The 230,686-nt window shown below is 32.4% G+C and carries 233 protein-coding genes, 2 tRNA genes, 1 other RNA gene, 1 pseudogene and 2 riboswitches (2 of these 239 only partly in view); of the genes and pseudogenes, 82 read left to right on the top strand and 155 right to left on the bottom strand.

What is annotated here, in order from left to right:
• From polX to zapA, 3 genes are all read right to left on the bottom strand, one after another.
• Positions 1-333 carry the beginning of a DNA polymerase/3'-5' exonuclease PolX gene (gene polX / locus HMPREF2737_RS07825; protein WP_037549438.1) on the bottom strand. 1,380 nt of this gene lie to the left of the window's left edge, so only the first 333 of its 1,713 coding nucleotides appear in the window; it begins with the start codon at positions 331-333; the stop codon falls past the left edge of the window.
• A gap of 74 nt (positions 334-407) precedes the next feature.
• Entirely contained in the window at positions 408-929 is a 522-nt protein-coding gene (locus HMPREF2737_RS07820; protein ID WP_037549435.1) for a CvpA family protein, read from the bottom strand.
• Entirely contained in the window at positions 930-1,196 is a 267-nt protein-coding gene (gene zapA / locus HMPREF2737_RS07815; RefSeq protein ID WP_011276097.1) for a cell division protein ZapA, read from the bottom strand.
• A gap of 284 nt (positions 1,197-1,480) precedes the next feature.
• Here zapA and rnhC point away from each other — a divergent pair, with 284 nt between their 5' ends.
• Positions 1,481-2,413, top strand: coding sequence for a ribonuclease HIII (gene rnhC, locus HMPREF2737_RS07810; RefSeq protein ID WP_037549432.1), 933 nt, complete (start codon positions 1,481-1,483; stop codon positions 2,411-2,413).
• Positions 2,414-2,464: 51 nt separating this feature from the next.
• On the opposite strand, the gene pheT is transcribed toward rnhC, so the two are convergent.
• The 5 genes from pheT to HMPREF2737_RS07785 form a co-directional block, all read right to left on the bottom strand.
• The gene (gene pheT, locus HMPREF2737_RS07805; RefSeq protein ID WP_037549429.1) at positions 2,465-4,867 is read right to left on the bottom strand and encodes a phenylalanine--tRNA ligase subunit beta; all 2,403 of its coding nucleotides are present in this window, start codon (positions 4,865-4,867) and stop codon (positions 2,465-2,467) included.
• Positions 4,867-5,925 (bottom strand): phenylalanine--tRNA ligase subunit alpha, encoded by a 1,059-nt coding sequence (gene pheS, locus HMPREF2737_RS07800; RefSeq protein ID WP_037536224.1) that lies wholly within the window; start codon positions 5,923-5,925, stop codon positions 4,867-4,869. The genes pheT and pheS overlap by 1 nt, the downstream gene beginning before the upstream one ends.
• 362 nt (positions 5,926-6,287) lie before the next feature.
• Positions 6,288-7,028 (bottom strand): TrmH family RNA methyltransferase, encoded by a 741-nt coding sequence (locus HMPREF2737_RS07795; protein WP_037549427.1) that lies wholly within the window; start codon positions 7,026-7,028, stop codon positions 6,288-6,290.
• Between the two features lie 201 nt (positions 7,029-7,229).
• The gene (rpmF, locus tag HMPREF2737_RS07790) at positions 7,230-7,403 is read right to left on the bottom strand and encodes a 50S ribosomal protein L32 (RefSeq protein WP_002435373.1); all 174 of its coding nucleotides are present in this window, start codon (positions 7,401-7,403) and stop codon (positions 7,230-7,232) included.
• An 82-nt stretch (positions 7,404-7,485) separates the two neighbouring features.
• The gene (locus HMPREF2737_RS07785; protein ID WP_037549425.1) at positions 7,486-8,040 is read right to left on the bottom strand and encodes a YceD family protein; all 555 of its coding nucleotides are present in this window, start codon (positions 8,038-8,040) and stop codon (positions 7,486-7,488) included.
• Between the two features lie 126 nt (positions 8,041-8,166).
• On the opposite strand from HMPREF2737_RS07785, the gene HMPREF2737_RS07780 reads away from it, so the two are divergent.
• The gene (locus tag HMPREF2737_RS07780; RefSeq protein ID WP_037549422.1) at positions 8,167-9,309 is read left to right on the top strand and encodes a nucleotidyltransferase; all 1,143 of its coding nucleotides are present in this window, start codon (positions 8,167-8,169) and stop codon (positions 9,307-9,309) included.
• Between the two features lie 125 nt (positions 9,310-9,434).
• Here the strand turns inward: HMPREF2737_RS07780 and coaD are convergent, their stop codons facing one another.
• Positions 9,435-9,920: a pantetheine-phosphate adenylyltransferase gene (gene coaD, locus HMPREF2737_RS07775; RefSeq protein WP_011276104.1), complete on the bottom strand. Its 486-nt coding sequence runs from the start codon at positions 9,918-9,920 to the stop codon at positions 9,435-9,437.
• Complete coding sequence (gene rsmD / locus HMPREF2737_RS07770; RefSeq protein ID WP_037549420.1) at positions 9,913-10,464, bottom strand: 16S rRNA (guanine(966)-N(2))-methyltransferase RsmD; 552 nt, start codon at positions 10,462-10,464, stop codon at positions 9,913-9,915. The genes coaD and rsmD overlap by 8 nt, the downstream gene beginning before the upstream one ends.
• Before the next feature lie 69 nt (positions 10,465-10,533).
• Between rsmD and HMPREF2737_RS07765 the strand changes: the two genes are divergently transcribed.
• A complete protein-coding gene (locus tag HMPREF2737_RS07765; protein WP_037536215.1) occupies positions 10,534-10,923 on the top strand; it encodes a DUF7147 family protein in 390 nt (129 codons plus the stop codon).
• A 2-nt stretch (positions 10,924-10,925) separates the two neighbouring features.
• Here the strand turns inward: HMPREF2737_RS07765 and HMPREF2737_RS07760 are convergent, their stop codons facing one another.
• Positions 10,926-11,177, bottom strand: a complete 252-nt coding sequence (locus HMPREF2737_RS07760) for a DUF2129 domain-containing protein (protein WP_037549417.1) — start codon at positions 11,175-11,177, stop codon at positions 10,926-10,928.
• Between the two features lie 167 nt (positions 11,178-11,344).
• Here HMPREF2737_RS07760 and HMPREF2737_RS07755 point away from each other — a divergent pair, with 167 nt between their 5' ends.
• The gene (locus HMPREF2737_RS07755) at positions 11,345-12,274 is read left to right on the top strand and encodes a glycerophosphodiester phosphodiesterase family protein (RefSeq protein WP_037549414.1); all 930 of its coding nucleotides are present in this window, start codon (positions 11,345-11,347) and stop codon (positions 12,272-12,274) included.
• Positions 12,275-12,334: 60 nt separating this feature from the next.
• Here HMPREF2737_RS07755 and HMPREF2737_RS07750 read toward each other — a convergent pair whose 3' ends face one another.
• From HMPREF2737_RS07750 to cyoE, 4 genes are all read right to left on the bottom strand, one after another.
• Positions 12,335-12,772, bottom strand: a complete 438-nt coding sequence (locus tag HMPREF2737_RS07750; RefSeq protein ID WP_037536210.1) for a YlbF/YmcA family competence regulator — start codon at positions 12,770-12,772, stop codon at positions 12,335-12,337.
• A 26-nt stretch (positions 12,773-12,798) separates the two neighbouring features.
• Positions 12,799-13,857 carry a CAP-associated domain-containing protein gene (locus HMPREF2737_RS07745; RefSeq protein ID WP_037549411.1) on the bottom strand — a complete coding sequence of 353 codons (1,059 nt, stop codon included), beginning with the start codon at positions 13,855-13,857 and terminating at the stop codon, positions 12,799-12,801.
• A 195-nt stretch (positions 13,858-14,052) separates the two neighbouring features.
• The gene (locus HMPREF2737_RS07740) at positions 14,053-14,514 is read right to left on the bottom strand and encodes a DUF420 domain-containing protein (protein ID WP_011276111.1); all 462 of its coding nucleotides are present in this window, start codon (positions 14,512-14,514) and stop codon (positions 14,053-14,055) included.
• 29 nt (positions 14,515-14,543) lie between these two features.
• Positions 14,544-15,455, bottom strand: a complete 912-nt coding sequence (gene cyoE / locus HMPREF2737_RS07735) for a heme o synthase (protein ID WP_037549408.1) — start codon at positions 15,453-15,455, stop codon at positions 14,544-14,546.
• 247 nt (positions 15,456-15,702) lie between these two features.
• Between cyoE and HMPREF2737_RS07730 the strand changes: the two genes are divergently transcribed.
• The gene (locus HMPREF2737_RS07730) at positions 15,703-16,617 is read left to right on the top strand and encodes a COX15/CtaA family protein (RefSeq protein ID WP_037549405.1); all 915 of its coding nucleotides are present in this window, start codon (positions 15,703-15,705) and stop codon (positions 16,615-16,617) included.
• Between the two features lie 166 nt (positions 16,618-16,783).
• Here HMPREF2737_RS07730 and HMPREF2737_RS07725 read toward each other — a convergent pair whose 3' ends face one another.
• From HMPREF2737_RS07725 to HMPREF2737_RS07715, 3 genes are all read right to left on the bottom strand, one after another.
• Positions 16,784-20,233: a pyruvate carboxylase gene (locus HMPREF2737_RS07725; RefSeq protein ID WP_037549402.1), complete on the bottom strand. Its 3,450-nt coding sequence runs from the start codon at positions 20,231-20,233 to the stop codon at positions 16,784-16,786.
• Between the two features lie 342 nt (positions 20,234-20,575).
• Positions 20,576-21,802, bottom strand: a complete 1,227-nt coding sequence (gene ftsW, locus HMPREF2737_RS07720; RefSeq protein WP_037549399.1) for a cell division peptidoglycan polymerase FtsW — start codon at positions 21,800-21,802, stop codon at positions 20,576-20,578.
• Positions 21,803-22,126: 324 nt separating this feature from the next.
• Positions 22,127-22,405 (bottom strand): Fpa/YlaN family protein, encoded by a 279-nt coding sequence (locus HMPREF2737_RS07715; RefSeq protein WP_037549396.1) that lies wholly within the window; start codon positions 22,403-22,405, stop codon positions 22,127-22,129.
• Positions 22,406-22,545: 140 nt separating this feature from the next.
• On the opposite strand from HMPREF2737_RS07715, the gene HMPREF2737_RS07710 reads away from it, so the two are divergent.
• Positions 22,546-23,031, top strand: coding sequence for a hypothetical protein (locus HMPREF2737_RS07710; protein ID WP_037549393.1), 486 nt, complete (start codon positions 22,546-22,548; stop codon positions 23,029-23,031).
• A gap of 1 nt (position 23,032) precedes the next feature.
• Positions 23,033-23,224: a YlaI family protein gene (locus HMPREF2737_RS07705; protein WP_011276118.1), complete on the top strand. Its 192-nt coding sequence runs from the start codon at positions 23,033-23,035 to the stop codon at positions 23,222-23,224.
• A 119-nt stretch (positions 23,225-23,343) separates the two neighbouring features.
• Here the strand turns inward: HMPREF2737_RS07705 and typA are convergent, their stop codons facing one another.
• Positions 23,344-25,188 (bottom strand): translational GTPase TypA, encoded by a 1,845-nt coding sequence (typA, locus tag HMPREF2737_RS07700; protein WP_037549390.1) that lies wholly within the window; start codon positions 25,186-25,188, stop codon positions 23,344-23,346.
• 97 nt (positions 25,189-25,285) lie between these two features.
• Here typA and HMPREF2737_RS07695 point away from each other — a divergent pair, with 97 nt between their 5' ends.
• Positions 25,286-25,477, top strand: coding sequence for a DUF5325 family protein (locus HMPREF2737_RS07695; RefSeq protein WP_011276120.1), 192 nt, complete (start codon positions 25,286-25,288; stop codon positions 25,475-25,477).
• 71 nt (positions 25,478-25,548) lie between these two features.
• Here the strand turns inward: HMPREF2737_RS07695 and HMPREF2737_RS07690 are convergent, their stop codons facing one another.
• A complete protein-coding gene (locus HMPREF2737_RS07690) occupies positions 25,549-26,364 on the bottom strand; it encodes an inositol monophosphatase family protein (RefSeq protein WP_037549388.1) in 816 nt (271 codons plus the stop codon).
• A 179-nt stretch (positions 26,365-26,543) separates the two neighbouring features.
• Here HMPREF2737_RS07690 and HMPREF2737_RS07685 point away from each other — a divergent pair, with 179 nt between their 5' ends.
• The gene (locus HMPREF2737_RS07685) at positions 26,544-27,155 is read left to right on the top strand and encodes a YktB family protein (RefSeq protein WP_037549385.1); all 612 of its coding nucleotides are present in this window, start codon (positions 26,544-26,546) and stop codon (positions 27,153-27,155) included.
• Positions 27,156-27,501: 346 nt separating this feature from the next.
• Entirely contained in the window at positions 27,502-28,842 is a 1,341-nt protein-coding gene (locus HMPREF2737_RS07680) for an Nramp family divalent metal transporter (protein WP_037549383.1), read from the top strand.
• A gap of 57 nt (positions 28,843-28,899) precedes the next feature.
• Here the strand turns inward: HMPREF2737_RS07680 and HMPREF2737_RS07675 are convergent, their stop codons facing one another.
• The 13 genes from HMPREF2737_RS07675 to HMPREF2737_RS07615 all read right to left on the bottom strand — a co-directional run bounded on the left by HMPREF2737_RS07675 (position 28,900) and on the right by HMPREF2737_RS07615 (position 41,570).
• The gene (locus HMPREF2737_RS07675; RefSeq protein ID WP_037549375.1) at positions 28,900-29,385 is read right to left on the bottom strand and encodes a DUF4064 domain-containing protein; all 486 of its coding nucleotides are present in this window, start codon (positions 29,383-29,385) and stop codon (positions 28,900-28,902) included.
• A gap of 141 nt (positions 29,386-29,526) precedes the next feature.
• Positions 29,527-30,729 carry a lipoteichoic acid stability factor AuxB gene (gene auxB / locus HMPREF2737_RS07670; RefSeq protein WP_037549373.1) on the bottom strand — a complete coding sequence of 401 codons (1,203 nt, stop codon included), beginning with the start codon at positions 30,727-30,729 and terminating at the stop codon, positions 29,527-29,529.
• Positions 30,730-30,801: 72 nt separating this feature from the next.
• Complete coding sequence (locus HMPREF2737_RS07665) at positions 30,802-31,875, bottom strand: ABC transporter substrate-binding protein (protein WP_037549371.1); 1,074 nt, start codon at positions 31,873-31,875, stop codon at positions 30,802-30,804.
• Entirely contained in the window at positions 31,872-32,684 is an 813-nt protein-coding gene (locus tag HMPREF2737_RS07660) for an ABC transporter permease (protein WP_037549369.1), read from the bottom strand. The genes HMPREF2737_RS07665 and HMPREF2737_RS07660 overlap by 4 nt, the downstream gene beginning before the upstream one ends.
• A 5-nt stretch (positions 32,685-32,689) precedes the next feature.
• Positions 32,690-33,493, bottom strand: a complete 804-nt coding sequence (locus tag HMPREF2737_RS07655; protein ID WP_037549366.1) for an ABC transporter permease — start codon at positions 33,491-33,493, stop codon at positions 32,690-32,692.
• Entirely contained in the window at positions 33,486-34,580 is a 1,095-nt protein-coding gene (locus tag HMPREF2737_RS07650; protein ID WP_037549363.1) for an ABC transporter ATP-binding protein, read from the bottom strand. The genes HMPREF2737_RS07655 and HMPREF2737_RS07650 overlap by 8 nt, the downstream gene beginning before the upstream one ends.
• A gap of 15 nt (positions 34,581-34,595) precedes the next feature.
• The gene (locus HMPREF2737_RS07645; RefSeq protein ID WP_011276130.1) at positions 34,596-35,135 is read right to left on the bottom strand and encodes a helix-turn-helix domain-containing protein; all 540 of its coding nucleotides are present in this window, start codon (positions 35,133-35,135) and stop codon (positions 34,596-34,598) included.
• 170 nt (positions 35,136-35,305) lie between these two features.
• Positions 35,306-35,578, bottom strand: a complete 273-nt coding sequence (locus HMPREF2737_RS07640; RefSeq protein ID WP_037535602.1) for a UPF0223 family protein — start codon at positions 35,576-35,578, stop codon at positions 35,306-35,308.
• Between the two features lie 188 nt (positions 35,579-35,766).
• Complete coding sequence (gene lpdA, locus HMPREF2737_RS07635; RefSeq protein ID WP_037549360.1) at positions 35,767-37,173, bottom strand: dihydrolipoyl dehydrogenase; 1,407 nt, start codon at positions 37,171-37,173, stop codon at positions 35,767-35,769.
• A 3-nt stretch (positions 37,174-37,176) separates the two neighbouring features.
• On the bottom strand, positions 37,177-38,478 hold the full coding sequence (locus tag HMPREF2737_RS07630) for a dihydrolipoamide acetyltransferase family protein (protein WP_037549358.1): 1,302 nt from the start codon (positions 38,476-38,478) through the stop codon (positions 37,177-37,179).
• A 202-nt stretch (positions 38,479-38,680) separates the two neighbouring features.
• Entirely contained in the window at positions 38,681-39,658 is a 978-nt protein-coding gene (locus tag HMPREF2737_RS07625) for an alpha-ketoacid dehydrogenase subunit beta (RefSeq protein ID WP_011276134.1), read from the bottom strand.
• A 3-nt stretch (positions 39,659-39,661) separates the two neighbouring features.
• Positions 39,662-40,774 (bottom strand): pyruvate dehydrogenase (acetyl-transferring) E1 component subunit alpha, encoded by a 1,113-nt coding sequence (pdhA, locus tag HMPREF2737_RS07620; protein WP_011276135.1) that lies wholly within the window; start codon positions 40,772-40,774, stop codon positions 39,662-39,664.
• A 172-nt stretch (positions 40,775-40,946) separates the two neighbouring features.
• Positions 40,947-41,570, bottom strand: a complete 624-nt coding sequence (locus HMPREF2737_RS07615) for a YkyA family protein (RefSeq protein WP_037549356.1) — start codon at positions 41,568-41,570, stop codon at positions 40,947-40,949.
• Positions 41,571-41,700: 130 nt separating this feature from the next.
• Between HMPREF2737_RS07615 and def the strand changes: the two genes are divergently transcribed.
• The 3 genes from def to rnjA all read left to right on the top strand — a co-directional run bounded on the left by def (position 41,701) and on the right by rnjA (position 44,633).
• Positions 41,701-42,252 carry a peptide deformylase gene (gene def, locus HMPREF2737_RS07610; protein ID WP_037549353.1) on the top strand — a complete coding sequence of 184 codons (552 nt, stop codon included), beginning with the start codon at positions 41,701-41,703 and terminating at the stop codon, positions 42,250-42,252.
• Between the two features lie 483 nt (positions 42,253-42,735).
• On the top strand, positions 42,736-42,954 hold the full coding sequence (locus HMPREF2737_RS07605; protein WP_002448185.1) for a DNA-dependent RNA polymerase subunit epsilon: 219 nt from the start codon (positions 42,736-42,738) through the stop codon (positions 42,952-42,954).
• Positions 42,954-44,633: a ribonuclease J1 gene (rnjA, locus tag HMPREF2737_RS07600; RefSeq protein ID WP_011276138.1), complete on the top strand. Its 1,680-nt coding sequence runs from the start codon at positions 42,954-42,956 to the stop codon at positions 44,631-44,633. The genes HMPREF2737_RS07605 and rnjA overlap by 1 nt, the downstream gene beginning before the upstream one ends.
• An 82-nt stretch (positions 44,634-44,715) precedes the next feature.
• On the opposite strand, the gene HMPREF2737_RS07595 is transcribed toward rnjA, so the two are convergent.
• The 4 genes from HMPREF2737_RS07595 to HMPREF2737_RS07580 all read right to left on the bottom strand — a co-directional run bounded on the left by HMPREF2737_RS07595 (position 44,716) and on the right by HMPREF2737_RS07580 (position 48,415).
• Positions 44,716-45,102 (bottom strand): YbaN family protein, encoded by a 387-nt coding sequence (locus HMPREF2737_RS07595; RefSeq protein WP_037549350.1) that lies wholly within the window; start codon positions 45,100-45,102, stop codon positions 44,716-44,718.
• Between the two features lie 158 nt (positions 45,103-45,260).
• Complete coding sequence (locus tag HMPREF2737_RS07590; protein WP_011276142.1) at positions 45,261-45,920, bottom strand: potassium channel family protein; 660 nt, start codon at positions 45,918-45,920, stop codon at positions 45,261-45,263.
• A 126-nt stretch (positions 45,921-46,046) separates the two neighbouring features.
• Positions 46,047-47,063 (bottom strand): cytochrome d ubiquinol oxidase subunit II, encoded by a 1,017-nt coding sequence (locus HMPREF2737_RS07585; RefSeq protein WP_037549348.1) that lies wholly within the window; start codon positions 47,061-47,063, stop codon positions 46,047-46,049.
• Complete coding sequence (locus tag HMPREF2737_RS07580; protein WP_037549345.1) at positions 47,063-48,415, bottom strand: cytochrome ubiquinol oxidase subunit I; 1,353 nt, start codon at positions 48,413-48,415, stop codon at positions 47,063-47,065. Before HMPREF2737_RS07580 ends, HMPREF2737_RS07585 begins: the two co-directional genes overlap by 1 nt.
• 203 nt (positions 48,416-48,618) lie before the next feature.
• Between HMPREF2737_RS07580 and HMPREF2737_RS07575 the strand changes: the two genes are divergently transcribed.
• Entirely contained in the window at positions 48,619-48,852 is a 234-nt protein-coding gene (locus HMPREF2737_RS07575) for a glutaredoxin family protein (RefSeq protein WP_011276145.1), read from the top strand.
• A gap of 110 nt (positions 48,853-48,962) precedes the next feature.
• On the opposite strand, the gene ptsP is transcribed toward HMPREF2737_RS07575, so the two are convergent.
• From ptsP to auxA, 5 genes are all read right to left on the bottom strand, one after another.
• Positions 48,963-50,678 carry a phosphoenolpyruvate--protein phosphotransferase gene (gene ptsP, locus HMPREF2737_RS07570; RefSeq protein ID WP_037549342.1) on the bottom strand — a complete coding sequence of 572 codons (1,716 nt, stop codon included), beginning with the start codon at positions 50,676-50,678 and terminating at the stop codon, positions 48,963-48,965.
• A 2-nt stretch (positions 50,679-50,680) separates the two neighbouring features.
• Positions 50,681-50,947, bottom strand: coding sequence for a phosphocarrier protein HPr (locus HMPREF2737_RS07565; protein WP_011276148.1), 267 nt, complete (start codon positions 50,945-50,947; stop codon positions 50,681-50,683).
• Positions 50,948-51,281: 334 nt separating this feature from the next.
• Positions 51,282-51,824 carry a hypothetical protein gene (locus HMPREF2737_RS07560; protein ID WP_037549339.1) on the bottom strand — a complete coding sequence of 181 codons (543 nt, stop codon included), beginning with the start codon at positions 51,822-51,824 and terminating at the stop codon, positions 51,282-51,284.
• Between the two features lie 57 nt (positions 51,825-51,881).
• The gene (locus tag HMPREF2737_RS07555) at positions 51,882-53,054 is read right to left on the bottom strand and encodes a class I SAM-dependent rRNA methyltransferase (protein WP_037549335.1); all 1,173 of its coding nucleotides are present in this window, start codon (positions 53,052-53,054) and stop codon (positions 51,882-51,884) included.
• Positions 53,055-53,243: 189 nt separating this feature from the next.
• Positions 53,244-54,539 (bottom strand): lipoteichoic acid stability factor AuxA, encoded by a 1,296-nt coding sequence (auxA, locus tag HMPREF2737_RS07550; RefSeq protein ID WP_037549334.1) that lies wholly within the window; start codon positions 54,537-54,539, stop codon positions 53,244-53,246.
• Between the two features lie 149 nt (positions 54,540-54,688).
• Between auxA and graF the strand changes: the two genes are divergently transcribed.
• The 4 genes from graF to HMPREF2737_RS07535 all read left to right on the top strand — a co-directional run bounded on the left by graF (position 54,689) and on the right by HMPREF2737_RS07535 (position 58,074).
• Positions 54,689-54,808: a glycopeptide resistance-associated protein GraF gene (graF, locus tag HMPREF2737_RS11665; RefSeq protein WP_110709032.1), complete on the top strand. Its 120-nt coding sequence runs from the start codon at positions 54,689-54,691 to the stop codon at positions 54,806-54,808.
• A 284-nt stretch (positions 54,809-55,092) separates the two neighbouring features.
• Positions 55,093-55,192, top strand: a riboswitch (TPP riboswitch).
• Between the two features lie 88 nt (positions 55,193-55,280).
• Positions 55,281-55,856, top strand: a complete 576-nt coding sequence (locus tag HMPREF2737_RS07545) for an ECF transporter S component (RefSeq protein ID WP_011276153.1) — start codon at positions 55,281-55,283, stop codon at positions 55,854-55,856.
• Positions 55,857-55,868: 12 nt separating this feature from the next.
• On the top strand, positions 55,869-57,272 hold the full coding sequence (locus tag HMPREF2737_RS07540) for an ABC transporter ATP-binding protein (protein WP_037549333.1): 1,404 nt from the start codon (positions 55,869-55,871) through the stop codon (positions 57,270-57,272).
• Entirely contained in the window at positions 57,265-58,074 is an 810-nt protein-coding gene (locus HMPREF2737_RS07535; protein WP_037549331.1) for an energy-coupling factor transporter transmembrane component T family protein, read from the top strand. The genes HMPREF2737_RS07540 and HMPREF2737_RS07535 overlap by 8 nt, the downstream gene beginning before the upstream one ends.
• 240 nt (positions 58,075-58,314) lie before the next feature.
• Here HMPREF2737_RS07535 and purD read toward each other — a convergent pair whose 3' ends face one another.
• From purD to purE, 11 genes are read right to left on the bottom strand one after another with little or no spacing between them, the layout of a single operon-like run.
• A complete protein-coding gene (purD, locus tag HMPREF2737_RS07530) occupies positions 58,315-59,553 on the bottom strand; it encodes a phosphoribosylamine--glycine ligase (protein WP_037549317.1) in 1,239 nt (412 codons plus the stop codon).
• Positions 59,554-59,587: 34 nt separating this feature from the next.
• Positions 59,588-61,066, bottom strand: a complete 1,479-nt coding sequence (gene purH, locus HMPREF2737_RS07525; protein ID WP_037549314.1) for a bifunctional phosphoribosylaminoimidazolecarboxamide formyltransferase/IMP cyclohydrolase — start codon at positions 61,064-61,066, stop codon at positions 59,588-59,590.
• Positions 61,067-61,081: 15 nt separating this feature from the next.
• Positions 61,082-61,648, bottom strand: coding sequence for a phosphoribosylglycinamide formyltransferase (purN, locus tag HMPREF2737_RS07520; RefSeq protein ID WP_037549307.1), 567 nt, complete (start codon positions 61,646-61,648; stop codon positions 61,082-61,084).
• The gene (purM, locus tag HMPREF2737_RS07515; RefSeq protein WP_037549304.1) at positions 61,648-62,679 is read right to left on the bottom strand and encodes a phosphoribosylformylglycinamidine cyclo-ligase; all 1,032 of its coding nucleotides are present in this window, start codon (positions 62,677-62,679) and stop codon (positions 61,648-61,650) included. The genes purN and purM overlap by 1 nt, the downstream gene beginning before the upstream one ends.
• Positions 62,672-64,156, bottom strand: a complete 1,485-nt coding sequence (gene purF / locus HMPREF2737_RS07510; RefSeq protein ID WP_037549320.1) for an amidophosphoribosyltransferase — start codon at positions 64,154-64,156, stop codon at positions 62,672-62,674. The genes purM and purF overlap by 8 nt, the downstream gene beginning before the upstream one ends.
• Positions 64,135-66,324 carry a phosphoribosylformylglycinamidine synthase subunit PurL gene (gene purL, locus HMPREF2737_RS07505; protein ID WP_037549300.1) on the bottom strand — a complete coding sequence of 730 codons (2,190 nt, stop codon included), beginning with the start codon at positions 66,322-66,324 and terminating at the stop codon, positions 64,135-64,137. The genes purF and purL overlap by 22 nt, the downstream gene beginning before the upstream one ends.
• Positions 66,317-66,988 carry a phosphoribosylformylglycinamidine synthase I gene (gene purQ / locus HMPREF2737_RS07500; RefSeq protein WP_033079948.1) on the bottom strand — a complete coding sequence of 224 codons (672 nt, stop codon included), beginning with the start codon at positions 66,986-66,988 and terminating at the stop codon, positions 66,317-66,319. Before purQ ends, purL begins: the two co-directional genes overlap by 8 nt.
• Position 66,989: 1 nt before the next feature.
• The gene (gene purS / locus HMPREF2737_RS07495) at positions 66,990-67,250 is read right to left on the bottom strand and encodes a phosphoribosylformylglycinamidine synthase subunit PurS (protein ID WP_033079949.1); all 261 of its coding nucleotides are present in this window, start codon (positions 67,248-67,250) and stop codon (positions 66,990-66,992) included.
• The gene (gene purC / locus HMPREF2737_RS07490) at positions 67,250-67,954 is read right to left on the bottom strand and encodes a phosphoribosylaminoimidazolesuccinocarboxamide synthase (protein WP_037549294.1); all 705 of its coding nucleotides are present in this window, start codon (positions 67,952-67,954) and stop codon (positions 67,250-67,252) included. The genes purS and purC overlap by 1 nt, the downstream gene beginning before the upstream one ends.
• A 3-nt stretch (positions 67,955-67,957) precedes the next feature.
• Positions 67,958-69,082, bottom strand: a complete 1,125-nt coding sequence (gene purK / locus HMPREF2737_RS07485; RefSeq protein ID WP_037549291.1) for a 5-(carboxyamino)imidazole ribonucleotide synthase — start codon at positions 69,080-69,082, stop codon at positions 67,958-67,960.
• Positions 69,069-69,551 carry a 5-(carboxyamino)imidazole ribonucleotide mutase gene (gene purE / locus HMPREF2737_RS07480; protein WP_037549288.1) on the bottom strand — a complete coding sequence of 161 codons (483 nt, stop codon included), beginning with the start codon at positions 69,549-69,551 and terminating at the stop codon, positions 69,069-69,071. Before purE ends, purK begins: the two co-directional genes overlap by 14 nt.
• A 211-nt stretch (positions 69,552-69,762) precedes the next feature.
• Between purE and folD the strand changes: the two genes are divergently transcribed.
• The gene (gene folD / locus HMPREF2737_RS07475) at positions 69,763-70,620 is read left to right on the top strand and encodes a bifunctional methylenetetrahydrofolate dehydrogenase/methenyltetrahydrofolate cyclohydrolase FolD (RefSeq protein ID WP_037549286.1); all 858 of its coding nucleotides are present in this window, start codon (positions 69,763-69,765) and stop codon (positions 70,618-70,620) included.
• A gap of 165 nt (positions 70,621-70,785) precedes the next feature.
• Here the strand turns inward: folD and HMPREF2737_RS07470 are convergent, their stop codons facing one another.
• Positions 70,786-71,931 (bottom strand): globin domain-containing protein, encoded by a 1,146-nt coding sequence (locus tag HMPREF2737_RS07470; protein WP_037549283.1) that lies wholly within the window; start codon positions 71,929-71,931, stop codon positions 70,786-70,788.
• 263 nt (positions 71,932-72,194) lie between these two features.
• On the opposite strand from HMPREF2737_RS07470, the gene HMPREF2737_RS07465 reads away from it, so the two are divergent.
• From HMPREF2737_RS07465 to rihC, 6 genes are all read left to right on the top strand, one after another.
• The gene (locus tag HMPREF2737_RS07465) at positions 72,195-72,512 is read left to right on the top strand and encodes a DUF5011 domain-containing protein (RefSeq protein ID WP_011276172.1); all 318 of its coding nucleotides are present in this window, start codon (positions 72,195-72,197) and stop codon (positions 72,510-72,512) included.
• 295 nt (positions 72,513-72,807) lie between these two features.
• Entirely contained in the window at positions 72,808-73,932 is a 1,125-nt protein-coding gene (gene qoxA, locus HMPREF2737_RS07460; RefSeq protein ID WP_037549280.1) for a cytochrome aa3 quinol oxidase subunit II, read from the top strand.
• Positions 73,932-75,920, top strand: a complete 1,989-nt coding sequence (gene qoxB, locus HMPREF2737_RS07455) for a cytochrome aa3 quinol oxidase subunit I (protein WP_037549277.1) — start codon at positions 73,932-73,934, stop codon at positions 75,918-75,920. Before qoxA ends, qoxB begins: the two co-directional genes overlap by 1 nt.
• A complete protein-coding gene (gene qoxC, locus HMPREF2737_RS07450) occupies positions 75,910-76,515 on the top strand; it encodes a cytochrome aa3 quinol oxidase subunit III (protein WP_037549275.1) in 606 nt (201 codons plus the stop codon). The genes qoxB and qoxC overlap by 11 nt, the downstream gene beginning before the upstream one ends.
• Positions 76,512-76,802, top strand: coding sequence for a cytochrome aa3 quinol oxidase subunit IV (gene qoxD / locus HMPREF2737_RS07445; protein WP_011276176.1), 291 nt, complete (start codon positions 76,512-76,514; stop codon positions 76,800-76,802). The genes qoxC and qoxD overlap by 4 nt, the downstream gene beginning before the upstream one ends.
• Positions 76,803-76,944: 142 nt before the next feature.
• Entirely contained in the window at positions 76,945-77,844 is a 900-nt protein-coding gene (gene rihC, locus HMPREF2737_RS07440) for a ribonucleoside hydrolase RihC (RefSeq protein WP_037549269.1), read from the top strand.
• Positions 77,845-77,906: 62 nt separating this feature from the next.
• On the opposite strand, the gene HMPREF2737_RS07435 is transcribed toward rihC, so the two are convergent.
• Entirely contained in the window at positions 77,907-79,082 is a 1,176-nt protein-coding gene (locus HMPREF2737_RS07435; protein WP_037549267.1) for a serine hydrolase domain-containing protein, read from the bottom strand.
• Between the two features lie 452 nt (positions 79,083-79,534).
• On the opposite strand from HMPREF2737_RS07435, the gene HMPREF2737_RS07430 reads away from it, so the two are divergent.
• The 4 genes from HMPREF2737_RS07430 to HMPREF2737_RS07415 all read left to right on the top strand — a co-directional run bounded on the left by HMPREF2737_RS07430 (position 79,535) and on the right by HMPREF2737_RS07415 (position 86,177).
• Positions 79,535-80,791 (top strand): LCP family protein, encoded by a 1,257-nt coding sequence (locus HMPREF2737_RS07430; RefSeq protein ID WP_037549266.1) that lies wholly within the window; start codon positions 79,535-79,537, stop codon positions 80,789-80,791.
• A gap of 18 nt (positions 80,792-80,809) precedes the next feature.
• Positions 80,810-81,280 carry a DUF2538 family protein gene (locus tag HMPREF2737_RS07425; protein WP_037549264.1) on the top strand — a complete coding sequence of 157 codons (471 nt, stop codon included), beginning with the start codon at positions 80,810-80,812 and terminating at the stop codon, positions 81,278-81,280.
• A gap of 142 nt (positions 81,281-81,422) precedes the next feature.
• Positions 81,423-81,845 (top strand): GNAT family N-acetyltransferase, encoded by a 423-nt coding sequence (locus HMPREF2737_RS07420; RefSeq protein WP_037549262.1) that lies wholly within the window; start codon positions 81,423-81,425, stop codon positions 81,843-81,845.
• Between the two features lie 252 nt (positions 81,846-82,097).
• A complete protein-coding gene (locus HMPREF2737_RS07415; protein WP_037549260.1) occupies positions 82,098-86,177 on the top strand; it encodes a GW dipeptide domain-containing protein in 4,080 nt (1,359 codons plus the stop codon).
• A 284-nt stretch (positions 86,178-86,461) separates the two neighbouring features.
• On the opposite strand, the gene HMPREF2737_RS07410 is transcribed toward HMPREF2737_RS07415, so the two are convergent.
• The 3 genes from HMPREF2737_RS07410 to HMPREF2737_RS12010 all read right to left on the bottom strand — a co-directional run bounded on the left by HMPREF2737_RS07410 (position 86,462) and on the right by HMPREF2737_RS12010 (position 87,501).
• Entirely contained in the window at positions 86,462-86,881 is a 420-nt protein-coding gene (locus tag HMPREF2737_RS07410; protein ID WP_037535525.1) for a MarR family transcriptional regulator, read from the bottom strand.
• Positions 86,882-87,061: 180 nt separating this feature from the next.
• Positions 87,062-87,313: a TspO/MBR family protein gene (locus HMPREF2737_RS12015; RefSeq protein ID WP_370741134.1), complete on the bottom strand. Its 252-nt coding sequence runs from the start codon at positions 87,311-87,313 to the stop codon at positions 87,062-87,064.
• Positions 87,310-87,501: a TspO/MBR family protein gene (locus HMPREF2737_RS12010; protein WP_370741135.1), complete on the bottom strand. Its 192-nt coding sequence runs from the start codon at positions 87,499-87,501 to the stop codon at positions 87,310-87,312. Before HMPREF2737_RS12010 ends, HMPREF2737_RS12015 begins: the two co-directional genes overlap by 4 nt.
• 240 nt (positions 87,502-87,741) lie before the next feature.
• On the opposite strand from HMPREF2737_RS12010, the gene HMPREF2737_RS07405 reads away from it, so the two are divergent.
• Both HMPREF2737_RS07405 and HMPREF2737_RS07400 read left to right on the top strand, forming a co-directional pair.
• Positions 87,742-88,749 carry an acyltransferase family protein gene (locus tag HMPREF2737_RS07405; RefSeq protein WP_037549257.1) on the top strand — a complete coding sequence of 336 codons (1,008 nt, stop codon included), beginning with the start codon at positions 87,742-87,744 and terminating at the stop codon, positions 88,747-88,749.
• Positions 88,750-88,876: 127 nt separating this feature from the next.
• Positions 88,877-90,040, top strand: coding sequence for an aminotransferase class I/II-fold pyridoxal phosphate-dependent enzyme (locus HMPREF2737_RS07400; protein ID WP_037549255.1), 1,164 nt, complete (start codon positions 88,877-88,879; stop codon positions 90,038-90,040).
• Positions 90,041-90,142: 102 nt separating this feature from the next.
• Here HMPREF2737_RS07400 and menB read toward each other — a convergent pair whose 3' ends face one another.
• From menB to HMPREF2737_RS07380, 4 genes are read right to left on the bottom strand one after another with little or no spacing between them, the layout of a single operon-like run.
• On the bottom strand, positions 90,143-90,961 hold the full coding sequence (menB, locus tag HMPREF2737_RS07395) for a 1,4-dihydroxy-2-naphthoyl-CoA synthase (protein WP_037549252.1): 819 nt from the start codon (positions 90,959-90,961) through the stop codon (positions 90,143-90,145).
• Positions 90,954-91,757 (bottom strand): 2-succinyl-6-hydroxy-2,4-cyclohexadiene-1-carboxylate synthase, encoded by an 804-nt coding sequence (menH, locus tag HMPREF2737_RS07390; RefSeq protein ID WP_037549249.1) that lies wholly within the window; start codon positions 91,755-91,757, stop codon positions 90,954-90,956. Before menH ends, menB begins: the two co-directional genes overlap by 8 nt.
• Positions 91,744-93,414: a 2-succinyl-5-enolpyruvyl-6-hydroxy-3-cyclohexene-1-carboxylic-acid synthase gene (gene menD / locus HMPREF2737_RS07385; RefSeq protein ID WP_037549242.1), complete on the bottom strand. Its 1,671-nt coding sequence runs from the start codon at positions 93,412-93,414 to the stop codon at positions 91,744-91,746. Before menD ends, menH begins: the two co-directional genes overlap by 14 nt.
• The gene (locus HMPREF2737_RS07380) at positions 93,404-94,771 is read right to left on the bottom strand and encodes an isochorismate synthase (protein ID WP_037549233.1); all 1,368 of its coding nucleotides are present in this window, start codon (positions 94,769-94,771) and stop codon (positions 93,404-93,406) included. The genes menD and HMPREF2737_RS07380 overlap by 11 nt, the downstream gene beginning before the upstream one ends.
• Before the next feature lie 179 nt (positions 94,772-94,950).
• On the opposite strand from HMPREF2737_RS07380, the gene HMPREF2737_RS07375 reads away from it, so the two are divergent.
• On the top strand, positions 94,951-95,889 hold the full coding sequence (locus HMPREF2737_RS07375; protein ID WP_037549220.1) for a 1,4-dihydroxy-2-naphthoate polyprenyltransferase: 939 nt from the start codon (positions 94,951-94,953) through the stop codon (positions 95,887-95,889).
• Between the two features lie 94 nt (positions 95,890-95,983).
• Here HMPREF2737_RS07375 and HMPREF2737_RS07370 read toward each other — a convergent pair whose 3' ends face one another.
• Complete coding sequence (locus tag HMPREF2737_RS07370) at positions 95,984-96,538, bottom strand: GNAT family N-acetyltransferase (protein WP_037549210.1); 555 nt, start codon at positions 96,536-96,538, stop codon at positions 95,984-95,986.
• A 184-nt stretch (positions 96,539-96,722) separates the two neighbouring features.
• On the opposite strand from HMPREF2737_RS07370, the gene HMPREF2737_RS07365 reads away from it, so the two are divergent.
• Both HMPREF2737_RS07365 and HMPREF2737_RS11880 read left to right on the top strand, forming a co-directional pair.
• The gene (locus HMPREF2737_RS07365) at positions 96,723-96,953 is read left to right on the top strand and encodes an NINE protein (protein ID WP_037549201.1); all 231 of its coding nucleotides are present in this window, start codon (positions 96,723-96,725) and stop codon (positions 96,951-96,953) included.
• Positions 96,954-97,032: 79 nt separating this feature from the next.
• Positions 97,033-97,134 carry an SAR1012 family small protein gene (locus HMPREF2737_RS11880; RefSeq protein WP_011276194.1) on the top strand — a complete coding sequence of 34 codons (102 nt, stop codon included), beginning with the start codon at positions 97,033-97,035 and terminating at the stop codon, positions 97,132-97,134.
• Positions 97,135-97,210: 76 nt separating this feature from the next.
• Here HMPREF2737_RS11880 and HMPREF2737_RS07360 read toward each other — a convergent pair whose 3' ends face one another.
• Positions 97,211-97,429 carry an IDEAL domain-containing protein gene (locus tag HMPREF2737_RS07360; RefSeq protein WP_037549198.1) on the bottom strand — a complete coding sequence of 73 codons (219 nt, stop codon included), beginning with the start codon at positions 97,427-97,429 and terminating at the stop codon, positions 97,211-97,213.
• 214 nt (positions 97,430-97,643) lie between these two features.
• Here HMPREF2737_RS07360 and HMPREF2737_RS07355 point away from each other — a divergent pair, with 214 nt between their 5' ends.
• The 4 genes from HMPREF2737_RS07355 (at position 97,644) to HMPREF2737_RS07340 (ending at position 99,359) form a co-directional block, all read left to right on the top strand.
• On the top strand, positions 97,644-98,228 hold the full coding sequence (locus HMPREF2737_RS07355; protein ID WP_011276196.1) for a competence protein ComK: 585 nt from the start codon (positions 97,644-97,646) through the stop codon (positions 98,226-98,228).
• Between the two features lie 152 nt (positions 98,229-98,380).
• Positions 98,381-98,455: transfer RNA gene (locus HMPREF2737_RS07350), tRNA-Asn, on the top strand.
• 3 nt (positions 98,456-98,458) lie between these two features.
• Positions 98,459-98,547, top strand: a tRNA-Ser gene (locus tag HMPREF2737_RS07345).
• Positions 98,548-98,807: 260 nt separating this feature from the next.
• Positions 98,808-99,359 carry an Ltp family lipoprotein gene (locus tag HMPREF2737_RS07340; protein WP_037549146.1) on the top strand — a complete coding sequence of 184 codons (552 nt, stop codon included), beginning with the start codon at positions 98,808-98,810 and terminating at the stop codon, positions 99,357-99,359.
• Between the two features lie 46 nt (positions 99,360-99,405).
• On the opposite strand, the gene HMPREF2737_RS07335 is transcribed toward HMPREF2737_RS07340, so the two are convergent.
• Positions 99,406-100,395: a lipoate--protein ligase gene (locus tag HMPREF2737_RS07335; RefSeq protein ID WP_037549143.1), complete on the bottom strand. Its 990-nt coding sequence runs from the start codon at positions 100,393-100,395 to the stop codon at positions 99,406-99,408.
• Positions 100,396-100,595: 200 nt separating this feature from the next.
• Here HMPREF2737_RS07335 and HMPREF2737_RS07330 point away from each other — a divergent pair, with 200 nt between their 5' ends.
• Both HMPREF2737_RS07330 and HMPREF2737_RS07325 read left to right on the top strand, forming a co-directional pair.
• Positions 100,596-100,772: a YkvS family protein gene (locus HMPREF2737_RS07330; protein WP_011276202.1), complete on the top strand. Its 177-nt coding sequence runs from the start codon at positions 100,596-100,598 to the stop codon at positions 100,770-100,772.
• Positions 100,773-100,788: 16 nt separating this feature from the next.
• On the top strand, positions 100,789-101,391 hold the full coding sequence (locus HMPREF2737_RS07325; protein WP_011276203.1) for a CPBP family glutamic-type intramembrane protease: 603 nt from the start codon (positions 100,789-100,791) through the stop codon (positions 101,389-101,391).
• An 83-nt stretch (positions 101,392-101,474) separates the two neighbouring features.
• Here HMPREF2737_RS07325 and HMPREF2737_RS07320 read toward each other — a convergent pair whose 3' ends face one another.
• The 7 genes from HMPREF2737_RS07320 to HMPREF2737_RS07290 form a co-directional block, all read right to left on the bottom strand.
• Positions 101,475-102,986 (bottom strand): bifunctional metallophosphatase/5'-nucleotidase, encoded by a 1,512-nt coding sequence (locus HMPREF2737_RS07320; RefSeq protein WP_037549135.1) that lies wholly within the window; start codon positions 102,984-102,986, stop codon positions 101,475-101,477.
• A 113-nt stretch (positions 102,987-103,099) separates the two neighbouring features.
• On the bottom strand, positions 103,100-104,458 hold the full coding sequence (locus tag HMPREF2737_RS07315) for a TrkH family potassium uptake protein (RefSeq protein WP_037549132.1): 1,359 nt from the start codon (positions 104,456-104,458) through the stop codon (positions 103,100-103,102).
• A gap of 18 nt (positions 104,459-104,476) precedes the next feature.
• Entirely contained in the window at positions 104,477-106,393 is a 1,917-nt protein-coding gene (locus HMPREF2737_RS07310) for a S1C family serine protease (RefSeq protein WP_037549128.1), read from the bottom strand.
• 249 nt (positions 106,394-106,642) lie between these two features.
• Positions 106,643-107,440 (bottom strand): TerC family protein, encoded by a 798-nt coding sequence (locus HMPREF2737_RS07305; RefSeq protein ID WP_037549125.1) that lies wholly within the window; start codon positions 107,438-107,440, stop codon positions 106,643-106,645.
• A gap of 298 nt (positions 107,441-107,738) precedes the next feature.
• On the bottom strand, positions 107,739-109,301 hold the full coding sequence (locus HMPREF2737_RS07300) for a peptide chain release factor 3 (RefSeq protein ID WP_037549122.1): 1,563 nt from the start codon (positions 109,299-109,301) through the stop codon (positions 107,739-107,741).
• 3 nt (positions 109,302-109,304) lie between these two features.
• Entirely contained in the window at positions 109,305-109,556 is a 252-nt protein-coding gene (locus HMPREF2737_RS07295; RefSeq protein ID WP_037549119.1) for a YueH family protein, read from the bottom strand.
• On the bottom strand, positions 109,546-111,030 hold the full coding sequence (locus HMPREF2737_RS07290) for a UDP-N-acetylmuramoyl-L-alanyl-D-glutamate--L-lysine ligase (protein WP_037549117.1): 1,485 nt from the start codon (positions 111,028-111,030) through the stop codon (positions 109,546-109,548). The genes HMPREF2737_RS07295 and HMPREF2737_RS07290 overlap by 11 nt, the downstream gene beginning before the upstream one ends.
• A 415-nt stretch (positions 111,031-111,445) precedes the next feature.
• On the opposite strand from HMPREF2737_RS07290, the gene HMPREF2737_RS07285 reads away from it, so the two are divergent.
• Positions 111,446-112,621, top strand: a complete 1,176-nt coding sequence (locus tag HMPREF2737_RS07285) for a diglucosyl diacylglycerol synthase (protein WP_011276212.1) — start codon at positions 111,446-111,448, stop codon at positions 112,619-112,621.
• Entirely contained in the window at positions 112,599-113,795 is a 1,197-nt protein-coding gene (gene ltaA / locus HMPREF2737_RS07280; protein ID WP_052071607.1) for a lipoteichoic acid biosynthesis MFS flippase LtaA, read from the top strand. Before HMPREF2737_RS07285 ends, ltaA begins: the two co-directional genes overlap by 23 nt.
• A gap of 88 nt (positions 113,796-113,883) precedes the next feature.
• Here the strand turns inward: ltaA and HMPREF2737_RS07275 are convergent, their stop codons facing one another.
• Positions 113,884-114,393: a YjcG family protein gene (locus tag HMPREF2737_RS07275; RefSeq protein ID WP_011276214.1), complete on the bottom strand. Its 510-nt coding sequence runs from the start codon at positions 114,391-114,393 to the stop codon at positions 113,884-113,886.
• Positions 114,394-114,571: 178 nt separating this feature from the next.
• Entirely contained in the window at positions 114,572-115,336 is a 765-nt protein-coding gene (locus tag HMPREF2737_RS07270) for an esterase family protein (RefSeq protein WP_037549113.1), read from the bottom strand.
• Between the two features lie 288 nt (positions 115,337-115,624).
• Here HMPREF2737_RS07270 and cozEa point away from each other — a divergent pair, with 288 nt between their 5' ends.
• Positions 115,625-116,710, top strand: a complete 1,086-nt coding sequence (gene cozEa, locus HMPREF2737_RS07265; protein WP_037549111.1) for a lipoteichoic acid biosynthesis protein CozEa — start codon at positions 115,625-115,627, stop codon at positions 116,708-116,710.
• Positions 116,711-116,833: 123 nt separating this feature from the next.
• Here cozEa and fabI read toward each other — a convergent pair whose 3' ends face one another.
• The 7 genes from fabI to HMPREF2737_RS07230 all read right to left on the bottom strand — a co-directional run bounded on the left by fabI (position 116,834) and on the right by HMPREF2737_RS07230 (position 123,906).
• Positions 116,834-117,604: an enoyl-ACP reductase FabI gene (fabI, locus tag HMPREF2737_RS07260; RefSeq protein ID WP_037535483.1), complete on the bottom strand. Its 771-nt coding sequence runs from the start codon at positions 117,602-117,604 to the stop codon at positions 116,834-116,836.
• A 365-nt stretch (positions 117,605-117,969) separates the two neighbouring features.
• On the bottom strand, positions 117,970-119,814 hold the full coding sequence (locus HMPREF2737_RS07255; RefSeq protein ID WP_037549108.1) for a monovalent cation:proton antiporter family protein: 1,845 nt from the start codon (positions 119,812-119,814) through the stop codon (positions 117,970-117,972).
• 9 nt (positions 119,815-119,823) lie between these two features.
• Positions 119,824-121,212: a magnesium transporter gene (gene mgtE, locus HMPREF2737_RS07250; RefSeq protein WP_370741136.1), complete on the bottom strand. Its 1,389-nt coding sequence runs from the start codon at positions 121,210-121,212 to the stop codon at positions 119,824-119,826.
• A gap of 18 nt (positions 121,213-121,230) precedes the next feature.
• On the bottom strand, positions 121,231-122,094 hold the full coding sequence (locus HMPREF2737_RS07245) for an RluA family pseudouridine synthase (RefSeq protein ID WP_037549105.1): 864 nt from the start codon (positions 122,092-122,094) through the stop codon (positions 121,231-121,233).
• Complete coding sequence (locus HMPREF2737_RS07240) at positions 122,091-122,900, bottom strand: NAD kinase (RefSeq protein WP_011276221.1); 810 nt, start codon at positions 122,898-122,900, stop codon at positions 122,091-122,093. The genes HMPREF2737_RS07245 and HMPREF2737_RS07240 overlap by 4 nt, the downstream gene beginning before the upstream one ends.
• Before the next feature lie 12 nt (positions 122,901-122,912).
• Complete coding sequence (locus HMPREF2737_RS07235) at positions 122,913-123,542, bottom strand: GTP diphosphokinase (protein WP_011276222.1); 630 nt, start codon at positions 123,540-123,542, stop codon at positions 122,913-122,915.
• A 16-nt stretch (positions 123,543-123,558) separates the two neighbouring features.
• Positions 123,559-123,906: a UPF0738 family protein gene (locus HMPREF2737_RS07230; protein ID WP_011276223.1), complete on the bottom strand. Its 348-nt coding sequence runs from the start codon at positions 123,904-123,906 to the stop codon at positions 123,559-123,561.
• A 245-nt stretch (positions 123,907-124,151) separates the two neighbouring features.
• On the opposite strand from HMPREF2737_RS07230, the gene HMPREF2737_RS07225 reads away from it, so the two are divergent.
• The 3 genes from HMPREF2737_RS07225 (at position 124,152) to yjbH (ending at position 126,007) form a co-directional block, all read left to right on the top strand.
• Positions 124,152-124,733, top strand: coding sequence for a CYTH domain-containing protein (locus tag HMPREF2737_RS07225; protein WP_037549101.1), 582 nt, complete (start codon positions 124,152-124,154; stop codon positions 124,731-124,733).
• An 87-nt stretch (positions 124,734-124,820) separates the two neighbouring features.
• On the top strand, positions 124,821-125,186 hold the full coding sequence (locus HMPREF2737_RS07220; RefSeq protein ID WP_037549098.1) for a truncated hemoglobin YjbI: 366 nt from the start codon (positions 124,821-124,823) through the stop codon (positions 125,184-125,186).
• Between the two features lie 23 nt (positions 125,187-125,209).
• Positions 125,210-126,007, top strand: coding sequence for a protease adaptor protein YjbH (gene yjbH / locus HMPREF2737_RS07215; RefSeq protein ID WP_037535471.1), 798 nt, complete (start codon positions 125,210-125,212; stop codon positions 126,005-126,007).
• A gap of 409 nt (positions 126,008-126,416) precedes the next feature.
• Here yjbH and pepF read toward each other — a convergent pair whose 3' ends face one another.
• From pepF to spxA, 4 genes are all read right to left on the bottom strand, one after another.
• A complete protein-coding gene (gene pepF, locus HMPREF2737_RS07210; RefSeq protein WP_037549096.1) occupies positions 126,417-128,225 on the bottom strand; it encodes an oligoendopeptidase F in 1,809 nt (602 codons plus the stop codon).
• Positions 128,226-128,289: 64 nt separating this feature from the next.
• On the bottom strand, positions 128,290-129,249 hold the full coding sequence (locus HMPREF2737_RS07205) for a competence protein CoiA (protein WP_037549091.1): 960 nt from the start codon (positions 129,247-129,249) through the stop codon (positions 128,290-128,292).
• 99 nt (positions 129,250-129,348) lie between these two features.
• Entirely contained in the window at positions 129,349-130,071 is a 723-nt protein-coding gene (gene mecA, locus HMPREF2737_RS07200) for an adaptor protein MecA (protein ID WP_037549083.1), read from the bottom strand.
• A 198-nt stretch (positions 130,072-130,269) separates the two neighbouring features.
• Positions 130,270-130,665: a transcriptional regulator SpxA gene (spxA, locus tag HMPREF2737_RS07195; protein WP_011276230.1), complete on the bottom strand. Its 396-nt coding sequence runs from the start codon at positions 130,663-130,665 to the stop codon at positions 130,270-130,272.
• A 288-nt stretch (positions 130,666-130,953) separates the two neighbouring features.
• On the opposite strand from spxA, the gene trpS reads away from it, so the two are divergent.
• Positions 130,954-131,943 carry a tryptophan--tRNA ligase gene (gene trpS, locus HMPREF2737_RS07190; protein ID WP_037549079.1) on the top strand — a complete coding sequence of 330 codons (990 nt, stop codon included), beginning with the start codon at positions 130,954-130,956 and terminating at the stop codon, positions 131,941-131,943.
• Positions 131,944-131,997: 54 nt separating this feature from the next.
• Here the strand turns inward: trpS and HMPREF2737_RS07185 are convergent, their stop codons facing one another.
• Genes HMPREF2737_RS07185 through opp3b form a run of 5 tightly spaced genes read right to left on the bottom strand, consistent with a single transcriptional unit; the run spans position 131,998 to position 137,702 of the window.
• Complete coding sequence (locus HMPREF2737_RS07185) at positions 131,998-133,647, bottom strand: peptide ABC transporter substrate-binding protein (RefSeq protein ID WP_037549076.1); 1,650 nt, start codon at positions 133,645-133,647, stop codon at positions 131,998-132,000.
• Positions 133,648-133,674: 27 nt separating this feature from the next.
• A complete protein-coding gene (locus HMPREF2737_RS07180; protein ID WP_037549073.1) occupies positions 133,675-134,619 on the bottom strand; it encodes an ABC transporter ATP-binding protein in 945 nt (314 codons plus the stop codon).
• A complete protein-coding gene (locus HMPREF2737_RS07175) occupies positions 134,612-135,691 on the bottom strand; it encodes an ABC transporter ATP-binding protein (RefSeq protein WP_037549071.1) in 1,080 nt (359 codons plus the stop codon). Before HMPREF2737_RS07175 ends, HMPREF2737_RS07180 begins: the two co-directional genes overlap by 8 nt.
• Positions 135,692-135,708: 17 nt before the next feature.
• Positions 135,709-136,776: an oligopeptide ABC transporter permease gene (gene opp3C, locus HMPREF2737_RS07170; RefSeq protein ID WP_037549068.1), complete on the bottom strand. Its 1,068-nt coding sequence runs from the start codon at positions 136,774-136,776 to the stop codon at positions 135,709-135,711.
• Positions 136,776-137,702 carry an oligopeptide ABC transporter permease gene (opp3b, locus tag HMPREF2737_RS07165; protein WP_037549066.1) on the bottom strand — a complete coding sequence of 309 codons (927 nt, stop codon included), beginning with the start codon at positions 137,700-137,702 and terminating at the stop codon, positions 136,776-136,778. The genes opp3C and opp3b overlap by 1 nt, the downstream gene beginning before the upstream one ends.
• Positions 137,703-137,949: 247 nt before the next feature.
• On the opposite strand from opp3b, the gene HMPREF2737_RS07160 reads away from it, so the two are divergent.
• Positions 137,950-138,327 carry a DUF3899 domain-containing protein gene (locus HMPREF2737_RS07160; RefSeq protein ID WP_037549063.1) on the top strand — a complete coding sequence of 126 codons (378 nt, stop codon included), beginning with the start codon at positions 137,950-137,952 and terminating at the stop codon, positions 138,325-138,327.
• Positions 138,328-138,401: 74 nt separating this feature from the next.
• Here HMPREF2737_RS07160 and fabF read toward each other — a convergent pair whose 3' ends face one another.
• Both fabF and HMPREF2737_RS07150 read right to left on the bottom strand, forming a co-directional pair.
• Complete coding sequence (fabF, locus tag HMPREF2737_RS07155) at positions 138,402-139,646, bottom strand: beta-ketoacyl-ACP synthase II (protein ID WP_011276239.1); 1,245 nt, start codon at positions 139,644-139,646, stop codon at positions 138,402-138,404.
• Positions 139,647-139,659: 13 nt separating this feature from the next.
• Positions 139,660-140,601, bottom strand: coding sequence for a beta-ketoacyl-ACP synthase III (locus HMPREF2737_RS07150; RefSeq protein ID WP_037538680.1), 942 nt, complete (start codon positions 140,599-140,601; stop codon positions 139,660-139,662).
• 205 nt (positions 140,602-140,806) lie between these two features.
• Here HMPREF2737_RS07150 and HMPREF2737_RS07145 point away from each other — a divergent pair, with 205 nt between their 5' ends.
• Positions 140,807-141,001 carry a YjzD family protein gene (locus tag HMPREF2737_RS07145; RefSeq protein WP_037549058.1) on the top strand — a complete coding sequence of 65 codons (195 nt, stop codon included), beginning with the start codon at positions 140,807-140,809 and terminating at the stop codon, positions 140,999-141,001.
• Positions 141,002-141,300: 299 nt separating this feature from the next.
• Here HMPREF2737_RS07145 and clpB read toward each other — a convergent pair whose 3' ends face one another.
• The 3 genes from clpB to HMPREF2737_RS07130 all read right to left on the bottom strand — a co-directional run bounded on the left by clpB (position 141,301) and on the right by HMPREF2737_RS07130 (position 146,787).
• Positions 141,301-143,910, bottom strand: a complete 2,610-nt coding sequence (gene clpB, locus HMPREF2737_RS07140) for an ATP-dependent chaperone ClpB (protein WP_037549052.1) — start codon at positions 143,908-143,910, stop codon at positions 141,301-141,303.
• Positions 143,911-144,205: 295 nt separating this feature from the next.
• Positions 144,206-146,032: an acyltransferase family protein gene (locus tag HMPREF2737_RS07135; RefSeq protein ID WP_037549048.1), complete on the bottom strand. Its 1,827-nt coding sequence runs from the start codon at positions 146,030-146,032 to the stop codon at positions 144,206-144,208.
• A gap of 446 nt (positions 146,033-146,478) precedes the next feature.
• Positions 146,479-146,787, bottom strand: a complete 309-nt coding sequence (locus HMPREF2737_RS07130; RefSeq protein ID WP_011276244.1) for a metal-sulfur cluster assembly factor — start codon at positions 146,785-146,787, stop codon at positions 146,479-146,481.
• 200 nt (positions 146,788-146,987) lie between these two features.
• On the opposite strand from HMPREF2737_RS07130, the gene HMPREF2737_RS07125 reads away from it, so the two are divergent.
• Positions 146,988-147,812 (top strand): Cof-type HAD-IIB family hydrolase, encoded by an 825-nt coding sequence (locus HMPREF2737_RS07125; protein ID WP_037549044.1) that lies wholly within the window; start codon positions 146,988-146,990, stop codon positions 147,810-147,812.
• A gap of 81 nt (positions 147,813-147,893) precedes the next feature.
• The gene (locus HMPREF2737_RS07120) at positions 147,894-149,216 is read left to right on the top strand and encodes a CoA-disulfide reductase (RefSeq protein WP_037549039.1); all 1,323 of its coding nucleotides are present in this window, start codon (positions 147,894-147,896) and stop codon (positions 149,214-149,216) included.
• A 73-nt stretch (positions 149,217-149,289) separates the two neighbouring features.
• On the opposite strand, the gene HMPREF2737_RS07115 is transcribed toward HMPREF2737_RS07120, so the two are convergent.
• The 8 genes and pseudogenes from HMPREF2737_RS07115 to HMPREF2737_RS07080 all read right to left on the bottom strand — a co-directional run bounded on the left by HMPREF2737_RS07115 (position 149,290) and on the right by HMPREF2737_RS07080 (position 161,658).
• A complete protein-coding gene (locus tag HMPREF2737_RS07115; protein WP_037538693.1) occupies positions 149,290-149,691 on the bottom strand; it encodes a YisL family protein in 402 nt (133 codons plus the stop codon).
• Positions 149,692-150,059: 368 nt separating this feature from the next.
• Positions 150,060-150,962 (bottom strand): fumarylacetoacetate hydrolase family protein, encoded by a 903-nt coding sequence (locus HMPREF2737_RS07110; protein ID WP_037549037.1) that lies wholly within the window; start codon positions 150,960-150,962, stop codon positions 150,060-150,062.
• Positions 150,963-151,087: 125 nt separating this feature from the next.
• On the bottom strand, positions 151,088-154,765 hold the full coding sequence (gene addA, locus HMPREF2737_RS07105; protein WP_037549035.1) for a helicase-exonuclease AddAB subunit AddA: 3,678 nt from the start codon (positions 154,763-154,765) through the stop codon (positions 151,088-151,090).
• A complete protein-coding gene (addB, locus tag HMPREF2737_RS07100) occupies positions 154,758-158,246 on the bottom strand; it encodes a helicase-exonuclease AddAB subunit AddB (protein ID WP_037549033.1) in 3,489 nt (1,162 codons plus the stop codon). Before addB ends, addA begins: the two co-directional genes overlap by 8 nt.
• A 162-nt stretch (positions 158,247-158,408) precedes the next feature.
• On the bottom strand, positions 158,409-158,981 hold the full coding sequence (gene lepB, locus HMPREF2737_RS07095) for a signal peptidase I (RefSeq protein ID WP_037549031.1): 573 nt from the start codon (positions 158,979-158,981) through the stop codon (positions 158,409-158,411).
• A gap of 14 nt (positions 158,982-158,995) precedes the next feature.
• Positions 158,996-159,520, bottom strand: a pseudogene (gene lepB, locus HMPREF2737_RS07090) (signal peptidase I).
• Positions 159,521-159,524: 4 nt separating this feature from the next.
• A complete protein-coding gene (locus HMPREF2737_RS07085; RefSeq protein ID WP_037549029.1) occupies positions 159,525-160,097 on the bottom strand; it encodes a TVP38/TMEM64 family protein in 573 nt (190 codons plus the stop codon).
• Between the two features lie 229 nt (positions 160,098-160,326).
• Positions 160,327-161,658, bottom strand: coding sequence for a glucose-6-phosphate isomerase (locus HMPREF2737_RS07080; RefSeq protein ID WP_037549027.1), 1,332 nt, complete (start codon positions 161,656-161,658; stop codon positions 160,327-160,329).
• A gap of 332 nt (positions 161,659-161,990) precedes the next feature.
• Here HMPREF2737_RS07080 and HMPREF2737_RS07075 point away from each other — a divergent pair, with 332 nt between their 5' ends.
• The 3 genes from HMPREF2737_RS07075 (at position 161,991) to HMPREF2737_RS07065 (ending at position 165,719) form a co-directional block, all read left to right on the top strand.
• Positions 161,991-163,193: an argininosuccinate synthase gene (locus HMPREF2737_RS07075; protein WP_037549023.1), complete on the top strand. Its 1,203-nt coding sequence runs from the start codon at positions 161,991-161,993 to the stop codon at positions 163,191-163,193.
• A complete protein-coding gene (argH, locus tag HMPREF2737_RS07070) occupies positions 163,186-164,568 on the top strand; it encodes an argininosuccinate lyase (protein ID WP_011276257.1) in 1,383 nt (460 codons plus the stop codon). Before HMPREF2737_RS07075 ends, argH begins: the two co-directional genes overlap by 8 nt.
• A gap of 188 nt (positions 164,569-164,756) precedes the next feature.
• On the top strand, positions 164,757-165,719 hold the full coding sequence (locus HMPREF2737_RS07065; RefSeq protein ID WP_053026585.1) for a glycerophosphodiester phosphodiesterase: 963 nt from the start codon (positions 164,757-164,759) through the stop codon (positions 165,717-165,719).
• A 151-nt stretch (positions 165,720-165,870) separates the two neighbouring features.
• Here HMPREF2737_RS07065 and HMPREF2737_RS07060 read toward each other — a convergent pair whose 3' ends face one another.
• The 5 genes from HMPREF2737_RS07060 to HMPREF2737_RS07040 form a co-directional block, all read right to left on the bottom strand.
• On the bottom strand, positions 165,871-167,115 hold the full coding sequence (locus HMPREF2737_RS07060) for a Glu/Leu/Phe/Val family dehydrogenase (protein WP_037549020.1): 1,245 nt from the start codon (positions 167,113-167,115) through the stop codon (positions 165,871-165,873).
• Positions 167,116-167,222: 107 nt separating this feature from the next.
• Positions 167,223-168,413, bottom strand: a complete 1,191-nt coding sequence (locus HMPREF2737_RS07055) for an ornithine--oxo-acid transaminase (protein ID WP_037549016.1) — start codon at positions 168,411-168,413, stop codon at positions 167,223-167,225.
• A 408-nt stretch (positions 168,414-168,821) separates the two neighbouring features.
• Entirely contained in the window at positions 168,822-169,949 is a 1,128-nt protein-coding gene (locus tag HMPREF2737_RS07050; RefSeq protein WP_037549011.1) for an NADH-dependent flavin oxidoreductase, read from the bottom strand.
• Positions 169,950-170,124: 175 nt separating this feature from the next.
• Positions 170,125-170,505, bottom strand: a complete 381-nt coding sequence (gene ygs, locus HMPREF2737_RS07045; RefSeq protein ID WP_011276262.1) for a S1 domain-containing post-transcriptional regulator Ygs — start codon at positions 170,503-170,505, stop codon at positions 170,125-170,127.
• 247 nt (positions 170,506-170,752) lie between these two features.
• The gene (locus tag HMPREF2737_RS07040; protein ID WP_037549008.1) at positions 170,753-171,349 is read right to left on the bottom strand and encodes a peptidylprolyl isomerase; all 597 of its coding nucleotides are present in this window, start codon (positions 171,347-171,349) and stop codon (positions 170,753-170,755) included.
• A 68-nt stretch (positions 171,350-171,417) separates the two neighbouring features.
• Here HMPREF2737_RS07040 and kapB point away from each other — a divergent pair, with 68 nt between their 5' ends.
• From kapB to HMPREF2737_RS06995, 9 genes are all read left to right on the top strand, one after another.
• Complete coding sequence (gene kapB, locus HMPREF2737_RS07035; protein ID WP_037549004.1) at positions 171,418-171,798, top strand: sporulation phosphorelay system protein KapB; 381 nt, start codon at positions 171,418-171,420, stop codon at positions 171,796-171,798.
• Positions 171,799-171,931: 133 nt separating this feature from the next.
• Complete coding sequence (locus HMPREF2737_RS07030; protein ID WP_037549001.1) at positions 171,932-174,343, top strand: Na+/H+ antiporter subunit A; 2,412 nt, start codon at positions 171,932-171,934, stop codon at positions 174,341-174,343.
• Positions 174,324-174,752 carry a Na(+)/H(+) antiporter subunit B gene (locus HMPREF2737_RS07025; RefSeq protein WP_016931159.1) on the top strand — a complete coding sequence of 143 codons (429 nt, stop codon included), beginning with the start codon at positions 174,324-174,326 and terminating at the stop codon, positions 174,750-174,752. The genes HMPREF2737_RS07030 and HMPREF2737_RS07025 overlap by 20 nt, the downstream gene beginning before the upstream one ends.
• Positions 174,752-175,093: a Na+/H+ antiporter Mnh1 subunit C gene (mnhC1, locus tag HMPREF2737_RS07020; protein WP_011276268.1), complete on the top strand. Its 342-nt coding sequence runs from the start codon at positions 174,752-174,754 to the stop codon at positions 175,091-175,093. The genes HMPREF2737_RS07025 and mnhC1 overlap by 1 nt, the downstream gene beginning before the upstream one ends.
• Positions 175,086-176,585: a Na+/H+ antiporter subunit D gene (locus HMPREF2737_RS07015; RefSeq protein ID WP_037548998.1), complete on the top strand. Its 1,500-nt coding sequence runs from the start codon at positions 175,086-175,088 to the stop codon at positions 176,583-176,585. The genes mnhC1 and HMPREF2737_RS07015 overlap by 8 nt, the downstream gene beginning before the upstream one ends.
• Positions 176,585-177,064 (top strand): Na+/H+ antiporter subunit E, encoded by a 480-nt coding sequence (locus tag HMPREF2737_RS07010; protein WP_037548993.1) that lies wholly within the window; start codon positions 176,585-176,587, stop codon positions 177,062-177,064. Before HMPREF2737_RS07015 ends, HMPREF2737_RS07010 begins: the two co-directional genes overlap by 1 nt.
• On the top strand, positions 177,064-177,354 hold the full coding sequence (locus HMPREF2737_RS07005) for a Na(+)/H(+) antiporter subunit F1 (RefSeq protein ID WP_037538732.1): 291 nt from the start codon (positions 177,064-177,066) through the stop codon (positions 177,352-177,354). The genes HMPREF2737_RS07010 and HMPREF2737_RS07005 overlap by 1 nt, the downstream gene beginning before the upstream one ends.
• Positions 177,332-177,688, top strand: a complete 357-nt coding sequence (locus tag HMPREF2737_RS07000) for a Na+/H+ antiporter subunit G1 (RefSeq protein WP_011276272.1) — start codon at positions 177,332-177,334, stop codon at positions 177,686-177,688. The genes HMPREF2737_RS07005 and HMPREF2737_RS07000 overlap by 23 nt, the downstream gene beginning before the upstream one ends.
• Before the next feature lie 187 nt (positions 177,689-177,875).
• Positions 177,876-179,042: an NAD(P)-binding domain-containing protein gene (locus HMPREF2737_RS06995; RefSeq protein WP_037548990.1), complete on the top strand. Its 1,167-nt coding sequence runs from the start codon at positions 177,876-177,878 to the stop codon at positions 179,040-179,042.
• Positions 179,043-179,246: 204 nt separating this feature from the next.
• Here the strand turns inward: HMPREF2737_RS06995 and HMPREF2737_RS06990 are convergent, their stop codons facing one another.
• The 6 genes from HMPREF2737_RS06990 to HMPREF2737_RS06965 all read right to left on the bottom strand — a co-directional run bounded on the left by HMPREF2737_RS06990 (position 179,247) and on the right by HMPREF2737_RS06965 (position 185,027).
• Positions 179,247-179,624, bottom strand: coding sequence for a PaaI family thioesterase (locus tag HMPREF2737_RS06990; protein ID WP_037548987.1), 378 nt, complete (start codon positions 179,622-179,624; stop codon positions 179,247-179,249).
• A gap of 22 nt (positions 179,625-179,646) precedes the next feature.
• On the bottom strand, positions 179,647-180,966 hold the full coding sequence (locus tag HMPREF2737_RS06985) for a Na+/H+ antiporter family protein (protein WP_037548983.1): 1,320 nt from the start codon (positions 180,964-180,966) through the stop codon (positions 179,647-179,649).
• 189 nt (positions 180,967-181,155) lie between these two features.
• The gene (locus tag HMPREF2737_RS06980; protein ID WP_037548980.1) at positions 181,156-182,625 is read right to left on the bottom strand and encodes a M17 family metallopeptidase; all 1,470 of its coding nucleotides are present in this window, start codon (positions 182,623-182,625) and stop codon (positions 181,156-181,158) included.
• Between the two features lie 210 nt (positions 182,626-182,835).
• Positions 182,836-184,044 carry an NAD(P)/FAD-dependent oxidoreductase gene (locus HMPREF2737_RS06975; protein WP_011276277.1) on the bottom strand — a complete coding sequence of 403 codons (1,209 nt, stop codon included), beginning with the start codon at positions 184,042-184,044 and terminating at the stop codon, positions 182,836-182,838.
• Positions 184,045-184,409: 365 nt separating this feature from the next.
• Entirely contained in the window at positions 184,410-184,769 is a 360-nt protein-coding gene (locus tag HMPREF2737_RS06970) for a HesB/IscA family protein (protein WP_037548977.1), read from the bottom strand.
• A gap of 12 nt (positions 184,770-184,781) precedes the next feature.
• Positions 184,782-185,027, bottom strand: coding sequence for a YuzB family protein (locus tag HMPREF2737_RS06965; RefSeq protein ID WP_037548972.1), 246 nt, complete (start codon positions 185,025-185,027; stop codon positions 184,782-184,784).
• A 354-nt stretch (positions 185,028-185,381) separates the two neighbouring features.
• Between HMPREF2737_RS06965 and HMPREF2737_RS06960 the strand changes: the two genes are divergently transcribed.
• On the top strand, positions 185,382-186,446 hold the full coding sequence (locus tag HMPREF2737_RS06960; protein WP_037548967.1) for an NAD(P)/FAD-dependent oxidoreductase: 1,065 nt from the start codon (positions 185,382-185,384) through the stop codon (positions 186,444-186,446).
• An 81-nt stretch (positions 186,447-186,527) separates the two neighbouring features.
• Here the strand turns inward: HMPREF2737_RS06960 and HMPREF2737_RS06955 are convergent, their stop codons facing one another.
• Positions 186,528-186,848, bottom strand: a complete 321-nt coding sequence (locus tag HMPREF2737_RS06955) for a YuzD family protein (RefSeq protein WP_037548965.1) — start codon at positions 186,846-186,848, stop codon at positions 186,528-186,530.
• A 103-nt stretch (positions 186,849-186,951) separates the two neighbouring features.
• Here HMPREF2737_RS06955 and HMPREF2737_RS06950 point away from each other — a divergent pair, with 103 nt between their 5' ends.
• Positions 186,952-187,194, top strand: coding sequence for a NifU family protein (locus tag HMPREF2737_RS06950; protein ID WP_002433501.1), 243 nt, complete (start codon positions 186,952-186,954; stop codon positions 187,192-187,194).
• An 81-nt stretch (positions 187,195-187,275) separates the two neighbouring features.
• On the opposite strand, the gene dltD is transcribed toward HMPREF2737_RS06950, so the two are convergent.
• From dltD to HMPREF2737_RS06915, 8 genes are all read right to left on the bottom strand, one after another.
• Positions 187,276-188,466: a D-alanyl-lipoteichoic acid biosynthesis protein DltD gene (gene dltD, locus HMPREF2737_RS06945; protein ID WP_037548960.1), complete on the bottom strand. Its 1,191-nt coding sequence runs from the start codon at positions 188,464-188,466 to the stop codon at positions 187,276-187,278.
• On the bottom strand, positions 188,463-188,699 hold the full coding sequence (dltC, locus tag HMPREF2737_RS06940; protein WP_011276285.1) for a D-alanine--poly(phosphoribitol) ligase subunit 2: 237 nt from the start codon (positions 188,697-188,699) through the stop codon (positions 188,463-188,465). The genes dltD and dltC overlap by 4 nt, the downstream gene beginning before the upstream one ends.
• 15 nt (positions 188,700-188,714) lie before the next feature.
• Complete coding sequence (dltB, locus tag HMPREF2737_RS06935) at positions 188,715-189,929, bottom strand: D-alanyl-lipoteichoic acid biosynthesis protein DltB (RefSeq protein ID WP_037548956.1); 1,215 nt, start codon at positions 189,927-189,929, stop codon at positions 188,715-188,717.
• Positions 189,926-191,383 carry a D-alanine--poly(phosphoribitol) ligase subunit DltA gene (gene dltA / locus HMPREF2737_RS06930; RefSeq protein WP_037548953.1) on the bottom strand — a complete coding sequence of 486 codons (1,458 nt, stop codon included), beginning with the start codon at positions 191,381-191,383 and terminating at the stop codon, positions 189,926-189,928. Before dltA ends, dltB begins: the two co-directional genes overlap by 4 nt.
• A gap of 14 nt (positions 191,384-191,397) precedes the next feature.
• Complete coding sequence (locus HMPREF2737_RS11280; RefSeq protein ID WP_160380485.1) at positions 191,398-191,526, bottom strand: teichoic acid D-Ala incorporation-associated protein DltX; 129 nt, start codon at positions 191,524-191,526, stop codon at positions 191,398-191,400.
• A 440-nt stretch (positions 191,527-191,966) separates the two neighbouring features.
• Positions 191,967-192,932 (bottom strand): 2-hydroxyacid dehydrogenase, encoded by a 966-nt coding sequence (locus HMPREF2737_RS06925; RefSeq protein WP_037548950.1) that lies wholly within the window; start codon positions 192,930-192,932, stop codon positions 191,967-191,969.
• An 18-nt stretch (positions 192,933-192,950) separates the two neighbouring features.
• Positions 192,951-193,742 carry a TIGR01457 family HAD-type hydrolase gene (locus HMPREF2737_RS06920; RefSeq protein WP_037548945.1) on the bottom strand — a complete coding sequence of 264 codons (792 nt, stop codon included), beginning with the start codon at positions 193,740-193,742 and terminating at the stop codon, positions 192,951-192,953.
• Complete coding sequence (locus HMPREF2737_RS06915) at positions 193,742-194,176, bottom strand: DUF86 domain-containing protein (RefSeq protein ID WP_037548942.1); 435 nt, start codon at positions 194,174-194,176, stop codon at positions 193,742-193,744. The genes HMPREF2737_RS06920 and HMPREF2737_RS06915 overlap by 1 nt, the downstream gene beginning before the upstream one ends.
• Positions 194,177-194,278: 102 nt before the next feature.
• Between HMPREF2737_RS06915 and HMPREF2737_RS06910 the strand changes: the two genes are divergently transcribed.
• Positions 194,279-194,545 (top strand): DUF3055 domain-containing protein, encoded by a 267-nt coding sequence (locus tag HMPREF2737_RS06910; protein WP_037548938.1) that lies wholly within the window; start codon positions 194,279-194,281, stop codon positions 194,543-194,545.
• Between the two features lie 72 nt (positions 194,546-194,617).
• Here HMPREF2737_RS06910 and HMPREF2737_RS06905 read toward each other — a convergent pair whose 3' ends face one another.
• The 13 genes from HMPREF2737_RS06905 to sufC form a co-directional block, all read right to left on the bottom strand.
• On the bottom strand, positions 194,618-195,010 hold the full coding sequence (locus HMPREF2737_RS06905) for a YutD family protein (RefSeq protein ID WP_011276293.1): 393 nt from the start codon (positions 195,008-195,010) through the stop codon (positions 194,618-194,620).
• 108 nt (positions 195,011-195,118) lie between these two features.
• A complete protein-coding gene (gene lipA, locus HMPREF2737_RS06900; protein WP_029376689.1) occupies positions 195,119-196,039 on the bottom strand; it encodes a lipoyl synthase in 921 nt (306 codons plus the stop codon).
• A 133-nt stretch (positions 196,040-196,172) separates the two neighbouring features.
• Positions 196,173-197,495, bottom strand: a complete 1,323-nt coding sequence (locus HMPREF2737_RS06895) for a bifunctional metallophosphatase/5'-nucleotidase (protein ID WP_037548936.1) — start codon at positions 197,493-197,495, stop codon at positions 196,173-196,175.
• A 21-nt stretch (positions 197,496-197,516) separates the two neighbouring features.
• Positions 197,517-198,344, bottom strand: a complete 828-nt coding sequence (locus tag HMPREF2737_RS06890; protein WP_037548934.1) for a sulfite exporter TauE/SafE family protein — start codon at positions 198,342-198,344, stop codon at positions 197,517-197,519.
• A 13-nt stretch (positions 198,345-198,357) separates the two neighbouring features.
• Complete coding sequence (locus tag HMPREF2737_RS06885) at positions 198,358-199,206, bottom strand: DUF72 domain-containing protein (protein WP_037548931.1); 849 nt, start codon at positions 199,204-199,206, stop codon at positions 198,358-198,360.
• A 124-nt stretch (positions 199,207-199,330) separates the two neighbouring features.
• On the bottom strand, positions 199,331-200,404 hold the full coding sequence (locus HMPREF2737_RS06880) for an NAD(P)H-dependent flavin oxidoreductase (protein WP_037548929.1): 1,074 nt from the start codon (positions 200,402-200,404) through the stop codon (positions 199,331-199,333).
• A gap of 294 nt (positions 200,405-200,698) precedes the next feature.
• Positions 200,699-201,103, bottom strand: coding sequence for a hypothetical protein (locus tag HMPREF2737_RS11875; protein WP_229664793.1), 405 nt, complete (start codon positions 201,101-201,103; stop codon positions 200,699-200,701).
• A complete protein-coding gene (locus tag HMPREF2737_RS11870; RefSeq protein ID WP_229664792.1) occupies positions 201,048-201,380 on the bottom strand; it encodes a hypothetical protein in 333 nt (110 codons plus the stop codon). The genes HMPREF2737_RS11875 and HMPREF2737_RS11870 overlap by 56 nt, the downstream gene beginning before the upstream one ends.
• 202 nt (positions 201,381-201,582) lie before the next feature.
• Entirely contained in the window at positions 201,583-202,980 is a 1,398-nt protein-coding gene (gene sufB, locus HMPREF2737_RS06870) for a Fe-S cluster assembly protein SufB (RefSeq protein ID WP_011276300.1), read from the bottom strand.
• A gap of 179 nt (positions 202,981-203,159) precedes the next feature.
• Positions 203,160-203,621, bottom strand: a complete 462-nt coding sequence (gene sufU, locus HMPREF2737_RS06865; RefSeq protein WP_011276301.1) for a Fe-S cluster assembly sulfur transfer protein SufU — start codon at positions 203,619-203,621, stop codon at positions 203,160-203,162.
• Complete coding sequence (locus HMPREF2737_RS06860) at positions 203,611-204,861, bottom strand: cysteine desulfurase (RefSeq protein WP_176744061.1); 1,251 nt, start codon at positions 204,859-204,861, stop codon at positions 203,611-203,613. Before HMPREF2737_RS06860 ends, sufU begins: the two co-directional genes overlap by 11 nt.
• Positions 204,862-204,901: 40 nt before the next feature.
• The gene (gene sufD / locus HMPREF2737_RS06855; protein ID WP_037548923.1) at positions 204,902-206,209 is read right to left on the bottom strand and encodes a Fe-S cluster assembly protein SufD; all 1,308 of its coding nucleotides are present in this window, start codon (positions 206,207-206,209) and stop codon (positions 204,902-204,904) included.
• Between the two features lie 177 nt (positions 206,210-206,386).
• Complete coding sequence (gene sufC / locus HMPREF2737_RS06850) at positions 206,387-207,148, bottom strand: Fe-S cluster assembly ATPase SufC (RefSeq protein ID WP_011276304.1); 762 nt, start codon at positions 207,146-207,148, stop codon at positions 206,387-206,389.
• Between the two features lie 354 nt (positions 207,149-207,502).
• Between sufC and HMPREF2737_RS06845 the strand changes: the two genes are divergently transcribed.
• Positions 207,503-208,354, top strand: a complete 852-nt coding sequence (locus HMPREF2737_RS06845; RefSeq protein ID WP_037548918.1) for a polyprenyl-phosphate transporter PopT — start codon at positions 207,503-207,505, stop codon at positions 208,352-208,354.
• 143 nt (positions 208,355-208,497) lie between these two features.
• On the opposite strand, the gene HMPREF2737_RS06840 is transcribed toward HMPREF2737_RS06845, so the two are convergent.
• Positions 208,498-208,692 carry a CsbD family protein gene (locus tag HMPREF2737_RS06840; protein ID WP_037548915.1) on the bottom strand — a complete coding sequence of 65 codons (195 nt, stop codon included), beginning with the start codon at positions 208,690-208,692 and terminating at the stop codon, positions 208,498-208,500.
• Between the two features lie 168 nt (positions 208,693-208,860).
• On the opposite strand from HMPREF2737_RS06840, the gene HMPREF2737_RS11600 reads away from it, so the two are divergent.
• Complete coding sequence (locus HMPREF2737_RS11600) at positions 208,861-209,025, top strand: hypothetical protein (protein ID WP_016931019.1); 165 nt, start codon at positions 208,861-208,863, stop codon at positions 209,023-209,025.
• Between the two features lie 47 nt (positions 209,026-209,072).
• On the opposite strand, the gene HMPREF2737_RS06835 is transcribed toward HMPREF2737_RS11600, so the two are convergent.
• The 7 genes from HMPREF2737_RS06835 to HMPREF2737_RS06805 all read right to left on the bottom strand — a co-directional run bounded on the left by HMPREF2737_RS06835 (position 209,073) and on the right by HMPREF2737_RS06805 (position 213,586).
• Positions 209,073-209,888 carry a MetQ/NlpA family ABC transporter substrate-binding protein gene (locus HMPREF2737_RS06835; RefSeq protein WP_037548912.1) on the bottom strand — a complete coding sequence of 272 codons (816 nt, stop codon included), beginning with the start codon at positions 209,886-209,888 and terminating at the stop codon, positions 209,073-209,075.
• A 20-nt stretch (positions 209,889-209,908) separates the two neighbouring features.
• Positions 209,909-210,604 (bottom strand): methionine ABC transporter permease, encoded by a 696-nt coding sequence (locus HMPREF2737_RS06830; RefSeq protein ID WP_037548908.1) that lies wholly within the window; start codon positions 210,602-210,604, stop codon positions 209,909-209,911.
• Positions 210,597-211,622 carry a methionine ABC transporter ATP-binding protein gene (locus tag HMPREF2737_RS06825; protein ID WP_037548905.1) on the bottom strand — a complete coding sequence of 342 codons (1,026 nt, stop codon included), beginning with the start codon at positions 211,620-211,622 and terminating at the stop codon, positions 210,597-210,599. The genes HMPREF2737_RS06830 and HMPREF2737_RS06825 overlap by 8 nt, the downstream gene beginning before the upstream one ends.
• An 84-nt stretch (positions 211,623-211,706) precedes the next feature.
• A riboswitch (SAM riboswitch) is annotated at positions 211,707-211,812 on the bottom strand.
• 57 nt (positions 211,813-211,869) lie between these two features.
• Positions 211,870-212,166, bottom strand: a complete 297-nt coding sequence (locus tag HMPREF2737_RS06820) for a thioredoxin family protein (protein ID WP_011276313.1) — start codon at positions 212,164-212,166, stop codon at positions 211,870-211,872.
• A complete protein-coding gene (locus tag HMPREF2737_RS06815; protein ID WP_037537242.1) occupies positions 212,159-212,545 on the bottom strand; it encodes a toprim domain-containing protein in 387 nt (128 codons plus the stop codon). The genes HMPREF2737_RS06820 and HMPREF2737_RS06815 overlap by 8 nt, the downstream gene beginning before the upstream one ends.
• A gap of 191 nt (positions 212,546-212,736) precedes the next feature.
• The gene (gene gcvH, locus HMPREF2737_RS06810) at positions 212,737-213,117 is read right to left on the bottom strand and encodes a glycine cleavage system protein GcvH (RefSeq protein WP_011276315.1); all 381 of its coding nucleotides are present in this window, start codon (positions 213,115-213,117) and stop codon (positions 212,737-212,739) included.
• Positions 213,118-213,232: 115 nt separating this feature from the next.
• Complete coding sequence (locus tag HMPREF2737_RS06805; protein ID WP_037537244.1) at positions 213,233-213,586, bottom strand: arsenate reductase family protein; 354 nt, start codon at positions 213,584-213,586, stop codon at positions 213,233-213,235.
• 141 nt (positions 213,587-213,727) lie between these two features.
• Between HMPREF2737_RS06805 and HMPREF2737_RS06800 the strand changes: the two genes are divergently transcribed.
• Positions 213,728-214,051 (top strand): thioredoxin family protein, encoded by a 324-nt coding sequence (locus HMPREF2737_RS06800; protein WP_011276317.1) that lies wholly within the window; start codon positions 213,728-213,730, stop codon positions 214,049-214,051.
• A gap of 170 nt (positions 214,052-214,221) precedes the next feature.
• Here HMPREF2737_RS06800 and HMPREF2737_RS06795 read toward each other — a convergent pair whose 3' ends face one another.
• Together HMPREF2737_RS06795 and aroD are read right to left on the bottom strand one after the other, a co-directional pair.
• Positions 214,222-214,761: a nitroreductase family protein gene (locus HMPREF2737_RS06795; protein ID WP_011276318.1), complete on the bottom strand. Its 540-nt coding sequence runs from the start codon at positions 214,759-214,761 to the stop codon at positions 214,222-214,224.
• A gap of 70 nt (positions 214,762-214,831) precedes the next feature.
• Positions 214,832-215,557, bottom strand: coding sequence for a type I 3-dehydroquinate dehydratase (aroD, locus tag HMPREF2737_RS06790; protein ID WP_037548902.1), 726 nt, complete (start codon positions 215,555-215,557; stop codon positions 214,832-214,834).
• A gap of 162 nt (positions 215,558-215,719) precedes the next feature.
• Between aroD and HMPREF2737_RS06785 the strand changes: the two genes are divergently transcribed.
• The 3 genes from HMPREF2737_RS06785 to HMPREF2737_RS06775 all read left to right on the top strand — a co-directional run bounded on the left by HMPREF2737_RS06785 (position 215,720) and on the right by HMPREF2737_RS06775 (position 217,658).
• A complete protein-coding gene (locus HMPREF2737_RS06785) occupies positions 215,720-216,142 on the top strand; it encodes an organic hydroperoxide resistance protein (protein WP_016931015.1) in 423 nt (140 codons plus the stop codon).
• Positions 216,143-216,418: 276 nt separating this feature from the next.
• Positions 216,419-216,910 (top strand): GNAT family N-acetyltransferase, encoded by a 492-nt coding sequence (locus HMPREF2737_RS06780; RefSeq protein ID WP_016931014.1) that lies wholly within the window; start codon positions 216,419-216,421, stop codon positions 216,908-216,910.
• A gap of 130 nt (positions 216,911-217,040) precedes the next feature.
• Positions 217,041-217,658, top strand: coding sequence for a LysE/ArgO family amino acid transporter (locus HMPREF2737_RS06775; protein WP_016931013.1), 618 nt, complete (start codon positions 217,041-217,043; stop codon positions 217,656-217,658).
• A 187-nt stretch (positions 217,659-217,845) separates the two neighbouring features.
• Here the strand turns inward: HMPREF2737_RS06775 and HMPREF2737_RS06770 are convergent, their stop codons facing one another.
• The gene (locus HMPREF2737_RS06770; protein WP_016931012.1) at positions 217,846-218,454 is read right to left on the bottom strand and encodes a histidine phosphatase family protein; all 609 of its coding nucleotides are present in this window, start codon (positions 218,452-218,454) and stop codon (positions 217,846-217,848) included.
• 226 nt (positions 218,455-218,680) lie between these two features.
• Here HMPREF2737_RS06770 and HMPREF2737_RS06765 point away from each other — a divergent pair, with 226 nt between their 5' ends.
• Positions 218,681-218,923 carry a hypothetical protein gene (locus tag HMPREF2737_RS06765; protein ID WP_011276324.1) on the top strand — a complete coding sequence of 81 codons (243 nt, stop codon included), beginning with the start codon at positions 218,681-218,683 and terminating at the stop codon, positions 218,921-218,923.
• On the opposite strand, the gene HMPREF2737_RS06760 is transcribed toward HMPREF2737_RS06765, so the two are convergent.
• Positions 218,915-219,118 (bottom strand): sterile alpha motif-like domain-containing protein, encoded by a 204-nt coding sequence (locus tag HMPREF2737_RS06760; RefSeq protein ID WP_016931011.1) that lies wholly within the window; start codon positions 219,116-219,118, stop codon positions 218,915-218,917. The genes HMPREF2737_RS06765 and HMPREF2737_RS06760 overlap by 9 nt on opposite strands.
• A gap of 550 nt (positions 219,119-219,668) precedes the next feature.
• On the opposite strand from HMPREF2737_RS06760, the gene tsaA reads away from it, so the two are divergent.
• The 3 genes from tsaA to lnsA all read left to right on the top strand — a co-directional run bounded on the left by tsaA (position 219,669) and on the right by lnsA (position 220,836).
• Positions 219,669-219,926 (top strand): type II toxin-antitoxin system antitoxin TsaA, encoded by a 258-nt coding sequence (tsaA, locus tag HMPREF2737_RS11865; protein ID WP_016931010.1) that lies wholly within the window; start codon positions 219,669-219,671, stop codon positions 219,924-219,926.
• 22 nt (positions 219,927-219,948) lie between these two features.
• The gene (gene tsaT / locus HMPREF2737_RS06750) at positions 219,949-220,137 is read left to right on the top strand and encodes a type II toxin-antitoxin system toxin TsaT (RefSeq protein ID WP_011276326.1); all 189 of its coding nucleotides are present in this window, start codon (positions 219,949-219,951) and stop codon (positions 220,135-220,137) included.
• Between the two features lie 141 nt (positions 220,138-220,278).
• Positions 220,279-220,836: a lipoprotein N-acylation protein LnsA gene (gene lnsA, locus HMPREF2737_RS06745; RefSeq protein WP_301401055.1), complete on the top strand. Its 558-nt coding sequence runs from the start codon at positions 220,279-220,281 to the stop codon at positions 220,834-220,836.
• A gap of 47 nt (positions 220,837-220,883) precedes the next feature.
• Here lnsA and HMPREF2737_RS06740 read toward each other — a convergent pair whose 3' ends face one another.
• A complete protein-coding gene (locus tag HMPREF2737_RS06740; protein WP_016931008.1) occupies positions 220,884-221,120 on the bottom strand; it encodes a hypothetical protein in 237 nt (78 codons plus the stop codon).
• A 169-nt stretch (positions 221,121-221,289) separates the two neighbouring features.
• Here HMPREF2737_RS06740 and HMPREF2737_RS06735 point away from each other — a divergent pair, with 169 nt between their 5' ends.
• Positions 221,290-222,036 carry a membrane lipoprotein lipid attachment site-containing protein gene (locus HMPREF2737_RS06735; RefSeq protein WP_037548899.1) on the top strand — a complete coding sequence of 249 codons (747 nt, stop codon included), beginning with the start codon at positions 221,290-221,292 and terminating at the stop codon, positions 222,034-222,036.
• A gap of 69 nt (positions 222,037-222,105) precedes the next feature.
• Here HMPREF2737_RS06735 and HMPREF2737_RS06730 read toward each other — a convergent pair whose 3' ends face one another.
• Entirely contained in the window at positions 222,106-222,720 is a 615-nt protein-coding gene (locus tag HMPREF2737_RS06730) for a GNAT family N-acetyltransferase (RefSeq protein ID WP_210423047.1), read from the bottom strand.
• Between the two features lie 130 nt (positions 222,721-222,850).
• Here HMPREF2737_RS06730 and HMPREF2737_RS06725 point away from each other — a divergent pair, with 130 nt between their 5' ends.
• The 5 genes from HMPREF2737_RS06725 (at position 222,851) to HMPREF2737_RS11595 (ending at position 225,658) form a co-directional block, all read left to right on the top strand.
• A complete protein-coding gene (locus HMPREF2737_RS06725) occupies positions 222,851-223,597 on the top strand; it encodes a poly-gamma-glutamate hydrolase family protein (RefSeq protein WP_016931005.1) in 747 nt (248 codons plus the stop codon).
• A 75-nt stretch (positions 223,598-223,672) separates the two neighbouring features.
• Positions 223,673-223,960, top strand: a complete 288-nt coding sequence (locus tag HMPREF2737_RS06720; protein WP_016931004.1) for a hypothetical protein — start codon at positions 223,673-223,675, stop codon at positions 223,958-223,960.
• Positions 223,961-224,199: 239 nt separating this feature from the next.
• Complete coding sequence (locus HMPREF2737_RS06715) at positions 224,200-224,424, top strand: hypothetical protein (protein ID WP_016931003.1); 225 nt, start codon at positions 224,200-224,202, stop codon at positions 224,422-224,424.
• 127 nt (positions 224,425-224,551) lie between these two features.
• Positions 224,552-225,283: a hypothetical protein gene (locus tag HMPREF2737_RS06710; RefSeq protein ID WP_037548880.1), complete on the top strand. Its 732-nt coding sequence runs from the start codon at positions 224,552-224,554 to the stop codon at positions 225,281-225,283.
• 198 nt (positions 225,284-225,481) lie between these two features.
• Positions 225,482-225,658, top strand: coding sequence for a hypothetical protein (locus HMPREF2737_RS11595; RefSeq protein ID WP_016931001.1), 177 nt, complete (start codon positions 225,482-225,484; stop codon positions 225,656-225,658).
• Between the two features lie 548 nt (positions 225,659-226,206).
• On the opposite strand, the gene ssrA is transcribed toward HMPREF2737_RS11595, so the two are convergent.
• From ssrA to secG, 5 genes are all read right to left on the bottom strand, one after another.
• Positions 226,207-226,568: a transfer-messenger RNA gene (ssrA, locus tag HMPREF2737_RS06705) on the bottom strand.
• A gap of 209 nt (positions 226,569-226,777) precedes the next feature.
• A complete protein-coding gene (gene smpB, locus HMPREF2737_RS06700; RefSeq protein ID WP_011276368.1) occupies positions 226,778-227,248 on the bottom strand; it encodes an SsrA-binding protein SmpB in 471 nt (156 codons plus the stop codon).
• Between the two features lie 24 nt (positions 227,249-227,272).
• Complete coding sequence (gene rnr, locus HMPREF2737_RS06695) at positions 227,273-229,651, bottom strand: ribonuclease R (protein WP_037548875.1); 2,379 nt, start codon at positions 229,649-229,651, stop codon at positions 227,273-227,275.
• 42 nt (positions 229,652-229,693) lie between these two features.
• The gene (locus HMPREF2737_RS06690; protein ID WP_016930999.1) at positions 229,694-230,434 is read right to left on the bottom strand and encodes an alpha/beta hydrolase; all 741 of its coding nucleotides are present in this window, start codon (positions 230,432-230,434) and stop codon (positions 229,694-229,696) included.
• A gap of 223 nt (positions 230,435-230,657) precedes the next feature.
• Positions 230,658-230,686, bottom strand: partial view of a preprotein translocase subunit SecG gene (secG, locus tag HMPREF2737_RS06685; protein WP_011276371.1) — the 3' end only. The gene runs 205 nt beyond the window's last position; only the last 29 of its 234 coding nucleotides appear in the window; its start codon lies beyond the right edge, outside the window; its stop codon occupies positions 230,658-230,660.

Here is a 230,686-nt window from a genome sequence, read left to right as displayed (position 1 = left end):
TGTAATATTAAGTTCTTTATATAATTTAGCTATTTTTTTACTACCTAATCCTTGAATCTTCATTAATGGAATCAAGCCTTCTGGAACAAGTTGTTGTAATTCTTTTAAATAACTTGATTCACCTGTTTTACGATATTCATCAATGACTTCCCCTACACCTTTACCAATACCTTTTAATTCAGTAACATCTTTAATATCATCAAGTGGTCGTTCATCAATTTCTAAGCTTTGAGCTGCTTTTCTATACGCAGATACTTTAAACGTATTTTCCGCATTTAATTCCATATATATAGCAATTTTTTCTAATAATTGAATTACATCTTTTTTTGTCATTCTAATCACTCCATAAAAAGAAGACCAGGACATTTAACAAAGAAGCATTGTCCTGACCTTATATCAGTTTTGTTTTATAAATTTAAAATATAAGACGAGAAAAATGGTGTATGAAACAAGATAAGTTTGCCTATGTACGCATGTTGTAAATTGTGTTGTAACCACTCAATTGGATACAATGCTAGCACATAGATTGATAACTGTATTGCAACAACTGCCATCACTACACTTATTAAACTACCAAATAGTCTACTGATTTGGTTAATCATTCTATACGTCACTATATTATCAAAAGTAATTATTATAAGATATAAAATCAACTTACAAAGTGAGGCAATTAGTAAAAATGCAATAATTGTATCAAAGCGTTGCTGCAAATCATTAAAATGAAATGCATACTTCATATCATATGCAATTGTCTTTGGAAAAGGTATAAATACAATTAACTGCGAACTAATTCGATGATAAAATTGATGTGCTATAACTAATGAGACTATCGTTGAAAATAAATGTAAACTATTCAACCATACAGCTCTTCTATACCCTATAACAAGACCATACACAATAATAATAGCTATCGTAAAATCAATAATCATCTATTCTTCTCGTTGTTTTAATTGTTGAATTTCTTGTAATAGTTTGCGGTTTTCTTCTTCTAATTTGACCTTTTCATGCATAATATTAACCGCTGTTAGGATTGATTTTCTTGTAGTATCTAATCCTGTTGATTTACGTCCCATTTCTTTTAACTTTTCATCAACTAAATGTGCTACGTAACGAATATGCTCGGGGCTGTCTTCACCAATGATAGTATAATTCTGATCGTTAATCGTGACATTGATTCGATTTCTAAATTCTCCCATAGCAATAACTCCTGACATTATTTATTCTTTAAGCCTATCAATGGTTACATGTAAATAACCACCTCATCTTGTACTTCAATTTAGTATGCACTTTACGCAATTTATGTAGTAGAATATCACAACTTATTATACATTAGGATATGTTGTTTGGTAAGTAGCTAACGCGTAATCATTTTAATTAATTAATGTAAATTTGAACTATATAACTATTCTGATGAACATCCTCAATATGTTATGCTTAACTATGTTTTATTATATTTTGAAAAGTGAGGATTAACTAGCCTATGGCAAACGTCGTTCATAAATTATCAGAATCTGAAATCCAACATCTCTTACAACAAATTACATTTGAAACATCTCAATTACCTCCAGGAATGAAAGCGAGAACTAAATACAAACAATCTGTGATAAATATTTATAATTCAGGCAAAGTTATGTTTCAAGGAAAAAATGCGGAAGCTGTTGCCCAACAATTACTTCCAGATCATAACACTACTTCCAAGAATTCATCATCTTCTAACCAATCTTCAGGTGAAACATTAGCTTATAATCATTATAATTGTATAGGAAGTGATGAAGCAGGAAGTGGTGACTACTTCGGCCCTCTAACTGTTTGTGCTGCTTATGTTTCTAGGGAGAATGTTAAAATTTTAAAAACACTTGGTGTGGATGATTCAAAAAAATTAAATGATCAAAAAATAATCGAACTTGCTGAACAATTGATTACATTTATTCCTCATTCACTTTTAACGCTCGATAATCCAAAATATAACGATAGACAGGCTATTGGTTGGTCCCAAGTTAAAATGAAAGCTGTACTACATAATGAAGCTATCAAAAATGTCACCCAAAAAATTAATTGCAATGAGTTAAATTATATCGTTATTGATCAATTTGCAGTACGTGGTGTTTATCAACGCTATGCTTTAAGTTCACTACCTTACCCAGAAAAAACTAAATTTGAAACGAAAGGTGAATCTAAATCATTAGCAATCGCAGCTGCTAGTATTATTTCAAGATACGCCTTTGTTAAACATATGGATCATATATCACATAAAATGAAACAAGATATCCCTAAAGGTGCTAGCAATAAAGTAGATTTGATAGCTGCTCAAATTATTGATAAACATGGAATAGAAACGTTAGATATGATCTCAAAAAAACATTTTAAAAATCGAGAAAAAGCCCAAAATTTAGTGACTAAAAAATATAAATAAATTTATAAAGAGACGAATTCCATTAATACAGAATTCGTCTCTTTTACTTCATTATCTAATTGTAGCACCTTGAGCTTGTAATGCTTCCAGAATCTTATCATGAATTTTAGATACGCGTTCATCAGTTAAAGTGTCTTCTGTGTCTAAATAATTTAATCGGATTGCTACTGATTTTTTGCCTTTTTCTAAATGTTCACCTTCATAAACATCAAATACTAATGTACTTTGTAAGATGTCTTCACCATTATTATGAATAATTTGTTTCAATTCAGAAGAAGGTACATCATGATTAACTTCTAATGCAATATCTCTTGTCACACCAGGGAATTTAGGAATCTGTTCATAATTAATATATCCAACCGCTACTTGCATCATTGCATCATAATTTAATTCAAACACATACGTGCGTTTTAAATCATTATCTGCTGCAACTTGTGGGTGTAATTCACCAATGAAACCAATGTCTTGTCCTTCTAAAGATACAATCGCTGTACGTCCTGGATGTAAACCTTCAATTTTTCCAGCTTTATAACTAAATTCTAAATTTAATTTTTCCGCAACTCGGTCTACAACACCTTTAGCGATAAAGAAGTCAATTTCTTCCTTTTTACCTTGCCAAGCATTAACAACATATTCTCCAGTTAAAATACCACTTAAATATTCAACTTCATCTGGAAGTTCGCCTTCACCATTGCCAAAGAATACACGACCAACTTCATATAATCTAACATCTTTATTTTTACGAGCTACATTATATGCAGTTGCTTCAATTAAATGTGGTAATAAGCTCTGACGTAAAGTAGCATGTGCTTCACTCATAGGCATTAATAAACTGATTGTTGAACGTTCTTGAAGTGCGAAGTCCTTAGCATGATCTTTAGAAACTAATGAATATGTGATTGCTTGGTTCAATCCAGCACCTTCAAGCGTTTCCTTAACGGTACGTGTTTTATGTTGACGATCCGTTAATTCTCCACTTGTTACTTCGCCAAATACTGGTAATGATGAAGGGATTTCATCGTAACCATAAATACGTGCGACTTCTTCAATTAAGTCTTCTTTAATAGTAATATCTTTACGACGTGAAGGCACATTGACCGTTAATGTTTCGCCTTTTAATGTTGTTTCGAAACCTAATTGTTTAAAGATAGCTTGAATTTCGTCATTAGACAAATTAAAACCAATTGTTTTATTTACCTTTTCAGCTGTAATATCGATTGGTGTCACAAATGATCTTAAATCTCCTGAAGACACTCTATCTTGTAGTACTTCACCAGAAGCTAACTCTTGTAATAAGTAACATGCTCTGTCAACCGCTTCGTCAACAAATTCTGTTGCGATACCTTTTTCAAAACGACTAGAGGCTTCACTACGTAAGTTTAAACGACGTGAAGTGTGACGAATTGATACTGGGTCGAATATTGCACCTTCTATTACTACGTTAGTAGTTTGTTCAGTTACTTCTGAAAAGTCGCCACCCATTACGCCAGCTAATGCAATAGGTTCTTTACCATTAGAAATAACGATATCAGTATCTACTAGCTTGCGCTCATTATTGTCTAATGTAGTCATTGTCTCTTCATCTTTCGCTTGTCGTACAACAATGTCTTTAGAGCCGATATGATCTTGATCAAACATGTGTAACGGTTGACCATATTCTAATAAAACATAGTTTGAAATATCTACAACATTATTAATTGGTCGTATACCTGCTTTTATTAAACGTGCTTGCATCCAAATTGGAGATGGTTCTATACTTACGTTTTTAACAACACGCGCACTATAATAAGGGACTTTTTCAGGATTATTGATTGTTACTGATAATTCATTTGTTGCAGATTCTGAAATTTCATTACTTTTAGTAGTTGGTTTCGTCATTTCAGTTTGATACAACGCAGCTACTTCATAAGCTGTACCTACCATACTTAATGCATCGGCACGGTTAGGTGTTAAATCAAATTCCATCACTTGATCATTTAAATATAGTGCTGTTAATGCATCCGTTCCTGGCTCAACTTCTGTCGGAAAGACAAAAATACCATTTTCATATGCTTTAGGTACCACATTACTTGAAATACCAATTTCTTGTAATGAACAAATCATACCTTCTGAACGCTCACCACGTAATTTAGCACGTTTAATTTTAATGCCTCCTGGTAAGCGACCACCAACTTTCGCAACAATGACGTGTTGACCAGCATCTACATTGGGTGCACCGCAAACGATTTGAACAGGTTCTTCCTCACCAATGTCTACTTGGCAAATATTTAATTTATCTGCATCAGGATGCTTTTCTTTTGATTGAATATAGCCGACCACTAGATTTTTAACATCTTTTGTATGATCTATCATGTCATCTACTTCAATACCTGTACGGGTAATACGTTCTGCTAAATCTTCAACCTTAACCCCTGCATCTACGTAATCTTTTAACCATTCATTAGAAATCAACATTATGCTTCACCTCTATCTTCAACAGCTTTAAATTGTTCAAGGAATCGAACATCATTTGTATAGAAATGACGAATATCTTCAATACCATATTTCAACATCGCGATACGGTCAGGACCCATACCAAATGCGAAACCAGAATACTCATTTGAATCGAATCCAGCCATTTCAAGTACATTCGGGTGTACCATACCCGCACCTAAAATTTCAATCCATCCTGTATGTTTACATACGTTACAGCCTTTACCTTTACATTTGAAACATGATACGTCCACTTCTACAGAAGGTTCAGTGAACGGGAAGTAACTAGGACGTAATCGAATTTCACGGTCTGCACCGAATAATTTTTTCGCCACTAATTCTAATGTTCCTTTTAAATCACTCATTTTAATGTTTTTATCAACAACTAGTCCTTCAATTTGTGTGAACTGGTGACTATGTGTCGCATCATCTGAATCACGGCGATAAACTTTACCAGGACAAATAATTTTAACTGGTCCTTGTCCATTGCGTTTTTCCATTGTGCGTGCTTGTACTGGAGATGTGTGTGTACGCATTAAGATTTCATCAGTAATATAAAAACTATCTTGCATATCACGTGCCGGATGGGATTTAGGTAAATTTAAAGCTTCAAAATTATAATAATCTTGTTCTACTTCATAGCCATCAACAATTTCGTAACCTAGACCTAAGAATAAATCTTCAATTTCTTCAACTGTTCGTGTTAAAGGATGTTTAGAACCTATACTAATTTGTCGACTTGGCAATGTTACATCGATTGTTTCTTCTGCTAATTGTTGATTTAATTTTTCGTTTTTTAACAATTCTTGCTTCTCATCTAATTCTTTTTGAATTGTTTGACGTAGTTCATTTACTTTTTGACCATATGCTGGCTTTTCTTCATTAGGTAAATCTTTCATATTTTTCATTAATCCACTTACTGAGCCTTTTTTACCTAAGTATTTAACTTTAACATCTTGTAATTCGCGTTCATTTTGAGCTTCATTAATATCAACAAGTGCTTGTTGTTTTAATTCTGCCATTGAATCGTTTTGAGTCATTGACTTACACCTCTCACATTATATTCACTATTTATTGTTAACATTTTTTATAAAAAAAGACTCCCATCCCAAAACTGGGACGAAAGTCTTTCCGTGGTACCACCCAAATTTATGCATATGCATACACTTGTAATCGTTGGTAACGAAGACGTACTCCGACCTAAATTTCTTTAAGTAACCAAAAAGATGAAAGAAACTAATACATGTTGGAGTAAATTGCAGTCACGTTTACTCTCCCTGTACAACACTTTATATCAGTTAAGGTCTTTTTATCGGTTATATTTTTAATTTTTATAACTTAAGTTATTAATTTACATTGATTATTGTGTACATCTAAGTATAGCCGATTTTATTTCTCAGGGTCAACCTTTCAAATGATAAAGTAAAATACTTCCAGCAATAGCTACATTTAAGCTTTCCGCCTTGCCGTAAATTGGTATTGTTAAATTTTGTGATGTTTCATTTAATAATGCTTTGTTCACACCTTCACCTTCATTACCTAGTAATAAGGCAAATATATCTTGAGATGCTACCTCCTTATATGGTTGCGCATTCTCAAGCGCAGTACCATAAACTGGTCCATTAAAATCAGCGATAAATGTTTTCAAATCTGCGGTAATAACCGGAATATGAAATACACTACCTTGACTTGCTCGTAAAACCTTGTCTTGATATGGATCGGCTGTACCTTTTTCCATTACAATCAAATCTATTCCCGCTGCATCAGAAGTACGAATTAATGTGCCTAGATTACCCGGATCTTGAATGCGATCGATTAATAATACTTGTTTTGCTTGCGTAACATCATATTTAGGCTTTTCAATTACAGCAAAAAAACCTTGAGGTGTTATCGTACCTGATAATGATTCTGCAACTTTCATATTAATTTCAAATGTCTCTTCAGCATAATCCTTAAGCGCTTCATCTGTTCTATTTGGTTCAATTACAAATAGTTGCTTAATGACAATGTCGCTTTGGTAAGCTTCTTCGATTAAATGAATACCTTCAATCAATGCTTGTCCAGTTTTATCACGATCTCGCTTTTTCTTTAATTTATTTGCATTTTTTATCTTACTGTTTTGTGCTGACGTAATTTGTTCCATATAGTTCTCCATTTTATAGTAGCTATTATTGATGGTGTTTACTAATTTATATTAACATAACTAAATCGATCATAATGGAAACTTAAACATTATATGTATAACCATTTTTATCGCCGATTATTATAAAATTTGATTATTGATAAAAAAAGAAGCATCGAACAAAATTAAATTGTCCATGCTTCACTAAAATCATTAAGTCGATTATTTAGAAACGACTTCTTCACCGTTGTAAGAACCACAGTTTTTACATACGCGGTGAGATAATTTGTATTCTCCACAACTTGGGCATTCAGTCATACCAGGTACTGAAATTTTGAAGTGAGTACGACGTTTGTTTTTTCTAGTTTTAGACGTTCTTCTTTTTGGTACTGCCATGATATATCCTCCTTAATATTAAACACATATCTTAAGTGTTAGGTCATTAAATCATTATACAATAATTTAAAACAACCTGCTATTACTCTTTATCGTATAATTGTTGTAATTTTTGAAGCCTAGGGTCAACTTGTTGCGTTTGGGAATCATCATTGTCTTTTTCTTTTTCAAGTTCGATCATTTGATCTTCGTCAATAACTTCCCAACCATTACCTTCTGTAAGCATCTGATCGCTATTCTCAGAGAAAGCTCTCATCGGTTTCTCAATGATTACCAATTCTTCAGCAATGTCTCGAATATTAATCATACCATCAGTAGCTAGATGATAGTGTTCATCCTCTTCTACTTCTTCATCGGTATAACTATCATAACCTTCCAAATCAAATATTTCAGATGTTCTTACATCTAAAGGAACTTCTACAGGTACAAGCGTACGTGCACAAGGCATTGTATATGTTCCAGTTAAATGAATATCTGCAATAACTTCATTGGCTTTAACGGTTAATTCACCTTCAACATTGATTTCTGATAAATCAATCAAGCCTAAAGGTTCTATTAAATGCTCAAAATTTGCCGTTTGATTGAATTCAAATGGCTTACCTTGATATTTTCTTAATTGCGTTATTGACCATTTCATACGGCTTCACCTCTAACAAACACAAAATTTATTTTAACTTTACAAGTATAAGTTGTCAAGATTTTTTCTTAACATACTTTCATCTGTTACAATACTAATAATGAATATCGAAAGGATGAATTGCAAATGAAAAGTGTTGGACTAATCACAGAATATAATCCATTTCATAATGGCCACTTATATCACGCTCAACAATCTAAGTTACAGTCCGACGCGGAGATAAGTATTGCAATTATGAGTGGCAATTTCGTCATGCGTGGCGAGCCAGCAATTTATAATAAATTCTTGAGAACAAAGATGGCTTTGTCAGGCGTTGATTTAGTTGTTGAACTTCCAGCGATTGCTAGTCTGTCATCGAGTGATTATTTTGCAACTTTTGCAATTAAAGTAGCTCACTATTTAGATATTGATACTATTGCATTTGGCAGTGAAATCAATGACATTTCACGTCTTGAAAACGTAGCATCTAATATTAACTCGCTTGAACAATCGTCATATTTTCAAGACTTAATTAAACAAGGGAACAGTTACGCCAAAATTGTACATGACCTAATTGATGATCAACAAGTGTTACGCTCTCCTAACAATATATTAGGTGTAGCATACATAAAAGCCATTAGCAATATAGCTCCAACTATACAAAGAATCGCTATTCAACGTCAATCTACCGCACATCACGATCAAGAGATTAAACATGACAGTTTCGCAAGTGGCTCAGCTATTAGACACGCTTTATTAAATAAAGAAAACACCTGGAAAGATGTCGTACCAACAGATATAAAGCATTTATATGAAACGCCACACCTTTTGAAGAAGCAAACGTTTAATTTTATTAAATATAATATTTTAAGTCGTTCCTCTGAAGAATTATCACACATTTATACCATGTCTGAGGGCTTTGAACATCGTCTCAAATCAAACATTCAAAATGCGCAAGATTTCGACACGTTTATGTCTTTAATTAAAACTAAACGTTTCACACACACACATATACAGCGTGTTCTGATGCAAATATTACTAAACATTAACAAAAGTGATTTTGATGATGAAATTCGGGGAGTGCGAATTCTAGGCATGAATCAAAGAGGGCAACAGTATTTAAAGTACTTAAAAAAACAATTCCCTAATCGCTTTTTTGTTACAAATATTAACAAGGAAACTGCCTCTTTATTTAAAAATGAAATTAAAACAACTCATATTTATAATTTAATATCTGGTCAAAGGGCTAATGATTTTAATACACCTGTAATAATTAATAAAAAGAACTAGGACTGAGAAATGCTTAATTTAAAGCTCTTTCTCAGTCCTAGTCGGCTAATGCGGAATAAATGTAGACCTATACAAATTAAATCTGCCTCGTACAGTTTTGAGTGGAATTATTTTAACCTCATCTATTACTTTTTAAATTTTTCTTTTAATGCTTTCTCAACATTTGGAGGTACAAAATCTGATATATCAGCTTTATATTGCGCCACTTCTTTTACGACGCTCGAACTAATAAAAGAATAGTTTGTACTAGTCATCATATACATCGTTTCTACATTACTATTTAGTTTTTTATTCATTGATGTTAGTCTCAATTCATACTCAAAATCACTGACTGCTCTCAAGCCTCTAATGATTGTTTGAGCACCAATTTTGTCACAAAAATCTACTAACAAACCGTTATAATTATGTACTTCAACATTTGATAAATGTTTTACAGATTCTTCAATTAATGCCATTCGCTCGTCAATATTAAACGTCCCAGTTTTATTACTATTCTTTAACACACAAATATGTAATTCATCAAAGCGCCCTGCACTTCTCTCGATAATATCGATGTGTCCATATGTAATAGGATCAAAACTACCAGGAATGACCGCCTTCGTTTTAGCCATTTTGTTCTCCTTTTTCTAGTAACAAAGTATCAGTAAGACCATAGTGATATTGTTTAATCACTTTAAATCCATTTGTGTTGATTTGCTCATGATTGCTAAACTCACAAATGATGATACCATTTTCTTTCAATAAATTAAACTCTGCAATTTGCTCTAAAACTTTATCAATCAAACCTTTATTATATGGAGGGTCAAGAAAAATATAGTCAAATTGAATCTCTCTCTTATTTAAAGCTTTCAATGCACGATCAGCATTATTTTTATAAACTTCAGATTGATCACGTAGGTCTAATTGATTTAAATTAGCTTGTATCACTTTAACAGCTTTAAAATTTTGATCTACAAATATGACTTTTTCCATACCACGAGATAATGCTTCAATACCTAATGCGCCACTTCCAGCGAATAAGTCTAAACCTAAACCATGTACTTCTTGTAAGCTATTAAATATACCTTCTTTCACTTTATCCATAGTTGGACGTGTATTACGACCTTCTAAACTTTCTAAGGCTTTACTTTTATGTTTTCCAGCAATAACTCTCATCTTGACTTACACTTCCATTTCTCTAGGTTATTTATTATAATTTGTTGTAAAAAGGAGAAGGATTATATTATGAAACAGTCATTTATCGTATTGGGAGAAGGATTAACAGACCTATTTGAATTTAATACCTTAATAGAATACAACCATCTCCGGATAAATAAAATTGTATACTTTCATACACCACAATCTTCAAAACAACTTTCATCAGTTGCAATGATTATGAATCCAACTTCAGGTAATCATTTCCAAGCTATGTACATCATGCTTGATGCGCTTAAATATCCATATCCTGACAGTAATAAAAAATTTGAACTCATTAATAATCAAGCAAATCAATATAATGTACCTATATTCGGTATAGATGTACAACCACCAGAAGCGTTCCACACGTTAGACCAATACTTTAAGTATTTGATAAGTGTATTACGACTACAAAATTGGATTCCACCCATGCAATAAAATTATAGAATTTCATGTTTTTCTTTTTCATAAGTTTTTTTCAAATATTTATAAGGTGATCCGTCTATATCCACAACGTATTTTAGTTTCATTAATTTATGGACAATTGCATTTGCGTCATTTTCATTAACATACAATACAACATATTTACGTTGCTTATTCGTATAAATAATATGTCCATACTTTCTAATTTGACGCTCATGCTTAATATGTTTTAAATAAACGATTAAACTCACTCTTGGAATTAATTCCATACTATACACACTCCATTTATTATGCATAATAACTATACCACGACTATTTATATTATAAAATCCTTTAATCCCATGAACTGTATCCCTGTGCATCAAATAGCTATTTACTTTTTCGTTGGTGTGAAGTTTGGTACGCTTAATTCAATAATAACAAGGAGGCAATATAAATGACGATCAAAAAACGATGGGTTCTTAATTTGAGCTTAGCGAGCGTTAGTTTTTTGGGTAGCTTATTTTTTATAAATAAAGGTAATAAGGTATATAAAACTAAAGAAATCCCTAAATTCTTTAATGGTAAGGCACCATACATTTTTGCACATAGAGGCGGCATGGCAGTCAGACCTGAGCAAACACAATTGGCATTCGATAATGCCGTCGCTTACAACTTAGATGGTTTTGAAACTGATGTTCGACTTACTAAAGATGAAAAACTAATTGTCTTTCACGATGCTACTGTAGATCGTACTACAAATGGTTCGGGCAAGGTTAGTGATCATAGAATTTCAGAATTAAAGCGTTTAGATGCTGGTTATCACTTTAAAGATATTAATGGCCAAGTTCCATATCGTGGTCATGATGAAGCAAAAATATTAACTTTTGATGAGCTTTTAAAAATGTATCCTAATATGTATATTAATGTTGATTTAAAAGATGCACCAGATAGTTATGAAGGAACAGTTGCGCCAACAAAAATGTATGAAGATATTATTAATAATCAGGCACAAAATCGCGTACTTGTAACTAGCTTTTACAAAGAACAAAATGATCGCTTTAGAGAAATAAGTAAGGGACAAGTTGCTATTGGAGCAAGTCAAAAAGAAGTTGCAGAAGGATTTATCAAATTTAATTTAGGATTAGGAAATAAGTATCAACCCGTTGCTGATACATTTCAAATGCCTACCCAATTTAAAGGTATTCCATTGACTTCTAAACGTTTTATTCAATGGTTAAACTTATTAAATATAGTGCCTGGATTTTACGGAATTAATAGCACTGACCTAATGTCCGATTTATATCATAAAGGTGTTCATACATTAGTAACAGATCGCCCAGATTTAGGTAAACAATTCAAATTAAGTCTCAACATTGTGAAATAAACGCGCTATAAAGTAAAAGGAGAAAGAAATCAAATGCAATATGATTTCTTTCTCCTTATTTTATGACAAACTACAATTACAAGTACCACCTGTCGCACATCCATCATGACCTGTTTTAAAGAATGGATTTCCCGCTTCAATTTTGACATTTTCCGAAACTGAAAATGCTATTTTACTTACTACTTCATCAATTAAATTTTGTAGAGCTACCTCTTTAGATTTGTAATCCATGACGACTGGTAACATTTCATAAGCTCTTTTACGTCTTCTTGTTTCTAACATAACCTTTTGATAATCAGGATGATATTTCCCAAAACGCATAACTTCATCATAAGCAACTTTAGATTTCAAAAAAGCCTGATACATAAGATGTGCTTCATCATCATTGTTTAGCATCTCTTGTGCTGCGCGAAAATCATGATAAAGTTCAGATTGAACAATCATATCCGATAGTCCTTCTATATCATCAAGAATTGACATTGTTTCTTCTGTATACAATGTATGGTTCCCCTTCCATTAATAGATTATTTTTCTAGAAAAATAAGTGAATAATAATCTTTCATAACTTCTCCACCCATTTCCTCATATTTAGTATTCAACATTCTAGAACGGTGCATATCAGAATTCATCCAACTGTGAATTAGTGTCGGTACATCATCAAAATCATATCCGACATTTTGGCTTGTAGAAATGAATGAAATGTTTTCGTTGCTTAATTGGCTTTTCAAAGCATCCTCAGTAAATTCAACATCATTAGAACCTGTTGCCTCATATAAGTTTACTGATGCAATGTGAGCTATATCTGAATTGACTCTTAGTGGTTTAATATTTTTTAACTTTCTCATCTCATTCGTTATTTCATATAGCGTCATTAATTGATTAGGATTTTGTTCATAAGGAAGATTATCTTTCTTAGCTTTATCAAAATCTTCTTCATTATAGTCGTCATCAGATTCATTAGCTAAAGGATATGGCTTAAGAAATGCTAATGCCTCTTTATCAAGAAAGCGAATCCCCATAATTTGATTCGATTGCTGATCCACATAAACCTGTGCATAAACATTTCCATATTTAATTAATGTTTGTGTTTTTATATCTTCATCAGATAATTCGAAATTATAACTTTGACCATTCACTTTAATTGAAGGATCTGGGTTAATACTTGTATTTTCAAAAATATGTGATGCACTCTCATTAATTTTTAAAGGGGCAACATTAGCTTTACTTCCCGTTACATAAACTGATTTTATTTTATTCTCTTTAGTTGAAACAATGTAATATTGTTCATCTTTTTTAAATACGTAATTCATATAGTGCCCTTTAAATGGATATGTACGACTTGCTTGACCGAATTTATCAGTTAAATCATCTATATCTTTACTAATCCAAGTACCTACACCCTCTTTTGGTGATGGATTTTCACTGGTGTTATGTGTCTTAGGCGCTTGTTCTGAATGATTAGTTGAAACAGTTTTATTTGGATTTTCTAATACATCAAATTTAAGTCTAGGTGAGTAAAATAAATATATAAGAAATAATATTAAAAATATTACACCTAAAACTTTAATTATTAATTTTGCCATCTTTCACCCACCTGTTTTGAATTATATCTATTGTACAAAATAACTATTTTACTAATCAAGACATCCTACTTAGCAAGACTACTTTTACCAAGTCATCCTTTTACAAATAAATTGATATTGATGTTACAAAAAAGACTAAGACAATGATGTCTTAGTCTAAATCAATTTGTATTTAAGTTGTTACACTAAATTCGATTATAATCCTAATGTTGCTTTAATTAGTGAAGTCGTTTCTCCACCTGGGTAAAATACATATAAAAGTAAGTAAACTGCTACACCAGTGATAGCTGTAAAGAACCATATAACTGATGCAATTGGACCTGCTTTTCTATGCCATTTAAATTTATCTTTATATGCTGTAATAATTTGAATTAGCCCTAGAACGCCACCAATTGTAGCTAAATTAATGTGGAAAATCAAGAAAATTTTATAATACGTTCTAACTGAGTCTGGTCCCCCGAAATCTGTATTACCTATAAATATAGTTCTTGATGCATAGATAATAAAGAAAGTTAATGCAAAGATTGCTGCCCATAACATTGTTTTCTTGTGCTTATCTATATCTCTATGCCAGATTTGCCACCATCCAATGGCAACAAAGATAGCACTAATCACAATACAACTTGTACTAATCGTCGGTAGAATTGGTAAATTCATATATTTCATCCTTATTTAATTTGTGTATTTTAAATCATTTTTATCAATGAGATAACAACAACTAAAACGAAAAATACTACTAAATAATTTAGGGAGTAAATAAACATTTTTGTTGCCCATTTAGTTTGATCTGTCTCTTTCTTAAAAGAAGTTAAACCAACATAAAGCCAACCTAAATTAAGCAATGTCGCTAATACTACAAATGTTGTCCCTAGACTTGATAAAAGAAATGGTAGTGGAAGTAAAAAGACTAACCATATAAACATACTTATTCTAGTACGTTTAAATCCTTTAACAGATGGTAACATAGGTATATTTGCTAATGAATATTCATCACTTCGTTTAATTGCTAGAGCATAGAAATGAATTGGTTGCCAACAAAAAACAACTAAAAATAATGCAATTGCAATAAGACTTATATTTCCATCAATAGCAACCCAACCAATTAATGGTGGTACTGCACCCGGAAAACTCCCTATTACTGTGTTCCAAGTTGTATGTCTTTTAGACCAAATTGAATAATAAGACACATAACCCACAATGCCGATGAGTCCTAGTACACCTGATGGTACATTTAATAAGAATAAACAAGCTTCTCCTACTAACATCATACCAAAACTTAAAATTAATAAATTTTTATCTGAAATTCTATCATTAACTGTCGGTCTATTTTGCTTACTTGGCATTATTCTGTCAATATCTTGATCATAATAATTATTTAATGCACAAGCGCCACCCATAATTAATGTTGATCCAATCAACATTAATAGAATTTGAGGTATTGACGATAGGAAGGAATGATTGCTCATCACAACAGCTAACCAAGCACCTGCAAATGCAGGAATTAAGTTACCTTGAACTAGACCCATCTTAATAATTTGTTGTAACTCTTTAAACGATACACGGTTCGATGGTTGTGTCAAAGTTTGCTCTTTGCTCATGATCCCCCTCCTTAAAATTTTCATATAATACTATGATATAGCAATTACTAAAAATTGACTAGTTTATATCAAATTTAATTGTGACACTTTAACGACATTCTACTTAACTAATTTTTTGTTAGTTCCTATTGTTGTATAATTATTTTAATAATAAAATTGTAATAAAAATAGACATTAATTAAGAGCATTCAGTACTAATTTATCTACACTGTCAAAATACTCTTGATTAATGATGGGGTGTATAACATTGTTTAACAAACGAAACCTTAAGTGGTTATCTGTATTAGCAACTATCATAATGGCATTTGTACAACTTGGTGGTGCATTAGTTACTAAGACTGGCTCGGAAGATGGATGTGGATCTTCTTGGCCTTTATGTCACGGTGCATTACTTCCTCAAAATTTACCTATCGATACAATTATCGAATTAAGTCATCGTGCCGTCTCTGGTTTATCATTAATCGTTGTACTGTGGTTAGCTATTACAGCATGGAAACATATTGGCTATATTAGAGAGGTAAAGCCATTAGCAATAATTAGTATTGCATTTTTACTAGTTCAAGCATTGATTGGTGCAGCAGCTGTCATTTGGCAACAAAATTCATACGTATTAGCACTGCACTTTGGCATATCTTTAATCAGTTTCTCTTCAGTGTTTGTTTTAATGCTTATCATTTTTGAAGTCGATAAAAAATATGAAGCTGATGAACTATATATCAGAAAGCCATTAAGAAGATTAACATGGATGATGACAGGTATTGTGTATTTAACAATATATACTGGTGCTTTAGTTAGACATGCAAAAGCAAGTTTAGCATATGGTGGTTGGCCTTTACCTTTCCATGACATCATTCCACATACAGAGCAAGATTGGGTACAATTTGCGCATCGTGGTATGGCATTTATAACGTTCTTCTGGATAATGATAACGTTTATTCATGCAGTTAAAAATTACTCTGAGAATAGAACAATTCGATATGGGTATACGACTGCATTTATTCTTATCATCTTACAAGTAATTACTGGTGCACTATCTGTAATGACTAACGTAAATTTATTCATTGCACTTTTACACGCTTTATTTATCACAATATTATTCGGTATGATAGCTTACTTTATTATGTTAATGCTACGTACCATTAGAAGTGAAAAAATTAAATAACCTATTAATATAAAAGGAGATGTGAATGGTTCATTCACATCTCCTTTTTATTTTAAAATTTTATTAACGATGACGTTTATAAATATTTATTACTCTATTGACTCAATCTATTCAAACTTCAATATGATATTTATTAATTAGCTCATTTTTAAAATATATTTTGATTTTAATCTGCTTTTTCAATTTCAATAAGTAAATCACCTGTTGCAATCGCATCGCCGTTTACAACCGTTACTTGTTTTATAGTTCCATTGAATGGTGCTTGAATCGTTGTCTCCATCTTCATCGCTTCTGTAATTAATAAAGGTTGGTTTACTTTTACTTCTTCACCAACTGTAACTTTAACTTCAGTTACCGAACCAGGCATTTGAGCACCAATATGATTAGGATTTGATTTGTCAGCTTTAGGTTTCAAGTTCGTATTTGTTTTAATATTTTCATCTTTTATAGAAATACGACGTGCTTGACCATTCATAACATAATAAATTGTTCGATAACCATTTTCATCCGGCTCACTAATTGTTTCAAGTTTAATAATTAATCGTTTACCAGTATCAATCTCTATTTCGACTGTTTCACCATTACGCATACCGAAGAAGAACGTTGGCGTATCTAATAATGATAAGTCACCATATTGTTGTTTTGTTTGCATAAACTGATCAAATACTTTTGGATATAATACATAACTGATTACATCTTGTTCAGTCACTTCACCATAATCTTTTGCTTCAAGTTCTTGTCTAATTTCATCAAAATTCACAGGATCTAAATACTCACCTGGACGTTCTGTTAGTGGTTGTTGACCTTTGAGGATGACATCTTGCAATTCCTTATTAAAGCCATTGACTGGCTGACCTATATCACCTTTAAAATAAGATACAACCGATTCAGGGAAGTCTAACTTATGGCCTTCTTTGATGACTGATTGCTCATCCAAGTCATTTTGCACCATATAAAGGGCCATATCACCTACAACTTTAGATGATGGTGTTACTTTTACGATATCGCCAAATAAGAAATTAACACGACGATACATATCTTTGACCTCGTGGAAACGTTCACCTAAACCTAAACTTTTTGCTTGTTGTCCTAAATTTGAATATTGTCCACCAGGCATTTCATGTTCATAAATTTCGGTATTAGGAGACTTAATGTCACTTTCAAAGTCACTGTAGTATGGACGCACAGTACTCCAATAGTGACTGAGTTCTTCTAATCCTTCAATATCTGCTCTTAGATTTCGATTAAAACCATTTAATCCATAATACAACGAATTGGCGCTAGGTTGACTTGTTAAACCACTCATTGATGCAACAGCTGTATCAATGATATCTACACCTGCATCTATCGCTTCTTTATAGATAAGTAGACCATTTCCACTTGTATCGTGTGTGTGTAAATGTATCGGTAAATTTATCGCAGATTTTAATTCTCCTATAAGTTCATATGCTGCTTTAGGTTTTAACAATCCTGCCATGTCTTTAATTGCTAAGATATGGAACCCTTCACGTTCAAGTTCTTTTGCTAATTTCACATAGTATTCAAGTGTAAATACATTTGAACGTTCAGGATTTAATATATCACCAGTATAACAGATTGCACCTTCGGAAATCTTACCTGCATTTTGAACCGCTTCATTTGCAACTTTCATTTGATCTACCCAGTTAAGTGAGTCGAAAATTCTAAAGACATCTACGCCTGCATTCGCACTTTCTTTTACGAATTTTTCAATCACATTATCAGCATAATTTTTATAGCCAACTGCATTTGAAGCACGTAATAACATTTGGAATAAAATATTGGGAATTGCTTTACGTAATCTTTCTAGTCGTTCCCATGGATTTTCTTTTAAAAAGTTGTAAGCGACATCAAATGTTGCGCCCCCCCACATTTCTAAAGAGAAACTATCTTTAAACACTTCAGCAGTTTTAGAAGCAATATTCATCATATCCTTAGTACGAACGCGAGTTGCTAAGAGTGATTGGTGTGCATCACGAAAAGTAGTATCAGTGACCAATACGTCGTTTTGCTCTCGTACCCAATTAGCTACTGCTTTAGGTCCTTTACTATCTAGCAGCTGTTTCGTTCCGTTCAACGTATTAATTTTACTATGTGGCACTTGTGGTATAGCTGTCGATTCATAATCAGGTTTGAGTCTTTTTTCTACATTAGGGAAACCGTTAAGCGTTACATTACCGATATATTCTAACGTTTTAGTACCACGATCTAGAGTCGGTGCAATATTAAATAATTCGGGTGTTTCTTCTATAAATTTAGTCGTATAATCCCCACTGCGGAATTGATCATTGCGCATCACGTTAATTAGAAACGGAATGTTAGTTTTCACACCACGTATACGCATTTCACGAAGAGAGCGTTCCATCTTTTCTTCAGCTTGTTTAAATGTAACCGCATGTGTTGATAACTTAACCAATAGTGAATCATAATAAGGAGAGATTTCTGCACCTTGGAAACCGTCACCAGCATCTAAACGTACCCCAAAACCACCACTAGATCGATAAGCGATAATAGTACCTGAATCTGGCATAAAGTCATTAGATGGATCTTCTGTTGTTATACGACATTGAATTGCGTAACCTAATGTTTGAATTTCTTCTTGTTGTGGCATAGAAATGCGTTCATCAAATAAGTTAGCACCATCAGCAACTAAAATTTGAGTTTTAACAATATCTATACCAGTAATCATTTCAGTTATTGTATGTTCTACTTGAACTCGAGGATTAACTTCAATAAAGAAGAACTCATCCCCTGATACTAAGAATTCTACCGTCCCTGCGTTAACATATTTGATATTATTCATTAATTGTAATGCTGCATCACAAATTCGTTCTCGTAATTCTTTTGATAAGCCAACTGAAGGAGCTACTTCCACTACCTTTTGATGACGACGTTGCACCGAACAATCACGTTCATATAAGTGAACAATATTACCATATTCATCCCCAATAATTTGTACTTCAATATGTTTGGGATTATCTATGTATCTTTCAATATATACTTCACTATTACCAAATGACTTTTCGGCTTCAGATTTAGCTCGATGGAATGCGTCTTCTAATTCTCCTTCTTCATGTACGATACGCATCCCTTTACCGCCACCACCACTCGTAGCTTTAATCATTAAAGGAAAGCCAGCTTCTTGAGCAAATGCTTTTGCTGCTTCAAAGTTTTCAATCGGTCCATCTGTACCGGGAATAACAGGCAAATTAGCATTTATTGCAGTTGTTCTAGCTTTGACTTTATCTCCAAACATATCTAAATGTTCTATATGCGGACCAATAAATTTAATTCCTTCTTCATCACAACGTTGTGCAAATTGTTTATTTTCACTTAAAAAACCATAACCAGGATGAATGGCATCTACACCAGCTCGTTTAGCCACATCTATAATACGTTCAATGTTTAGATAACTTTCGGCTGGTCCCAAATCCTTTCCTACTAAATAAGATTCGTCTGCTTTATATCTATGCAAAGCGTTTTTATCTTCATTTGAGTATATTGCCACTGTTTTAATATTTAATTCTGTTGCTGCCCTAAAAATTCTAATTGCAATTTCGCCACGATTAGCTACTAATAATTTTTTTATATTTTTCAAAAAAGGCACTCCCCTTTTAAAGTTTGAATATTCTAACTAATTAGATAATAAAATTTTATACTAACTCTAAAAATAAAGCTATATTTATTTATTAAATAGTTGTTGTAAAATTTGTAAAGTAAATATAATGAAAATGATTTCCGTATTAATAAACTATTAAAAAATAAATATTTCTATGGTAATCACTAAAAATTATCATTAGTTATAACTTCATATTATCATTTTAAATAATAATACTCCACTTACAATGACGTTGTATATTATATTTTCATAAAAATGTAAAAAACCTTTACATGAAATCAAGCTTATTTCACATAAAGGTTATCATCCTTATTTAAGAGATTATCTAGTTATACCTAGTTTTTGTTTTCTAGCTTTTTGTGATCGTTTTTCATCAATTTTTATTTGTTTTGCGACTAACAATAGCAGACCCATTGCGATGCTTAAACTCAACATAGATGAACCACCAAAACTTATAAATGGTAGAGGTACACCAGTTAATGGAATCGTTGCTGAAATACCACCTAAATTGACAAAAGTCTGACTTCCAATATAACTAGCAACGCCTACACAAATTAATTTATAGAAATATGATGGTGTTTTAGTAGCTAATACGAAAGCACGATAAACTATGAAGAATAATAAGCAAATGACGAATAATCCACCTACTAAACCAAGTTCTTCACAAATGACTGCAAATATAAAGTCAGTATGTGCTTCTGGTAAATAACCAAGTTTCATAATTCCATTGCCTAAACCACGACCAAATAATCCACCATTTCCAATTGCCATCAATGAGTTAGTTAAATGATAACCTGTACCGGCTTCTGAACTAAATGGGTTCATTAATGTACTAAAACGCGCTTTCAAATAATGTGGCATCATTCCACTTACAATAAAGAGCAATGCAATCGCGATGAAACTTCCAGCAATAAGCAAAACCGGTCCTCTTACTAATTTTTGAACACCGATACCTGCAAAAATAAACATTGAAACAATAATAATCATGATTAACAACGTTTGCCCAATATCACCTTGCAACAATACTAAAAATAAGCATACGCCTATTAAAAAAAGTGGTGCAGCAATTACTTTAATTTTCTCTCTTACTTGCGGTAATTTTCTACTTATTACATATGAAATATATAATATGAATGCAATTTTCAATAATTCCGATGCTTGCAAGTTCATAAACCCAAGATTTATCCAACTTTTAGATCCGTTAATATTTTTACCTATAATAAGTGTTAAAAATAGTAATACGAAGATTATAATCATAATCCATTTTTGAATATTGGGTTGTTGTAATATTTTAATATTCAACATAAAAGTGATAAAAAATACGACAATAAAACTCATAATAACGTAAATGAGTTGTCTATTATAAAAATACGTGCCAGATACTTCAAGTCCACCTGTTAACGTCCCTTTAGTTGCAGCAACCATACTTGCACTATAAACCATGATTAAACCGAAAAGACATAAAACAACGTATGTAATTAATAATGGATAATCGATGAACTTAGCAGTTCTACCTATGTATCTAAATATATTTTTTAAATTACTCATAAAAATGATCATCCAATTCTAGAATTTTAAAATTATAATGGTAAATAAAATGACGTTTTAAACCAAATTTACTGTCTAAACTATTATATACTTTGTGCTCGTTGTTTAACAAATATAAACTAAATTTAAATCTAATTATTACTTTCAATATTTTTATATTTAATATGATAATAATGCTTAAAATATAAAATGACTGAAAATATTATAAACATAATATTTCAGTCACTATGGTGAGATAATTTGTATGTAATTAATATTACAAATAACTCAAATTTATAAACGAAAAGTAAATGAATAAACTTTACTTATATATTTAATCGATAGTTATTTTACATTTGTAAACACTTCATGAAGTTTAGATAATTCTTTTTCTAAACGAAGCATTAAATTTTTGCCGTCTTCTTTATCAACTAAGCCAAGCTTAACTGCAAAATCAACTTCTTTTTGTAAACCAAACATTTGTGTGTCGAGAACTTCTTCATATAACGGGCATGAAGGTAAAGTTAAATTATCCATTTGAACTTTAATTAAATGTAAGATTCTATCAGCATCTTGATTTAATTGCTCATAAGCCACGTTACTCATCTTCGATTGCTTCGGCATCACATACTCCCCCTATCATTAAATATCTTCATATCAAAAGTTTATCTTACTACTTTTTAAAAAGCAAGTTTATTCAGTGAATACAAAAATTTAATTGTGATAAAATAATGACTAGAACGAAATTAGGGAGTGGGCAAAAAATGATTCAAATCAAAGGCTTAGTCAAGTTCCCTATCACTTTAGATAGTACAACTTGGATATTCGATGATAGAAAAGTAAAAATTGAAGACATTGAAAGTGGTGTGTTTGAGGGAACGAAACCAATTAGATTCGAAGATAATCGCGAATGGAATAGAGCGATTCTTGAAGGTCAAACGAATCCACCTACTTTAAACTCAGAGATAAAATATCGTAAGCGTTCTGTATTAGAAGATTCATTTGCAATCAATATGACACCTTTCTTTAAAATTGCAGAACCAAAAGACGATGCTACTGCGATAAAATTATTTAATGATGAGTCCTCAATTGAAGTTCCAATAGAATTATTACCTTACCTATTTTTCCAATTTGCGAAAGATGGAAAGCGTATGTATGATGATAATGCAGTAGACAGCTTTGTTTTCAATCCAGATGAAAAAGGATACTCACATGAATTTAAGTATGTTACGCATATAGAGGTGATCTAATTTGCGTGAAGTTCAGTGTATCATTTGTGATACAAAGGTTTTAATTGATGAAAATACGGTTGAAGCCAAACGACTTCGAAATAATCCTATAAGAACTTTTATGTGCGATGATTGTAAAAGTCGTTTAGATAGACCAAAACAACGTCTTAACAAACACCAACCGTTTAACTTCATTAAGAGTGAAGAGTTGTAATTATTTTAGTAAATTTAATTAGGTTTTACTCAAAAAAGCCAGTAAATGAAATGACAAAATTTCATTTACTGGCTTTCAAATTTGATGTTTCAAACTATATTTTACGTTATAAACTTTAATTACTCATCTTGCATCATTTGTTTAACACGTTTAGCTTCTTTTTCACGTAATGATTTATTTAAGATTTTCTTTCTTAAACGAATACTTTGAGGAGTAACCTCTACTAGTTCATCATCATTAATATATTCTAAAGCTTCTTCAAGAGTAAGAATTCTTGGTCGGTTCATAGTTTGTGTTTGATCTTTAGTTGCTGAACGTACGTTTGTTTGATGTTTCGCTTTAGTAATATTAACAGTTAAATCATTTTCACGATTATGTTCACCAACAATCATACCTTCGTAAACTTCAGTACCTGGCTCCATGAAGTTAACACCACGATCTTCTAAATTGATAATAGCGTATGCAGTTGCTTGACCTTGGTCCATTGAGATAAGCGCACCATTACGTCTACCTCCAATTTGTGCTTTAACACGAGGTCTGAACTCTTCGAATGTATGGTTGATTATACCATATCCACGAGTCATAGACATAAATTCAGTTGTGTATCCAATCATACCACGTGCAGGTACCATAAAGATTAAACGCGTTAATCCGTTATCAGTAGTCGACATGTCTAACATTTCACCTTTACGTGCACCTAATGATTCAATTACTGAACCTGCATTTTCAGAAGGCACTTCACATTGAACACGTTCGAAAGGTTCACTTAGAACACCGTCAATTTCACGTAAAATAACTTGTGGCTTAGAGACTTGAAGTTCAAAACCTTCACGTCTCATATTCTCAATTAAGATAGATAAATGTAACTCACCACGACCTGCAACTACCCATGTATCAGGAGAATCAGTTGGCGTAACTTTTAATGAAACGTCTGTTTCAAGTTGTTGATCTAGACGTTCTTGGATTTGACGTGCAGTGACATAATCACCCTCACGTCCTGCAAATGGTGAATTATTTACTTTGAATGTCATTTCAAGAGTTGGTTCATCAATACGTAATACAGGGAGAGCTTCTTGGTGATCTGTAGGTGTAACTGTTTCACCTACGTTAATATCTTCCATTCCTGAAACCGCAATTAAATCACCAGCTTTTGCTTCTTCGATCTCTTCACGTTTCAATCCAAAATAACCGAAAATCTTAGTCACACGGAAATTCTTAACTGTACCGTCTAATTTAATAAGGGACACGTTATCACCGACACGCATTTTACCTCTAAATACGCGTCCTACACCAATACGTCCTACATAATCATTATAGTCTAATAATGCTACTTGGAATTGTAATGGTTCATCATGATTATCTAATGGCGCTGGAACATAATCTATGATTGTTTCATATAATGATTGCATGTTTTCATCTTGTTTCTCTGAATCAAGACTAGCAGTACCATTGACAGCTGATGCATATACTACTGGGAAGTCTAATTGTTCATCATTCGCTTCTAATTCGATAAATAAATCTAAAACTTCATCTACTACCCCTTCAGGTCTAGCTGATGGTTTGTCAATTTTATTTACTACTACAACGGGTTTTAAATCTTGTTCTAATGCTTTTTTTAGTACGAAACGTGTTTGAGGCATTGTTCCCTCGTATGCATCTACTACAAGTACAACACCGTCAACCATTTTCATAATACGTTCAACTTCGCCACCAAAGTCAGCATGCCCAGGTGTATCTAAGATGTTAATTCTTGTACCTTTATAGTCAATCGCAGTATTTTTAGCAAGAATTGTAATACCACGTTCTCTTTCTAAGTCATTAGAGTCCATTGCTCTTTCGTCAACATGTTCGTTCTCTCTGAAAATTCCAGATTGTTTTAGTAATTCATCTACTAAAGTCGTTTTACCATGGTCAACGTGCGCAATGATTGCAATATTACGTACATCTTCTCTTCTATTAGTCATTTTATTATTCCTTTCTCGAGTAAACTCCCACTTTTAATTACAACTTTTTTATTATATCATATTATTAGTAAAAGATAACAAAAAGGTGGGGTATGGGATGGAAAAACCTAAGTCTAAAGGTATATTTTGGGTTTTATCTATTATAGCAGTAATATTTTTAGTGCTTTTTAGTTTCAGCGTTGGAGCTGGTAGTATTCCAATGATGATTTTAACATTTATACTTTTCATTGCAACTTTTGGCGCTGGATTCACGCTTAAAAAGAAATATCGTGAAAATAACTGGCTTTAATATAGAAAAATGTCTCGGTAGTAAAATTTGGAAGAAATTCACCTTTCAAAGTTGACTGACCGAGACATTTTTTATTTTCTAAAACGTTGATGTAACTCTGTTAATACTTCATTATGAGGATTTAAATAATTTTCTAGAATCTCATTATGCGTTGCTTTATTTCCAACTAAAATAGAATTAACACTTTCAATAGTGAGCGGTTCACCCATTAAATTACTTCCAATTCCACCAACTTCATTTAAAATAATCAAACCACCTGCAAAATCCCATGGTTGCAATCTTGGCGTGATATATGCAGCCAATTGTCCTTTAGCTACACTTATAATTTCTAATGCCGCACTTCCAAAAGCTCTACAACTTCTTGCTTGGTTTACAATTCCTGAAAAAATGGGTCCCATTTTTGGCTTAGTAACCCAGTTTGGATTAATTCCTATTAAACTTTGGTTAAGTTGCGTGTTATCAATGGTTTTTAATTCATGATTGTTTTCAAAAGCACCTTCGCCAACTTTAGCATGGTATAGTACATCCTTCATTACATCATAAACTAAACCTGCATATGGCTTGCCATCTCGATAAATACCAATGGAAATCGCAAATCCCTCTTGTTGATGAACAAAATTTAAAGTTCCATCAATTGGATCAACAACCCATACCACACCATTGACGTCTTCCATATGATGTCCATGTCCTTCCTCACCAATGACGCGATGATTAGGATAGCTTCTTAGAATTGCATCGTATATATAGTTTTCAGTTGCTTTATCAACATTTGTTACTAAGTCGTTTGGGTTCGATTTCGTTTCAATACTTAAATCTTCTTTCATCATTTTTCTAACTTTGTTGCCCGCTTCTAGTATTAAACCTTGTGCAAATTCATATAGTGACATATCATCATCTCCTGTTGTCTTCTATTATACAGAATTTCTGGCAATATAATCTATACATCATTGTATACCTTATAATTGTGAGTTTAAACGCTTGAAACCTTAATTCTGCTTTTGGAATGATTGAGTCATTCTATGCTACAATAACTTTAAATTAATTATTCTGAAAAGGAGCAATGCTAATGACACAATATACATTTAAACCTAAAGATTTCAAAGCGTTTGAAGTTGAAGGCTTAGATGCTCGAATGGAAGCATTAAATGAATATGTAAGACCTCAACTTAATCAATTAGGAGATTATTTTAGTGAATATTTCACTTCTCAAACTGGAGAAACTTTTTATGCACATGTTGCAAAACATGCTCGTAGAAGTGTAAATCCCCCTGTAGATACATGGGTAGCTTTTGCTCCAAATAAACGTGGATATAAAATGCTACCTCATTTCCAAATTGGTTTATTTAAAGACCATTTATTTTTAATGTTCGGTGTTATGCATGAAGGAAAAGATAAAGCTGAACGTGTAAAAGTGTTTGATAAGCACTTTGATGTGCTTAAACAATTGCCTGAGGACTATCAAGTGAGTTTAGATCACATGAAACCTGAAAAATCCTTCATTAAAGATTTAAGTGACGATGAGTTACATAAAGCGATTGATCGTGTTAAGAATGTTAAGAAAGGAGAGTTTTTCGTTGCACGCTCCCTCTCTCCTAAAGATGTTGAATTAAAATCTGATAAAGCCTTCCTATCTTTTGTAAAAGAAACATTTGATGAATTTTTAAAATTCTATGAATAAATAAAACATTTAATTCAATATGAGTTGTAAACTATGTTTACCTTAGTAAAAGCCTGGGCCATAATTCAATGACTCAGGCTACAAATATATATTGGCAATAGTTGACTGATTTAAAAATGCACTTGTAATAAGCTTTTTTAATTCTAGTCATCCTTGCCTGGGGTTCGGGCCCCAACAAAGAGAATTTCATAAAGAAATTCTACAAGCTAAGCAAGCTGGGGTTACAACGAAATAAATTTTGGAAAATATTATTTCTGTCCCCTCTTTTTTTACGCCCAATTTTATTAGGTTGACCTAAAAATAAAGTTAGGTTATTATAAAATATATTAGTTTAAGGAGTTTTTTTATGGGTGTAATAGACAACAAAGAACAACGTAGTTTAGATGAAATTAATAGCACAATCGAATTTAATGGCTCGCAACGTACTAGTCAGAAATTTTTAGCTTTTCTAGGCCCAGGTTTACTTGTAGCTGTTGGTTATATGGATCCAGGAAATTGGATTACATCAATGCAAGGTGGCGCACAATTTGGTTATACTTTAATATTTGTAATTTTAATATCTAGCTTATCAGCAATGTTGTTACAAAGTATGACTGTTCGTTTAGGTATCGCTACTGATAAAGATTTAGCCCAAATGACTCGTCACTATTTAAACAAACCAACTGCAATTATATTTTGGGTGATTGCTGAACTTGCAATCATTGCCACTGATATTGCTGAAGTAATCGGAAGCGCGATTGCTTTGGATTTACTTTTTAATATTCCTTTAATCATAGGTGCTTTAATAACAGTTTTTGATGTATTTTTATTACTTTTTATAATGAAATTTGGTTTTAGAAAGATTGAAGCAATCGTTGGTACTTTAATCTTTACTGTACTGATGATTTTTGTATTTGAAGTTTACATTTCATCTCCAAATTTAATTGAAATACTTAACGGATTTGTTCCACATTATCAAATTATTGCTAATCATAGTATCTTGTATATTGCATTAGGTATTATTGGCGCTACAATTATGCCTCATAATTTATATTTGCACTCATCAATCGTGCAATCACGTAAGTATAATCGCCATAGCTTTACTGAAAAAGCCCAAGCGATTAAATTCGCAACAATTGATTCTAATATTCAATTAAGTATCGCATTTATTGTAAATTGCTTACTACTTGTTCTAGGGGCTGCTTTGTTTTATGGAGTCAATTCAAATAGCATAGGTGGTTTCTATGATTTATATCAAGCTTTAAGAACACAACCCGTATTAGGTGTTGTAATGGGAAGTATAATGAGTACACTATTCGCAATAGCATTATTAGCATCCGGTCAGAATTCAACAATCACTGGTACACTCGCAGGTCAAATAGTTATGGAAGGGTTCTTAAAACTTTCTATACCAAATTGGATGAGACGCTTAATCACAAGAAGTTTGGCTGTCATACCTGTTTTAATATGTCTTGTTATTTTCCGGGGCAATGAGTCTAAAATGGAACAATTGCTAGTATTTTCACAAGTGTTCTTAAGTATTGCACTACCTTTCTCATTAATACCACTGCAATTAGCCACAAGTAATGAAAAATTAATGGGTCCGTTTAAAAATAAAAAGTGGGTTAATATATGTGCTTGGAGTTTAATCATCATATTGAGCTTCCTCAATATTTATCTAATAATAGAAACCTTTAAAGAATTATAAAAAAATCTAACGATTTAGCATTATAAATACTAAGTCGTTAGATTTTAGTTTTATATTTTAATAAATATATGGATCATCTTTCTTACGTTCATTATATGATTTTTCAGTTTGCCATTCATCCATTTTTAATTTTTTTGATTTAGGTTTTTGTTTAGGTAGATTAGGATCCTTTTTAACAAATAGCATGATTGCTACAACAATCCACAATATTCCTGCAATTAAACTCATATTAAATATACCTACTAATGCTGCGACAATTAAAAGACAACCTGCTAAAATAGGACGACCTTTAATGATTAACATACCAATAATGCCTAACAACGTTGAAAAGATTAATGTTCCCATAGAAAAAGCCATAGCAAAGTTGACCATTTCAGGTGTAACTTTAACATCTTGATTTCCAAATTGTTTTAGCATTTGTTGATATTGTTCAGTATTATTGTTATTCCTAACCATAAAGTAAGATAGTGATGACATAATTAAATAAAAAATACTTAAACCACAAGCAATCCATCCAAGAATTAACTCTACTTTTCTACTCACTTTCTTAGCCTCCATTATTAAAGTATTTAATTAAATCATACTAAAATTGTAATCTGTTTGCGACTAACTTCATGAATTAAATTGTGGATATTGACACAAAAACGGTTAAGCCATATATGACTTAACCGTTTTAAGTGTATATTAGTTTTTATTATCTTCTTCTTGGTTGTTGACGTCTTTCTCTGATTCGATGTCATCTTTATTCAAGATTTGTTTACGTTCTTCATAGTTCATACGACGTTGACTAGCAGCACTTGGTTGATTTTTACGACGCTCTTTCATACGTTGATTATAAGCTTTGCGCTTTTCTTTTTTCTTAGCTTTAATTTCAGCTTTTTCTCTCTTACGTTGTGCTTTTTCTTCTCTTTTATCAACTTTTGGCTCAGTATCTACTATATTTTCAGCAAAATCGTAAGACTCTTCATCACTAGTGTTATCAAATTGTGATTTTTTATTCGCCTTTTTGTTGTATTTAGCCTGTCTAGAGAGTACTCCCGTTGCTTCAACATCATCAGCATCCGATTGATACTCTCCAGTAATTGCACGTTTTGGATATTGATTATATTTATCTTCCTCAGTATCAGTTGCTAAATCTTGCTCTTCATCATTACGAATCGTTGTTTCATCGTAGTTGTTATCTCGATAATTACTATCGATATCATCATTGTAATAAGGTTTTTTACGACGTGCACGACGTTCAGATTTTTTGGTTTTACGTGGTGATTCAACATAGTCTTCATCATAATCATTATATTGATTATGATCGTCGTAATCATAGTCATCATTAATATTTCTATTAAATCCATAATAACGATCATCATATTCATCTCTAGGATAATATTGATTTTCGTAGCCGTGTGATGGACCATACATAGGCACTGTCTCGACCTTGCTCTTCCTTGCAAACATCATGATTGCAATAATAAAGAAGAAAATAGGAATAATTAATGTTACGAATAATAATACTAATGGCAATGTAATAATTGAGGCAATTAAAAATAAGAATCCAGAAAGTATTCTCATATTCATAGATATAAGTGCTAAAAATGAAATAAGCAAACACACTATGAAATAAACGATAATTGCCCACACACCATTTTGTAACCAAATTACAAATTGTGTTGTATTTAAACTATTATTTGTTAAAATTTGCTGAATTAGTTCATTACTATTCATTGAGTTTTCAAGATTTTGAATTGATGTATCATTACTAAATGACACGAGTGCAATAAACATTGTAATAACCGTCAATATAAGTAAGAAAATCCAACTAAACCAACCTAAAAGTTTTTCAGTCAGACGACTCACAGGCCGTTTGATTTGCGTGTAACGTTCTCCTGACATGTATTACAACTCCTTATTTTACTTATCAAATAATTATATCTAATTCATTATAAAATAACTACTATTTATAGTCTATTTTAAAGACATTTTAAAGTTTAAGAAACTTTCGTTATATTCTCCTAAAGTTTTAGGACCTAAATCTTTGTAGACTTCTAATCGTGATTGCTCTTTTTGAGTAGGATAGAAACGATGATCATCTCTAACTTCTTTAGGTAACAACTGACGAGCCGCTTTATTTGGTGTAGCATATCCGACCCATTCTGTATTTTGTTTATTATTTTTAGCATCAAGAAGGAAATTCATAAATTTATAAGCCCCTTCTTTATTCTGAGTGGTTTTAGGAATAACCATATTATCAAACCATAGGTTAGATCCTTCTTTTGGAATAACATAATTATATTTGTCACTATCTTGCACTAAAGGAGCTGCAACACCACTCCATACTACTGCAATATTCCCCTCATTTTGTTCAAGCATCATTGTGACTTCGTCTCCAACAACGCCACGAACTTGTGGTGTAAGGTGATTCAAATCTTTCTCTGCTTCTTTTAAATGACTTGGATTTGTATCATTTAAACTATATCCTAATTTGTTCAAAGCTAATCCCATAATTTCTCGCGCACCATCAACTAATAAAATATCGTTTTTATATTTAGGTTGATATAATGCTTGCCAACTACTAAAGTCTCCATTTGGGTAAACCTCTTTATTATATAAGATGCCTACAGTACCAAAGAAATAAGGTAGTGAATACTTATTATGTCTATCATATGACATGTTCATGTAATCAGAATCTAAATTTTTTATATTTGGAATTTTACTATGATCTAGTGGTTCCAATAAATTTTCATGCTCCAATTTCTGAACGGTATATTCACTAGGAAAAGCCACATCATAATGGGTTCCACCATTTCTAATTTTAGCTTCCATGGCCTCATTAGAATCAAACGTTTCATATATAACTTGAATACCTGTTTCTTTCTCAAATTGTTTAATTAAAGCGGGGTCTATATATTCTCCCCAATTATACACGTATATCTTTTCACCAGTACTAGTATTATCCTGCGATTTAAACCAGTGACTTATACCTAAGCATATTAATCCAACGACAATTGCACCTAATATTAACTGTAAAAATCGCTTCACTGATTTACACCTCGCTTAGTTAATTGTCGTCTCTTAACTGTATGTTGTATTGCATAATAACCGATAATTCCTAATACAATAGCTGCAAATAAAATAGTTGAAATTGCATTTATTTCCATACTAATACCTTTACGTGCCATAGCGTAAACTTCTACAGATAATACACTAAAGCCATTACCGGTTACAAAGAAACTTACTGTAAAATCATCTAATGAGTATGTTAGCGCCATAAAGAATCCACCTATAATTGAAGGCATTAAATTAGGTATTAATACATGTCCAAGTATTTGTGATTCCGTAGCACCTAAATCACGTGCAGCATTTAGAATATTATTATTCATTTCATATAACTGTGGTAACACTACGATAACTACGATAGGAATGCAAAATGCAATATGCGACGCTAACACTGTTCCAAAACCTAGTCCTAAACCAGTTAAATGCCCTATTGCTGTAAACATAATTAAAAATGAGGCACCAATAACTACATCAGACGAAACCATTAGCACATTATTAAGCGTTAATAATGTTACTTTAAATTTTTTATTTCTTAAATAATATAATGAAATGGCACCAAATGTTCCTATTATGGTAGAAATTGCAGCTGCTAATAACGCAACTGATATCGTATTAAAAATTACAGACATCAAACGATCATTCTGAAATAGACTTTGGTAATGTTCCAAAGTAAAATGCTCAAAATGAATCATATTTCCCGCTGAATTAAATGAATAAAACATAAGGAAAAATATCGGAATATATAATATAGCTAATAAAATGCCAATATATAATTTTCCATACCACTTCATTTAATTCACCTTCTTTCGTCCGTGGATTTCGATTTAGTAATGATTAAAATAAATGCCATAAATACAATCAAGAATATGGCGATTGTAGAACCCATACCGTAATTCTGAATAACTAGAAATTGTTCTTCAATCGATGTACCAATATTGATGACTTTATTACCTGCAATTAATCTTGTAATCATGAATAGCGATAATGCTGGAATAAATGTTACTTGAATGCCTGTCATGACACCTTCTTTAGTTAAAGGTACGATAACTTTTCTAAATGTAGTAAATGGACTAGCCCCTAAGTCACTAGAAGCTTGTAACAAATTATTCGGGATAGCTTTCATACTATTAAATATAGGTAGAATCATAAATGGTATATAAATATAGCTGGCTACTAATAAAAATGCTCCCGGTGTAAATAATAGATTAGCCGAAGGTAAATGAATAAAATTTAGAAATCTATTTATTAAACCCTCATGGCTTAGTAAACCAATAAAAGCATATGTTTTAAGTAATAGATTTATCCACGTCGGAATAATTAAAATGAGCAACCACATATTTTGATTTTTTGACGAACGAATAAAATAAGCAGCAGGGTAGCTAATTAATAGAGTGATTATAGTAATTAATGCTGCATAAAAAATCGAATCCCACATCATTTTTAAATATTTCATTGATAATATTTGTTCATAGTTTGTAAAACTAAAATGACCATTTAAATCAGTGAATGAGAAATATACAAGTAAAATAACCGGCGCTATTATGAATAACACCATCCATAATAAATATGGAATGATTAGCACTTTATTTATATTACGCATTGTCAAACTCCTCATAACTTTCAATACGTTTATCAAATTCCTCTTCTGTTTCACCTGGAACCATGATGTGTATTGCCTCAGGGTCAAAATAGAGTCCTACTTCGCTTCCAACTTCTGCTTTTTTAGTTGTCTGTATGACCCATTCATATCCTTTTCTATCAATGCAACAAAATTCATAATGAACGCCTCTAAATAGCATTGAATCAACAGTAGCTTTAAATAGCCCTTTGTCTGCTTCTATTAATGAAATATCTTCAGGTCTAATGACGACTTCGACATTTTTGCCTGAAGGTATACCAGCATCTACACATTCAAAATCTTGACCATATATATTTACTACGAAATCCTCAACCATTTTACCCTCAACAATATTGGATTCGCCTATAAAATCAGCTACAAAGCGATTGACCGGTTCATCATAAATATCTGTAGGTGTACCAAATTGTTGAATTTTACCGTCTTTCATAACAAATATGTAATCGCTGAGTGCTAATGCTTCTTCTTGATCGTGAGTAACAAAGATGAAAGTAATTCCTAAACGTTTTTGTAATTCACGCAATTCATACTGCATTTCAGTTCTTAATTTTAAATCCAAAGCAGATAGAGATTCATCTAACAATAAAATTTCCGGCTCATTAACTATTGCTCTTGCGATAGCAACGCGTTGCTTTTGACCGCCACTCATTTCATTAATATTTCGTTGTTCATACCCTGATAATTTCACTAGTTTTAAAGCATTTATTACTTTTTCATCAATATCTTTTTTGGAATGCTTTTTCAACTTTAAACCAAAAGCAATATTGTCATAAACATTCAAATGCGGAAATAAAGCATAATCTTGGAAAACAGTGTTTACCTTTCTTTTATTTGCAGGCAAATCACCTATTGATTTATTTAAATATATAATATCTCCATCATCTGGTTGTTCGAATCCAGCTATAAGTTTTAAGATTGTGGTTTTACCACAACCTGAAGGACCTAGTAATGTATAAAAATGTCCTGACTCAATCTCTAAATCCATTTTGTTTAATATCATTACATCGTCAAAACCTTTTGTCACACCTTTAAAAGATAACAATGGCTCCATTACTATACTCCTCCTTTATAAATATGATGCTGTCGCAACAATTAAAATTTCAATTTCATCGGTTGTTTCATTATGTAATTGATGTATTTCATTAGCCCTAAAATATAAAACATCTTGTTCATTTGCCTGATATCGTGAATTTCCTAATGTAAGTGTTACACAACCTTTTAAGCAATAAATGAATGTATCTGACTCAGATGGATCAAAGTGTTTATAAGACGCACCTGGTTTTAATGATAATATGAGCGGTTCCATTTCAAATTCATTAGATTTCATTACCAACCAATTAAGGACATAACCTCTATCATATTCATCGTAAATAGTTCGTTCATTTTTAGTGTATAGCACTTTTTCTTTTGATTTCTCTTTAAAAAAATCACTAGGAGAAGTACCTAACACTTCTAGAATATTTAAAAATGTTTCCATACTAGGAGAAGCATGTTGACTCTCAATTTGAGATATGTACCCTTTTGATAAATCTGTTCGTTCTGCCAGCTCTTCTTGCGTTAAATTCTTTTGACGTCTTAAATTACGTAATTTATTTCCAATTTGCATCGCTAATCACCTTAAAAAAGCTATACTTTGTTTAGTAATATTAAACATTTTGTTTAATGCTTAATAAAAGTAACAAAATATAGCTTTAACTTCAATACTTTTTTGAAATTAATTAAAATTAATGATGCAGATATTATGATTTTTAATAATTAACGTTAAATCGTTATAAGTTATTTTGCACTGAATGATGTTAATTCGGGATTGTTCTTTACTTCTTGTACAACTTTATAACTATTATAATTACTTTTTTCTTCAAATTCTTTAAATAGTTGCTTTTCTTCTGCTTTGCCGGGAACAATTTCTTTGAATCGTTTATAATGATTCATTAAGTCTTGACCGTTAACCGAGTTTTCATAATAATTTTCAATTTTATTAAAGAAAGCAATTACATCAACCATTTCTTCATTAGACCAATCTAAGTCTAGTGGATATTGGTATTCCATTTTATTCCTCCATTCATTGTGTTAGCCATTAGTAATCTATTACCCTTTTTTGGTTAAATAATTATAAAAAAGGGGTGAAACCAAGTTCAAACATGAACTTGAGTTGCACCCCTCTTGGATGTCAAATAACCTCAATCAAATCTAATTAAAGTTATTCGATCTATATAGTTAGTCAGTTTGACTAAAAATTACATTGTGTGGATTGGCATTCCAATTGCTTTTTCAGCAGCTTCCATAGACATTTCACCTAATGTTGGGTGAGCATGTACTGTTAATGCGATATCTTCAGCATTCATACCAGCTTCGATAGCTAGACCTAATTCAGAAATGATATCTGAAGCGCCATTACCAGCAATTTGTGCACCGATAACAGTATCGTCTTCTTTAAGTGTGATAAGTTTAACGAAACCAGTTGTATCATCTAATGATAAAGCACGGCCGTTACCAGCATAAGGGAACTTAGAAGCTTTGTAGTCTAAACCTTCTTCTTTAGCTTGTGCTTCTGTGTAACCTACTTGAGCTAATTCTGGTTCAGTGAAACATACAGCTGGCATACCGATGTAGTCTACTTCTGATGCTTGACCAGAGATAGCTTCAGCAGCTACTTTAGCTTCATAACTTGCTTTATGAGCAAGTGGTAAACCAGGAACGATATCACCAATTGCATAAATATTGTCGATAGAAGTACGGCTTTGTTTATCTACTTCTAATAATCCACGATCTGCGAATTTAAGTCCTAATTCTTCTAAACCTAATTCGTCTGTGTTTGGACGACGACCAACAGTTACTAATACATAATCAGCTTCGATAGTTTTTTCTTCACCTTTAGCTTCATAAGTAACTTTAACGCCATTTTCAGTTTCTTCAGCATTTTTAGCCATTGCTTCAGTAATGATTTCAACGCCTTTTTCTTTCATGCCTTTTTTAACTGGTTGAACCATTTGTTTTTCGAATCCGCCAAGAATTTCTTTAGCGCCTTCTAAAATTGTAACATCTGAACCAAAGTTAGCAAATGCAGTACCAAGTTCTGAACCAATGTAACCGCCACCTACAACGACTAATTTACTTGGAACTTCTTGTAAGTTTAATGCACCTGTTGAATCGATAACACGTTTACCAAATTCAAAGTTAGGAATTTCAATTGGTCTAGAACCTGTTGCGATAATAGCGTGTTTGAAATTGTAAGTTTGTGCACTTTTTTCATCCATAACACGTAAGCTGTTATTATCAACGAAATAAGCTTCACCTTTTACAATCTCAACTTTATTACCTTTTAATAAGCCTTCAACACCACCAGTTAATTTGTTTACAACTGATTTTTTGAATTCTTGAACTTTGTCGAATTTAAGTGATACGCTTTCAGCGATAACACCTAAGTTTTCAGAGTGTTGAGCTTCTACAAAGCGATGTGAAGCGTGTAATAATGCTTTTGAAGGAATACAACCAACGTTTAAGCATACACCACCTAAGTTACCTTTCTCAACGATAGTAACTTTTTGCCCTAATTGTGCTGCGCGAATTGCTGCTACGTATCCACCAGGACCTGCTCCGATTACAATAGTATCTGTTTCAATTGGGAAATCTCCAACTACCATGTTTTACCCCTCCATTAATAATAATTCTGGATTATTTAATAAGCGTTTGATGTGATTCATAGCATTTTGTCCAGTTGCACCATCAATTTGTCTGTGGTCAAAGCTTAATGATAAAGCTAATACTGGAGCTGCCACGATTTCACCATCTTTAACGATAGGTTTTTGAGCAATACGGCCAATACCTAAGATAGCTACTTCTGGGTGGTTGATAACTGGAGTGAACCATTGTCCACCAGCTGAACCGATATTACTGATTGTGCATGTTGCACCTTTCATTTCATCAGATGTTAATTTACCATCACGAGCTTTAACTGCTAATTCGTTGATTTCATCTGAAATTTGGAAGATTGATTTACGGTCTGCATTTTTAACTACAGGAACTAATAAGCCTCTGTCAGTATCAGCAGCGATACCAATATTCCAATAATGTTTGTGTACAATTTCGCCAGCTTCTTCATTGAATGAAGTGTTAAGTGCTGGGTATTTTTTAAGTGCAGAAACTAATGCTTTAACAACATAAGGTAAGAAAGTTAATTTAGTACCTTGTTCAGCTGCAACTTCTTTGAATTTTTTACGGTGATCCCATAAATCTTGAACATCAATTTCATCCATTAATGTTACGTGAGGAGCAGTGTGTTTTGAGTTAACCATTGCTTTTGCAATTGCTCTACGCATTGCTGGGATTTTTTCAGTAGTTTCAGGGAAGTCTCCTTCAGGTACTGATTGAGTTTGAACTGCAGAAGTATCTTCTGATGTTGATGCAGCTGCACTTTCATTTGAAGCTGTTGCTGCTTGAGCACCACCACCATTTAAGTGGTTATCAATATCTTCTTTAGTAATACGACCATTTTTACCTGAACCAGCTACTGCTTTGATGTTAACGCCTTTTTCACGTGCATATTTACGAACAGATGGCATAGCTTTGATTTGTCTATTTTCATCTACTTCTTCATCTTGTGAAGCTGATGCTGCTGGTGCTTCTTCAGTTTTAGCTTCTTCTTGAGTTGGTGTTTCTTCAGATGAAGCATCGTCATCGTGACCACCTTTAAATTGCATATCTTCTGCATCAGGTGCATCGATTTTGACAATAACATCACCTACAACTGCTACAGTACCTTCGTCAACTACAACTTCTTCAACAGTACCGCTAACAGGAGATGGGATTTCAACTACAGATTTGTCATTTTGAACCTCTGCTAATACATCATCTTCTTCAATTGTATCTCCGGCTTTAACAAACCATTTTACAATTTCACCTTCGTGGATACCTTCACCAATGTCGGGTAATCTAAATTCAAATGCCACGTTCTTGTCCTCCTAGATTTCTTATTCATCATTTAATAAATTTATAACATAGAGCAAGGACAGAATAATTTGAAAGCCTAAACACAAACTATTTTGCCCTAATTCTCTAGTTTACACTTACTTATTCACACATAGAGTAAAAAGTAAACATTTTGCTTACTTCCTATAAGTCTGCTTGCTAGCTAATTGATAAGCTAAAATATTAGAATTCTAAAGTTGCTTTAGCTTTTTCAATGATGTCGTTTTTGTTTGGTAACCAAACATTTTCAGCTTGTGTAAATGGATATACTGTATCAGCAGCAGCCACACGAGCGATTGGTGCTTCTAATGAAAGAATAGCACGTTCAGCTAATTCAGCAGCTACAGTAGCACCAACACCAGCTTGACGTTGAGCTTCTTGAACTACTACAGCACGGCCAGTTTTTTCAACTGATGCAACTAAAGTATCGATATCGATAGGTTGTACAGTACGTAAGTCAATAACTTCAACTGAGTAACCTTCTTTTTCTAATTCTTCAGCAGCTTTTTCAGATTCTTGAACCATTGCACCGTAAGCGATTAATGTGATGTCGTTACCTTCTTTTTTCACATTAGCTTTACCGATGTCAATTGTATATTCTTCTTCAGGAACTTCTTCACGGAATGAACGATATAATTTCATATGTTCTAAATATACAACTGGGTCATTAGATCTGATTGATGAAAGTAATAAACCTTTAGCATCATATGGACCTGAAGGAATAACTACTTTAATACCAGGTGATTGAGCTAAAATACCTTCTAAGTTATCAGCGTGAAGTTCAGGAGTATGAACACCACCACCGAATGGTGCACGGATTGTAACAGGTGCTACTTTTGAACCACCTGAACGGAAACGTGTACGAGCAATTTGACCTGCAACTTCGTCAAATACTTCAAATACGAAACCAAGGAATTGGATTTCCATTACAGGACGGAAACCTTCAACAGTTAAACCAAGAGCTAAACCACCGATACCTGATTCAGCTAATGGTGTATCGAATACACGGTCTTCACCGAATTCTTTTTGTAAACCTTCAGTTACACGGAATACACCGCCGTTAACACCAACGTCTTCACCGAAAACTAATACGTTTTCGTCATTTTGCAATTCAGTTTTAAGCGCATTATTAATCGCTTGAACCATTGTCATTTGTGCCATGGCTTATTTCGACTCCTTCTCTTTGTAAATTTCATATTGTTCAGCTAAGTTTTGAGGCATATCTTCGTACATGATATCCATTAAGTCAATAACTGTTTGTTTTGGAGTATTGTCAGCCTCTTTGATAGCTTTCTTGATGTCGTCTTTAGCACGTTCAATAACTTCATTTTCTTTTTCTTCGTTCCATAATCCTTTGTTTTCAAGGAATTTTCTGAAACGAACTAATGGATCTTTTTTCTCCCAATCTGCATCTTCATCTGAAGTTCTATAACGAGTTGGGTCATCTCCAGCCATTGTATGTGGACCATAACGGTAAGTCATAGTTTCAATTAATGTTGGACCTTCACCATTAATAGCACGATCACGAGCTTCTTTAGTAGCTTGATATACAGCTAATGCATCCATACCATCAACTTGGATACCTGGGATACCTACTGCAATAGCTTTTTGAGCTAATGAAGTTGCTGCTGTTTGTTTACTACGTGGTGTAGAAATAGCATAGTTATTGTTTTGGATAACAAAAATTGCTGGTGCTTTATAAGCAGAAGCAAAGTTGATACCTTCATAGAAGTCACCTTGTGAAGAACCGCCGTCACCAGTGTATGTGATAGCAACTGCTTTTTTACCACGTTTTTTAATACCGAATGCTACACCAGCGGTTTGAATATATTGAGCACCGATAATGATTTGTGGACTGAATGCATTAACACCTTCAGGGAATTGATTTCCTTTGAAGTGTCCTCTTGAGAATAAGAAAGCTTCAGTTAATGGTAAACCATGCCAAATGATTTGTGGCACATCACGGTAACCAGGTAAGATGAAGTCCTCTTTTTCTAAAGCATATTGTGAAGCTAATTGAGAAGCTTCTTGTCCAGCTGTAGGCGCATAGAAACCTAGACGTCCTTGTCTGTTTAATGAAATAGAACGTTGGTCAAGAATACGTGTCCATACCATTCTTTCCATTAATTCTACTAGTTGTTCATCAGTTAAATCAGGTACTAAGTCTTCATTTACGACATTACCATCTACATCCAAAATTTGAACCATTTCAAATTTCGACTGAGTATCATTTAATACTTTTACTGCATCGAATTGGGCTTGTAACTTAGGAGCCATTCAATTCACCATACCTTTCCCATATAATAGAAATTCATTTTATCCTCTCATAGTGTACCACAATTTATTTATACTGTTAAATATTTTAGTAAAGTTCTGTATTACTAAAAAAGATACAGTTTTTTACAACTGTATCATTCCAATCAACTAATCTGTACTAATGCTTATATTGCTACAGATTATCAACATCTTGTTTTTCTTTATTTACTGTGTTCATAGCTTTTGAATAATCTTTAAATTTATTTTGGAAATTCTTCTGAGCTTTATTCAATGCATCATTTTTTTCATCAACTTGTGTTTGAGTTACACCATCTTGTTTAATAAGTTCGAACAAGTCTTTTTCTTTTTCCAAGACATTTTTATACGCACTTGCATATTCATCATGTACTTTATATTTATTTTTTACAGCATCGTCTAATTGCTTAACTTCTTTTTTCTTATCATCACTTTTAATTTCATCAATATGTGACTCGCCTTTTTTAAACTGTTTTTCAGAATCATTTAAAGTTGATACTTCTTTATCAAATGTTTCTTTTCTCTGTTTGATATTTTCAAGAATATCATCAGCAGCTTTCTTACGAGTATCCTCATTATCACTATTAGCTTTTTTATATAAACCTTGCTTCTTTTCCTCAAGTGAGTTTAATTTTTTGCTAATGCTATTAATTGATTGCTCTTTATCAAAAGCTTTTTGAATATTTTCATTATACGCTTTAACTTCTTTTTTATCTGTTGTACAGCCTGCTAATAAAATAGTTGATGCTGCTACTACCGCAACTGTTTTACGTAGTTTCATTGAGTGTAAACCTCCTAGTAGTCATTCGACTGTAATAATATAGAATTATACTTTATAAATCAAATGAAATAAGATAATGTACTTATTATTCATTTTTCTGTTATATTTTATTGTAAGGAAGGTGTATGACATGTTAACTATGAAAGATATTATAAGAGATGGTCATCCTACGTTACGTGCTAAAGCTGAAGACGTAAGTTTGCCTCTTTCTGATGAAGATAAAAATACATTAAAAGAAATGCGTCAATTTTTAATTAATAGTCAAGATGATGACATTGCAAAAAAATATGATTTACGTTCTGGTGTAGGTCTAGCCGCCCCACAAATTAATGTTTCAAAACGAATGATTGCTGTCTATTTACCTGATGATGGAAATGGAAAAGCTTATGACTATATGCTAGTTAATCCTAAAATTATGAGTCACAGTGTTCAACGTGCTTATTTACCTACTGGAGAAGGTTGCTTAAGTGTGGATGAAAATATCCCTGGTTTAGTTCATAGACACTTCAGAGTAACAATTAAAGCGTTAGACATTGATGGTAACGAAGTTAAATTGAGATTAAAAGGTTACCCTGCAATTATATTCCAACATGAGATTGATCATTTAAATGGTGTTATGTTCTATGACTATATTGATCAAGATAATCCATTAACTCCACTACCTGATTCTGTTGAAGTATAACTTTTAACAATTTTATTTTGCTCAAACTATTTTCAATGATGGAACTAGTTTGAGTTTTTTTTGTATTATGGTTGTTGAATTAAATTTATTCCTTTTAATAATTTTAAAAAATATATAACGTTTATGAAGTAATGAAGAGATATAAACTGCTTTATTTATTTATATACATAATGTAAAATAAGTAGTAACTGAAATCTTAGTGTAACGCTAATTTTCAAATAATGAACGACATTAACAATTACCTTAGTGAAAGCTTGAGACTCAAATTTACAAGATATTTATATGAATGTATATTATTAGGTCGACAATCATCAAGTGACTTTAAAATCATTATTTATACAGATAAATTTATCTTCTTATTTATGATTTATGAAGCAATTCCTATTGTCGTAATCAACTAGATTTGAAGTATCAAGTTAATAAATTAGGGTTCAGATTAATATAATCAATTTAGATGTTTAAATTTAGGAGGAACTATCCAATATGGCAGTATTTAAAGTATTTTTCCAACATAATAAAGATGAAGTAATCGTTCGTGAAAACACAAATACGATTTATGTTGAAGGTGAAACAGAAGAACAAGTAAGACGTTATTTAAAAGACCGCAATTACAATATCGAATTCATTACTAAATTAGAGGGCGCACATTTAGAATATGAAAAGGAACATTCTGATCATTTTAACGTGGAGAATGCTCAATAATGAAGCAATTACATGCTAACGAAGTAGGTGTATATGCTTTAGGTGGCTTAGGTGAAGTCGGTAAAAACACTTATGCTATCGAATATAAAAATGAAATTGTTATCATTGATGCCGGAATAAAATTCCCTGATGATAATTTATTAGGGATTGATTATGTTATTCCTGATTACACTTACCTCGAACAAAATCAAGACAAAATTGTCGGTCTATTCATTACACATGGACATGAAGACCATATAGGTGGTGTGCCCTACCTATTAAAGCAAATTAATGTACCTATCTATGGCGGTCCATTAGCATTAGGATTAATTCGCAACAAGTTAGATGAACACAACTTATTACGTAATGCTTCATTAAATGAGATTACAGAAGATAGTGTTATTAAGTCTAAACACTTTGAAATATCATTTTACCTAACTACACATAGTATTCCTGAAGCTTATGGTGTAATAATTGATACACCTGAAGGTAAGATTGTTCATACAGGTGACTTTAAATTTGATTTCACTCCTGTAGGCGAACCTGCGAATATTGCTAAAATGGCAGAATTAGGTAAGGAAGGCGTATTATGTCTATTATCTGACTCAACAAATGCATTAGTACCTGATTTCACATTAAGTGAACGTGAAGTAGGTCAAAATGTAGATAAAATTTTCCGTAACTGTAAAGGACGTATCATATTTGCTACATTTGCTTCTAACATTTACCGTGTACAACAAGCGGTTGAGGCTGCTATTAAATACAATCGTAAAATAGTAACATTTGGTCGTTCCATGGAAAATAATATTAAAATTGGTATGGAATTAGGCTATATTAAAGCACCGCCAGAAACTTTTGTTGAACCAAATAAGATTAACAATATTCCAAAACATGAATTACTAATTTTATGTACAGGATCTCAAGGTGAACCGATGGCGGCTTTATCAAGAATTGCAAATGGAACTCATAAGCAAATTAAAATTATACCTGATGATACTGTTGTATTTAGTTCATCACCTATTCCAGGTAACACTAAGAGTATCAATCGCACGATTAATGCATTATACAAAGCGGGTGCTGATGTTATCCACAGTAAAATTTCAAATATCCATACATCAGGTCACGGTTCTCAAGGCGATCAACAACTTATGCTTCGCTTGATTCAACCGAAATATTTCTTACCAATACACGGTGAATATCGTATGCTTAAAGCGCATGGACAAACTGGTGTCGACTGTGGTGTTAAAGAAGAGAACGTCTTTATCTTTGATATCGGTGATGTACTCGCATTAACACATGACTCTGCTCGTAAAGCCGGGCGCATACCTTCTGGTAATGTGTTAGTAGATGGTAGTGGAATTGGTGATATAGGTAACGTTGTTATTCGTGATCGTAAATTATTATCTGAAGAAGGATTAGTCATTGTAGTGGTTAGTATTGATTTCAACACTAATAAATTACTTTCAGGTCCAGACATCATTTCTCGTGGTTTTGTGTACATGCGTGAATCAGGTCAATTAATTTATGACGCTCAACGCAAAATTAAAACCGACGTAATTTCTAAATTAAATGCTAATCCAAACATTCAATGGCATCAAATTAAATCTTCAATCATTGAGACATTACAACCTTATCTATACGATAAAACTGCTCGTCGCCCAATGATTTTACCTGTGATTATGAAAGTAAACGAAGATTAAATATAATGATGTACTTCACATAGAGAAATAAATCCGTAAATGAATTATAATATTCATTTACGGATTTTTTATGGAATTTCACCTATGAATCTTTTTCTTGATTAAAATTTGCTGGCAACGTTTTAACAAATGTAAATAATACAATTGTTTGAATCACAACCATTATCATTAATCCAATTCGAATATATAAGTTTGAAATCATAAAAATAGAAAAACCAACTACTATATATAAACTTATAAGTATTCTTATTTTTTCTTTCATAGTATACCCTTTGTATTTTTTAAAATTTTCAACATAATTTTTATAAATTTGAGTGCTTTCAAGCCATATTTTGAATTTCCGAGAACTATTAGTAAAACAAATCGCTGCTAAAATTAGAAAAGGTGTCGTAGGTAGTAATGGTAATACTGCCCCTGTAAACGCGATTACAGTAAATACTATTCCTAATGCTATTAATACATATCTCATGTAGTAGAATCATCACTCCATCATCTTATTCTCAAAAAATTGTTGCTGATTTTTAAATTCTTCTAACTGTTTATAAAAACATCACAAATATCAATGTTACTAAATATGAAATCAATAGATTTTTATTTAGTAGTCATTAAATAGTTGTGATGCAACATTTATCTTACAATTTTCTTTTCAAAACGATTTAAATCATTATCGTGTCCGATCATAATCAATATATCTCCAAATTCTATATTCATAGACGGGTCTGGTGATACAACAATTTCCTTGCCTCGTTTAATTGCTATTATATTAATTCCAAATTGCGCACGAATATCCAAATCAATAATTGATTGGCCTGTCATTTTTTCGCTTGCTTTTAATTCAACTAGTGAATGCTCATCTGCTAATTCAAGGTAATCTAAAACACTAGCACTTGCGACATTATGAGCGATTCGTCGTCCCATATCTCTTTCAGGATGGACAACTGTATCCGCACCAATTTTATTTAAAATTTTAGCATGATAATCATTTTGAGCTTTAGCTGTAACTTTCTTAACTCCTAACTCTTTGAGAATTAGCGTAGTTAATGTACTAGATTGAATATTTTCACCAATCGCTACTATAACATGATCAAAGTTACGTATCCCTAAACTTTTCATCACTGCTTCATCAGTAGTATCAGCTACTACAGCATGCGTTGCAATATCACTATATTCATTGACGCGTGCCTCATCTCTATCAATTGCCATAACATCCATATCTAATGCATTTAATTCTCTTACAATACTTCCACCAAATCGACCTAACCCAATAACAACATATTCTTTCTCCATTTAATGGCTACCCCTATCTATAAAAAAATAAGGAAAAAGCTGAAACAATCGACATCATGTAGATCACTATTAACCAAGTTAATGTACATAGATGTTAATTATTTCAGCCCCCTTTTATTATTATAATTATTTTTTACCCTCAACATATTCTTTATCGAATACAAATAATCTTAATAATAATATTAACGATGGAACTAATAAAAGTAAACCTAAAATAAATACAATCACTAGTGCTAAGCCCATTGAAGCATTAACACCTGAATCACTCACTTTGATGTATGAATATAACAAGTAAGGTAATTTACTTATTCCGTATCCATAAAAAGCGAATGCCATTTGTAATATAACCATAATAAATGCTAGACCATGATATTTCTTGATGAAGTTTAAAATTCCGGCTACTACAAAACAAATGAAACTTAATGCGAACATCCACCAATAATTTTGAACTGCATTATTAAAATGATCTGCATTTTGAATTCTTAGAGATAAGAAAACAAATAGAGAAATAATAATCATTGGAGGTCCCCAGAAAATAAACCATTGTCGCATATATTTATAAGCTACTTCATCTTTAGCTTTCGAAGCGTAATATGTTAAAAATCCAGAAGAAATATATAATACACTTATGATTGCTAGAAAGACGACTGACCATGCAAATGGACTTAGTAATAATTGGAACCAATCTAAATCAAAATGAGAACCACGTTCAGTAATATAGCCACCTTCAGATATAGTTAATACCGTTGCCAATGATGCTGGTATTAACAAACCTGTAAGTCCATACATGATAATCCATGGTAATTTAGTATCCTGACCATAATGTTCAAACGCGTAAAAACTTCCTCTAATAGAAATTAAAATCAATGCAATTGAACCAGGAACTAATAGCACAGTACCAAAGTATAACGCTGAATCAGGGAAAAATCCTACGAATCCGACAAAGAAGAAAACAAAGAAAACATTAGTAACTTCCCAAACAGGATTTAAGTAACGCTCTACTAAGTGATTTATCTTTCTCTCTTCCCCAGTTAATTTTGTGTGTAAGGTAAAGAAACCTGCACCAAAGTCAATTGAAGCAACAATGATATATAAGAATAAGAAAGTCCAAAGTACGGTAATACCTATAGTTGTGTAATCCATTAAGCATGACCTCCCTTTTCAATGACTTTATCTACATCATTTTGAGCAGGTTTGTCTTTGAACATGCGAATTAAAACATATGCAGATGTAAAAAGTAATACTAGATAAAGTAGTCCGAATAGAATTGTTACAAGTGTTATTCCTCCTGCCTGAGTAGCAGCTTCACTTACTCGCATATAACCTCTAACAATCCATGGCTGACGACCTACCTCAGTTAAAAACCATCCAAATTCGATTGCTAACATTGCAGCTGGTCCTGTAAGAAGAACTGCATATAGCATACCTTTATGCGTAACGTATTTACGCAGTTTTTTAATCATTAAAGTTAAAATAAAGGCTCCTGAAATAACAAAACATAACACACCCATAGTTACCATTAAGTCAAAGAAATAATGAACGATTAATGGAGGTAATTCATTTTTAGGGAAGTCATTAAGACCCTCTACTTTAGTATTTACATTGTTGTCTGCCAAGAAACTAAGCATACCTGGAATCTTGATTGCACCTTCAACTTCTTGAGTCTTTTCATTTAGAACTCCGAAAAATACTAAATCAGCCTTAGATTGTGTATCAAAATGCCATTCGTAAGCTGCAAGTTTTTCTGGTTGAACTTGATGTAAGAATTTAGCAGATAAGTCTCCAGCTAACATTGACAATAATGTTGATATGAAACCAACAATCATAGTCATCTTTAAGGCCTTTTTATGATATTCTGCATCTTTGTTGTATTTATTTTTCAATAATTTAAAAGCTGCAATAGATGCAAGAATAAACGCCATTGTCATACCTGCTGTAGCTACTACATGAAACGCCCTAACTAGGAATGATGAATTGAACATTGCTTCAAGTGGTTGTACATTAACCATTTTGCCATCTTTCATTTCAAAACCTGCAGGTGTATTCATAAATGAGTTTACAGAAGTAATAAAGAACGCGGAGAATGAACCACCAATGATGACCGGTATACTAATAATGAAGTGTGTCCATTTATTTTTAAAGCGATCCCATGTGTATAAATAAATACTAAGGAAAATAGCTTCAAAGAAGAATGCAAAAGTCTCCATAAATAAAGGTAAAGCAATCACGTGCCCACCCATTTTCATAAATGTTGGCCAAATTAATGATAATTGTAAACCGATAATCGTACCAGTTACAACACCAACAGCCACAGTAATGGTATAACCTTTCGACCAACGCTTAGCTAGTGCTATATATTTAGGATCCTTGTTTTTAATTCCTAAAAATTCTGCGATTGCGAACATTAAAGGCATACCAACACCGACAGTCGCAAAGATGATATGTACTGCTAGAGTCATACCTGTTAGGAAACGACTAATTTCAACGGAATCCATAATTTTATCACCTTTTCTATATCTAATTTTTAAAAAGCAATTAATTTAAATTATATTATGTTCTAATTTCTAACTAAATCCTTTTGCTTAAATTTAAGAAAGATTTTTAATATGTAATTCACATAATTTTCACAGTTTGCAATTGGATCAAAAATTTTATATAGTAATTTTCATGATAACAACCAAATTGGGAGTGAACTAAATTGACGGAATTAGTTATTTATACACAAAATGATTGCCCGCCTTGTACATTTGTAAAAAATTATCTTACAGAACACAAGGTAGATTACATTGAAAAAAATATCTCGAATAATGAATACCGTTCTGAGATGATTGATTACGATGCATTTGCTACACCTTTTATACTTTTAGATGGTGAACCAATGTATCAAGTTGATTTGGATAAAATCAACACTAAGTGTCACATTAAATCATAAAGTCATCGCAGTAATAACCTAACACTAAAAAGGAACTATTTAGTTGTTAGGTTTTTTATTTTGTAATACAAAAACACCTCAACTTAAGTTAAGGTGTTTCGAATACATCATTATTTAGAAATGTTATTAACTAAATCTTTTACTTCTTCTTGAGTAGCACAATTAATTGCACGATTTGCTAATTCAGACATTTCATTTTTACTTAAACCAATAATTTGTCTTCTAGCTTTTAAGATAGATGTCGCACTCATTGAGAATTCATCTAATCCTAAACCTAATAATAATGGGATAGCTGTTTCGTCTCCAGCCATTTCACCACACATACCAGTCCATTTACCTTCTTTATGAGAAGCTTCAATGACTTGTTTAACCAAGCGTAAAATAGCTGGGTTATAAGGTTGGTATAAGTATGAAACGCGTTCTGACATACGGTCAGCTGCCATAGTATATTGAATTAAATCATTAGTACCGATACTGAAGAAATCCACTTCTTTAGCAAAGATATCAGCTAAAGCAGCTGTAGATGGAATCTCAACCATGATACCTAACTCAATTTCATCAGATACGTCATGACCATCATTTTTAAGATTTTCTTTTTCTTCTAAAAGAATGGCTTTAGCATCACGGAATTCATTGATTGTAGCTACCATTGGGAACATAATGTTTAATTTACCGTAAGCTGACGCGCGTAATAATGCACGTAATTGTGTTCTGAAGATATCTTGCTGATCTAAGCATAGACGAATTGCTCTGTAACCTAAGAATGGGTTCATCTCTTTAGGTAGATTTAAATAAGGTAATTCTTTATCGCCACCAATATCTAATGTACGAACTACAACTCGTTTGTCTTTCATTGTTTCTAGCACTTTTTTATAGGCTTCAAATTGCTCATCTTCAGTTGGCATTTGATCTCTACCCATATATAAGAATTCAGTTCTATATAAACCGATTCCTTCAGCACCATTTTCCATTACACCGTATAAATCATCAGGTGTACCGATATTAGCAGCTAATTCAGCATGTTCACCGTCGATTGTTACCGTTTCAGCATCACGTAATTTTTGTAATTCTTTTTTATCTTCAAAGAAACGTTCACGTTTGTTTTGATAAGCAATTAACTCATCTTCTGTAGGGTCAACAATAACGTCACCTGTGATTCCGTCAACGATAACCATATCGCCTTGTTTAACTTCTTTAGTAACTGATTTTGTACCAACAACTGCAGCAATTTCTAATGATCGACTCATAATTGCTGAATGGCTCGTACGACCACCAATATTTGTTACGAAACCTTGAACAAATTCTTTATTTAATTGTGCAGTATCTGAAGGCGTTAAGTCGTTACCAACGATAACAACACTTTCATCAATCATACTTGGGTTTGGTAATTTAACACCTAAAAGATGTGCTAGCACACGTTTAGATACGTCTCTAATATCTGCTGCACGCTCTCTCATGTATTCATTATCCATAGATTCGAAGATTGTAATAAATTGTGAAGTTACTTCATCAAGCGCTTCTGGGGCACTCACTTTTTCGTTCGCAATTTTGTCTTCGATTGGTTGAATCAACTCTGGATCATCAAGTACTAATAAATGCGCATCAAAGATTGCGGCTTTATCAGGACCTAATTGTTTTTCAGCATTATTTCTGATTTTAGTTAATTCAATTTTAGAAGCTTCTAACGCATTTCTGAATTTTTGGATTTCAGCATCAGTATCAGTGACTTTTTCATTAGTGAATGATAAATCAGGTTCTACTAATAAATAAGCTTTAGCAATTGCGACACCGTCTGATGCCGCAATACCATTAATTAATTTTGACATAATTATTCAGTTAAACCTTCTTTAGATAAGACATCACTGATAGCTTGAATTGCGTCTGCTTCATCGCTTCCATCAGCATAGATAGTGATTTCAGCATCTTTACCTACACCTAAACTCATAACGCCCATGATTGATTTTAAGTTAACTTTTTTACCGTTATATTCTAATTGAATATCTGAATCAAATTTTGATGCAGTTTGAACTAACATAGTTGCAGGACGTGCATGAATACCAGTTTCATCAATAATTACATAAGATTTTTGTTCCATAATCTATTTCTCCTTCGCAAAGTTAGAATATTCAAATTTGTCATAATCTAACATAATTTTATACCATAACACTACCAAAATATAATACTAAATTCAATTCTAATAGGATTGAAAAACTATTATAATCGGTTTTTATAGAAATAAACAAGTGTTTCAAATTGTATAAATTAGATTCTAATCTTCAATATTTTTCACTTACTTATAATATGCACAAAACACTAATTAAAATCCCTATAACAACTTCGGTTTAAATGATATTTTAAGACAAATTTGTATGATAATTATTTTAGCTTTATCACTAAGCTCACTTCAATTATACTACAACATTTTCAATTTAAATAATATCATGAAGCACTTTTTCACATTTTTCGATATGTTCACGTCCAAGTTTATTCATGAAATAATAGCTTATTGATGCTGAGACAACTTGTCCCACAACTGGGAACCATTTAGTTTGTTTTGCTGCCGCACGTTTTGCCATATCTCTAATAATCACTTTAAGTACTGCACTAGACACTTTTCTACCAATAAATGAACTGCCTTGTATAGCAGCTGCTGCAAGAATTCGTTCTTTCACATCATCGCCAAGTGTATTAACTTGTTTGTGATCTAAACCATAAATTTTATTAATATCTTCAATAATATCTCTCATTAATTTAATATCTACACCGAAATCTAATCCTGGAATTGGTACAACACTCATACCTGAAGATAAAAGTGACTTTTTCTTCACAATTGTTTCTGCTTTAGCTCTGCGCTCAACTATTTCTTCTTTCGTTGTTGGTAAAATACTTTTTTCTTTAATTTCTTCAATGTTTAGAACTTTATTACCAACTTTGTTTGTAACTCCACTTGAAAATCTATTCATAATGCCCATTAATAGACACACCTTTCATAATTCATTCATTAAACATTTATACCCACTTTTTATCATTTAATGCTTGATATTAATGAATACAGCTTTTAAATATTTTGAGGGTTTATAGTGTGGATGTGTTTTAAAGTCCTTAGGTAAGCCCATTACTTCCTCAATTTCGTAAGTTACACCCGCTTCGTTAAGTGCTGTTTTAATAACATTTTTAAATGCTTTTAATGAGAAAGCACTTGAATTTGTACATAATAATAACGAGCCATTTGGAGCAAGTATACTTAATGCACCATTAATTAAATCATCATAATTCTTTTGTACTGAGAATGTTTTCTTCTTATTTCTTGCAAAACTTGGTGGGTCAATAACTATTGTGTCGTAAACTTTGCCATGTCGTGCAGCATAATTGTAAAAATCAAATGTATCCATAACATATATATATTGACTTTTAGGGTCAATACCATTTAAACCAAAGTTTTCTTCAGTTAAACTACGTGAACGGTTGGCTAAATCTACGCTTGTCGTTGATTTAGCATTTTGAGCAGCTACTACAGAAAACGCACCTGTATAACTAAATAAATTTAGTATATCTTTCTCTTTTGCAAAATGATCACGTAATTTCTTACGTACTTCTTTTTGATCTAAGAATATACCTGTCATCAAACCATCATCTAAGTCTACATTGTAAAATGTAAAATTCTCCTCTATAACTATTGGAAAATCAGGTGTTTCACCGAGTACATGTCCACCGGTGTATTCAGAGTCTTTAAAACGCATTTTTTCATAAATTGACTTAAATGGAAATACTTGTTGAATGGCTTCAATGACATTATAGCGAAACTTATATATCCCCTTTGAATACCATTGAATCAATAAGTGACCATCGTAATTATCGATTGTTAAACCTCCGACACCATCGCCTTCAGCGTTAAATAGTCTAAACGCATTGGTTCCTTCAATGTGATAGTAATAATCACGCTCTTGTAATGCAATTTGAAATTGTTTTTCGAAAAAAGAAGTATTAATGGCTTCGTTTTGATCATAACTCAATACCCAGCCTAAACCTTTATGTTGACGTCCTACATATGCAGTCGCAATGTACTGTTCTTGACCGTTCATAAGATAAAATAGATCGCCTTCTTTTAAATGATCATTGTTATAAATATCATCTTCATCCACAAGTGGATATTGATTTAAATACTTTGATTCCTTACCTCTATTTAAAGTTGCTATTTTCATTTGTTAACGCTCCTAATTTGAATGCTTTTGTAGTTTAAAGTTTATAAAAGTTTCTAAATATTATTCGTTATTATTTTAACAAATATGAATTTGTCATTACACAAAATAACATAAACAAAAAAGGTGGATCGCGAAGTCTATTTTGTCACCATAGATTTGACGCTTCCACCTAAGTAAAATTTGAAATAATTAAGGTCTTTCTCTCAATTGTAACGTAAATGCGATAATAACCGCCATCAACATTAAGATTAGAGTTGGAGTAATAAAAATCGATAATAATAATCCATGAATCATAATGTTTACGAATTCAGTTAACAATTTAAAGAATAGAATACTAATCATAAATAATTGTAAATAATAATGTTTACCTCTTAAGAAATGTGTAAATGTAGTTGCAATGTATGTAATGATTACAAACATTAACAATAACAATGTTACCCATTCAACAACATATTGCGTTTGAGATAGTTCCCATTCACCAGAAACAAACAATGCGTTTCTGTTATTAAATTCGATAAATGTAAATAAGAATAGAATGAAACCACAGAATATTTCTACATATGCTGGTTTAATCCATTTAGGACGTCTCATCCAATTTGGTATATCATCTTCTTCAATATTAAATACATTTTTGAATTTATTTTTAAATTTATCACGTTTTGATCTGATTTTATCTAAATCGACACTTCTTCTCGTCTTTCGTGCATATTCTGATGTTTTATCTTGAAGTTGTTTAAAATGAACTTTAGACTGATTCGAAACATTTCCCTTACTTGTTCTTGATAATTCAGGTTCTTCTTCCCCCAATTCTTCTTTAGTTAATGGTAAAGCTCTTCTTAAGAATAGGAAATTCCATATTGAAGCTTGCGCTAATAACCACATAACTAAGAAAAATGTATTTACACTTAAGATATCTATTGGTGCAATTTCATTGGCATCAATTTTACCGTATAGAGAAATTTGAGTAATTAAATAACTTATTCCGTATGAAAAGATAATCCATAGATAATGGCTTTTTCTATTAGCAACATTAAGTTCATCTTTATATACAATATAGCCTGTGTGAATTATAAAAGGAATAATAAAGATAATTGCCCAAAAACTGTACACTTGAGTCATTAAAGTAATTGAAATGAGGAAGTATAAAATCCCAATAATTAAAAAGAAAATTGAGATGTCGTAATCATATTTCGTAGTTCTAAATAATGCGTATCCAATAAGCATTACAAGAACACCAAACAGAATAATTATGACTGCACTAATAATAGGAAAGTTGCCTATGAACCTACTCATCACTCTAATTATTTCACTGAAGAATGCATTAAGAAAATCCCATAAATTATGAATTTTCAATTCAACTTTTTCTTTATCTTTTAATTGATTGATTAAAGGTAAGTTTATTAATATTATGAGACCCGTGAAGAGTGAAACGATACCGATAATATAACTAAAAATTATCTCGGTGTGTTTCTTAAGAAAAGACATACTGTTCACCTCAAATTTCATTATATAGTAAGATGTTCATCTTGTCTTTATTAAACAATAAAATACATCTCGAGACCTATATAAGTTTATCCTACTTTTATATGGGTAAACTTAAATTGTAATCATTAATCTATCAAGGAGTGTTAATTATGACAAACGAAGATGCTAAAAAAGCAAAAGAAGTTGAAGAAAAATTAAAAGAACAAAATGAAGAAAAATCAGATGATATTGAGCAAACTAAAAAAGATATTCAAGACACTTTAGATTAATTATTAAGAAATCTCAATTCGCTGAAGTTGAGAACAATAAAATATTTAAACGCTACACTGCTAAAAAGTAGTAGTTAACTAAAACTGAGAGAACGCTCTTTTCGAGCTTCTCCCAGTTTTTTTACTACAAGGTTTAAATATTCTAGAGATTTCACATGCTAAATGTATTAAGAAACAGCGTGTTCAAAGTAAAATCAAATCTAACCCTCCTTTTTATTTGTAACTTAGCAAAATCATCTTGACATTAAATCTTAAAAGTCATACATTTAAAATAAATTAAATATAAAACGCACTAGGGGTGTGTATACTGAGATGAGGTTTAACCTCGAACCCTTTGAACCTGAACTAGTTAAAACTAGCGTAGGAAAGTGTTGCTAATATAAATAATTGTGGTAAATACATATAGCATTTTATTTAAATTCACGCACAACTTTTCTACGGATGGTTGTGCGTTTTTTTAGGAGGTAATAACATGTCAAAAGGTTTAAAGCTTTCAGAAATATTAGTAACTGTTCTGATTGCAGTAGTATTTGCAATTATTTATAATTTATGGTGGTTTGCATATAATGTGGCCCAAGTTGCCGGTGTTCACATTGAGCAATTAACTTATGGCGTTTGGTTTATGGCAGCTATCGTTGCGTATTTAATAATTCCTAAGCCTGGTATTGCACTAATTGCAGAATTTGCTGCAGGCGCTGGTGAAACAATCGTTATGGGTAAATTTGATATTCCTACAATTGTATATGCTATTCTTCAAGGTTTAGCTTGTGAAATTATTTTTGCTATTTTCAAATATAAATCTAGATCATTAATGGTTGCTATATTAGCAGGATTAGCAACTGCTTTAATATCATTCCCAGTTGATTATTATTATGGCTATTTAGCTGAAGTAGCAGGATGGAACCTCCTTTTATTCATTATCTTCCGTTCTATTAGTGGTATAGTAATCGCAGGTTTATTATCTTATCTGATTGTTAAAGCATTAGATCAGACAGGCGTAACGAAATTATTCCGCCCTGCATCTCAAAAAGACTACGACAATCTATAAGGGGAAATTAAATTGTTAAAAGCGAAAAATTTACGTCTAAAATATCCTAACGGCGAACGTAAAATCTTTGATAATTTAAATATTGAAATTAAAGATAAAGAAAAAGTGCTTTTACTAGGTCCTTCTGGATCTGGTAAGAGCACATTGCTTAATGTTTTAAGTGGTATCGTTCCAAATCTAATTGAATTACCGATGAAATATGATGAGCTTGAAATTGACCCACACTCCGGTGTTATTTTTCAAGATCCAGATACTCAATTTTGTATGCCTAAAGTGTATGAGGAACTTGCATTCGTTCTTGAAAACAAACAAGTGCCACGAAGTCAAATGGATCCACTCATTGAAGAAGCTCTTGCTTCTGTTGATTTAAATGTTACTGATAATACTTTTGTCAATCATTTAAGTGGTGGCATGAAACAAAAACTCGCTATTGTAGAAACTATTTTACAAGAAGCTAATACATTATTCTTAGATGAACCAACTGCCATGTTAGATGTAGATGCTACAGCTGATTTATGGCATAGACTTATTCAACTATGGTCTGATCAAACTGTACTTATAGTAGAACATAAAGTTGAACACATTTGGGAACACGTGGATAGAGTCATTTTAATGAATTATGATGGTCAAATCATAGCAGATGGAACACCAGATTATGTGTTGAAAAATTGCGAAAGTTTACTCACAGAATTTGGTGTATGGCATCCACAAGCTTGGGACCATGCCCCAGAATCATCTAAATTTTCACATAGTACAGATGAAACGCTATTTGCCTATAAAAATGGTAATATTATTCGAGGAAAAAAACATTTGTTCCAAGTACCCGAATTAACTGTTCGTTCTGGAGAATGGATTACTATTACAGGGAAAAATGGTACAGGTAAAACAACATTATTAGAATCTATGATGCAACTAATAAAGTATGAAGGCGTTATGTCATATAAAAATACTACGTTAAAGAAAATTAAAGACGCAGCTCAACATATGTATTTAGTTTATCAAAACCCAGAATTACAATTCATAACAAATTCAGTTTATGAAGAGATATATATTCATTATAATCATCAAGAACCATCAATCGCTGAAAAAGAAACGATGAAACTATTAAAGTTATTACATTTAGAAGCTGTTAAAAATCAACATCCTTTTGAATTATCTATGGGACAAAAACGACGACTTAGTGTGGCCACTGCACTTAGTTCACGAGCAGAAATCATCTTACTTGATGAACCTACATTTGGACTGGATAGCCATAATACTTTTCAATTAATTGAACTATTCCAGGAAAGAGTTTCTAATGGACAAACCATTATTATGGTTACTCACGATCCTGAAATCATACATCGTTATCCAACACGTCGTTTAATAGCTGAAGACAACCAACTCATCGAGAAGGAAGGTGAATCAAATGTTTGAACGTTGGAAGAAACATTATTCCTTTGTAGATGACGTTAATATCATTACAAAACTTTTACTTGGTGTATCATTATTTATTTTCATTATTTTCGTTCACAATTTTGATTATATGATTTATATAACAATAATTATGTTTATTTTTTTAATGGCATTTAATGGGACTCAATTTAAAATCACCGGTGCATTTATTTTAGCCTCTGTCTTGTTTGCCTTATTATCATCATTATTTATGATTCTTTATGGTGATGGTACGCATATGTTATTTAAATGGGGGATTATTCAAATTAGTACTGAAAGCATCGTACGTGGTTTACATTTATCACTAAGAACTATAACAGTCTCTATGTTTGGTATTTTATTAGCATTGACATCCGAAATTGTAATGATTTTTTACAGTTTGATGCAACATTTAAAAGTAAAACCAAAAATTGCATATGCATTTATGGCTGCAATTAGAATGGTGCCTCTCATTTTCACTTCATTAATTCAATTAAGACGGTCATTGAAAATGCGTTATCAAATGATTGATGCTTCAAATTATAGAGGTCTAAAACGATTAAAACATTTATTGATACCTATATTAAGCCAAAATATTCGTCGAGCACATCAATTGTCTGTTGCGATGGAATCTAAGGGTTTTAAGGACGGTCCTAGAACCTATTATTATAAAGCACCATTTTCTTATAAAGATATTTTATTTATTATTTGCGTTGTGGCTATACTAATTATCGCATTTTATCTTTCACAATACTTTCCTATAACAGGCATTACTGATGCACGAGTATCAGGTTATACATCATAGATACAAGGAAGTGGGACAGTAATAATATTTTTCAAAATTTATTTCGTTGTAACCCCAGCTTGCTTAGCTTGTAGAATTTCTTTGAGAAAATTCTCTTTGCTGGGCCCCGCCTACCAGGCAAGGTTGATTTAAATTAAAAAAAGCTTGTTACAATGGCATTTTAAATCAGTCAACTACTGCCAATATATAATTGTAGCCTGAGTCATTGAATTATGTCTCAGGCTACAATTATATATTCACTTATTTTAATGCTTTATTTCCAATATCATTACGATAAAATAGATTATCACTCTTAATTTTTTCTACATTTTTATAGGCTGCTTTTTGCGCTTCTTCAATTGTTTCTCCTTTTCCAACAGCTAATATAACTCTGCCTCCTGAAGTAACAAATCCATCATCTTCTTTATGCAATCCACTCACAAAATAAGTATCATTTAATTCAAAGCCTGTTACTTTAGCTCCTTTTTCATAAGCACCTGGATATCCTTTAGAAGCTAGCATAACTCCTACAACAAAATCATCTTGCCATTGAAATAGAATAGGTTCTTTACGATCTAAAGCAACAATTTGAGCCATTAAATCACTTTCCAAACGACTTAATAAAACTTGAGCTTCAGGATCACCAAAGCGCGCATTAAATTCAATTACTTTCGGGCCTTCTGACGTTAAAATAGCACCAATATAAAGTAATCCAAAATAATCATAACCTTCAGCTTTCATCGCTTTTGCAATAGGCTGTGCAATATCTTTATTTGTGCGTTCTAAGACATCTTCAGTAATATGTGGCACCGGGCAATATGCACCCATTCCTCCAGTGTTTGGTCCTTCATCATTATCAAAAGCACGTTTATGGTCTTGCGCAATACAATCAAATGGAACTGCATAATCCCCGTTAATAAATGTCATTAATGAAAATTCTTCACCCTCTAAAAATTGCTCAAATACCACTTCACCATGTTCTTCAGGATAAAGTGATTCTACTGCTTTAATTGCGTCTTCACGTGTTTCAGCAATGATTACACCTTTACCAGCAGCTAAACCATCTTTTTTAACTACAATTGGTAAATCACAATGATTTACATATGTCAGCGCATCTGTTTTGTTATTAGTTTCTTTATATTTTGCTGTTGGAATATTATATTTTTGCATAATTTTTTTAGCGAACAACTTAGATCCTTCAATTTGAGCTGCATCTTTATTAGGACCAAACACTTTAACTCCTGATTGACGTAATTTATCAGATAAACCATCAATTAATGGTTGTTCAGGACCAACAACCACCCATTCAACCTTATTTTCTTTAACAAAGTTTAAGATTGACTCATGATCAGACTCTGCAATCTCAGTATGCACTCTTGCAACATTAGCCATAGCATCATTACCTGGAATTACGTGCAATTGATCAATTAACGGTGATTGATGCAATTTATTTGCTAAAGCATGCTCTCGACCACCTGCTCCGATAACTAAAACATTCATTTATATTACCCCTTCCATTATTTTGAATGATTAATTAATGCTTAAAGTGACGCATGCCTGTAGTCACCATGGCAATACCATATTTATTCGCCATATCTATTGAGTCTTGATCTTTAATTGATCCACCCGGTTGTATGATGGCTTTGATACCATGTTTTGCAGCTAATTCAACCGTATCATCCATTGGGAAAAAGCCGTCTGATACTAAAGCAACATTGTCATTCATTTCTATAGCACGCTCTAAAGCTATTTTGGCTGAACCAACACGGTTCATTTGACCTGCACCAATGCCTACAGTTTGTTTGGTATTGCTCAATATAACAGCATTACTTTTAACAGATGGAATCACTTTCCAACCAAGTAGCATTGCATCCCATTGATCATCTGTAGGCGCTTTTTCAGTTACTACTTTCATGTCTTCTTTAGCTACCTCAAAATTATCTTTATCTTGAACTAAATACCCACCTGAAACTGAAACAAATTCTTCTTCACGATTATCAATCGTCATATCTATTTCTAATAGACGTATGTTTTTCTTTTTAGTTAAAATGTCTAAAGCTTCATCAGTAAATCTTGGAGCAATCACTACTTCTAAAAATATAGCATGTAATGTTTCAGCTAAATCAGCAGTTACTGTTCTATTTAATGCGATAATGCCACCAAAGATAGATTGATTATCTGCATCATAAGCATGTTTAAATGCAGTTTCAATATTGTCGCCAATACCAACACCACAAGGGTTCATATGTTTAATTGCAACCGCAGCAGGCTCTTTAAATTTCTTAACAAGTGAAAGTGCAGAATCAGCATCTTTAATATTGTTAAAACTTAAAGCTTTACCATGTAATTGTTTAGCACCTGCAATTGTGTGTTTGCTATTCGAAGTACGAACAAAACGCGCTGATTGCTGAGGGTTTTCACCGTATCTTAATTGTTCACTATCACCTTTGAAAAAACTTACAATGGCATGATCATATTCGTTCGTATGTGCAAAAACTTTAATCATTAATTCTTTACGGAAATCCTCATCGAGTCGGTCTTCCTTTATGCGTTCAATGACTTCATTATAATCAGCTGGATGTACAATTGTAGTCACATGTTTAAAGTTTTTAGCTGCAGCACGTAACATTGTAGGTCCGCCAATATCGATGTTTTCAATTGCTTCTGCTTCTGTTACATCCGGTTTTGCGACTGTTTTTTGGAAAGGATATAAGTTAACTACTACCATATCGATTAAATCAATATGTTGTTCTGATAACTGTTCTAAATGTTCAGGTTTATCACGATCTGCTAAAATGCCACCATGTACTGCCGGGTGTAATGTTTTAACACGTCCGTCCATAATTTCAGGAAATTGCGTTAATTCTGAAACAGATTTCACCGGTACAGAAGCATCTTCTAAAGCACCTTTAGTTCCTCCAGTTGAATATAATTCATAATCTAATTTGATTAAAGATTTAGCAAACTCCACTATTCCACTTTTGTTTGAGACACTTAAAATTGCTTTTTTCATTATTAGATTAACTCCTTATTTAATAACTTTAGCTATAACACTTGGATAAAGTTCATACTCCAAACGCTTTACACGTTCTTCCAAATTCTCTTTAGTATCGTCCTGTTTTATATCACATTGTCGTTGTTCAATAATTTCTCCCGTATCCATACCACTATCAACATAATGTACAGTTGAACCAGTTACCTTATCGCCACTATTAAACGCTTGTCCAATAGCATCTTTCCCCTTATATTTCGGTAATAGTGATGGATGGATGTTTAAAATTTTACCTTCGTAAGCGTCTAATAAATCAGGTCCAATTAATCGCATATAGCCAGCAAGTATTATCCACTCAACTTCTTCACGCTTTAACAGTTCTATTAAATGTTGTTCGTAATCTGCTTTAGTAGTGAAATCCTTAAGCTCATTTATATTAACTGCTACTTTTAATTGTTTTGCTCGTTCAACACAATATGCATCGTGATGATCAGTATATAATGAAGTAATTTCTATATTGTTGAGCTCCCCTTTATCTGCTTTTAGCACAATATTCTCAAAATTACTACCTGATCCAGATGCAAATATAGCTACTTTAGTCACTATTCTACCCCCTCAAGTAAAATGGGTGACTCTGCATTGGCAATAATTTCACCTATTTCGTAAGAAGAAATACCTTGTTGTTTTAAGATATCAAGTGTTTGTGCAACGTCTTTTTTATCTACTATGGCTGTGAAACCAATACCCATATTAAAGACATTGTACATTTCATCCGTTCCAATATTAGCTTGTTGTTGTAACCAATCAAATACTTTTGGTGTAGGAAAAGCTTGTGTATAAATTTTCGCTGCTAATCCATCAGGTAATCCACGTGGAATGTTTTCATAGAAACCACCACCAGTGATATGATTCATTCCTTTAATTTGAACAGCTTTTTTCAAAGCAAGAATTGGTTTAACATATAATTGCGTTGGGGCTAAAAATGTTTCTAAGTATGTACGACCATCAAAATCGTCATTTAAATCAATACCAGATTCTTTAATTAATTTACGTACTAAGCTATAACCATTTGAATGTATTCCATTAGAGGCTAAACCAATGATGGCTTGACCTTCTTGAATTGCTGATCCATCAATATAGTCGTCTTTCTCGACTGCTCCAACAGCAAATCCGGCAAGGTCATATTCACCTTCATGATACATTTCACCCATTTCAGCTGTTTCTCCACCAATAAGTGCAGTGTTAGTCTCTTCGCACCCATCACTTACACCTTTAACAATCTGTTCGATTACTTCCGGAATAACTTTATTCGTTGCAATATAATCTAAGAAATATAATGGCTCAGCACCAGTAGTCAAAATATCATTTACACACATTGCTACTGCATCTATTCCGATTGTATCGTGTTTATCATTATCAATAGCCAATTTCAATTTAGTACCAACACCATCTGTACCAGAAACTAGTACAGGCGCCTTCATATTTAATTGAGACAAATCAAAGGTAGCACCAAATCCACCTAAACCACCAAGTACCTCTTTACGCATTGTTCGTTTAACATGACTAGACATTCTCTCAACCGCTTCATAACCTGCATGAATATCAACACCTGATTGTTCATAAGCTTTAGACATGAATATTACCCTCTCTATCAAAGTAGTGTTTATGATTATTAATATAATCCTGTTGACGTTGACTTAAGTTCTTATAATATTTATCTTCGTAATCAAATAGTCCTGCTGGATAATCACCTGTAAAGCTCTCTACACATAAACCACTATACGGTGCGTCATAATTTAATCCAATCGATTCAATTAGACCGTCTACGCTTAAATAAGATAATGAGTCTGCACCAATATAATCACAAATTTCTTTAGGTGACTTACTTGCAGATATGAGTTCAGCAGTCGTTGAAACATCTATTCCGTAAAAGCTTGGGAACATAAATTCTGGAGAAGCGATTCTTACGTGAACTTCTTTTGCTCCGGAGTCTTTTAACATTCTGACAATACGTTTACTCGTTGTTCCACGTACAATTGAATCATCAACTAAAACAATTCGTTTACCTTCTACGATATCCTTGACTGCCGACAATTTAACGCGGACACCTTGTTCTCTTAACTCTTGAGTCGGTTGGATAAATGTACGAGCTACATATTGGTTCTTCACCAACCCCATTTCATAAGGTAGGTGGCTTTCTTCAGCATACCCACTTGCAGCTGATAATGATGAGTTGGGTACACCAATAACCATATCTGCATTTGCAGGGCTTTCTTGTGCTAATTTTTTTCCAGATGCTTTACGAACAGCATGAACATTTTTGCCAGCAATAGTAGAATCAGGACGAGCGAAATAAATATATTCCATAGCTGAGATTGCTGTATTTGTATGACTCGTATATGATTTCACTTCAATACCTTCATTATTAATAACAACATATTCTCCGGCATGGATATCTTGCACGTATTCAGCACCTAATACATCAATGGCACATGTTTCACTAGCTAAGATGTACGTGTCATCTTGCATTTTACCTACTACCAGTGGACGGATAGCATTAGGATCTACTGCTCCATATAATGCATCTTTAGTAAGTATTGCAAATGTGAATCCGCCTTTAATTTGTCGCAAGCTCTCTTTTAAGGCTTCTTCAAAAGTTGGCGCTTTACTTCTGCGTATTAAATGCATAATCACTTCAGTGTCAGATGAAGAATGGAAGATTGCACCATGTTTTTCCAAATATTGACGTAACGTCTGGGCATTAATTAAATTACCATTGTGGCAAATCGCAACGCTCATATCGTAAAAGTGATATAAAAATGGTTGTATATTTTCAATCCCTTTATTACCTGATGTGGCGTAGCGAACATGGCCTATGGCGTTGTGTCCATCTTTAAGTTGATCCATTTGATCACCTTTTATTGCTTCTGTTAACAATCCAAGACCACGTTCACCTTTTAAAACTTCTCCATCTGATACAACAATACCTGCACCTTCTTGACCACGATGTTGTAAACTGTGAAGTCCCATATAGGTTAATTGAGTGGCTTCTGAATGATTCCAAATGCCGAACACACCACATTCTTCGTTTAATCCACTGTAGTTAAACATTGTGCAATTGCTCCTTCCCAACTTTCTTTAATCTCTGAGACTTTTTCAACAATCGAACTTTGAGCATTAGTAACTTTAAATTCATCAACATCTGTTAATTGACCAATTTCTACAGCTCCCTCAATATTTAACGTCTGTCCTTCTTTAACAACAATAATATATCGACCTTGCGTTTCACTAAACAATTGTGCATCTGAAAGGTCAATGGAAGCTTCTAATCCTAAACCATAATGAGCACTGATACGTGCTAAAGTGATCAATAAACCACCTTTACCAACTGTTTGTACGTGAGAAGCCACGCCACTTCTAATCGCATTCTTGACTGCTTCTCCTTTATTAGCTTCATCGCTTAAATCAATCGCTTCAAATTCATGATTGACTTTACCGTATAATAATTTTTCAACTTGACTACCACCAAAGTCATCTCTTGTTTCACCAACTAAATATAATTTATGACCAGCTTCAGGATGGAAATCATTTAGATAATCAATGTCATCTATCAAACCTACCATTCCTACGACAGGCGTTGGGAAAATGGATGTGCCACGTGTTTCGTTATAGAGTGATACGTTACCTGAAACTACCGGTGTTTTTAATACTTCACACGCTTCTGACATACCTTTCGTTGAATCAATTAACTGCTGATAGATTTCTTTCTTTTCAGGAGAGCCATAATTTAAGCAATCCGTCATAGCAAGTGGTGTTGCACCTACTGCTATTAAATTTCGATAGGCTTCAGCTACGACCATTTTTCCACCTTCATAAGGCTGATTAAACACATAACGCGCTTCGCCATCAATTGTAGAGGCTACAGCTTTATTCGTACCTTCAACACGAACAACTGAAGATTGTAAACCTGGTTTAATGATAGTATTGGCACCAACTTGTTGATCATATTGTTCATACAAATAATGTTTTGAGGCAATCGTTGGATGTATTAGGAGTTTCTTGAATGTTTCTTCGACATTTATAGAGCTATAGTCATTTTTAGATGTGTTATACTCTTTCACTTCACCTTCTAAAACATAGACCGGCGCTTCATCTGCAAGTGATTGAACCGGTATATCCGCGAATACTTCATCTTCATATTTAAGTACGAAGCGGTCAGTATTTGTTACCTCACCGATAACTGCACTATCAAGTTCATGTTTTTCAAATAAATCTAAAAATTTTTGTTCAGTACCTTTTTCAACTACTAATAACATTCTTTCTTGTGTTTCAGAAAGCATCATTTCATAAGGTGAAATACCTGGTTCTCGTGTAGGTACTTGATCTAAATGTAATTCAAGACCACTGCCACCTTTAGCTGCCATTTCTGATGATGAAGATGTTAAACCAGCGGCCCCCATATCTTGAATACCAACTAATTCGTCGAAAGTAATCGCTTCTAATGTGGCTTCCATTAATTTTTTACCTACAAAAGGGTCACCAATTTGAACAGATGGTCTTTTACTTTCACTTTCTTCAGTTAACTCTTCAGATGCAAAAGTTGCACCATGAATACCATCACGCCCTGTTTTTAAACCTACATAAATGACTGAGTTACCATCACCTTTAGCAGTCCCTTTTTGAATCATGTCATGATCAATAACACCTACACACATGGCATTAACCAATGGATTTCCATCATAGCGATCATCAAATTCAATTTCTCCTGCCGTAGTTGGTATACCAATACAATTACCGTAACCACCAATACCACGGACAACGCCTTTTAATAAACGTTGATTTTGTTTTACTGATAATTCACCGAATCGTAGACTGTTTAACAGATTGATTGGTCTAGCTCCAATTGATACGATATCTCTAATGATGCCACCTACACCAGTTGCAGCACCTTGATAAGGTTCGATAGCTGACGGATGGTTATGTGATTCAACTTTAAATACTACTGCTTGATTATCACCAATATCCACAACACCTGCGCCTTCACCTGGTCCCATTAAGACATGCTCACCAGTAGTTGGAAATTGTTTTAAGAATGGTTTAGAGTGCTTATAAGAACAGTGCTCACTCCACATAACCGAGAAGATGCCTATCTCTGTAAAATTAGGTTCTCTTCCTAATATTTCACAAACTTTGTTATATTCTGCGTCACTTAAGCCCATATCTTGATATAATTTTTCAAACTTAATTTCTTCAATACTAGGTTCGATAAACTTAGACATTTTGTTCCCTCCAACTATTAACCATTGCTTCAAATAATTTCACGCCACTGTCAGTTCCAAGAATTTTTTCAAGCGCACGTTCAGGGTGTGGCATCATTCCGCAAACATTACCTGCTTTATTTACAATACCTGCAATATTTTCATGAGAGCCATTTGGATTATCTTCATATGTTAAGATAATTTGATTATTTTCAACTAATTCGTTATATATGTCATCTGTGCAATAATAATGACCTTCGCCATGCGCTACTGGATAAACTACAATTTCATTTTCACCATACAAATTTGTAAAAGGAGTTTGATTATTAGCAATTTTTAGATTTTCATTTCTGCTAATAAATAAATGAGAATCATTATGAAGTAATGCACCAGGTAATAAACCAATCTCAGTGAGAATTTGGAATCCGTTACATACACCTAGAACGGGTTTGCCATCATTAGCCAAGCGCTTTACTTCGTTAATTATTGGTGCTACACTCGCCATTGCACCTGAACGTAAATAGTCTCCAAATGAAAAACCACCAGGAATTAATACGCCATCATAACCTTCCAATGATGTCTCACGATAATCAACATAATCTGCTTGCGCACCTGACTTAATCGCTGCGTTGTACATATCTCTATCACAATTAGATCCTGGGAATACGAGAACTGCAAATTTCATTTTATGCATTCTCCTTTTCGTCAACGATTTTATAACTATATTCTTCAATTACAGTATTTGCGAATAACTTTTCGCTTAATGTCGTCACAATGTTATCGACCGCTTCATCAGTTGCTTCGTCAACCGTCATGTATAAAACTTTACCTACACGAATATCATTAACTTGTTTATAACCTAAGTCGTGAACAGCTCGATTTAGTGCTTGTCCTTGAGTATCTAACACCTGTGGTTGTAATGTAATGTGAAGTTCAATAGTTTTCATTATTTTAATTCCTCCAATTTATTTAAAAATGTTGTATATGTGTCAATAAGTGAACCTGTATCATTGCGATAGACGTCTTTATCAAAGTTAGAATCAGAATATTTATCCCAAATACGACATGTATCTGGAGAAATTTCATCAGCTAATAAAATTTTACCGTCAGAAGTTTTACCAAATTCAACTTTAAAATCAACTAATCTTAAATCCATCTCATCCATCAATTGAACTAATACTTTATTAATATCTTTAGCCATAGTTTTTAGTGTTTCAATTTCACTATCGTTCGCTATTTTTAAAAGTTTAACGTGATCATCCGTAATTAATGGATCATTTAAGTCATCATTTTTATAGAAAAATTCAACTAACGGTGCTTCGAATTCATAACCTTTGTTAAAACCTAAGCGTTTCGTTATAGAACCTGTTGCTATGTTACGTACTACAACTTCTAGTGGAATGATTTTAACTTCTTCAACTAATTGTTCCGTTTCAGAAAGCTGCTTAATAAAATGACTCGCAATTCCATGTTGAGCTAAATATTCAAATATTATAGAGGTAATTTGATTATTTAATCGTCCTTTACCTTCCATTTTGTCTTTTTTTGCACCATTACCAGCCGTAACTTCATCTTTATACTCAACTCTCAATTGACCTACATTGTCTGTTGAGAAAATTCTTTTCGCTTTTCCTTCATATAATAGCGCCATTAACTATTCTCTCCCTTCAAACTGTTTGAGCATATCTTTCTCAGTTTCATCGACATTATTCGTTAAAATTGTCATATGCCCCATTTTACGATTAGGTTTACGTTCAGGTTTCCCATAAATATGAACATGCCATTCTGGATGATTAGCAAACTTATCTTCTAATAAATCTAAATCGCGACCCAACAAATTCATCATCACTGCAGGTTTTAAAATTTCAATTTCTTTTGGAAGATTTTGTCCAGTAACTGCTAATATATGTGTATCAAATTGTGAATAATCACAAGCTTCAATTGAATAATGTCCGGAATTGTGTGGTCGTGGTGCAATTTCATTTACATATAATTGATTTGATTTATCGATGAAGAATTCGACTGTAAACGTACCTACAAAATGTACCTCATTAATAATTTTATTTACTTCATCTCTAGCTTCTTGTTCCTTATCACTTCTCGCAGGCACAATGGTTTTAAATAATATTTGATTTCGATGTTCATTTTCTTGAAGAGGGAAATACGTAATTTGTTTTTGGTTACCAATCGTAACAGTTAAAGAAACTTCGAGTGCAATATCAAGAAATTGTTCTGCTACACACTCTTGTTGTGAAATGAGATCTTTAGCTTCTTGAATGGATTCTTCATTTTTAACTAAGACTTGTCCTTTACCGTCGTATCCACCAAAACGCGTTTTAACTATAAATGGATATCCTAATTGATTAATCACAATATTTAGGTCTTTTTCCTCTTTAATAGGTAAAAAAGGAACAATTTTAGATCCTGCTTGTTGTAATGTTTGTTTTTCAGTTAAACGATCTTGTAATAATTGAATAGCTTGATAACCTTGAGGAATATTGAATTTTTGAGTTAGACGAATAAGTTGTTCAGCTGAAATATTTTCAAACTCATAGGTGATTACATCAGATTTCTCACCGAGTTCATGCAAAGCTTCTTCATCGTCATAAGCGGCAGTTATAAATTCGTGAGCTACTGATTTACACGGACTATCAGGGTTAGGGTCTAAACAAATGACTTTAAAACCCATTTTTTGAGCAGATTGAGCCATCATTTTACCTAATTGACCGCCTCCAATAATACCAATCGTGTCACCGAACTTTAATTTACTGAAGTTCATTTTGCATTTCACCAACTTTATCTACTAGACTTTGCTCATATTCATCTAAATGTTTACGAACTGATTCATTACTAATACTTAAAATTCTCGCAGCTAATATCCCAGCATTTTTTGCACCTGCATTACCTATTGCAGTTGTAGCCACCGGAATACCTCCTGGCATTTGAACAATCGATAATAAAGAATCCAATCCTTTTAAACTTTTTGACTCAATCGGTACTCCTATAACAGGTATTGTTGTCATTGATGCAACCATTCCTGGTAGATGTGCAGCGCCACCTGCACCAGCAATAATGACATCGTATCCATGTGTTCTAGCTTGACTTGCAAATTCATACATTAATTTAGGCGTACGATGTGCCGAAACGACTTTCTTATCGTACGGTATTTCGAATTTATCTAACATCGCACAACTTTCTTGCATAACCTTCCAATCTGAAGAACTACCCATAATAACCGCTACTTTCACGTTGTACACCCTTTCAAAAGTTTGAAATTTATTTACGATTAGTTGTATATTACAGATATAGCATAACAATCATGAGATGCTTTTTCAATCAAAAATCGAACTTTAACTTAATTTTTACTTTTAATTTACGTCTTTCGGCTATCGATTGACGTGACAGAAGATTTAAAGTTAAGGTATAAGTATGATTTAAACAAACAAGGAGGAATTTTTTGTGGTTGCAAAAATTTTAGATGGGAAACAAATTTCTAAGGACTACAGACAAGGTTTACAAAATCAAGTTGAAGCTTTAAAAGAAAAAGGTTACACACCAAAATTATCCGTAATCTTAGTAGGTAATGATGGTGCGAGTCAAAGCTATGTAAACTCTAAAAAGAAAGCTGCTGAAAAAATCGGTATGATTTCTGAAATTGTTCATTTAGATGAGGATACTTCTGAAGAAGATGTATTAAAAGAATTAGACCGTTTAAACAATGATGATTCAGTAAGTGGAATATTAGTTCAAGTACCTCTTCCTAAACAAGTAAGTGAACAAAAAATCTTAGATGCGATTAATCCTGAAAAAGACGTTGATGGCTTCCACCCCTCAAATATCGGTAAGTTATATATTGATGAGCAAACTTTTGTTCCATGTACGCCACTAGGCATTATGGAAATTCTTAAACATGCTGATATTGATTTAGAAGGTAAAAATGCAGTTGTTATTGGTCGTAGCCATATTGTCGGTCAACCAGTATCAAAATTATTATTACAAGCTAACGCTACAGTAACTATTCTACATTCACGTACTAAAGACATGCATAGCCATTTGAAAGATGCTGATGTTATTGTCAGTGCAGTTGGTCAACCAGGTTTAGTAACTAAAGATGATGTAAAAGAAGGCGCTGTTATTGTTGACGTTGGTAATACTCCAGATGAGAATGGTAAATTAAAAGGTGACGTTGAATTTGAAGAAGTTAAAGAAGTTGCCGGTGCAATTACGCCAGTTCCAGGTGGCGTTGGCCCATTAACAATAACTATGGTGCTTAATAATACATTATTAGCTGAAAAAATGCGTCGTGGCATTGAATAATATAATTATTCTTACTTAAACTATATGTATGTTGAGTAAGTCGTTTAAATTTCAATTAAACAAAGCGAAATAAAAGCACAGGGATGATGTTTATTAAATATCATCCCTGTGCTTTATTCATTTATAATTTATACAAAATCATATTAATAAATATCTATTTCAATATTAAACTGCAACACTTAATTTTGGTACAAATGTTTCATAATGAATATGACTTTGATCAACATCTAATGCTTTTAATACTTCAATAACAGATTGAATGAATTTAGCACCACCACAAACATAAATCTCTGTATTTTCACTTATATATTTTTCTAAGTATTCTTTAGTTAAATAGCCATTTTTTTCGCGATCATAAAGTTCATATTTTGCTTTGTCTGATTTTTGACTAATATTTTCTAAATATGAAGTGAATGGTGTATCATTGACATCTCCAGTTACTTGAATAAATTGAGCATTACTATCTTTAACAACCACTTCATTAAACATTGAAACTAATGGTGTAACACCGATACCCGCACCAATAAATAATTGAGGCTTTTCAGGATTTGCAACCGCAAATGGACCTACGGGTGCTGATAAATTAATTTTGTCTCCTTCTTTTAATTCATCATGCAATATAGTTGAAACTTCACCTTCATGGTCAGTTGTCACATCACGTTTAACAGCAAATGTTAAACGCTCGTTTTCTCCAGATACAATTGAATAATGTCTTTTTGCGCGATATGGCATTTTTTCACTACTTACATCCACAGTGATGTATTCACCAGGTGTAAATTGACTTAAATCATAGTCAGTAGATTTAACTGTGAAAGCTTTGATATCTGAAGATAATTGTTCGATTTTTTCGATTTCAAAAGGTTGGAAACCTTCCCAAAGCATACTAGCATAGATATCTTTTTCAACTTGAATAAACACATCTGCGATTTCTTGATAAGCTTTCTTCCAAGTTTGTATGATTGGATGATCATCTTCTAGTCCTACTACTGCCTTTATTGCTTCTATTAAATTTTCTCCAACAATGTCATAACCTGCTGGCGGAACTTCTAATGCACAATGTTTATAAGCGATTTCTTTAACTACAGGCATGATGTTGCCTAAATTATCAATATTAACAGCTGCTGCTAAAACACTTTGCGCTAATGCAGTTGATTGAAATCCTTTTTGTTGGTTCGTTTGGTTAAACATATTTTTTAATTCTGGATGTTGATTGAACATTCTATTGTAAAAATATGAGGTTATTTCAGTCCCTTTCTCTTGTAATACTGGTACCGTTTCTTTGATAATGCCTTTTTCTTTTTCATTTAACATGAAAGTCACTCCCATTTAGTTAAATATTTCAAACCTTTTCCAAATTCATTCTATTCCAATTTGCAAAATTTTTAAATCAATTGTAATTAAATTCACAAATTCTTCATTTTACATAATCTTAATATATATTTTTCTTCTTATTATTTAAATTCTTAAAATAATACGATATATTAGGACTATAGTATGATGTTTATTTTCAGAATATATTGTATAGTTTAATTAAATTACTCAATGACTTTATTTTTTTAACGGAGGTTAACTTAATGAATAAACTAATCCAGTCACTTTCAGCGCTAGGCGTCTCCGCAACTCTAGTTACCCCCAACTTAAGTGCAGAAGCAACAACTAATCACTCCCCGGAGCTTAGAGGTGTGAATGATATCGTAATCGAAAAAGGCCAAAATTATAATCTACTAAATGGAATTAGTGCTTATGATAAAGAAGATGGTGATTTAACACATAAGATCACTGTAGATGGTCATGTTGATACTTCTAAAGTAGGCAAATATAAAGTGAAATATAATGTCATTGATTCAGATGGTGCAGAAGAAACTTCAACTCGATACATAGAAGTTAAATAATATGACAAATTTTTGAGATGAGATGAATAATCTCATCTTTTTTTGTGTCAAAAACCCTTGAAAACATTGAAATTGATAACGTTTCTCAACTGCATGCGTATTTCACTTAAATTTGTCATTTTTCACAGAATAGACACATAATTTTAACAAATCTTACATTCCCCGTCATTCCTATTGTTTCTAGTTGTTTCCTATATATAATTATAATTTTTTTCGGATAAGTACTTGTAAATATTGCGTAATAAACTAAAATTAATGATAAGCCCTACATTTGTAGTATTAGGAGGTCAAAAAAGTGTCAAAATTTAAGTCTTTGCTTCTAATGTTCGGCACGCTAATTTTACTTAGTGGTTGTTCGAATGTTGAAGTATTTAATGCAAAAGGGCCAGTAGCAAGTAGTCAGAAGTTCTTGATTATCTATTCAATCATCTTCATGCTTGTTATTGTTGCTGTTGTACTTACTATGTTCGCTATTTTTATTTTCAAGTATAGCTACAATAAAAACAGCGAAACTGGTAAGATGCACCACAATTCTTTAATTGAAACAATTTGGTTTGTGGTACCTATCATTATCGTAATTGCTTTATCTATTCCAACAGTTAAAACTTTATACGATTATGAGAAACCACCAGAAAGTAAGGAAGATCCAATGGTTGTATACGCAGTAAGTGCTGGATACAAATGGTTCTTCGCTTATCCAGAACAAAAAGTTGAAACGGTTAATACTTTAACTATTCCTAAAAATCGTCCTGTAGTATTCAAATTACAAGCTATGGATACGATGACAAGTTTCTGGATTCCTCAACTAGGTGGTCAAAAATATGCCATGACTGGCATGACAATGAATTGGACTTTACAAGCCGATCAAACAGGTACTTTCAGAGGTCGTAACTCAAACTTCAATGGTGAAGGTTTCTCTCGCCAAACGTTTAAAGTACACTCTGTAGACCAAAGTGAATTCGATTCTTGGGTTAAAGATGCTAAGAGCAAGAAAACACTTAGCCAAGATGAGTTCGATAAACAACTCTTACCAAGTACACCTAATAAAGAATTGACATTCAGTGGTACTCATATGGCATTCGTTGACCCTGCAGCTGATCCAGAGTACATCTTCTACGCTTACAAACGTTACAATTATGTTCAAAAAGATCCTAACTTTGTAGCTGAGAAGGACTTATACAAAGATGTTACTGATAAACCACAAAAACCAGCTCGTAAGGTTCAAATCACTAACGCTAACTATAAGCGTCATGGTATGAAACCTATGATTCTTGGTAACAATGATCCTTATGATTATGAATTCAAGAAAGAAGAAGATCATAACTCTAAGGAAATGGAAAAAATCAGTAAAAGTGCAAAAGACGAAAATGCGTCTAAATTTGGTAGCAAAGCAGACAATGATCATGGAGGTGGACATTAATGAATTTTCCATGGGATCAATTGCTCGTTAAAGGTAACTGGATGATTACAATGGCACAAATTGGTGCGCCATTCCTAGTTATTGGTTTAATCGCAGTAATTACTTACTTCAAGTTATGGAAATATCTTTACAAAGAATGGTTCACATCCGTAGACCATAAAAAAATCGGTTTAATGTACTTAATTTGTGCCGTACTTATGTTCGTTCGTGGTGGTATTGATGCATTACTATTACGTACTCAATTAACAATTCCAGATAATACTTTCTTGGAATCAAATCACTATAACGAAATCTTCAGTACGCACGGCGTTATCATGATTATCTTTATGGCTATGCCATTCGTATTTGGTTTATGGAACGTAGTCGTTCCACTACAAATTGGGGCTCGTGATGTGGCGTTCCCAGTTATGAATAACATTAGTTTCTGGTTATTCTTCGTTGGTATGATTTTATTCAACCTTTCATTCATTATTGGTGGTTCACCAGCGGCTGGTTGGACAAACTACGCACCATTAGCTGGTGAATTTAGTCCAGGCCCAGGTGTTAACTATTACCTAGTCGCAATACAGATTTCAGGTATTGGTACTTTAATGACTGGTATTAACTTCTTCGTAACAATACTTAGATGTAAAACACCAACAATGAAATTCATGCAAATGCCTATGTTTACTGTAACAACATTTATTACGGCTTTAATCGTAATTCTTGCGTTCCCAGTATTCACAGTTGTACTTGCATTAATGACTACTGACCGTGTATTTGGAACTGCATTCTTTACAGTTGCCGATGGCGGTATGCCAATGTTATGGGCAAACTTCTTCTGGGTATGGGGGCACCCTGAGGTTTATATCGTTATCTTGCCTGCATTTGGTATTTATTCAGAAATTATTCCAACATTTGCTCGTAAACGTTTATTCGGACACCAAAGTATGGTGTGGGCAACTGCTGGTATCGCATTCTTAAGTTTCTTAGTTTGGGTTCACCATTTCTTCACAATGGGTAATGGTGCTTTAATCAACTCATTCTTCTCAATTTCAACAATGTTAATCGGTGTACCAACCGGGGTTAAATTATTTAACTGGTTATTAACATTATATAAAGGACGTATTACGTTCGAGTCACCTATGCTATTCTCATTAGCCTTCATCCCTAACTTCTTATTAGGTGGGGTTACAGGTGTAATGTTAGCGATGGCATCAGCTGACTATCAATACCATAATACTTATTTCTTAGTAGCTCACTTCCACTATACATTGGTTACTGGTGTTGTATTTGCCTGCCTAGCTGGTTTAATCTTCTGGTATCCTAAGATGATGGGTTACAAATTAAACGAAAAATTAAATGCGTGGTGCTTCTGGTTATTCATGATTGGATTTAACGTATGTTTCTTACCACAATTCATTCTTGGATTAGACGGAATGCCTCGTCGTTTATACACTTATATGCCTTCTGATGGTTGGTGGTTATTAAACCTAATCTCTACTATTGGTGCATTATTAATGGCTGTTGGTTTCCTATTCTTAGTAGTAAGCATTGTATACAGTCATATCAAAGCTCCACGTGAAGCTACTGGAGATAACTGGGATGGTCTTGGACGTACTTTAGAGTGGTCTACTGCTTCTGCAATTCCACCTAAATACAACTTTGCTATCACTCCAGATTGGAATGACTATGATACATTTGTTGATATGAAAGAACATGGTCGTCATTATTTAGATAACCATAATTATAAAGACATTCATATGCCAAACAATACACATACAGGTGTAATTATGGGTATATTCATGTTATTAGGTGGTTTCTTCTTAATCTTCGAAACTGTAATCCCTGCTGCAATCTGCTTAGTAGGTATTCTTGGTTCATTAGTTTACCAAAGTTTCGTACAAGATCATGGTTATCATATTCCTGCTTCTGAAGTTGCTGAAAATGAAGCTCGTTTAAGAGAAGCTCGTATTAAAGAAAGGGAGGCTGTAGGTCATGAGTCATGATACAAATACTGTTGATTCACGTACGCACGAAGGTCAATTAAATAAACTTGGCTTCTGGATTTTCCTTACAGCCGAATTCTCATTATTCGGTACTTTGTTCGCAACGTTATTAACGTTGCAACATGGTGGCGATTATGCTGGCAAAATGACAACAGAATTATTCGAGTTACCGCTTGTATTAATTATGACGTTTGCCTTATTAATTAGTTCTTACACATGTGGTATTTCAATTTATTACATGCGTAAAGAAAAACAAAACTTAATGATGTTCTGGATGATTCTTACTGTCCTTTTAGGTATAGTGTTCGTTGGATTCGAAATTTACGAATTTGCTCACTATGTTTCTGAAGGTGTAACACCACAAATTGGATCTTATTGGTCTAGTTTCTTCATCCTATTAGGTACACACGGTGCTCACGTATCATTAGGTATTGGTTGGATCATTTGTTTATTAATTCAAGTGGCTACACGTGGTCTTAATAAATTTAATGCTCCTAAATTATTTATTGTAAGTTTATACTGGCACTTCTTAGATGTTGTTTGGATCTTCATCTTCACTGCCGTATATATGATAGGGATGGTGTATAGCGGATGAATACAATCGTAAAACATACAGTCGGCTTTATTGCCTCAATCGTCTTGACGTTATTAGCAGTTTTCGTAACTCTATACACAAACATGACATTCCATGCTAAAACAACAATCATCTTTGGCTTTGCTTTTATTCAAGCTGCAGTTCAATTATTAATGTTCATGCACTTAACTGAAGGTAAAGATGGTCAAGTACAATCGTTCAAAGTTATCTTTGCGATTATCATCACATTAGTGACTGTTATTGGTACGTATTGGGTTATGCAAGGTGGACATTCTCACCACTTATAATTTAATATTTATCTCACACAAAGAACCTGTTATGAAACTCGTCAAAGTTTCAAACAGGTTCTTTCTATATGCTTTCATTACATACCTTATTTAAGTTATCTTTAATTTAAATCATTTATTGTGAAGGAGATGCATTTGAATAATGACTTTACCTATAATCATAGATACTGATCCAGGAATTGATGATGCTGCTGCATTGAGTGTTGCCCTATCACATCCATTCTTCAATGTAAAAATGATTTCCACAGTCAATGGAAATGTCAATATAGAAAAAACGACTGCTAATGCTCTGAAATTGAAAGCCTTCTTCAATAGTGACGTACCTGTTCACAGAGGTTCTGCAAAACCGTTAATTAATAAAGCAATAGATGCAAGCCAAGTTCATGGTGAAAGTGGTATGAATGGATACGACTTCCCATCTATATCAAATGACCAATTAGCTTCTACTAACTCAATAACTGCAATGAAGGAGATACTTTTACATTCAAACACCCCTATTACGCTTATAGCGTTAGGTCCACTTACGAATATTGCTCTATTGATAAGTACGTTTCCTGAAGTTAAAGATCATATTAAAGAAATTGTCTTAATGGGGGGAAGTTCAGGACGAGGTAATGTAACGCCACTTGCAGAGTTTAATATCTATAGTGATCCTGAAGCAGCGCATATTGTTTTTGAGAGTGACCTTCCCATCACTATGATTGGACTTGATTTAGCACGACAATCGCTGTTAACTCATGACTATTTAGCGTCATTTGAACATATGAGTAGAACAAGTTCAATGCTCTATCAAATCTTTCAACATTATAAAGAGAAAGACTTCGCTAAAGGGTTAAAATTATATGATGTCTTCACAGTATTATATTTACTTGATCCTGAAAGCTATGAAACGATACTAGCTAGTGTACGAATTGAATTACATGGCACATTGACCAAGGGAGCTACAGTTGTTGATTACGACTCCCCCTATCCAAATTGTAAAATTGTTACTTCAAGTCTAAATAAGAACTACTGCTCAATTTTTAAAGACACAATTAAATAATTCATTTTAATTAAAAAAGCTATAACAAAATGCATCTTTATTACATTTCGTTATAGCTCTCTTTATTTGGTTTCATAAATATTTTGACCAAGTAATTGATAATAAATATGAGAAATAATTGACTCATTTGACACTTTAGAATAATCAACTTTATTCGTAGCCAGTACAATAATATAATCTTCATTAAAATATACCGTAAATATTTGACCGAAAAACACACCATTAATTCGATTGACTTGAGGAGTCGAATAGAATCCATATCTATAAGATTCTGGATATTTAGTGCTCCCAATTTCTTGAAGTAAAGATGTTGTAACTGCTTGATTGAAAATATTATTTTGCTGTAAATCATTAACTAATCTAGCCATATCATGTGTAGACATAAATAAATTTCCTGCACCATAATATTGATCTAATACATTCGGATTCATCGTTTTTAGTTTATTATTTTTTACTTTATATCCAGTGGCCATATTCTTTTTATAAGGCTTTTCATTAAAGAAAGCACTATGCTCTAAATGATAGGGTTCTGCTAGTAATTTATAATAATTTTCCACATAAGAATGATGTGTTACTGCTTCTATAACTTGCGCAAGAACTAGATAGTTAGAATCGTTATATAAATGCTTATGATAATATTTACTATTAATCCCTCTTCTTTGAATATCATGAACTGCCCCATCTAAACTCTTTGTATTAGGATTAGCATTAAATTTATATAAACCACTTCTATGTAACATTAAATCTTTCAATGTAATTGTTTTATTTGTCTTAAACCATGGCAAATACTTAGTAACAGGGTCATTAATATTAATTTTGTTTGATAATTCTAAGTGTTTGAGTACTAAGCCAGTAGTGAATTTTTGAGCTGATCCAATTAAATACATCGTATTTGCATTGCTTTTTTTCTTACTGCTAATATTTTGATAACCATACCCTTTATCAAGCATTAATTTTCCATCTTTTAAAACTGTAATTGATCCATTGAAATGAACATTTTTTAAATACGTATTAATTTGTTCAATATTATCATCTTTTGCTTGAACCGTTTTGAGCTTATCAACTGTTTTATGGCTTTTATCACGATGTTCTATATAAGCCTTATTATCATTAACATTGTTATATTCACTGTCCTTAATACTATAGTTAGTAATTTTAATGACGAATAATATAATGAGAAGTATTAAAACAATTAATACTAAAATAAAAGCTATAATTTTTAATTTGTTATTTTTCATGGGGTCCCTCTTACGTCTAATATAGAAGTATATCTAAATTAAAACCTATTCTATCTAAATCATTTTTTATTCGTTTAATATTTTATATTATATAACACAACACCATTGAATTCATCTTACTTTAATCATACAGTTATAATTTTTTATTACATCGTACTTTAGTATGATAAAGTATTATCTAATATTGCTTAATCATCTTTTGTAAATTCTATTTTAATAATGTAAATTTTGTATTAAACTTAAAGTTGTAATTCTCTCCAAAAAGTAATACAATTTAAGGCTATGAGAGTATACATTATATATAATTGCACCATCCTTACAACTTTGAATACAAGCAAAAAATATAAATTTATTTTTGATTTTATACTTCATGTTAAATAAAAATGTAACGATTTTTATTTTTCAAATCATAAAATCTCTTATAAAAGATAATATGTATAGGAGCAAATGCTATGAACCGATTTTTAAAATATTTTATGATGTTACTTACACTAGTACTAATCGTTGTTCCTGTAATTTTTATCATCAATTTGTATAAAACTTCTGAAAGTGCAATGCAAGCCTCATATGATAAATCTGATTCGAAGCGTCAATCAAACATACGCGAAGGAAAAGTAAACCCTTCTAAAGATGCAGTTTCAATCTTATTTTTAGGAATTGATGATAATGAAGGTCGTCGTAAAAATGGCCAAACTACAGAACATTCAAGAACGGATTCTATGATTCTTTCTACCCTCAGTCCTGAAAAGCGTCAAATACGATTACTTAGTATCCCACGTGATACGATTAGTTATATACCAAAAGTTGGTTATTACGACAAGATAACTCACGCACATGCTTACGGAGGACCTGTAGCTGCTATGGATTCTGTCGAGGCGACATTAAACGTTCCTGTTGATTATTATGTACGAGTAAATATGGATGCCTTCGTTGAGGCAGTTGATGAACTTGGCGGTATTTATTATGACGTCCCTTACGACTTAAATGAGCCTAATACAGACGATAGCGGTAGAATTAAAATTAAAAAAGGCTATCAAAAACTTAATGGTGATGAAGCGCTAGCCGTTGCAAGAACACGACATCACGATTCTGATTTAAAACGTGGCGAAAGACAAATGGATTTAATTAAATTATTATTCCAAAAAGCTAAGAGCCTTGATTCATATGATAAATTAGATGATTTAGTACAAATAGTTGGAAAAAATGCGAAACATAATTTAACTTCTTCTGAAATCAAATCTCTAGCATCTATGTACTTATCTGATGACATTGAATTTAAAAAGTCTCAACTCAAGGGTAAAGATGATTACTTACAAAATATTTACTATTATAATCCGAGCGTTAGTAGTATTATGAAATATTCAAATATATTGCGTTCTGATTTAGGACTATCTAAAATAACAGATAAGGATGAATTCTTAGATCAACGCGTTATTAAACATTACGGTACACTTGTACCACTTACACCTCTTGATCAGTCTTTATTGAAAAATAATCAAAAAGATTCATCTTCTTCTGATGATAACAACAAGGATTCAACAAATTCAGATAACAATAATAATATACAATCATCTGAAGAAAATAGTTCAAACTCAAATGAAGGTATTGACCAAAGTAGTCAAGGTAGTACTCAAAGTGATAACTACAATCAGACAAATAGTTCTGATTCATTCAATAACAATCAAGATCAAATGAATCAAATTTACTAATTGAGAGGAGCATAAACTATGTCACGTAAAACATATGAAAAAGCTGCTAACATTAATGGTATGTTTAATGTTTTAGAGCAACAAATTATTCATAGCAAAGACATGGCATTATTTAGAAGTGAATTCTTTTACGTTAATCATGAACATCGTGAAAATTTTGAAGCATTATTAGTCTACTATGGTGAAAATTCTGTTAATCCAATTGTAAATGGTGCGTGCTACATTCTTGCTTTACCAGAAATCTTCAATAAAGTAGATGTTTTTGAATCGGATTTACCGTTCTCATGGGTTTATGATGAAAATGGTATTACTGAGACAATGCAAAGTATTAGCGTTCCTCTTCAATATCTTATTGCGGCAGCATTAGAAGTTACTGATGTAACATTATTCAAGCCTTCAGGTTTTACAATGGGCATGAATAATTGGAATATTGCTCAAATGAGAATATTTTGGCAGTACAGTGCGATTGTTCGCCAAGAAGCCTTATAATAAAACAATTTCCACTCCTTTTTACAAATTTGCTGTAAAAAGGAGTTTTTTTTATATCTTTAAATCATATAGAATAACTTTATACTTTTATAAATTTTATTTTTGAAACTTTTAATAATTACATATATATGGGGGAATTAAGATGTTTGAAATAGTAAAAAACAAAGATATGTTATCAGAATGTTTTTATATTAGAAGAGAAGTATTTGTGAAAGAACAAGGTGTTCCCTTGGAAAATGAATTAGATTCATTTGAGGAAGAATCTACACATATTATTGGCTACGACAAAAATCATGTACCTTTTGCATGTGCGAGATTTAGACCTTATAACAACGCAGCAAAAGTAGAAAGAGTTGCTATTTTAAAACCTTATAGAAAAGATGAGTATGGCAAAACAATGATGCACGCTATTGAACGTTTTGCAAAAGATAAAGGATACAATCAATTAGTTTTAAATGCTCAAGTACAAGCTCAAGGCTTTTATGAGAAACTAGGTTATATTCAAACGGGCCCAGTTTTTATTGAGGAAAATATCGATCATATAAAAATGTATAAGAATATTTAAACTATTTATATTCTAAATTCATAGAGTACTTGTAATTAATTAAATAGACTATCTCATTTTTTTAATAGTAGCTTAAACTAATGTATTTTAAATTATCTGTGCTTCGTAATGTAGTCCTTAGTAAAATCATAATTTGTTTACTATATGTAAGAAAGTATTAAAGTTAGTTTACAAATAAGTTAAATCTAATCATAGCCTTAATTTAAATACTATAATGAATTTGTAATATTAATAATAACGAGGAGTAACAAAATGACCAAAAAGTTTAATTTAAAATTTCCTTCGATGATTGCGATTACATTATTTGGTGCTGCATTTACTTCACAACATGCACATGCAGCTGAAGCTAATCAAAATTCGAATAATACAAATAATGTTATTGATGATCAACAAAATATAGAAAATGCTGAGCAAGCTAAAAAAGAAGTAACTAATTCAGCTCAAAATGTATCAGGGGTACAAACGTATCAAAATCCTTCTGATGTTAAAGCATCTGTTGCTACAGTAAGCAAAACGTATGATGCTAAATTAGATAATTTAACTTCAACAACACAGACTCAAGATCAACAAAGTACGCAAAATCAAAGTATTGCTAACACAAACGCTACTAATTCAAATAGTGAGCTAGCTAATGTTAAAGATAGCAAGCAAGAAGTTTCATCTTCAAATAAATCTGATCAAAAAACTAATATCAATAACACACAAAGTAATACTGATGCTAATAAGAAAACATTGCAAGCTTCTAAAAACGCTTTATCATCATCTCAAGTTCAGCCAAATAATGATACGTCTGCTAATAGTAATCAAAACACTACACAAAATGTTAATAATCAAATTGATGAAAGTAGCTCTAACTCACAACAAGAGAATAGTTTAACTTCATCAAATAAGAAGCAATTGAATTCATCAACTGTTACTCCATCACAATCTAATCAAATGACTCAGTCTAACAACCAAATGGAGTCTAAGCAAAGCAGTGATAAGAGAGTTAGTACTTATAGTAATAATGATAATAATTCAACTCAAATAAACGTAGATCAAGCTAAAACATCACAAGAAGCTAATACTAAGAATGCATCAGCATCAAAAACAACTCAAACATCTACATCTAACAGTACACAATCAGGTTATTCTGGATTTAGATCTGTTGGTGGCAAAGGTGGTCCAGCAACTTCAGTAAAAACAGTTAAACGTTATGCAGCTAAAGCAACTACATCATCTTTACCGAAATATAAACCACAAGTAAGTTCATCAATCAACAATTATATTCGTTCGAATAACTTACAAGCACCTAAAATCGAAGAAAATTATTCATCTTATTTCCCTAAATATGGATATCGTAATGGTGTAGGTAAACCTGAAGGTATTGTAGTTCATGAAACGGCTAATGATAACTCAACTATTGATGGTGAAATTAATTACATGAAAAACAATTACAACTCAGCTTTCGTTCATGCATTTGTAGACGGTAACCGTATTATAGAAACTGCCCCTACTGACTACTTATCATGGGGTGCGGGTCCAAATGCTAATGATCGTTTTATAAATGTTGAAATTGTTCATACACATGACTATGCTTCATTCGCTAAATCAATGAATAACTATGCAGATTATGCTGCAACACAATTACAATATTATGGATTAACACCTAATAGTGCTGAAAATGATGGTCAAGGTACAGTTTGGACTCACTATGCAATTAGTCGATTCCTAGGTGGTACAGACCATTCTGACCCACACGCTTACCTACAAAGCCATAACTATACTTATAATGAATTATACGATTTAATTAATGAAAAATATTTAATTAAAACAGGCCAAGTAGCACCTTGGGGTACTACTTCAAGTAGTAGCTCATCTAATACCAATAAAGGTGGTTCAAGTAATAGTGGTTCAACTACTACATCACCAAAATTAACTGTTAAGTCAAATAGTGGCTTAGCTCAAATTAAAACTGATAATAGTGGTGTTTACACAACAGTTTATGATGATAAAGGTAAAGCTACTAACCAAGTTCATAACACTTTATCTGTAACTAAATCTGCCACACTTGGTAAAGATAAGTATTATCTAGTATCTGACTACAATAGTGGTAAAGTGTACGGTTGGGTTAAGCAAGGAGAAACCGTTTATAATACAGTAAAATCTCCTGTAAAAGTAAACCAATCATATAATATAAAATCAGGTGCTACGCTATATACAGTGCCATGGGGTAACTATAATCAAGTAGCTGGAACTGTTTCAAAATCTAATACAGCGCCATTTAAAGCAACAAAGTCTCAACAAGTTGGCACAGCCACTTATTTATATGGGTCTTTAAATGGTAAAAATGGATGGGTTAGCCAAGCATTTCTATCTAATATAACTAAACCAGCTTCTGGAAGTAAAACACCTACTGTAGATAATACTTTAAAAGTATCGAATCTTAAGAATACATTAGGTCAAGTTTCTACTAAGAATAAAGGAACGTATACAACTGTTTATGATAAAAATGTGAAAGCTAACGCAACTATTGGTGGAAAAACGTACAACATAACTAAGAAAGCTACGTTGAAAAATAAAGATTATTACTTAATTTCTGATTATAATGGTAATACTTCACGTGGTTGGGTACCTGCTTCGGAAATTTCTGTTAAAACTACAACACCTAACAAAACTAATGCCACTTATTACGATATTAATGGAAATGCAAATATTTACGACACACCTTGGGGAACAGCTAAACAAGTTAAAGCTACAGTACCTTCAAGTGGTAAACAGTTAAAATCAATTGATAACCTTAAAGTTGGTAACGAAACGTACTTACACGGTGTAATCAACAATGTTTGGGGTTGGATTAAATCAACTGATGTTAAACAAACACCTAAAGTAAATGCTAAATTTGCTGTAAACACTAAAGCTACTAAGCCATCTACTGCATCAACTCAAACTGTGTCGAAAGTAGCTCAAGTTAATGCGAACAACAGCGGTGCACGTGCAACTGTTTATGATAAAACAGGTAAAAATGCAACTAAGTATGCTAATCGTACTTTCAACGTTTCTAAAGAAAAAACAATTGATGGTAATACTTTTGTGTTACTTCAAAATACTACGACAAATACACCTTTAGGTTGGTTCAATGTCAAAGACTTGAAAGTTCAAAACTCTAGTTCTGAACAAAAAACATCTGGTACTTATAAAATTAACAACAAAAATAATGGTCTATACTCAATTGCGTGGGGTACAAACCAACAACGTTTAGATAATAAAGATTTAGCTAATAAATCAATTAAAGTATCTAAATCAGTTGTTATTGGAAACACAACTTATCTATACGGTACAGTTAACGGTAAAACTGGTTGGATTGCTAAGAATGACTTAACTTCATCAAATACTTCATCAGATAATGGTGAAAAATATCAATATGAATTTATTATCAACACAACTAATGGTTATTACTATGATGACCCTAGTTCAGCTAAAGCAACTTCATTAAAAGCTTTTAATGAACAAATTTTCCAAGTAACAATTCGTAAAGTCGCTAATGGTAAAACTTGGTATTATGGTAAATTAAGTAATGGCAAATATGTATGGATTAAAGATACTGATTTGAAAAAAGAATTAGTTAAATATTCAAAATCATATAGAACATTAAATCAAGCTGTATCACTTCAACAAAATGCGTACGGGGCTCCACCACAAGTTCAAAGAAATGGTTATGGTTGGTCAAACGCGACTTATAGTGAAATTAAAAATGCTATGAACACAGAAAAATTAGCTAAAGATGATACGCTTAAATACCAATTCTTACGCTTAGATCGCCCGCAAAACCTTTCTGTAGCAAGTTTGAATCAATTACTTAAAGGTAAAGGTGTTCTTGAAAATCAAGGTCAAGCATTCAGTCAAGCTGCTGCTACTTCAGGTATCAATGAAATTTACTTAATTGCACATGCATTAATTGAAACTGGTAATGGTCAATCTCAATTAGCTAAAGGTGCAAACATCGTAAATAACTATGTTACTACTAATAGTGCTACAAAATATCATAATGTATTTGGTATAGCCGCTTTTGATGCTAATCCAATATATAATGGTATTAATTATGCTAAGCAAGCTGGTTGGAATTCAGTATCTAAAGCGATTATTGGTGGTGCTAAATTTATAGGTAAAGACTATATTAAAGCAGGCCAAAACACGCTATATAAAATGCGTTGGAATCCAGACCACCCTGCTACACACCAATATGCAACTGATATTAATTGGGCTAATTCTAACGCTCAATATTTAAAACAACTTTATAATGAAATTAAAGCTGTTGGTAAATATTTTGATATCTCAAGCTATAGCAAATAAATAACTATATTTACTAATAAAATGAATGAGACATAAAATTCTCATTTGAATAACCAAGATTCTAGGACATTAAGTTCTTGGACAAATTAAAAAGACAATTTCTATTGATAAACTATAGAAATTGTCTTTTTATAATTATTTTATTATATATATGTTGCTAGTTCGTACAATTTTAAATATTCAATTAAAAATTATATTCTTGTGCCCATTTAACTGTACTAAAAAAGCCCTATCACTATAATGATCATTTGGCTAAATTCATTAAGACAATAGGACTCATTTATTTAAATATATATGTGACGACTATTTAGCTTATCTAATAGTTGATTTAAACTTTGTATTTCTTCCTTACTTAGACACTGACAACGCGCTTCTATTAACTCACATCTTGCCGTATTGATTTGTTGAATCAAATTACGAGCTTCTTCTGTTAGGCATAAGTCTTTGCAACGTAAATCTTCATGAGACTGTTGACTAGTTATATATCCTTTTTGCACTAATTTCTTAATCCATCTAGATACAATGGATTGCTCTCTACTAATCTTCATCGTTAAATCATATTGCGACAATCGATCATAACTATATAAAATTCTCAATAGTTCTAATTGATCATTTGTAATATCTGTACGCTGTCCAAAACGTCTATTAACCAAATTAAGGTCATTATTAGTTAGTGTAATAAGTTTTTCTAGTTGATTATACATTGTTGTTCTACTCCACATTTGTAATTGATAATACTATTATACTATGATTTTTTTATATGTCATGTACTTTCAATATTTTGTCACAATACAATTCTAAATAATTCAATTTTAATTTCATTAAGTTTTAAAGCATCTCGCTGAATATATATTTAAACTATGAATCATTGATATATTCAATTGCTATTTATAGTTAGGATTGTCCTTATTAAGGTAATAATTACCTGCTTTTAAATAACTTGCAAATGCAGACCAAAGTACATATGGAATCTGTAATAATCCAGTCACTCGATGTATTTTAAACATTGATACTGCATTAGCAACTACTGAGATAAACAACATGATACTTTCAATTAATGCAATACATCTTACTTTCTTTTTTAAATAAAGTATCGACCACAAATAGTTTAAAGTTAACTGCGTATAATGTGTCACTTTAATTCGAGTTGTCTTTTTTTATTTTTAGTAGTGATTAAATAAGAAACGCCCATTAATAAATATAATATTGGCCATACAATCGGAAATGCTTTTGTAGGTGGAGAAAATGGTGGTTTTCTAAAATTTTTGTAGTCCTGTTGTAATTCCTTTGCTATGATTCGACTGATGATACTCCCACCTACCATTGGATGTATCAGCTTAATGATGTCTTTGAACGTGTTAATATTAATCCACTCCTTTAATGTGATAACTTGCTCTTCCTATTATGCAAACACTATTCATATTTAAATCTATTTTTCTAAAATCAAATAGAATTTACATACAAATAATAGTTATTACCCAACATTTCATCCTAAATTGTTGCATTTCAATGATAATATATACTAAATTAAATACAGTTATTAATTAAAAAAGGAGACAATCGTATGTCGATGGATACAAAAAGAGATTACTTTTTCGATAACGCGCGCGCCATCCTTATCTTTTTAGTCGTATTCGGTCATATGATTCAACCTTATACTTCTGAAAGTAAATACTTATCTGCATTATATTTGTTAATTTATAGTTTCCATATGCCATCGTTTTTATTTATCTCTGGATACTTTGCGAAACATTTAGATAAACCACATTACCTAGAAAATGTAGCTAAAAAGTTAATTGCACCTTACGCTATATTTTATGCATTCTTTTCTATCTATTATTTTGTAACTGGTAAAAGTGATGCAATTCAAATGGACCCTTTTAATCCTGTATTTGCTTTGTGGTTCTTACTTACATTATTTTGTTTCCATGTCATACTTGTCATAGTACGTCGCTATAAAGCATATTATGTATTATCTGTCGCTTTGATTATTTCAATACTTGCAGGTTTTTCTGATGATATCGATGGTTATATGAGTATTTCAAGAACAATCGTATTTTTTCCGATTTTTTATGTTGGTTATTTAACAACGCGAGCTCATACTCAATTATTGAGAAATAAAAAATTAAGGCTAATTTCAATCATTGTACTTATTATATTTTTCATCGTCTACTATATACACCCTATCAATTCAGATTGGCTTTTAGGTAGTAGTCCCTATACTTCACTTGAAAATAATAATGAAAATGTGTACAGCCCATTGAAAAGACTATTGCTATACTTCGTTATCTTTGTAGCTATGTTCTCATTCCTCAATTTAATGAGTAATCATAAACGTGTTTATACTTATATAGGAAATCGCACAATGTACGTCTATTTATTACATGGTTTAGTTATAGGTATAGTTAGAGGATTGGAAATATATCCTTTTAAAGATCATATATCAGTATTCACTTACGGTTATTTAATTCTCATTTCAGTATTAATTGTATATTTACTATCGACGAACCTTGTTTGTAAATGGACGAATCCTTTGATTAATTTAAAGAAACCTTCTTCTTTTAGAGGATAATGAAAAATTAAATACAAAAGGACTTACCAAATTATGGTGACTAAAAAATATGTTATTATAAGATTATTCTAAAAATTTTATAGTAACATTTAAAGTTACTATAATTTGGTTTTTTGAGGTGTAAAAAATGAAACTATCTTTAAATACGAATTCCAAATTTTTAAGAGCACCAAGTATACGTCAGTTCTCTAATCGTATGAAGCACATTGATGATTGTGTGAATTTAACGATTGGTCAACCCGACTTTCCTATGCCAGATATGGTAAAAGAGGCATACATCAATGCGATTAAAGAAGATAAAACTAGTTACTCACACAATAAGGGATTGCCGGAAACTCGACAGGCAATAAGTAATTATTTCAAAAATAAGTACGGTTTTTATTATAGTGAAGAGGAAATCATTATTACGAATGGTGCGAGTGAAGCACTTGATACGTCATTGCGAAGTATTATCGAACCTGGTGATGAGATATTAATTCCAGGACCTATTTATGCAGGCTACATTCCTTTAGTTGAAACATTAGGTGGTAAGCCTATTTATATAGATACTACAAATACAGAATTTAAAATCACTCCAGAATTAATTGCGCAACATTACACTGATAAAACAAAAGCAATTTTGCTTAATTATCCTACGAATCCAACTGGTGTGATATTAGAACGTGATGAAGTAAAAGGCATTGTAAATTATTTGAAAGAAAAAGAAATTTTTATTATTAGCGATGAAATTTATGCAGAAAATACTTTCAAAGGTAATCATGTCTCATTTGCAGAATTTGAGGAAATTCGTGATCAACTATTACTTATTGGTGGGTTAAGTAAGTCTCACTCCGCTACCGGTATTCGTATAGGCTTCTTACTAGGTCCTGAGTACCTAATTGAAAAGTTAACATTTATGCATGCATATAATTGTATATGTGCAAATGTACCGTCACAAATCGCATGTATTGCTGCACTTAATGAAGGATTAGATGCGCCTCAATATATGAACCGAGCTTATATAGAGCGTCGTAACTATTTAGTAAGTAAATTAAAAGAATTGGGTTTCGAATTGGATGCTCAACCAGAAGGTGCTTTTTATATATTCCCAAGTATTCGTAACTATACTTCTGATGATTTCGATTTCTGCGTCAAAGTGCTTGAAGAAGCACACGTAGCAATGGTTCCCGGATCATCATTCACCGATATGGGTAAAGGTTACATTCGTATCTCTTATGCATATGACATGGATGTTTTAAAAGAGGGCATGCGTCGATTAAAAAGATTCTTAAAAGCAAACTACAGTATATAACTTTAATTAAAAAAGGACACTTAAAATAGTGGTTAACTGTCAATCAGTTTATCACTGTATAAGTGTCCTAAAATTATACTTTTTTATATTACCGTTACTGATTTATGGGAATTTAGGAAATTGATCAAAGTCTGGATCACGTTTTTCTTTAAACGCGTCACGACCCTCTTTAGCTTCATCAGTAGTGTAGTAAAGTAATGTAGCATCTCCAGCCATTTGTTGTAATCCAGCCAAGCCATCAGTATCCGCATTCATAGCAGCTTTTAAGAAACGTAAAGCTGTTGGAGAGTGTTTCATAATTTCTTTACACCATTGAACTGTTTCATCTTCGATTTGATCTAATGGTACCACTGTATTAACTAAGCCCATGTCTAAAGCTTCTTGTGCATTATATTGACGACATAAATACCAAATTTCACGTGCCTTTTTATGACCAACGATTCTTGCTAAGTAACCAGAACCATAACCAGCATCGAATGAACCTACTTTAGGACCTGTTTGTCCGAAAATAGCATTATCAGCAGCGATTGTTAGGTCACATACTACGTTTAATACGTTACCACCACCGATGGCATAACCTCTAACCATTGCGATAACTGGTTTAGGAATGACACGGATTAAACGTTGTAATTCTAATACATTTAAACGTGGGATTTGGTCTTCGCCTACATAGCCACCATGTCCACGTTTCTTTTGGTCACCGCCAGAACAAAATGCTTTGTCACCTTCACCTGTTAAGATGATTACAGAAATGTTTTGATCATCACGTGCACGACTAAATGCATCAATCATCTCAGCTACTGTTTTAGGTGTAAATGCATTTCTTACCTCAGGTCTATTAATCGTTACTTTAGCAATTCCTTCGTAGAATTCATATTTTATTTCATCATATTCTCTAAGTGTTTCCCACTGTCTAGTCATTTTGCTCCTCCTTTAAAAAACCTAATACTATTGTATCAAATTCCGCTTTATCTTCCACATGAATTGTATGACCTACATTTGAAAAAGTATGGATTTGACTGTATTTCATACCCTTATTCATAGCTTGTCCAGTTTTCACAAATTTTTGGTCTAATTCACCAGTTAAAATAAAGCAAGGTATTTGAATATTACCAATTTGTTCCCATAAATTAGGCATTTGACCAGTGCCATAATCACGCAAAGCTTTTGCTAATTTATGTGGATCTTGGGATAATCGCATTTCTCTTATAGCCGACTTTTTATCTTTATCTAGTTCATATTGCGTATAAAATAATGGTAATTTTTCCCAATCATTAACGAATACCTCTAACCCAGCAATATCTAATACTTTTGCTCTTGCTGTATCTATTTGTTGACGCTCATATCGATTATTTTCATCTTTAATTCCTGGAGAACTACTTTCAATTATCAATTTTGACAAAGAGCAATTACCGTACAATGCATAATACAAGGCCACTCTGCCACCCATTGAATATCCGAGTAAAGTAATATCATAAGATTTGTATATATCTAATAACTCATCTAATTGTGTCGTAATGTATGGAAAGTCCCAAATTACATCAATTGGTGATTGATCTTGTCCATGTCCTGGTAAATCGACTGTAAGAACATTAGCCTCTTGTGAAAAATATTGAACATCATCATTAAACGTACGACTATCACTAATAAAGCCATGTAAAAGTACTAATAACTGATTTGAATTATTTTGTGATTGATAGAAGTTATAGTGTAACATTTAGAATACCACTCAATTTCTTATATAGAATTTGATGTTGTGACATATTGTCATCTCGATTTGTTACCATTTCGTAAATATGTGAATTCATATGTGATAGCTTTTCTTGAGTGAAATCTGCCACAGTATTAAATCGTTTGAATGTAAAATCATAAAGCAATGCTGTATATTCAAAATTCAATCCAGTCGGCGTTCCAAACAAACGTTCAAAATATGCTTCAGCAGATGCTTTTTGTGGAAGATATGAGAATATACCGCCACCATTATTATTAAGTAAAACAATATTTAAATTAATATTATTAATTTTAGCCATTAAAAGACCATTCATGTCATGGTAGAATGCTAAATCGCCGATTATCAGAGTGATTTTCTTGTGTACAGCCATTCCAATAGCAGTTGATACAACTCCATCGATACCATTTGCACCGCGATTCGCATATACTTCAACTTCACTATTATAAAGTAGATTATCGACATCACGAACTGGCATACTGTTACTTACAAAAATAGCATCATCTTTAGTTAATTTATCAATTAATATTTTTACAAATGCCGCTTCATCTGTTGCATTTGTCATATGTTTATCGATTGTATTTCTAGCCTGTGATTCAAGTGTTCGCCACATGTTTATCCAGTCTTTTCGATCGACAGCTGTTTCTTCGATAAGATTTCTAAAGAAATCATTTGCAGATATTTCATATGAAATACTCGGTGGCGTTGGAAATACATCTATCTTGTCATTATTCTGCACTAAAATTTGATATGCATTTGTGCGCTTAAGCCATTGATTTAATTTTTTTGAGATAACAGGTTTACCAACTCTTATTACGAAATCAACATCTAAGTCGAGTCCTGCACGATAGTATAAATCATATGTCGTAATCACATTTGGATGATTATACTTACGTAATTGACTTAATGGATCTGCAAGTATAGGTATGTCATGCACGGTCGCATAAGTAAGTATTTGATCGATAGCTTGATGTTGCATATCACCAACTATTATTAACCCTTTTTTCTCTTTTAATATATGTCTGATGTCTTGAACATTAATATTTTTTTGATAATGCGGCAGCTTTTTAGAATAAGATGTTAGCCACTCTTGTCTTTCTAAGTTAGGTGTTAATGGCTCTCTAAATGGTAAATTAAAATGAATAGGACCTCTATGTGGACCATATAGATACTGACTTGCAATTTGCATTTGATAATAAATTACGTCTAGCACGTAATCAGTACCATCTGCTACAGGCATATCAAATTGAAAATTAACATAATTTGCGAACATATTAACTTGATTAATTGCTTGTGGTGCCCCCACACTTCTTAATTCATGTGGACGATCACTTGTTAATACAATTAAAGGTATACGACTGATTTGGCTCTCTGCAATTGCTGGTGTATAATTTGCCGCCGCAGTACCAGAGGTACATAAAATAGCTACAGGGCGTTCGCTACCTTTTATTAAGCCTAAAGCAAAAAACGCTGCACTACGTTCATCAGGATGTATCCATGTCTTAATATTAGGATGTGCTTCAAAAGCAATGGCCAATGGCGTTGATCTTGAGCCGGGACTAATTACAACTTCACGTACGCCATAGGCATATAACTCCGAAGCAAATGTATATACTTGTTTTGTTAGTGCGTCATTATGATTCATTCTTATCCACTACTCCTAAAGCATTCATCATCGGTGAAAATTTAACTGCAGTTTCAGCTAACTCACTATCAGGGTCAGAATCTTTTACGATACCACACCCTGCAAATAACGTGGTTTGATTTTGTTTTATTAACATTGAGCGTATTGCTACAATAAATTCACAATCATCATTCATGTCGATATAACCAACTGGTGCGCCGTATAAGCCTCGTGTTCCAAATTCATTTTCTTCAATAAATTTGAGTGCTTCATTTTTAGGGTAGCCACCTAAAGCTGGTGTAGGATGCATTTCATCAATTAATCCTATAAAGGAATTGTTTTTTAACTGACCTTGAATTTGAGTATATAAATGATATAGATGGTCGTTTTTTAAAATATTAGGTGAATGATTATATTCAATATTATCAACATAAGGCGTTATGTCATCTAGAATACTTTTAACTACAAAATCATGTTCACCTAAATTCTTTTTATCTTTTAGAAATGCTTGTATATTTTTTTCATCTTCGTCTATGTCGTTAGATCGCTTAATCGTACCAGCTACAGCTTTTGTAGATAGAACACCGTCTTCTACTTTTAAAAGTTGTTCTGGCGTTTGTGAAAAGAATACAGATTGATTGGATTCTAAAATGAATAAATAGCTGTTTCTTTCACTTTGTAATGCTCGATTAAGCACATAAGGTATATTAATTGGTTTATCAAATTTAATCATACGACGTCTTGCAAGAACGATTTTTTTAGTTTCATCAAGCTGAGCAATCGCATCCCTAACGAGTTCTTTCCACTCATCAACATAGATATCTTCCATTCGTAAGATATTCCCCATTGTTTCAACATGTTCAGCTTTAGCAATTTGAGTTTTTTCAAAGTAATTTACTACTTCTTTAAACTGTTCAATATCAAATTGGGCTCTTTCAACTGTATATGTCAGATAAGTAGTTTGTCCGATATTTGATATTAAAACTTGAGGTATCACAAAATGATTAATGCCAAATTCACGCCATTCATCATCAGATTTATGGCTAGAAAATTGAAATCCTCCAATGACTTTCAAATGATGCTTTTCTATATTCGGGTGTACCAATTCAATATCTTTTTTAAATTTTTCCCACTCACGAAAGATCGATTGCTTATTATCAAAGTTATTTTTGAATCTTTGAACAGCATGATAGCCGAAAAATGAAGACGTATTATCATTTAAGCGAAAATAAAAGCGATCTCCTGCCTGAGATTCTGTTAAATTGAATAATTCATCAGGTGTAAGTTCTCTATCAATTTTCACTTCAACAGATACCCAGCTTTTGTTACTTTCATATATTGACTCAATAATGTCATCTTCCTTTATATTCGCAGCCATTCATTTCACTTCTTTCATTATCTATTTTTTCTCATTACAATATTGTATCATTTTTAACTATTTATGGTGGCATAATTGCTTAATCTTCTGGAGAAATATTTTACCTTAATTGACCTTTATTTACTATTCCTTTAAAATATATATGTTAAAACAATATACAATAAGAGGTAGATTAAATTATGGCAAATCAATATCAACAATATTCTACTGTTAGAAAATATTGGCATTTGATGCGACCTCATACTTTAACTGCTGCTGTTGTACCAGTTTTAGTTGGTACTGCAACTGCAAAACTTTTTTTATTAGGTAGTCAAGATAACATCAAATTCATGTTATTTATTGCAATGTTAATCGCTTGTTTACTTATCCAAGCTGCAACAAACATGTTTAATGAATACTATGACTTTAAAAAAGGTTTAGATGATCACACTTCCGTTGGTATCGGTGGTGCTATCGTAAGAAATGGTATGAGTCCAAAACTTGTCATGAATCTAGCAATTGCTTTTTATATCGTTGCTGCATTGCTTGGTATCTTTTTAGCAGCGAATAGTTCATTTTGGATCATTCCAGTAGGAATCGTCTGTATGGCAATTGGCTATTTATATACAGGTGGTCCAATGCCAATTTCTTGGACACCTTTTGGTGAACTGTTTTCTGGTTTATTCATGGGTATGATTATTATTTTATTAGCATTCTTCATACAAACTGGCAATATCAATAGCTTTGTGGTTTGGATTAGTATTCCAATAGTAATTACAATTGGTCTAATTAACATGGCTAATAATATACGCGACAGAGTCAAAGACCAAGCGAGTGGACGTAAAACTCTACCTATTTTATTAGGTAAACGCGCCTCAATTACATTTATGACAGTTATGTATATCATTGCATACGTTTTCGTTGTCTATACTGCATTATTTGTAGATGGTGGTTCACTATTTTATCTACTTGTCTTGTTATCATTCCCTATGCCAGTTAAAGCCATTCGTCGTTTCAAAAAGAATGATACACCTGCGAGTATGATGCCTGCTATGGCTGCTACTGGAAAAACAAACACAATTTTTGGTGTATTATACGCTTTAGGTATTTATATTAGTGCCCTATTAGGTGGCATTTAATATATCCTCAGATAAATTTCAAACATTTCATTGTAAGATGATACGGAGTGAGTCAATGAAACTAATTATAGTTTCTGTCTCCTCCGTTTTTTGCCTATGATGAATAGACCATATGTAAATATTGATGGCCATACAACTCTATATCCTCAGTCCATTTAAAACCTAAACGTTCGTATAATTTCTTAGCTCTTCGATTATCGTAGTCACAACTTAAGCTCCACTTTCTATCCGGGTATGTAGATATTAGATAATTAAATAATTTAGTTGCAATACCCTGTCCTCTATATTCCGAGAATGTTGCAACAGTCTCAATGTACCATTCATCATCTTTAGATTCTTTCAAAGGTAATGGCGTACCTATTGCTTTTATGTCCTCTTCCAACGGCAATTTATTCCATGCTGCTTCTAACTCTAATTCTTTATCACCCTTATATGCTATGATGCATCCTGCAACATGATTGTCTTGCTCATATACCCAAATGTTATTATAATTCGTTCTATAATTAATATTGACTATACTTTCTTCAATTGCATGAATAACACGTTCTTTAGTGATTTCTTGTACAATATCTAGTTCCATATCATCCCAAATGATATAACATAATTCCGCTATTTGCTTACTGTCGCTCGGACGTGCTTTTCTGATCAATTTATCATTCTCCTCTCCATAAATTTGTTAACTTTATTATATAAAATTTACAAATATTAATAAATTAATTGCAGTAAATTGAAACATTTTAATTGTAATTATAATCATTTTTTCAATCACCTCAGTAATATTTGATTTAATTTTTGAAATGCTTAAAATATGAGATTAAGGAGGCAACATAGTTATGAGAGTTAATAAAACATTATATGTATTATGTTCTTTATTTTTGGGTGGTGTCGGCATTCATAAATTTTACGCAGACAAAGTGTGGCAAGGCGTGCTTCATTTAGTGTTCTTTTGGACTACTATTCCAACCATTATTTCAATTATCCATGGTATTATCATAATCTTTACAACTAAAGCTGATCAAAATGGCTATATATTTATACCAAATAACCGCAATCCAAAAATTTAATCAGTAATTTTAGAAATTATCTTTAATAATGTGTAGAACGGGTAAACTCAAATAAACATAAAAAAAGGAGTAAGCTAGTATGAATATTATCAAACGCGTACTTAGAATTGTTATAACAGGATATTTAGTAAAATGGATTCGTAATAAAATTGAGGGAAAATCAAACGGTGGTCAAAAATAAAATGTAAAAAGGTCTATTCGCTAACTTTGATTTAAGTAGTGAATAGACCTTTTATAATGAGTTACAGGATCCTAATTTACTCATTGAGAAATGCCTCCAGATTTTTATATTCATTAGTAAAGTTAATAAAATCTTCCTGGTTCTTATTAATCAACGCTTCATCAATCAATTTCATTAACTGTTTCTTTCGTCCTTGACGAAGCGCCTCTTCAATGACTAGCTCAACGCCTAAATCATTAACTGTCGTTACAAAATCTTCTAGTGTCGTATTTTTGACATTCGTGTTGTGATTCATTGTAATCACTGCCTTTCTTTTTTTATATAAGGATAGTATACAAGCTTATATTTTTTAAATCAATAGAATATTCTGACTTTTCACAAAAAATAAGTGTAATTTTATATGTAATGATTACCTTGACAACATATAAAAATTTTATATAATAAATTTATATTATTAATCGTTGGGTTTTTAGCGCTTAATAATGATATAAATTTAAGGAGGTTAAGAGATGACAAATATTTCTCAAAGCCAAAATACTGTATATATTATTCGAAAAGGAGATATGATAATCAAACCCGTCATTGATGATTATGAGCAAACAAAAGGATCTGAAATATGGAAATATGATTCCACAATAGTTTCAAGCCCTTTCAAAACTCAAAAAATCGTCGAACGCTCATGTAAATTTTATGGTAATAGCTATATTAGTAAGAAATCCGAAACACAACGAATTGCCGGCATTACTAGTAAACCACCTATTTTATTGACTCCTCTCTTCCCCACTTATTTTTTCCCTACGCATTCAGACCGTTTAGAAGAAAACATGTGGATAAATATGCATTATGTACATGAAATTAAGCCTCTTAAAAATCGAAAATGTAAAATTATTTTTGCAAATCATCAAACATTAACACTTAATGTTTCCTACCACAGTATTTGGCACCAATACTCTAACTGCATTTTTTATTATTACATGGTCGATAAACAATCTCGTATGAAGTCAAACAATCCAGAAATGCCAATTGATTATGAAAAAACGACTTTAAATATTTTCGAAGCACTTTCACATTATTCACTATTACAAGATAAATAGTTTTACGTTTAATTTTAAATCATACGGGACTTTTATATTAATATAGTGTAAATGTTCCGTATATTTTTTAAATATAATCCCTTGCAAATTTTAAGTTTATTGATATAATAATATTTGTGCTCATAGAGATACATTATATAAATACATATTATTCCGCAGTAGCTCAGTGGTAGAGCTATCGGCTGTTAACCGATCGGTCGTAGGTTCGAATCCTACCTGCGGAGCCATATGGAAACGTACTCAAGTTGGCTGAAGAGGCGCCCCTGCTAAGGGTGTAGGTCGCGAGAGCGGCGCGAGGGTTCGAATCCCTCCGTTTCCGTCATTTCAAACCCTCCATTTATTGGAGGGTTTTTTACATTTCTATTTTCCGCTCATAAAAGCTAATTTACTCCTTTTGCATTTTCAAATAAATTATCTATTAAATTATTAATTTACTCTTTAGCATTAATTTAATGTTAAAATTTACATTAATTTAAAATATTAAAACTTTAAAATTTAAAAATATTTCGTTCCATATGTCTATTTTATATAATATACTTATTTGTATAAAATATAAATTTTAAAGGAGAATGTTAAATAATGGCTGATCGACATTTTGAGAGCAATGAAGAGCAAAGACAATGGCAACAATTTCAAGATTACCAACAGCATATGTCCAATAAGAAAAAAGGATGGTTATGGGGATGTGGTGGTTGTGGTGGTTGCCTAGTTTTATTAATCCTTATCATAATAGGAATATCAGCTTGTACTGCTTCTTTTAGTAATTCTAATAATAATCTTAATTCTAATAATACTGAGCAACAAAGTTCAAATGATTCTGATGCTACTAGAGAACAAAAATCGGCTCTTAATAAAGCTAAGACATATTCTGATGTTATGCACATGTCTAAACAAGGTATTTATGATCAATTAACATCTGATGCGGGAGAAAAATTCCCAGAAGATGCTGCTCAATATGCAATTGATAATCTTAAAGTTGATTATAAGAAAAATGCTTTAGAAAAAGCTAAGGATTATGCAAATCAACAAGATATGTCTAATGATGCAATTTATGATCAACTCACTTCTAGCTACGGTGAAAAGTTCACGCAAGAAGAAGCGCAATATGCTATAGATCATTTAAATAAATAAAAATATAACGGCTATAGGTTAAATCCTATATAGCCGCTTAGTTATATTAATAAGACATCAATTTTAAAATATCTTCTTTTTCAATAGCGCCGAAATAATGATAGAAATCAAACTCTTCCATTGCTTCTTTAATGTGATTGTAGTCATGCAATACACCTACAAGTGCGTTCTCCAACTCTGTTACATCACCTTCACCAAAGAAATCTCCGAATATTCTAGCATGTTCAATTTTGCCTTTTTTAACATCAAATTTGATTTGTACAAATCCTTTTTCAAATTTTTCATCGCGTTCAAAATTATACTTAGGATTTCGACCGTAGTTCCATTCCCAGGTACGGTATTTCTTATTACTTAATGCTTCTATATTCTTCCAATCTTCGTCTGTTAACTTATATTCTTCAACTTCATGTTCACCAAAAATTGTTTTTAGAATGATTTGTTTAAAGTCATCAATTGAAATCGATTCTTCTAAAAATTCATCGATATTTGCTACACGCTTACGCACTGACTTAACACCTTTAGATTGAATTTTTTTAGGATTAACTTTCAATGCATTTTGTACTTCTCCCAAGTCACTATTTAACATTAATGTACCGTGACTAAACATTCTATCTTTAACTTTAACCATGGCATTCCCAGAAATTTTAGCTTGCCCTACTTGAATATCATTACGACCAGTCATTTCAGCATCTACACCCATTGATTGAAGTGCTTGTACAATTGGTTCTGTAAACTTTTTGAAATTATGGAAGCTATTACCGTCATCATCTGTAATAAAACTAAAATTTAGATTTCCTTGGTCATGATATACAGCGCCACCACCTGAAATACGGCGTACAACATGTATGTTATTTTCATCTACATATTGTTTATTAACCTCTTCTATAGTATTTTGATTTTTTCCGACAATGATAGACGGTCCATTTACATAAAATAGAAAGTAACTGTCATCCGAAGGTAAATGTTTTAACACGTACTCTTCCATGGCAAGGTTAATTGTAGGATCAGTAATATTATTATTGCTTACAAATTTCATCTATATCTCTCCTTTGACTCTCTCGTATATGCTCTTAGTTTAGTTATGCCTTATATTTATTTATTTTGCCAATTATTTACTCAAATTTGACATTATTTTCATAATTAAAATATTATTTGCCATTTTTAGCATATATTTGTTTATTATTATGCAAATTTTTAGTACAATATAGCCTAGTTATGAATTTAGGAGGACTCCGTATGACTGTTGCAGAAGTAGGAAATATCGTAGAATTTTATGACGGTTTAAGAGGCCGTGTTGAGAAAATTAATGACAATTCAGTTATTGTAGACTTAACAATTATGGATAACTTCAATGAATTAGACTTACCAGAAAAAACAGTTATTAATCATAAACGATATACTATCGTTGAATAAGAAGGTATACATTAAAATGAAAAATATATCAAAAGCTTTAATTTGGTTTATAGCAAGTTTCATTGTATTCCATTTGATTTTATTTGTTATGTGGGGAGAGCATCAAGAATACTGGTATCTATACACTGGTATTATGTTAATTGCAGGTATTAGTTATGTATTTTACCAAAGGGACATAGAATCTAAAAGACTTTTAACTTCTATCGGAGTTGGTATCGCTACAGGCATCGTCTTGGTTATAATACAATTAATTTTTTCATTACTTTCACCACAAATAACATATGCAGAACTTATTAAAGAATTATCAAGAACAGGTGTTTATTTCAAATGGCAAATGTTAGTGACGTTAATTTTTGTAATTCCTTGTCATGAGTTATACATGAGAACTGTTTTGCAAAAAGAACTGACTCAATTTAAATTGCCTACTTGGTTAATCATCTTGATTACTGCATTATGTTCTAGTTCTTTATTTATTTATTTAGATAAATGGTGGATAGTAGCATTTATTTTTGTAGCTCAATTAGTATTATCATTGAGTTATCAATATACGCGTCGCATCGTAACTACCTCTTTAGGACAAATTGTGGCAATTATACTATTATTAATATTTCATGGATAAAAAACTTTTCTTAGTTTTAACTAAGAAAAGTTTTTTTGAAGTAAGTTACAATTTAAATACGTTTACTTATATGAGTACTATTTTTAATACGTTACTGAAAAATTAGAGTCCAACTTTAAATAATAATTAGGTTGATTTAGCTTTTCAGCGATAAGTGAACTCATCGGTCGATCATATGTGGAATGAAGTGTTGATTCATCTTCCAAGTATTGACGATAATTTCTATAACAATAATCTGTCATTGTAACTCTATACTTTTCATCTAACTCAATATTTTTTATATTAACTCTATCAAAACGAGGCGCTAACATATCTACCTCATAATCAAATCCTTGCCACAATGTACATAATGTTTCATCAATAATAGTCATACTTAATTGATCTTGCTCAAATTGAATATAAGAATAAGTATATTCAAGCATCTTTTTAATTTGATGGCCTCTAAGTGTTATATCTATTGCTTTATCAGGGTGTGGATAAGCATTATAGACATCCTCATTAGTTACTATACCTTTTAATCCTTTTTCACCATTTTTAGGCACGTTAATACAAGTAATATTATTCTCATAGGCTAAATGTAGACTATCATGTAATAATTGTATAAATGGGTGTGGACTACTTAGTAAGTCTTCCAAACCATTAACTTGTAAATCGACTTTATTCTCTGAAACAATATCCTTTGACCAATGTTCTAAGGCTTTACGATCATAATACGTTGTCTCAAGTAATTCCTGATCTTCTGGATACTCACTTAAATTAATTACTGTAGATTCAATATCTTCTTTTTCGAACGAGTTCGTACGTTTTTTAAATTTAATTTTGACGTGTACTAACTCTTGAGCATCTTGTCCTGCTTGAACATACACTGTTTCAAAATCATTACCTATAATCGTTTGATGCTGGTGCGCTGTTATCATTAAATCGATCACACCTATTTCCTTCATTATTTTTTCCGCTTCATGAGAACCTTTTCTATGTCTTGTATTCGTTTGATTTATTTTATATAGTCCACCATGATAGATTACAATTAAGAAGTCAGGATGTTCACTTTCATGTATATATCTAATCCAGCGTTTAGCAGATAATAGTGCTTTTTCAATACTAACCTCTTTCTCCATTTCAGCGAATTCGTTTTTCATTAATCCATCTGCAGTTAAACCTACAATTGCGATTCGAACATTATCGTATTCTTTAATTATATAAGGTGTTGAGAAGTATGGTTCCTTTGTTAATGCAAATTCTATATTCGCAGATAACCATTGAAACCTTGATAGTGATACTGCTTTAGTCAAAAATGATAATCCAAATTTAAAATCATCCGGACTTATACCACTAGCATCATACTGCATAGCATTCATTAATTTAATCATAGGATGACGTTTATAAGGTGCGACAATAGCATAATAATGCGCAGCCAATGAGCCAGCTACACTTCCCCCACTATCTAATAAAATGACTTTATCATTGTTTTCTCTAATATTTTTAACATAGGTACCAGCACGATATATATTTGATCCAAAATCTCCATTCATAAAATGACTATGCATATCTGATGTTGCCAAGATATCTATATTTATATGTTCATTTTTCTCCAATTTACACACCCCTTATTTAAAGCTAGTTTAACATTTATTAATCTGTAGGTGCTATTTATTTCTAATCAAAAAAGCATTCTCAGAATTAATAATTTCTGTGAATGCTAATCTATTTAACCAATTTGAACACGTTCTTTAGGATAATGGTATTTATCCGGTTCTTTACGTCCAGCTATCATAATAATAAATGAAATTAAACCAACACGACCTATAAACATTAATATCATTAGTATTACTTTAGTAAGTCCACTAATATCGTCTGTAATACCTAAAGATAGACCACATGTTCCAAAGGCTGACATGACTTCAAAGAATACTTGTAGAAATGTTAAATTTGTTTTTTCAGTAGCGAGAATAACAATCATACTTACGAATGTTAGAATTGACGCCATAGTAAATACGGCGAATGAACGTTGAATATCAACTACATGTATTTCTCTATTGAATACTTTTATAGCTGTTTTTTCAGCATTATTATTAAAATTAATTACAAAGAGAATTAGTATCGCAAATGTAGTTGTACGTATACCACCACCAACTGAACTTGGAGATGAACCAATAAACATGAGGATACTCATAATTACATTCGTTGCATCACTAAAGTTTGTTACATCAATGGTTTGTAATCCAGCACTACGTGTTGTTGCAGATTGAAATAATGAATAAAATAAGGATTGATGCCAACTTAATCCTTTAAAAGCATGGTGATGTTCTAATGCTAATATGGCTAAAACACCAAAAACAAATAAAAATAGATATGTGCATGTAGTTATTTTGGTAAATAGTGAAAATCTAAAATGACTGACTCTATTCCTTACATATGCTCTGATTTCAAGTAATACAGGAAATCCTATTGATCCTAATACGATTAGAAACATAACAATCGTTTGAACAAAATAATCCTTAGCGTAAGGTATTAATGATTGCCCTGTGATATCTAGTCCACCGTTAGTTGTAGCAGAGACAGACACAAATAAACCTTGCATGAGTGCATTTTTTAAATCTGGATTATCTCTATAGAAATAAAAAGCTAATAACAATGCACCTATAAATTCTATTGTTAATATCGTTTTGATGATTTCTAATATCAGCTTAACGGTTCCACTCATTGTATCTTTATTATTATCTAACATAATTAATTGGCGTTCGCGGATACCTATATGTTTCCCTAACACAACCCATAGTACTGTACCAATCGCCATGACGCCAATACCGCCTATATTAAGTATGATTAATATAATAATTTGGCCAAATGTTGAATATGTATCTACTATGTTAACGGGAGATAGTCCAGTAACACTAATGCCTGATACAGCAACGAATAGCGTATCGATTGGGCTAACATCAACACCATGTTTATGCACAAATGGGAGGTTTAATAATAAAAAAGCGACAACTATGGCTATCAAATAATATAAAACTATCCCCTGTTGAGGGCTAGATTTTTTAAATAACTTACTGAAAATAGACACTCATTTGTCACCTCAACATTATTTCAATTTTATTTTTATATCTTGAGATTTTCCTTTTCTATAAATTTCAGCCGACAATGTTTTTAAGTCTTGTCTATGATTAAAAATTATTTGTCTATACTGTAAATTATTTTGAATTGATTTACTATCTAATTCTACAACTACATCACCAATTTTTAAACCTGATTTTTTACCTAAACCATTTTCTTTTAATATTTCTACTACGATTCCGTTTTGAACATCTTCGGGCACTTTTAATAAATTTCTTTCATAAGGTAATAAATCTGAAACATTTTTAATTCCAATACCAGTATTAGGATATTGAATTTCACCATTTTTCTCTAATTCCTCAGCAATTTCTCGTGCATTATCAATTGGAATTGCAAAGCCCATGCCTTCAATATTAGGCATATTTATTTTTAGCGATACTAAGCCTACTAATTCTCCAACTCTATTGACGACAGCACCTCCTGAATTACCTGGGTTAACTGAAGCATCAATTTGAAAGGTATTAACCAATTCATCATTATTATTATCTTTATCGAAGTCGACAGGTACTGCCCTATTTAATCCAGAAATAATACCTTTCGTCACTGTATTTTTAAAATCATTTCCAAGTGGATTACCAACAACTAAGATGGATTCACCTAGCTTTAAATGTTTTGAATGACCTATTTTAATTGGCAGCACGTTTTTATTTTTTATCGTTGCTTTAAGCACTGCAATATCTGACCACATATCTCTCCCAACGACTGTAGCAGTAGCTGTTTTATCATCATCATATGTAATGTTTACTCTTTTATTACTTCCAACTATATGTGTATTGGTTAAAATAAAAAAAGTATCGTCTACAGCTTTGTAGACGACACCTGAACCAACTTCATTATTTGAGTTTGTATTTGTTTTATCAATTGTTTGTGTTGTTATGTTCTTAGGTGTGTCATTCTCAATTGTTACCACTGATTTAACAGCTGTTTCTGCATTCTTCATTGTTGTTGTGTATTTCGTATCATTGTTACTACTTTGTTCAATACTACTATTTTGATTAATCGTTGAGATAATTGCACTAATTAGTATAACAATTAATATGATTGCAACTACTATGACTATTTTAAGCCAATGCAATTTTAAAAAGTCTTTTACTTTGTCCATCGTATCATTGCTCTTAGGCTTATCTTCTGAGTGTCCATTTTCTTCTGACTTATTAGAATGAGCTAAATTTTGACTAGATGCTTTCTTTATGTCTTGATTATCTTCAACTTCATTGCTTTTATCTTTAGTATGGGAATTTAATTCCTTGTTAGAAGTTTCATTAGAACTTGCTTTTTGTTCCTTTTGTTCAATTTTTTGACTTTCATTTGTTTCTAAAACGTCATCCGATAATGCTTTAGTCTCTTTTTGTTTTTTAGTTTGTTCACTTTTATCAAGATGATTAACTTCACTTTTATTAATATTAGCTTGTTGTTTTCCTTTATTCTTTTCAACTCTACTATATTTGGGTTCTATTTCAGCATGTTTGGAAGGGGTAAAATTATTGTCTTCTTTCTCCTGTTTTTCCACTTCGTCAGTAGGTTTAGTTACCTTATCATTATTTTCTTTATGTTCATTTTTTAGTTGTTGCTCTTCCGGTAGTGTTAAATGATGCGTGTTAGTATCATTTAATTCTTGATCAGACTCATTATCAGATCGTAATTTAGCTAGATGTTGTTGCTGGTGAATTTCTTCTTGTGTTAATTTCTCAATTCTTGCTTTTCGCATGTTATCTTTAACACGTTCTTCATTAACTTTTGCTTGTTCTTGCTCTTTTTTGGCAAGTCTCTCACGTTGTTCTCTCTCACGTTCTAATCGTTCTTCGCGTTCTTCATTATGGAAATACTCATGTCGTTTTCTACGATACTGTTCACGTGGTATTACGTGTTTTTTATCATTATCCAAAGGTGTCCACTCCTATCGACTAACTCACAATCTATCATGCTAACGTTAAATTATGTTTTGTGGTTGTGGCTTTATTTAATTTATTCATTAACTAAAGTTTAATATCAATATCGCCAATTAGCAATGAATTGAAGGTTCAAAATTGAATTTTTCTTATCAAATCACTAAATTGCACAATTTATAATAATAAAGCCTTTTAAACTTGATGATACACATCAAATCTAAAAGGCTCGAATCACTTATTTAATACTATTTATTGGATTTCTTCTTGTTGCTACGTACTGACGTTAACCAACCGATTACGACTAAAAGAATCATAACTGTCCAGAAGATAGCTTGCCATAATGTACTATGAGGGAAATGTTCAGGTAAAATACCTATATCTTCATGAGCAAGTACTATAACAACTAATTTAATACCTACCCAACCTACAATTGCGAAGGCAGCTCCTTCTAATCCAGGATATTTATTTAGTAAGTCAACAAACCATGTAGCGGCAAAACGCATTAGAATAACACCGATCATTCCGCCAATAAACATTACTGAGAATTGACCTAGGTCCATGCCACCAAAATGAATGCCAACTTCAGGTAATGTAACAGCAATTGCCATCGCTGCTAACATTGAGTCAATTGCAAAAGCTATATCTGCAAATTCAACTTTTAAAACAGTGCCCCAAAATTGCATAGGTCCGACTTTTTTCTCTACGCCAGACTCGTCAAAATGATGGTCGTCACCCTCAGGTTGATCTTCATGTTTTTTGTGGAAGAATTGCCAGAGATTTCTTATTGACATAAAAATTAAATACGCGGCACCAAGTGCTTGGATAAACCAGAAATTTGCGATAACACTAATTAAGAATAAGGCAAGAAAACGGAATACAAATGCACCTAGCAAACCATAAAATAACGCTTTTTTACGTTGTTCAGGTGGTAAATGTTTTACCATAACAGCCATTACAACTGCATTATCAGCTGCTAATAGCCCTTCTAAAAATACAAGAACGAGAATTACCCATAGGTAAGGTAAAATTAAACTCGGATCCATAGTGGACAGCTCCTTTTTGTTTTAATACAAATAAAGAGACCTATGCTAAATAATAGCAAAGGTCTCACTTAGCAAATAAATGCCCACTTTACCGGAAGATAATACTTCGTAATGACGATAAAGCGTTAACCATCAAGTATTTAATGGTCTTCAAGTTACTCCCCTCTGACAGATTGTCATAGGTATTCATTTGTTAAGTGTATTATACACTATACTTAATATAAATAAGCAATTAACGTTTAACAAATTGTCTATTTAAAGAGATATTTTTAAATACCCATTATTTTCAATCATAATCTTATAAAAGACTATACAATTTAATTTCTGAGAATTTTTCTTCGAACCAGCGTGTTGCAAATTCATTTTCGAATAAGAAGACGAAATTATCATATCTATCTTTCACTAATATTGAACGAGACGTGTTCATTTTATCTTGAATATCATCTTCGTTTTCAATCCAACGCGCAATTTTTCTACCGACAGGTTCCATAACAACATCAACGTTATATTCGTTTTTCATTCGATGTTCAAACACTTCAAATTGTAATTGACCAACGGCACCTAAAATAATTTGATTAGTGTGAAGCGTTTTATAATATTGGATTGCTCCCTCTTGAACAAGCTGTTCAATTCCTTTATGGAAATGTTTTTGCTTCATTACGTTTTTAGCTGAAACTTTCATAAATATTTCCGGTGTGAATTGAGGTAAATCTTGGAAACTATATTTTTGCTTGCCACCAACTAAAGTATCTCCAATTTGATAATTACCTGTATCATATAAACCAATGATGTCTCCAGCTACTGCATGGTTAACAGTTTCTTTATCGTCAGCCATAAATGATGTTGAACGCGTAATTTTTTGTTTTTTGCTCGTACGTTGTAATGTTACATCCATACCACGTTCGAATGCACCGCTAACAACACGCATAAATGCAATTCTATCACGATGTTTAGGGTCCATATTAGCTTGAATTTTGAAAATAAATCCAGAAAATTCATCATCAAATGGGCTTACTTCAACTTCTTCATTTGTCTGACGTGCATTAGGCATCGGTGCATGATCAACATATGCATTCAAGAAGTTTTGAACACCGAAGTTAGCTAATGCAGAACCAAAGAATACGGGTGTTAATTCACCATTTAATAGCGCATCATTATCAAACTCTTCACCTGCTTCTTCTACAAGCATAAATTCTTCGATAGCTTGAGCAAATGCACTGTCATTACGAATAGCATGCTCTTCTTGTAGTTCATAATCATCATCTAAATGTAAAACATTTTCTTCATCTCTAAATGGCTCTATAGATTTAGACTCACGATCGATAATACCAAAGAAATTTTGACCCATACCAATTGGCCAGTTCATAGGGTAAGTATCAATGTTTAATGTTTCTTCAATCTCGTCTAATAATTCAAATGGCTCTTTACCTACGCGGTCCAATTTATTAATGAATGTAAAAATTGGAATTCCTCTCATTTTACAAACTTTAAATAGCTTTAAAGTTTGAGGTTCAATACCTTTAGCACAGTCAATAACCATCACTGCACTATCTACTGCCATTAAAGTACGGTAAGTATCTTCTGAGAAATCTTCGTGTCCTGGTGTATCTAATATATTAATTTTGTAATCATCATAGTCAAATTGCATCACTGAACTCGTTACTGAAATACCACGTTCTTGCTCCACTTTCATCCAGTCACTAGTTGCAAATTTACCTATTTTTTTACCTTTAACTGTACCCGCTTCTCTAATTGCACCACTAAAATATAATAACTTCTCAGTCAGTGTCGTTTTACCAGCATCCGGGTGAGATATTATGGCAAACGTCTTTCTTGATTCAACTTCTTCTTTTAAACTCATCTATTAATCTCCTTTAAAATCATTCACAATCCAGTTTGTTAAATTCGAAGCAATTTTGTTTGCTTCATTTTCCTCGATAAAAGCAAATAATTGCATTACCAATTCTTCCTTAACATCATTACTGTCCATATTCAAATCAAGTTCTATTGACCAAAATATATCTGGAATAGCCAACATGATTTGATTTTTATCTTCAATTATATATAAGTAAACATTAACAATTTCGTCATTTATAGATAATTGTTTAATTTTCACTTGGGCCACCGCCAAATTTTTTGTATGCCGCTTCAAGTCCAATTAAATCATCTCTATGTGGCACTTTAATATGTCCAGGCATGATTTGATATGGTTCTCTTCCTTTAGAAGCTAATACTACTGTATCGCCCGGTACAGCTATATCAATGGCATGTTTGATCCCTTCAGCTCTGTCATCAAATTCAACATAACGATCATGAGTTGCGCCTTTTGCTAGTTCAGCAGTCAACATTTTAGGATCATCATTAGCAGGATTATCTGGCGTAAATATTACGTAATCTGCTCTACAAGCTACTGCGCCCATTTCAGGTGTTTTAGTTAAGTCACGTTCTCCAGCCATTCCAATTAAAAAGATTAATTTTTGTTTCACGAAGGGTTTTACTGCATCTATAAGTTTATTCATTCCGTCAGCAGTATGCGCATAGTCAATAATTAAATCAATTGGTAGCGAAGGATCTAGAACTTCCAAACGCCCTTCAACTGGCTCTAAATTCTCAACTACTCTGACGATATCTTCCATAGATATTCCTTTACTCCAGACGGCAATCATGGCAGCCATAATATTTGAAATATTAAATTTACCTACATATGGTGTTTTAACAATGTATGTACCTATAGGCGTATCGAAATCAAATTGAACACCTTGTAAAGATTCTTTAATATTTTTAGCCATAAATTGAGCGTCATGGTCTATTCCATATGTAAATATTTCATATGGTGTAACTGATGCTAGATATTTGGAGAAATCATCATCATTATTTAAAACAGCATATTTCTCTTTCGATAAGTCTTCTCCCAGTTGACTAAATAACAATGATTTAGCATGTCCATAGGCCTCCATTGTGCCATGAAAATCTAAATGGTCTTGTGTTAAATTTGAGAATATCGCAACATCAAATTCTACACCTCTTAATCGCCCTAGTGATAAACCGTGACTAGATACTTCCATAGTCATAGCTTCCGCATTTTCATCAACCGCTTGCTTAATCTTTTTAGTTAAAGACACTGTTTCTGGTGTTGTATTGGCACCTTTAGTTTTATGTTCATTTATTTGAAAACCATTTGTTCCTAAATATGCGCTTCCTTTACCTAAACCTCTATAAATAAGATGAATCATAGTAGCAATTGAAGTTTTGCCATTAGTGCCTGTTACACCTATTGTAGTTAATTGATGGCTAGGATAATCATATAAAGTATGTGCTAACAGGCTAGCAACTCTTAATGTATCTGGTACGATAACCTGCGTCACGTCACCGTTAATGTCTTGTTGATGGTTAACCACAATGACTTTTGCACCTTGTTCAACAACATTTTGACAAAATTTATGGCTATCAACTGTATAGCCTTTTGATGCGACGAATATACTCCCTTCACTAGCGGTACGTGAATCTGTAGTGATATCAGTAACATTTATATCTAAAGTACCTATTACTTGTTTAACTCGTATTTTTTCGAACAACTCATTCGCATTCAAAATGTATCGCTCCTTTTTTTACAATAATTTTATTATACACGTTTTGAAGTTGTTGATAAATTTATAATCATTAAAATATTGATTAGATTTAATACGAACTTGATATGTTTTACACCTCAAACTAAAGATTTCATTAATATAATTGAAGGAATTATTAATTAATAGTTAATTATTTTAAAATTTCCTATATATATCACTTTAATTCAATACTTTTAAATCTATTAATGCTAGGATAGTTATATAAAGATGATGTTAACTTCCTTAATATGCTATAATGCACTATAAATGAATTTTATACTTTCAATAAAGGGTATATATATTATGAAAACTATGTAAGTATGTTTATTGCTACTATAGTTAAATCAGAATGCGTTATTGCGTGTTTTAAATTTAAATTAATGGAGGGTGACTATTAATGGTTACTCAAAATAAAAAGATATTGATTATTACCGGCTCATTTGGAAATGGACATTTACAAGTGACACAAAGTGTTGTTAATCAACTTAATGAAATGAACTTGTCTCATCTATCAGTTATTGAGCATGATTTGTTTATGGAAGCACACCCAATCTTAACTTCTATTTGCAAAAAATGGTATATCAATAGCTTTAAGTATTTTAGAAATATGTATAAAAACTTTTATTATAGTCGCCCTGATGAATTAGATAAATGTTTTTATAAATATTATGGATTAAATAAATTAATCAATCTACTACTTAAAGAAAAACCAGACTTAATCTTATTGACATTCCCTACTCCAGTAATGTCAGTGCTAACAGAGCAGTTTAACATAAATATTCCAATCGCAACTGTTATGACAGATTACCGTCTACAAAAAAACTGGATAACGCCTAACTCTCATAGATATTATGTAGCTACTGACGATACCAAACGTGATTTCGTCAATGCTGGTATCCCTGCTTCTGATATAAAAGTGACTGGAATACCTATATCCGATAAATTTGAATCTGACATCGATAAAGTTGCTTGGTTGAAGAAACATAATTTAAATCCTGATAAACCAACTATTCTGATGTCTGCCGGGGCATTTGGTGTATCAAAAGGATTTGACTATATGATTGATAACATTCTTCAGAAAAGTCCACAATCACAAATCGTAATGGTTTGTGGTCGTAGCAAAGGGTTAAAACGTACTTTAGAAATGCAATTTAAATCATATGACAATGTCCTTATTCTAGGATATACAAAACATATGAATGAATGGATGGCATCAAGTCAACTTATGATTACAAAACCAGGTGGAATAACGATTTCCGAAGGTTTAACACGTAGTTTACCAATGATCTTCTTGAATCCGGCTCCAGGTCAAGAGCTTGAAAATGCATTATATTTCCAAGATAAATCATATGGTAAAATCGCGAATACACCTGAAGAAGCTATAGATATTGTTTCTGATTTAACAAATCACGAGTACCGCTTACAAGCTATGACTAATAAAATGACTGAAGAAAAGGTTAACCATTCAACTTATAGACTATGTACCGATTTATTAAATATCTTAGACAGTTCATCACAACAACAAGAAATATATGGAAAGGTTCCTTTATATGCCAGATTCTTCGTTAAGTAATAAAGGAATTAGTAAGAACTTCAAGATAATGCTCGTTATTTTGTTCTTAATGGAGTTTGCACGGGGAATGTATGTATTAAGTTACGTTAATTATTTACCAACCGTTACCTCTATTGCTGTTGCAGTGACTTCAGCGGCATTATCAATTCACTTTATATCCGATGCGGCAACGAATTTTGTCATCGGATTTCTTTTGAAAAAATTTGGTACTAAGCTAGTATTAACCTTAGGTTTTTTATTAGCTTTTATTAGTTTATTCTTAGTCATTTGGTTCCCAACTAATCCAATAGTTATCATTTTGAGTGCTATCATGTTGGGTATTGCTGTTAGTCCTATATGGGTTATCATGTTATCTAGTGTAGAGGAAGCACAACGTGGTAAACAAATGGGCTATGTTTACTTTGCTTGGTTATTAGGATTACTCGTAGGATGGGCATTTATGAATGTTCTAGTTAAATTACATCCTACTCGATTTGCATTTATGATGTTACTTGTTGTAGTCATTGCATGGGTATTGTATTATTTTGTTGATATTAAATTAACAAATTACAATACTAAACCTGTTAGTGAACAATTAGAACAAATCGTTAATGTTATGAAACGTCACTTAGTGTTATTCCCTGGTATTTTATTACAAGGTGCTTCTATTTCAGCATTGCTACCTATACTACCTACATATGCTACAAAGGTAGTAGGCGTAAGTACTATTGAGTACACCATTGCCATCGCTATAGGTGGCGCCGGTTGTGCCTTTGCAATGTTATTTTTATCTAAGATTATTGATAAAAATAGTAAAAGCTTTATGTATGCAGTTATTTTTACAGGTTTTATACTATTCACAGCGTTTATCTTCGGTTTATCTTTAGTAACAAATATCCTTATCGTCTGGATTGTAGCGATATTTATAGGTTTAATGTATGGGATATTATTGCCTGCATGGAATACATTTATGGCAGGGCAAATTGATCCCGCTGAACAAGAAGAAACTTGGGGCGTATTTAATAGTGTTCAAGGATTTGGTTCTATGATAGGTCCTTTATTTGGAGGCTTAATCGCTCAGTTTTCTAGTGGTTTAAATAATACATTTTATTTTTCTGCAGCAATCTTTTTAGTATTAGCGATATTCTACGGTGTTTATTTTGTAAAGTATCGAGGCAAAGCAAATCGTTTCTAATAAAAAGTAGATAAAATACTAAAAATCTAGTTAATGTACATCATACATTGTACATTAGCTAGATTTTTATTTTACATATTATTTAATTTTACGCTAACTTGAAAGTATCAATCACTTTCCATTTATCCTCTTCTTCGTCATAGCGTAATAATGATAGTTCTTCAATTTTTTCTTTAAGGTCTACCCCTACTAATTCTACTTGACCAAATATATCCTCGAATTCTTGGCTTGTTAAACCTTGAGCAATCGTAAAGTGTGGCACGAATGGATGCTCAGCTTCACCATGAAAATCTTCAGTATTAAATAAATTGAAAAGTTGTTCTAATTCATCAGTTTTAGCAACTTTAAAATAAATTACATTGTTAGTTGGTTTAAAGCTTGAAGCTTTTGTAGCATGAACATCTACAGGTCCGAAACCTTCTAATCTTTTTTTAACTTCTTCTTTTACTGAATCTAATTCATCATCATTGATTTCAAAGTGTGATTTGATCGTAATATGAGGCATGATACGTGCATACTCAGTATCATAACGTTTACGATAACCATTCACTTCATCTTGAAATGATTTTGACGGAATTAATGCTAATCCTATATTCATTGAAATTCCTCCTTTGTTTAACATATTACTATTATAGCAAAATTCTATATATTACGTTATTAGTTAGCTGAATTTTTTGAAAAGGTTTACATTATCTAAACATTTACTTCGTAGTATTGTACATTTAATTATCTCAATTAAATCTTAGCATTGATGATACTATTAAAAATACAAGTAATTAAACTTCATTTGACTCTTGTGTAGTTACTTCATCGCTTAAATAATATTTAAGAATGTCTGATAATAGAGGTTTCCAAGATTTCCAGTTATGTCCACCCTCAAATTCTAAATAATGATATGTGAGCTCTTTGTCTTTAATGACTGTTGCTAAATCTCTATTTGGTGTTAAAAAGTTTGCACGTTCTCCAGTTGTTGGCAAAGCAAAATCTTCTTCTTCTAAACCAATAGCGTGCCAAATAGACAATTCACCATATTGTATACACTTATTAAATTTATCTATTACAGTTTCATCTGAATGCGGGCTAAGCATTGCTACTTGACTGAAAATAGTTGGGTAAGTCAATGCGGTTAAAAGTGCTATACTACCAGCAAGACTATCTCCCATTAAAATTCTGGCATTACCTACTTTATAAGTTGGAAACGTCTTATCAATAAATGGCAGCAACTCTTTACCAATAGCTTGTACGGTTTTATGACTTCTAGTACCCTGTGGATGAAATTCTTCTCTACGTTTATCAACATCTTCATAATGAAATCCAACTATAATGGCTCGTTGAATTTCATCCTCTCTTCTCAACCGTTCATATTCACGTTGAAGTCTTCCAAATCTTAAAAAATCTAGCCCGTCAAAACATATAATGACTTGATACTTAAATAATTCAGAGTAATCTTCAGGCAAATATACTGATAATGTAACATCTCTTTCTAAGATATTACTATGTAATATATGTTTATTAATTTTGCCTGATTTGAAATTCGACATAATATTGATGCCCCCTAAATAGAATATACTTATTGTATCAAGATAATGATGACTTTTAAATCTCTGATAAAAATCTAATGTTCCATACTCACGAAATTTGGTAACTTATACATAGTTATAACACTTTTTTTCAAAATGTAGCTCTATATTTATTAATTACAATATTAAATATGAACTTCATTAATCTCAGTGTATCTGTCTAGAAGTTAAAATTTCCCTTTTTAACGCGTCTTAATTGATATATACTAATTAAATAATGAACAAATGAAAATAGGAGGACGTAAGCTTATGCTTAACAAAGTTTGGTTCCGAACAGGAATTGCCCTAGTTATCTTGTTCGTGCTAATTAAATTGTTTATGGAAGTACAAAGTGTTTTTTCACCTATTGTAACCATTATCGGTTCTGTATTTCTTCCATTTATGATTAGCGGATTTTTATTCTATATCTGCTTACCTTTCCAAAGTATTCTTGAAAAGTGGGGTTTCCCGCGTTGGGCAAGTATCACTACAATTTTTATTGGTTTAATTGCTATTATTGCTATCGTAGTCGCATTTATAGCACCAATTATTATCTCTAACGTTAATAGTTTAATAAAAGCAACACCATCACTGCAAAAAGAAGCTGAACAAATTGTTAACTTCTCACTTACGCAAATGGATAAACTTCCAAGCGATGTAACAGATAGAATTAATTCTGCTGTAAAATCAATTGGTGATAGTATGACTGGAATTTTGGCTAATTCATTTACATACTTAACGTCATTTATTTCAACTGTCTTCTTACTTATCATGGTACCGTTCTTCTTAATTTACATGTTAAAAGATCATGAAAAATTCATTCCTGCTCTTGCTAAATTTTTCAAGGGAGAACGTAAAGTATTTGTAGTCGACTTAATGAAAGATTTAAACTTCACATTAAAATCATACATTCAAGGACAAGTGACTGTAAGTGTTATTTTAGGGGTCATTTTATATATTGGTTATACCATTATTGGTTTACCATATACACCTTTATTAGTACTATTTGCTGGTGTAGCTAACTTAATACCTTTCTTAGGACCATGGTTATCATTTGCACCTGCAGCTTTGCTCGGTATCATAGATAGTCCTACTACATTTATTTGGGTTTGTGTTGTTACATTAATCGCCCAACAACTTGAGGGTAATGTGATTACACCAAATGTTATGGGTAAATCTTTAAGTATTCACCCACTTACAATAATTGTTGTTATTTTAGCCGCTGGAGATTTAGGTGGGTTCACACTTATTTTAATTGCCGTACCACTCTATGCAGTACTTAAGACTATTGCGAGCAATGTCTTTAAATATCGTCAACGCATTATTGATAAAGCTAATAGCGACGTTAAAGACTAGATTAATATAAATTTAAAAAACGTTTCAGGAGTGAACTTGAATTTACAATGCATTCAAGTTCACTTCTTTTTATAAATACAAAAAAACTTGGTGCTATACACACCAAGTAATTGAATTAATTTATTATTTTATTGCGTGGAAACCACTATCTACATGGATATTCTCACCAGTTACGCCACTTGAGAAATCACTCAATAAGTAAGCAGCAGTTTTACCTACTTCTTCTTGATCCACGTTTCGTCTTAATGGTGCACGTTCTTCAATTTCTTTAAGGATTGTGTTGAAACCACCAACACCTTTAGCACTTAATGTACGAATTGGGCCAGCAGAAATAGCATTTACTCGAATGTTGTCCGGGCCTAAATCATAAGCTAAATATTTAACATTAGCTTCTAAACTTGCTTTAGCTACACCCATTACATTATAGTTTTGAACGGCAAATTCACCACCAAGGTATGTTGTTGCAACAATACTACCACCGTTTGGCATTATTTTCTTCGCTTCGTGCGCAACAATTGTTAATGAATATGAACTGATATCTTGCGCAAGTAAGAAGCCTTCACGTGATGTTTCAGAGAAACGTCCACGTAAGTCTTCAATATTTGCAAATGCGATAGAGTGATAAACGCCATCAATATTGCCTACTTCTTCGCCAATTTTAGCGAAACCATTTACTACATCTTCATCTTTTTGAACATCGATTTGATATAATTTTGGATCTTCTTGGTTTAATTGTTCTAATAATTTTTCTAATTCTTTGCGGCTACGGTCTTTACGATATGTGAAAACAAGTTTAGCCCCTAATTGATCTAATACCTTTGCAACACCAAATCCGATACTACGTTTATTAGCAATACCCATAATTACGAAGGTTTTATTTTCAAGATTAATCATTCGAAATAACTCCTTAATCATCGTTTTTTATATCTTAATCTCACTGTACAAACAATGTAGACTAATCTAACGTTATTATTTTACCATTTTTGCTTCATAATGATAAAGCAATATTATAACCTGGTCATACATGAGAGCTTGGTCCATAAATAATATAATGATGCTATTTTTCAAATTCGCAGAAGCTGACTGAACTGAGAGAGCCAAAAATTGCGTATTCTCAGTTATAGTCATCCTTTCGAGCGGTGCCCTAGCAAGAAAGATTTTTATAAAGAAATTCTACAAGATAAACAAGTTGGGGTGGGACCATGAATTTAAAAAGAATTCTGTCCCACCCCTTACACCTGTTATTGATTTTTTCTAAATCAATAATAAAATTCTAGATCTGATTTTAATTCATCTACGTATTCTTTTGAACCCGTTACGATAAGTCTATCTTTGTATCTAAGTTGTGTATCACCATGGGGCACGATTGATTCATTATTACGAATAATTCGAACGAAGATAATATCTCCACCAAATGGGAAATTACGTAGTTGAATATTTTCATATTGATGATTTAACATTTCAATTTCATACAATGATGTTTCAACATTGCTTAAAATGTTTAACATATTTGGTGTTTCAATTAAGCCTTGTAGGAAGATTTTATTACTAATGAAATTACTGAATACTTCAATACCTTCACCTTTCATTTCTTCATCTTCATTACTATTTTCAAGTCGACAAATTACGCGTTTAACATCATGTGCTTTGGCTAATTTTGCCACATCACGGTTAAGACTATCATCATTAGCAGAACAAACTACGATGTCTTGATTGAATAACCCTAATCTTTCTAAGAGTTGTTCTTCATAATTCGATATTTCTACAACAGTTATATGGTCAGATAAATTACGCTTATCTCCTAAATCTTTGCGATAATATAATGTAATATTATATAAGTGTGGTGACAAGTTTTGCACAATTGGAATCGTCAATTGATTCTTGCCAATTAATGCAATATCAATTTTACGATTAGCCTCATCTGGAATTGGAAACATTTTCTTGAAAATAATCGGTACAAACACACACGTGATGATTGCACTTAAAATCAAAATGCCTGACATTTCAGATGATATTGTATTTAATTGCTCTGCAATTTTAGCAGATGCTATAACTAATGATAATGTTGAAGTAAGTAAAAATGCTGATGCTATCGTTGTCTTATTATCAAACCAACGTCTAATAAAGAAAACTGGAATTAATTTTGAAATAATAAAAGCTAGAATGAGCACTGGAATAATTAATAATAATGATGGTTCTTTAATTAATGACGGAATATTTAAATCAACACCAACCATGATAAAGAAGATTGGTATAAAGAACCCGTATCCAAATGAATCGAGTGTATGCACTAATTCTTCATCTGGTTTCAGTAAGGATACAACCACACCAGCTAAGAATGCGCCTAGTATATATTCAGCGCCTACACCCTCTGCAAGTGCAACTAATAGAATAATTAATGCAAAGATTGCTCTTATACCTATTTGTGTAGTACCACCAATTAAGCGATGTAAAAATTTCATACGCTTAAATACAACGCCTAATATATAGAAAATAGCAGTAAATACAAGTAAAATTGCTGAAAGCCAAACTGAACCGTTACCACTACCATTGATACCACCGTAAATAGTTAACAGTACCATCGTTACTAGGTCAGCCAATACGGCTACTAATAATATAAATTGACCGATAGTTGTACGCATTATATTCATTTCTTTTAAAGTAGGCACTACGACACCTAGTGATATCGTTGATATGATAATTATCATTAATAACACATCATCTACGAGTCCTAACCATTTGAACGCGTAAGCTAATATTACTGATATAATCATAATAAATGCGAATACGGTTAGCGCTAAATTAAGATGGCTTGGTACATTTTTTTCATGTTTGTTCGTACCTTGTCGATTTCTCTTATCTTTTTTAAAAGTGCTAAAGTCAATCTCTAAACCACTTAAAAACATTAAAAAGATAAAGCCCAACGTTGATAATATATTAAGCATACTATCTTTATGTACTAGATTTAGGATAGACTGTCCAATAATAATACCCATGATGATTTCGGCTACAACCACTGGTAAAAAATTGATGTTCAGTCTATTTATAATAATTGGTGTTAAAAATGCTGCTAGAACTACAATGACTAGTGAAAAGAACTCCATTTTGTCCCCCTATGTTAAATATGACATGAATGTTGTTGCTAAACCAAAGTAAATTAACATACTTACAATATCATTAATTGTTGTAATAAATGGTCCGCTGGCTACGGCTGGATCAATATTCAGTTTATTCATAAATAATGGAATCATAGAACCAACTAACGTACCAACCGTCATTGCAATAGTAAGACTGCCTCCAACTATTAGTGCTAAAAATGGTTGTCTATATATAACAACGATGATAATAAATAAAACAGTGGCACAAACTAATCCTGAAAGCAAGCCACTTCCCGCTTCTCTCAATGCAACCTTAAATTTACTTTGTTCATCAATTTCCCCAGTAGAGATATTACGTACAGACACCGCAAGTGATTGTGTACCAGAATTTCCGGACATACCACTAATAATAGGTATAAATGCAGCTAATAATGCAACTTGTGATAATGTTGCCTCAAAACCACCTAATATAGTAGCGGTAATCATTCCTAAAAATGTAAGAATGATGAGCCAAGGCAATCGTTTAGTAGCAGTTTTCACTACAGAATCATTTGTTGAGTCAATATCAGATACCCCAGCTAAACGAGAGTAGTCTTCACTTGCCTCTTCATCCATAACATCTAGAATATCATCAATTGTAATAATACCAAGTAAATGTTGTTGATAATCTATTACTGGCATTGCAATAAAGTCATAGTCTCTCATTTTTTGAGCTACATCTTCTTGGTCATCTGCTACATTAACGCTAATCACACGATCACTCATTATATCCTCTATATATGCATCATTTTCAGCTACAATTAAATCTCTTAAAGATAATACTCCAACTAATTGTCCATCGGTATTAATGCCAAAAATAACATAAATCGTTTCGGCATCTGGTGCTTGTTCTTTTACTAACATTAATGCTTCTTTAACCGGAGTATTGACATCTAATGAGATATATTCCGTCGTCATGATACCGCCGGCTGTATCTTCTTCATAATGTAATAGATGCTTAATTTCATTAGCATCGTCACGGTTCATTAACGTTAGCAAACTAGCTACTTTCGGTTTCGAAAGTTCATTTAATATATCTACAGCATTATCCGAAGACATCTCTTCTAAAACTTTACTAGCATAATGTGCATTCATCGTATCAAAAAGGTCTTCATATGCTTCATCATCTATTTCTAATTGTTCAAAGAATTCTCCTACTTCTTGAGGTGATAAAAATTCAAATATCTTTTGTCTATTTTCATTCGTAGTGTCTTCAAAATATTCACTTTGTTCATATTCGTGCATTGCTAGAAATTCTTCTCTAAAACTATCAATATCGTCTTGTTTTAAAAGATCATCTAACAAATTTTGGTTATACACTTCGTCAGTATTATAGTCATTATTTTCTGTTTCTAATGACAACATCAACACCTCCAAATCTTATTATAATTCTGCAAAAATGTTTTGTAGCCATTTATAATCTATTTCTATCTCAATTTCTCTATTATAAATTGGATGTATGAATGTCACTTTATAGCATTGTAAAGATTGCGTATGAATTTCAGGATGATTTCCTTCATATAAATCATCACCAACAAGAGGATGTCCTACATAATTAAAATGAACGCGTATTTGATGCGTTCTTCCAGTATGTAATTTAATTTCACATAAGCTCGCTTCAGGTTTGGTCATTACTGTTTCATATGAAGTCTTTGCGTATTTTCCTGAAGCATCAACTTTCCTAGTAATAATACTCTGGCTATCTCTAGCAATCGGTTCTTCTATAACACCACTCAATAGCATTTGACCATAACATACACACATATACCTTTTATCTATTGCACTCGTCGTCATTAAATGATGGATATGCCCATGCTTAGCAAATATTACAATGCCTCTAGTGTTACGGTCTAAACGTGTAACAATATGCGGTACGATTGATGTATCGATTAACTGACCAACATTTAAATAATAAAGTACACGCTCTATCAAACTATCGTGCGGATGTTCTCTTGACGGAGTGCTATTTAAATAGTTTGGTTTTGACACAATAATTAAATAATCATCTTCATACAATATTTCAATTGGATTACGTGATGGAATCAAATATGAGCTGGGTGTTTCATCAGGTAACGCAATAGTTAACTCATCACCTGGCATCATCATTTTTCTGACAGTTACATGACTGTTATTAATAATTAAAGCGCCATTATGTTTAATGGCGCTAATTGTCTTTTTAGAATATTGGTGACGCTGCAAAAAAGACTTAAGCATTTCATTATGCTGTATCACGTATTCAAATTTCATCGTCCATCTTCACTTTCAATGAATGAATCATGTACTCTTTTCCAAAATGGGAAAGGTCTAAATCTAGCAAAACGCACTTTCTCATTAGCCACTCTAAACTGAATACCATTGACATTTTTATGTTTTAAACTAACATGATCAATTGTAGTTAAAATGGTATCGTGATTAACAGGTGTAATTAAACATGTATGATGCTTTGGCAAAACAAGTGGTGAACCCACTGTTCTAAATACTCTATTATTGATAGAGGCTATTTCTGCAATCTGCATAGCTTCAAGTGAGGGATGTATTAGTGCTCCACCTAATGCCTTATTATAAGCAGTTGAACCTGAAGGGGTTGATATACATAAACCGTCACCTCTAAAACGTTCAAATTGCTTACCACGAATTCCCACATCAACTACAAGGGTTGAACCATTTTCCGTTTTCATTGTTGCTTCATTTAAAGCTAAATAACGTGTTTCATAACCATTATCATTGTATCTGACAATAATTTCTAATAATGGATATTCGATGACTTGAAATTCAGAGTTATTAATTTCAATAATTAATTTCTCAACTTCATGAGGTAACCAATCAGCATAAAAACCTAAATGTCCTGTATGTACACCTACAAATGCCACTTGAGAAAGCATGTGGCTGTATTGATGAAAGGCTTGTAATAAAGTTCCATCTCCACCTACAGAAATAACAATTTCTGGATTAACGGCATCTTCTACCATGTGGAAATCTTTCATATGATTTATCATTTTATGCTTTAATGCATTGGATTTTGAATCACCTTTAGACAAGATAGTATAACGCATCCCCACACCTCATTAGTCATGTTTTTTTGCACGTTTTTGAGAATAATATTTCTGTGCTTCTTGAATTTCATCTTTAATCTCAGACATCTCTTCATCTAGAAGATATGCCGCTTCAGCTGCACGCTCAAGACGATGCTGAATTTCCGCTGGATAATCCCCGTCATATTTATATCTTAATGTATGCTCAATTGTAGCCCAGAAATTCATTGCTAATGTTCGTATTTGTATTTCCGCTAAAATGGCTTTCTGACCGTTTAATGTTTCAATTGGATATTCAATAATCACATGATATGAACGATAACCACTTTGTTTTGTGTTATTGATGTAGTCACGTTCCTCAATCACTTTGAAATCTTGTCGTTGTCTAAGCATATTAACAACCACATCGATATCGTCCACAAATTGACACATCATTCTAAGACCAGCAATGTCGTACATCTCTTCACGTAGTCTATCAAACGGTATTCCCCTTTTATTCGCCTTATCAATAATACTCGTAATTGGTTTTACTCGACCAGTAACGAATTCAATGGGTGAAGCATCTTCTCCAACTTCATATTGCTTACGCAAACCTTTTAATTTTACCTTTAATTCATCAACGGCTTGTTTATATGGTGTTAAAAATTGATCCCATTGATTCATATTGTTTCACTCCGCTTCACTTTAGGTCAAAAGTTTCTTCAACAGCTGAAACAAACTCCTTACCATAGTTATTATTTCCTTCAACATTCTCAAGTATGTAATCTAATTCCTCTTGAAAATGCTCTAAAACCAAGTCATCGTTCACTATTAGTTTCTTGCCTCTATTCTCATGCAACATGGACCATGTTTCTTGAACGAAAATCAAGTAATCATATGATTGTCCGTCATCTAATAAGTAGGCAAATCCGTAATTATCACTATCAACAAGCATTTGTCCTACTTCTACTAATCCATCAGTTGGATCTTCTGAGTAGCAATAAATGCCATCATCTTTAATTTTAATTTCATTTACATAAATACGCATGCTTGTTCCTCCTTATTATTCTTTATTAGTTTAACATAATTTAACTGTATAACACACGTTTGAAATGCACTTCTTACTCGTCTATCCACTATTGAACGAAGCTCATTATGTTGTGACAAATCAAATCAATTTATAAACTATACTTATGTACTCAGATTTACTTTTTCATTCATATATAATTACTTTAAATATTTATATAACTCAGTCATAATGAATTACAATAAATGGATTTAGAGGTGCAAATTATGGCGACAAATAATGAAATAGAATTCAAACAATTACTAAGTAAAGATGTGTACGATAAATTTAAATATACTTTTTTTGAACATAAAGAACCTTTTATTCAAATAAACTACTATATTGATACTCCTAACTTCATATTGCGAGATCATAAATCTGCATTACGAATCCGTGTTAAAAACGACACATATGAAATGACCTTAAAAGTGCCAGCCGACGTAGGTTTGATGGAATATAATCATATGGTCAAATATATTCCTAAAACAGGTGATATAATATCCAATAACTCACTACCAGAAGATATACGAGAAATTGTCGAATCATATGATATTAATGACAATGAATTAACTATATTAGGCGCATTGAGAACAGCTCGTTTAGAAACGAACTATAAAAATGAATTGTTAGTATTAGATCGAAGTGATTATTTCGACAAAGTTGATTATGAGTTAGAATTTGAAGTTACTGACTATAACAATGGTTTAAAAAAATTTCATAGTTTATTAGAAGAATTTAATCTTAAGCACACCGTACCTAACAATAAAGTTCAACGTTTCTTTGACTATAAGAATCAAATTGACAAATAGCAGTACGTCGCTGTAAAAAGTCAAATTACTTTTAAATGTAAAAATTCATGTTATATTAGTAATATATTAACGGAAATTGGTGATATTATGTCTAAAACGCCATACGATATTATAGGTGAAACAGCACTTTATAATATGATTGATCATTTCTATGCTCTAGTTGAGAAAGATGACAGAATCAATCATTTGTTCCCTGGGAATTTTGCCGAAACGAGTAGAAAACAAAAGCAATTTCTCACTCAATTTCTAGGTGGACCGAACCTATATACTAAAGAACATGGACATCCGATGTTAAAAAAAAGACATATGGAATTTAAAATTACAACTTATGAGAAAGATGCATGGTTAGAAAATATGCATGCTGCAATAACCGAAGCACAGTTTCCAGCTGGTGTTGGAGACTATTTATATGAACGTTTACGTCTAACCGCAAACCATATGGTAAATTCCTAAATATAATTGAAGGTGAGTAAAACATGGCTGAAGAACTAAAAATTGTAGACAATAGAAGTCGTGAAGATGCTAATCTGTCACCTGTAAATAAAATTGAAATTTATTCATTTTTTGATCCATTTAATACAGATTGCTTTAAATTATCAGCGATTATTTCTAAATTAAGAATTGAATATAATCAATATATCCGTATCAGACATATTCTAAACCCTTCATTGAAAGTACTTACTAAGTGCCAAGCGCAAAGTACATCTGATTTTGATAATATCGCCTTAGCTTATAAAGCTGCTGAATTACAAGGCCGTTTAAGAGCGGAACGTTTCATCCATTTAATGCAAAATGAAATTATTCCTAAGAAGGATATTATTACGGAAGAAATGATTTGTGACTGCATCATTAATGCAGGTTTAGATTACAATGAATTCAAAGAAGATTTACAAAAAAGCAAATTAACCGAAAGTTTAAAAATAGATTTACACATTGCTCGAGAAATGGAAATTGAGCAAGCACCTTCACTCGTATTTTTCAGTGAAGATGTTCATGAGGAAGGCCTGAAAGTAGAAGGATTATATCCATATCACATTTACACATATATTATTAATGAATTAATGGGTACGCCAATTGAAAAAAATCTTCCACCTAAAATTGAACATTATATTCAAAAGAAACAACTCGTTACTATGGAAGAACTATTGACCATATATGAGTGGCCCGAAAAGTTAATGACAAAAGAACTTAAGAAATTGGCGTTACAACAAAAAGTAGAAAAACTTCAATATCCTGAAGGAGATTTTTGGCAATCAAAAATGCCTAGAATATAGGGTAACTAACAATAGCCATTCAATGATGATCATATTCATGCATTGGATGGCTTATTTTTGTGTACCTATCAATTTAAGGTTGAACGACTCTGTTTCTATTATTGTTATATAAATCAATTGCAATGTATAGTAATGGCGTCGAAGTACAATGATAAAATTTATCTACAATGGGGAATTAATTGATAGTGGTAGTTATTAAAAAAGAGCATAAAAAAACGCCGTGTCTGATTACACGACGCTAAACAAAGGGGATGGGAGAAATTTTTTCACTTCAAACAAAGGGGTATGTTTGTTATGTGATTAATTTCATGTTCATAATATAACACGCTAATATAGGTATTTCAATATTAAAGATCCCTTACTTCAAAATTGTCACAAACTTGACATATTGTAAACGGATACAGTCATTCTAAGCTTTCATAAGTTTTTCAAAAGCATCTAACTTTTGTTCAAAGACCTCACAAGCTTGCTCAATAGGTTCTGGTGAAGTCATATCCACACCGGCATTTTTCAGAATCTCAATTGGATAATTAGAACTTCCTTTTTTCAAGAATTCATTAATATATCTTTCAACTGCAGGTTTACCCTCAGTTAAAATTTGATGACTTAAACTTTGTGCTGCACTATATCCGGTAGCATATTGATATACATAGTAATTCATATAGAAATGAGGAATTCTTGACCATTCTTTGCTAATATTGTCATCTGTTTCAACAACATCACCAAAGTATTGTTTATTCAATTTAGCATATTCATCATTCATACGTGTTGCAGTTAATGGTTCGCCTCCTTCTTCAATTTGATGAATTTTATGTTCGAATTCTGCGAACATAGTCTGACGGAATAAAGTCGCTCTGAATCTTTCAAGTTCCTGATTTAATAATAATAAACGACGTTCATCGTCTAAATGTTTATCCATATAATCACTTAGTAATGCTTCATTACAAGTTGATGCAACTTCAGCAACAAAGATTGAATAATCACTAGAATTAGATGGTTGATGTTTACGACTGAAATAACTATGTGCTGAATGACCAAATTCGTGAATTAGCGTATATAAATCAGATACAGTATCTGACCAATTTAATAAAATGAATGGGTTAGTTAAATGTGCACCAGATGAGTAACCGCCTGATCGTTTGCCTTTATTTTCATAAACGTCGACCCATCGATTATTCAAACCTTCTTTTACTACATCAAGGTACTCTTCACCCATAGGTTCTAACGCTTTTAACATCCATTCTTTTGCTTCTTCATAAGGCATTTCGAATTTAACGTCTTTAACCATTGGCGTATATAAATCGTACATTTTCAGCTCATCAACGTCTAATAACTCTTTTCTTAGTTTCGTGTATCTGTGCAATAACGGTAAATATTTATGCACAGTTTTTACTAAATTATCATAAACTTCTTCTGGTATGTGATTATTACTTAACGCACGCTCACGAGCTGTTTTATAGTTATGTGTTCGAGCATTAAAGACATTCTTCTTAACTTCCCCTGCTAATGTTGAACCTAGAGTATTATTATAGGCACCGTAAGCTTTATATAAATTATTATATGCTGATTGACGTAACTCGCGATCATCAGATTCTAAATATTTGATAAAAGTTCCTTGTGTTAATGGATGTTTTTCACCATCTTTATCTACTGCATCTTCAATTTCTAAATCTGCATTACTAAACATACCGTACACATTACTTGGTGTAGATAGGGCATCTTGAGCCTCAGTAAGTAATTTCTCTTGCTCGGCATCTAAAATGTGTGGTCGTTTTTCATTGATAAGTTTTAAATCAAATTCATAACGTTTTAAGTTGTCGTTAGTTTCGATAAATGATTGAAGTTTATCTTCATCAATTTGAAGAATTTCTGGTACTAAGAAACTCCATGCTGAACTAATTTTAATTATAAGTTGATGTGCGCGTGACTCGAATCCTGTATATTTATCGTTTGAAGTATCTTGGTCTTGTTTTAAATGTGCATAGACATATACTTTCTCTAGTTTAGTACCAATTTCATCTTCTAATGCAAGCGCATCATATAATGTATCAGCACTATCTGCTAAGTGCCCTTTAAATTGCTCTTCTTTACCTAGATAACCTTCAACCTCTTTTAATGCTTCTTCAAAAGCTTCATCACTTTTAAAAATCGTTGTTAAATCCCACGTATCATTTGGATATTTACGTTCTTGCTCTTCTCTTGTTAATTGTTGACTCATATAGTAAACCTCCTATAATAACTAATGTTATAATTTTCTCATTATTCCTTATAAATTGCACGTTTTAACTATATTTAATGTAATGATTAATGAGTTCTGAGACAACACAATCCATAGAAATAGTGTTAAGGTACATCTGTCTAAATTTAAGAAAGGCTTTTAAACGCTGATGTACATCACACTCTTGTTCATTAAATAATTTAAATTGTAATTGCCATTGAACTGGATGATTCTCAATATAGAGTTGATAAGGGAATATGTAGCCGAAGTTATGATAAATAGCCTCATCTGTTAATCTTAACTGGTACATTGCGCTTAACGATGGTTCAAGGACAGAATTTTTTCTTCTACATTGATTCAAGTAATAATGTATTTCAGATTTAGTTAGCTTGAAAATGTGTTGATATGGCGTAGGCATTATACTAATCTGATTCACTAATTCATTGATTTTAATTACTGTTCGTTTTGCGATAAATTGTCTGCCACCAATATGCTGAATTTGACTATATAAAACAACACACTTGTTCTTTTGATTCCATACATATAAACACCTGTTAATTGGATGAATAAAATGTGCTTGAAATGAATTGAGATATACCCTTCCCATATGATATCGACAATCTTGAATTAACCAAATGACTTCCATACTCAGCTGTTTAAATCCCTTTGTTCGTTCTATGATCTCTTCAATACCTATTCTAGAAAATTGAATTTCAATTACATATTTTGAATTCACTAGTATGTCTGGGTATTGTTGAATAGTTGGACAATAAGGTTCAATTTGAACGTGATAATGTAGTTGTGATAACATCTTCGCAATAAAACACTTTACAAAGTAATGTTGTTCGGATTCTTGTTTTGCACAATAACATACGCTATCAACCTTATGCGCGAAATGCGGGATTTTTTTTGTGCCACATTTGTATAGTAGTTGTGAGCTACAATGCGGACAAAAATAGCTGTCTTGTTTCTTTGCACGATGTGCATATACTTGCTCGCCTTGTTGATTTATAGCGATTAACATAAATTTCACTCACCTCATAAGAATAAACGTATGAAATGGTGATTTTACTTTTCAACAAAAAAACCGAAGCAATATTCATTGCCTCGGTAAAAACTTTCATTATTCAACTGTGTCTGAGAAATAACGTCTCACTTGAGCAGTTACATTATGACTCATAATAATCTTAGCATAATCATTTAAGTATACTTCAGTTTTATCTGTTGGATATGCAAACTCTAACATCTGACTATAACTATCGTTAATTGTTTCTTGACTGACTGATTCATCAAAGTGAATAGCATAGTAATATTTATTGTCATTCATATATAATAAATCTTCAAATTCATCAGTTGATAAATTATGGTGATATGCATAACTAATAACTTGCTCTAAATCATCAAATTTAACGATAACTGTTCTTATGTTCGGACGTTGTTTCGTTTGTTTTTGTTCAGACTTATGAGAGTGCTTTTGTTGTTGTGCTCTTTGTTCGAATAAATCTTCAATGCTCTCTTCATTTTCTAATGTATTTGCAAGTAATTCGTTAACTTGTTCTTCAAATTGCTCGTTTGCATCTTCATCAGACATATTCATAGCTTCTTCATTTTTAGATTTAGAAATCGTAACTTCCACACCTTTTTCAAAGGCATGTACTTGTATCCAAAGAGGTCCTTCAACTACGAAGTCTTCTTCTTCATTGATTTCATCCATCATTGACCAGAAGAATTCTTCGCCTCTCTTACGGTTAGTCCATAAATCTTCTCGACTGAATCCTCTAGCTTCAATATCACTATAAGTTATAAATAATTTGACTGTTGTGTCATCAACGCGTTCTATTCTCATATCATCTCACTCCTTACAGTCGATGAATAGTAACCATATTGTATTAGAACGTAGTGGAAATTACAATTTATTTGTTTGATTAAATTTAACTATTTTACAATCGTTATATATACTAACATATTCCCTTTTTTAGTTACAAAAAACAGCACTAAAATAGTGCTGTTTCATATTATTATAATCTTCAATTAAATTTTAAAATTAATCAACAAGACGTTGCGCTTCTTGTAATTGGAAAGTACGAACCTTTCTAGGTAAGAAACGTCTGATTTCATCTTCGTTATAGCCAACCTGTAAACGTTTTTCATCTAGAATAATTGGACGACGTAATAGTCCTGGATTATCTTGAATGATCGCATAAAGATCTTGTAGTGGTAAAGAATCAATGTCAACGTTTAATTTTTGGTATGTTTTAGAACGAGTAGAAATAATTTCGTCAGTACCGTCTTCAGTCATTTTTAAAATTTGTTTGATTTCATCAATTGTTAAATGTTCAGAAAAAATGTTACGCTCCGTATATGGAATGTCATGTTCTTGTAACCATGCTTTCGCTTTACGGCAAGATGTGCAACTTGGTGAAGTAAATAATGTTACCATACATCTCACTCTCCTATTGAATGAATATTATTCATTATTTTTGAATTTATTGATTAAGAAATGATAATTTATTTAGTCCTCTTAACCTTACAATATTAGTATAACCAACTAACATTAAAATTAAATGAGAAAACCCTAATTTTTCTGAGAAATCTCAAATTTTCTAAAAACCTAAATTTAAAAGCTTAGAATTATCGTATAACTACATACTAACATAACTTACATTTTAAAGAAATACTGTTATAATTTAAATAATATGAATTAAAACTAAGAAAGTAGGCATCTAATATGGAGACATTATTTTCAGGAATTCAACCTAGTGGAATACCCACAATTGGTAATTATATTGGAGCATTAAAACAATTTGCTGATGTTCAAAATGATTATGATTGTTATTTTTGCATCGTCGACCAACATGCAATTACTGTGCCACAAGATAAAATCAAGTTACGTAAACAAATCCGTCAACTTGCGGCTATTTATTTAGCATCTGGCATAAACCCAGAAAAAGCTACCTTATTTATACAATCTGAAGTACCAGCACACGTGCAAGCAGGTTGGATGCTCACAACAATTTCAAGTGTTGGAGAACTTGAACGTATGACTCAATATAAAGATAAAGCTCAAAAACGTACTGATGGTATTCCAGCAGGTTTACTAACTTACCCACCATTAATGGCTGCAGATATTGTGATATACAATACTAATATTGTTCCAGTTGGTGAAGACCAAAAGCAACATATGGAATTAACACGTAACTTAGTCGAACGTTTTAATAGTCGTTATAATGACATTTTGGTTAAACCAGAAATTCGTATGCCTAAAGTAGGTGGTCGCGTCATGAGTTTACAAGACCCAACGAAGAAAATGAGTAAAAGTGATGATAATCAGAAAAACTTTATTTCATTACTAGACGAGCCTAATGTGGCAGCAAAGAAAATTAAAAGTGCTGTAACAGATTCAGATGGAATTATTAAATTTGATCGTAATAACAAACCAGGTATTTCAAATTTATTAACAATATACTCTAGCTTAACAAATGAATCTATTAAAGATTTAGAAGCTAAGTACGAAAATGAAGGATACGGTAAGTTCAAAACAGACTTATCAGAAATCGTCAAAGATTTCTTAATTAACTTCCAAGAAAAATATAATGAATTTTACAATTCAGATAAACTAGATGAAATCCTAGATCATGGTCGCGATAAAGCTCAAAAAGCGTCATTCAAAACATTGAAAAAAATGGAACGTGCCATGGGACTGGGACGTAAAAGATAATACATTAGTAATAGAAATAGCCATGGGAATCATTCCCATGGCTATTTCTATTATTCACTTTTCTTTACCTGTTTCACGATCAATAGATTTATCGATATACACGTGCTTAAGTGTAGTATCTGGGCCTACTTTGTGATACTGTAACCCTTTAACTTGTGGATTAGTTAAATGTGCTTCACCTTTTTGATATATAGGTGCAACTGGTGCGTCGTGAAGTAAAATACTTTCAGCTTTTTGTAAAGCTTTATTTCTCTTATCAGGTTCACGTAGTAAAGAACCATTAGCTTCTTTGATAAGATTATCGTATTCTTCGTTACCCCAATCAGTATTATTTTGAGCATTACCTTTTTTCATTATTTCCAAGAAAGCCGTTGAGTCTGGATAGTCAGGACTCCACCCTGCATATGACGTTTCATAATTATTTGCTAACTCTAGAGTTATTTTTTGTTTAAAAGGCATTTGTTTAATTTTTAGAGTAACACCAGGTAAATTTGTTTCAATCTGCGATTTTATATATTCAGCAGCAATCTTCGCTGCTGGGGTGTCTTGAGTATTCATAGTAAAAGTAAATTCTTTTTTACCTAATTCTTTTTGCGCAATTTCCCAATTTTGTTTTGCTTCTTTGGTATCATATTTTAATGGAGATGAAACTGTACTTGCGAAATCTTTGCCGTCTGGTGTTTTAGCAGTTCCAATACCAGTGAAATTATCTGAGGCTAAAGAACCGTCATTTAAAACAGATTTTACATATCCTTTTTTATTAATAGCTTGCGCAATAGCTAATCTTAAGTGTTTATTTTTAAATTCCGGAACAGTTTTTTCATTCATTTTAATATAGAATGTAGCAGCAGTTAAACGATGGTTCAATGCTTTACTATTTTTATATTTGTTAACCTGCTCAGATGTTACGATTGTATCATCAACCGAATCTGTATCATATAATGATGCACCAGCTTGTTGATCTTTTAGTACTTTATAATTTACTTTATCTAATTTAACATTCTTTTTATCCCAATACTTGTCATTTTTAACAAGTTGAATTTTATCTTCCACTTGCCAATTAATTACTTTAAAAGGCCCGTTATATACTGCTCTATCGGCTTTTGTACCATATTTTTCTCCATATTTTTTGGCAATTTTAGAATTTTGAGGACCAAAAGTATTTAAAGCTAATAGTTCATTTATATAAGGCACAGGTTTTTCTAATTCAACTTGAAGTTTATATTTATCTAGTGCTTTAATTCCTAATTCACTCACTGGTTTTTTTCCTGAATTAACTAAATCTGCATTTTTAATATCACTCATTATGTAAGCAAATTCAGATGCTGTTTTGGGGTCCACAACTTTTCTCCATGCATAAACAAAGTCATCCGCAGTTACTGGGTCACCGTTAGACCACTTAGCATTTTTTCTTAAATTAATTGTTAAAGTTTTGCCCCCGTTACTTTTTTTAGGCATTTCTTTAGCTACACCTAAAGTAACCTTATCGCCTTTATCAATTGAATATAGGCCTTCAAATGCTTGGCCAGCTATATCTCCTGATACTGCATCTGAAATTAATGCCGTATCTAAAGTACTTATATCTTGTGTGATAACTTTTCTAAAGACTTGGCCATCATCTGAATATAAACTTTTATTATTACTACAAGCTGAAAGTACTAAAACCACTATTAATAAAGTTGCTATATATTTTAAAGATTTCATAGTAAATTCATCCTCCTTCCCCTGCATTTAAACGCTTTGCGTTTGATGTTCTTGTTTTAATTGAGCAGCTTCTTCATCAGTGACAAACACATAATGACCTGGTCTTATTTCTTGAAGTTTTCGCTCAGAATTTTTAGATTCATCTTCTTGATATGCTACACGTTTACGTGTTCTCTCACTATCTGGGTCAGGCTGAGGAATCGCTGATAACAATGATTTCGTATAATCATGTAATGGGTGATAATAAATTTCGTCAGCTGAACCTAATTCAACAATTTTTCCGAAGTGCATCACTGCGATACGGTCTGAAATATATTTAACCATTGATAAGTCATGCGCGATAAATAAGAAAGTAATACCTCTCTCTTTCTGTAATTTCAACATTAGGTTTACTACCTGAGCTTGTATTGATACGTCTAGAGCTGAAATAGGCTCATCCGCAATAATAAATTCCGGTTCCACTGCTAGTGCACGCGCGATACCGATACGTTGACGTTGTCCACCAGAAAATTCGTGTGGATATCTATTCGCATGTTCTTTACTTAAACCTACCGTTTCAAGTAAGTCATAAACACGACGTTTACGGTCTTTTTTACTGCTTGCTAATTTATGTATATCAATACCTTCAGCAACGATATCCATGACCTTTAATCTAGGATTAAGTGATGCATATGGATCTTGGAAAATCATTTGAATCTTTTTATTGAACTTTAATAAATCTTTACGCTTAGAAATTTTTTGAATATCCTGTCCTTCATATAAAATTTCTCCACTTGTAATATCATTTAGCTTTATAATTGCTTTACCTGTAGTCGATTTACCACATCCTGACTCTCCAACTAACCCTAATGTTTCCCCTTTATAGATATCAAAAGATATGTCCTCAATGGCTCTTACTTCATTACGTTTGCCTTCATTAAAATATTGTTTTAAATTTTTAATTTCTAATAATACTTCATTATTTTTATCCATCGAACGACACCCTTTCTACTTGACGTGGTTTGTCATAATTATTTGGCATATGACGTTGTTTCTGTTTAACCATCTCAGGCGGTTCTACTTTTGGTGCACGTTCATCTAATAACCATGACTTAACAAAATGAGTCGGCGACATTTTGAACCAAGGTGGCTCTTGTTTAAAGTCAATATCTAAAGCATACTGGCTTCTTCTCGCAAAAGCATCGCCTTTTGGCGGATGTAATAAATCAGGTGGTGTTCCTGGAATCGCAATTAGTTCTGTATCATTACTAGTAGTTAAATCAGGCATTGATGATAATAATCCCCATGTATAAGGATGCTTAGGGTCATAAAATATTTCCTCAACATTCCCTGTTTCAATCATTTGTCCACCATACATTACTGCTACTCTATCTGCAATATTAGCTACTACACCTAAATCATGGGTAATAAATATGATTGATGTATCAATCTTTTTCTGCAAATCTTTCATTAAATCTAAAATTTGAGCTTGCATTGTTACATCCAATGCTGTTGTTGGTTCATCTGCAATCAATACTTTAGGTTCACAAGCTAAAGCTGTTGCGATTACAATTCTTTGTCTTTGGCCACCAGAGAATTGATGTGGGTAAGCTTTGAAACGTTTTTCAGCATTAGGCAATCCAACTAAATTTAAAATTTCTAAAGCACGTTTTTTTGCTTCAGATTTACTATAATTACGATGTTTAATTAAAGGTTCCATTACTTGTTTCCCAATTTGCATCGTCGGATTGAGTGATGTCATTGGATCTTGGAATATCATCGAAATATCTTTTCCACGTAATTTAATTAATTCTTTCTCAGATTTATTTGCTAAATCTTCACCAAGAAAATCAATTGAACCTTTTTTAATACGGCCTGCATCTCCTTGGAATAACTTTGTAATTGCTTTAGTGGTTACTGATTTTCCAGAACCAGACTCTCCCACTATTGCTAACGTTTCCCCTTTGTTCAAATAAAAATCTACGCCTCTAACCGCTTGCACTTCCCCAGCAGTAATATCAAAGGAAACATGCAAGTCGTTGACTTCTAATACTCTTTCTGACATAACGTGTGCCTCCTTTATTATTTACGCATTTTAGGGTCAAATGCATCGCGTAAACCATCACTAAATAGATAGAAAAATAAAATTAATAAACTTAAAATTGTTGCTGGAATGAATAACTCGTGTGGATGAATTAATAACATTGCACGACCATCATTAACTAAAGATCCTAATGAGGTTTGTGGTGCAGGGACTCCTATACCAATGAAACTTAAGAATGCTTCAAAGAAAATCGCACTTGGGACAGTAAACATAGATGTTACTACTATAGCCCCTAATGTATTAGGGAGAATATGTTTGAAAATCAAGTTGACTTTTGATGCGCCTAAAGTTCTTGATGCCATTACAAATTCTTGGTTTTTTAATTTTAAGAATTCACCACGAACAACCCTACTCATTCCTAACCAACCTGTGATTGACATAGCTAGTATAATCGTCCAAATAGAAGGTTCAAAAATAAGTACGAATAAAATTACTACAATAAGGTTTGGAATTGAAGCAATGATTTCCAAAATACGTTGCATTACATCATCTACTCGCCCACCAAAAAATCCTGAAATAGCGCCATATACTACTCCGATAAAAATATCTAATAAGGCAGCCACAATACCAATAACTAGAGAAATTTGAGTGCCTTTCCATGTACGTGTCCATAAATCTCTACCTAGTTGATCTGTTCCAAACCAATAATTTTCTTTAGCTCCCACTTTTGCATAAGCATCTTTACCGTCAGAACCTGTACCATCAAATGGTAAAAAATGAACTTTGTCTAATACGGGAATTTTTGCTGGAAGATTTCGATAATCGACATTTTGTTCAGCAAAATCATGTTTACTTATTAGTGGACCAATTAAAGCTAAAATTATTATAAGTATAAGGCCAATCATCCCTATTACAGCAAGTTTATTTCGTTTTAGCTGTGCCCATGCATCTTGCCAGAAATTTTTACTTTCTCGTTGCATTTCAGGTTCTTTATTTAAATCTAAATCTCTAATAACAAAGTCAGAAGCTGCAATGCCTTCAGAGGTATGTGTCATCGCCGCGTTTGAATGATCATCCAACGGCTTTTCAAATTTATCATTTGTCATTATTTTTTACCTCCTTGCACACGAATTCTAGGATCAATAATTCCGTAAAGAATATCTACAATAAAGATTGAAACTATAAATAATGTACTAAATAATATTGTTGTAGCCATGATAACTGGGAAATCGTTTGTTGTAATCGATCTAACGAATTGGTCCCCAAGACCTGGTACTCCAAAAATATTTTCAATAGTCAATGTACCAGTTAATATACTTGCTAACATTGGTACAATAATAGTAATAATTGGAATTAATGCATTACGTAATGCATGTCCAAATAGCACTCTTATAGAAGAGTTACCTTTTGCACGTGCTAATAATATGTAATCCGAACTTAATACTTCTATCATTTCTGCTCGAATATACCTTGCTACTGTTGCTAAAACTGTCGCGGACAATGCTAGTGAAGGTAAGACTGCTGTTGAAAATCCTTCCCACCCAGCTACTGGGAACCAACGTAAACGTACCGCAAACACATATTGTAAAAGTACGGCTAATACGAATGATGGTACTGATACTGCGATTACTGAAATTATAGTTGTTGTATAATCTACCCAGGTATTTTGTTTAGTAGCTGCTGCTACGCCAAGGATTAACCCTAAAATAACCCCGATAATCATAGCTGTAATACCCATTTCCATAGAAGGAATCAATCTCGGTTTTATAAGCTCCCATACCGGTTGATTATGATATTGGAATGAATACCCAAAGTCTCCAGTTACGACATTCTTTAAATAATGAAGATATTGAATGGCAACCGGATCATTTAAACCATACTTTTCATTAAGGATTGCCTTTTGCTCAGCACTTAGTTTCGCATCGTTAAATGGTGAACCGGGCATTAATTTCATTAAGAAAAATGTAATTGTAATAATAATGAAAAGCGATAAAAACATGTATCCCAAACGTTTAAAAATATATCGCGTCATTAAATAACCCCCTTATTGAATTTTCAAAATTAACATTCCCTTCAAAATTTTCAGAAATATTTAGTAACATTATATATTTAATTTTCATATAATTGCAATATAATTTTAAAAATATTAAAAATTGAGTTTTAAAATAATAGTTCTTTTTACTGTCATTTGTATTTTAATTACAGGTTTTAGATTTAAGATATTATTATTTATACTAATAAGATAAAATGGTATTAAGTTTCATCTGGGAGGTCTCGTAATGAAAAATAAAAAAAGTTGGGTTGTGTGGTCAATGATTACGCCTCTACTCTCTTTAATAATATGGTTAATCATTAGTAACCAAACATTCATTTCATACATTAATATTTTGTTTTATACATCTTTATCCATATTTATATGCATTTTTTTCATTTTATTAGTTCAAGAGGGCATTTTTGATGCAACGAGCTATGGTTTTAGAAGAATAAGATATCAACTATCGTCTCGTTCAAAAAAGAGAACAATGGCAGATGATGAATTTTTAAATCCTCAACAAGTTAAAAAGGAGCATTATTTTATATCTACATGGATTGCTCCAGCTTTAATATGTAATATTGCATACTTTGTGATGACAATAATAATTTCATTTCTACTTTAAATCATTCTACATACAAAAAATAGACCAAGGACATTATCAATTAGTGTCCTTGATCTAATATCATTTTTTCAAAATTAATCTTCAAATTTCTTAAATACTAATACTGCATTATGACCACCAAAGCCTAGACTGTTACTCATTGCATAAGTAATTTCTAAATCTTGCGCTTCATTTGGAACAATGTCTAGATCACATTCAGGATCTGGTGTATTCGCATGAATAGTTGGTGCGACTTTAGAGTCACGAATAGATAATGCTGAGAAGATAGCCTCTAAACCACCAGTAGCACCTAATAAATGACCAGTCATTGATTTAGTAGAGCTAACTTTTAGTTGATTAGCAGCATCTCCAAACGTATTCTTGATTGCTCTAATTTCATACATATCACCTACAGGTGTACTCGTGCCATGTGCATTAAGATATTGAACATCTTTTGCTTCAATACCTGCATCATCAAGTGCTGCTTGCATTGCACGTGAACCACCTTCACCTTCAGGAGCGGGAGCTGTAATATGATATGCATCACCAGTTGAACCATAACCAACTATTTCAGCATAGATTTGAGCACCACGCGCTTGTGCCGATTCTAATGATTCAATCACTAAAATACCAGCACCTTCACCCATAACGAAGCCATCTCGACCTTCTTGGAATGGACGACAAGCTGTTTCTTTATCATCATTTGTAGATAAGGCACGACTAGCACTGAATCCTGCAAGTGCCATGTGTGTAATTGGTGCTTCTGTACCACCTGTTATCATCGCATCTGCATCGCCACGTTGTATAATTTTAAATGCTTCACCAATTGAGTTTGTACCAGTAGCACATGCTGTAACTGTAGAACCATTTGGCCCTTTTGCACCTAAATCAATTGATACTTGGCCAGTTGCCATATCAGGAATTAACATAGGTACGAAGAATGGACTTACTCTTCTTGGTCCCTTATTTTGAAGTGTTGTATGTGCTGTTTCAAACGTTTCCATACCACCAATTCCTGAACCAATCCATACACCTATGCGATTAGCAGTTTCATCATTGATTTCCAATTTAGCATCTTCAACTGCTTGACGTGCTGCCACTACCGCATATTGTGTGAAACGATCCATACGTCGAGCTTCTTTCTTTTCAATATGGTCTTCAATATTAAAATCTTTAAGTTCACCTGCTAAATGAACATTATAATCTTCTGTATCTATTCTAGTAATAGTATCGATTCCATTAACACCTTTCAAGGCATTTTCCCAACTTGTCTGGGCATCATTGCCAATAGGTGATAATGCACCCATACCAGTAATTACAACTCGTTTATTCTCAGTCATACATTATTTCCTCCTATTTACCCCATTTGATAACCATAGCGCCCCATGTTAGGCCACCACCAAAACCTACTAATACTAGTGTGTCATCATCTTTAATTCTTCCATTTTCTAATTCTTGTGAAATACTTAAAGGTATTGAGGCAGCAGATGTGTTACCAAAGCGATTAACAGATACACTCATCTTTTCTCTCTCTATACCTAGTCTTTCTCGAGCTGATTCCATAATTCTAATGTTTGCTTGGTGAGGTATAAACATATCAATATCATCTGATTGTAGACCAGCTTTATCAACCACTCGTGTTGATGCTTCACCCATAATTCTTACCGCAAACTTGAAGACTTCTCGTCCGTTCATTACTAGTTTACCAGTATCTTTGTTTAAGTATAAGTATTTTCCACCGTTACCATCAGATCCCATTTCATAACTAATGATACCTCGTCCTTCTGAAACTTCTCCAATAACTACTGCACCAGCACCATCACCAAAAAGGACTGCTGTTGAACGATCTGTTAAATCAGTAATCTTAGATAATTTATCTGCACCTACTACTAGGATATTTTTATAATCACCTGATTGAACATATTGTTTTGCTGTAATCATAGAATACATAAATCCAGAACATGCAGCTAATTGATCCATTGTTGGTACTTTACGTGTACCCAATTTTTCTTGCAACATATTGGCAACCGATGGGAATGGCATATCTCCAGTAGCAGTTGCAACAATAATCATATCTATATCAGCAGGTGTGATTCCTGCATCTTCAATCGCTTTTTTACTTGCCTCGAATGCTAAGTCAGATGTATCTTGATCTTCACTTGCCCAGCGTCTCTCTTTAATTCCAGTCATTTTAGAAATCCATTCATCTGAAGTTTCTAAAAAACTTTCGAAATAAGCGTTATCAACGACTTTCTCTGGCGCATATGCACCAAATCCTTTTATACCTACGTTCATGAACGTACACCTTCTTACTTCATTTTTTAATACCAGGTATTAATTTAACACATTTTTTTACCACTACTCAAGTAGTTACCCTTTCACAAACACAGATTTCATTAAATAGATTTGATTACAAATTTTTATCAGTTAACTGCTATCTCTATACAAATAGATTACTTTACTTTAGAATGAATGTATATAAATAATGGAGGTCATCGGTATGAAATACCTCGTAACTTTTATTTGGGCAGTCATCTTATTACAAATGGTTAACTTTGTATTAAATAGTTTAAATGGCGGTGGAACATTAAACTTTATCACGCCAATAGTTCTAGCAGTTATCTTTACAATTGTAATTGCTATTCTAACTGCCATGATTAAACCAGATGATTTTACCCGTTCAGGTAACAGATAGTCTTATTACTACATAATAATACAATACGTTAAAAACACTTGGAATTTGAATTCATTAATCAAATTTCAAGTGTTTTTCTTTATTAAACTAGATATAGATGAACCCTTACTATTACAGCGATACATTACAAGCTTCATGACTTTGAAAAAATTTTTGAAGTGAGGAATTACTTATTCTTACTAATCTTTAGTTTAAGTTATAACTAAGGCAAGTGAATGCAACAATACACTGAACTGCACTTAAAAACATAAAAACCTAGAGAGTGCTCATCACACTCCCTAGGTTTACCTAAACATTCATTATTCATTTTCAGGCTTTTGTACATCAAATGTTAAATCATGATCATCATTTATATCAACTTTTACCACAGTACCTTCAGGCATGCTTTCTTTAATCATCATACGTGCTAATGGTGTTTCAATTTGACGTTGAACAAAACGTTTCAATGGTCTTGCACCAAATTGTGGTTCGTATGCTTCTTCTCCTAACCATTTTTTCGCGTCATCAGACACATCAATTGAAATACGTTGATCCAATAAGCGTATATTTAATTGAGTTAAGATTTTATCAACAATCATACTCATATCATTAATAGATAATGGTTTAAATAATACTATATCATCCATACGGTTTAAGATTTCTGGTTTAAAGAATGAATGTAAGCTATCCATTACAGCTTTTTCAGTGTCTTCAGTAATATCACCAGTATCTTTAACATTCTCAAGTAATACTTGTGAACCGATGTTACTTGTCATAATAATGATAGTGTTTTTAAAGTCAACACTGCGTCCTTTAGAATCAGTTAAACGACCTTCATCTAATATTTGAAGTAAAACGTTGAATACATCACTATGTGCTTTTTCAACTTCATCTAATAAAATGACTGAATATGGATTACGTCTAACCGCTTCTGTCAATTGTCCACCTTCATCATGACCTACATAACCTGGAGGGGCACCAATCAGTCTAGAAACTGAATGTTTCTCCATATACTCACTCATGTCGATTCGAATCATGTGTTTCTCAGAATCAAACAATGATGCAGCTAATGATTTTGCTAATTCAGTTTTACCTACACCAGTTGGTCCTAAGAATAAGAAACTACCAATCGGTCTATTAGGATCTTTAATACCTGCACGTGCTCTTACAACAGCATCAGATACTAAGTCTACTGCTTTATCTTGACCCACAACACGTTCGTGTAAGATATCACTTAGGTTCAATAATTTTTCTCTTTCAGTTTCAACTAATTTTGATACTGGAATACCAGTCCATTGACTTACGATGTCTCCAATTTCTTCATCAGAAACAACTTCACGAATCATACGTTCGCTGTCACCTTGTTCATCTTGATAAGCTTCTTCAAATTCTTTTAATTCTTTTTCTAATTGAGGTATTGTACCATATTGTAATTCTGCTGCCTTTTCTAGATTGCCCTCAGTTTGTGCATCTTCTAGAGCTTGTCGACTGCGATCTAATTCAGCACGTTTTTCTTGTACTTTAGCAATTTTTTCTTTCTCTTGTTCAACACGAGATTGTAAGGAAACTTGTTTTTCTTTTTCATTTGAAAGTTCTTCTTGTAATTCTTCTAAACGATGTTTACTTGCGTTGTCAGATTCATTTTTCAAAGCACTTTCTTCAATTTCTAATTGCATAACACGACGATTAACTTGGTCTAATTCAGTTGGATTTGAACCCATTTCTGTTCGAATTGTTGCACATGCTTGGTCAACTAAATCGATTGCTTTGTCAGGTAAGAATCTATCAGTAATATATCGATCTGATAATTCAGCTGCTGCAACTAAAGCACGGTCTTGAATACGTACACCATGATAAACTTCATAGCGTTCTTTTAATCCACGTAAAATTGAAATTGTATCTTCTACATCTGGTTCACTTACGCTCACTTTTTGGAAACGACGTTCTAATGCAGAATCTTTCTCAATATATTCTCTATATTCATTTAAAGTAGTTGCACCAATACAATGCAATTCGCCACGTGCTAACATCGGTTTCAACATGTTACCAGCATCCATTGCACCATCTGTTTTACCTGCACCAACTAGCATATGAATTTCATCAATGAATAAAATAATACGTCCATCTGACTCTTTTACTTCTTTAAGTACTGCTTTAAGTCGCTCTTCAAATTCACCTCTAAATTTAGCACCAGCAACCAATGCGCTTAAATCTAATTCAAAAATTGTTTTATCGAGTAATGATTCAGGCACATCTTTTCGTACAATTCGTTGCGCTAAACCTTCAACAATTGCAGTTTTACCTACACCAGGTTCCCCGATTAATACTGGATTGTTTTTAGTTTTACGACTTAAGATTCGAATTGTGTTACGAATTTCTTCATCCCTGCCAATAACAGGGTCCATTTTACCTTGACGTACTTCTTCTACTAAGTCACGACCATATTTTTCTAAAGCTTCATAATTTACTTCTGGATTTTGTGAAGTCACATGATTTCCCCCTCTTACTTTAGTTATTACTTCTTTTACAACTTCTTCTTTATTTCCAACAAATTGTTTAGTAGTATCATCAATATCCATCGCAGCACGAAGGACGTGTTCCATTGAAATATATTCATCTTCATATTCTTTCATATATGATTCAGCTTTATTTAATAATTCATTTGCTTTAGATCCTATATATTGTCCATATTGAATATTATCTCCTTGTACAGAAGGATAACTTTTCAATTTATTTGTATACGCTTGATTTAATTCATCTGTATCTATATTTGCTCGTTCTAATATGCTTTTAAATAAACTATCAGTTTCTTCTAAAGTTCCCTTTAATATAGCTTCAATTTCAATATTTTGTAATTCATTTTCTTTGCTCAATTCAACCGCTTTTTGTAATGCACCTTGAATTGCATATGTCATTTGATTAATATCCAAATTTATTCACCCCTATATATTTGATAAGAGCAAGGTCAATTAGTTCATTTTGACTTTGACTTTCTTTGACCTTAATTACATTATAGACTCTCTTATATAATTACGCAACACTTACACTCAACTTTTAAAAATTTCTCAAACTGCCTATTCAAGCTAGTTTGACGCGATTAGTGAGTCTCCTTCATTACTTGTTTTATCACGCTTTTTTCTGTTATAAACATCAAATATTCGTTAAAACTGCAAATAAAATAAACCAGTTCAATGATTTAAAATCACTAAACTGGTTTAGAATGAATTATTTGTTTTTTGGATTTTTCTTTATAGCTTTGATTATTTCATCGGATAAAGCTTTTACACCACTATTTTCAAGATGCACACCATCTGGTGCAAAATATTCAGAATGTTCTGCAGAACGTTGGTGCCAATCCACTAAAGTTACATTCTTATGCTTCTTAGCAGCATTAGCTAGTTGTTTATTAACATTATCTTGCCAATCTCGAGGAACACGTGTATTAACAAGGTAAATTTGTGCTTTACCAAACTTATTAATTAATTGATTTAATTCTTCCTCTGTAAAATCACCATTTGTACCTAGTTCTAAAACGACTTTATCTGATGGTTTATTATAATTTGAATAATTGCCTGCTATTGACAACGCTTCTTGTAAGTGACGACCAACTTTACCATCAATGGTTGCTTTAGGTACTTGAGATTTAAATTCTTCCCCAATATCTACCATCACTGAGTCTCCAATAAGTAATGGACTAATATTAGTATAAACTTGTTTTTTACTTTTACTATTACTACTTGAGCCATCGATTTTTATATTTTCACCAGGCATCATTCTTACTAAATATTTATCTTGATCACTCGTGTTGAATGAATTTGCTTTGTTTTCAATTTCATCTTTTCCAAAACGATCGAAGACACCTAAGAATAACAGTACTATCGGTATCACAGCAATAATCGACACTATTGTTCTAATAAATTTAGGTCGTTTTAAATAATTGAATGAAAATGCCTTTAAACCTTCACGTCTAAATGGTGTTTCAATATAACGATATGATAACTCAGCAAATAAAACTGTAAATATGATATCAACAAAGTATACATAAATAGGAAGTTGCCCATCAACAAAATGAATGTGTATAAAACTTATGACAGGAAAATGCCATAAATATAAACTATAAGAGCGTTTACCTATATAAACAAATATACGATGACCTAAGACCTTTGCTAGGATACTAGAAGGATGTACAACACTAGCAATAATAAATAATGTCATACCTGAGATGAGATAAAATCCACCATTATAAATCCATTCACTAGTATCTTTCACTGTAAAGAATAAGTAGATAAGTATTATTAGACCTAAGATACCTATACCATCAATAGAACGTTGCAATACTTTTGGTGGATTGGCTTTTAATTTAAACGGTGGCCATACAAATGCTAATATCACACCCAATAATAACGTTTGCAAGCGAGTATCTGTCCCAAAATAAACTCTTGAATACCCAACATTGGGTTGTGAAATAATGACCATCGCTAATAAAGACACTAGAGAAATAATCCATAATATCAAAGTAACATTGCGATATTTTTTAATCGTTAAGAGTAAAATGACCAACACAAATGGGAAGAACAAATAGAACTGTTCTTCTATTGCAAGTGACCACAAGTGTTTTAATGGCATAAATGAAAATTGTTCGAAGTAGTTAACATCTTTGGCAATATACCACCAATTCGACACATAGAATAATGCAGCGATATTATCATGTTTAACTCGAACGATTTGTTGTGGTTCAAATATTAATGTAGCAATCCCAACGACGATTAATAGCGCAACAACTGCTGGAAGTAACCTTTTAACTCGTCGAATCCAGAATTGTTTAAGGCTAATAATACCTCGCTCCTCGTATTCCTTTAAAAGTAAACTTGTGATTAAATATCCAGAAATAACGAAGAAGGTATCTACACCTATGAAACCACCTGTAAGCCATTTCCTATTTAAATGGTAAATGATAATACCTAAGACAGCAATTGCTCTTAGTCCATCTAAACCAGGCATGTAACGCATTTTAGTCTTACGTTGTTTCCCTTTTTCAAAATCTTGTTTCATTGTTCACATTCTTTCCCTATTAAATAATAAATTTTAATAAATTCATTAATTACTAAAGCACTGAAAATCAGGATAAAACGAAAGCCGATGATCAACAACATGAAAAAATATGATTTAAGTTAATATTCTTTTATATTTTAATGTATATGATTGAATCGAGTTTTATACTTAGATGTCTGAGCTTGAACTATAATAATATTTTATAAAATTTGACGCATTTATTATTAATTTTCATAAATGCAAGTACAATTTAAATTATTTTATATTGTAATTCTTATGTATTGTAGTATAACGCTTAAACAAATTCAATTTATATTACAATTATGTCATTTATCAACTTAACTTTGTCACTAAAAGCATTGAAAATGAACATTTAAATTGCTTCTATTATAAATAAAAAAACAATAGTACATCCTAATCGTGTACTATTGTTCAAAAGCGATTAATTAGCCAACGCCTAATGCAATTTTAGCGTATCTTGACATCATATCTTTGTTCCAAGGTGGATTCCAAACAATATTAACTTCTGTGTCTTGTATTTCTGGAATCTCGGCTAATACTGTTTTAATTTGTTCGATAATTTGTGGCCCAAGTGGGCAACCCATTGATGTTAAAGTCATTTCAACTGTACATAAACCATCATCATCAACATTCACTTTATATACTAAACCTAAATTAACGATATCAATACCTAATTCAGGGTCAATAACCATTTCAAGTGCACCTAGGATACTGTCTTTTAATGCCTCTTCCATTAGTATCACCTCTCATTATTTATCTTTACACTAATATATCAAATATCCGACAAAACGCCAATAAAATGCTATGATACAACTAAGCGAATAAAGACGTTATAATAACATTATAAAGTTGATTTATGTATCAATTTTAAAAACATTTAATCTGAAATGTTAATGTATTTTATTCTATAGATATGTAGCTTAAGGAGAAATATATGAAACCTTATTTAATTTGTTTAGACTTAGATGGGACATTATTAAATGATAATAAAGAAATTAGCGACTATACTAAGCAAGTACTTACAACATTAAAAAAGCAAGGTCATCGCATTATGATTGCGACTGGAAGACCATACCGTGCAAGCCAAATTTATTATCATGAATTAAACATGGACACACCTATTGTAAACTTCAATGGAGCTTATGTTCATCATCCTAAATCAGATGATTTTAAAACGACACACGAGGTACTAGATGTGGACCTCGCTAGAAACATGATCGAAACACTTCAAAAAGCAAAAGTTACAAATATTATTGCTGAGGTTCGCGATCACGTGTTTATTAATAATCATGACCCTAGATTATTTGAGGGTTTTTCAATGGGTAATCCTAAAATTGAAACAGGTAATTTATTAGAAGAATTAGATGAAGCACCAACGTCGTTATTAGTAGAAGCAGAAGAGATTTACATACCTCGAATCAAGCAAATGTTGACGCGTTTCTATGCAGAGAATATTGAGCACAGACGTTGGGGAGCGCCTTTCCCAGTAATCGAAATCGTTAAACGCGGGATTAGTAAAGCGCGTGGGATTGAACAAGTCAAAGACTATTTAGGAATTGAACCTTCACATATTATAGCCTTCGGAGACGAGGATAATGATATTGAAATGATTAAATATGCTAAATATGGTATCGCAATGGACAATGGTCTAGATGAATTAAAACATATTGCAAACCATATTACTTATTCAAATAATGATGATGGTATCGGCCGTTATTTAAATAATTTCTTTAAATTAAATATACCTTATAAAGGTTAAACAACAATTCTTAAAGTGAGACAAATGTATACTTTTATAATGTCTCACTTTTTTAATATATTTTTTCTGGAGGAATGTATGATGCGTAAAATAATTGTAGTCGGTGCTGTCGCCGGTGGTGCAACCTGTGCTAGCCAAATACGACGTTTAGATAAAGACAGTGAAATTACTATTTTTGAAAAAGACCGCGACATGAGTTTCGCAAATTGTGGATTACCCTACTTTATAGGTAACATTTTTAATGAACGTAAAGATGTTTTACCAATTACGCCAGACGTGTTTAAAGAAAAGAAAGATATTACAGTTAAAACGTATCATGAAGTAATTGCTATTAATGACAAAGATCAAACAGTGACGGTAGTAAATCGTCAAACGAATGAAAAATTTGAAGCGAGTTATGACGAATTAATATTGAGTCCTGGTGCAGGTGCTAATTCTTTAGGCTTTGATAGTGATTACATATTCACTTTACGCAATATGGAGGATACTGATGCCATCGATCGATTTATAGATCAACATCAGGCTAAGAAAGCATTAGTAGTAGGAGCAGGTTATATTTCATTAGAAGTCTTGGAGAATTTATATGCTAGAGGATTAGATGTTACTCTAATTCACCGCTCTGATAAAATTAACAAGTTGATGGACCAAGATATGAATCAAGTTATCTTTGACGAGCTAGATTCGCGACACATATCTTATCGATTAAATGAGGAAATTGTAAGTGTTAATGATCATATGGTTACTTTTAAATCAGGCATTCAAGAAGACTACGATATAATTATTGAAGGCGTTGGTACACATCCAAATTCGAAATTTATCGACTCATCTAACGTAGAATTAGATGATAAAGGCTTCGTTAAAGTTAACGATAAGTTTGAAACAAACATCCCAAATATTTATGCTTTGGGTGATGTGATTACCTCTTCGTACCGTCATGTAAATCTACCCGCACAAGTTCCATTAGCTTGGGGAGCACATCGTGGCGCAAGCGTCATTGCAGAACAACTAGCTGGTAATAAAAATATCATTTTCAAAGGGTTTTTAGGTACCAATATCGTTAAATTTTTCGATTATACATTAGCAAGCGTCGGCATCAAAGTCGAAGAATTAACGCATTTTGATTATCAAATGGTTGAATTAAATTCTGGCACTCATGCAGGTTATTACCCTGGAAATACTAATGTCCACTTACGCGTTTACTTTGACACAAATAATCGTCGTCTTTTACGTGCTGCCGCAGTAGGTAAAACAGGTGTTGATAAGCGTATTGACGTATTATCAATGGCAATGATGAGCGAATTAACCATTGATGAATTAACTGAATTTGAAGTGGCATACGCACCACCTTACAGTCATCCAAAAGATTTAGTTAATATGATTGGTTACAAAGCTAGAGATGTATAAAAAATAGCCCTTAAATGATTACTGCAAATTCAATCATTTAAGGGCTATCCCTATATCATTAATAATTTAAATTTTAACTAATTCCAAAAAGGCTACTAATTGGACCCCATGGTAGGATAATACCTAATGCCATAGTAATAATTATTAAAATAATTGTTGCCCAGAATAAACCATGACTCGCTTCGTGTTTCTTGCGTTTCGCAATAGATACTTCCATTAGTGCAACTACCGCTATACCACAAAGCATCTTCAATGTTAACAACATATGGTTGCCCCCACCACCATGGCTAGCAGCCATGAATTCTTGAATTAACAACCAGAACCCTGAGAATAAAGTGAGTAACATAAAGACTCTTAATGCCATTTGTAAAGGTTTAAACATAGGTGTAGGACCTTGTGATTTTGAAATATGTAAAAATGCAATTACATATAAAATAATTGTCAACGCCCAACTTGCAATATGCATATGTAACAAGACCGAATTCCCCCAATACTATTTATTACCTTTTTACTTACCTATCATATCACATAAACACTTGAACGTATTGTTAAACGCTATAAGAGATGGATGTAAAACTAAAATAATGGTTTTGTAAAACTTCCATGTGAAATTCTCTCTGCTGGGGTCCCTGAATTAAAACGCTTATAACAAGTGCGTTTTTATTTCTGACAACTTCTGGCAATATATAATTAGAGCCCGGGACATTGATTTATGTCCCAGGCTCACCTGCATTAACTGATTACAATTAAGAAATACTTATAATATAAGATGTCTCAATTCAATCATTTATTATGAACTAATTATGATAGACAATCCTTATAACATTTTTGAACTATTAATTATTATTTAGCAATATAAGTAGTTAATGTACCAATATTATCAATAGTAACTTTGACTTCATCACCTGGTTGTAAGAATTGAGGCGGTTGTAAACCTGCACCTACACCAGCTGGTGTGCCAGTAGCAATGATATCTCCTGGATGTAATGCTACATATTTAGAAATTTCTTCAATTAAATCATCAATTTTATTAATCATTTGACTTGTATTACCATCTTGACGAATATCATTATTAACTTTAGTTACGATATTAACATTTTCAGGTGTTGGTAACTCATCCTTAGTTACAATATAAGGTCCCATTGGGCAACCACCTGTCAAACTTTTAGATAGAAATGCCTGATCTTGTTCATTTTGCGCCTTACGATCAGTAATATCATTAATAATTGTATATCCGTAGATGTAGTCTAATGCTAATGCTTTCGGAATTTTTTCTCCAGATTTACCGATTACGATACCTAATTCACCTTCGTAATCTAATTGATCAGTGATATCTTTATGATTTGGAATTGTTGATTCATCACCAGTTAATGATGATGCTGCTTTAGTAAATACGTATAATCGTTGTACCTCATGATTTAATTCACTTGCGTGATCTTGGTAATTACGACCAAATGCAATAACATTATTTGGTGGTGTAACTGGTGGTAAGAATTCAATGTCATTAAAAGCGATTTTGAATTCATCTGCTTTACCACTATCTTCAGCCGCTACAACTGCTTTACGTACTTGTTCTTGGAAATCTAATGTTTGGTTTTGTTGTAATCCCTCTAATAATGTTTGAGGGTGGAAGTCACCTTCTCCAAATTCCTCAAATACCTTTTTAAGATCCCAAACTGCGTCTTCACGCTTAACTTTTACGCCGTAAGATTCAGCGTCTTTATAATTGAATGATAGAAATTTCATTCAGTATCAACTCCTCATCTATATCTTAATACATATTATAACTTTAATCTTTGCTAAACCACAAATATATATGTCTGAAATTTTAGAAATTTAATACACACTTCATTCATTGGATTAAAAACCTATTAAACATCTTCTTCAATACTCATTTGACCAAATTGGAAGAAATAAAGGTAACCGTATACTTTAGAATTTAAAATCGTTTCTAATGTATTTTTATAATATTTCATTTGAATTTTGTACTTATCACGAAGTTGTATACCTACCTCTTCATCTGTCATACCTCTACGTTTATTAAATGCATCTGTTTTATAATCTACAAAGTAATATTGACCGTCCTTTAAAAATATTAAATCAATCATACCTTGAATAATTGACACATCTTCATCTAATTCAGGCATTTCGTCTACACGCGCTTGATTTACGACAAATGGTAACTCTCTATAAACTTTGTCAGCTTGTGTAATAGTCATATACAAGTCACTTCTAATAAAATTCATAACTGCTTCAAATTGAATATCTTTTTTTGCATCTTCTTCAATAATATGCTTTTCAATTAATTCATTAATATAGTCATTCAATTCTGTTTCAGTCATACGAATTTCTTTAAATGGTAGATGTTGCATAACTGTATGCATTAAAGTACCAATCTCATTTGCTTTACGTTTTTTATTTTCACGTAAAAACTTAGGTCTCTCATAAGTTGATACACCTATACGGTATTGTCTTACCCTTTCGTAACTTGTACCACTTTCTTCTGTTTCTAATTGACGCTTTAATTCTGAAACAGACTGTTTAGATGGTTTCTCCGTATCTTTTAAAAAAGGATATTTAAATGATAATTGATCATTAATTTGTTGCTTTAATGTCTCATCATGCGAGCCTTCTACTTCTAAATCTGAAACATCGCGACTTTCTTGTTCTGATTCACTGTCATCAATCGAAAGTTCTTCAAATTGTGCAATTTTAATATCTACAGTAGGACGCAGACTCTCATCTAAATTATCAATGGATTTCTCAAACTGATACTCTGGTAATAAGGATGTAGATTGGTATTTAGCCAAAATACTATATATTAAATCAAAAGGTCGATCTGCTGATAACCGTTTATGCAATGCAATTTGATTACCTGAAATTGGCAATCGCTCAAGTTTTTCTAATGTTTCTTCCTTATCAATAGTACCAATAAGAATGAGTTGCTCTTTCGCTCGCGTTAAAGCTACATACATTAATCGCATTTCTTCAGAAATAAGTTCTTTTTCAGTAATTGATTTAATGACAACTGACGATAATGACGGATAGGTTACATTTCGGTCTAAATCAAAATAATCAATACCTAGACCATATTTTTGATTTAAGATGAGTGGTTTACGTAAGTCGCCTTTATTAAAATTCTTTGAAAGTCCCGAATAAATAACATATGGGAACTCTAGACCTTTACTACTGTGAACTGTCATCATACGTACCACATTATCATTAGGACCTATAACATTCTCTTCACCAAAGTCTTTGTTGCGTTCTATTAGTTCGTCAATAAATCTAATAAATTGATACAGCCCTCTAAAACTTGAACTTTCAAATTCTACTGCTTTATTAAACAATCCATATAGATTTGCACGTCTACCTTTACCACCAATAAGACCACTAAAATATTGAATAACGTAATGATCATTATAGAACTTATCAATTAATTGATACACAGGGTGAGATTGACTATATTCTTGATACATGTTTATATCATCCATAAAATGTTCTAATTTCTCAACTAACGTAGGGTTCGCTTCTTGATCTTTCATATAATGCAATATGGATTGATAGAAATAATCATCGTTCATACTTTGAACTCGAATGGTTGCTAATTCATCTTCCGTAAATTGGTATATAACCGATCTCATCAATCCTACTAAATATATATCTTGTAAAGGATTATCAACGGTTCTTAAAAATGATAAGACGAGACGTACTTCAGTTTGTTCAAAGTACCCTTCCTTACTATTTACATGGAACGGAATATTATAGTCTTTAAATACTTGTTGTAAATTGCGTGCATTTTTCAACCCTCTTTCAAGTATGACGATATCTTTGAAAGTAGCTTGTCTATAAGTTTCTGACTTCATATCATAAACTTGTTTATGCTCAATAATATATTTAACTTGCTCAGCAATATAGCGAGCTTCTTGTTCTGACTTTTCTAAATCATTATCGCTACTTTTATCTTGAATTAATGCATGTAGTTCGAAAGGCATAGATTTATCAGAATATTTAGTAGCACCAAAATAAAGTCTCGCATCAGCATCGTACTCAATTTCACCTACTTCTTCATCCATCATATGGTCAAATAAGTAATTTGTTGTGGCGAGTACTTCATTACGTGAACGGAAATTCTTAGATAAATCGATACGTAACCCTGATTGATCGCCATCTTTTGTGAAACGATGATATTTATCCATAAATAGCGTTGGATCAGCTTGTCTAAATTTATAGATAGATTGTTTAACGTCACCTACCATGAATAAATTTCCATTAGATTCGTCACCACGTTTAATTTTAGATATGATTGCTTCTTGTACTTGGTTCGTATCTTGGTATTCATCTACTAAAATCTCTTCAAATTGTGATCGATATTCTTTCGCAATTGATGAAGCATTGCCCTCTTGGTCAGTTAATATTTGTAGAGCGAAGTGTTCATAATCAGAAAAATCCAGTACATTGCGACTACGTTTTTTTTCAGCAAAGTCATTAATAATATCCTTAACGATTTGTACAAGGTATTGAATTCTAGGAGCCAAACGTTTCATATCTACTTTTAAATCTTCATAAGAACGTATTAGATACTTATTTTTTACTTCCGACAATAATTTTTTATAATCATCATAAAAATCTTTAGCGTTTGTTAAAAACTGAGAACTTATACCTTCATCTTCATTCGTATCTTTTAATTTTTTACTTATTGTAGGCAATTTTTCAGAGGTATAATTGATGATTTCTTCAAAATTTATCACATTACCCTCAATCATTTTTTCGCATTTATATTTTTCTAGTTTGATAACATCTAAATGCTTTTCCGCTTCTATACAATTTAGAAAGTTATTTTCCGCTTCTAACAAAGTATGATATGCAGCTTTGATATAAATTTTCGATAATCTTTCTAATTCGTCTAGATATAATTTATGTTTATTATCGTCCGTGTAAATTTCAACTAAAGAATCTAACCACTTGAACGGTGAAGGATTGGCTATACTGAAATTATAGAAACGTTTTAACAAATCTCTAAAATTATCATCATTACGATCACTTGATAATTGTTCTACTAAAGTAAGAAATTCTATATCTGGTGTATCATAATGTTTTTCTAAAACTTCATCAATAGACTGTTCAAGTAACAGCACATTCTCTACATCACTAATTGTGCGGAAATTAGGATCCAAATCAATGACATCATAATGCTGTTGAATAATCTTTAAACAGAAGCTATGTAATGTCGAAATTTGTGCTCGATGAATTTTAATGCGCTGATTCTTTAAATGTTCATTTCTAGGATCTTCTATTGACGCTTGTTGAATGCGTTGATCAACACGATGCTTCATTTCTCTCGCACTTAAATTAGTAAAAGTAACAACGAGTAACTTATCAACATCTATTTCATCTCTAATAATTTTTTGAATTATTCTTTCTACTAATACTGCAGTTTTACCAGACCCTGCTGCTGCAGCTACTAATACATCTTGACCATTAGCGTATATACTCTTCCACTGTGCATCTGTCCATTGAGCACCTTTAGGTTTGATTGGGATGTTATTCATTATGATCACCGCTTTCTAACTCGACATCTTGTATTGCTTTGATAGGATCTATAGTTTCATCTACATGGCGATAATGTTTACTATCAATAATAGTATCCACATGGCACACTGATTGAAAATTACAAAATTGGCATGGTAATTGGTCATCGAATTTAAGTGGTGCAACTTCGGTATGACCTTCCATAATATTTGTAGCAGTCTTTATAAAGTTGTCTTTATTATGTTTGATAAATTTATGAATTGTTGTTTCATCAGCAACACTGCTCCCCCTACTTCCAATACTTCCATCTTTCTTCAGGCTAACTGGAACAATGTCGGATTTACCAATTTCTTCTAAACGAATATCCAATGCGTCTACTACATCCATATCGCTATTAACTAAGCCGCGTAATCTATATTCTTTTAAAAATGCTTGTTCAAGTTTGTCCTGTGTTAAAGCATCATCTTCCAATTCTCCCCAATCTTTAAAACTGAGACGTTCATCATGTACATGAAAATACAATAGGCCACCTGGTTTAATTTCTTTAGATAATCCCAGACGTTGGGCATTTTGCAAAGCAATATCCATATAAGTCATCATTTGCATTTGTTTACCATAATAAACCTTTTTTAAATCTAATTTCGCACTGGGATTAGATGACTTATAATCAATAATATTAATGTAGCTCTTATCATCTTTAGTGTAAGCATCTATACGATCAATTTGTCCTCGTATATTAACTGGAATGCCTTGTTTTGTAATTAATGGTTGCGCAATAAGTTCTTCACTGTTGTTCGGTGTCTTTCTAAATCCTGCTTCAAAACGATGTGGTTTGAACTTTGTATTTTTATTTTGATAGCGTAATGCTTTCAAAGTACTTTCGACAATGACACCAATTCGTTTTGACACATACCGATAGTATGCATTTGAATCCATGAGATTGAATTGGACTTGAGGTAAAACACTCTCTAAAGCTTCAACAGTTAAAGCATGTATCTTCTTATTATCAAGATGTTTAAAGTCTCCATCTACCTTATCCGAAATATACTTCAATGCAGTATGGAAAATATTTCCTAGATCAAAATTTTCAAGCTTATATTTCGTTCGCTCATTTAACCTTAAACCATGATTCGCATAATGTTTAAACGGACAATCATTATACCCTTCAAATCTAGATACACTTGCGTTAATTGTTGAACCATATAAAGATGCAGCCAATGGTTCATCTAATTTCACTGTTTCGTTGTCATATGTCAACGCAGTTAACAGGTACTCTAAACCGTTATTCAATTTGTCATTATCACGCATGACTTGATAAGCATCAACCCATACATCAGCAACCATCTCTGCCTCTAGCCAAGATTTTAAAGATTCGAATAAGACGACTTTAGTTTGATGTGGATGCTCCATTAACGATAAAGGTTGTGCATTATGTTGATAATGAATATTCGTTACATCTAATCCATTGAACAACCCTTGTATTTGGTCAATAAATGGACTTTTTTCTTTATCCTCACCTTGTGCACCCATTAAACTATATGAAAATGTAACTTGTTCACTGCCTCGTGTCATTGCAATATAACAAACAAACGCTTCATCCATTTGTAAGATATCTGATGTAGGACTTAATTCAACTTGTGCTTGTTGTTCAAACACTTTCTTTTCTTCATCTGTTATAAGACTAGAAGAAGAAACCGGTTGTGGCATAGCACCATCGTTCATTCCAACCATATAAATATGCTTTTTATTGTCTACTTTCGCTAAGTCCATTGTTCCTATACTCACTTGATCGAGGGTTTGAGGAATCATTACAAATTCTAATTGTTCTAAACCAATATCAAATACCTCTAAAAAGCGTTTAAGAGTCATTTCTTCATTATCAAATACAGTGACTAAATCATCTAAAATTTGAATAAGACCATTCCAAATTTGATCTATTTCTTCAGCTTCTTCATGACGACCATCGACGTCTAATTGGTCACGGTGAGTCATTAAATATTTAGGTAAATCAAATGCCTCCATTGTCTCATAGAAAGTTGTTGCAAAACCTCTCACATTTTCTGCTTCGTTCATTGCTTTTTCAAAAGTTAATATTTTATCAATAATATCATTCTTTAAATGAACTACTTGCTCGAAATCTTCTCGCTCTTCAGTAGTTAATTTATGTTCTTTACGTCCCATTTTCGTAAAGTTATCAATACTAAACAGTTTTTCATCAAGCCAACGTTTGCCATAAACACCACGTTCAACGACAAAATTCTCTAATAAATCAATTAAATATGCACTATCCTTAAAGTGATTAGATAGAATATTGGTTTTAATTAAACGCATCATAGGACTAATATTCCAGTTTGTTTGAATAACTTCCAAAAGTGAGCGTACCATTTCCATGATCGGATGATGTGTCATTGATCTTTTAGTGTCGATATTAAATGGAATATCATACTGTGGAAGAACAGAGTCAAATAAAAATGCATAAGATTCATCACGATACAAGATAGCAATGTCTTGATATCTATATTGCTTATCACGTGTATCTTTAATAATTTGGCGAGCTACTTCATTAACTTCTTCACGTATACTTGAGGATTCTAAAATATTAATATTACCATCGTAAGCGATAGGATTAATTTGCAATGCATCAAATTGTTGTTCCAGTTGTATTAAATCTTTATTGTTAAAACGATATTGTTGTTTAAAGAATTGTTGTTGTAATTCTATGTTTAAATCATTGGCAATTTCCTTTAGATGCGTTAATACCTCTGATGGTTTTCTGAATAAACTAAATGGATCTTCATTACCATCAGTTGTTAAAAGAACAGTAACTTTTTTGGCGCTTTGAACGAGTGCTTTAATAATTTGATACTCCAATGTAGAGAAGTTGTGGAATCCATCTATGTATACCTCTGCTCTTTTAATCCATTCTGATTGACTTAAAATATCAATAAAATGATTTAAACTATCCTCTGAAGTAATAAATTCGCCATTTATGCGTTCCTCAAAATACTGATAAATAAGCGATATATCTTCTAATTTATGTCTAGTTCTCGTCTTCAAGTCATTATCTTGCAAAAATGTATGTAAATGTTCTGGCGTAACAGAATATTTCTTAAAATCTTGAATTTGTTCACTTAACTTCTCACTAAAACCATAATAATTTACTTGTGATTGATATAGTTTTAATTCCGATTGATGTTGTTGAACTAAATCATAAATCATCATCTCGGTAGCCGATTGCGTTAGTCGTTCTTCAGTTAATCCCCCAACCTCTTGAAAAACTCTATAACTTAAGCGTTCAAAGTGAAGCACTTCAGTTCTTAGGCTTCCATTCAATTCTTTATCATTAACAAATGCTTGTTCTAATTGAAAAGTACTCTGTGTTGGTGCTATTAAAACAATTGGATCACCTAGAGGATCCTCTTTCATTTGTTGCTTAATATTATCAATCATATGATGAGATTTGCCTGTCCCTGCTCTGCCAATGTATGCGTTCAACTCCATTATTCCCACACTCCTTTGAACTTATTTTAACATAGAACATACGTTCTTAAAAATGTTTTGTTAGGTCCAAATATTGAACAAAAAAAGACTGGCGGAACCTCTATGAACATTCCATTACCAGTCTTGCTATGTTAAAAATTAATTCATTATCACTAATTTTTCTTATTTTTCATTATCTGGATTAAAGTTAAACTTGAATTCACTAAACGGCCAAAATCTAAATGATACTTTACCAACAACTTGATCTTTATCAATTAAACCAAACGCCCTACTATCCTTACTGACTTCTCTGTTATCACCTAAAACTAAGTATTTACCTTTTGGTATGATATTTGATTTAGGATTTGCATTTAGTAAATCTTTAGTTTCAAATGAACCCGTAATATATTCACCTTGTTTATGTTTTTCATTGTAATCAAGATAAGGTTCATTTATCTTTTTGCCATTAACATATAGTTTATCATTTTTATAAATAACGTTATCGCCAGGTACACCAATGACACGTTTAACATAATCGTCTTGTTGATTCGCATGAAATACGATTACATTACCTTTTTTTATGTCTCCAACTTTATATCCTAGAATGTTAACCATGACGTGTTCACCATCTTTTAGTGTCGGATCCATTGAATCGCCTTTTATAGTATATGATTTAGCTACGAAGTTGACCATTACCCATACAAGTAATAAACCTACCGCTATGGCAACAATCCATTCAACTATTTCTTTCTTCAATTTTAACACCTCATCTACTTATTTAACTGATAGGTAAATTCTTTAAATGGATAATACTTTAAACTAACATCTCCTACAATATCGTCCTTATCTATTAATCCATATGTCCTTGAATCACTTTGTTTATCACCATTATCATTTAAAATAAAATATGAATTTGGCGGAATAATATCACCATCAGAATCATGTAAATCTCTTATTGCAAAATTATTAATATCTCTATTTTTAGCATAAAATTTATTAACTTGTCTATCATCTCTATACAATTTACCGTTTCTAACTTCAATTGATTCACCAGGCTTGCCGACCAATCTACCAAAGTGTAATTGATTTTTATGTCAATACATGATAATATCTCCATCTTTCAACATGTTAAAGGTAACTTTAATTTTATTAATAATGACACGGTCACCTTTATTCAAAGTTGGTGACATATCATCAGTTTGAACTACAGCACCTTTAACTAAGAACATTTGTATAAACATGACAAACAGACAAGCAAATAGGAATGCTACAATCCAACTTGTCACTCTACGCACCTTGTCACTCCTTGTCCGAACCCATGAAATAGCCCTCGACTTTCTTACCAATAAACCATAACGCTATAGTAACTATTAATACCATTATTGCTCTAACAGGATGTGTGAAAAATGAGGTTACACTTTTCCCCATTATCGCCAAAAATGTAATAGAAATTAACTTAGATATAAGTAAAATTATAAAATAATATTTGCCTCTAATATGAGAGAAACTTGCCACAAAATTAACTAGTGTATTGGGTGTAAACGGAAAACACATTAATATAAATATTGGTACTAAGCCCTGTCTATCTATAAAATGAATTAGGCGTTCAACCGATCGTCTTGATTTAATCCGCTTCATAAAGTTAGCATTAACAAATTTTCTACAGAAAAAGAACACTGTATAAGTACCTGCTACAACACCTAACCAACTAATAATCGTACCTGCTATAAAGCCGTACGCATGAACACATAAAATAACATACAATGTTAAAGGAAGTACTGGCACAATGGCTCTAAAAAATAAAATAATAAATCCAGCCAGATAACCAAAGCCTTGTAATAAATCAAACCATTGTTCAATTTGATGAAACATAGTTACATCAAATCCTTCCTATTGAATTAACAGTTATTATTTCATAGAAATATTGTACACTGTTTCATTTATAAATCTACCTATATAACAATAAATCAGTCACAGGTAGTAGTTAGAACTCATTCCTTAGCTTTAATATAAAGGTATATAATAGAAAAGTCGATACGGAATTTGATCCATATCGACTTTGTAAGACATATTTAATTGACGCTATTGAATGACTAGAGAATTATAAACGCTCTTCTAACTCTTTCTTCTTATCTTCAAATCCAGGTTTACCTAATAATGCAAACATGTTTTGTTTGTATGCTTCTACTCCAGGTTGGTTAAATGGATTAACACCTAATTGATATCCACTCATTGCACACGCTAATTCAAAGAAGTATACAACATAACCAAATGTTTCCTCGTCTAAGCGTGGAATATTTACAACAACATTAGGAACGCCACCATCAGTGTGAGCTAATAGTGTACCTTCAAATGCTTTAGTATTAACTTCATCAATTGTTTTACCTGCTAAGTAATTTAATCCATCTAAATCATCACTATCTTCTTCAATTGTAATATCGTGTTTAGGGTTGTTTACTTTTACAACTGTTTCAAATAAGAAACGACGTCCTTCTTGGACATATTGACCTAATGAATGTAAGTCAGTTGTATAGTTTGCACTAGATGGATATATACCTTTGAAGTCTTTACCTTCAGACTCACCATATAATTGTTTCCACCACTCATTGAAATATTGCATTGACGGTTCATAATTAATCAACATTTCAGTAGTGTAGCCTTTGCTATATAAAATATTACGGATTGTCGCATATTGATAAGCAATATTTTCATCTAATTTATCTGATGATAATTCTTTACGCGCTTTGTTTGCACCAATCATGATTGATTCAATATTTATGCCAGCTGTTGCAATCGGTAATAGACCCACAGCAGTTAATACAGAATAACGACCACCAACATCATCTGGTACTACAAACGTTTCATAACCTTCATTATCTGCTAATTGTTTTAATGCGCCTTTTGCTTTATCTGTAGTAGCAAAGATACGTTTTTTAGCTTCTGCTTTTCCATACTTATCTTCAACTAATTGTTTAAATAGTCTAAATGCTACTGCTGGTTCTGTAGTTGTACCAGATTTAGAAATAACATTTACTGAAAAATCTTTATCTGATAAGTAGTCTACTAATTCTTTAGTGTACGTTGATGATAAATGATTACCCACGAATACAATTTCAGGGTATTCCTTTGAATTTCGGAATGATGAAGTTAACATTTCAATAGCAGCACGTGCACCTAAATATGAACCTCCAATACCAATTACTACTAATACGTCTGAATTAGATTTTATACGTTTTGATGCTTCCACAATTCTTGAAAATTCTTTCTTATCATAGTCTTCCGGAAGATTCACCCAACCTAAGAAATCACTACCTGCACCAGTACCTTCGTGAATCGTTTTATGAATTGTTTTAACGATATCTTGTTGTTGATCAATTTCATGTTGACCAAAGAATTCCAATGCTTTTCCATAATCTAATTGAATATGAGTCATTTTATAAAAGCCTCCTGTATATCCTTGTTGATTTAATTTTACTAACTTTAAGCCTGCTATTCAATTGACATGACTGACTATTCGAATATTTTCAAATTAATTCAACAATTTTAAGACATTTTTAATAATTTTAAAATGAATAATTTCTAAATAAAATAATACTTATAATTCTATATTAATCTGTAACTTATCCTTTAATACAATTGAGATGTTGATGACAAAGGCATTTTCAAATTTTTGTATATTTATGTAAAAAAATGGTTTTATTTTCATTTGATATCTGTTAGTATAAATTTATATCAATTTTCAGAAAAATTATGAGGTGAATTTTAATGAAAGAGAAAATCGTATTAGCATATTCAGGTGGATTAGATACAAGTGTAGCCGTTAAATGGCTTATAGATAAAGGCTATGATGTCGTAGCTGTATGTTTAGATGTTGGTGAAGGTAAAGATTTAGATGTTGTATATTCTAAAGCACTAGATATGGGTGCAGTTGAGTGTCATATTATTGATGCTACTAAAGAATTTAGTGATGACTTTGTAAGTTATGCAATCAAAGGTAACTTAATGTATGAAAATAGTTATCCACTCGTTTCAGCTTTATCTCGTCCACTAATCGCAAAGAAATTAGTTGAGATTGCTGAACAAACTAATTCTGTCGGTATCGCGCATGGTTGTACTGGTAAAGGTAATGACCAAGTTCGTTTCGAAGTTGCTATTAAAGCATTAAACCCTAACCTAAAAGCATTTGCGCCAGTAAGAGAATGGGGTTGGAGTCGTGAAGAAGAAATTGATTATGCCATTAAACACAATATCCCCGTTGGCATCAATCACGATTCTCCTTATTCAATTGATCAAAACTTATGGGGTAGAGCAAATGAGTGTGGTATTTTAGAAGATCCGTATGCTGCCCCTCCAAAGGACGCTTATGATTTGACTGCAGAGTTAGATGATACACCAGATACACCTGATGAAATTATCCTTTCATTTAAAAACGGTGTTCCAGTTCAATTAAATCATCAAGATTATGACTTAGATCAATTAATATTAACTTTGAATGAACTAGCTGGAAAACACGGAATTGGACGTATCGACCATGTAGAAAATCGTCTAGTTGGTATTAAATCTCGTGAAATATATGAAACTCCTGGTGCAGAAGTAATATTAAAAGCACATAAAGCACTTGAAACATTAACGTTAACTAAAGATGTAGCTCATTTCAAACCAGTGATTGAAAAACAATTTGCTGAACAAACTTATAATGGTTTATGGTTCTCACCATTAACTGATAGCTTAAAATTATTCATTGATAGCACGCAACAATATGTTGAAGGTGATGTTAGAATTAAATTATTTAAAGGTAATGCCATTGTTAATGGAAGAAAATCTCCATACACGCTATATGATGAAAAATTAGCAACATACACTAAAGAAGATGCATTCAATCAATCAGCAGCAGTAGGTTTCATCGATATTTATGGTTTACCTACTCAAGTAAATGCATATCTTCATGGAGGTTATAGTAATGAGTAGTAAAGCATGGGGTGGCCGTTTTCAACAACAGCCGGAAGATTGGGTAGATGAATTTAATGCTTCCATAGATTTCGACCAAACATTGTTGGATGAAGATGTCCAAGGTAGTATTGCACATGCTACCATGTTAGCTAATCAAAATATCATTTCACAAGATGATAAAGACGCAATCATTAATGGCTTAAAAGAGATTCAACAAGACTTTCATAATGGGAAGCTTGCGTTTAAAAAATCGCTTGAAGATATTCATTTAAACATTGAACATGAACTCATTCAACGTGTCGGTGACGCTGGAGGTAAGTTGCATACAGGTCGTAGTAGAAATGACCAAGTGGCTACTGACTTGCATTTATACGTAAAAAAAGAAGTACTTGAAATTCAAGACCTTATTCGTTCATTCCAAACATCCATTCTTAAACTAGCTCAATCACATGTGGATACAATCATGCCAGGATATACACACTTACAACGTGCTCAACCGATTTCTTTTGCACACCATGTTATGACATATTTCTGGATGCTAGAAAGAGACTATTCACGTTTCGTTGATAGTATGAAACGTATTGATATTTCACCATTGGGTGCAGCTGCATTAAGTGGTACAACACACCCTATCGATAGACACGAAACGCAACAATTATTAGAATTTAGTTCAGTTTATGAGAATAGTTTAGATGCAGTGAGTGATCGTGATTACATTATTGAAACTTTGCATAATATTTCATTAACTATGATTCATTTATCACGTTTTGCTGAAGAAATTATTTTTTGGTCTACGGATGAGGCGAAATTCATTACCCTATCTGATGCTTTCTCTACAGGTTCATCTATTATGCCTCAGAAGAAGAATCCAGATATGGCAGAACTTATTCGTGGTAAAGTAGGACGTGCTACAGGACATTTAATGAGCATGCTTGTAACATTAAAAGGGTTACCACTTGCATATAATAAAGACTTACAAGAAGATAAAGAAGGTTTATTTGATTCAGTACGTACTATAAAAGGTTCACTACGAATTTTTGAAGGTATGTTAGATACAATGACCGTTAATACAGACCGTTTAAACGAAACTGTGCATCAAGACTTTTCAAATGCAACGGAATTAGCTGATTATTTAGTAGCTAAAGATGTACCATTTAGAAAAGCACATGAAATTGTTGGTAAAATTGTCTTTGAGTGCATTCAACAAGGTATCTATTTATTAGATGTACCTCTTGAACGTTACAAAGAATTAAATTCAAATATTGATCAAGATGTTTATGATTATCTTAAACCGGAAAACTGTCTTAGCCGAAGAAAAAGTTATGGTTCAACAGGCCAAGACGCAGTACGTCATCAACTTAAAGTTGCTGAAAAATTATTAAATAACGATTAATTTTAGAGGTTGGGTATGGGCCAACGAATTCTGAATGAATTCTATCCATTCCCAACCTTTTTGTTAAATATATTGAGTTAACATTAAGTATATAATAGTTATTTAAAGCTTCTGCAAATTCACTTTCTTACACAAAATTGCTCTGATAGATTTTAATTATACATTTAACTATGGAAAGGATGAGTTTGTTGAAAGCAAGTAATAAAGGTATCATTTCATGTTTAACAGTAGCTAGTTTGAGTCTAGCGATTATACATACGCCCGTTGAAGCAAGTGGTGGTGAATCATCAAACACTGCAACTACGAATCTAACTAATGCATCTAAAACTCAAAACAATCATACTAATTGGTCAAGAAATTTAACAGGAGAGCGCCATACTACTATTGCACATCGTGGTGCTAGTGGCTATGCACCAGAGCATACTTTTGCAGCGTACGATAAAAGTCATAATGAATTAGGTGCCTCATATATTGAAATAGATTTACAACGCACTAAAGATGGTCATTTAGTTGCAATGCATGACGAAACAGTTGATCGTACAACAAACGGCTCAGGACGTGTCGAGGACTATACATTAGCTGAATTAAAGAAATTAGATGCAGGTTCATCATTTAATGAACAAAATCCTCAATTAGCCAAAGATAGTTATAAAGGGGCTACAGTGCCAACGTTAGACGAGATATTATCACGTTATGGTACAAATGCCAATTATTATATTGAAACTAAGCAACCTGATGTGTATCCAGGTATGGAACAGCAACTGCTAAACACACTAAATCGACATAACATGCTTACTTCAAATTCTCTAGAAAATGGACATGTCCTGGTACAATCATTTTCAGAAGCTAGCTTATTAAAAATGCATCAATTAAATTCAAATGTGCCATTAATACGCCTATTGGACAAAGGTGAATTAGCTCAACAAAGTGAAACAGATTTACAACGTATTCATTCTTATGCAATTGGCGTCGGTCCCGAATATAGTGATTTAAATGCACAAAATACAGCTCATTTAAAAGATTTAGGTTTCCTCGTACATCCATTTACCGTGAATAAAACTGCCGATATGCAGCGCTTGAACCAATACGGTGTTGATGGTGTGTTTACGAATTATGCTGATCAATATAAAGCAATAAGTTCACAAAAGTAAGTAAAAATTTTAATACATTCACCTACTGCGAATTTGCAAAATAGCATCATTATATAATGTAAGTCTCAGGCTCTTGAATCAAAACAAAAACGCTATAACTTGTTTCATTCCCATAACAAGCTATAGCGTTTATTTATGTTTATATATCGGTTTATGCCCAACCACGGTAGCGAGCTGCTTCTGCAGTACGTTTAATACCTATAATATAAGCTGCTAGTCTCATATCAATTTTTCTATTTTGTGCTAATTCGTAGATTGAATCAAAAGCATCTATTAATTTTTCACGTAATTTATCGTTAACTTCCTCTTCAGACCAATAATAACCTTGGTTATTTTGCACCCATTCGAAGTATGAAACTGTTACACCACCAGCACTTGCTAGTACGTCTGGTACCAATAAGATACCGCGTTCAGTTAAAATTCGTGTAGCTTCAGGTGTAGTAGGTCCATTTGCCGCTTCAACAACAATATCGGCTTTAATATCATTCGCATTATCTTCAGTGATTTGATTAGAAATCGCAGCTGGTACTAGAATGTCACAATCTAACTCGAACAATTCTTTGTTAGAAATTGTATTATCGAATAAGTTTGTAACTGTACCGAAACTATCACGACGATCTAATAAATAATCGATATCTAAACCTTCTGGATCATGTAATGCACCATAAGCATCAGAAATACCTACGACTTTTGCACCCATGTCATATAAGAATTTAGCTAAGAAACTACCTGCATTACCAAATCCTTGGATAACTACGCGAGAACCTTTGATTTCCTTACCACGACGTTTAGCTGCTTGTTCAATAGCAATCACTACGCCCAATGCAGTTGAACGATCGCGTCCTTGTGAACCACCTAATACGATAGGTTTACCTGTAATAAAACCAGGTGAGTTAAATTTATCCAAAGCACTATATTCATCCATCATCCAAGCCATAATTTGAGAGTTAGTAAATACGTCTGGTGCTGGAATATCTTTAGTAGGACCAACGAATTGAGAAATTGCACGTACATATCCACGAGATAAACGTTCAACTTCATGAATACTCATTTGACGTGGGTCACATACGATACCACCTTTACCACCACCGTATGGTAAATTAACAATACCGCATTTCAAAGTCATCCACATAGATAATGCTTTAACTTCTTCTTCATCTACTTCAGGGTGGAAACGGACCCCACCTTTAGTTGGACCAACAGCATCGTTATGTTGAGCACGATAACCTGTAAATGTTTTAACAGTACCGTCATCCATGCGTACTGGAATACGAACTTGTAAAAATCTTAATGGTTCTTTGATTAAATCATACATACCATCGTCAAATCCCAATTTGTGTAAAGCTTCTTTAATGATACTTTGTGTCGAAGTCACTAAATTATTATTCTCAGTCATGATCACTTTCGCCTCTTTTTAACAAATGATTTCGCTTTCATACATATTGTAACACATGTCTTTGCTTTTTAAAGGGTTTTCAAAATGAATGTTACAACTTTTTGAACTTAATTAAACACGCTTCTAATTCTTTCTAATGCATCATCTAATTCTTCTTTAGAAATAACTAAAGGTGGAGCAAATCGAATCACCGTATCATGAGTTTCTTTACATAATAGTCCTTTTTCTTTTAATGCTTCACAGAAAGGTCTAGCACTTTCATGTAATTCAACACCAATAAAGAGACCACGACCACGTACTTCTTTAATAGCTGGGTGATTAATTTTTTGTAATTCAGATTTAAAGTATTCCCCTAATTCATGTGAACGGCCAGGTAAATCTTCATCTAATATGACATCTAACGCAGCGATTGAAACGGCACAAGCTAATGGATTACCACCAAACGTAGAACCATGTGAACCAGGTGTAAATACATCCAGCACTTCGTTGTCAGCTAAGACTACAGAAATAGGTAGTACGCCGCCACCAAGCGCTTTTCCTAAAATATAAACATCAGGTTTAACATTATCCCAATCAGTCGCAAATAATTTACCAGAACGTCCTAAACCAGCTTGAATTTCATCGGCAATAAATAAAATATTATGATCATCACATAATTCTCTGATAGCTTTTAAATAACCTTCAGGTGGGATATTAATACCTGCCTCACCTTGAATCGGTTCAACTAAAATAGCAGCTGTATTCTCATTAATAGCTTCTTTTAATTTATCAACATCGCCGAAATCTACTTTGCGGAAACCATCTAATAACGGACCATAACCACGTTGGTACTCAGCTTCTGATGATAAAGATACTGGCGCCATAGTACGACCATGGAAGTTACCATTAAATGCGATAATTTCAGCTTTATCTGGTTCAAGACCTTTTACATCATATGCCCAACGACGTGCAGCTTTCAATGCAGTTTCAACTGCTTCCGCACCGGTATTCATTGGTAGTGCTTTATCTTTACCTGATAATTTACAAACTTTTTGATACCATTCACCTAAATTATCACTATGAAAAGCACGAGAAACCAAAGTTACTTTGTCAGCTTGATCTTTAAGTGCTTGAATAATTTTAGGATGACGGTGTCCTTGGTTAACAGCTGAATAAGCTGAAAGCATATCCATATATTTATTACCTTCTGGATCAGTTACCCAAATACCTTCCGCTTCTGCAACAACGATTGGTAGTGGTACGTAGTTTTGAGCTCCATAATGGTTTGTTAATTCAATGATTTGTTCTGACTTAGTCATAATATCTCCCCTTTGCTTAATTTATATTAAAACTAATGGCCATACGAATACGGCTTTCGATGTCATTTACAAAGAAGTATATTTGCAAAATTAATAAGAGCATAAAATGACTCATTGTTACATCAAATATGCCCTTCGTTTCTAAATGAAAGCCCTTACAGATATAATGACATACCTATCAATATTTTTACAAGCAAAATATTAAAAATTTTCCGATAAATAAAATGAATTAAGATTCCTTTGGTATTTACATAAAAAAGATTATGACAAGAATGATTGCCATAATCTATTATAAACTCTAAATTCATCTACATTTATCAAATTAAATTTATAAAGATATTTTGAACATCTTCTTTTTAACTAGATTAAAACTGACCGCAAAGTTTAACATTTATTCACTCATTAATACTATTTATCTTTACGAGGTAACGGATAAAAACCTTGGTTAAATTGTTTCCACAAATTAGGTGGTAATTCATGCTTATCTTCACGATGAGGGTCAAATTCTGATAAAATTTCGTCTTCTTTTCCTTCCTGAATTTTGCTGATGAAATTATAATCTAATAATATTTCACGACCAAGTGCTACGAGTTCAACACCTGTTGATTTAATAGCGTCTAATGCGTCATCAGCTGTAAATACAGATCCTATACCAATAACTGGGATACGACCATCCACCCATTGGTGAATTAATTTCAATCGCTCTTGTCCTGCATACTTACCTTCTCTTGTAGTTGAATGAATATCTCCAAGAGATATATGAACATAATCAATTGATTTTTCAGTAATTGTATTAATTAATTGTTCGGTAATTTCCATTGAAATACCTGGTGATTCAGCTTCTTCAGGAGAAAGTCGATACCCTATTATGAAATCATCGCTCGCATATTTTGATTTAGCCTTTAATACTTCATCTATAACAGCAGTTGGAAACTTCATGTGATCAGACCATTCATCATTTCTTCTATTATAATATGGAGATACAAATTGGTGAATTAAATAGTGATTAGCACCATGAATTTCTACGCCATCAAACCCAGCTTCAATTACTCGACGCGTCGCTTCACCGAAATCTTTAATTGTTTGTTCAATTTCTTCAGGCGTAATTTCTCTAGCATCATGTTCATGTTGTTGTCCGAAGCTTTTTAAAGTGATAGGACTTGGTGCAACAACATCTCCATTCGGTGTTAAATTAGCTAATGCTTGTGCGCCACCATGATGAATTTGAACTAAAGCTTTAGCACCATTCTTCTTCATAGCTTGTGCTAAACGCTTGAGTCCTTCTATATCTGAATCATGCGCAACAGAAGGTTGTCCCGGAAAAGCTTTACCAATATCGTTAACATTACTTGCAGCATTGATAGCTAGACCAACATCTTTAGAGCGCTTTTCAATATACGGTATTTCCACGTCAGAAATTGTACCATCATCATTAGATGAAGTATGCGTTAATGGAGCCAATACAAAACGATTTTTTAATTCAACCCCATTTGGCAAAGTTATGGTTTCAAATAATTTTTCATATTTTTTATTCATAGGTAAGTCCTTTCCTTTTTAATTATGACTGGACTATAGCACACAGAATTAAAGCTCCTCCAATATTCTGCTTGACTGTATATGCATATATTTGTGTCACTTTTTTATAATCAAACGCATAAAAAAGCTAACGCTATATTAAAATATAACGTTAGCTTAGCGTGTTAACAGTCAATCAATTATTACGAATCGCGCGTTTAGACTGTTTAATCCAGACCGGTAGGCGTTCTTCAAGTGTTTGAAACCCATACTTTTCTGTTTCTTTAATTTCATCTAATACTGACTGCTTTTCTTTTTTTCGTTCATAATTCTTAAAGTAATCATTATCTTTAAGAGACAAATTTAGTTTTCCTTCATCATCAATTGATAAAATTTTTGCTTTAACGATTTGTCCTTCTGATAGAAATTTTTTTAAGTTGTGGACATAATCATCCATAATTTCAGAAATATGGATAAGTCCTTCAGTATGGTCAGGGGTCTCAACAAAAGCGCCATACGGTTGAATTCCAGTCACACGCACTTTAATATGCTGACCTTCTTTATAGTGATTATTCAACTTGATAACCCCTTACTTCGATTTACTTAACATAATTATAATAGCATAAATCACAAACTTGGACTAACTATAAACCAATAAAAATCCACATTTTTTCAAAAATATAATAACCCTTCCGACAAATACTAAATTAACGTTCGCATTTAAGGTTATCGTTTTAAAAATTGCAATTGAATTGAATGTTTAAACCATAAAAAAACGAATCGACATCAACCGTCGATTCGTAAGATTTGTTCATAATCAATTATTATTTATCTTCTACATCAATAGATTCAATAACTACATCATGTACAGGTTTATCTTGTGCACCTACTTTAGTATTTGCAATATCTTCTAAAGTTGCTTCGCCTTCAATTAGTTGTCCGAACACAGTGTGTTTTTGATCTAACCAAGGCGTGCCACCATTATCCGCATATGCTTTGGCAATCGGTTCAGGCCAGCCACCATCTACTAATTGGTTAACCATAGATTCTGGAACTTCTTTCATTTGAACAACAAAGAATTGAGAACCATTTGTGTTTGGTCCTGCATTTGCCATTGACAGCGCACCATATAAGTTAAAAGCCTCTAAAGAGAATTCATCTTCAAAAGAACCTCCATAAATACTTTCACCACCCATACCAGTTGCTGTAGGATCTCCTCCTTGAATCATGAAGTCATTAATAACACGGTGGAAAGTAATACCGTCATAATAACCATTTTTAGCGTGTGTCACAAAATTTTCAACAGTTTTCGGCGCGATATCTGGGAACAACTTAAATGTCATATCGCCTTTATTTGTATGCATAACAACTTTAATTTCATTGTCTTTTATTTCTTTGTTTAGTTGTGGATAGTTAGTCATTTCAATTCTCCATTCATGTTATGATGATATAGATACATCTTAACACATTTGAAAGGAAATAATATAGCATGTTATACCGATTCTCACATAAGACTGGCGCTTACGGCGTTACAATTAAAGAGGAGAATGACGACCAAGTTCTAGTTCAAGTTGAGCAAGTGATTAAACATCCAAAACAAGGTGATTTACATAACCCAGGACAAACTGAAGGTGTCTTTTTCCATGAAAGACGTGCTCTAAGTCATTATGAGAAACGTTATGCAACGCGTTCACAATTGCGTGAGTTTACTGTTGAGGAAATGACTTATGAAGCGTCACTTCAACAAGCTATTACAAAAATGGAAAATGATTTAAAACAGCAAAATACTGAATTTGCAAAACTAGCCTTAAACAATCTTGAAAATTTAAAAAATGACTATTCCATTCAATATAAACAAAAATTTTTATAGGTCATTTAAACGTGTTTCTTCTTATTTAACAAGTTCTGAAAAATCACTACTCATATGCGTTTTCGTCGTTTTTCAGAACAATATGATTCATGTATAATATATTGCATAAATATTTTTTAAGGAGGATAACATAGTGAGTTTGTTACATATTGCGGTCATTTTACCGTTAATATTTGCACTCATTATTCCAATTCTATATCGATTCTTTAAAAAGATTCATTTAGGTTGGTTTGTATTACCTATTCCTGTTGTCTTATTTATCTATTTCTTATCTCTTATTTCGACTACTCAGTCAGGTAATACAGTAATAAAAACATTAAACTGGATGCCACATATAGGTATGAATTTTGATTTATATCTTGACGGCTTAAGCATTTTATTCAGTTTACTTATAACAGGTATAGGATCGTTAGTGGTTTTATATTCCATTGGTTACTTAAGTAAATCTGAACAGCTTGGTAATTTTTATTGTTATTTATTACTATTTATGGGTGCAATGTTAGGCGTTGTCCTTTCAGACAATTTAATTATTTTATATCTATTTTGGGAATTGACTTCATTTTCAAGTTTTTTACTTATCTCTTTCTGGAGAGAAAAAAAGGCATCTATTTATGGTGCACAGAAATCATTAATCATTACCGTATTTGGTGGATTAAGTTTATTAGGGGGATTCATTTTAATTTCTCTAGCAGGTGATTCACTTAGCTTACACGAGCTAATTGCTAATGCATCTGAGATTCAACATAGTCCATTCTTTATCTTCGCAATGGTACTTATTATGTTGGGTGCATTTACTAAATCTGCACAAGTTCCATTTTATATTTGGTTGCCTGACGCTATGGAAGCACCTACCCCAGTCAGTGCATATCTACACTCGGCAACAATGGTGAAAGCAGGGTTATATTTAGTTGCACGTGTTACACCGCTTTTTGCGATATCACAAGGATGGATTTGGACAATTACTTTAGTTGGTCTAATCACACTTTTCTGGGCATCTTTAAATGCAACAAAACAACAAGATTTGAAAGGTATACTCGCATTCTCAACAGTATCTCAACTTGGCATGATTATGTCGATGTTAGGTATTGGTGCCGTAAGTTATCATTTCGAGGGAAGTCAAAGCCAATTGTACATTGCCGGATTTACTGCAGCAGTGTTTCATCTAGTGAATCACGCCACATTTAAAGGTGCGTTATTCATGATTACAGGTGCTGTAGATCATGTTACAGGCACAAGAGATGTTAAAAAACTTGGTGGTTTACTAACGATTATGCCTATTTCATTTACAATTACTGTTATTACAGCATTAAGTATGGCAGGTATTCCACCGTTTAACGGCTTCCTTTCTAAAGAAAAATTTCTTGAAGCCATGATTGAGATTTCTCACGCTAATGTTTTCAGTTTAGATACATTAGGTATTGTTTTTCCTATTTTAGCTATTGTGGGTAGTATATTTACGTTTGTATATTCAATTAAATTTATTATGTATATTTTCTTTGGTAAACATCAACCTAATGCTTTACCTAAAAAAGCACATGAGGCTTCAATATTGATGTTATTATCTCCAATCATTTTAGCAGTACTCGTTGTTGTCTTTGGGTTATTCCCAGGATTATTAACGCAATCTATTGTAGATCCAGCGACTACTGCGATTAGTGGTATGAGTAATGTTAATGCGGAATTTCATTTATTCCATGGTATTACTCCTGCATTTATTTCAACATTAATTATTTGGATATTGGGTATTCTTTTATTACTAACATTTAGTTATTGGATACGACTCTTACACGCTCAGCCAACACGTCTAACATTAAATCATTGGTACGATTCTACTGGAAAATACTTGCCTAATTATTCAGCGAATATGACGAATAGTTATGTAAATGGTTATGTTAGAGATAGCTTAGTCATTATATTCGGTATGCTTATTGTCGTTACGATTGTGACGTTACTAAGTGTTCCTTTTGACTTTAATTTTAAAGATATAAATAATATTCATATTTATGAAATTGCAATTTTAATATTATTAATTATCGCAGCATTTATGGTTGTTATTGCTAAATCACGTTTATTTAGCGTTATCATGCTAAGTGTGGTCGGTTATTCAGTATCTGTGTTATTTGTATTTTTCAAAGCACCAGACCTTGCCTTAACACAGTTCGTAGTAGAATCGATTTCTACAGCGTTATTCTTATTATGTTTCTATCATTTACCTAATTTAAATCGTTATAATGAAACACGATCATTTAAATTAACGAACGCACTTATTTCAATTGGTGTCGGACTTGTTGTCATTATCTTAGGTTTAATTGCTTACGGAAACAGACATTTTACATCTATTGGAGAATACTATAAAGCACATGTTTATGATTTAGCTCACGGTAAGAACATGGTAAATGTCATACTTGTTGACTTCCGTGGTATGGATACTTTATTTGAATCATCTGTATTAGGTATTGCCGGTTTAGGTGTGTATACAATGATTAAGTTGCGTCGTAAACATCAATCAAGTGAGGTGAAAAGTGATGAACAGACAGAACAATAATTTAATGTTTCAATATGCTGCTGTTATTATCGCCTTTCTAATCGCCTTGTTTGGGGTCACTTTATTCTTTGCAGGACATTATACACCTGGTGGTGGCTTCGTAGGTGGCCTACTATTATCATGTGCACTAACTATCATCGCAATTGCGTTTGATATTAAAACGATGGAAAAGGTATTCCCGTGGGATTTTAAAATTTTAATTGGAATTGGCTTATTATTCTGTGTTGGTACTCCATTAGCGAGTTGGTTCTATGGTGAAAACTTTTTCACACACACGGAATTTAATATACCGTTGCCCCTACTTCAACCTGTTCATATGAACACACCGATGTTCTTTGATTTCGGAGTTCTTTGCGCAGTAGTTGGAACGATTATGACAATTATTATAACGATTGGAGAGAGCGAATAGTGGAAATAATCATGATATTTGTATGTGGCATCCTCGCTTCAATTAGTGTCTATCTCGTTTTATCTAAAAGTTTGATACGAATTGTTATGGGGACAACTTTAATTACACATGCATCAAATTTATTTTTAATTACTATGGGTGGATTGAAACATGGCGAAATGCCAATCTATGAAAAAAATATTAGTCAATATGTCGATCCTATCCCCCATGCATTAATACTAACGGCAATCGTTATCGCTTTTGCGACAACTGCCTTTTTCTTAGTCTTAGCATTTAGAACATACAAAGAATTAGGTACTGACAACGTAGAAAGAATGAAAGGAGTGTTAGATGATGATTGAAAATAACTTAGTCGTCCTTTCATTAGTCGTACCTATCTTTACAGCAATTATATTGGTCTTTTTAGGACAACGTTATCGTGCGAAACGATATATCACTTTAACTGGTCTAGTCCTGACACTAATTGTGGCAATAATCAATTTAAGAAATGTATATATCAATGGTCCGCTTAAAGTAGAATTGGGTTCTTGGTCTGCACCTTATGGCATTATCTTTTTACTAGATAGTTTTAGTGCAATGTTGATTGTGACGAGTATCATTATCACCATTTTAATTACTGCATTTTCAAGTACCACAGCAGGAATTGATAGAGAACGTTATTATTATCACTTCTCTATCACATTTATGTTAGTAGGAATTATAGGTGCATTTACAACTGGAGATATATTTAACTTATTTGTATTTTTCGAAGTCTTCCTAATGTCATCTTACGCACTACTTGTACTAGGTGGCACTCAAATTCAATTACGTGAAACTGTCAAATACTTATTAGTTAATATAGTTACCTCAACATTCTTTGTAATTGCAGTTGCGATTTTATATTCCATCGTTGGTACGTTAAACATGGCAGATATTAGTGAAAAGTTATCTACATTGTCTAACACACATAGCGGACTCTTAAGTATAGTCTTTATTTTATTTATCTTCGTGTTCGCAACTAAAGCCGGTGCTTTCCCTATGTACGTATGGTTGCCAGGTTCATATTATGCACCACCATTTGCAATCATTGCATTTTTTGGTGCCCTACTAACAAAAGTAGGCGTATATGCGATTTTAAGAACTTTGAGCTTGTTCTTCCACAACACAATGAGTTTCTCGCACTATACAATTTTATTCTTAGCGTTATTAACGATCATTTTTGGTTCGGTAGGTGCGATTGCATACGATGACACTAAAAAAATTATTATTTATAATATCATGATTGCAGTCGGAGTTATCTTAGTTGGCGTAGCAATGATGAATGAAGCAGGTATTATAGGTGCGATTTACTACACAATTCATGACATGTTAGTCAAAACTGCCCTATTTTTACTTATAGGTGTGATGTATCAAATTACGAAATCTACAAGTCTTAAAGACTTTGGCGGTTTAATTAAACACTACCCTGTACTAGGATGGACTTTCTTCATCGCAGCGCTAAGTCTCGCTGGTATACCGCCTCTAAGTGGTTTTTATGGTAAATATTACATCGTACAAGCAACCTTTGAAAAAGGATTTTATGTAAGTGGTATTATCGTATTACTTTCAAGTTTAGTTGTGCTATATTCAGTTATTCATATTTTCTTAAAAGGCTTTTTCGGGAAACCTAAAGGTTATGAGCCTACTCAAAGTGTTAACGTTAAACACGCTACTACTATTTCAATAATTGCTGTCGTCATCACAGTCGTATTTGGATTATCTGCTGACTTATTATATCCATTAATTTCTGAGGCGGCTCAATCGTTTTACGATCCTAGCATCTATATTGAGAGTGTCTTGGGAGGTAGATCATAATGGCTATTCAAATTATTTTAAACTTTATCTTAGCTTTTATTTGGATTTTCTTAAGTGGTAGCTATACATTAAATAACCTCTTACTCGGTTTCATACTAGGACTCGGATTTGTATATTTATTTAGTAGAATATTACCAGGAAGATTTTATTTCATAAAAATTTATAAGATATTAAAATTAGCGGTTGTATTTTTTGTAGAATTATTAAAAGCTAATATCGACGTTTTAAAAATTGTTCTACAACCTAAACTTAAGAATGAACCAGGTTTCTTCGTATATCACACTGATTTAAAAACTGATTGGCAAATCGTTTTATTATCTAATTTAATAACATTGACGCCAGGAACTGTCGTATTAGGTATTAGTGATGATAGAAGAAAAATATATATTCACTCTATAGATTTCAGTACTAAAGAAGAAGAAGTTGAAGGTATAAAATCTTCATTAGAGAGAGTAGTTAGAGAGGTGGGCGAAGACTAATGGTAAAAATCATCATGATTATTGCTTTAATTGTTGTTGCAATATCAATGTTAGCGATGTTTGTACGTATCATCAAAGGTCCCACATTAGCCGATAGAATTTTAGCGCTTGATGCAATCGGTTTACAACTAATGGCGTGTATCGCGTTATATAGTATATTCATAGGTTCAGAATATTTACTCGTTGCTATTTTATTAATTGGTATTTTGGCCTTTTTAGGAACAGCCGTCTTCTCAAAATATATGGATAAAGGTAAGGTGATTGAACGTGATAACGAACATCATCATTAGTTTAGCAGTTATCTTTGTCATTTTAGGAGCTATTATAAGTGCCGTTACTGCTATTGGCATTATAAGATTAAAAGATATTTATTCGCGTGGTCATGCTGCAGGCAAATCAGCAACTTTAGGTGCTATTTTCCTATTGTTTGGCACATTCTTATACTTTATCGCTACAGATGGATATATTAATATGCAATTAATCTTTGGTATTCTTTTTATTCTTATAACTGGCCCACTTTCAAGTCATTTAATAATGAGAGCAGCTTATAATAATAAAACACCTTATACTAAAGATACGAAAATCGATGAACTAAAAAATGAATTTAAAGATAAAATGATTTAACTAATACAAGCAACTGACTAAATTGAAAAAGTTCTTATAGCAAACTTTATATAGCTCAAGTCACAATTGCGGGTGGAGGCAGAATTCAAAATAATTTCTGTCTCCGCTCATTTTTTATTGTCTAGTCTACATATTTATGATAATATAAATCGTAATTATTACGTTTTAAAAAGAAAGAAGTGTTATTATGCATTGGACAATTATCGGTGGCGGTTTACAAGGTACAACAATTGCGATTCAACTAAGAGAATTAGGGCTATCTAAAGAGAAATTAACAATTATAGACCCTTATGTCTCACTATGTGAACAATTTAATGATTTTTCTCATCGTATCAGCATGCCCTATTTGCGTTCACCAATTGTACATCATATCCACCCTAACCCATTCCATTTAAAACAATTCGCTAAAGTTCAACAATATATACACGGTACTTATGGTCAATACCAACGTCCACAAACAGACATGTTTATGCATCATGTTCACGAACAAGTTCATCATTATGATTTAAATGAAAATCATATTCAAGGCTATGTAGAAGCATTAGCAAAGAAAGATGGGCAATGGCAAATACAATTAAATGATAATCAAGTCATACTCACGGATTGCGTTATATTAGCAAATGGATGTACGCATAAACCCTACATTCCTAATATTTATCAAGATGCTGATGATGTGTGCCACATTTTCAATAAATCATTTAATACAACTATGTATGGACTCAGTTCTCACGTTGTAGGAAGTGGTATTTCTGCTGCCCATTTAACTTTAAAACTTATAAATCAATCTCATGATAAAGTTATTCATTTATGGATGAATAAGGACATTGATATCCAACATTTCGATGCAGATCCAGGTTGGTTAGGTCCTAAAAATATGAATCACTTTTTAAATATTGAATCCTCTTTAGAACGCCAGTCTATCATTCAACACGAAAGACATAAAGGTTCAATGCCTAGAGAGTTATATTTACGACTTAAGAAACATATTCAATCTGGACGACTCGTAATTCACAAAGACAATATTTTATCAGTTGACCAACATCAAATTCATACAGAACAAGCGTCTCTTCCGTATGATTTCATTTTATTAGCAACAGGTTTTGAACCAACACTATTAAAACAGCCTATGATTCAATCATTAATTAAAAATGAAGGTGCACCTTTAGCACATTGTGGATTACCTTCTATTAGTTCTGAATTAGAGTGGTTACCTCAATTGTTTGTGTCAGGTGGTTTAGCAGATTTAGAACTGGGTCCTTTTGCTAGAAATATCATGGGTGGAAGAGAAGCCGCTCAAAGAATTACGCAGGCCTATAAACGTTTATCAGCTCAACATATCCAAAAACATGCATAATTTCATTAGAAGTAATTGTCAACGTAACAACTATAAACTATTTTTAAATGCGATCTCTTGTATATTTCTTATAAAAAAAGCAGGCGCAGGACAGAATTCTTTATGAATCCATCGTCCCACGCCTGCGTTCTTTCTTAGACAAATACTTTTACAATTAGGATATTTAAAATGATACTTAATTGAACTAAAGCAGCGTTTGGTATTTTATTGCTTTAAAAGTTTAATTCCAATTGTTCCTCTCATAACACTTATCAATTGGCCTTGTTCACTTTTTATTTCTATATTCCAAACCTGAGTTGTACTTCCTTTATGAATAATCGTTGCTGTAGCAATAACACGACCTTCTTTAACCGAATGAATATGGTTAGCATTCATTTCTAAACCTAGTGGTATGAACGAATTCGTATCGATTAGATTAGCAGCGCCTAATGAACACGCTGTTTCACCTAAAGCAATTGTTGCACCACCATGCAAATAACCAAATGGTTGTTTAACTTTATCAGTAACAGGCATTGAAATTACTACTTTACCCTCTGATGTTTCTTCAATCTTCATTTCGAACGTTTCCAATAAGTTAGTCATTTAATTGTTCACCCCATTACACCTATAATATCATAGCTGCAATCGTACCAAATACCATTAAAGGTATGTTATAGAATAAGAAATTCGGGATACATGTATCGCGAATATGATCATGCTGTCCATCCACATCTAACCCAGCTGTTGGCCCTAGCGTAGAATCACTTGCAGGAGATCCTGAATCACCTAAAGCACTCGCAGTTCCTACTAAAGCGATTAGAGCCATAGTACTTAAGCCGAGTGAAGCACCAAGTGGAATAAATAATGTCGCAATTATAGGAATCGTTGCAAATGATGAACCAATTCCTAAAGTTACAATTAAACCAATAATGTACATGATGACAATACTTAATAACTTGTGACCATTTGAAATGTCAGTCAAACTTGATACTAATGTTTCGATATCTCCTGTTGCATTCATGACACCTGCGAAACCATTAGCTGAAAGAATAACAACACCTATAAATGACATGATTTTAATACCTTCAACAAATTGACTATCCAATTCTCTCCATTTGTAAACACCCGAAATAAAGAATACGAGTACACCTGCTAATGCACCAAAAATCATTGAATCAGTAAAAGTTTGAACTAAGAATGTAGCTAATATAGCGACTATTGTAACTACGAGTACATACGGTTTAATTTCATTAATTGTATTCTCATCTTCTACATAAGTTTCTGTTTTATATTCTCGTGGTTTACGATAATAAAACATACCCAAGATTAAACCAACTATATAACCAAGTGAAGGAATCAACATGGCTTTCCAAATCATATTGAATTCGATAGGATGATGTGCTTTTTGGAAACCGCTTTGAATAATTTGGTGGAAAATCTGTCCAAAGCCATATGGTAATAAGACATAAGGCCAACATAAACCAAATCCGATGACTAGAGCAATAAGTCTTCTATCAATTTTTAAATCATTAAACAGACTTAATAGTGGCGGTATAACTATTGGAATGAAAGCAATGTGAACCGGTATAAGGTTCTGACTCATTATACTCATCGCGAGTAAAGCTATGATAATAATGATTTTTACTTTTATTCTTGATAGTCTGCTATTTTCAGAGTGAATTGCGCGGATTATCTTAGTTACAAGATAATCTGTAATACCACTATATGAAATCAATGCTGCAAATCCACCCAATAATGCATAGCTTAGCGCTACCTCGGAACCGTCTACAATATTTTTTCCAAATACACTGATTACCTTTTCAACACTCATTCCAGAAATGAGACCGCCTACTAATGCACTAATGAACAGACTAATAACTACATTTAGTCTACATAAGCATAAAACAATCATTAATAATACGGCTATTACAACTGCATTAAACATAACAACACATCCTTTATCTCTCTACCGAACTAAAGTATTTAATATGTTCCTTATCATACCAAGTAGCTGATACGTTGTCAATGTAGAATTACATTCTAAGTTAATAAGATTATTCTTATTAAATAAGGAGTAGAAACATGCAATAGCACATGTTTCTACTCCTTAACCAAATGATTGCTACTTTTCTATTTATCTTAACCAATTTAATACAGTAGTAATCATACTGCCAGTTGGGCCTTTTGGACCTTTATAGCTAGTCTTGTTAGTTGTCGCAGGACCAGCAATATCGAAATGGATATGTGGTGTAGATCCACTAAAATGGGTAATAAATGTGGCTGCAAAGAGTGCTTTTCCATGACCGTTTGTATGATTTACTAAATCTGCAACGTCAGATTGACGTATTAATCGTTGCTCAGTTTGAGTCATAGGTAATTCAAAAGCATATTCATCCATTTCTTTAGCACTAACTCGTATTTCCTCAATCTCTTTATCTGCATTAGAGTTAAATAAAGCTGCTTTATCTTCACCTAGTGCTGCAACTGCAGCTCCTGTTAATGTAGCGAAATCTAAAATAATCTTAGGTTGAAATTGATTAGCATAGAATACAGCATCTCCTAGAACTAAACGTCCTTCCGCATCACTATTTAACATTTCAATTGTTTCACCACTCAATGCCGTCAATACATCATCAGGTTTCATTGCATTACTACTTATCATATTTTCAGCAGAAGCAATAACTCCTACAATATTGATAGGAAGTTGCAAGCGTGATATCGCATCAATCATTCCAACTACATTAGCTGCGCCACACATATCAAATTTCATAGTCTGCATACCTATCTTAGATTTAATGCTATAGCCACCTGAATCATATGTAATACCTTTTCCTACTAATACAATTGGTGCGTCTTCACTGTCACCACCATTATATGTCATAGTTATTACAACTGGAGGATTCTCCGACCCTTTACCAACAGCATGAATAAGTCCGAATCCTTCATCTAATAATTGTTTTCCATCTTTAATATCAACTTTTACTGATGTTTCATCAAAGTGTTGCGTAACCTGTTCAGCAAAATAATTAGGCGTTAGTATATTAGGTGGCATATTGCTATAGTCACGTGCAACATTAACCGATTGTCCGATTATAGCACCATTGATAAAATATCGATGTAAGTCCTCTTTATTCGTACTTATGTTTAACTCTAATTGATAGGGTGCAGATTTATCAGATTTATAGTTGTCAAAACTGTAAACTGCCTGTTCACTTTGTAGTCCCATAACCTCTGCGACTTTGGCTTGCTCCATTTTCTTTGAAATCAATGTATCGAATAATACATCTGCTTCAGTTACACGTTCTTCTTTTAAAAATTGAAATAAATTGCCGAAAGCTCTCAATAGCGCACCATAATCAAGCGTCTTTAAATTTCCTAATCCAACAGTAATAAGTCGTTTTGATGAGTCTTTTAAAGGTAACAAAGTTGAAGATATTTTACCTAATTGACTGCTAATTAAATGATGATGACGGTATGTATCAATTTGTTTTGTTATATCTTCATTATTGTAATTAATATAACCAAGTTGATTGATGTGATCAGGCAACCCTATAATAAATACTTCTGAATTTAAAACTGTATTACTTATATTGAAATTAACCATAACCTCTACACTTCCTTTTTATATCATATAAAAGAAGGAGTGGAACAGAATTCACAATGAATTCGTTGTTCCACCCCCATAAGGATGACCAGAAATGAGAAAAGCTTGATTTATGCGCTTTTTCAGTTCAGTCAGCTACTGCGAATTGGCATTGTAGCTTTAAATTAGTATTTATTTTCAAAATCATATTAGATAATTTATATGAGAAACTTAGAATTTACCTTTTTTGAATGCTAAGCCTACGCCACCGATTTTGAATACTGCACGAGTATCGATAACTTTTTTCATGAATGCAGCTTTTTTACCAGTAATGTCTCTACCGTATACGATACCAACACCATCATGTGCACCTAATGAACATACAGTACCACGATCAACATATTCAAAGTCTGTAGCTGCTTGACCGTTTAAGATGTTTTTAATGCTTTTCGCAACGTGTTCACCTTGTTGCATTGCAATTTGTGCTGTAGTTGGTAATGGACGTTCTTCACCAGCTGGGATGAATGCTGAAACGTCACCAATAACAAAGATATCATCATGACCTTCAATAGTTAAATCTTGTTTAGTCACGATACGACCACGTTTAACACCTTCAAATGATTCTTCCATTAATTTACTACCACGAACACCAGCAGCCCAGATTGCTGTGCCAGCTTCTAATTGTTGTTCTTGATCATTAATTTTAACTACGAAACCTTTTTCGTTACAAGCAACGATTGGAGTAGCAATTTTGAATTCAACACCACGGTCTTCTAAGTAGTTAACTGCGTAATTAACTAATTCATCAGAGAACATTGGTAACATTTTTGGTGCAGCTTCAACACAAGTTACTCTAACTTTGTTTTGATCAACACCGTATTTATTACATAATTCAGGAATTCTTTCAGTTAATTCACCTAAGAATTCGATACCTGTAAATCCTGCACCACCAACTAAGATAGCTAAGTCTTTATCATCTTTTTCTTTAGAAGCTGCATAGTTTGCAAATTTATCTTCGATGTGACGAGATAATTTACGTGCAGTTTCAATATTTTCAATTTGGAATGCATAGTCTTTCATACCATTAATTCCAAATGTTTCACTTTCGAAACCTAATGCTACTACTAAAATGTCGTAATCATAGATACCATGATTTGTTTCTACTTTTTTAGCGTTACGGTCGATTTTAGTTACTTCTGCATTGATAAATTTAACTTTATCTTCTTTAATTACACTTTCAATTGGGTAAATTAAATCTTCATAGTTTAATGTACCAGCTGAAGCTTCATGTAACCAAGTTGCTTCGTAGTGATATTTATTTTTGTTAATTAATGTAATATCCGCTTCGTCAGCAGAAAGTTCTTTTTGTAATTTAGTTACTGTTTGTAAACCCGCATAACCTGCACCTAAAACAAGTACTTTTTTACGATCTTGTGCCATTTCATTCACCTAAGCTTTCATAATTATTTTCTTAAATGTAGAAAAAGGCTACAAATTTCAGAACATAACAAAGTTCAGATGTAACAATATATTTTACCTTAATATATGTTTATCTGATTCATTTAAAAGACTTTGCACTTAACCTATTGTTCATCCCCATTTATAGTCTTAGTCAACACTTTCATTTTCAGTTCGATTTTATGAACTTTAGTTCACAAAAAAGACAAAGTTCAATCCATCTTCAATTTTATAGCTTTTATAGTTCATTTTCAAGCAACAACAAGACTATTATTAAAATAATCATATTATCCTGAAAATTACTGTCTTAAAGGATTACTCTTAGTGATAAATTACTTGCAATTATATTAGCATTCTTCCGGATTTCCAGCTACTTTAGCAGTTCTAAATGAACTACCACAACCACATGAAGCGATTGCGTTAGGGTTATCAATTTGGAATCCTCCACCCATTAAAGATTGTTTGAAATCAATTGTCGTACCATTTAATACAGGCATATCATATTTGTCTACTAATACTTTTAATCCATAAAATTCAAGTACTTCATCATTTTCTCCTGGTTGTTCTTCAGCTGACATACCATATGTCAGACCTGTACAGCCACCACCGTTTACTTTAATCTTTAAATATCCATCTTCCATGTCATTACTTTTCAACATATCTTTTACTTCATAAGCTGCTGCTTCAGTTAATGTTACAGTTGACATAAACCATTCCTCCTATAATAAGTTAGTAAAGTCATTCTCTTCTATATGTTTATAAATATTATTTAATAACTCATCTGGTGTATCACCTTCAACAGTATCACCATCTACCAATGCATACAACCCACATGAACATACGCCACAATTATTTAAACATCCGTATTCTAATACATCCACATCAGGATCATTCTCAAGCTTATCGTAAACGTAGTCTCCGCCTTTTGCCATATTTGAAATGCAAAATTCGATTAATGGAAACATACTTCACCTTCTTCTTCATTTTTTTAATTATATTATTATAACAAATCTTGATTTGACCTGCATTGTCTTCGCTCATCATTTTTATATTATTTAGAACAACAATACACACCTATATCTTTAGCTTAGTTTCGTTACCACACATTTCATTGTAGTCATTTTGAAAAAAAGATATAATAGCCATATACATATATCATACACTTTATTGTTAGGGGCAATAAATGTGGTGGATAAACTACTTTGATTGTTTGAAATTTTTAAATAAAAGTTTAAATAATTTACTAAAGTTTGCTTAATTCAAAGGGTATTAGTCAAAATCATTTCGGAATAACAAATTTTTATAAAGGGGTATAACAGATGAAAAATTTAGTATTACTTGGTGGCGGCTATGGTAATATGCGTATCATGTCGCGTATCTTACCTGATGCATTACCAAAAAATTATACTTTAACGTTAATTGATCGCATGCCATTCCATGGCTTGAAACCAGAATTTTATGCTTTAGCTGCGGGTACTAAGTCTGATAGTGATGTTCGTATGAACTTTCCTGATTCAGAACGCATTAATACAATTTATGGAGAAATTAATGATATTGATTTAGATGCTCAAATCGTATCTGTTGGTAATACAAAAGTAGATTATGATGAATTAGTTATTGGCTTAGGTTGTGAAGATAAATATCATAATGTTCCTGGTGCTGAAGAATACACGCATAGTATTCAAACACTCTCCAAGGCGCGCGAAACATTTCATAGTATTAGTGAATTACCTAGTGGCGCTAGTGTAGGTATTGTTGGTGCTGGCTTAAGCGGCATAGAGTTAGCAAGTGAGCTTCGTGAAAGTCGTGAAGATTTAGAAGTCATACTTTATGACCGTGGTGAGCGAATTTTAAGGAATTTCCCTGAAAAATTAAGCAATTATATCGCTAAATGGTTCCGTGAAAACAATGTTAAAGTAGTTCCTAATTCTTTAATTGATAAAGTGGAACCAGGAAAAATTTATAATAGTGGTACACCAGAAAATGTCGATTTAGTTGTCTGGACTGCTGGAATTCAACCTGTTGAAGTTGTAAGACATTTACCGATTGATATCAATCGAAGTGGACGTGTTATCATTAATCAATATCATCAAGTGCCAACATACCTTAATGTATTTATAGTCGGAGATTGTGCTGATTTACCTCATGCACCAAGTGCACAATTAGCTGAAGTTCAAGGTGATCAAATCGCTGATGTACTTAAGAAACAATGGAATAATGAACCATTACCAGATAAAATGCCTGAATTAAAAGTACAAGGTTTCCTTGGTTCTCTTGGCGAGAAAAAAGGCTTTGCCTATATTATGGACCGTACAGTTACCGGACGTCTTGCTCATATACTTAAATCGGGCGTCCTATGGTTATATAAATATCATAATGGTTAATATTAAAATAAGGGGTAGGATAGAATTCATGATGAATTCTATCCTACCCCGACCTATTTTTCTCAAGAATTATACTTTAAATTAATTTGCAAAATGTTTATCTACAAAGTTTGTAATTTGCTTTGTTTGAATGTAACCATCTGCTACATACTCATCATTCATTGTAATTAAAGGATAAAATAATTCATCTTCCTCAATTTGTTCAATATACTGTTGGTCATGATCACTTAGATTATCTGTTTGATTTTGAAAATCAATGTATGTGTATTTAAATTGAATGTCTGGATACTTTCTTTCTAATAAAGGTTTAATCCATTCAAATGTATTAATAGATGTTGGTGCATTGACGCAACTTGCACATACGACATCAGCGCCATATACTACCACGCTTACTTTAGTCATACTCAAATCCCCCGTTTTGTTTTATAGATTTTTCTTTCTTTATCTATTATAATAAATTAATAATGAATTTATGAAGTAATTTACTTGAAAGGAGACATATCTCATGCCTACTGAGAATGCAACAATGTTTGATCAAGTAGCTGAAGTCATTGAACGTTTACGTCCATTTTTATTACGTGATGGTGGAGACTGTACATTAGTAGATGTAGAAGATGGTATCGTGAAATTACAATTACACGGAGCTTGTGGTACTTGTCCTAGCTCAACAATCACATTAAAAGCCGGCATTGAACGTGCGTTACACGAAGAAGTTCCAGGCGTTATTGAAGTTGAACAAGTATTCTAAGCGTCTGACATATATGATATATATTCAATAAAGCACCAACGCGCAGAGTCCTTAAACTCTGCGCGTTGGTGCTTTTGTTAATTATTGGTGTTCATGTTGTTTATTATGATCTTTGTTATGCGGGTTTTTGTCATCATTCATATGTTGAACAATATGTTGGTTCATGTGAGCCCAACCTTTCCAACCTACGTGAACGACATCACTAAGAACATATTTCTCATAATCTTTATCTGACATATCATACACCTTACCACCATGTGCTACTACAGTTTGATGTATTTTTTTATAGACTGGTTCTCTTGTTGAGCGTTCAATACCTAAGTGATCATACCATTTACCATTCACAGGTAAAATAACATATTGTACGTCTGCACCTGCATTATGCATTGTATCCACTAACAATGATAAATCATTAAATTCTGGAGAGTTCATTTTAAACTCATATTTACGATGATTCATTGGCTTTTTATGCATAAGTTTTTCCCAATATTCATTACGTATTCCATAATTATTTGATGATGAGCGTTTCGCACCTAATGTCACAGCTTTATCTTGCATTTCCTGCCATGATACATTTGGCTCAGTCACAGGTTTCACATGTGATAATGGCGACTTATCTAATGAGAAGTAAGTTTTAATCGCTTCAATTTTTAATAACTGATTCTCTTTAAAGCGAGAAACATAGTTAGCATCTACTTCACCGTGATTATTTACGACGTCTTTCAAGAATTCTTTATTCGACGCACTTTTAAATTGTAATAAGCGTTTGGCATATCTCTCTTTTAATTCTGAAGGCATATCTTTTTGTTGAAATAACTGATTAATTTGATTTGGTGTTGTACGTGCTGCAAAATCACGATCATTAACACCATGTGTACTAAACCATTGTGGTGAAATAATAAATGTCATCTTTTTCCCTTTTAGTTGATCGTATTGACCAGCTAATTCAATTGCATTGATTAAATCTGTATTACCACCCGTACCAATTAGAAAAATTGGTTTAGTATGTTTTCTATGATTTAGAGCAAGTGCAGGGTTAAATGGATCTAATTTATTCAGTTCACTTGACCCATATATTGGATAATATTTATCACTACTAAATAGTTTATTTTGAATGAGCGTACCTTTAAGAACTTTATCTGTTAAAGATATTCTATTATTAGCGACAGCCTTGTTTGTAACTAATCCAGTAAACCAGCTAGCAGGCATTAATACGAAGGCTAGAAATAAAATGCCGCTAATAATAATTGGTAAAAATGGTTTTAACTTCATCGTAATTCTTCTAATGCTTCAACAATTTTGTTTGGAGTTGCCCACTCATCACGATCGAAATCCATGATAGATACTTCAATGCCTAATCTGTTTTGAATCTCAAGTAATAAACCTACCGTTTGGAATGAATCGATGATACCCTCTTCGAAGATTTCAACATCAGGGTTCTCTTTTACAACATCATTTTCTGCCACATCAGCTAATAAATCTAATACTTGTTCTTTAAATTCCATAATTTATGACTCCTTTTAAATTAATTTTCCTGAAAAGATTAAAAATCCAAATGCTACAAAATGGAAAGTAATGATAATACTCAACGCTGTAGTAAAACCATTTTGCCAACGTGGTGGATGTTTCTTTCTCCAACGTTCATAGTATCCATAACCAATAAACATTAGTCCATGGTAAATACCATAAACGATATAGAATAACTCTAAACCATGCCACACACCCATGATAAAGAAGTTTAAGAAGAATGCGAAATTAGACATCGCAAATTGACTTTTAAATGTTTTTTTACGTGACATATAGAATAATGTACGCATATAAATACAATCTCTAAACCAGAATGATAATGACATATGCCATCTATTCCAGAAGTCTTTTATATTTTTGGCTTTGAAAGGTTGGTTGAAGTTAGGCGGTGTATGAATACCGTATAAATAACTTATTGCTACAGCAAACAAGCTGTATCCTGCAAAATCAAAGAATAAATAGAAACTATAAGCATACATATATAGCCATTTATGAGTAAATCCATCTAGATTCATTAATAATGGATGAATTGCATAAACATTGATTAAATAAGCAATAATATACTTGTATAAAAATCCAAGCATAATCATGTGTATCGCTTTGGCAACCATTTCCCTATATTGTTCACTTGTAGGAACCTTTTTATCGTCTTTAACAAAACGTTTATAGCGATCAATTGGCCCTGAAGACACCGTTGGGAAGAAAGAAATGAATTGGAATAATTTCCCAACTTTGATCTCTTTAATAGATCCATCTCGAATCTCCATAATTAATTGTACACTTTTAAACGTTACATAAGAAATACCTAGGAAACCTACAAATTCTATAAGCTTGTGTTCATGGAAATGGATTTGTTGACCACCTAGCCATGAGCTTTGTAATACTTTAACAATCACTAATGGTAAAATGGATAAAATCATAACAATGACAAATTTGCTAAATGTATTACTCTTCTGTCTTGATTTATAATATCCCATGATTAATAACACTTGCCATATGAGATAAATTACAAAACTGATGAGTTGAATACTTAAATATTTATTACCGAATATATTATGTTTATCTGATGAAAAGATGATGACAATCATAATTGCAGTACTTAAACCGTTATAAAGATAGCTTCGCTTACCTAAAAATCCGAGTATGATGACTGGTAAAAGTACTATAAATGCAACTAAGAAGAAGGTAAACGTGCCATATGGAATCATGCGTTAATATCCTCTGCGACTTGTTTACGATCAAGCTTTCCGTTTGACGTTAATGGTAACTGTTTCATCCAAACAAATTTTCTCGGAATCATATATTCAGGTAAGCGAGATTTTAGTTCAGATTTAATTTGTCTTGTCATTTCTAAATCATCTTTAACTTCTTCAGTCGGAACGACAGCACCGATTAAGTGTATTACTTTATTATTTTTATATACTGGAACGACAACAGTTTCTCTAACAAACTCTGATTGTCTAAGTTGCGTTTCAATTTCTTCCAATTCCATTCGGTAACCGTTAAGTTTAATTTGGAAATCAATTCTTCCTTGAATGAACCATTGTCCATCTTTCTCGATGGCTTTATCACCCGTATGATATATACGAAGTCCATCTTCAAAGTTAAATACCGCATCGGTTTTTTCTTTGTTATCTAAATACCCAAGACTAACACTATTACCTTTAATAACAAGTTCATCTTCGTCTGTTGTAAACAATGATGTGTTAGGTCTTGAAACACCAACAGGTAGCGGGTTATAAGCTTCAATAATTTCAGGTGTCAATTTAATACCTGTAACAGCTACTGTCGCTTCCGTAGGTCCATACGTGTTATAAACCACTGCACTTGGATATCTATCTAAAAGTGCTTTCGCAGTTCTATGAGGCAAGATTTCTCCACAGAAGAAGAAATGATTCAAGCTTGGATAACTTGATTCGTTAAGGTTAGGTAATAGCAAGCACATTTCCATAAATGATGGTGTAGATACCCATGCATTGATTGGTGTATTAACTAACATTTCATTGAGTAATTTAGGTTTATTGATCATTTCTTTATCTACTAAATTAAGTGTGCCACCTGATGTTAAACAAGGATAAATTGCCATGACTGATAAATCAAACGAGAATGGTGCTTGATTTAACCACTCTTGTGAACCCTCTGATTCATTAAGTGATACCATCCATTCTGCAAATTCTATTAAACTTGCATATTCGATCTGAACACCTTTAGGCGCACCTGTTGAACCAGATGTAAAAATAGTATATACAACATCCGTTAATCCCATTTGACTGTCAAATAGTGTTGGATTATCAGAATCTTGGATACTTTGAATTGTAAGTTCTTGTATATTGGAATGATTTAATTGTGTATCTGTTGTGTTAAATATAATGTCCGGTTGTACTTTATTTATAATCATATTCACACGTCCACTTGGTACTGAAGTGTCAATAGGTACATAGCCACAACCTGCTTTGATAGCACCTATCATTCCTACTAACATGTAAGGTGACATATGTCCATAAACGATTAACGGCTTATGATTATCTTGTAATAGATGCGCTAATTTACTAGATTCATCCATTAATTGTTGATATGTTAATTCTTCATCTTTATGTCTAACTGCTACACGTTCAGGATTACTTTGACCGAAGTCATTTATTAAATTTATGATATCTGTCATAATTAGACTCCTTATTAAAATTCATTGTAAATGAAATTATTATGTGTATCGCCGGAACCATAAATTAGGTACAGCGCAATAAATATCGCTAAATATAAAAGTGTTAATAAATAAGGTTTAGCTTTCTCATAATATTGCATCATCTTATGATTATTCTCTTTCAATGCACTATTGCACCTCACTATCATTTCAAATATCGGAGTGAAGTATTCATCCTACTCCTGAGTTAAAACCGAATTCACGAAAACAAAACAAAATTCATTAAATATATTTTTTATATATTATACATTCATCTTATTATAATTAAAATTTGATTTTAAGGCAAATTAAATTTCCCACTTCAAACTATTGTGCTAATGATACTAAATTAACTCTTAAAAAATTAATAAGATTTTATGCGTTAATGTTACTATCAACAACACTGCATTAGTGGCAATGACGAATTCAAATGACAATAATTATATTAGTACCAAATAGTTAGCTTAACAATTACATACGGTATAACAAAACTGTTAGTTATAATAAAAGAACCTCTATCGTTCATGGTTTAATCTTTACCTAAACGTTAGAAGTTCTTTAAAATTTATTTATTAGTAATCGGAGTCAACGGTTTTTCTCCTTTTAATATCGCAGCAATGTTATCAACACATAATTGAATCATTCGATCTCTAGTTGCTACAGAAGCACTACCTATATGCGGTAATATGACTGCTTTCTCCATTTTCAAGAGAGGGTGATTAAGTTTAATAGGTTCCTCACGTAAGACGTCTAAACCACATCCACCAATTTCATGATTGTTCAATGCATCAATTAGAGCATCCTCGTCTACAATAGCACCGCGGCCGATATTAATGAGGATTGCATCGTTTTTCATTTTTGAAAACGCATCTTTATTAAACTTATTCTCTGTTTCAGGTGTCAATGGCGCAGTACATACGACAAAATCACTGTCTTCTAATAATGTATCAAAAGATACATAACTTGCATTAAGTTCTGATTCTGCATCTTCATGTCTTGAACGATTATGATACAAGATAGTTGTATTAAATCCTTGAAGTCGACGTGCAAAACTCTTTCCAATATCACCCATACCATAAATACCTACAGTTGAACCATGAACATCCTTACCAGATAATAAGTATGGTCCCCAGCTTTTCCATTCACCATCTTGTACATATTTTTCCGCTTCAACAATACGTCGTGCCACAGTTAACATTAACGTAAACCCTAATTCGGCTGTCGTTTCCGTAAGTACTTGAGGTGTATTAGTAACGACTATACCTTTTTCTTGAGCTAGCTTAACATCAATGTTGTCAAAACCAACCGCCATATTTGCTATTACCTTTACATGTTTAGCATGTTCGAGACATGTGGCATCAATCTTTTCACTTAATGTGATGAAACATGCATCAACATCTTCTAATTCTTTCAAAAATTGCTCTCTAGGCATAGGTTCAAATGCTTCTTTCCACATTTTAACGTCGCCGAACTGTTCCAATTCCTCTATGAAACGATCTGGAATTTGACGTGTGACTAGAATTTTAACCATGTCATGCCACCCCTCTTTTTATTTTTGGGCATTTCTTTCTAATTCTGAAATTGCTACATTTAAGTCTTTAAATGAATATGTAGGTTGTTGGTCTTTTTCTTTTAGTTCTTCATAAGTCGTTACACCAGTTTGTACATGAATTGTGTCAACACCTACATTAATACCAGACATGATATCGGTATCATACAAATCGCCAACCATTGCTACGTCTGATTTATCTAATTTCAAGATGTCTAAAGCAATATCCATAATGACTGACTCCGGTTTACCAATAAATTGTGGTGCTTGACCTGTAGATACACTAACTACACTTGTAATCGCACCATTACCCGGTAAGAAGCCACGTTCTTTAGGAATCGATACATCAGGGTTCGTTGAAATAAATCTTGCACCCTTACGTACTGCAAGCGTTGCCACAGCTAATTTTTCGTAAGTAACGTTTTCATCTAAACCAATCGCAACATAATCAACGTTTTCATCATCTTTTACAGTTAATCCAGCTTCAGTTAAAGCTGTGCGTAAGCCACTGCCGCCAAGCATGAATACCGTAGCATCACTTTTCTCATCTGCAATATAATTTGCTGTTGCTAAGGCAGACGTTACAACTTCCTCAGGTTTCGCATCAATATTCATTTCTTTTAATTTTTGCGTTACCTCTTCAGGCGTCTTTGTAGAGTTGTTTGTAACATATAAATGCGGGATTTGATGATTGTTTAAGTAGTCAATAAATTGTGCTGCACCATCGATTTCATCTGTACCTAGATACATAGTTCCATCTAAGTCGATTAAATATCCTTTATAATTCTTCATTACTTGTTGTCTCCTTTTCCAAAAGCGGTAACTGGAACATTCTCTTTCTCAAGGAACTGAGTTACCTCTTGAATAAACTGTTCATAATAAGGCAAAGCCTCGTCAAATAATGGCTGAATCTTGCTATTATCAAGTTCTGTATAATGGTGTGCGAACTGCTTTCTAACGTCAACTGTTTCATTAACATGTTGTTGAGTAGATTTCGAAATAACACCTTCTAGTTCAAGAATATCAATGACATCTTTATAATTTCCTGGATCCCTCAAGATAAAACCATCAATAATCATATTACCTATATCCACAGATGATTCAATTAACATTTGTGCGATACGTTCAAATGCATAATGATTTCCTTTATTCGATTCATAATCTTTAATTAATTGATTTAAGTAAGTTAATTTTAAAGTAAGCTGATCTTTATCTACAAAATACATATCCTTCACCTCTTAATATGTCTATCATATCACAGTTTTGCATAGGTCTTCATTTGTCGTTATACTTAATTAAAAATACAAGATAAAAGGAGTTCTACTCTTATGATAGATATGTACTTATATGATGATGAAGAACAAAGCCAAGTACAGTTTGTAGGCTTTGTAGGTGAACATAGCCGTTATGATTTAATGCTCGTTCAAACAGATCGTCATTACGGTAAGACACTTGTGCTAAATATGCAAACAAACAAATTCGGTATTATCGGGACAGATGATATTGAAGAAGAAGGATATATCGCGCATATTCTAGGTGTGAGTCAAGAAGAAAGTGATGAAATCATTGAATATCTTAATCAAGTCATTCAATAATTACTATTTTAAAAGCTGTGAAAAAATCTCTTCTCATAGATTTCTTCACAGCTCATTTTATTAATTCTATAGTTACTCATCTTGGTGCTTAACTTCCTGAATGGTAGGTTTAATTTTAACATCATGCAATTTATCTTCAGAATCAGATAAAATAACATCCTCTTCATCATGATTTAATTGTTGTACCTCTTTGTTAGATAAATGACGTAATACAAAATAAGGACAACCGAAATTGCAATATTCTAATATATAATCTTGAATACTCGAAAAACGTTTCGAGATTTCAGCTTTTTTATTCGTATCCTTATAAAAACCTTTTAATCGTAATTGATCATATCCAAAATCCCCTACAATAAAATCATACTTATCTAATATATCTGAATATCTCGATGCAAATAATTCTTCATCAAAGCATGATCTATATTCTTCAATGATTTCAAAATATTGTTGACCTATCTTAATCATAATTTGTCACCTTTAACTCGTATAATAAAAACTTAGATTACACAATTCAATTTAAAATGTGCAACCTAAGTCTCTAAAAACTTAATCCAAACCGTTTAATTGTTCAAATTAATTTTGTTGTAATTTTTCTTCACCTAGACGGTGTTTTTCTTTAGCCGCTTCATTTACTTGTTCGTCGGCATGATAAGAACTACGTACCATTGGGCCAGCCTCACAGTGTTTGAAACCTTTGTCCATAGCTACTTTTCTTAATTTACCAAATTCTAATGGTGTATAGTATTTTTCAACTTTCAAATGCTTACGTGATGGTTGTAAATATTGACCAATTGTTAAAATGTCTACATCATTTGCACGAAGATCATCCATTGTTTCATAAATCTCTTCAATCGTTTCTCCTAAACCAACCATTAAGCTTGATTTAGTAGGAATATCTGGTTGCAATTCTTTAGAACGACGTAAGAACTCTAATGTTCTTTCATATGTTGCACGTGCACGAACTCTTGGTGTTAAACGACGTACTGTTTCGATATTATGGTTTAAGATATCAGGTTTAGAAGCCATTAATGTTTCAAGTGCTTCATAGTCACCACCCATGTCTGATGGTAAGATTTCAATTGTAGTGAATGGATTACGTTCACGTACTTTACGTACTGTTTCAGCATATACGTTAGAACCTGCATCTCTTAAGTCATCACGTGCAACTGCAGTGATAACAACGTGTTTTAAATTCATTAACTCAACTGATTCTGCAACACGTTCTGGTTCATTTAAGTCTAGTTCATTAGGTAAGCCAGTTTTAACTGCACAGAAACGACATGCTCTTGTACATACTGCACCTAAAATCATAAATGTAGCAGTACGTCTAGCACCCCAACATTCATGTATATTTGGACACTTTGCTTCTTCGCAAACAGTGTGTAAGTTCTTTTCACGCATCATCTTCTTGAGGCCAATATAGTTTTCGTTCGTGTTAAGCTTAATTTTCAACCAATCTGGTTTACGTAAGATTTCTTCATTTTTAGTAGCCATAACCACGTATACCCTCCTGTATAATCTATCTTTTCCTATTATAACGAAATTTACATTAAATTAAAACGTAATAAACCATAAATTTCAAGCTTGAATTTTATTCTATTCTATACATAAATCTATTTGTGTTATTCTATTGCAGTCTCAATAACTTATCTTTAAAGATATCTCTAAGGAACTCAGGCATAATATAATCAATCGACTTCCCTTTCAATATAGGGAAATATCTACCAAACGTATACATATCAACTGTTCCTAAAGTGTATAATTTATCATCAACTACTTCTTCACCATTAACAAAGAATCTATTTTCTGACTGGATAAAACCGCAATTATATAAAATATAGCCTCCAAATATATCTCCTCTAAAACCCAGTCCTTGAGCATGTTCATGCATATATTCTTGCTTCTGACTTTTTTCAATTACTTTTTTCAATTCACTACCTGTCAAACGTACGCGCACTAGATTAATTGGATGTGGCAACATTTTATGAATATCATATTCCGTTAGTCTATCCGCTTCAATTCCTTTTACAATTAAACCAGCATTTATGATAGTACAATCTGTATTAGTAAATTCAAATACACTTTCAGCTAATAAATAAGTCGTTTTAGTAATGACATCTGTTTTACTACTTAAGTTGATAGGATAATCAATCACCGGTTCACTCATCAATGCCTTTCCTTCTGACTCATAATCTGTTTCAACCATAGGTAATGTTTCAACCGGATAAATAATCGCTTCTTTACTAACAACATTTTTATTTTCAATAGTTAAATTAACTTCACCTAAATAATAACCATATTTACCAGCAGCTGCCATAAGTACGCCATTATTCATTTCACCCTCATCAAAATGATGGTGTGTATGACTCCCAAAAATCACATCAATTTCAGGAATCTCTTGGCATAACTTTTCATCAAAAAAGATGCCTACATGACTCATCACAATAAGTACATCATAATTACCCTGTTGATTAGCGATTTCATCTTTAATCGCTTCTAAAGGATCCGTTACAATCCAATCAAGAGCTCTGTAAAATGGTGTGAAAGGTGCTGTTGCCGCCACAAATAAAATACGTACGCCTTCAATTTCTTTAATACATGATGAGGCTATGTTATGAGGTAACTTCCCTTCCTCATCGATAACATTTGTACAAATGACGTTAAATGTCGCATTATTATATAAATTATTTAATGCTTCATGAGAGATGGTCATACCTTCATTATTACCTATCGTCGCAATATCGCACTGAGCCTCATTAAGCAAGTCGATATTCTTGCGACCTATCGTTGCTTGAGTCACTGGTGCTGATAAATCCACATGGTCGCCTATATCTAAATAGAGTGAGGGATGTTGAAGTTTGGGTCTATGTTCTGCCATATAAGATGTTATACGTGCATATTCGTTTAAATGACTATGAATATCGTTCGTGTGAAAAATGGTTAACTTCACTTAAATTCCCCCTATATTTATTTAAAGAAAAGATTTAATAATTAAGTATACACCCATTATCAACATAACCGTACGTAATAGCGTTACAACAGTTTCAGATTTAATGGAGTGGTTAACACGTACGCCAATTTGGGCGCCGATATAACTTGAAATAATAAGAACTATAGAATATGACCATGCAACATGTCCTTGTAAAATGTGACCTATAGAACTCATAACACTTGAAAAGAAAATCATCATCATGCTTGTACCAACTGCAACGTGTGGTGGAAATCTGAAAACAATTAACATTAGTGGTGTCATTAATGCGCCACCACCAATTCCGAATAGACCTGTTAAAATACCAATGAACAGTGTCGCAACAAATGCAAATAAAGGTGGTACGCTATAGTGATAGGTCTTTCTTTCAGAATCAACATACGTTTTACGATATTTCTCTTTATCAAAAATCTTAAACGGTTTGATTTTATGTCTCACCATTAAAATAATTGAAACAATAATCATAAAAATACCGAAGTATAAATTGAAAGACTCTAAAGTAAGATATCTACTTAAAAACGAACCTAACAATGAACCTGGTAATAATCCAAACAAGAAGATAGAGCCATTTTTAATATCTACCTGCTTCGTCTTTAAGTAGCCTAATGATGAAGATAAGCCTGTGACGATTAGGATCACCGATGATGTTCCTATCGCTATTTGTGGTGTAATACCATGTAAAACATCGTGTGTAACGCCCAAGTATACCAGTGTTGGAACAATAATGATCCCACCACCAATACCTACTAATGACCCTAAAATAGCAGAGAAAAGGCCGATAAGCACTAATAAAATAATTGTCACTAACATTATATTTCGCCTCTTAGAATAATTTTAATTGTTGCGGAGCTAAACCTGTGTATTCAATATCTAACATATCCTGATATGTTTTAGCGTTTTGAGCAGCATGCCCACCCGAGTTATTATTAAATACGACATAAACCTTTTTAGCTTTTTGTTCTATAATTCTAACTTTATTAGCTAAATCGGTAAGCTCTTCTTTGTTGTAGTTATATAAGTATCTCACATCACGCCACTCTTGGTCGGTCATGTCTTTTTTGGTCCAGCCTTGTCTATTTCTTCCATGATAGCGTACAAAAGCCGTCTCAGTAGTAATACGATTAACTAGTGGTATTGAGCCTTCGCGCACTTGTGGCTCATCTACTACTGAATGGATAATGTGGTGCTCAGTTAAAAATGACAGCGTTTGTTCTTTAAATTGATCGTTAAACCATGATTGATGTCGAAACTCGACACAAATCGGTACATCAGCCAATTGTTGACGAACAAACAAGATATATTTGATATTTTGTGCCGTACAATCAAACCAAGGTGGAAATTGAACTAAGACCATAGCTAGTTTGTGATGATCTATAAGTGGTTGTAGCATTTGTTTGAATTGCTCGAATAATTCACTTCTTGTTTCTGCGTAATCTTTATAATCTGCATGTAGTGTAAGTGCTTGATGAATCTTCACTATAAATTCAAAACGATCAGGTGTTTCTTTAACCCATTTCATGATATTTCTTTCAGGTTGGATGGCGTAGTAAGATGCATCAAGTTCAACGATTGGAAAGTGACTAGCGTATGTTTGCAACTTATCCGATTGTCGTTCTAAATCCTCATATAAAGAATCGTGATCTCCCCATCCAGTAAGACCTATATTTATCATTTTTATCACCAGCTATATGATACCATATTCAATTTTATGATATCACTTGTTCTATATCATCTTTACATTATCTTATTATTTTCGGAAATGTTGCATTCTCATGCACACTCTATTTTTCTAAAAATCATCGAACAACCGTTAATAATGTTTCTACTTGTTCAACAAGTCGATCCATCAATTGATTGACATGTTGTGACGTAGCTAAACGTGGCGATTGACCACTCCACATATGCGTCCATTCACGATGCCCTGTGGAAGCGGCTGTCTTTCTAATAGAATTAGTTAGTTGATTTTGTACAGGATATGGCGGTATGTTCCCTTCGTATTGTTTCATCGTCTCTACAAATTCATTGTTGATACCGCGTGCTGATTTACCACTAAATACGTCAGTGACTACTGTATCAGTCTCTTTACTATGAAGCACTGCTTGTTTAACTAATTGATTTGCGCCACTTTCTTCAGTAGTTAAGAAAGCTGTTCCCATTTGTACACCTTGTGCACCTAGTATCTGACTAGCTAATATACCACGACCATCCATAACACCACCTGCAGCAACAACTGGTATCGATACATGATCAACTATCTGTGGTATTAAACTCATTGTTCCTATGAGCGGTTCACGTTGATTGTTGTTTGTTAAAAATGACCCCCTATGTCCACCTGCTTCACTGCCTTGAGCAACTACAATATCCATACCTGCATGCTCATTTGCAATTGCCTCATCTACAGTAGTAGCTGTACCAATTAACGTAATTCTAGCACCTTTTAATTGTTCAATGATTTCTTTTGACGGGATACCAAAGGTGAAACAACATACTGGTACTCTATATTTAATCACAGTTTGAATTGCACTTTTAAATTGTTGTTCTTCAGAAATATTGACTACTGGCTCTTCAAGATTTAATGCCTTACGATAGGGTTTCAGCCAAGCATTCATATGTTCGACTTGTTCATTAGTGTATGATTGATGACTTGGTACAAACAAATTCACACCAAATGGTTGTGATGTTAATCCTTGCACTTTTTGAATTTCTTGCTCTAACTTTTTTGTAGTAAAGTAGCCCGCTCCAATACAGCCTAAACCACCTTTATTACTTACAGTTGCAACAAGTTCCGCAGTTGTACTACCAGCCATACCTGCTTGAATAATAGGATATTGAATATTTAAAGATTGCGTTAGTTGATTGTTATACCACATTTAAAATCACCTTTTCTTTATTTTAGGGTAATTACTATGCTTATTTCACTTAAATAATTATTCAAAGTATTCCCTACTCCCATTTTCAGTAAACTTTGCTAATTTTTGAAAAAATAAAAGCAAGGACTGAACTTATGTAAAGTTAGCCTTGCTTATAAAATGATGATTTTACAATAGTGCACTTGTTAAAAAGATAATTATTTAATTATGCAGACATCACATATTTATGTATTTCAAAAAGATATTTAAAATTAGGAAAGTTTCTAAATTTTGTACTTATCTAATTATTAATTTTTAAATCGAAATCAAAAATAAAAATTGCCATAAACACAAAATCATTGGTCGAAATACTAGACCGTGAAATTTACCTCTTTTATTCCATAACACTACGTCAACAATGAAATAAATGACAATTAAAAACGCTGAGATTAAAAACATAAAGCCTCCAAACCCTAACAAATTATCAGTAGTTTTGGTCAATTCTTGCGCCATCATCCATTCCTTACTATGTATAAATCTTACTTTAGCTGACCAAGCAACTATTAGAAAAGCGGCTCCAATTGAACCTGACCATGCAATTATATTAGCCGATTGCAATTCGTCTTTCATATCTTTCATTTCTTGCTTGGTAACTTTGTTAGTTTTACCGTGACCAGTTTTCACAAATTCTAATTTTGTTTTGAATGGCCGTTTTACCAAATAATGACTCGATAAATAACACATCAATAAAAAAAGGAAGAAGTGTTACGACAAAAACCAAGTTGTAAGTATGAATATCTTCCCCTGTAAAATGTATTAACAATTCAAGTAATGATGAATAAATTAAGAATATTCCTAAATACCAAATCTTCTTTTTCTTTTGAATTTGTCTTAGACTGACCATTGCTATAAAGATTAAGCCAATTGAACCTAAAAATATAGCAAGATATTCAATAATGATAATCAACGAATACCAATTCGCATAAAAGTCAAACATTGTAGAGTCCTCTCACAACATGTATTTTGTTAAATCAATTACTTTTTAAATATTATATAAAATTATATCATAATAAAAATAAACATTTAATATAAATAAGTGTTAACTATTTAGAGATAAAAAAGCACCAAAGCATTCACTTAGTTGGAACACTTTGGTACTTGTTATTGTTATTAAGAAAAAGTTGGTGATATAGGTTAAATTAACCGATAGAGCCTTCCATTTCGAATTTAATTAAACGGTTCATTTCTACTGCATATTCCATTGGTAATTCTTTAGTGAATGGTTCAATGAAGCCCATAACGATCATTTCTGTCGCTTCTTCTTCTGAAATACCACGGCTCATTAAGTAGAATAATTGTTCTTCTGATACTTTAGAAACTTTCGCTTCATGTTCTAATGAAATATTGTCATTGAATACTTCATTATAAGGAATAGTATCTGAAGTAGATTCGTTATCTAAAATTAAAGTATCACATTCAATATTAGAACGTGCACCTTTCGCTTTACGTCCGAAGTGAACGATACCACGATAGATAACTTTACCACCATTTTTAGAAATAGATTTAGATACGATTGTTGAAGATGTGTTTGGTGCTTTATGAATCATTTTAGCACCAGCATCTTGTACTTGACCTTTACCAGCAAAGGCGATAGATAATGTACTACCTTTCGCACCTTCACCTAAAAGAACACAGTTTGGATATTTCATCGTTAACTTAGAACCTAAGTTGCCGTCAACCCATTCCATGTTACCATTCTCATGAACAAACGTACGTTTTGTAACTAAGTTATAAACGTTGTTAGCCCAGTTTTGAATTGTAGTATAACGTACGTGTGCATCTTTATGAACGATGATTTCAACTACTGCTGAGTGTAATGAACTTGTTGTATAAACAGGTGCAGTACAACCTTCAACGTAGTTTACTGAAGCACCTTCATCAGCAATAATTAATGTACGTTCGAATTGACCCATGTTCTCAGAGTTAATACGGAAGTATGCTTGTAATGGTGTATCTAATTTAACATTCTTAGGTACATAGATGAATGAACCACCTGACCATACTGCTGAGTTTAATGCTGCGAATTTGTTATCAGCTGCTGGAACAACAGAAGCAAAGTATTCTTTAAATAGTTCTTCGTTTTCACGTAAAGCACTATCAGTATCTTTAAAGATGATACCTTTTTCTTCTAATTCTTTTTCCATATTATGATATACAACTTCTGATTCATATTGAGCAGAAACACCTGCTAAATATTTTTGTTCAGCTTCTGGAATACCTAATTTATCAAATGTACGTTTAATTTCTTCAGGCACCTCGTCCCATGAACGTTGAGTATGCTCTGAAGGTTTAACGTAGTATGTGATGTCATCAAAGTTTAATTCTGATAAATCGCCACCCCATTGAGGCATTGGCATTTTGTAGAATAATTTTAAAGCTTTTAATCTGAAGTCGAGCATCCATTCAGGCTCTTCCTTCATTTTTGAAATTTCTCTAACGATATTTTCTGTTAAACCACGTTCTGATCTGAAAATGGAAACATCCTCATCGTGGAAACCATATTTATAATCTCCAACATCAGGTGCTTTTTTAGCCATTTCAATCACTCCTTAAATATATTTAAAACGACGTGCGTGAGATTTTTAATATTCATTATTGTCTATTGCCATTGTAACAATATGCAACCTTCATAAAAAGTCAAAAGTGTAAAAAGTTAAAGTTGGACTTTAGAAATTGCTATCTATCATCACTATAAAGTTTCACATACGACTAAAGTTTACTCTTCTGTCGTACCTTCTGCTTTACCTTCCTTTTCAACTGTTCCTTTTTCAAGTGCTTTCCAGGCTAATGTTGCACACTTGATGCGTGCTGGGAATTGAGATACACCTTGTAGTGCTTCAATATCTCCCATTTCTTCAGTGATTTCATAGTCTTCACCAAGCATCATCTTAGTAAATTCTTGACTCATTTGCATTGCTTCACCTAGAGAATGACCTTTTACAGCTTCAGTCATCATAGATGCACTAGACATCGAAATAGAACAACCTTCTCCTTCGAATTTAGCATCATTAATAATGCCATTTTCAATATCAAACGTTAATCTGATACGGTCACCACAAGTAGGATTGTTCATGTCTACAGTCATTGAGCCATTGTCCAAAACGCCTTTATTTCTAGGATTCTTATAATGATCCATAATTACAGATCGATAAAGTTGATCTAAATTATTAAAATTCATAAGAGAAAAACTCCTTCGTTTGTTTCAATGCTTCAACAAGTTGGTCTACATCTTCTTTAGTATTGTATACATAGAAGCTTGCACGTGCAGTAGATGATACATTCAACCATTTCATTAACGGTTGTGCACAATGGTGTCCAGCTCTTACAGCAACACCTTCTGTATCTACTGCTGTAGCAACATCATGTGGATGGATATCAGCCAAATTAAATGTGATAACACCGGCACGACGTTCTTTTGGAGGACCATAAATTTCAAGTCCTTCAATAGATGACATTTGTTCATAGGCGTATTCTGTTAATGCTTTTTCATGTTCATGAATAGCATCAAAGCCTAATTTCTCAATGTAGCGAATGGCTTCACCTAAGCCAATTGCTTGAGCGATAATAGGTGTACCAGCTTCAAATTTAGTAGGTAAATCTGCCCATGTAGCGTCATATTTACTTACAAAGTCAATCATATCTCCACCAAATTCAACTGGTTCCATTTCTTTTAATAAATCACGTTTACCATATAACACACCGATGCCAGTAGGTCCTAACATTTTATGACCACTGAAACTGAAGAAATCAACGTCTAAATCTTGAACGTCTATTTTCATGTGAGGTGCTGATTGTGCACCATCGACACTAGTAATTGCACCATGCTCATGGGCAACTTTAGCAATTTCTTTGACATCATTAATTGTACCTAACACATTAGACACATGTGCTATTGCTACAATTTTAGTATTATCATTTATTGTCGCTTTAACATCCTCAAGTCTTAATTCACCCTCATCTGTCATTGGAATGAATTTTAATGAGGCATTTTTACGTTTAGCTAATTGTTGCCATGGAACAATATTGGCATGGTGTTCCATTTCAGTAACAACTATTTCGTCGCCTTCTTCAACATTGGCATCTCCGTAACTGCGCGCAACAATATTGATTGCTGCAGTTGTTCCTCTAGTAAAGATGACTTCTTCAAAGTATTTAGCGTTAATGAAACGTCTTACAGTCTCACGAGCACCTTCGTATCCGTCAGTAGCAAGTGAACCAAGTGTATGAACACCACGGTGTACATTTGAATTATAACGTTTATAATAATCATCCAATACGTTCAACACTTGAACAGGTGTTTGACTGGTAGCTGTAGAATCCAGGTATGCTAATCTTTTTCCATTAACTTTTTGATCTAATATTGGAAAATCTTTAATGATTTCCTCAACATTTAACGAAGTTTCGGCCACTTTTTTCACGACCTTTCTAATATTAAAAATCTCTTTTAGATTTATATGTTTATTTATTTACTTTAAGTTCAATTACTTCTCTCAATTGACGTTTAACGTCTTCAATTGGTAATTCACGCACTACAGGATCTAAGAAACCATGAATTACTAATCGTTCAGCTTCTTTTTGTGAAATACCACGACTCATTAAGTAGTAAAGTTGCTCAGGGTCAACTCGGCCAACAGACGCTGCGTGTCCTGCTTCTACATCATCTTCATCAATTAATAAGATTGGATTGGCATCGCCTCTTGCATTCTCAGAAAGCATTAAGACACGTGACTCTTGGTTAGCGATAGATTTTGTACCACCATGTTTAATATATCCAATACCATTAAATACAGATGATGCATTTTCACGCATAACACCGTGTTTTAAGATGTAACCATTAGTTTCTTTACCGTATTGAACAATTTTAGATGTTAAGTTGATTTTTTGGTCACCTGTACCGACAACAACTGATTTAAGTTCACTTGTTGAACGGTCACCAATTAAATTAGTTGTATTATCAATGATTTGATTACCTTCATTCATTAGACCTAATGCCCAATTGATTGATGCATCTGCAACAGTAGTACCACGACGAATGATATGACCAGTAAATCCTTTATCTAAATAGTCAACTGAGCCATAAGTGATATTTGAATTAGCACCGGCAATAACTTCTGAAACAATATTTAATTGGTTACCTTCACCACTTGCAGTTGATAAATAGTTCTCAACATACGTTACTTCAGCGCTTTCCTCAGTAACAATAATCACGTGGTTAAAGAAACTAGCATTATCATCATCATGTAACACAACATATTGAATTGGATCTTCAACAACTACATTTTTAGGCACATAAACAAACACGCCACCATTAATTAAAGCTGTATGCAATGCAGTTAAACGATGTTCATCAACACTCACTGCATCTGTCATTAAATATTTTTGAACTAACTCCCCGTGATTAATTAAAGCTTCTGATAATCCTTCAATTATCACGCCATTTTTTTGTGCTTGATCTGATACTTGAGTATAAGCTAAAGCATTATTATGTTGAACAACTAAATTTTTAGTGTTTTCAACGTCTATAATTTTTTTAATAGCTTCTGGAAGCTCTGATAAATTACTAAAAGATTGACCTTTAACTTCATGTTGTTTAAATGAATCAAAGTCCCATTTTCTTAATTTAGTTTTATCTGGTTTTGGCATTTCTAAAGTTTCTGTTAATTTCAACGCTTTTTGACGTAACTCAGTCATCCAAGAAGGTTCATTGTGCGCTTTAGAATAATCAACAAGTTGTTCCTCAGAAATGTTTAAAGTTTCAGTTGTCATAACTCTCTTTTCCTCCTACTTGATGAAAAATTTTAGCGACTGTAGATATTTCGTATACTTAAATGATTAAGTTTATACGATGTCTAAGTCTCACATATTTAATCGTTGATATTAATGCATTGTTTCACATTAACACCATGTTTCTAGTTTCATCATTTAAAATAAACGATTGCTAGATTATTCTTTAGCACCGAATTCTTCTTTAACCCATTCATAACCTTCTTCTTCAAGACGTTTAGCTAGTTCAGGGCCTCCTGATTTAACTACTTTACCACCGTACATAACATGTACTTTGTCTGGTGTGATGTAGTTTAATAAACGTTGATAGTGTGTAATCATTAAAGCACCAAATTCTTCGCCACGCATTTCGTTGATACCTTTAGATACAACTTTTAATGCGTCAATGTCTAAACCTGAGTCGATTTCATCTAGGATGGCAAATTTTGGTTCTAACATCATTAATTGTAAGATTTCGTTACGTTTTTTCTCACCGCCAGAGAAACCTTCATTTAAGTAACGTTGTGCCATATCTTTATCGATATCTAAGAAATCCATTTCTTTATCTAATTTTTTGATAAATTGCATTAAGTTGATTTCTTGTCCTTCTTCACGTTTCGCGTTAATAGCTGAACGCATGAAGTCAGCATTTGTCACACCAGTAATTTCTGATGGATATTGCATTGCTAAGAACAGACCAGCTTTTGCTCTTTCATCAACTTCTAATTCTAAAATATTAACGCCATCCAGTAACACTTCACCTTGAGTTACTTCGTATGATGGATGTCCCATAATCGCTGATGATAATGTTGATTTACCAGTACCATTTGGTCCCATAATTGCATGTATTTCACCTGTATTAATAGTTAAATTAACACCTTTTAAAATTTCTTTATCTTCAATAGACACATGTAGGTCTTTAATTTCTAATGTTGATGACATTTATATTCCCTCCGTAAAATATAAAGTTTTCTTAACTAGTTTATAATAATTTTAATTTGTAGTCAAAAAGACTTTGTGTACTTTAATACACTTCATTATAACGTAAATAGCCCTTAATATAAACTTATTAAAACTCTAAATTATAGTGATTATCTATCTAAAATAATTTTTATTTGATACTCAATTTTTTCTTGCAACTGATAATCAAAGGCTTATTGTTCTCAATAGAAATATTTCCGCCACAAATGTTATTAATTTAGCGCGATTTTTATAAAAATTATATTTTTACAAACTGAATATTTTATAATGATTCAAAATTCTGTTATGATGCTATTTAATTGAAAGGAGACATTCATGCAAAATTTTAAATGGATAAATATATTAAAAGGGTTTGGTATGGGAACAAGCGATTTAGTTCCTGGAATAAGTGGAGGAACCATTGCCTTACTATTAGGCATATATGATGGATTCATTTCTTCAATTAGTGGCTTATTCTCAAAACGATTTTGGCCTAGTTTAAAGTTTTTACTTCCTATTTTAATAGGTATGGCTTTAGCTGTCGGTATATTAAGTAATCTAATCAATTATTTATTAGAACATCACCAAGTAATTACAATGTTCTTCTTTACCGGTTTAATTATTGGTATCATCCCTTATTTACTAAGAACTGCGAAATTTAATAAAACGTTTAAAGCAAAACATTATAGCATTATGGTAGTAGGCATTATCATTTTAGTAGTAATTACATTAATGAATTCAAGTAATCAAAGTGTTGATACATCACTAGATTTATCATTCGGTCTTATTATTAAATATTTCTTAGCTGGTGTGTGTGCTTCAAGCGCAATGTTATTACCTGGTATTTCCGGATCGTTTATGCTACTAATATTTGGTGCTTATGGAACAATTATGTTAGCCATTGCTGATTTAGTTAAATTGAATTTCGATGGCCTACCATTATTAATTGTTGTAGGATTAGGTGTATTAGCAGGGTTTTTATTATCAAGTCGTATTATTAAATACTTCTTACATCATCATTTCTATACCACATTCGCATTAATAACTGGATTCGTTATCGGCTCCATATATGCTGTATTCCCCGGTCTTCCTCAAACTGGTATTGAGTGGACACTTTCAATCATCACTTTAATCATTGGATTTGCAGCTAGTTATTGGATTGGTCAAATTACTGATGATAATGTGTAATTAAGTTTAAAATATTATATAAATATTTATAATGAAACGGACCCATAAGGTTAATCTAATGGGCCCGTTTTTCTGATAAATTAAAATTCATTTTAAATTGAAAGCGCAAGTGCTGAGCACTTACGCTTTGTGATATAGACAAATTATTTGTTATCGTTATTACCTTTTACTTTATCGACAAGATCGTTAGCTTTATTTTTAACGTTTTCAACTGCTTCTTTGGCTTTACCAGAAGCTTTATCGTTTTGACCTTCTTTTTCTAAATCTTTATTGTCAGTTACGTTACCAACAGTTTCTTTTAAGTTACCTTTTGCTTGTTCAAATTTATCTTCAGCCATTTAAAATTCCTCCTTGATTGTCTGTATCTTTACTTATTGATTAAATACCCCTATAATCTTATCATTAAACACCTTATTCATAAATTTTATATATTATAGAATATTTTCATTCTATTGAATAATTCTTATATAATGACACTGTAACAATAAAATTAAAGGGGGTATATGATGAAATTTATTAATTTTACCGCTATGACTGAAAGTGGTTTAACTAAAAAAGTAAATCGCTTTTTAGAGGAGAACCCGTATATCGAAGTTATTAAATTTGATTATACAATGGGATCTGGTGGACAAGGCGTCGGTATATTGTATAAGGACAGAAAATCTTTCTAAATAATAGAAACTCCGTAATCAAAATGGTTACGGAGCTTCTTTCATTATTATTTCGCTGGTACAACTGCACCTTTATATTTGTCTTTAATGAAATCTTGGATTTCTTTAGATTGTAACACTTCAATTAAAGCTTTAATTTTTTTATCATCTTTATGTCCTTTTTGAACTGCGATTAAGTTAGCATAAGGGTTGTTATTTGGTTTTTCAATAGCAATTGAATCTTTTTGAGGGCTTAAGCCTTGATCAATCGCATAGTTAGAGTTGATGATTGCAGCATCTACATCTTCATTTTGATAGATTTTTGGAAGATATTCTGCTGATTGTTTACTGTTGAATTTGATGTCTTTTTTGTTTTCAGTGATATCTTCGAATTTAGCATCTTCGATTTTTACACCTTTTTTAATTTTAATTAATCCTTCATCAATAAAGAATTTTAAGAAACGTCCTTGTTCAGCTGGGTTATTTGATACATAAACTGTTGAACCTTTAGGAAGGTCTTTTAAACTTTTATATTTTTTAGAGTAAACAGCCATTGGTTCTAAGTGAACTTTACCTGCGTCTTCAATTTTGTATCCTTTTTCTTTACTTTCAGTTTTTAAATAAGGTACGTGTTGGAAATAGTTAGCATCCAATTCACCTTTATCTAATAATTTGTTTGGCGTAGTGTAATCATTAATTGTTTTAATTTCTAAGTCATAGCCTTTCTTTTTAAGTAAAGGTTTAGCCTTTTCAAGAATTTCAGCGTGAGGTGCTGGAGATGCGCCTACAACAATTTTTTTATCTTTATCCCCACTACCATTACCACAAGCTGCTAAAACGACTGTTAATGTTAATACTAAAAATAAGCTTAAAAGTTTTTTCATTGAATCATTCCTCTTTTCTTTTAGCGTTTGTCAATTTTATTTGTAATCCAATCCCCAATAAATTGAATTATAAATACGATAATTAAAATAAATACAGTTGAAACTAAAATGACATCGTTTTGGTTACGAGTGAAACCTGTTAAGTAAGCTAAGTTACCTAAACCACCTGCACCAATTACACCTGCAATTGCAGTAGAACCAACTAATGCGATTGCTGTTACAGTAATACCTGAAACTAGTGCTGGCATTGCCTCAGGTAGTAATACTTTTCGGACAACTGTCCAAGTACTAGCTCCCATTGACCAAGCCGCTTCGATAACACCTTTATCTATTTCTTTGAAGGCAATTTCTACTAATCTTGCATAGAATGGTGCTGCACCAATAACTAGAGCTGGTAAGGCACCAGTTGGACCACTTATTGTTCCAAGGATCACACTTGTAAATGGAATTAATAACAAGATTAAAATGATAAATGGAATCGCTCGGAATAAGTTAACAATAAATGAAACGATGCTATAAAAGACTCTAGCACCTTTAGAATTACTCTTAGCTGATAAGAATAATAATACTCCTAAAATCAATCCAAAAATAAATGCGAAAATAGTTGAAACTACAGTCATATATAATGTTTCATAAATGGCTTGCCATACTTCAGACCATTGGACGTTAGGCATTGTAATCATCTCTTTAAAAATATCACCATAAGATTTATCCATGCTTAACCACCTCCACATTTACATGTTGCTGATGTAAATCTTCTTTAAATGTCTCAAACTCTGTTTCAGCAATATGCGGAATATGAACCACTATGAACCCGACAGAACCACCACGGGTATTTTTTATGTTTGCTTCAAGAATATTTATATCAATGTTATGCGTTTTACTTATGTAAGATACAACTGGTTCAGTCGTATTATTACCATTGAAATTAAGTCTAACAATGTATGCATCTGAATCTAATGGTTCTAGATGTTTGATTGATTCTTCAAAATCATCATCCAAATCATCTTTCACAAATCGTCTTGTAACTTCATGTTGTGGATTTTCAAATACTTGCGTTACTTTACCTTGCTCAATTACACGACCACTTTCCATAACGGCTACTTCATCACAAACACGTCTGATAACATGCATTTCATGAGTGATAATCACGATTGTAAGGTTTTCACGTTCTTTAATTTTTAACAGTAGGTCTAAAATCTCATCTGTTGTTTGTGGATCTAATGCGCTTGTAGCTTCGTCACATAAGAGGACGTCAGGTTCATTAGCCAAAGCTCTTGCAATACCCACACGTTGTTTTTGCCCACCTGATAATTCTGATGGATAAGCATTTTCTCTGCCATTTAAACCAACAAGGTCAATTAATTCTTTCGCCCTTTCATTTGCTTTGCTTTTAGAATACCCTGCAATTTCTAAAGGGAACGTGATATTTCGAAGTACTGTTCGTGACCATAATAAATTAAAGTGTTGGAATACCATACTTACTTTTTGTCGTTTTCTTCTTAATTCTGCTTTTGAAAGTTTGTTAATATTATCGCCATCTATAATAATATCGCCAGAAGTAGGTTCTTCTAAATTATTGAACATTCTGATTAACGTACTTTTACCAGCACCAGAGAATCCGATAACTCCGAAAATAGAGCCCGTTTCTATATTTAAGTTAACGTTATCAACTGCTAGTACATCTTTATCTTTAGTGTGATAACGTTTTACAACTTGATTTAACTCAATCACGTTTAGTGCCTCCTTAAAAATCATTATGTAATTAAAAAATGCTTTCTCACTTTAGCAAAGTTGAGAAAGCATTGATTCATCTTTCTCTCATCTTCTAAAGTAATCAACTTTATGTGAATTGGCACCATTTCTATAACTAGACGGTTGCCGGGCTTCATAGGGCACATCCCTCCACCTCTCTTGATAAGAATTTTCGCACTATTTAATTAATTTATATCCTACCATTGCACTATAATTTCGTCAATAATTATTTTAACTTTTCTAACAAATAAGGAACAGATTGAAAAGCATAGATTCTATCTATCTCTATATCTTTATTCATTACTATTAGAACAGGAACTGACATAATTTTGTTACGCTCACTATATTTAGGATGGTAATTCAAATCGATTTTTTTAACAGGTAATTGTAGTATTTCATTCGCAATATCTAGCATTCGCTCTGACATTTTACAAGTACCACACATCGGTGTGTATCCAAAAATTAGATGTTTTTCTTTATTAAAATTCTCACAAATATCTTCTATTTCTACAGATTTACTCATGCATGATTACTAACCTTTCAGTCGTTAAATTAGGAATTAGACGTTTCTCTTTACGAACTGTAAAGCCATGTTTACTCAATACATGCGCAAGATAATTCTTTGGGCATCTAGCTACCTCACAAAATGTTTTATCCACATAGATATGTTCACATTCGCTAAGATGACGTTTAAACCATTTTCTTATCTTTTCACCTTCGTCATCTGAGTCTGCTAGAACAAAGACTTGCTTATCATATAATGTTTCAATCATGTCATCTAATTTATCAATACTCATTGTACCATGCGTACAAATAATATTTATAGGTTCAGCGATGACTTGTTGTACTCTCTTCTTATCAGATTTGCCTTCAACAATAATAACTTTATTTAAAATTGCCATGATAATCCACCTTCTAAGTCGATAATAAACAATCAGTTACTTTTTCACAGAACGCTAATAGATTAAACATTATTTACGATTACTTAACATTTTATATCAACAAAGTATAAATTTTAAAATTTGTTGATTATTATTTACAAAAAATAGGCAAAATAAAAACTCCATGACCGCAATCAAGGAGTTTAAATTAATTATTCACCAATCATTTCTTTGTATTGATCAGCTGATAATAAATCATCTAATTGGCTTTCATCGCTAAGTTCAACTTTAACCATCCATGCTTTCTCATATGGTGATTCGTTAACAAACTCAGGACTATCTTCTAATTCTTCATTTGATTCAACAACTTTACCAGATACTGGCGCATATAATTCAGAAACAGTTTTAACTGATTCTACACTACCAAAAGTATCCCCTTCGTTGATTTCATCATCAACTTCTGGTAATTCAACGAATACGATATCACCTAATTCACCTTGTGCGTATTCAGTAATACCAATTGTTACTGTGTTGCCTTCAACTTTTACCCATTCATGTTCTTTAGAATATTTTAATTCGCTCGGTACTGCCACGAGAATCCCCTCCTAAAATTAATTACAATTTAATGATGCCATACCGTAAGTTTTCATTCAACTATTAAAACAAAAAGTTACAATAATTTATATAAATAGAATTTGTAATTTTAAACTATAGCCAAATTTCTTTGTATTGATCTTCTTTAAATCCTAATGTGATATTATCTCCAGAAATAGCTAATGGTCGTTTAACTAACATGCCATCTGAAGCTAATAAATTTAATTTTTCATCAGTTGATAAATCTTTTAATTTATCTTTTAATCCTAGTTCTCTATATTTAGCACCATGGGTATTAAATAATTTATTAACCTCTACACCTGTTTTATCGATAATTTCTTCAAACTCTTTTTTAGTTGGTGTGTGTTGTACAATATCAATTGGTTCGTAACTTACGCCATGTGTATCTAAAAATTTTGCGGCTTTTTTACAAGTTGTGCAATTTGAATATTGATAAAATTTAATCATTCAGATGTAACCTCCTATTCTGTCTTAATTTAAATATATCAGATAATCTATGTGAACGCTCTATATTTTAAGCTTAATTTTTCAATTAAAGGAAATTATTCGTTATAATACATTTAGTAATTATCTAAAGGAGCGTTTATTATGCAAAGTATTAATACAACTGATGCGTTTAAATCAACAATTGAAAGCGATAAACCAGTTATCGTAAAATTTGAAGCTGGTTGGTGTCCTGATTGTAAATCTATGGACATGTGGATTGATCCAATCGTCGAAAAATATAACGACTATGATTGGTATACTGTTAACCGTGATGAACTCGAAGATGTAGCTGCAGATAATGATGTAATGGGTATTCCTAGCTTATTAGTATTTGAAAATGGCAATAAACTTGCGCATTTACACTCTGCTAATGCTAAATCGCCTGAACAAGTAGAATCATTCTTATCAGAAACATTTAATAAATAGAATATAGAATAGTTATCTAATTTGAAAAATTAATTTGATGATACTATTCTGGCATAGATGACTTAAACTGAATAAAGTTTGTTATAGATGCTTTCTCAGTTCTGTTAGCTATGCCCGTGTAATAATAAAGACGGTTGAGACATTTATTTGTCCAGCCGTCTTTATTAATTCTAGTATTTTGAAATTAAATGTTTGTTTTTACGCGGTGCTTTTGGTGGCACTTCTTCTAAATCTGTTAGGTAAAGGAAACCTGCAATGACTTCATCTCCATGAACGCCAAATACCTTACGAACTTTAGGTTCAAAAATGTATGGTGGTGTCTTCCAACATGTACCAATCCCTTGTTCATGTAATAGCAACATTAAGTTTTGAGCATACGCACCCATTGCAAAAAAGTTTTCACGATTTTGTCGTTGTCTTGGGTCAGTTTTAAGTACTAACACTAACATACCACCAAGATTAGTCACATTATTATAATGATCTTCTTGTTTCTCAGGATGATTTGGAAATGCAAAATGCGTTACATCTCTGCTCATTTCACCTAATCTATCTTTGGCTATATGGATAATTCTCCATGGTTCTCGCATGCCATGGTTTGGAGCATCTGCAGCTTTTTCAATCGCTTGATAAAGCTTATCATCATCTATTGTCATATCATGTTTGAATTTCTTTATACTTCTTCTTGAAGCAATTGCCTCTTGTAATTCCACAATTATCGCTCCTTATTGTTGATAACTCTTCTCAATTATAAAACCTTTACCTCTTAATTTCAAATGTATCTTAATAATTACTATAAAATAATAGTTGTTGTTTTAAAGTTTTAACATGTATTTGTCCAGGCGCTTGGGGCTCACCTAAACATCCATAGGATACAGTGCCTCCAAACACACCTTGAGCTGTTCTACTAACTAAGCCAACACTAGACATAGAAATACCAATCACCTTAGCATCAAGAGTGTCGGCACTTGTTGCTACCGCTTCAAGCAATGTAGCTACGTCTTCTTTGTCTTGTGGCATGACAGCTATTTTGACATAATCTGGGTTTAATTGATTCATTTTATAATATGTGAATTTTAAAATATCTATATCAGGTGTTTCTTGAAAATTATGATAAGATACAACAACTTGTTTATTATATCGATGTGCTAGGTCAATTAAATCACGATGCGTGAAAACATCAAAATCACTATTCCATTCAATATCAATCATTGGGCAATGATGATTTTTAATAATTTCTTTTAATAATGTCATGTATGCTTCATATGTCATTTCACCTTTACCGCCTTGTGAGACCGTGCGATACGTTACCAAGACGTTAGCGTTTATATTTAATTCTTGTAGTTGTTCTAAATTGGATTTAAGCAATTCAAGGTGTCGATCTTCCCATTGGTCAATTCGTAATTCGATTATATCAATATCATTACTATATTCTTTGATATTATTTATTGTTAATGTATCCAGTAATTGATTGGGAGCAACTGTGGCAGCCACTTCAACATTCGTCATAATGATCCCTTCTTCCTCAATTTAACTTGTATTTATTTTAAACTATTGGCTGTCTCTCTCCAACCTTGAGTAACTTACTTTTCAATAAAATTAATATTCAATGATTTAAAATTATGTAAATGGGTAGATAATATATGTATACAAATTTAGGAGGTAATAATAATGGCAGTTCAATATGAAACAAAAGCTACTAACGTTGGTGGACGTAAAGGACATGTAAACACTGACGATAATGCAATAAATGTAGATGTATTACCACCACAACAAGCGGACGGAAATGCAACTAACCCTGAGCAATTATTTGCTGCTGGTTACGCTTCATGTTTCAATGGTGCGTTCGATCTTATCTTAAAACAAAATAAAGTACGTGACGCTGAACCAGAAGTTACTTTAACTGTTCGCCTTGAAGACGATCCTGATGCGGAAAGCCCAAAATTAAGCGTAGCGATTGATGCTAAAGTTAAAAATGTATTGTCTCAAGAAGACGCTGAAAAATATTTACAAGATGCACACGAATTCTGCCCATATTCTAAAGCAACTCGTGGTAACATCGATGTTGATTTAAATGTTCAAGTAGTAGATTAAATTTATATATAAAATAAATATGTGATTATTTTTAATCATATACTAATTTTTAGACACAAAAATCTTTTCAAGGATTTTTGTGTTTTCTTTTTTTGTGAATTTTTCAAATTTAAGTTATTCTATAAATACAGTAAATAATTAACTTTATAAAACATTTATACATATTAAAACTCAAATAGTTTTTTATAAAATCATTTTTATACCAAGTTTTTTGATTTTAACCTATTATATATATAAGTAAGAAACGTTAAACTATGACAGTTATGGGAGGACATGATGACTAATATTCGTATACTAAATCAAAATGATTTAGACCATTATACTCAACTATTATTCAGCAACACGCACACTTATTCGTGGGACAAAGTCTATTTAGAAAATCTTTCAAACGAAGATCTTAAACAAATGCTATCCGATGAAGATGAATTTTGTAATATTATCGGTGCTTTTAAAGATGATAAACTTGTAGCATGTGTTACTTTGCGTCAATTAAAGCAAGTTGGAAGTTCGCACAAAGCTATGATAGAGAATTTATTTTTACTTGATAAAAAAGATGAAAGTACGATTTTAAATTTAATGCAATTTGCTATAGATCACGCTAAATCTCGCAACATTGAAAAATTGATGACTTGTGTAACTTCTAATAACATTAGTGGTAAAATCTTTTTCTCATCTATAGGATTTGAAACTTTGGGTCTCGAACCGAAGTCTTCAAAAATTGGTGACGAATATTTCGATGTTCATTGGCTGTTGTATGATATCGTTTAATCCCTTATTTTAACTATACTATTAAAAATTTTTCTCTAGACATTTAATTTATAGCCACTTTAATAATTGATATATTCTAAATTTTCAGATTTTATAAAATTTAAAAATACTTAAGTCTAGGGGGATAAAATTGTTAGAAGCTATTTTTCATGGAGTATTGTTAGCTATAGGCTTAATACTACCATTAGGCGCTCAAAACATATTTGTTTTTAACCAAGGCGCTAACCAAACGAAATTTAGGCGTGCACTTCCTGCTGTTATTACAGCTGGTTTATGTGATTCTTTACTCATCATACTAGCAGTGGTTGGCGTGTCCCTTATACTTATGTCATTTCCAATACTTCAAATGATTGTTTACATAATAGGATTAGTATTTCTACTTTATATGGCGTGGACATTGTGGCATGAACAAAGTAGTGATATTGATGAACAAGGTGGCATCTCACCTGCAAATCAAATAAGCTTCGCACTTTCTGTTTCATTACTTAATCCTCATGCAATTATGGATACCATTGGCGTAATAGGTACAAGCGCTTCTGCCTATGGTGGTTCAGGAAAGGTAGCCTTCACTGTTGCGACAATTAGCGTTTCATGGCTATGGTTTATCTTTCTATCTATTGCTGGTCGTACTGTAGGTCATTTTGATAAATCAGGTCATCTATTAATCTTACTAAATAAAATTTCAAGTATTATTATCTTAATTGTTGCATTAATGATACTTCAAAAAATTTATCAACTCATATTTTAAAGGTGTTTTTCTAAACAATAGTAGCAGGCTAGAACTTAAAATAACTTATCATAAGTGTTTTTAGGTTCTAGCCATTTCTGTTTTGAAGATTTAAAAAGCAAAAAACCTCTACAAGTAATTGACCTTGTAGAGAATGTTGAGTTACTATTTTATTTTTTGACTTGTGTCTATCTATATTTGCTATATTTTAATTTTCATGTTTAGTAATTTCTCCGTTTTCTGGATCAATCTTTTCAATAAACTGAAATTCATTATTTCTATATTCAAATTTTAGAATATGACAATTGCCAATAAAGTAATTAATTGCATCTGTATCTCCAATAACTTTTCTTAAAAATACGTCAATCGTAGTTCCATGACTTACAACTAAATTCGAATCACTATCTGATGTGCGCATTATTTCAGTTAATGTACCTATAAAACGTTCTTCTACTTTATTTTTAGACTCTCCGTCAAACACTACTAAACGATCCCCAAAAGCATCTGTAATATCATAATTTGCATTTAATAAATCATTACTTTCGCCTTCTAAAATACCAAAATGCCATTCTTTGAGTCCCTTTAAACGGTTATAGTCTTGGTTTGGTGCGACGCATTCCAATGTATCACATGCGCGTTCAGAGCTCGATGAATATAAATTTCCAAATGAAATATTATGTTCGTTAAAATATTGACCAGCTTGTTTGGCTTGAGAGGTTCCTAAACTTGTTAAAGGAGAGTCACTTGCCCCCTGCACCTTACCTCGTAAATTAAACATTGTTTGTCCATGTCTCATTAAATAAAGTGTTTTTGACATTGTATACACCTCAAACTTAGTTTTTGTTTCAAATTACTGACATTAATTGAACGCTTTTATTTGTTATTAACCGTTCTAAGTACAATTGTATTTTCGAGTAATAGTATACATTAATTTTTTAATTTTCAAAAACAAGAACATAGAAAATATTTATAAAGTGGTTTGAGTCCCGTCATGGTGGGTATAAAATATTATAAGATTCACAATTCTAAAAGGAGTGTCTTTCATGAGCGACCATAATCAATATAATTATGTTAATCCAAATAAGCTCTCGTTAGATTGGGAATGTTTAATCATAAGTAAAACAGATATGTTATTAGATGGTGTTCCAAAAGAATTAATTAATTCTTGGATGGACAGAAATATTATTGAGCCTTTTTCAATAAAAGATAATGAAATTAACTTTAAAACTAAAGATGTGTGGAATGCGCTAAACACCCAAAATTGGTATTACGCTCACTCAAATTAATTTATATAGACTTATTGCTCTATTAGTACTTTCAATAAGTTGATGATCGGCGTAGTTAGACATAACATACGATCTAATAGCTTTGTTATTTCGTTCATGTTTTGGAAACTCACAGTCGTTTTCAATATATTGAGCTAAAATTCCTAGAGGTGTATCATCGTTTATAAACCCAATTACAAAATCATAGAATGTCATAGTTCCCCTCCTCAGTTTAATTAATCTCTCTTAAAATATTTCATTATTAATATTATCTAAACATATAAGATAACTCAACTTTAATATGTAATTAGCAACTTTTGCTTGTTTCTAGTATATAACTCATTGCATTAAATATACTGTTTAAGATTATTAAATCATTTACCCAATAATTAATCACTAAATTTGTTATTTATTAAGATGGTAACTTGTCGTAATTGTTACAATATGGTGAAGAAATCGAAGTTCATTTGTTTAGTTACGTAGCTTCATGCAAAAATGAAAATAAATATTAAAACATTCATCAAAAGTTATAAGGGATGTTGTGTCAGCCGCTTCATTAAGTCGGTTGGCATTTTTGTATATAAAGAAGATTAAATATAAGTTTGATATTTATTACTGCTCACTTTTACAATATTAGCAACTAAATTTTTGACAAAATCTAATATTAAGATAAAAACATACAATTACTTTGATTAACTCATTTTACCGGTATACAATAAATGATATGATTATATAAAGTTTTACTATTTAATAAGAGGTGACACCCATGAATAATAATAAAATTTTTTGGATAAATATTTTTATTACGCTATTATTTTTGGGTTTCAATATCATTGTTACTTACAATGCAGAATTAGATGATTTCTTCTGGCTAATTCCAGGACTTACAATTAGTGGTATCACAATTGTACTAAGCTTAAGTACTGCGCTCATTTGCAAGAACCTGGTTAGCGAAGTTATTTTTCTAATCAATATTGCTATGCTTTTATACTACATTTATCCTATAGTATATACATTCTTTTAATATAAATTTAGGAGGCTTACACATGAGTTTGCATTTAACTATATTGTTATGGCTTGGTATCATTTTTGTAATAGCAGCCTCAATTATATTGGGCTTATTACTTAAATCTAAAAAAGAAGAACGTAAAGAATCCTATTTAGGTTTTACCGTAATATTTTATATTTTTGGATTTGCTTTACTCATCTACGTATTCATATTTGGTATATTATAGCGTAGAATTAAAGAACAAAATGACACTGTTATTTTTGTTCTTTTTTATTTATATCTATATGTAATATTCATTAATAACTCATCAAATATGATTTATTAATTTCTAAGGAGTATCAAAGTGAAATATTCAATTTCTCCATTTATAAAAATATTATTTGTTACACTGATAATTCTTATAACTTTTCCAACACACTTATTAGCTTATACGAGTAACTCTAATCCACTTTCATCAACTGAAGATGATTTTGATTTACAGCCAGGTGATATTATACTTACTAAGGGCCCAGTTTTATATGGTTTCTTTGGTCATTCTAGTATCGCACTTGATCACGATACCGTTTTACAAATAGAAGGCCCTGGGGACAAACCTATTACAGAGTCGTTCCATTCTTTCAAACAACGATTTGGTGAAGGCAAAGATGATTGGATTAAAATCTATCGTTGTTCTATGCCTGGAGCTGGAGAGAGAGCCGCTAAATGGGCTGAAGAACACTATAAAGATACAGATAAGACATATCTAGTCACTTTAAATCTTAAAAGTGAAAGATTTACATACTGTACTAAGATTATTTATCAAGCTTATAAATATGGCGTAAGTAAAAATTCAATTAACGAACATGGCTTACTCATCATTTCTCCATACGCGCTTGTAGATAATTTCACGAAAAATTATCAACTCAAATTAGTTAAACAATATTAAATATCCATAGTAAAAAGAGTAGCTTTGAAATAGCTACTCTTTTTTCGCTAGACAGTTTCCTTGAAATAATTTATGAAATGCTCATTTTCTTCTAATAAATCAATATAAGAAATAGAGCTAAACGGGATAATACGCGTACAATTTTTTAAAGGATAGATAATAATTTCATTTTCATAATCTAGATGAATATCATTTTCTAACACCATTTTTTTAGAACCCACTACAATCGCAATTGCTTTAAAATCATTATTATCAAAGTACTTTTTTAATAATTTTTTATCCATGTTATCTCACATCCTATTCACTTCATATTTACCATTATTTTGTAAAATAATAATGAACTTACCTTATAATTTATGTAAATATATCTTTTAAAATATTTTCAAAAATTTAAAACATTTACTAGTCATTTCGTTATAAAATAATATTATATTAAATTTAGGAGTGACTATATTGAAAAAAGTTTTATTTACATTATTATTAGGTCTTTTTATATTAACTGGTTGTAGTTTTTCGAATGAAGATAAGGAAGAAGATCATTCTAAATCTAAATCTTCCTCACATAATAAAAAAGAGAATGAAAATACTAAAAAGAAAAATGATCAACATTCTGATTCTAAGTCATCAAAATATGATGCAGAAAGCGATGATGAATCTACTGATCAAAGCAATGAAGACAGTTCTTCCAACGAACAGCAATACACTTCTAATTCGAATTCTCAGAATGCAAAGCAAATCGATATTCATAATATAACTGACCGTGCCACATTAGAAGCAGTTATTAACAGCAACAATTACTCTGAAATAGATAAAATTGCTGCATATAATAGTGCAGTTGCAAATGGTGTTATTCCACAAGGTAATGTAATGGAAGGCCCTGCAAGTGAAGCTTATGCAAGTTCACTACGCGTGGAAAGTGGTCAAGAAAAATCTGTTTATGATCAGTCTAACCAGTCTTCAGAAGAAGAAAACATAGACGATCCAAATGCAGAAATCAACGCTGCAACTAATGAGGATGAATACGTAGATGCTTTGAGAAAAAAATATAACGGCGGTTTATCTTCTGGAGAGATTCAAACTAAGCATGCAATTGAACAAGGCTATTATGATGGTGATGATGCTGAAGAAGTTTATCAAACAATACAACAACGAGAACAAGATATAGCTAACGGTAAATACGATAAATATAAGAATAATTAATAAAGTTCATTGGACTTAGAGAGAGGCAAGCTATCACATGTTAAATATGTGATGTGACTATGCCTCTCTCTATTTTACTTCTTTTCTCATTTGATATAAATAATACGGTTTTCTATTAATTTCTCCAACAATTTCAAATCCCATTTTTTGATATAGTTTCAATGCTACATCATTATCTTGTACTACTGTTAATGAAAGTTTACTGAAGCCTGATTCTTTAGCTTTTTGTTCAGCAAAATTTAATAATTGTTGTCCTACTCCTTTTCCCCTTGCATTAGGCATAGTCGCTAGCATACTAATATGGTATTCATCTTCATTACCCTCGTCCATCGTAACAAGTGAATAAAAGGACTTCGGATGTGAGATGATTGATAAGAAAGGTTTCAACTTATTCATTGAAATAATTTGAAGTACTGTTGGCGTCATCGCTTTATCAATCTGTTTTAAAGGATTGCACGTAATAGCTCCAAGCACTTGATTATCATCAAGAGCTACAAATGACATATCATGACTAAAGCGATTCGCACGATTATTCCAAAGTTGTTGTAAGTCACCAATAATTTCATTATCACTTGACTTACCTAATATAATTTTAGCCATGTCATCTATTGCCGAGTAAATTAACTGACCCCCTTCATTATGGTGAGGCTTCGCTGATTGAATTGTTATTTTCGTCACTTTCATTCCTCCTTATTTCAATTATTTACTTATTTTTCTAAATTAAACAATATTTGAGGTTATCAGTAATATAATTTATAATATAAAAGTTAAATTACACATTTTTATTATTAAAATCAATATAAAGGAAGGTCATATGAGAAAAAGAAAAAACTGGTATTCTAAATTATATTATATTTTTATTTCTGTCTTAATTATTACTATTATAGCTATTGCATTTATACTTTATAAAACACGTGAAGATAAACAAAATCGTTCATTAGATTATTATTCAAATTTCGAAGAGCTAAAAGAAAACACAACAGAAGGTAAAGATTGGCGTATTAAAACGAAAAATCGTAAAGATAATCACATGCTTGTCACAGCGATACATGGCGGAGGTATTGAACCAGGTACAACTGAACTTGCACGTCGTGTGGCCAATATAGGTGAATATGATTTTTACACATTCGAAGGATTAATGCCAAAGCATAACGAACGCTTGCATATCACTTCAACTGTGTTTGATGAACCGACACTATTAAAAATGTTAGACCACTCAGATGAGACAATATCCATTCATGGCTATTCTGGTGAAGACCCTATTGTTTACGTTGGCGGTAAGGATAAAAAATTAGCGAAATCTATCACAAAATCATTAAAAAATAGAGGTTTCACTGTTCAAAAGAGCCCTAAAGGTATTGAAGCGACATCATCATCTAATATTATTAATAGAAGTGATAATGATTCAGGCGTTCAACTTGAATTAACTACTGGACAAAGAGCATTATTCTTTAAGGATAAACAATTAGATCAAAATACAAGAAAGAACCCAGACAATTACACACATACATTTTACAAATTCGCTAAAGCAGTTAATAAAGGCATTGAAGATGCACAGTAGTTTATTAACCTCTACACTACGTTTTCAATCATATTTAATTTGGGTATAACGTATTATAGTGAGGGGGAACATGTCATGTTAGATTCATTAACTCAAGAACAAAAATATACGATAGCTAAATTTTATAAATTATACATGGAACGTTCTAATGAAGGGCAATCTGAAAGTGAAGCGAATTATTTTGGAGATAGTATAAAAGCACAAGATGATTATTTCTGTGATCGTGAATACGATGATTTTTTAGAGAATTGTAAAGTTCTAATCGATCATGGTTATCTTGAAGGACAACTTACAGCAGATAGAATTGATGACATTAGCGTTACTAACAAAGCTTTTACAGAAATAGAGCAAAGTTTTAAATAGTTAAACTACTGGGCCTAGGGCATAAGTAAAATAATGATGCTATTTTGCAATTTCGTAGTAGCTGATTGAACTGAAAAGGTGCTTAAATTATGCTTTTTCATTTCAAGTCATCCTTGCGGGCGGAGCCCCAACAAAGAGAATTTCCCTAAGAAATTCTACAAGCGAACCAAGCTGGAAGTGGAACGAATTAAAAAATTCTGTCCTACTTCCAGTTTTATTTTTACGAAAAAGGTGAATATATGACTAACTGGAAAATAGATAATCAATCACAAAGACATTTGATGATTCAAGAACATGCGAATGAAATATCTATTGTTGAACCTTATCATAATGGATCTTTCAAAATATTAGCTGAAATTAACTTAAATCAAACATCAAACGAAGCACAACTTAACGATGAAAACTTATATGTATCTGTAAGTAAAGAGCATAAAGAGATTAGCATTTTCGATAAGGTGAAATAGCTTGATTAATTATACGTTTACACTACTGTTTTTAAATAGTAATTAGATGTTAATTACAAAGTAATATGTATTATATTATATGTGTAATACAATACAATTAATGATGTAAATTTAATGGAGGTAGCGTATGGAGAAACTGTTGTTCTATACAGGCACGGTATTACTAATTATTGCGATTATATTAATCTTGTTCGCTATTGTGGCAGTATTTAAAAATAAGAATTATTTTAAATATTTTGCGATGGCTATTACGATTATTCTACTAAGTATGCTTGCTTTGGGCATTCATAAAATGATTGAAAGTAATAATCCATCTGAAAATCAAGCAACACAATCTAAAGATAAGCAATCTAAAGAGGATAAATCATCTAAAGATAAAAAGAAAAAAGACAAAAAAGATGACGACAAAGATGATAATAATGTTACTCAAGAAGAACAAAATCGTTCTGAAGAAACTTCAACTAATGAAGAATTAAATACTCAAGAACAACAAAGCTCACAACAAGAGCAACCAACAACTGAAGAATCAAATAACGAAGCACCTTCTACTCAACAAGATACTACACAAGATAATACTGTAAACAATCAAAATAATACTTCTTCTAATAATAATCAAAATGCGAATCAAGCAAACGACACAAATCAAAACTATAATCAAAGTAATAGAAATAGTAATGACAATGATGATAATAGCGGTTCAAACGGAAATATTTCTACAGAGGATAGTTCAAGTACTGATAATCAGTCTAATGAAAATCAAACACAGACATATTCAGAAAATAGCTCCGCTGAACAATCTGACAATGGCGAAGAAGCAACTGAGACTAATACAGATGAATCAAATAATAGTGCAAACTAATTAGTATAATCAATATATAAATTAATTAATACAATTACTTTTACCGGGATAATCAACTTTTCGACTTATCCCGGTATTTTTTAATTTAAATTATCAAATATTATTAACTGTTGAATTTTTAGAAAAGTGTGACATACTTATAGTAATAATATTTATATCAATTAGATATTAAATATAATTAAATAAAGGGTGACACTTATGAAGAAAGTAGCTTTTGTACTACTCTCAAGTTTTTTACTATTAGGGGCATGTGGTAACAATGATGATTCAGTAGATAATGTTAAGAAAAGTACTCACAAAAAAGACAACCCTAAGGTTCACAAAGATAAAGGCGAATCAGATCGTACAGATGGTAAAAAAATCAACGATAACTAATAGCAAAACAAGCATTTACATGCTTCTTTAATTGAAACGTAAATGCTTGTTTTTTCTATCAATATTACTGACGCAACAAATTTATTAATCCACCTTCTGTCACTTATTATAATAAATATTTAACGAATCCAAATACTTTTCTATCTAAACCATTACTTGTATAAAAAGAATGAGCATTTTTTCTTTCTTCCTTTATACCACTATTCAGGGTAAGTACTTTACATCCCAATGTACATACTAAACTCTCTCCTTTATTAAGTAAAAAATGAGCCGTAACCTTTTTTCAATAATTAGAATTAATGACAAATGCTAAAACCCTCATATATTCTCCACTTTAAAAAAAACAATATTTTACACATACCACTTAAGCCATTAATTTTATTATCTTTCAACTATAATAACAAATAATAATCATCGCGTTGATTTAAATTTTTCAGTCTATCTTTTAATTCCTATTTATTATAGAGCCATTTTTTGTATGGCAATTTTGGGGCAATACTGTGGCAACAAAAACAAAAAACCCACAACCACATGGGTTGCAGGCTATATAATGGAGACGGCGGGATTCGAACCCGCGTCCAGAGGTCCTGATACACATCTTTCTACGTGTGTAGTCTATTGATGAATTTCGCATAATAGTAAGCAACAGACAACCAGTATTATGCTAGTTTGATTAAATTTCATCTAAACAGACTTCAAACGGCAGTGTTTAGCATATCCTACTAGGGTTGAATCGCGTTAACAGCACGTAGGAGATGCTGTTAGGCGATGCAGAGTGCTATTACGCAGCTACTGCGAAATTATTGTTTGATTTGTCAGTTATATTTACTGAAATGTGTTGATGTCGGAGACAGCCCTCCGACACGCTTAATGAGCTCGAGGGACCCCTGTCGAATCCAAAAACGCCCCCGTAATAAAATTTATAAATCATTACAATACGTAGTAGTGACTGACTGAACTAAGAAAGCAATATATAAAGCAATTCTTAGTTCTAGTCATTCATACTAAAGTGAAATAACACAATCGAAAGAATCCTTCTTCACTCTCTATCTAACGTATTTCTTAATTCACAACATCAGTTATCATACCAAATAGCACCCGATTAATCAACAAACACGCTTAATAACGGTCTTTGATTGCACGATCAACATCACGTTTCATTGCTTTATCTTTTAAAGCTTGACGTTTATCATGTATTTTCTTACCACGTGCTACGCCTAATAAGACTTTACATTGACCATGTTTTAAATAAAGTTTTAATGGAATAAGTGAATAGCCAATTTCTCTCGTACGTTCCCCAAGTTTAATAATTTCCTTCTTATGAAGTAATAACTTTCTAGAACGTAAAGGGTCATGATTGAAGCGGTTACCTTCCTCATAAGGTGCAATGTGCATATTATTAATGAACATCTCGCCACGTTTAACTTGCGCATAGCTATCTTTCAAATTGGCACTACCTCGACGAATAGATTTAATCTCTGTTCCCTTTAAAGCAATACCCGCTTCAATTGTATCTTCAATATTATAATCATGTCTGGCTTTACGGTTTTCAGCTAGTGTACCGGGTGATTTCGTTTTCTTCTTAGCCATTAATCTGTGTCACCTCTTTGCTGATTATTTTTTCTTACGACGTGATTTTTTCTTCACACTTTTATCTTTATAGAATGGTTTGTGATTCGTTCTACCTTGTTTATCACGACTACGTTGGTTTTTACCTTTTCGTTGCTTACGTTTTTTCTTCTTGCCTTTATGATTATCATCTTTTGATTTATCTAAAGACTTGCCACGTGTTTTAGCTTGAATCGTTTTACCTCTCGATGGTCGTTGACTTCGATCATTTTTTGGTAATGGCATACCAACAATTTGGAAATCAATCATTCGTTCATCTACATCAACATGTGTGACTTTCACTGTAACTTGATCGCCTATACGGAATACTTTTGCTTGGCGCTCACCAATAAGTGCCATTTGGCGTTCATCAAATTGATAATAATCATCTGTCATATTTGAAATATGAACCATACCTTCAATTGTGTTAGGTAGTTCGATAAACATACCGAAATTTGCAACAGAGCTTACAATACCTTCAAATTCATCACCGATATGTTGAATCATATACTCAGCTTTTTTCAATTCATCAGTATCTCGTTCTGCTTCAATTGCACGACGTTCACGTTGAGACGTGTGCTCAGCTAATTCAGGTAATTTATCTTCCCATTTGTGTAATTCTTTGTTATTCATTGAATTATCGATAAGGTATTTTCGAATTAAACGATGAACTGTTAAGTCCGGATAACGTCTAATAGGTGATGTAAAATGTGTATAGTATTCCGCTGATAAACCGAAGTGACCTAAGTTTGTATCATCATAATGTGCTTGTTGCATTGAACGTAACATCATTGTTGAGATAACCATTTGTTCAGAGCGACCTTCAACTTCTTCTTGGATAGATTGTAATGTTGAAGGATGAATATCTTCACCCGTACCTTTAATCATAATTCCAAAGTTTGTAATAAAGTCGAAGAACTGTCTTAAACGATCTGATTTAGGTTGTTCGTGAACACGGTAAATGAAAGGAACTTCAAGTTTATTGAAATGTTCTGCCACCGTTTCGTTAGCAGCTAACATAAATGATTCAATTAAACGTTCACCTTCGCCTCGCTCACGTAAAACCACATCAGTTGGTAAGCCTTCGTTATTCACTAACACTTTAGCTTCACTTATGTCAAAGTCAATTTCACCACGACGTTTACGCATTTGGATTAAACGATTTGATAAATCTTGTGCTAAATCAAGCATTGGTGTAATTTCTTGATACTGCTTACGTACGTCAGGGTCCTTTTCAGTTATAATTTGATTAACTGCATCATATGTCATTCTGTAATTAGAATGGATTACACTATCAAAAATGTCATGATTAACCACTTCGCCTCGTTCATTGATTTCCATGCGACAACTTAGTGTTAAGCGATCGACTTCTGGGTTCAATGAACAAATACCGTTACTTAAACGGTGTGGAATCATTGGAATAACACGGTCTACTAAATAAACACTTGTCGCTCTATCGTAAGCTTCTTTATCAAGTTCTGAGTCTTCTTTAACATAGTAGCTAACATCCGCAATACTTACAGTTAATTCAGTGTGACCATTTTTTAATTTTTTTACACTAATAGCATCGTCTAAGTCTTTTGCGTCTGCACCATCAATGGTAATCGTTAACTCGTCACGCAAGTCTGTACGACCTTTAATTTCATCAAGCTTAATCTCTTCAGGAACCGCTTCGGCTTCTTTCAATACATTATCAGGGAATTCGATTTCGATACCGTGTTGATAAATGATTGATAAGATATCTACTCCTGGGTCATTTTTATGGCCTAGAATCGCAGATATATGTCCTTCAGGATTATCTGTACCATCTGCATACTTCGTAATTTGAACGAGTACTTTATGACCATCTACCGCACCAAGACTTTGACCTTTCGGTATGAAAATGTCTTGCATAATACGTTTATCATCTGGGATAACAAAACCAAAATGTTTCGCTTCACTATAGGTACCGACTACTTGAGTGACAGAATGTTTCTCGATTGATTTAACTTCGCCTTCAATTTTACCTTTATGCTCACCTTTAGAATTCTGTATTTCTACAATAACTATATCACCATCTAATGCACGATTAATCTTAGTTGGTGGAATAAAGATATCATCCATATCTTCTTGTTCAGGACGTAGGAATGCAAAGCCCTTCTTATTTTGACTTAACGTCCCTTTAATCAACTTAGAATTCGAACTTTTATGCGATTGTTTGCGTTGGTATCTATCTGTTTTAGTTCGTTCAACTAAACCTGCTTGTTCAAGTTCTACTAGCACCTTTATTAAATCTCTAAACGAGTCGGCACTATTAAGACCTAAAGCATCTTGAAAATCAGATACCGACATCGGTTCGTAATCAGGCTGCTTTATGATTTCTTCAATGGATTGCTTTAAATTCATCATGCCCCTCCTTTCTTCTTTCGTTTAATATTTTTAAATTTATTATTCAGACCAATCTAAAGATTCTAAGAAACTGTATACATCTTCGAATACTTGTTCTTTTTCTTTATCGATTGTAATGACATGTCCTGAATTTGCATACCATTTGATGTCTTTTTCATCTGAGTCGACATTCTCATATATATAATTTGCTGATTGAGGATTAATCATTTCATCATTTTCAGCTTGTACTACTAAAATTGGATCTAACACTTCATCGATTTCGTTTCTAACGTTATTTAATGTTTCGCTTAACTCTTTTAACGTTTCAGTAGGATGGAAGTCTTCCATTTCTTTATCAATCGTTGCTTGATCTTTGCCTTCATATTTTTTGAAGTTTCGTGCATATTCTAAAAAGCCTTTGTATATCGCACCTTGCGTTTTACCTTCAGCGGGTGCACACATAGTTACAATACCCTTTACAGAACGATTTAAGCTCAATTTCAATGCGAATACACCACCGAGAGATAAGCCTGCTACGGCAATTTCTTCATAGCCTTGATCCACTAAATAATCATAACCATCAAGCACATCTTTAAACCACACATGTGGGCTTGATTTTAGAATTTCTTCAGGTGATGCAGCATGCCCTTCGTATTGAGGCGCATAAGAAGTGTAACCTTTCTTCTGTAGGAATCTTCCTAATTGTCTTACGTCTGATGAATTACCTGTAAATCCATGTAGAAGCAAGACTGCTCGTTTCCCTTCCTCAAAGAAAAACGGTTGTGGTAATTTAATTTGCATTTAAAATCCCTCTTCCATCATTATCTCAAAATTATTCTTGCGTTATATTTTTAATTCAAATACAATGCTTCGTATTAATATTATATTTAACTAAGTATTCCCTTATTATCTCGGAAATATACATTATTTAAATCGGACCTTAGGTCTCCTGACTAAATATCAATGACGTCGTCCGTCACTATTCATTATAAATAAAAAAGCCCGACATTAACATCGTCGGACCTTATAAACCAAAGTAACTGATACCAATCA

The organism is Staphylococcus sp. HMSC069D12, from assembly GCF_001810405.1.
Lineage (GTDB): Bacteria > Bacillota > Bacilli > Staphylococcales > Staphylococcaceae > Staphylococcus > Staphylococcus haemolyticus.
The sequence above is the reverse complement of the archived record's forward strand: the minus strand, read 5'-3'. Positions and strand labels throughout refer to the sequence as shown.

Excerpts from the sequence above, each read along its gene's own strand:
- coaD (WP_011276104.1), bottom strand. The coding sequence starts at position 9,920 with ATGGCTAAAACGAAGGCGGTCATTCCTGGTAGTTTTGATCCTATTACA.
- HMPREF2737_RS07745 (WP_037549411.1), bottom strand. The coding sequence starts at position 13,857 with ATGGCAAAATTAATAATTAAAGTTTTAGGTGTAATATTTTTAATATTA.
- HMPREF2737_RS07420 (WP_037549262.1), top strand. The coding sequence starts at position 81,423 with ATGTTTGAAATAGTAAAAAACAAAGATATGTTATCAGAATGTTTTTAT.
- HMPREF2737_RS06805 (WP_037537244.1), bottom strand. The coding sequence starts at position 213,586 with ATGATTAAATTTTATCAATATTCAAATTGCACAACTTGTAAAAAAGCC.
- rnhC (WP_037549432.1), top strand. The coding sequence starts at position 1,481 with ATGGCAAACGTCGTTCATAAATTATCAGAATCTGAAATCCAACATCTC.
- HMPREF2737_RS06920 (WP_037548945.1), bottom strand. The coding sequence starts at position 193,742 with ATGAAGAATTATAAAGGATATTTAATCGACTTAGATGGAACTATGTAT.
- HMPREF2737_RS07055 (WP_037549016.1), bottom strand. The coding sequence starts at position 168,413 with ATGACTAAGTCAGAACAAATCATTGAATTAACAAACCATTATGGAGCT.
- HMPREF2737_RS06835 (WP_037548912.1), bottom strand. The coding sequence starts at position 209,888 with ATGAAAAAACTTTTAAGCTTATTTTTAGTATTAACATTAACAGTCGTT.
- HMPREF2737_RS07710 (WP_037549393.1), top strand. The coding sequence starts at position 22,546 with ATGATTCAAATCAAAGGCTTAGTCAAGTTCCCTATCACTTTAGATAGT.
- HMPREF2737_RS07765 (WP_037536215.1), top strand. The coding sequence starts at position 10,534 with ATGAAACAGTCATTTATCGTATTGGGAGAAGGATTAACAGACCTATTT.
- HMPREF2737_RS07235 (WP_011276222.1), bottom strand. The coding sequence starts at position 123,542 with ATGAATCAATGGGATCAATTTTTAACACCATATAAACAAGCCGTTGAT.
- yjbH (WP_037535471.1), top strand. The coding sequence starts at position 125,210 with ATGGCTGAAGAACTAAAAATTGTAGACAATAGAAGTCGTGAAGATGCT.
- qoxB (WP_037549277.1), top strand. The coding sequence starts at position 73,932 with ATGAATTTTCCATGGGATCAATTGCTCGTTAAAGGTAACTGGATGATT.
- purF (WP_037549320.1), bottom strand. The coding sequence starts at position 64,156 with ATGTTTAACTACAGTGGATTAAACGAAGAATGTGGTGTGTTCGGCATT.
- HMPREF2737_RS07410 (WP_037535525.1), bottom strand. The coding sequence starts at position 86,881 with ATGTATAATCAACTAGAAAAACTTATTACACTAACTAATAATGACCTT.
- HMPREF2737_RS06800 (WP_011276317.1), top strand. The coding sequence starts at position 213,728 with ATGCAAAGTATTAATACAACTGATGCGTTTAAATCAACAATTGAAAGC.
- rihC (WP_037549269.1), top strand. The coding sequence starts at position 76,945 with ATGACTTTACCTATAATCATAGATACTGATCCAGGAATTGATGATGCT.
- pepF (WP_037549096.1), bottom strand. The coding sequence starts at position 128,225 with ATGAGTCAACAATTAACAAGAGAAGAGCAAGAACGTAAATATCCAAAT.
- HMPREF2737_RS06765 (WP_011276324.1), top strand. The coding sequence starts at position 218,681 with ATGAGCGACCATAATCAATATAATTATGTTAATCCAAATAAGCTCTCG.
- HMPREF2737_RS06760 (WP_016931011.1), bottom strand. The coding sequence starts at position 219,118 with ATGACATTCTATGATTTTGTAATTGGGTTTATAAACGATGATACACCT.
- HMPREF2737_RS06710 (WP_037548880.1), top strand. The coding sequence starts at position 224,552 with ATGGAGAAACTGTTGTTCTATACAGGCACGGTATTACTAATTATTGCG.
- rsmD (WP_037549420.1), bottom strand. The coding sequence starts at position 10,464 with ATGAGAGTTATTGCTGGAAAACATAAAAGTAAAGCCTTAGAAAGTTTA.
- HMPREF2737_RS06965 (WP_037548972.1), bottom strand. The coding sequence starts at position 185,027 with ATGTTTCCATTAATCGAATTTTGCATTTCAAATATGGCAAAAGGCGGA.
- rnr (WP_037548875.1), bottom strand. The coding sequence starts at position 229,651 with ATGAATTTAAAGCAATCCATTGAAGAAATCATAAAGCAGCCTGATTAC.
- HMPREF2737_RS07605 (WP_002448185.1), top strand. The coding sequence starts at position 42,736 with ATGGCAGTATTTAAAGTATTTTTCCAACATAATAAAGATGAAGTAATC.
- HMPREF2737_RS07560 (WP_037549339.1), bottom strand. The coding sequence starts at position 51,824 with ATGGGCATTATGAATAGATTTTCAAGTGGAGTTACAAACAAAGTTGGT.
- HMPREF2737_RS07015 (WP_037548998.1), top strand. The coding sequence starts at position 175,086 with ATGATTGAAAATAACTTAGTCGTCCTTTCATTAGTCGTACCTATCTTT.
- HMPREF2737_RS07285 (WP_011276212.1), top strand. The coding sequence starts at position 111,446 with ATGGTTACTCAAAATAAAAAGATATTGATTATTACCGGCTCATTTGGA.
- HMPREF2737_RS07005 (WP_037538732.1), top strand. The coding sequence starts at position 177,064 with ATGGTAAAAATCATCATGATTATTGCTTTAATTGTTGTTGCAATATCA.
- HMPREF2737_RS07060 (WP_037549020.1), bottom strand. The coding sequence starts at position 167,115 with ATGACTGAGAATAATAATTTAGTGACTTCGACACAAAGTATCATTAAA.
- HMPREF2737_RS06885 (WP_037548931.1), bottom strand. The coding sequence starts at position 199,206 with ATGATAAATATAGGTCTTACTGGATGGGGAGATCACGATTCTTTATAT.
- HMPREF2737_RS07640 (WP_037535602.1), bottom strand. The coding sequence starts at position 35,578 with ATGGAATACCAATATCCACTAGACTTAGATTGGTCTAATGAAGAAATG.
- HMPREF2737_RS07145 (WP_037549058.1), top strand. The coding sequence starts at position 140,807 with ATGAAATACCTCGTAACTTTTATTTGGGCAGTCATCTTATTACAAATG.
- HMPREF2737_RS06725 (WP_016931005.1), top strand. The coding sequence starts at position 222,851 with ATGAGAAAAAGAAAAAACTGGTATTCTAAATTATATTATATTTTTATT.
- kapB (WP_037549004.1), top strand. The coding sequence starts at position 171,418 with ATGTTATACCGATTCTCACATAAGACTGGCGCTTACGGCGTTACAATT.
- HMPREF2737_RS07305 (WP_037549125.1), bottom strand. The coding sequence starts at position 107,440 with ATGGATCCGAGTTTAATTTTACCTTACCTATGGGTAATTCTCGTTCTT.
- HMPREF2737_RS12010 (WP_370741135.1), bottom strand. The coding sequence starts at position 87,501 with ATGGTAGGTGGGAGTATCATCAGTCGAATCATAGCAAAGGAATTACAA.
- HMPREF2737_RS07595 (WP_037549350.1), bottom strand. The coding sequence starts at position 45,102 with ATGAGATATGTATTAATAGCATTAGGAATAGTATTTACTGTAATCGCG.
- lpdA (WP_037549360.1), bottom strand. The coding sequence starts at position 37,173 with ATGGTAGTTGGAGATTTCCCAATTGAAACAGATACTATTGTAATCGGA.
- HMPREF2737_RS07470 (WP_037549283.1), bottom strand. The coding sequence starts at position 71,931 with ATGTTAAATGAAAAAGAAAAAGGCATTATCAAAGAAACGGTACCAGTA.
- HMPREF2737_RS07585 (WP_037549348.1), bottom strand. The coding sequence starts at position 47,063 with ATGGATTACACAACTATAGGTATTACCGTACTTTGGACTTTCTTATTC.
- rpmF (WP_002435373.1), bottom strand. The coding sequence starts at position 7,403 with ATGGCAGTACCAAAAAGAAGAACGTCTAAAACTAGAAAAAACAAACGT.
- HMPREF2737_RS07795 (WP_037549427.1), bottom strand. The coding sequence starts at position 7,028 with ATGGAACAAATTACGTCAGCACAAAACAGTAAGATAAAAAATGCAAAT.
- HMPREF2737_RS07225 (WP_037549101.1), top strand. The coding sequence starts at position 124,152 with ATGGCGACAAATAATGAAATAGAATTCAAACAATTACTAAGTAAAGAT.
- pdhA (WP_011276135.1), bottom strand. The coding sequence starts at position 40,774 with ATGGCTCCTAAGTTACAAGCCCAATTCGATGCAGTAAAAGTATTAAAT.
- HMPREF2737_RS07545 (WP_011276153.1), top strand. The coding sequence starts at position 55,281 with ATGTCAAAAGGTTTAAAGCTTTCAGAAATATTAGTAACTGTTCTGATT.
- HMPREF2737_RS11870 (WP_229664792.1), bottom strand. The coding sequence starts at position 201,380 with ATGTTTGACTTTTATGCGAATTGGTATTCGTTGATTATCATTATTGAA.
- zapA (WP_011276097.1), bottom strand. The coding sequence starts at position 1,196 with ATGGGAGAATTTAGAAATCGAATCAATGTCACGATTAACGATCAGAAT.
- tsaT (WP_011276326.1), top strand. The coding sequence starts at position 219,949 with ATGAGTTTGCATTTAACTATATTGTTATGGCTTGGTATCATTTTTGTA.
- menD (WP_037549242.1), bottom strand. The coding sequence starts at position 93,414 with ATGAATCATAATGACGCACTAACAAAACAAGTATATACATTTGCTTCG.
- HMPREF2737_RS06995 (WP_037548990.1), top strand. The coding sequence starts at position 177,876 with ATGCATTGGACAATTATCGGTGGCGGTTTACAAGGTACAACAATTGCG.
- HMPREF2737_RS07240 (WP_011276221.1), bottom strand. The coding sequence starts at position 122,900 with ATGCGTTATACTATCTTGTCTAAAGGTGATTCAAAATCCAATGCATTA.
- HMPREF2737_RS07715 (WP_037549396.1), bottom strand. The coding sequence starts at position 22,405 with ATGCCGAAGCAATCGAAGATGAGTAACGTGGCTTATGAGCAATTAAAT.
- HMPREF2737_RS07125 (WP_037549044.1), top strand. The coding sequence starts at position 146,988 with ATGAAACCTTATTTAATTTGTTTAGACTTAGATGGGACATTATTAAAT.
- HMPREF2737_RS07120 (WP_037549039.1), top strand. The coding sequence starts at position 147,894 with ATGCGTAAAATAATTGTAGTCGGTGCTGTCGCCGGTGGTGCAACCTGT.
- HMPREF2737_RS07405 (WP_037549257.1), top strand. The coding sequence starts at position 87,742 with ATGTCGATGGATACAAAAAGAGATTACTTTTTCGATAACGCGCGCGCC.
- HMPREF2737_RS07760 (WP_037549417.1), bottom strand. The coding sequence starts at position 11,177 with ATGGAATTAATTCCAAGAGTGAGTTTAATCGTTTATTTAAAACATATT.
- HMPREF2737_RS07655 (WP_037549366.1), bottom strand. The coding sequence starts at position 33,493 with ATGCGTAATATAAATAAAGTGCTAATCATTCCATATTTATTATGGATG.
- mgtE (WP_370741136.1), bottom strand. The coding sequence starts at position 121,212 with ATGTTGTCATTAGAAACAGAAAATAATGACTATAATACTGACGAAGTG.
- addB (WP_037549033.1), bottom strand. The coding sequence starts at position 158,246 with ATGGAGTTGAACGCATACATTGGCAGAGCAGGGACAGGCAAATCTCAT.
- HMPREF2737_RS06690 (WP_016930999.1), bottom strand. The coding sequence starts at position 230,434 with ATGCAAATTAAATTACCACAACCGTTTTTCTTTGAGGAAGGGAAACGA.
- HMPREF2737_RS06915 (WP_037548942.1), bottom strand. The coding sequence starts at position 194,176 with ATGTATTTTGTAGATAAAGATCAGCTTACTTTAAAATTAACTTACTTA.
- fabF (WP_011276239.1), bottom strand. The coding sequence starts at position 139,646 with ATGACTGAGAATAAACGAGTTGTAATTACTGGTATGGGTGCATTATCA.
- menB (WP_037549252.1), bottom strand. The coding sequence starts at position 90,961 with ATGACTAGACAGTGGGAAACACTTAGAGAATATGATGAAATAAAATAT.
- sufU (WP_011276301.1), bottom strand. The coding sequence starts at position 203,621 with ATGAATTTTAATAATTTAGATCAACTTTATCGATCTGTAATTATGGAT.
- HMPREF2737_RS06970 (WP_037548977.1), bottom strand. The coding sequence starts at position 184,769 with ATGTCAACTGTAACATTAACTGAAGCAGCAGCTTATGAAGTAAAAGAT.
- HMPREF2737_RS06960 (WP_037548967.1), top strand. The coding sequence starts at position 185,382 with ATGAAAAATTTAGTATTACTTGGTGGCGGCTATGGTAATATGCGTATC.
- HMPREF2737_RS07160 (WP_037549063.1), top strand. The coding sequence starts at position 137,950 with ATGAAAAATAAAAAAAGTTGGGTTGTGTGGTCAATGATTACGCCTCTA.
- HMPREF2737_RS07645 (WP_011276130.1), bottom strand. The coding sequence starts at position 35,135 with ATGCAAATTGGAAATAAATTACGTAATTTAAGACGTCAAAAGAATTTA.
- HMPREF2737_RS06730 (WP_210423047.1), bottom strand. The coding sequence starts at position 222,720 with ATGAAAGTGACGAAAATAACAATTCAATCAGCGAAGCCTCACCATAAT.
- HMPREF2737_RS07435 (WP_037549267.1), bottom strand. The coding sequence starts at position 79,082 with ATGAAAAATAACAAATTAAAAATTATAGCTTTTATTTTAGTATTAATT.
- HMPREF2737_RS07075 (WP_037549023.1), top strand. The coding sequence starts at position 161,991 with ATGAAAGAGAAAATCGTATTAGCATATTCAGGTGGATTAGATACAAGT.
- HMPREF2737_RS07380 (WP_037549233.1), bottom strand. The coding sequence starts at position 94,771 with ATGGCTGCGAATATAAAGGAAGATGACATTATTGAGTCAATATATGAA.
- pheS (WP_037536224.1), bottom strand. The coding sequence starts at position 5,925 with ATGACTCAAAACGATTCAATGGCAGAATTAAAACAACAAGCACTTGTT.
- purL (WP_037549300.1), bottom strand. The coding sequence starts at position 66,324 with ATGTCTAAGTTTATCGAACCTAGTATTGAAGAAATTAAGTTTGAAAAA.
- HMPREF2737_RS07150 (WP_037538680.1), bottom strand. The coding sequence starts at position 140,601 with ATGAACGTAGGTATAAAAGGATTTGGTGCATATGCGCCAGAGAAAGTC.
- HMPREF2737_RS07415 (WP_037549260.1), top strand. The coding sequence starts at position 82,098 with ATGACCAAAAAGTTTAATTTAAAATTTCCTTCGATGATTGCGATTACA.
- HMPREF2737_RS06985 (WP_037548983.1), bottom strand. The coding sequence starts at position 180,966 with ATGTTTAATGCAGTTGTAATAGCCGTATTATTAATGATTGTTTTATGC.
- HMPREF2737_RS07085 (WP_037549029.1), bottom strand. The coding sequence starts at position 160,097 with ATGTTTCATCAAATTGAACAATGGTTTGATTTATTACAAGGCTTTGGT.
- pheT (WP_037549429.1), bottom strand. The coding sequence starts at position 4,867 with ATGTTGATTTCTAATGAATGGTTAAAAGATTACGTAGATGCAGGGGTT.
- opp3C (WP_037549068.1), bottom strand. The coding sequence starts at position 136,776 with ATGACAAATGATAAATTTGAAAAGCCGTTGGATGATCATTCAAACGCG.
- sufD (WP_037548923.1), bottom strand. The coding sequence starts at position 206,209 with ATGACAACTGAAACTTTAAACATTTCTGAGGAACAACTTGTTGATTAT.
- auxA (WP_037549334.1), bottom strand. The coding sequence starts at position 54,539 with ATGTCTTTTCTTAAGAAACACACCGAGATAATTTTTAGTTATATTATC.
- aroD (WP_037548902.1), bottom strand. The coding sequence starts at position 215,557 with ATGACGAATGTTGAAGTGGCTGCCACAGTTGCTCCCAATCAATTACTG.
- cozEa (WP_037549111.1), top strand. The coding sequence starts at position 115,625 with ATGCTTAACAAAGTTTGGTTCCGAACAGGAATTGCCCTAGTTATCTTG.
- HMPREF2737_RS07185 (WP_037549076.1), bottom strand. The coding sequence starts at position 133,647 with ATGAAATCTTTAAAATATATAGCAACTTTATTAATAGTGGTTTTAGTA.
- HMPREF2737_RS07565 (WP_011276148.1), bottom strand. The coding sequence starts at position 50,947 with ATGGAACAAAAATCTTATGTAATTATTGATGAAACTGGTATTCATGCA.
- purD (WP_037549317.1), bottom strand. The coding sequence starts at position 59,553 with ATGAATGTTTTAGTTATCGGAGCAGGTGGTCGAGAGCATGCTTTAGCA.
- dltB (WP_037548956.1), bottom strand. The coding sequence starts at position 189,929 with ATGATTCCATATGGCACGTTTACCTTCTTCTTAGTTGCATTTATAGTA.
- sufC (WP_011276304.1), bottom strand. The coding sequence starts at position 207,148 with ATGTCATCAACATTAGAAATTAAAGACCTACATGTGTCTATTGAAGAT.
- HMPREF2737_RS07755 (WP_037549414.1), top strand. The coding sequence starts at position 11,345 with ATGACGATCAAAAAACGATGGGTTCTTAATTTGAGCTTAGCGAGCGTT.
- opp3b (WP_037549066.1), bottom strand. The coding sequence starts at position 137,702 with ATGACGCGATATATTTTTAAACGTTTGGGATACATGTTTTTATCGCTT.
- HMPREF2737_RS06975 (WP_011276277.1), bottom strand. The coding sequence starts at position 184,044 with ATGGCACAAGATCGTAAAAAAGTACTTGTTTTAGGTGCAGGTTATGCG.
- HMPREF2737_RS07245 (WP_037549105.1), bottom strand. The coding sequence starts at position 122,094 with ATGAAATTTGAATACGTGATACAGCATAATGAAATGCTTAAGTCTTTT.
- HMPREF2737_RS07780 (WP_037549422.1), top strand. The coding sequence starts at position 8,167 with ATGAAAAGTGTTGGACTAATCACAGAATATAATCCATTTCATAATGGC.
- HMPREF2737_RS07425 (WP_037549264.1), top strand. The coding sequence starts at position 80,810 with ATGTCACGTAAAACATATGAAAAAGCTGCTAACATTAATGGTATGTTT.
- HMPREF2737_RS07535 (WP_037549331.1), top strand. The coding sequence starts at position 57,265 with ATGTTTGAACGTTGGAAGAAACATTATTCCTTTGTAGATGACGTTAAT.
- HMPREF2737_RS07230 (WP_011276223.1), bottom strand. The coding sequence starts at position 123,906 with ATGCGTATTTATGTAAATGAAATTAAAATTAAAGATGATGGCATTTAT.
- HMPREF2737_RS07340 (WP_037549146.1), top strand. The coding sequence starts at position 98,808 with ATGGCTGATCGACATTTTGAGAGCAATGAAGAGCAAAGACAATGGCAA.
- graF (WP_110709032.1), top strand. The coding sequence starts at position 54,689 with ATGACAAACGAAGATGCTAAAAAAGCAAAAGAAGTTGAAGAAAAATTA.
- HMPREF2737_RS06770 (WP_016931012.1), bottom strand. The coding sequence starts at position 218,454 with ATGTCAAAAACACTTTATTTAATGAGACATGGACAAACAATGTTTAAT.
- HMPREF2737_RS07330 (WP_011276202.1), top strand. The coding sequence starts at position 100,596 with ATGACTGTTGCAGAAGTAGGAAATATCGTAGAATTTTATGACGGTTTA.
- HMPREF2737_RS07275 (WP_011276214.1), bottom strand. The coding sequence starts at position 114,393 with ATGAATATAGGATTAGCATTAATTCCGTCAAAATCATTTCAAGATGAA.
- qoxD (WP_011276176.1), top strand. The coding sequence starts at position 76,512 with ATGAATACAATCGTAAAACATACAGTCGGCTTTATTGCCTCAATCGTC.
- HMPREF2737_RS07180 (WP_037549073.1), bottom strand. The coding sequence starts at position 134,619 with ATGGATAAAAATAATGAAGTATTATTAGAAATTAAAAATTTAAAACAA.
- HMPREF2737_RS06815 (WP_037537242.1), bottom strand. The coding sequence starts at position 212,545 with ATGGCAATTTTAAATAAAGTTATTATTGTTGAAGGCAAATCTGATAAG.
- HMPREF2737_RS06880 (WP_037548929.1), bottom strand. The coding sequence starts at position 200,404 with ATGTGGTATAACAATCAACTAACGCAATCTTTAAATATTCAATATCCT.
- ptsP (WP_037549342.1), bottom strand. The coding sequence starts at position 50,678 with ATGTCAAAATTAATTAATGGTATTGCGGCATCAGACGGTGTCGCAATT.
- spxA (WP_011276230.1), bottom strand. The coding sequence starts at position 130,665 with ATGGTAACATTATTTACTTCACCAAGTTGCACATCTTGCCGTAAAGCG.
- dltD (WP_037548960.1), bottom strand. The coding sequence starts at position 188,466 with ATGAAGTTAAAACCATTTTTACCAATTATTATTAGCGGCATTTTATTT.
- HMPREF2737_RS06910 (WP_037548938.1), top strand. The coding sequence starts at position 194,279 with ATGATAGATATGTACTTATATGATGATGAAGAACAAAGCCAAGTACAG.
- fabI (WP_037535483.1), bottom strand. The coding sequence starts at position 117,604 with ATGATTAATCTTGAAAATAAAACCTTCGTAATTATGGGTATTGCTAAT.
- HMPREF2737_RS07555 (WP_037549335.1), bottom strand. The coding sequence starts at position 53,054 with ATGAAAATAGCAACTTTAAATAGAGGTAAGGAATCAAAGTATTTAAAT.
- HMPREF2737_RS07590 (WP_011276142.1), bottom strand. The coding sequence starts at position 45,920 with ATGGAGAAAGAATATGTTGTTATTGGGTTAGGTCGATTTGGTGGAAGT.
- HMPREF2737_RS07685 (WP_037549385.1), top strand. The coding sequence starts at position 26,544 with ATGACACAATATACATTTAAACCTAAAGATTTCAAAGCGTTTGAAGTT.
- HMPREF2737_RS06950 (WP_002433501.1), top strand. The coding sequence starts at position 186,952 with ATGCCTACTGAGAATGCAACAATGTTTGATCAAGTAGCTGAAGTCATT.
- HMPREF2737_RS07300 (WP_037549122.1), bottom strand. The coding sequence starts at position 109,301 with ATGAGTTTAAAAGAAGAAGTTGAATCAAGAAAGACGTTTGCCATAATA.
- HMPREF2737_RS07430 (WP_037549266.1), top strand. The coding sequence starts at position 79,535 with ATGAACCGATTTTTAAAATATTTTATGATGTTACTTACACTAGTACTA.
- HMPREF2737_RS11600 (WP_016931019.1), top strand. The coding sequence starts at position 208,861 with ATGAAATTTATTAATTTTACCGCTATGACTGAAAGTGGTTTAACTAAA.
- HMPREF2737_RS07660 (WP_037549369.1), bottom strand. The coding sequence starts at position 32,684 with ATGAAGTGGTATGGAAAATTATATATTGGCATTTTATTAGCTATATTA.
- purQ (WP_033079948.1), bottom strand. The coding sequence starts at position 66,988 with ATGAAATTTGCAGTTCTCGTATTCCCAGGATCTAATTGTGATAGAGAT.
- HMPREF2737_RS07010 (WP_037548993.1), top strand. The coding sequence starts at position 176,585 with ATGGCTATTCAAATTATTTTAAACTTTATCTTAGCTTTTATTTGGATT.
- HMPREF2737_RS06785 (WP_016931015.1), top strand. The coding sequence starts at position 215,720 with ATGGCAGTTCAATATGAAACAAAAGCTACTAACGTTGGTGGACGTAAA.
- HMPREF2737_RS07365 (WP_037549201.1), top strand. The coding sequence starts at position 96,723 with ATGAGAGTTAATAAAACATTATATGTATTATGTTCTTTATTTTTGGGT.
- purK (WP_037549291.1), bottom strand. The coding sequence starts at position 69,082 with ATGAACTTCAGTAAATTAAAGTTCGGTGACACGATTGGTATTATTGGA.
- HMPREF2737_RS06990 (WP_037548987.1), bottom strand. The coding sequence starts at position 179,624 with ATGACTAACTTATTGGAAACGTTCGAAATGAAGATTGAAGAAACATCA.
- dltA (WP_037548953.1), bottom strand. The coding sequence starts at position 191,383 with ATGACAGATATCATAAATTTAATAAATGACTTCGGTCAAAGTAATCCT.
- HMPREF2737_RS07110 (WP_037549037.1), bottom strand. The coding sequence starts at position 150,962 with ATGAAATTTCTATCATTCAATTATAAAGACGCTGAATCTTACGGCGTA.
- HMPREF2737_RS07205 (WP_037549091.1), bottom strand. The coding sequence starts at position 129,249 with ATGTTAATCGCTATAAATCAACAAGGCGAGCAAGTATATGCACATCGT.
- HMPREF2737_RS07175 (WP_037549071.1), bottom strand. The coding sequence starts at position 135,691 with ATGTCAGAAAGAGTATTAGAAGTCAACGACTTGCATGTTTCCTTTGAT.
- def (WP_037549353.1), top strand. The coding sequence starts at position 41,701 with ATGTTAACTATGAAAGATATTATAAGAGATGGTCATCCTACGTTACGT.
- purS (WP_033079949.1), bottom strand. The coding sequence starts at position 67,250 with ATGAAAACTATTGAACTTCACATTACATTACAACCACAGGTGTTAGAT.
- HMPREF2737_RS07820 (WP_037549435.1), bottom strand. The coding sequence starts at position 929 with ATGATTATTGATTTTACGATAGCTATTATTATTGTGTATGGTCTTGTT.
- HMPREF2737_RS07130 (WP_011276244.1), bottom strand. The coding sequence starts at position 146,787 with ATGGAAGAGGCATTAAAAGACAGTATCCTAGGTGCACTTGAAATGGTT.
- dltC (WP_011276285.1), bottom strand. The coding sequence starts at position 188,699 with ATGGAATTTAAAGAACAAGTATTAGATTTATTAGCTGATGTGGCAGAA.
- purM (WP_037549304.1), bottom strand. The coding sequence starts at position 62,679 with ATGTCTAAAGCTTATGAACAATCAGGTGTTGATATTCATGCAGGTTAT.
- HMPREF2737_RS06890 (WP_037548934.1), bottom strand. The coding sequence starts at position 198,344 with ATGTTAGTGACAATTATTTTATTAGTGCTTATCGGCCTTTTCTCTGCT.
- HMPREF2737_RS07400 (WP_037549255.1), top strand. The coding sequence starts at position 88,877 with ATGAAACTATCTTTAAATACGAATTCCAAATTTTTAAGAGCACCAAGT.
- tsaA (WP_016931010.1), top strand. The coding sequence starts at position 219,669 with ATGAATAATAATAAAATTTTTTGGATAAATATTTTTATTACGCTATTA.
- sufB (WP_011276300.1), bottom strand. The coding sequence starts at position 202,980 with ATGGCTAAAAAAGCACCTGATGTTGGAGATTATAAATATGGTTTCCAC.
- mecA (WP_037549083.1), bottom strand. The coding sequence starts at position 130,071 with ATGAGAATAGAACGCGTTGATGACACAACAGTCAAATTATTTATAACT.
- HMPREF2737_RS06830 (WP_037548908.1), bottom strand. The coding sequence starts at position 210,604 with ATGGATAAATCTTATGGTGATATTTTTAAAGAGATGATTACAATGCCT.
- HMPREF2737_RS11280 (WP_160380485.1), bottom strand. The coding sequence starts at position 191,526 with ATGATGCAATATTATGAGAAAGCTAAACCTTATTTATTAACACTTTTA.
- HMPREF2737_RS06780 (WP_016931014.1), top strand. The coding sequence starts at position 216,419 with ATGACTAATATTCGTATACTAAATCAAAATGATTTAGACCATTATACT.
- HMPREF2737_RS07080 (WP_037549027.1), bottom strand. The coding sequence starts at position 161,658 with ATGACTCATATTCAATTAGATTATGGAAAAGCATTGGAATTCTTTGGT.
- HMPREF2737_RS07680 (WP_037549383.1), top strand. The coding sequence starts at position 27,502 with ATGGGTGTAATAGACAACAAAGAACAACGTAGTTTAGATGAAATTAAT.
- HMPREF2737_RS06720 (WP_016931004.1), top strand. The coding sequence starts at position 223,673 with ATGTTAGATTCATTAACTCAAGAACAAAAATATACGATAGCTAAATTT.
- HMPREF2737_RS07375 (WP_037549220.1), top strand. The coding sequence starts at position 94,951 with ATGGCAAATCAATATCAACAATATTCTACTGTTAGAAAATATTGGCAT.
- HMPREF2737_RS06845 (WP_037548918.1), top strand. The coding sequence starts at position 207,503 with ATGCAAAATTTTAAATGGATAAATATATTAAAAGGGTTTGGTATGGGA.
- HMPREF2737_RS07615 (WP_037549356.1), bottom strand. The coding sequence starts at position 41,570 with ATGAAACTACGTAAAACAGTTGCGGTAGTAGCAGCATCAACTATTTTA.
- HMPREF2737_RS07695 (WP_011276120.1), top strand. The coding sequence starts at position 25,286 with ATGGAAAAACCTAAGTCTAAAGGTATATTTTGGGTTTTATCTATTATA.
- argH (WP_011276257.1), top strand. The coding sequence starts at position 163,186 with ATGAGTAGTAAAGCATGGGGTGGCCGTTTTCAACAACAGCCGGAAGAT.
- HMPREF2737_RS11595 (WP_016931001.1), top strand. The coding sequence starts at position 225,482 with ATGAAGAAAGTAGCTTTTGTACTACTCTCAAGTTTTTTACTATTAGGG.
- lipA (WP_029376689.1), bottom strand. The coding sequence starts at position 196,039 with ATGGCTACTAAAAATGAAGAAATCTTACGTAAACCAGATTGGTTGAAA.
- HMPREF2737_RS07270 (WP_037549113.1), bottom strand. The coding sequence starts at position 115,336 with ATGTCGAATTTCAAATCAGGCAAAATTAATAAACATATATTACATAGT.
- HMPREF2737_RS06905 (WP_011276293.1), bottom strand. The coding sequence starts at position 195,010 with ATGATTAAGATAGGTCAACAATATTTTGAAATCATTGAAGAATATAGA.
- HMPREF2737_RS07025 (WP_016931159.1), top strand. The coding sequence starts at position 174,324 with ATGAACAGACAGAACAATAATTTAATGTTTCAATATGCTGCTGTTATT.
- HMPREF2737_RS07220 (WP_037549098.1), top strand. The coding sequence starts at position 124,821 with ATGTCTAAAACGCCATACGATATTATAGGTGAAACAGCACTTTATAAT.
- smpB (WP_011276368.1), bottom strand. The coding sequence starts at position 227,248 with ATGGCTAAGAAGAAAACGAAATCACCCGGTACACTAGCTGAAAACCGT.
- HMPREF2737_RS06980 (WP_037548980.1), bottom strand. The coding sequence starts at position 182,625 with ATGGTTAATTTCAATATAAGTAATACAGTTTTAAATTCAGAAGTATTT.
- HMPREF2737_RS06715 (WP_016931003.1), top strand. The coding sequence starts at position 224,200 with ATGACTAACTGGAAAATAGATAATCAATCACAAAGACATTTGATGATT.
- HMPREF2737_RS06955 (WP_037548965.1), bottom strand. The coding sequence starts at position 186,848 with ATGACTAAAGTAAGCGTGGTAGTATATGGCGCTGATGTCGTATGTGCA.
- HMPREF2737_RS07335 (WP_037549143.1), bottom strand. The coding sequence starts at position 100,395 with ATGAAATTTGTAAGCAATAATAATATTACTGATCCTACAATTAACCTT.
- cyoE (WP_037549408.1), bottom strand. The coding sequence starts at position 15,455 with ATGAGCAAAGAGCAAACTTTGACACAACCATCGAACCGTGTATCGTTT.
- HMPREF2737_RS07650 (WP_037549363.1), bottom strand. The coding sequence starts at position 34,580 with ATGGAGCCATTGTTATCTTTTAAAGGTGTGACAAAAGGTTTTGACGAT.
- purC (WP_037549294.1), bottom strand. The coding sequence starts at position 67,954 with ATGGCGCTATTATATGAAGGAAAAGCGAAAAGAATTTTCTCAACAGAC.
- HMPREF2737_RS06840 (WP_037548915.1), bottom strand. The coding sequence starts at position 208,692 with ATGGCTGAAGATAAATTTGAACAAGCAAAAGGTAACTTAAAAGAAACT.
- HMPREF2737_RS07625 (WP_011276134.1), bottom strand. The coding sequence starts at position 39,658 with ATGGCACAAATGACAATGGTTCAAGCGATTAATAATGCGCTTAAAACT.
- purH (WP_037549314.1), bottom strand. The coding sequence starts at position 61,066 with ATGAAAAAAGCAATTTTAAGTGTCTCAAACAAAAGTGGAATAGTGGAG.
- rnjA (WP_011276138.1), top strand. The coding sequence starts at position 42,954 with ATGAAGCAATTACATGCTAACGAAGTAGGTGTATATGCTTTAGGTGGC.
- HMPREF2737_RS07360 (WP_037549198.1), bottom strand. The coding sequence starts at position 97,429 with ATGAATCACAACACGAATGTCAAAAATACGACACTAGAAGATTTTGTA.
- menH (WP_037549249.1), bottom strand. The coding sequence starts at position 91,757 with ATGTTACACTATAACTTCTATCAATCACAAAATAATTCAAATCAGTTA.
- trpS (WP_037549079.1), top strand. The coding sequence starts at position 130,954 with ATGGAGACATTATTTTCAGGAATTCAACCTAGTGGAATACCCACAATT.
- HMPREF2737_RS07785 (WP_037549425.1), bottom strand. The coding sequence starts at position 8,040 with ATGAAATGGTCAATAACGCAATTAAGAAAATATCAAGGTAAGCCATTT.
- HMPREF2737_RS07740 (WP_011276111.1), bottom strand. The coding sequence starts at position 14,514 with ATGAATTTACCAATTCTACCGACGATTAGTACAAGTTGTATTGTGATT.
- ltaA (WP_052071607.1), top strand. The coding sequence starts at position 112,599 with ATGCCAGATTCTTCGTTAAGTAATAAAGGAATTAGTAAGAACTTCAAG.
- typA (WP_037549390.1), bottom strand. The coding sequence starts at position 25,188 with ATGACTAATAGAAGAGAAGATGTACGTAATATTGCAATCATTGCGCAC.
- HMPREF2737_RS06740 (WP_016931008.1), bottom strand. The coding sequence starts at position 221,120 with ATGGATAAAAAATTATTAAAAAAGTACTTTGATAATAATGATTTTAAA.
- HMPREF2737_RS07580 (WP_037549345.1), bottom strand. The coding sequence starts at position 48,415 with ATGGATTCCGTTGAAATTAGTCGTTTCCTAACAGGTATGACTCTAGCA.
- HMPREF2737_RS07355 (WP_011276196.1), top strand. The coding sequence starts at position 97,644 with ATGACAAATATTTCTCAAAGCCAAAATACTGTATATATTATTCGAAAA.
- qoxC (WP_037549275.1), top strand. The coding sequence starts at position 75,910 with ATGAGTCATGATACAAATACTGTTGATTCACGTACGCACGAAGGTCAA.
- HMPREF2737_RS07255 (WP_037549108.1), bottom strand. The coding sequence starts at position 119,814 with ATGGAGTTCTTTTCACTAGTCATTGTAGTTCTAGCAGCATTTTTAACA.
- HMPREF2737_RS06820 (WP_011276313.1), bottom strand. The coding sequence starts at position 212,166 with ATGAGTAAATCTGTAGAAATAGAAGATATTTGTGAGAATTTTAATAAA.
- HMPREF2737_RS07690 (WP_037549388.1), bottom strand. The coding sequence starts at position 26,364 with ATGTCACTATATGAATTTGCACAAGGTTTAATACTAGAAGCGGGCAAC.
- ftsW (WP_037549399.1), bottom strand. The coding sequence starts at position 21,802 with ATGAGTAATTTAAAAAATATATTTAGATACATAGGTAGAACTGCTAAG.
- auxB (WP_037549373.1), bottom strand. The coding sequence starts at position 30,729 with ATGTCAGGAGAACGTTACACGCAAATCAAACGGCCTGTGAGTCGTCTG.
- HMPREF2737_RS07040 (WP_037549008.1), bottom strand. The coding sequence starts at position 171,349 with ATGACTAACTATCCACAACTAAACAAAGAAATAAAAGACAATGAAATT.
- HMPREF2737_RS06925 (WP_037548950.1), bottom strand. The coding sequence starts at position 192,932 with ATGGTTAAAATTCTAGTCACACGTCAAATTCCAGATCGTTTCATAGAG.
- addA (WP_037549035.1), bottom strand. The coding sequence starts at position 154,765 with ATGAATAACATCCCAATCAAACCTAAAGGTGCTCAATGGACAGATGCA.
- HMPREF2737_RS07325 (WP_011276203.1), top strand. The coding sequence starts at position 100,789 with ATGAAAAATATATCAAAAGCTTTAATTTGGTTTATAGCAAGTTTCATT.
- HMPREF2737_RS11880 (WP_011276194.1), top strand. The coding sequence starts at position 97,033 with ATGAATATTATCAAACGCGTACTTAGAATTGTTATAACAGGATATTTA.
- HMPREF2737_RS07050 (WP_037549011.1), bottom strand. The coding sequence starts at position 169,949 with ATGAATAAAAAATATGAAAAATTATTTGAAACCATAACTTTGCCAAAT.
- HMPREF2737_RS07465 (WP_011276172.1), top strand. The coding sequence starts at position 72,195 with ATGAATAAACTAATCCAGTCACTTTCAGCGCTAGGCGTCTCCGCAACT.
- HMPREF2737_RS07135 (WP_037549048.1), bottom strand. The coding sequence starts at position 146,032 with ATGAAACAAGATTTTGAAAAAGGGAAACAACGTAAGACTAAAATGCGT.